Source organism: Larkinella soli (assembly GCF_003703975.1).
Taxonomy (GTDB): Bacteria; Bacteroidota; Bacteroidia; order Cytophagales; family Spirosomataceae; genus Larkinella; species Larkinella soli.
On sequence record NZ_QTJY01000009.1, the window covers coordinates 1 to 230,686 of the forward strand.

Genomic DNA, 230,686 nt, shown 5'->3' on the forward strand with positions numbered 1-230,686 from the left:
GGGCGGAGTTGCGCAGGAACTGACGCCGGTCGGCGGAGGGTGGGGAGCCGGGGGCCGCCGGGGTGGGGGCGGGGAGCGTGGGTTCGGGATGCCGCTTGAGCATCTCCAGCAGGGTTTGCACTTTTTTCATTGTTTTTGGATTTAGGAGAAAATACTCTCTGAATGAGGTAAGCGAAATATACTTAAAAAGCTTACTTGCCGGTAGTTGCCGGCGAATTTTTTCTGGGGGCCGCCCGGAAACAGTCGGCCCGCCCCGGCCGTTTCCGATGAAGGAGAAGGAACGGCAAACGACGCTTTCCTGTTGCCGTAGAGGGGGATTGGCCTCCGCCTTGCCGCCGATACAAGATGACCGATCGACTAAAAGACGCCCTGCGCCGGGCCGCATCGTTTTGTGCGTACCAGGAACGTACGCAGCAGGAAGTCCGGGATAAACTGGACGAATGGGATATTTACGGCGACGAAGCCGAGGAAATCATCGTTGCCCTGATTGAGCAGAATTACCTGAACGAGGAGCGGTTTGCGAAGACGTTTGCGGGCAGCAAATTCCGGGTGAAACGCTGGGGGAAGCACAAGATCCGTCAGCACCTCAAACAGCGCGGCATTACCGGCTATAATCTCGAACAGGCCATGAAGGAGATCGAGCCGGATGATTACCGCCGGACGCTCATCGACCTGCTCGAAAAAAAGAAACGCACGCTGCACGAAGAAAACCCGCTGATTCTCAAACAGAAGCTGGTCCGGTTTGCGCTTGCAAAAGGCTATGAGAGCGATCTGGTATGGTCGGTTCTGGGCGGAGACTCGGAATAGATCGGGGCCCGGCCTTTTTATTGTACCCGGTTCTGTCATAGTTTAAGGGGCAAATTGAAGAAGGCTGATGATGCAATGTCGGATCTGCGGGAATGCAGAAGGGAATACTCCGTACCGGGCGAAGGAAATGATGCTGGGACTCCGGCATGAGTTCTGTTACTTCCAGTGCCGCGCCTGCCGGTGCCTGCAGATCGAAACCATCCCGCCGAATCTGGCGGATTACTACCCCGAAAATTATAATGGCTATACACCGCCCCGGACGTCCGTATTCGGCGGGCCGGCGGGCGGGTTTCGCCGGCTGCGGTATGCGGCCGCCCTGAGGCCCGGCGGCCCCCTGAACGGGCTGATCAATGCGGTTGCCCCGGCCGGGCAATACAGCCTGCTCGGGCGGTTTGGGCTGACGCCCGATTCGCGCGTGCTGGATGTCGGCTGCGGCAACGGCAGTTACCTGTATCCGCTTTATGAACTGGGTTTCCGAAAGGCTGCGGGCATCGATCCGTTCATTCGGCAGACGCTGGTGTATCCCAACGGCTATACGGTACGGAAACAGTATTTTGAAGACGAGCGGCAGCCCTGGGATCTGATTCTTTACAACCACTCTTTCGAACACGTCCCGAACCCGCAGGAACACCTTCGGAAAGTGCGGCAGGTGCTGACCGACGACGGCGCCTGCGTGATCCGGATCCCGACGGTTTCCTCCTTCGCCTGGGAGCATTACCGCACCGACTGGTTTCAGTTCGATGCGCCCCGCCACCTGTTCCTGCATTCGGTCGAGAGTATGCGGCTGCTGGCCGGGGAAGCCGGTTTGCAACTCATGGAAGTGGTATATGATTCCAACGAAATGCAGTTCATCGGCAGTGAAATGTACCGGAAGGACATTCCGCTGGTCGAAAAGAAAAAGCGGAGGGCCGGTTACGCCAACTATCTGAATTATAAGCTGAACAAGGGCGTTTTTCAACGAAAGGCCCGCACGCTGAATGCCGAAAGCCGGGGAGACCAGGCGGCTTTTATCCTGCGAAAAGGCCAATAAAAAAGTCCCGCGGCCGGGCGGGACTTTTCGTGGGGGAATGGATAGGTTTAAAAATCGGCGTCGAAGGCGATCTTCTGATCTTCTTTCTCCTTCGTCGACGACATGACGCCGGCTTTCTGGTATTCGCCGACCCGCTTTTCGAAGAAGTTGGTTTTCCCCTGGAGCGAGATCATGTCCATGAAATCGAAGGGGTTCGAAGAATTATAGATTTTGTTCAGGCCCAGCGAAACCAGCAGGTGATCGGCCACGAACTCGATGTACTGGTTCATCAGCTCGGCATTCATCCCGATCAGCGACACGGGCAGGGCGTCGGTGACGAATTCCTGCTCGATGCTGACGGCATCCCGGATGAGCGAGTAGACGTCCTCATCCGGCAGTTTGTTCCGGATGTGCTGCGTGTAGAGCAGACAGGCAAAGTCCCGGTGCAGTCCCTCGTCGCGCGAGATCAGCTCGTTCGAGAACGCCAGCCCCGGCATCAGACCGCGCTTTTTCAGCCAGAAAATTGAGCAGAACGAGCCCGAGAAGAAGATGCCCTCTACGGCGGCAAACGCCAGCAGACGCTCCACGAAACTCCCGTTTTCGATCCAGCGCATGGCCCATTCCGCTTTCCGCTTCACGCAGGCGATCGTATCGATGGCCCGCAGCATCCGGTCTTTTTCGGTCGGATTTTTGATGTAGGTATCGATCAGGAGCGAATAGGTTTCCGAGTGGATGTTTTCCATCATGATCTGGAAACCGTAAAAACATTTGGCCTCGGCATACTGAACCTGGGAAAGAAAACCGACCGCCAGGTTTTCGTTCACGATCCCGTCGGAGGCCGCAAAAAAGGCAAGTACGTGGGAGACAAAATGCCGTTCACCGTCGTTCAGATTTTCCCAGTCGCGCTGGTCCTGCGAGAGGTCGATTTCCTCGGCCGTCCAGAACGACGCTTCGTGCTGTTTGTACATCCTCCAGATGTCGTGGTGCTTAATGGGAAACAGAACGAACCGGAGCGGATCTTCCTGCAATAGCGGTTCGATTGCATCGGATTGAGCCATAATGCTATAAGGTATAAAACGTGATTATACGTAGAAATCAACAGGCTGGAACTTGCGCAGCGAGCTAACAAAATTATCAGATTAGCGCAGGAAAACAACCCAAAATCCGGAAGTTGAAACTGGAATTTCGGGGCAGGATTCTTTAACTATGTCGCTATCAAATAGTTGCCGGCAACGGGACAAAGTAACTTCTTGGAAATCTGCTATACGGCCTGAATGGATTGAAAAACAGTCATTTGTGCTCATGGCTACCTCTTGTATTTTTGCGCCATGCAAGCCGTAACGCCCCCGCCGGTCAGTGCCGTCATGATTACCTGGAACTCCGCCCGAATTCTGCCGGAAGTCCTGAAAGCCCTTTGCTGGTGTGACGAGGTGGTGATCGTCGACTCGGGCAGCACCGACCGGACGCTGGACATCGCCCGGGCGCACGGCTGCCGGACGCTCCACCGCGACTTCGACGGCTTCGGTACGCAGAAAGGATTTGCCGTCTGCCAGGCGCGCAACCCCTGGGTGCTGGTGGTTGATGCCGACGAGATCGTGACCGACGAACTCCGCGACGAGATCCGCCGGAGGCTCGCCGATCCGGGCGATTGCCGGGGGTTCGAGGTGCCGATCTCCCTGGTTTTTCTGGGCCGGCTCCTGCGGTATGGAGGAGAATACAAAATGCCCCACCTCCGGCTTTTCGACAAACGCTGCGGGAACTACAACACCGCCCGGGTCCACGAAGACGTTGTGCTGAACGGCCCCGTCGGGCGGCTCTCCCATCATATGCTGCACGACAGTTACGGCAGCCTCCACGAGTATTTCGAGAAATTCAATCGCTATACCACCGCCGGGGCCCGCGACCTGCTCAGCCGGGGAGAACGCGGGTCGATTGCCCAGATCATCTTCCGCCTTCCGATCACCTTCCTGAAGGAATATGTCCTCAAACGCAACTTCCTCAACGGCTATCCCGGCTTCGTCTGGTCGCTTTTTTCGGCCATGTACCCCGTCGTTAAATATGCCAAGCTGAGGGAGTTACGCCGGCAGCAGTCCCGACAGGTCAAAATTTAGGGAACCGGCGAATGCTCTCTGCGTCGATTTATTGGCGGGCTACGCTTCCCGTTCGTAGATCACCCGTCCGTAGCGGTCGATGTTGTCCCGGAGTTTCGGGTTGTTCAGGGTGTCGTAGTGCAGCACGTCGAACCAGAGCAGGGTCGGGCTTTCTTCTTCCAGCATGAAATGAACATGGCTCACCGTGCCGAAGGTAACCTCCCTGCCTACCAGCGCCAGATCGACGTCGGAGCCGCGCTCAAACGTCCCTTTTGCCCGTGAGCCGTACAGAACGACTCGCTCGATGGACGGCTCCGACGCAAAAAGCCGGAGCATATAATCGTCCTGTTCGATCAGACTTAACTCCTTAAATCAGGGGAGAACCTCCTCGATGGTTTTCAAGGCGTTCCCGTAATTTTCGAACCGCTCTTTCCAGCGCAGATCCGCATTCATAGGCAGTAGGGGGTCGATAACGCCCCAAATATCAGGAGTTGACCGGGTAAGTCAAACCGGATGAGCCGGTTGACGGACGCCGGCCTTTTCATCTTTGCCGATCCGGTTGTAGTTTAGGGAAAACAGAAAACCCTATGATCGAAGCAAAGCGTGTTTACGGACAAATCGTATTTCTGATCTTTTTATTAGGGGCCGGCTTCTGCGTATCGACGCCGGTATCCGCCCAGGGAAACCGGCTGAAACCGGGATTCGACAAAGACGAATACGTTGAACTGATCCGGCTGACGGCCCTCAACTACGACTCCATCGACATCGCCCGCCCGACCCGCTCCCGGAGGATCTACCGCTCCCGGGAAATGGCCCTCGACAATCGCTGGGAGTACTGGGTCCGGGACGACAACGTCGGGATCATCAGCATCCGGGGAACCACGCTGAGTTCGGTGAGCTGGCTGGCCAATTTCTATGCCGCCATGGTACCGGCCGCCGGCGAACTGCACCTTACCAGAGACGACGTCTGGAAGTACCGGCTGGCGGACCATCCGAAGGCGGCCGTACACATCGGCTGGCTGATCGCCACGGCCTACCTCTCCCGGGACATCATCCCGAAGATCGACTCCAGCTACCGCCGGGGCATTAAGGAATATCTGATTATCGGTCACAGCCAGGGCGGAGCCATCAGCTTTCTGCTCAACGCCTACCTGCAAAACCAGAAGGGCGGCCTCCTGCCGCAGGACCTCCGCATCAAGACCTATTGCAGCGCCGGCCCCAAACCCGGAAACCTGTATTTCGCCTATGACTACGAAGCCATGACCCAGGGCGGCTGGGCCTGGAATGTCGTCAATTCCGCCGACTGGGTGCCTGAAACGCCGGTGTCGATCCAGACCATCAACGACTTTAACAAAACGAATCCGTTCGTCAATGCCCGGACGGCCATCCGGAAGCAGCCCTTCGCCAAACGGCTGGCGTTACGCTACATCTTCAATAAACTCGACAAACCGACCCGCAAGGCCCAGCGGCAGTACCAGCGGTTTCTGGGACAGGCGGCTTCGCGTATCGTCCAGAAGAACCTGACCGGGTACCAGACCCCCCGGTTTTACGAAAGCAGCCACTACGTCCGGACCGGCAATACCATCGTCTTAAAGGCTGATGAGGACTATTTCAAACAGTATCCGGACAGCGACAAACAGATTTTCATCCACCACGTCTTCCAGCCTTACCTGTTCCTGGTAGACAAACTGAAGCCGTAAGCCGCCGGTTCCGGTCAGAGGACGGTCACCGTACTTTCGACCAGAGGCAGGGTGACGATGAACTGCTCCCGGTCTTCTTCCACTCTGGGTTCCGGCTGTCCGAGCATGCGGTATTTGATCAGAATATTGCTCAGACCCACTCCGTTGGAGACCACCCGCCCGTTCCGGCGCTGCAGGTTGTTCCGCACGACCAGCCGGCCCCGGTCGTCGGTCAGGATTTCGACCGTCAGCGGCTGTTCGGCCAGGACGATGTTGTGCTTGACGGCGTTCTCGACCAGCAGTTGCAGCGTCAGGGGAGGAAGCTGGTGCCGGCTGTACTGTTCCCCGACCCGGATGATCAGGTTCAGCCCACTTCCGTAACGCGTGCGCAGGAGGTGATAATACGACTGGATGAAGGCCAGCTCGGTAGTCAGACTCGTCAGCTGATGAACGTTTGAGCGCAGCAGATACCGGTAGACCGAACTGAGTTCTTCCAGAAACTGCCGCGCGCGGGCGGGGTCCTCTTCGATGAGGGAGTCGAGGACATTGAGGCTGTTGAACAGAAAATGCGGGCTGACCTGTTGTTTCAGGGCGTCGAACCGGCTTTGCAGGTTCGCTTTCTTGAGCCGTTCGGCTTCTACGAGCGCCTGGTGGCGCTGTTCGAAGGCATTGATGCTTTCATAAATAATCGTAATCAGAATCACGATCAGCACAATGGCCAGCAGAGCCCAAGGCAGGTTCTGAAAAGCGACCGGGGACAGGCCGGCGTATCCGATTCCGAGAAAAAGCACCGCCACGTTGAAGCTGCAGAACGGGACCAGGACCGCAAGCATCAGCAGTACCCGCTTCAGACCCACGCGGTAGTTGGGGAAACGCCGGTGAAACCAGAGCGCCACCGCGTTGTTGACCAGCCACTGACCGAAAAAGACGATGAACGACACTATGGTACCCAGCGCGAACGTCCGCCAGTCGGTCAGGTAAGCGGGGCCGAAAAGCAGATAATTGAATCCCAATAAGACCGGAGGCATGATCACCAGCTGCATCCGGTCGTTCTGCTGAGTGTATTTAGGAAGATTCACGCGGGGTTCGAATGGACGGGGTAGATGGGATCGAAAATACGCAAATCGCTTCTTCTTTCAAGCCAGGTAGTCACGCTTTTTCGCAGCAGCCGGACGGCCTGCTCGATTTCGGCGGCATTCAAAGAGGCAAAGCCGAGCCGGGTCGCGTTCGGGGTCGCCGACGGGGAGAAGAAATTGCGGCCGTCATTGAAAAAGAGGCCGTTGCGGTCGGCAATATCGGCCACCGCCGTCAGGTCGACGGCCGGATCGAAGCGGGCCCAGACGGCCATGCCGCCCTCGGGACGCCGGAAGTGCAGATGCCCTCCCAGTTCCTGTTCCAGCAGGTTGCAGAACAGATCCCGGCGGTCGTGGTAAATCCGGTTGACCTTGTTGAGGTGCCGCGTGATGGTGCCGTCCCGGAACAGCCCGGCCATCGCCTTCTCCAGGACCGTATCACCCTGAAAGTCGATCAGACGCCGAAACTGCGTCAGCCGGCCGATAAAGTCGGCCGGAGCGATCACGAATCCGAGCCGGATGGAGGGAGCGATCATCTTGCTGAGCGTACCGACGTACAGGCAGTTGCCTTTCCGGTCGCTGCTGATCAGGGGCAGATAGGGCACGGACGTATACCGGAAGTCGAAATCGTAATCATCTTCGATCACGGCCACGCCATGTTCCTGCGCCAGGGCCAGGAGCCGCATCCGGCGTTCGGGCGGCATGGTGACGGTGGTGGGGTAGTGGTGGTGCGGGGTCAGGTAAAGCAGCCGGACGGGCTGACGCTGAAGGATTTCTTTCAGGGCGTCGACATTGAGGCCGTGTTCGTCGACCGGCACCCGGACCAGCTCCGCCCCGCACTGGTTCGCCATGGAGATGATGAAGTAATAATCCAGCTCGCTGACCGCCACCCGGTCGCCGGGTTTGAGCAACGTCTGGCAGATCATGAAGAAAGCCATCTGCGCCCCGCGCGTGATGAGAACGTTTTCGGGCGCGCATTGAATTCGGCGGGTCTCGGAGAGGAAATCGGCTATGGCCGTCCGCAGTTCCCCGACACCGGCGGGGGAGGAGTATTTGAGGTACTGCCGCGTCAGGTTTCGCCGGGCGATCCGCCGGTATTCCCGCATCAGCTCGTCGATCGGCGCCAGACGGACGTCCGGAAAGCCGTCGTCCAGCACCAGGCCCCGGGCCGGAAAACCGGTCATGAACCCCTCCGGCCACGGTCGTTCTTCCCAGTGGAAATTGGCGGCTTTCGGAAAACGCCCGGGCGGCATCCACCCCCCTTGTGCTGGCCTGGCCGGCGACTGGTCGGCGATGAAGACGCCCTTTCGGGGCACGGAAGCCAGCCAGCCCTGCAGGAGCAGATCGTCGTAAGCCGCGTTCACGGTTTTCCGGTGTACGCTTAGCAGGCCCGCCAGGACCCGGCTCGACGGCATCGGATCACCCGGCTTCAGCCGGCCGTCCCGGATAAAATCCACGATCTGATCGGCGATCTGCCGGAAGATCGGTTTATCGGCTCCGCGGGCAACGGCAATCCATTCTTTCGGGAAACTCATGCTGGACTCCTGATTTTCTTGAAACTGGATGCCTCCGGTCGGGTCATCTTCCCGCAATTTTAGCGCATCCCCAACAAAGGTGGTATTAAAAAGGAGGAATCATGAAAAATCTCGTCGTTCTTGGTCTGGTTCTGTGGTCGGGTCTGGCCCGGGCGCAGCATGCCCATTCGGTGGAGGAAGGCCTGAAATTCCGGGCGGTCCTGCAGCAGTCCCTCAGCGACTCGCTGAAGAATTACGCGCTGGAAAGTTCAACGCTGGAGGTAGCGCCCGGCTTTCGGGATACGCGGCCCCACCGGCACGACGCCGATCTGTTCGGTTACGTCCTTCAGGGCGAGGTGCTGGTGGGTCTGGAGGGGAAGGAAGGAAAGCGATACAAAGCCGGGGAGATGTTCTTCGAACCCCGGATGGTGCTGCACTCGCTGCTCGAAAACCCTCACAAAACCGAACCCGCCCGGATTCTGCTCGTCTTCGTCATCGGCCAGGGCAAACAGCATTTTATCCCGGAAAGCAAATAAAGGCCACCCCGGGCGTCAGCTGATGCGGCTCCAGTTGGTCTCGTCGGCGCGCTGGACTTCGACCTGGTTGCGGATGGGGGTGTGCTGGGGCAGCACCAGGTGCGGATCTTCTTCGAGGATGGTCTGGGCCGATTCGCGGGCGGCCGTCAGGATGGCACCGTCTTTGGCGAGGTCGGCGAGCTGCAGGTCGGCGATCCCGCTCTGCTGCGTGCCGGAGAGGTCGCCGGGGCCACGGAGCTGAAGGTCTACGTCGGCAATCTCGAAGCCGTTGTTGGTGCGGACGAGCGTTTCGATGCGGGTGCGGGTTTCCTTGCTTAGTTTATACCCCGTCATCAGGACGCAGTACGACTGCTCGGCCCCCCGGCCGACCCGGCCCCGCAGCTGGTGCAGCTGCGCCAGCCCGAACCGCTCGGCGCTTTCGATCACCATCACGCTGGCGTTCGGGACGTTGACGCCCACCTCGATGACCGTCGTGGCCACCATGATCTTCGTCTCGCCCTTCACGAACCGGTCCATCTCAAAATCCTTGTCATACCCCGTCATCCGGCCGTGCAGGATACCGATCGGGTATTTGGAGAACGACCGGCTGATGGCTTCGAAACCGTCCATCAGGTCCTTGAAATCCAGTTTCTCCGATTCCTCGATCAGCGGATAGACTACATAAACCTGGCGGCCCTGCTCGATCTGCTGCCGCATGAAGCCGAACACCTCCAGCCGGTGGGTGTCGTAGCGGTGTACCGTCTTGATGGGTTTTCGGCCCGCCGGCAGTTCGTCGATGATGGAGAGATCGAGGTTGCCGTAAAGCGTCATCGCCAGGGTCCGCGGAATGGGCGTGGCCGTCATGACCAGCATATGCGGGTAGATGTCCTGATTTTTGTTCCAGAGCCGGGCGCGCTGCGCAACGCCGAAGCGGTGCTGCTCGTCGATGATGCAGAGGCCTAGGTTCTTGAACTGTACGACGTCTTCCAGCAGCGCATGGGTTCCGACGATGATCTGCATCGAGCCGTTCTGAAGTTCCTCGTGGATGATCCGGCGGCCTTTCGTGCGGGTCGAGCCGGTGAGCCGGCCGATGTGGATGCCCAGCTGGTCGGCAAACGCTTTCAGGCCGTAGTAGTGCTGGTCGGCCAGGATTTCGGTGGGAGCCATGATGCAGGTCTGGGCGCCGTTGTCGATCGCCATCAGCATCGCCAGAAAAGCCACGATGGTTTTACCGCTGCCCACGTCGCCCTGCAGAAGCCGGTTCATCTGTTTGCCGCTGACCAGATCGGTATGGATTTCCCGCAGTACCCGTTTCTGGGCGTTGGTCAGTTCGAACGGCATCAGTTCCTTATAGAACCGGTTCAGCAGTCGCGTATGCCGGAAAACCTGTCCGGGATACGCGGTTTTATGAACCAGTTTGTTCTTGATCAGCCGAAGCTGGTTGTAGAACAGTTCCTCGAATTTCAGCCGCCGTTCGGCCTGTTTCAGCCAGGCCTGGCTGCGGGGCAGGTGAATGTTCTCCACCGCTTCGGCCTTGGAAATGAGCCGGTATTGTTCGATCAGTGAATCCGGGAGCGTTTCGTGGATGTGCGGCAGGGCCATATCCAGCAGCTGGCGCACCAGCTTGCCGATGGCCTTGGCGTCGAACCGCATCCGGCGCAGCTTTTCGGTCAGGTTATAGACCGGCTGAAACGTGCCCCCCTGTTCGTTTTCCGGCGTCAGGGCCTCCAGCTCGGGGTGCGTAATGCTGTAGGTGACCCCGAAGGCGAGGGGTTTGCCGTAGGCGACGTATTCGGCGCCGGCCCGCAGAAATTTTTCGTAGTAGGTAATGCCGTGAAACCAGACGAGGTCCATCGATCCCGAGTGATCGGTGAACGTCGCCACCAGACGTTTTTTGGGGCCTTCGCCCACCACCGCCCAGTCGCGGATGCGGCCTTTGATCTGGGCTGCAGGCAGGGTGTCCGTCAGTTCTTCGATAGTGTGAAACCGGGTGCGGTCCTCGTAGCGGAACGGATAATACTGAAGCAGGTCCCGGTAAGTGAAAATGTTGAGTTCCGTATTGAGCAGCGAAGCCCGTTGGGGCCCGACGCCCTTCAGGTACTCAATTTTAGTATCGAAAAACGTTGCGCGGTCGGTCATGCCCTCAGTCGGTGGAACGATTTCGTTGCAAATTTTCCTAAAAGTATAACGATTTACTGGCTTTTCATGCCTAAATAGGGCGTAATAAAGAATTAATATGTAACTATTCTTTTATATTGCTCGACAATGGCTTACTTTTTGCACGTCCAACGCCGAGAAGGAAAGCGAGGCCTATGGCTCAACGGATTACCGTCATTGCATTTTTAGCGCTTCTGTTCGTCGCAGGCCGGGCGGAGGCATCCCACATTGTCGGCGGAAACGCCCGGCTGACGGCCAGGGGGGCCGCCAATCAGTACAGCCTCGGGCTGCACCTGTTTATCGACGAACTGAACAGTCAGGCCGGCGACCTCAAGCCGACCGTCAAACTGGCGATCTACCGCCGGCGCGACGACCTGAAAATGGGTGAATACGAACTGGCTCTGACCAGCCAGCAGCCCCTGGCGGCTTCCAGTCAGGTCTGCGCCAGCCTCCGGCCGCTCAAACTCCGCGAGGTTCTTTATACCAAAGACATCGAGCTGGACCCCAACCGCTTCGACGATCCGGGCGGCTATTACGTCGTCCACGGCGTCTGCTGCCGCAGCGACCTGATCGACAACATCGTGCAGGCCGACCAGTCGGGCATGGTGTTCCATCTGGAGTTCCCGGCCGTGAAGGGCCTGACCAACTCCTCTCCGGAATTCGTGACCCCGACCGGTGAGTATGCCTGTATGGGCCAGCCGTTTACGTTCAGCTTCAAGGCAGCCGATGCCGACGGCGATCAGCTTAAATATTCCATCGTTACCCCCTACAAAGGATTTACCAGTCAGGGAATTGCCTACGACAACCAGCCGAGCCCGTCCTACCCGACGGTTTCCTGGAAAGCCGGCTTCAGCCCGGTCAATGCCGTGCCGGGCAACCCGGCCCTCCGCATCGACGCCGAAACCGGCCAGATTTCGGTGACCGCCACGCAGGTCGGTTTGTTTGCCTTTGCCGTTCTGTGCGAAGAGTTCCGCAACGGCCGGCGAATCGGTTCCGTCCGCCGGGATTTCCAGCTGGCCGTGGTCGACTGCCCCACCAACGCCCCCCCGACGCCGACGATTGCCCTGGAGCGGGCCCCCGAAACCGCCAAAATCCGCCGGGAAAACAACGGCGTGCTGAGCGGCCTTTCCATCTGCAAAGGGCAGTCAGTAACCCTGAAAACCGAAACGTCGGCGCAGTGGATCGTCCAGTGGCAGCGCGACGGACAGGATTTGCCCGGCGACACGACGGCGAGCCTGGTCGTGAAGGAGGCCGGCAGCTATACGGTCGTCAAACGGTTCCGTTCGACCTGCGGCAAACCCAGCCCTTCCCAGGTCAGCGTGAAAGTGGACATGAGTGAAAGCGATCAGCTGAAACTGACGGCGAGCGGCCCGACGGCCTTCTGCGAAGGAAAGTCCGTATTGCTGAAAGCGCCCGAAAAAGATTATTCCTACGTCTGGTCGAAGGACGACCGCGTGGTCCAGGGTGCTCTGGGAGCCTCCCATCAGGCCTACGAAACCGGCGAATACAAAGTCGAAATCACGAGCGCCGAAACCGGATGCACCGTTACCGACAGCATCCTGGTGAACGTATTTCCGAAACCGGCCACCCCGGCCGTTACGGCCTCAGCCACCATTGCCTGTTCCGGCGATACGATCCGGCTCTCCACGGCAGACCGGCCGCTCTATCGCTACCAGTGGACCATGACCGGCATCGCTCTGGCTCAGCCCACCGGTCCGACCCTGGCTGCGACGCAAGCCGGACATTACGTCGTGACGGTGACGGACACCAACCAGTGTCAGGCCGTTTCCGGAGAAATGCGGCTCCAGTTCAAAGTCGCTCCGGTGGTGACGATGGAGACGCCGGCGCCCGTCTGTGAAAACGGCGCGGCCGTCACCCTCCGCGCCCAGCCTGAAGGCGGTACCTTCGCAGGGCTGGGTAAAGCCGCCGGTGCGGTGAAAGGGTCCGAGTTCATCCCGGGCAAGGTGGGTCCCGGCCAATACGTAATTACCTATTCGCTGAACGAACCGGACAATACCTGTCCCGGCCGGACGCAGCAGACCGTGGTGGTGCTGCCGGCCCCGGTGGTGCATCTGAAAAACGTGACGGCCCGGCGCGGAACCGGCGTCGTCCTGAATGAATACAGCAGCGATACCCTTTCCTATACCTGGACGCCCTCGGTGGGTCTGAGCAGCCCGGTTGCAGCCCGGCCCGTAGCCATGCCCGATACGACGACGACCTATTACCTCACGGCCCTGAGTTCGCAGGGGTGCGAGTTTTCCGGAAAGCTGACCGTTACGGTCATGACGGCCCTGTTCATCCCGGATGCCTTCTCGCCCAACAACGACGGCATGAACGACCAGTGGCAGATCCGGGGCATCGACGACTACCCTGACTGCACGGTCGAGATCTACAACCGCTGGGGGAACTGCATCTTTGTTTCCAGGGGCTACCAGCAACCGTGGGACGGCCGGTACGACGGGAAGGATTTGCCCCAGGACGCCTATCAGTACGTCATAAAAACCGGCGGAGCGATGCCGACGCAGCGAGGAACCGTACTGCTGGCCCGATAACGGACAGCATGGGCAATCAATAGTTGAGCTTTTTTGTTTACGTTTTATTCAACAAAAAGTGCCTATTATTATTGAACGGGCCTGCCTTTCCCCTGAAGTTTGCGATTTTTGACCGGTTTTGTGGATAAAAGCCCGGTTGCATGGAAGATAATTACGTTAAATCAGACATTCGGCCTGTGATTTTACTGGTCGACGACGATGAAGAAGACCGAATGTTGATGCGGATGGCACTGGAGTCGATGCGGATGGGAGCTCCCATTCAGGAACTCGACAGCGGAGAACGGCTGCTGGCTTTCCTGGAGCAGGAAACCGCCCGGCAATCCGAACAGGCCCTTACCGGTCTGAACCGCTGGATCGTCATTCTTGACAAATATATGCCCGGTCTAAGCGGTTTCGACACGTTGCGCCGAATGAAGGAGCATCCCGTCTGGAACCGGATTCCCGTCGTCCTGTTTGTCAATACGCAGAATCAGGATGAAATGGAGCTCTGCGTCGATCTTGGAGCGGCCGTGTGCATCAGTAAGCCCCTGCACTTCGAAGAAATCAAGGAACTCATGCGAACCGTTTACCAGCACTGGCTGGACAATGTGCCGGTTTCCTGATACGTCTCTATTCCTCAAGCACCTTTACTTCTACCCTCCGGTTTTTTCGCTTGTTCTCCTCCGTGTCGTTCGGCGCGATGGGCTGGGTCTGGCCGTAGCCGCGATACCGCAGTCGGTTTTCGGCAATACCGTTCGTTATCAGGTACGTGGTGATCACCTTGGCCCGGTTCTCGGAGAGGGCCAGATTCAGGCGCGGGTCGCCGACGTTGTCCGTATGCCCGGAAATCTCGATCTTCAATCCCGACCGGGTTTTCAGCAGAGCCACCAGCTGATTCAGCTGAGGGTAGGATTCCGGCCGCAGGAGGTAGCTGCTCTGGTCGAAGTAGACGTTGTCGAGCGTCACGGTTTTCCCCCTGGCCAGGGTGGACAAATCCGTATTGACCGTTGCGGGGGCCGGGGCGGACGGTTGTTCCGGTTTTGTTTCCGGTTCGGGCGTCCGCGGAGCCGGATTTGAGGCTACCGCTCCGCCGGCCGCCGGCGGAGCGGTCTGAGCCGGCGGGGGCGCCTGGGTCGGGGTCGGCTCGGCGGGCGCCGGACGGCCGGCCCGGCGCAGGGCAATCGTGATGTCGTGCTGGTCCTTGACATCGATGTTGTAGGTATACGGCTCGTACCCTTCGACCGATACCGTAAAGACTACTTTCTGCCCAAACTCGGACAGGAACGTAAAGCGGCCTTCCCGGGGCGGGCCGGTCATGTTGATCCGTCGGCCGTTCACTTCCTGAATCTGCACGTTGATTTTCCGGGAAATGAGCCGTTTTGTTTCATAGTCGATGACGGTGACGTACACCGGGGTGCCGCCCTGAACGTCCCGTTCCATTCGGAGGAGGATGCTCTGCCGGGCTTCCTCCAGGTCGGCTTCGCGGTCGAAACGCAGAATCTTCTGGGCCGGTCGGTAGCCGGTGAAGGCGGCCTCCAGCCGGTAGACATCCCCGGCACGCAGGGCTACCGTGTAGGAACCGGACCGCATCGTCCCGCGCTGCACCTTCCCGGTCTGCTCCGACACGATCGTCAGCGTGGCCGGCACGGGCTGGCCGCTCCGGTCACGGGCTTCGATCCGGACGGTAAACTCCTGGACGGACCTCCCCTGACCGACACTCACCGAAACAACGGACAGCATCAGGCATAGGAACGTCAAAAATGTCCGTAATTCTTTCATCCGGGTATACTCCTACGGCTTCCGGCGCAGGCTCGCCACCGCCAGACCGGCATAGACGTCGGCCCCGCGGGGACGCAGTTTATTGACATTGCTGCCCACGATGCCAAACAGGTTATCGGTTCCGATGAAGACCGGCCCGATCCGCAGCGAAGCGCCGGCGGCAAATGTCTGGTTGATGAACACGAGCGGAATCGACAGCCCGAAATTGGCTTTTTCGAGCCGGGGCGTCAGGGCCAGCAGGGTGGGTTGCCGCATGGTGATGGCGGAACTGCTCCTCAGGTCCCCGAGAAAGGTGGCGGTCACATACATATCCTGCGCAAGTCGTAAGTCGGCGTTCAGCGAAATGGCCGTGGGCAGGCCGGACGTAAACTGCGCCTGGTTGTCGGCTTCGGTCAGGTCCAGCTTGGTCCGGATCACTTCGGCGATGTCTTCGCTGCCGGTCACTTCCTGGAAATCCGTCGAGGAAAATTTCTGATCGGTCCGGCTGACGGAATACCGCTGCACGTAGGTTTTGCGGTCGTCGCGGTACCGGATCGAACCGAGGTCGGTCAGGGCGATGCCCAGCCGGAGGGTATACTCGTCCGGGTCGTCTTCGGAGCGGAGCTGGTAGGAAATGCCCAGATCGGCACCCCAGCCGCGGCCGGGATTGTTGCGGTCGAAGAGCTGGCGGAGCGTCACCGACCGGCCCTTGTCGAGCAGGTAGGAAGTGTAGCCCAGATCGGCATTGAACTGATCGACCTGGAGGTAATAACTGTTGGTCTGGGCAGTGTCGGACAGCACCCGGTAGTTGAGACCCCGGTTGATCAGGAACCCGGAGGTCAGCCCGCGCAGGCGTTTGACCGTCGCACCGACGGAAAGCTGCCGGTAGTCGTCCTGCACGAGTGCCACAGCCAGCGTCAGCCCCAGTTCGGCATAGGTGTTGGTGTTGACGCTGAACTGATTATCCCGGCTCGGAATGTTATATAGCCGCTCGTCTTCCAGCCCCGCCCGGACCACCGACATCAGTTGCTCGGATGCGTTGTTTACCTGCGCGGCCGCCCGCACCCGGGTAGTCAGGCCGATGGCCCCGGCTTCGCCCAGCCGCAGCAGCAGCGACGGGCCACGGAAATCCGTCCAGGCCGTCCCGGATTTGGGATTGCCGTTCAGCAGTTCGCCGAGGTACTCCGGTTTGAACAGAACCGCCCCGTCGGCCAGCCGGTATTGGTTCGGCACCCGACCCAGCACCAGCGAGGTCAGGGAGAAAGGGGCCTGATACCGGACGTAGTTGTTATTCAGGTGAGCGTTGGCCGAGAACAGGTTCAGATACAGCGAGTAACGGGAGTCGGTGGCAAATGCCGGATTGAGATAAAGGCTTTGCGTACCCCCGTACGGGCTGGGCGAGACACCCAGCAGATTCTGTGCGATCGAAGGGGTGGCCAGGCTGCACAGCAGGGCAAGCCGCACCAGGCGTGGAATCATATTCGGACGAATTAGAGAATCTTTACATAAGGCCGTCGCCCGGACAGCGAACGAACCATTTTGCAAGATTAACGAAAAAACCGCCCGGAGGTCGGGAAAACTGAGTAAAAGGAAAGGCAGAGAAGGGAATAATGAATCACGAATCATGAATAAAGAAAAAGCTCCGCCGGACCGGAACCCGCGGAGCCGCTTCGCTATTCGTTATTCGCTTAAACGCCTTCGGCTTCGACCTGCTTCACCTCCGGAACCAGTCGGGTCAGGAGGTTTTCAATCCCGGCTTTGAGCGTCAGGGTCGACGAGGGGCAGCCGCTGCACGAACCGTGCAGAAGGACCTTCACGTTGCCGGTGGTTTCGTCGAAGGAGTGGAAGTTGATGGCTCCGCCGTCGGATTCGACCGCCGGCCGGACGTATTGCTCCAGAACGGTCTTGATCTTCTGTACCGTGGGCGAATCGGCTTCCACCCGGGTGGTGTTGGCATCGATGGTGGTCTGGACGAAAACCGGTTTCTCCTCTTCGAAATAGCCTTTCAGAAACTGTTTGGTTTCGAACAGCACCTCTTCCCATTCCACATCCTCGGCCTTCGTAATGGTCACGAAGTTATAGGCGATGAACACCCGCTTCACGTAGTCGAAACCAAAGAGCGCCACCGCCAGGGGCGATGATTTGCCTTCCGTCAGGGCTTCCGACGGGTCGGCATAGTCGAAAGACAGACCTTCCGGTACGAGCGGGAAGTTGACCACAAACTTCATCGAGTTGGGGTTCGGGCTGCTTTCGGTATACAGCATAACGGGAGGCCGCAGTGAGGTATTCATTGGAATATCGGTTTTGTGTGATTCAACTGGTTGCGGAGCCGGTCGGCTCTCTGCTCCCTAACACCCGTTTTTCCCCGATAGTTTACGGGAATAAAAAAACGACCTGACAAAGCGGGTTGTCAGGTCGTCGGAGGGGTTCCGGGTCGGTAGAACGCAGAACCCGAATGCGAAATAAGGCCGTTATTCGGCAACCGGAGCGGCCACTTCGGGAGCGGCTGCGGCAGCCGCCGGAACGATGCTGACGTAGGAACGACCGTTTTTGCTTTTCCGGAACTGAACCGTCCCATCGATCAGAGCGAACAGGGTGTGATCCCGGCCAATGCCGACGTTTCTGTCCGGGTGATGCTGCGTACCGCGCTGCCGGACGATGATGTTGCCGGCAATCGCCTGCTGGCCGCCGAACAGCTTCACGCCCAAACGTTTGCTTATCGAGTCACGGCCGTTTTTGGAACTACCTACACCTTTCTTGTGTGCCATGTTAGTATTGAGTTTGGGAGTTTGGGGTGGAGGAGTCCGGGGATCGGGTCGGCGAATAACCGGACTCCTCAACTCCCAGAATCCTCCACTCCTTAACTTATTTTCAGATCGTAATGTCCTCGATTAAGACCTTCGTCAGGTACTGACGGTGTCCGTTTTTCTTTCGGTAGCCTTTCCGGCGTTTCTTTTTAAAGACGATGACTTTTTCGCCTTTCAGGTGTTCCAGAATCTTGCCGGAAACCTGAGCGCCTGCGACGGTCGGGGCGCCTACCGAAATAGTACCGTCGTTATCGACAAGCAGTACCTTGTCGAACACAAGTGCAGCGTCCGTTTCGCCTTCCAGCCGGTGGGTGTAGACGTAGCGGCCCTTTTCTACTTTAAATTGCTGCCCTGCGATCTCTACGATTGCGTACATGATTGATATAGAAATTGTTGCTTCTCAGAAATGAGGTGCAAATATAGGCTTTTTTTCTGTTAATAAAAAAAACTTGCTCCAATTTAACAACAGGGGCCGACCGGCTTTTTCCGGTGAACATTACGGGTCCGTACGATGTTAAAAGTACAGTAAATGAGTAGGTTATTGAGGATTAGCACGGATTTTGTACGCTTTTTCCGAGTAGAGCGTTTTAGACGGTAGACCGGATCTTAACCAGTTTCTTCATGCCATGAATACCAGATTATACATTGCTCTGCTGGCCGTTCTGGCGATCACGGCCGCCTTTGCCTTCATCGGGCTGCCCGCTCCGGTCGATCAGGCCAGAACCTACGCGATCGGTGACTTCGTGAACGACTTCCGGCTGAAGAACGTCGACGGGCGGATGGTCGCCCTGAACGATTACCGCAACGGGCAGGGCGTCGTCATCGTGTTTACGACCAATCACTGCCCCTTTGCCAAAGCCTATGAGGAGCGCATCATCGCTCTCGACCGTAAATATGCCCCGCAGGGCTTTCCGCTGGTAGCCATCCAGCCCAACGATCCGACGGCCTACGTCGAGGACTCCTTTGAGAACATGCAGGTCCGGGCAAAGGAGAAGGGCTACAGCTTTCCGTATCTCGTCGACGAGTCGCAGGCGGTGGCTCAGGCTTTCGGTGCTTCCCGTACGCCCCAGGCGTATGTGCTCAAACGGACCGGCGACCGCTTTCGGGTCGAATACGCCGGGATGATCGACGATAGCCCGCAGGACCCGGCCGGGGTAAAAAGACGGTTTGTCGAGGAAGCCGTCGGCAACCTGCTCGGCGGCCGCCCCGTCGTCACCAGTACGACCCGGCCCATCGGCTGCGCCATCAAGTGGAAAAGCATTTAACCCGTAGTTTCCTATAGAAAAGCCGCCTTCCGGACTCCGGAAGGCGGCTTTTGTTTTTTCTCGACGGCCCGGCTTACTCGGCTTTCAGAGGGAGGTAGTGGAAGCCGAGGTAGGCAATTTTCCACTGCCCGTCGTGTTTCTCCAGAATCCGGGTTTCGACGGCCTTCCCCAGCAGTTTTCTGGTATGGCGGTCGTAGGAAGTCTCCTCGCAGGTGTACCAGGCTACCTCGCCGTAAATCCGAAAGTTTTCATTCTCCCGGACCACCTCGGCCGTCTGCCAGAGCGTCCGGTTTTCGTCGAACTGCTTTTTCTTGACGGTTTCCAGGGCTTTGAAGCCGTTATAGTATTTCACCTTTTCCGCGTATCCTTCCCAGTAACCGTACAGCCGGAAATAAGGGGCGTCGACGTAGGTACTCTTCCAGGCGGCAAAATCCTGGCGGTAGTACGAATCGGTTTCTTTGACGATGACGTTGCGGATGGCGATTTTCTCTTTTTCGAGCGGATCGCCCGGCGGGGTGCCGGCATAACCGGTGCCGGCCAGCAGCAGGAGGGCCGGCAGGTAAAATCGGATGAGAGTTTTCATGATGAAAAGAGTAGGGTGTGAATGGATAAAACAAAGGTATTGCTCCTCTCCGGCCGGGGCGAAGCAGCCGGGCGATGACCGACAAAACAGGCCGGCTGCGGGCTGAAAGACCGGACCCCGGCGACAAAAACCGGGTCGTCCGGCACGGGTTTTGTCAAGACACCTTACACAAACCAATCTTTTACCACGCGACATGAAAAAGGTATTGTTGACTTTCAAACAGGTTCGTATGCTGGCCGGCGCCCTGCTGGTTGTTGCGTCGTTGTCATTGACCTCCTGTCAGAGCGACGGAAAGAATGAGTCCCGTACGGAAGACGCCGTAGAGAACACCGGCGAAGCCGTTGAAGCCGATGCCGAAGCGGCCGGTGACAAGGCCGAAGCCAAAGGTGACGAGGTGGCGGCCGATTTTCGCCGGGAACGCGATGAGGCTGTGGCCGGTATGAAGGAGCAGCAGCGTAAACTGGATGCCCGTATCGACGAATTGAAGGCCGATATGAAGCGCGAAGGCCGGGAAGCCAAGGCCGAAACCAAAGAAAAGCTGGCCGACCTGGAGCAGGAACGCCGGGAACTGGGCGAGGATATGGACCGGGCGCAGAATGCGACGGCAGCCGCCTGGGCTGATGTGAAAAAAGGCTTCAAACGGGCCGGAAAGAGCATCGGCGAGGCCTTCGATAAGGCGGAGGACAAATTAGACAAAGACGGTAAGGACGACAACTAATTATAGTTCAGTTAGGTAGACAAACCGCTCCGGCCAGGATGAGCCGGAGCGGTTTTTTTGTGGAAAATTCTACCCAACCTGTTGGTTTGGCGGCAACAGTTTTTCCGGGATCGTCAAGCCGGCCGGAATCCGTTAGAAATTTTTTTGCCCGGTTGGCCTGTTTTTAATAAGTTCTCTTTCGTCCGGATGGGCGTAAACCGGGTGGCGGGAAATAACAAAAACCGGTCCGGCTGAACAAGCCGTTTAACTTTCGGTATATATCGAAGCATGATTTGGATCAATACGCCATGGCGATAGTAACGGTGACGGTGCTGCGGTATCCGGCCGGAAGGCGGTATCGGGCGTTTGTCCGGATGGGACGCTGGATGATGAACCCGTTTTCGGCACCGGGTTTACGGTTTCAGAAAATGATGGGAACGGGAAAGGAATTCGGCCTGATTCCCGATTTTTCGCGGTATGTCTTCCTGGGCGTCTGGACCTCGGAAGAGGCTGCCCATACCTTTTTCGCTTCTGCCGAATGGAAGGCCATGAGCGACGGGACGGCCGAAGCGGGAACGCTCTATTTGAAACCGCTCCGGTCGCACGGCCGCTGGGATGGAAAGGATCCGTTTGCCGAGGAGGAGAAAGCGTCTGCTCAACCGCCGGGAAGGGAAGGCCTTTCGGGGCATCCCGTGGCCGTGCTGACCCGGGCCACCCTCCGGTGGACGGCCCTGCCGGATTTCTGGCGGCACGTTCCGCAGGCCCGGAAGCAGCTTTCGGCCGGCGCAGACCACCTTCTCTTTGCGGTCGGTGCGGGAGAGAAACCGCTGGTCCAGCAGTGTACGATCAGCGTCTGGACCGATGCCCGGGCCATCGATCAGTTTGCCTATCGGCAGAGCGGCCACAAGGAGGTGGTCCGGCGCACCCGCGAACGGCGGTGGTATGCGGAAGAACTGTTTGCCCGGTTTGCCGTACTCCGCAGCGAGGGTACGTTTTCAGGAAAACCGCTGGCGTGGCCGAAAGCCTTCGGCGCGGAGATTCCCGGTTGAGCTTCACCGGGCGCAATCCGCCGGATCATGGTTATTTGGGCGCCATCCGGATGGCACCGTCGAGCCGGATCACTTCCCCGTTCAGCATGGGATTTTCGACGATGGCCTTCGCCAGCAGCGCATACTCGTGGGGCCGGCCCAGCCGCGACGGAAACGGCACCTGCCGGCCCAGCGACAGGCGGGCTTCCTCGGGCAGCCCCATCAGGAGGGGCGTTTCAAACAGGCCGGGGGCAATGGTCATGACCCGGATGCCGGTGCGGGCCAGGTCGCGGGCCACCGGCAGCGTCATGCTGACGATACCGCCTTTGGAGGCCGCGTAGGCCACCTGCCCGATCTGCCCGTCGTAGGCCGCCACTGAAGCCGTATTAATGATGACCCCCCGTTCGCCCTCCGCATTGGGCGTATTTTTTTCCATCGCAAAAGCCGCCAGCCGGATGACATTGAACGTGCCGATCAGGTTGATCCGGATGGTTTTTTCAAAAACCGCCAGCGAGTGAGGCCCGTAGGTGTCGCCTACCTTGCCGACGGTCTTGCGGGCCTCGGCGATGCCGGCGCAGTTGACGGCGATGTGAAGCGCTCCAAACTCGTTGAGAGCCAGATCGACGGCGGTCTGGGCATCGGCTTCGCTGGTGACGTCCGTCCGCACGAACCGGACACGCTCCTGGAGTTCGGCGGCCAGGGCTTCGCCTTTTTCTTCGTTCAGGTCGAGCAGCACCACATGGGCGCCCAGTGAATGGAACAGGCGGGCCGTGGCTTCGCCCAGACCGGAAGCCCCGCCGGTGATGAGGGCCGTTGCGTTGGAAAGCTGCATAGGGAGGTCAAAGAAGCGTCATCAGTTCTTTCAGATGCTGGATTTCGTACGTCGGAGCGGGGCCGTCGACGGGTCGGGTGGTGTAGTTGTAATATACTACGTCCATGCCCGCGTTCAGAGCGCCCCGAACGTCGGCGTCATAGTTATCACCGATCATCAGGCTCTCCTGTACATCGGCACCCGTTACCGTCAGGGCGAAATCAAAGATGCGCGGGTCCGGCTTTTTAGCTTCCGCCCGCTGGTTGGTAATGATTTCCTGAAAATAATCCGTCAGGTTCGAACTGGCCATTTTCAGCGCCTGGATTTCGTCGAAGCCGTTGGTGATGATATGCAGCACATACCGGTTTTTCAGATAATCCAGCACCTCCATGGCCGACTCCATCAGGTGCGGTTTGCGGGGCAGCACCCGGAGGTAGGCTTCGTTCAGTTCGTCGCAGATCGAATGGTCGGTTACGCCGAGGGCGTTCATGACCATGCGGAACCGGCGGTGACGAATGTCGCTATGAGTCAGGCGGTTATTGTCGTATTCTGCCCAAAGCCGGCGGTTGATCGTGAGGAAGTGCCGGTTAAATTCCTCGGCCGATTCGATGCCGAGTTCCGTCAGCCGAAACTGCTCATACAGTTCGCAGATCGACTCCATCGAATTCCGGTCAAAATCCCAGAGGGTGTGGTCGAGATCGAAAAAGAGATGTTTATACATAGATCGTTGAGGGGTTGGGGAGTTAAGGGGTTCAGGAGTTTGGGGGTTGAGGATTTGGGAGTTGCTTTTAACATCTGACTCCCCAACCCCTCAACTCCTAAACTCAAAGACCCCTAAACTTTAAAACGGCAGCACCAGGCGCTCCACGGGGCGGTCGTTAACCAGGTGGCTTTCCACGATTTCCTCGACGTCGGAGAGCCGGACGTTGCCGTAGTAGGTTCCTTCCGGATAGACGACGAGCGACGGCCCGAACGCACAGGCGTCGAGGCAACCCGTCCGCTGGGCCCGGATCTCGATTTGTAAACCCCGGTCCTTGAGGGCTTGTTTAAAAGCTTCGACCAACTCCATTCCGTGCGCTTCGCCACAGCTTTTCTTGGGAGCCGGTTTCTGATTGGTACAGATAAAAACGTGTTTTCTGAATTTCATAAGGATACCGCAATCGCCCGACGGGCGGGCTTCGTAAGTAAGAGTACAAAGTTCAGGGAAAAATCAGTGAGAACAGCGTCGGAGGGAATGTTTAAAAATTCGGTGATTTAAACGTTTCGGCATGATTTTGGGTCTATTTCCTATAGAAAGCTGAAAAGTCCTAACTATTCGCCGAATAAGTCACAAATGCATAATTTATTCAGGAAAGAAGCTTTTTTTACAATCGACGTAATAAACTGTCCTTTTTTGACTTATTTCTGTGAAAATATTTTTTCGGTCTATTGCATAGCAGATTGAAAATATCGTACTTTGAGTCAAACAACTTAATCTTTCACTAAAAAACCGGAGGCAGACACACTATCGATACAACGCTCTACGTTACCTAACTGATTACTGAAAATGGACAAATTGCAGGTTAGCGACAGTGAGCTTATATCCCTGTACATACGAGGTAGTGAAAAAGCCTTTGAAAAACTGGTTCAGCGTCATAAATCGAAAGTATATACGACTATCTATCTGATAGTAAAGGACCAGTACGTTGCCGAAGACCTGATGCAGGACACCTTTATCAAGGCGGTCGAGACACTGAAATCAGGGAAATATAACGAAGAAGGCAAATTTCTGCCCTGGATTATCCGGATCGCTCACAACCTGGCTATCGATTTTTTTAGAAAGGAAAAACGCTACCCCAATGTAGTGTTTGAGGATGGAAGCAGTGTTTTCAACACGCTTGAATTTGCCGAAGACTCCATCGAGTCGGTGCAGATCCGGCAGGAAACACATGAACATCTGCGTGAGCTGATTCAGCGGCTGCCCGAGCAGCAACGTCAGGTTTTGATTATGCGGCATTACGAGGAAATGAGTTTCCAGGAAATTGCCGATGCAACCGGAGTCAGTATCAATACGGCATTGGGGAGAATGCGTTATGCTTTAATCAATTTGCGGAAGCAACTAAGCAAACGTTCCCCATACTATGATACAAACTTTTACCAACGATGACGTAATCCGGTATGTTTATGAGGAGACCTCCTCCGAGGAAAACCTTCTGATCGAAGATGCCCTCATGGCCGAGCCGGAACTGATGACTTTTTACCTGGATGTGCTGGAAGTGAAGTGTCTGATGAACAAAATCGAACGCCAGCCCTCCGACCGGTCCGTCCAGTATATTCTGAACTTCTCAAGAAACTACGTACCTAACCCGTCGGCCTGAGGTCAATAGGCGGGCGGGTTTTTCTGCTCTTTTGTCATTCCTGCAGCCCCGCTGCGGAAACGGCAAAAGAGCTTATTTTTGCTATATGCTTAAGAAAGAACGGTTCCGGAAGTTTTTAGCGTACTTCACCACCCACTTCCCCGAGCCGAAAACGGAACTGCACTACGGCAATCCCTTTGAGTTGCTCGTTGCCGTCATCCTGTCGGCCCAGTGCACCGACAAACGCATCAACCAGGTGACGCCGGCGCTGTTTGCCCGCTTCCCGGACCCGGAATCGCTGGCGGCCGCGAGCGTAGAAGAAGTGTTCAGCTACATCCGCAGCGTCTCGTATCCCAACAATAAGGCGAAGCATCTGGTCGGGATGGCCAGGGTGCTGACGGAACAGTTCGCCGGAGAAGTGCCGGCGAACGTGGAAGATCTTCAGAAGATGCCGGGCGTCGGCCGGAAAACCGCCCATGTAATCACGTCGCTGATTTTCAACCAGCCGACCATGGCCGTGGATACGCACGTGTTCCGGGTATCGCACCGGCTCGGCCTCGTTCCCCGAACCGCCACTACCCCGCTGGCCGTGGAGAAGGCGCTTATGCCCTATATCCCGGCCGAATACGTCCCCAAGGCCCACCACTGGCTGATCCTGCACGGCCGGTACGTCTGTATCGCCCGCGCCCCCAAATGCAGCGAATGCGCCCTGACGGATTTCTGCCGGTATTATGAGAAGATCGGACTGCCCGGGTTGGGAAGTGCCGGCGTGATCGAAAACTGAAAAAAGCGGGGGAATCCTGTCCCTGGGCGGTTTTGTCTCCCCGACGAAGGAGGAGGCTTGTGGGCAGGCACTCAACGTGACCGATCAATCAGCCACAAGATCCCTCCGTCGTCGGGATGACAAAGAGGAATGTATGGCGCGGCTTTTCGGTCGTCTGCCTGAAACCGCCCTATACCGCTGTTCGTCCGCCTTTTTTCAATACTGTTCCAAACCCGCGAAGAAGAAGTCGCCTTCGATTTTGGCGTTTTCGTCCGAGTCGGACCCGTGGATGGCGTTGGCTTCGATGGATTTGGCAAACAGTTTCCGGATGGTGCCCTCCTCGGCCTGCGCCGGGTTGGTGGCCCCGATCAGTTTACGGAAATCGGCCACGGCATTGTCTTTTTCCAGAATCATCGGAATGATCGGCCCTGAAGACATATAGTCGCAAAGTGCCTGATAAAACGGACGTTCGCGGTGTACGGCGTAAAACTGCCCGGCCCGTTCGGCGGTCAGCTGGACTTTTTTAACGGCAATAATCCGAAAACCGGCTTCTTCGATCATTTTAATGATGGAACCGGAATGTCCCTCCGCTACGGCGTCGGGTTTAATCATCGTGAAGGTACGGTTGGTCGTCATCAGGTTGAGATACAAAATATTATTTGGCTTCAAAGGTATAAAGATTTAGAGAACAATTCTTTGTAATTTTGCGAATTGATACCTCCCGCCAAACGGGCTGACTTTGTAAATGCAAGATCTTGACGCCATCCGTGAACTGCTTCTGAAGCCCCAGACGGTGCTGATTACGACTCACCAGAATCCCGACGCCGATGCCCTCGGGTCGTCGCTGGGGCTGGCCGGCTACCTGAAAAAACGGGGACACCGCGTTACCGTCGTGACCCCGACGGACTATCCGGAAAACCTTACCTGGATGCACGGAAACGAAGAAGTGATTGCCTTTGAAGAAAAGAAGCGCGTGGAGGTCAGTCAGCTGATCGAGCAGGCCGACAGTATTTTCTGCCTCGATTTTTCGGCGCTGAACCGCATCCGGCAGCTGGAACCGATGGTCCGGCAATCCCGGGCCAAAAAAGTCCTGATCGATCATCACCTGGAGCCGGAAGCGTTCGCCGATTACGTGTACTGGGACAGCTCCGCAGCCGCTACCGCCGAACTGATTTTCCGGCTTATCGACCAACTGGGCGACAAACACCTGATCGACGTAGCGATGGGTGAATGTCTTTACGCCGGCCTGATGACCGATACCGGATCGTTCCGGCACGCCAGCACGACGGGGTATGTACACCGGGTTGCCGCCGAATTACTGGACATCGGGGTGGAGGTCAATCCGATTCACCGACGGATTTACGACAATATTTCGATTGAAAAACTCCGCTTTCTGGGCTATATCCTGGCTGAAAAACTGGTGGTCGTGCCCGAATACCGGTTTGCCTACATTACCATCACCGAAGCCGAACTGAAGCGCTTTCGTTCGAAAGCCGGGGATACGGAGGGGATGGTCAACTATGCTCTCTCGGTGGAGGGGGTGGTCATGGCGGCCATTCTGATCGACCGGGGCGACGAAATCAAGCTCTCCTTCCGGTCGGTGGGTGAGTTCTCCGTGCGGGATCTGGCCAGCCGGCATTTCAGCGGAGGAGGTCACCGGAACGCAGCCGGCGGTCGCACCGCGCTCAGTCTGAGAGATACCGAGGAACAACTGCTGAATGTGCTGCCGTTGTATCACGAACAACTATTGGAAACCGTTTAATCAATACCCTCTGACGCCCGGCCGCAGCTGCCTGACTCCCGGCGTCGCTTATCAATTCTCAATTCAAAATGATGAATCTCAAAACCATTAGTAAACTATCCCTGCTGGTAGCGGTACTGGCGGCCTGTGACAAAAACCGCGTACAGGTAACCGAGAGCGGTCTGAAGTACCAGATGCACGAAGACGTGGAGGATACGCGCAAGGCGAAGGTGGGCGATGTGATCACCTTTAACCTGACGGTGAAGAACAGCAAGGATTCTCTCCTGGGCAGCAGCTACAAAAACGGCGCGCCCGTCAAACAGCCGCTGCAGGCCTCGACCTTCAAGGGAAGCCTCGAAGAAGGACTGGCCCTGCTGAGCAAAGGCGACAGCGCGACGATCTTCGTCAACGCCGACTCGATTGCCGCCCGCTCGATGCAGGCACTGCCGGCCTTCATTCCGAAAGGCTCCGATATTGCCTATACCATCAAAGTACTCGACGTTCAGTCGATGGAGGATTTCCAGAAGGACCAGGTGACCCAACGCGAAAAGCAGAAAGGGACCGACGCCAAAACCATCGCCGACTTTGCCGCCAAAAACAAGCTGAACGGTCAGAAAACGCCCTCCGGCGTGTATTATGTGATTACCCAGCCGGGCGCCGGGCCGAACCCGACCAACGGCGACGTCGTCAAGGTGAAGTATACCGGTAAGCTGCTGAGCGGTAAGGTGTTCGATAGCTCGGATAAAGACCCGCGTTCGCAGGCCGGCGTGGACTTTCCGCTGGGTCAGGGCATGGTGATCCCGGGTTGGGAAGAAGGCATCCGCCAGCTGAAAAAAGGGGGTAAGGGAACCCTGATCATCCCGTCCGGAGCCGCCTATGGTGCCGACGGCGTGCCGGGTGCCATTCCGCCGAACTCGGTCATTATGTTCGATGTCGAACTGGTAGACGTCCGGAAAGGCGGGGCCGGCGCTCCTGGTGCTCCCGGTGCCGGTGCCGGAGTTCCGCAGGGGGCGAACTAATTTTGTAATGAGCCGACGAACCCGATACCAGGCACGTGTCGGGTTCGTTGTTTATAGGTGAGAATACACGGACTATTAAGCAATTGGAATTCAATGAAACTTGTCAGAAGCTTGCGGAAAAGCAGTCTGGCCGTTGCGCTGATCGGGCTGATGATTTCGCAGCTGGGCTGTCAACCGGACCCGGGCGAAGCGCTGAACGACCGGAAACGGCGGGAAAACGACGAAGAGATCAATGCCTACCTCGATAAGAACAACCTGAAAGGGCAGGTGGTCAAGGACGAGGTAACGGGTTTGTATATCGTTCGGACGAAAGCCGTTCCGGGCGGACAAACGCCCCAGACCGGCGACGAGGTGAAATACTACTTCGTTCAGAGCCGGCTCGACGGGGTGGTGGTCGACAGTTCGAATTTTGCCGGAAAGACTCCTAACCTGGTCACGATCGGGTCCCCGGGTCAGGGAGCAATCACCGCCCGGCTGTACAACGGTCTTCAATTATTGAAGGAAGGCGAAGTGGCCATCGTACTGGCGCCTTTCGATCCGACGGATAACAAGAGCGGTAACCTGCTGCTGCCGGCCTACACGCCTGTCCGCTACGATGTGACGATGGTCAGCGTCCGGTCGGAAGACGAACAGATTCAGGATTATCTGGCGGAGAAAAACCTGACGGCCGCCGAGAAAACCAGCTCCGGCCTTCGGTTTCTGCGGACGCAGGCCTATCCGGATTCGGCCCAGGTCAAAGCCGGCCAGACCGTCAAGGTAAAGTATACGGGCCGTCTGCTGAACGGAAACCAGTTCGACAGCAGCACCTCCGGAGCGGATTTTACGATCGGCACGGGCGCCGTCATTCCGGCCTGGGACGAAGCGTTCGTGAAGCTGCGCGTGGGTGAAAAAGCCACCATCGTGCTGCCCTCCTCGATCGGGTACGGGGTGGCCGGCCGGCGTAACAGTACGACGGGTGCCTACACCATACCGCCCTATGCCCCGCTGGCCTTCGACGTTGAAGTCGTCAGCGCCAAATAAGATCAATTGATTACATTGCAGGGCTGTCTTTCGAAAGACAGCCCTTTTTTATACCCTGTTCCTATGACGCTTTGCTTTGCCACCAACAACGCCAATAAACTCCGGGAAATAGCCGCCATGCTCGGTGAGCGGTTCGAACTGAAAACCCTTCAGGGCATCGGCTGCTTCGAGGAAATACCCGAAACCCGGAACACCATCGCCGGTAATTCGCACCAGAAAGCCGAGCATGTCTGGACGCACTACGGCGTCGATTGCTTTGCGGACGATACCGGGCTGGAAGTCGATGCGCTAGACGGAGCGCCGGGCGTGGATTCGGCCTTTTATGCCGGGATGCCGCGCAGCTACGAACGGAACGTCGCCCTGCTGCTGAACAATCTAAAAGGCCGGCCCGACCGCCGGGCGCGCTTCCGGACGGTCATTACGCTGGTGATCGGGGGCGAGTATACCGCTTTTGAAGGCGTGGTGGAGGGCCATATCCTAAGCGAACCGCGCGGTGTGGAAGGTTTCGGCTACGACCCCGTTTTTCAGCCCGAAGGTTACGACCGCACCTTTGCCGAAATGAGCATGGAGGAAAAAGCCGCCATCAGCCACCGGGGCCGGGCGTTCGAGAAGCTCGTCGCCTTTCTCAAATCCCGTCAGGACCAGTACTAAAGCCGTCAGCGGAACCCTAAGTTCGCTGACGGATTATAAAAAAAACCGCCGGAAGCGATTTCCGGCGGTTTTTTTTATTTTTCCAAATGGGAGAGGCTGATCAATAGAACTTCGCGCGACGGTCTTTGACCTTGGCATTTTCGCGGATGGCTTCGTTGATGAAGAAGCCGGTCCGGGCGCTCGCGTTCTGCTGAATCTGGTTCTTGTACATCGTGTAATCGGCCACGGCCGGAGCCGGGGTGATTTTGGTCGTTTCCATGATCAGAATGCCGTTGTCACCGGTCAGCGGCTTCGAGCGTTTCCCGGCTTTCAGACCGAACACCTTCCCGACGGCAACCGGATCGACGCCGGCGGTTTTCAGGAAGCCCGTTGCCAGGTTGATGTCGGTCACCGACTCGACCAGGGCACCGGCGCCGTATTTCTGGGCAATCGATTCGAGCGTTCCGGATGCGTTGCCCAGCTTGCCGATGATCTGTTGCGCCTTCAGTTCGTTGCGCACCTTCGTAGTCAGTTCCTGACGGAAATTGTCGACCGTTACCTGGTCTTCGGTGGTCTCGCCGTTCAGCACCGCCACCACATACTGATCGTCTACCTCGATGGCCGACGAAATGTCGTTCAGGTCCGTTTCGTCGTTAAAAGCCCAGCGGACGAGTTCCCGGGCGTTGGCCAGCGCGTTGACATTGGTCGCGTTTTCGGGGATGCGCTCGGCGGTGGCGATCACCAGTTTATCTTTCTTGGCATTTTCCTCGAACGCTTCCTTAGATGTGCTTTCGGTGGCAAACTGCTCGGCTTTGCGGTAGACCTCGTCGCGGGTGGCCTGGCTCGGAGCGATGGTTTTGCCGATGGAGGCAATGCGATACAGCGTGTTGGTTTTGGGTTCGGTAACCTTGATGATGTGGTAGCCGAAGTCGGTTTCGATTACCCGCGGAATCAGGCCCGTGCCGTTGAAGCCGAACACGGCGGCCTCGAACGGTTTCACCATCCGGCCGTCATTTTTGAAGTAGCCGAGGTCACCGCCCTGCTGCGCCGATCCGTCGTCGCTGTTGGTCTGGGCCAGGGCTTCGAAGCTGGCCCCGCCCTGAATCTGCTTCAGGATGCCTTCGGCCCGCAGACGAGCCACGACCTTCGCCGAGTCGCCGGTGCCTTTCGGGCGGATCAGGATATGGCTGGCCCGTACGGTAAAGGCGGTATCTCGCTTCGTGCCGCCGAACTTATAGATGAAATACGTATTGTTTTCCTTGTAAGGGCCGTAGACCCCGCCCGGAGAGAAGGTGCTGACGGTGGCTCTGAGCTGGTCCGGCATTTCGCCGAGGGTCATATAGAGCGGAGCCGGGATGTCCGAGTTCATCCGGGCGTACGAAGAGTCGTTCGTCGCCGTAGCCAGTCCTCGCGCCAGCGTTTTGATCTGTTCGTAGAGGGAGGTGCTGTCTTCTTTCGACGGGGTAACCGGGAAGGTCACATATTGTATCGTCCGGCTATTGAAGCTCTTGAACTGGTCTTTGTGCTTATCCAGGTATTCCTGCAGTTGGGCGTCGGTCACCTTCACGGTCGTGTCGGGAACGGAATAATACGGAATAAACAGGAATTTGGCGTCCGCCTTGGTATTCTGGGCCTGGTATTCCTTCTGCGCTTCGGCCGTGGTGGCGTAGACCGACAGCCGGAGCAGGTTTTCATACTTGGTCCGCAGGCGGTCGGCGCTCAGGTTCTTCTCGAAGTTTGCCCAGGCCAGTTGTTGTTCCGGCGGCAGGCTTTTGAGGTTCTTCAGATAGTTGATAACCGTATTTTTGTCGAAAACGCCGGTCTGCGGGTTGGTGAAGGTCTGCCGGATAGCCGGGCTGATGTAATTCCCCTGCACCATGTCGATCAGCTCTTCGCGGGTGACGGCGAGGCCGAGGGCGTCGTATTCTTTCTGATAGGCGATATCTAAAATAAATTGATTCCAGGCCTGATCGCGGAGCTGGATCTGGTCCTGGTCGGAAGCCGGCCGACCCGTCTGCTGCTCATAAGCGGCCCGGGCTTCGTCGACCTTGGTGTTAAACTCCTGATAGGAAATTTTCTGGCCGGCTATCTCCCCAACCGACTGATCCTGACCACCGAAAAGGCTCTGTGAACCCAGCAGGTCTCCTCCTACGATAAATAAAATCAAACTGATGGCAATGACGGCCACCGCAACGCCTGATTTTTCCCTAATCTTATTGATTAACGCCATTGTTGGTTATACGAAAATTTGATCCGCAAAATGAATAAAGCTCCCCAAAACGATTGATTGTGAGATAGTTATTTTGCAGAGCAATGGATTGAGGAAAACATTTAGTTAAACTTTTACTTCGGATTTGTCAAAAAGAGCCGCAAGTTAACGATTTGTGTTCGGTGTCGCAAGCGGCCGGCCCTTCTAAATGTTGATCCAAAACGTTGAGAAAAAGCGACTTTCTTCCCACCTGTTCCGTCGGGCGGCAGGGTGGTGGCGGGTTTGTCGTTAATTTTCAGGGCGTGGCCGGTCGTCGTGACGGTTTCAGGAAGCGGCCTGCACCGGAACGGCGGAGCGGTGTCCGGCGCCGGCCGGTTGGCGGGAAGTGGCCGGAATGATCTCCAGAATCATGGATTCCAGCGTCAGACCGGGGCCGAAGGCGCAGCTGAGAATATGTCCGCCCGCCGGGTTCTGAAGGGGTTCTTGCTCATACGGCGGCCGATGGCCGGGGGCCAGGGCCTGCCGGATCTTACTGAGAACGAACAGGACCGTGGCCGACGACATATTTCCGAACTCTCTGAGGACCTCGTAGGCAAACCGGTTTTCATGCGACCCGATACCGAGTTGCTCTTCAATAACTTCCAGAATCCGGCGGCCCCCGGGGTGCAGGGCGTAGTGGGTGATGTCCTCGATGACCAGCCGGCCCCGTTCCAGCAGCCGCGACAGCGCCTGGCCGATTCCCTGCCGGATGACGGTCGGCACCTCGGGCGTCAGGGTCATCTCAAAGCCGTGGTCGCCGATGATCCAGCCCATGTCGGTTTTTCCCTGCGTCAGCAGATCGCAGAAGAAGGTCTGCATCCGGAAGGAGCCGTTCGGGCTCGGCGCCGATTCGACGAGAACGGCGGCCGCCCCGTCCGAAAAGAGGGCATTGGAGAGCAGGTTGTTCTCGTCGCTATGCTTCTGAAAATGAATGGTGCAGAGTTCTACGCAGACCACCAGCACCCGGGCCGACGCGTCGGCCCGCACGAGGGCGTCGGCGGTTTTCAGGGCATTGAAGGCCCCGTAGCAGCCCATGAAGTTGATGGCCGTCCGGTGAATGGTCGTCGGCAGGCCGAGGGCTTCGATCAGGTCGATGTCCAGCCCGGGAGCATACATGCCCGTACAGCTAACGGTAATGAGGTGAGTGGGCCGGAGGTCGGTTTGATCCGGGGCAAGGCAGTCGCGGACGGCTTTCAGCGCGAGCGGCAGGGCCTCGGACCGGTATACCTCCATCCGCCGGCCGACCGTCGGGAAAGGTTCAAGATCAGGTGTGTTTGGAAAAAATGTATATTCACCCGGGGAAGCGCCGTAATCGGGAAGCACGGAATGCCGCCGGTCGATGCGGGTTTGCCGGTACAGCACCTGGAGTTTTCGCCGGTCGCGGTCGTCGAGCCGCAGTGCCTGGCCCATGAAAGAAGCGATTTGTGATTGTGAAAAGCCGTATTGCGGTACGGCCGTACCAATGGCTGTAATATAGCTGTCCATGAATGCTGAAAGTTACCGGCTGGAGCGGACCCACCTCAATAGTTGTATAACCGGAGTTCAAGGGTAATGTTATGGCGGATGCGTCGGATGCAGCCGTTCTCCTAAAGCCTTCCTGATCGTATGACTGCCCGGACCGTCTGGCTGCACCTCAGGGTGCCATTTTCATTCTTTCTGTTGCCGGTGTTTCTGTTTGCCCTCAGCCAGTCGCCCCACCCGGATTGGGTTCGGGCGGGGCTCGTGCTGTTCATCGTTCATCTGCTGCTGTACCCGGCCAGCAACGCCTACAACAGTTATTTCGACAAGGACGAGGGCAGCATCGGCATCCTGGAAGCGCCCCCGCCGGTCGATCGGGCGCTGTATCGGGTGGCCTGGGGGCTGGATCTGCTGGCGCTGCTGCTGGGCCTGTGGGTGGGGTGGCCGTTTGTGGTCTATCTGCTGGTCTACGGATTCATCTCCAAAGCCTACAGCCATCCGGCGATCCGGCTCAAAAAATACCCGGTGGTCAGCTGGCTGGTCATCGGACTGTTTCAGGGAGCCTTCACTTACCTGATGACCCTTCAGGCCATCAATGACCTGCCGCCGGCCGAACTGCTGAAACCCCGCCCGCTCGGAGCCGCCCTGCTCTGCACGCTCAACCTCCTGGCAATCTACCCGGTGACGCAGGTCTATCAGCACGAGGAGGATGCCCGCCGGGGTGACCTGACCATGAGCCGGGTGCTGGGCGTCCGGGGAACGTTCCTGAACGCACTGGTCTGGTTTGTGCTGGCGCTGGTCGGTTTCTACCTGTATTTTGGAGGCAATTGGGTATTCTGGCTGCTGCCGCTCTGCTTTCTGCCCGGGGTCCTTTTCTTTCTGGACTGGTACCGGCGGGTGCACCGGGATGCCGCTCAGGCCAACTTTCGTTCCGCGATGCGCATGACCCTGCTGGCCGGAACGGGGCTGAACGTTTTCTTTATTCTGGTGCTGATTTTAACCCATTCATAATCAGAAAAATTGGCTTATTGGAAGGCGGCAGGTGAAATTTTTTTGAAAAAAGTGCTTGCCAAGAGTGCCAAAGCCGCTATATTTGCACTCACAAAACGCCGGAGTACCGGCGAAACCATGCGAAAGTAGCTCAGCTGGTAGAGCGCGACCTTGCCAAGGTCGAGGTCGCGGGTTCGAACCCCGTCTTTCGCTCCAGAGGCACCGGCAACGGTGCCTTTTTTGTAGGTGCGTGTTTAGGCGCAGGCCGGGATGGCGGAACAGGTAGACGCGCAGGACTTAAAATCCTGTGGGCCGTAAAGCCCGTACGGGTTCGATTCCCGTTCCCGGTACTGATCCTAATGAGGTAATGCCGTCAGCGGCATTACCTCTTTTACTTTCTGCCTCTATCAATACGTATGCACGATGCCCTGCTTCAGGGCTTCTTCATAGGCTTCCTTTTCAAACTGGTACAGGTAGGGCGAACGGTGGGGGCCGATGGCCCGGCGTTCGTCCAGCTTCCGGATCAGCCCCAGGGCCAGCAGCTTTTTCGAGAAGTTGCGCTGGTCCAGTTCTTTTCCCAGAATGGTTTCATACAGCGAGTGAATCTCCGGGATCGTGAATTTCTCCGGCAGCAGGTTGTAGCCGATAGGCTGGTGATAAATCTGGAGCCGAAGCGTGGCGAGGGCCTTTTCCACTTCCTCATTCTGGTCGAACAGGAGCGGAGGAATCTCGCCGACCTCCCACCACTGGTACGCATCGGTGAAAAAGTCCGTCCGGACCGTCACCTTCGAATAATCGACCAGGGCAAAATAACCGATCGATAAGGTCCTTTCAAACAGCCAGTTGTCGTGTCCGATATCCAGCCCGTATTTTTCGATAAACTCCTCGGGACTGCGCTCCCGCACCCGGTAAGGCGTGTCCCCAAAAACGTGAAACTGCTGCAAAAACAAATCTTCCAGTCCCGTCCGTTCCTGTAAGATCCGGTGGGCGGCCTGGCTCAGCGGCTCCCTCCGCCGGATGAACCCGCCCGGCAATCCCCACCCTTCCAGGCCCCGCCACCGAAGCAGCAGAATCCGAAGCTGCTGGTCATGGTAACCGAAGATGACCGAGTCGATGCTGACGTGAGGCAAATATTCTCTGTGACCGTTTTTAACAAACTCGTCAACTTCCCTCTGTGTATTCATGAATCAAATCTAAAAAATTATTCCGTAAAATTTACGAATTGTGAAATATTGCCTTTACCTTTATTCCGTAAAATTTACACTTTAGTTTCAACGCTCTTTGAATCAGGCTCTGATTTCTCCCTGAACAGCCATGAAGCAATGTATTCCTCCCTCTCTCCGCTGGTTGTTCGCAACGGCGATGGTCGGCCTGCTGGCGACCGGCCTCTGGGCGTATGTGGTCGTGAATGACCCGCCCCGCCTTCTGGTGTTCAGCAAAACGGCGGCCTTTCGCCATACTTCTATCGGACCCGGCCGGAAAGCCCTGATGCAACTCGGCAAAGAACAGGGCTTTGTCGTCGACACCACGGAAGACGCCGGCCGTTTTACCGAAGAAAACCTGAAACGATACCGGGCCGTCGTCTTCCTGAGTACGACCGGCGACGTCCTGAACCCCCAGCAGCAGAATGCCTTCGAGCGCTATATTCAGGCCGGCGGGGGCTATCTGGGCATTCATGCCGCCACGGATACCGAATACGACTGGCCCTGGTACAACCGCCTGGCCGGCGCCTGGTTTGCCAACCACCCCATGCCCGACAACGTTCAGAAAGGGACCTTCGTGGTCATGGATAAAAACCATCCGGCCACCCGGTTCCTGCCCGAGCGCTGGGAGCGGGAAGACGAGTTCTATTCCTTCAAAAACATCAGCCCCGGCATTCATGTCCTGCTGACGATCGACGAGAAAACCTACAAGGGCGGCACCAACGGCGACAACCACCCGATGGCCTGGTATCAGGAATTCGACGGCGGGCGGTCCTTCTACACGGCCGGCGGTCATACCGACGCCAGTTTTTCGGAGCCCTTGTTTCTCCGTCACATTGCCGCCGGCCTTCACTTCGTCATGGGGGGCGACACGCCGAAGCCGCTGGATTACGGCAAGGTAAAAACGAAGCGCCTGCCCGAAGAAAACCGGTTTACGAAGGTCGTGCTGGCCGAGAAACTCGACGAGCCAATGGAACTGACCGTGCTGCCCGACAACCGCGTTCTGGTCGTCGAGCGGAGAGGGGCCGTAAAACTGTTCAGCCCTTCGACCGGCCGGCTGAAAGTCATTACCCGGATTCCGGTCAATACCAAAGTTACCGACAGGGAAGGAAAGGTCGGGGAAGATGAAGGCGGTCTGCTGGGCGTAACCAAAGACCCCGGCTTCGCGCAGAACCACTGGATTTACCTTTACTATTCACCCGAAGGAAAGGAGGCCGGAAATATTCTGGCCCGCTACGAACTGCGGGGCGACGAACTGGTGCCGGAATCGAAGAAAGTCGTTCTGGAAGTGGCTACCCAGCGGGAAATCAGCGGCCATGCCGCCGGTTCACTCGCCTTCGACGCCCACGGCAACCTGTTCATTTCGACCGGCGACAACATCAATCCGCAGCAATCCAACGGGTTCAGCCCGTCCGACGAGCGCCCGGGCCGACAGCCCTTCGACGCCCAGATGACCTCGGCCAACACCAATGACCTGCGCGGGAAAATTCTACGGATTCACCCCGAACCGGACGGCTCCTACACGATTCCTGAAGGCAACCTTTTTCCGAAAGGAACCCCAAAAACCCGCCCGGAGATTTACACGATGGGCCACCGTAACCCCTTCCGGATTTCGGTCGACGCCAAAACCGGTTTTCTTTACTGGGGAGACATCGGCCCGGACGCTGCCCAACCTAAAGAAGAACGGGGCCCGGCCGGACAGGACGAAGTGGGCCAGGCCCGGCAGGCAGGGAATTTCGGCTGGCCTTATTTTGTCGGCAACAACAAACCCTACCATCAGTACGATTTTGCCACGGGCCAGTCCGGTCCGCTGTATGACCCTGAACATCCGGTCAACAAGTCGGTCAACAATACCGGCCTGACGGAGCTTCCGCCTGCCCGAAGCGCTTTTATCTGGTATCCCTACGGAGAGTCGAAGGAGTTTCCGCCGGTCGGGGCCGGCGGGCGGTCGGCCATGGCCGGCCCGGTCTTCTACCGGGATCAGTTCCCTGCCGCAAAACGGCCGTTCCCGGATTATTACGACGGCAAGCTGCTCATTTATGAATGGATGCGGGGATGGCTGATGGCCGTTACCCTCGATGCTTCCGGAAATTTCGGGTCGATGGAGCGGATCATGCCCAGCTATAAGTTCTCCAATCCGACCGACCTGGAGTTCGGCCCGGAGGGCGATCTGTACCTGCTCGAATACGGCAGCGGCTGGTTTACGCAGAACGACGACGCCCGGCTGGTCCGGATCGAATACAACGGCGGCAACCGTAAATCCGTCGTGGAGGTAGCCAGTTCGAAAAAAGGCGGTGCGGTTCCCTTTAAAACCCGCCTTTCGTCGGCCGGAACGAAGGACTTCGACGGCGATGCCCTGACTTATGTCTGGAAAGTTACCTCTCAGAAGGGCGGAACACCCCGGATTTACCGGGAAGCCAGCCCGACCGTCACCTTCGATAAGGCCGGGGTCTACCAGGCCACTCTGACGGTCGCCGACGGGAAAGGAGCTTCCGCGAGCCGGTCGGTGGAAATCCTGGCGGGGAATGAGGAGCCGGTGCTGACGTTCGAGTCGAAAACCAGCAACCAGACCTTTTTCTTCCCCGGACAGCCGTTTCATTATGAAGTGAAGGTACAGGACCGCGAAGACGGAAGCCTGGCCAACGGAAAAATTAAGGCCGCTGAAGTGGCCGTTTCCATCGACTACCTGGCCGAAGGCCACGATCTGGTCACCATCGCCCAGGGACACCGCAGCGCCGATGCCACCGCCCGGGCCGGAAAAGGGCTGGCCCTGATCGAAGCCAACGACTGCAGGGCCTGCCACAGCATCGATAAAAAATCGGTCGGACCGACCTATCAGCAGGTAGCTCAGAAATATAAAGGTGAGGCCGGGGCCGCCGAACGGCTGGCGAAGAAGGTCATTGCCGGTGGCAGTGGCGTGTGGGGCGAAATGGCGATGAGCGCCCATCCGCAACTGGCCCTGACCGAGGCTGAGGAGATGGTCCGCTACATTCTGAGTCTGTCCGAGAAGCCCCAGGCTGCCCCCTCGCTGCCGGTAAAAGGCAGTTATACCATGACCCTGCCCGCGGGTGACAAAGGCGACGGCCGGTATCTGGTCCGGGCCGCCTACCGCGACAAAGGCAGCGCAGGCGTACCTTCCATCACGGCCGAGAAAACGCTCCTGCTGCGCAGTGCGAAACTACCGGCGGGCAAGGCCGACAAGTCGGAGAGCATCATGAAATACGGCACGGTCGTCATTGCATCCGTCAATAACGCGTCCATCGGCTTCTCCAACATCGATTTAACGGGAATCGGCCAGATCAAATTTACGGCCACCGCGCCCAAAGCCCAGCTGAATGCCGCCGGAGGAACCATCGAGGTCCGGCTGGATTCGCCCACCGGAAAGCTGATCGGCGAGACGGCCTTTATCGGGACGCCCGAGGGGGCGGCATCACCCGCTCCAGGTCCGCCGGTAGCCAAACTATCCGAAACTCCGGGCCGGCACGATGTCTATCTGGTCTTTAAAAATGAGAAAGCCCCGCCGGGGCAGGCCCTGTTCGTAGTGATCGACCTGGAGTTCCAGCCGGCCAAACCAGCCCTTGCGGAAGATCGGTAAGCGGGAGCGCCTTTCCGATTTCAATCCGAAAATTTCATCAAAAACCATAAATTACCATGAAAAAAGTAAGTCTGTTTCTGTTCGTTTTCCTCGTCGGCATTTTTATCAATGGCTTTGCCCAAACGGCGGACCCGAGCGATTTCTTCGCCGGAAAATGGGAAATTTCGGTGATGGGAACGCCCCAGGGCGATGCCAAATTCGTTACGGAACTGATCCGCAAGGACGGCAAACTGACCGGCGAACTCAAAGACCCTTCGGGTGCCCGGCCGGCGGTGCCCATCACGAAAATTGAAGAAGAAAAAGAAAAACTGACGATCTACTTCAATACGGAACAGGCCGGCGAGATTCCCATCGAGCTGACCAAACAGGACGACGATCACCTGAAAGGCAACCTGATGAATATGTTCGAAGCGACGGCTCTGCGGCTTAAATAAGTCGGCAAAACCGGACGGCCCCTGCTTCGGGAAAGATGATCTTTCCCGAAGCAGGGGCCGATGGCTTTCCGTTTTATCCAAAAAAAATGCCGCCGGTTCGGCCCCGAGCCGGTATTATGCCTATTTTCGTGGATGCCGTTCGGCCATCTTCCTTCGGGGGAGCGCCCGGGTTCTGCCAGCATGTCGAAATCACAGTACGATGCCGTTGTCGTCGGCTCCGGCCCCAATGGCCTTGCCGCAGCCATTACTCTGCAGAGAGCCGGTTTATCGGTTCTCTTACTGGAAGGCCGGGAAACCGTGGGAGGGGGGCTGCGGTCGGCGCAGCTGACCCTGCCGGGATTTGTGCATGACGTGTGTTCGGCCATTCATCCGCTGGCCGTCGGCTCGCCCTTCTTCCGGACGCTCCCGCTCGAAGAGCACGGCCTGGAGTATATTTATCCCCCGGTCGATGCGGCTCACCCGTTCGACGGCGGAGGGGCCGCGGTGCTGAAACGATCGGTGGAAGAAACGGCCCGGGCGCTTGGCCCCGACCGGAAGGCCTACCTGAACCTGATCGGCCCCCTCGTCCGGCTCTGGCCCGGCATCGATTCCGATGTGCTGGGGCCGCTCACCTTCCCGAAACATCCGGTTGATTTTGTGCAGTTCGGCCTTCGCGCCCTGCCGCCGGCCACGCTCCTGACCCGGCTGTTCCAAACCCGTGAAGCCCGGGGATTGTGGGCGGGTATGGCCGCTCATGCCATCCAGCCTTTATCCAACCTCACGACGTCCGCCATCGGTCTGGTGCTGATGACCTCGGCTCACCTTCGGGGCTGGCCCATGCCGAAAGGCGGATCGCAGGCCATTGCCGACGCGCTGGCTTCCTATTTCATCTCCCTGGGCGGAACCCTCGAAACCAACCGCTGGGTCCGGTCGCTGAACGAGCTTCCGGAAGCGAAGGCGGTTCTGTTCGATCTGACGCCGAAACAGCTTCTGGAAATCGCCGGGGACCGTTTTTCGGACTTTTACGCCGGACAACTGCGCCGGTACCGCTACGGGATGGGCGTCTTTAAAGTGGACTGGGCGCTCGACGGCCCCATTCCTTTCACCTCCGAAGCCTGCCGGCAGGCCGGAACCGTTCATCTGGGCAACACGCTGGAAGAAATTGCCGCGTCGGAACGGGAAACCTCGAAGGGCGGCCACCCGAAGCGTCCGTTCGTACTGCTGGCGCAGCAGAGCGCGTTCGACTCCTCCCGGGCCCCGCAGGGAAAGCACACGGCCTGGGCCTATTGCCACGTACCGAACGGCTCTCAGATCGACATGACCGAAGCCGTTGAAAGTCAGGTGGAACGGTTTGCACCAGGTTTCCGGGACCGGATTCTGGCCCGGCATACGCTGAATACGGTTCAGGTAGAGGCCTACAACCCCAATTACGTCGGGGGAGACATCAACGGCGGAATCATCGATCTGGGCCAGTTGTATACCCGGCCCGCCGTCCGCTGGTCACCTTACCAGACTTCCGCCAAAGGCATCTACCTCTGCTCCTCTTCGACTCCCCCGGGAGGAGGGGTCCACGGTATGTGCGGTTATCATGCCGCGCGTAGGGTTCTCCGGGACCTGTTCTGAAAGGAGCTACCGGATACTTTGAATATAGGGAGGCCCTGCGTCTTCCCCCTTCGTTTTTCGGTCCGTCAAAAAAGCCAGCCCGGACCAGCCCAGCACGGCTACCGAGCCGAAAAAGAGCGAGTATAAAGACAGATCGTAACTGTTAGGGAAGCCGAGTATACGTAAGCCGGTTTCGATCAGGCCGGGTAACTGAAACTGGTTGGAGTGAGCAAAGGCGAAATAAAGCCAATAAAGGAAAAGAATGCCGCAAAAGGCGCCGATTGCCGAAAGGAAGGTTCTGTATAAATGGGTTTTAACTACCAGTTTGTCGATGCCGATCTGTCGGTTTAAAGCATTCCAGTCGATAAATAATGCATAGACGATCAGATTGGAATAAAATGGAATATTAAACAGTAACAGGACGAAAAAGTGAAACAGAACGGCCGCCGAAACGAAATAATTAAAGTATCTCCGATGAACGGTGCTGATCAAAAAGCCGACTTCCATAATTACCGTACTAAAGTCCATTATTTTCCAAAATAAATGCTGATCCAGCGACAGGAAATAGCCCGCGAAAAATTCGGTCCGGTCGTGCGAGAAGTAATTTCTGACCAGCCAGAACCGGGCGGCTTCCGATTGCCAGTTCAACCAGCCCCCCTGAACTTTCTGGATGCCCGCCGTCGCCATGGAAAAGGCAATGGTTAAGGCAAACAGGCAAACCGCCAGAGAAGCCCGGCCGGGGGCGGTTTCAACCGGTTCATTTCTCCTTTTACGGAATAATTCGGGAAGGGTAAAATAATCGCCCCAGCCGGCCACGCTTAAAAAGATCGGCGCGATGATCCACAGGAGCAAATGGTCGATTTTTCCGAAAGAATACCAGAAGGTATGCCCCAGCATGGAGGTAACCGAAAAGAGAACCGAAGTCCATCGGCACCAGACGCCCAGAATCATCAGGAAAAAGAAAACAAGGTTGAGCACCGTCAGAACCTGAAAGAAACCGGTACCCGGGAAGCCGGAGAACAGCCGGGCCAGACTATAGGGGGGCGGAGCAAAAAAGTAGGTAAGACCCTGTCCCAGCCACGTAAAAGCCGGCAACCCGATGAAAGTGACCACGATCAAACCGTAAAGGAGACGGTATGCACTCAGATAAACCGGCCGGATAAAGTAGGAGTCGATCATTGGGTTATGGCTTTAATATAACTTGATTAAGGTGCGGCTTTCCACGATGCCCGTCCGGTCCAGGACCTGGGAGGAAAGATGATATTGGACCTTTTCCTTTTGGATCAGTAAAGCGACGAACCGCGTATGCGGAAACAGCCGGTTCAACTGCTTTTTGCTGAAGTCGATAAAGGCGCCCCGTCCGTTGCGAATGTTTGGATTCGTGCGGCTTCTGGCTTCGTTTACCGTGATCGTGTTTAAGATGTTGTCGACGTGCTTATCGTAGAAATCCTGAAAGAAGCTTTCCTTCGATAACCGGACCAGGTGTTTGTTCTGATCCACTCCGTACAGATCGGTAATGGAGAATTTAACCAGGTCCTGAAGTTTAGGAGCCGCCGAGAAGGCCGGGAAGATTAAGGAGGGATAAATCTCTGCCTTTTTAATCAGGAAGATAAAAAAATGCAGACATAAAATAAGGAAATAAATAGACAGGATAGAACGGCCCGTAGCCGTTCGTTTCATCTTCATTAACAGTTCGGACAGAGTGTTGCAAAAGATAAACCGATACCGGTTTACCGGATTCCAGGTTCAATTATTTTTCTTTCGGTGGCCGTTAAATGATCATTAAAAATCAAATAACTACCTAAGGATTTGATCAGGGCAAGGTTTATTCAGAAGGACTAAGGGTACTATGTAGGAATATTTTTATGTTAAGTATGGATTTTTTATTTTATTGAGGATAGGGTTCTATTTTTGGAGCGTTTTCGATCTTAATGTGTAAAAACTTCACCAATAATGCAACTTCACCAATCGATCCGTAGAACTATCATTTACTTTCTGCTGCTGGCAGTCTGGAACTGCGTCGCCCTCGGGGGATTCGCGCAGTCGGTCGGCAGCGGGTTGCCCCGGGTCGCCATCGCCGGGCTGGGCATCGAATCCAGCACGTTTTCACCGGCCGTCACGCATGAAGCCGCTTTTCACGCCAAAACCGGCGAGGAAGTCTACACCTCCTACCCATTCATGGCGGCCGGCGCTCCCCTGCGCCGGCAGGCCACCTGGCTGCCGGCCCTGGTCGGAAAATCGCTGCCCGGCGGGGCCGTCACCCGCGAAGCCTACGAATCCCTGGTCGGTAAAATGCTGGACCTGCTGCGGAAAAACGGCCCCTTCGACGGCCTCTATCTCGACATTCACGGTGCCATGAGCGTGAAGGGCCTCGACGACCCGGAGGGTGATCTGATTACCCGCATCCGGCAGGTAGTCGGTTATAAAACACTGATCTCCACCTCGATGGACCTGCACGGCTGCGTTTCCTGGCGGCTGGCCCAGAATACCGACCTGATGACCTGCTACCGCCTGGCGCCCCACGAAGACGCCATGCAGACCAAGGAACGGGCCGTGGTCCACCTGCTGGAACGGCTCAAAAGCGGCAAGGGCAAACCGGCCTACAAAGCCTGGATTCCGATTCCCATCCTGCTGCCGGGCGAGAAAACCAGCACCCGCATCGAGCCGGGTAAAAGCCTGTACGCCAAGGTAGAACCGCTGGCCGACCGTCAGGAGGGCATCGTCGACGCGGGCATCTGGATCAGCTACGCCTGGGCCGACGAGCCCCGCAACCATGCGGTGGTGATGGTGGTCGGCGACGACAAGACTCAGGTAGGCCGGACCGCCGAGACGCTGGCGCGGGCCTTCTGGGCCGTGCGCGCACAGTTCGACTTCGTGGCTCCGACCGGCACCCTGGAACAATGTCTGGCGAAGGCGCTCGCCGGCCCGAAGCACCCGTTCTTCATCAGCGACACGGGCGACAACCCGACCGCCGGCGGGGCCGGCGACGTGACCTGGACGCTCACGCGAATTCTGGCCCGGCCGGAGTTCCGGCAGGAAACCGGTCCGTCACTGATCTATGCGTCGATCCCGGACTCGAATTTTGTGAAGAAAGCCGTGGCGGCCGGGGTCGGCGGGGCGGTGGAGGGAACGGCCGGGGCGATGGTCGACGCGCGGTTTGCGCCCCCGGTCCCGCTGAAGGGAGTCGTAGAATCCATTACCTACGGGGATAAGGACGCGGAGGTGGAGGTTGTAGTGAAAGTGGGCAGCGTCCATGTCATCGTTACCGGAAAACGAAAGCCGTACCACAAGGAAAGAGACTTTACTCGCCTGAAACTCGAACCGCGGAAGGCCGACATCGTCGTGGTGAAAATCGGGTATCTCGAACCCGAACTCTACGCCATGCGGGCCGACTGGATTATGGCCCTGACCCCTGGCGGAGTCGATCAGGACCTGTTCCGTTTGCCTTACAAGCGGATTCAGCGGCCGATGTTCCCGCTGGATGCGAAGATGCCGGACCCGGACCTGAAGGCCCGGTTCGTGCCCCTGTCCGGCAAAACGAAATAATTTGACCATTCAGCCACCCCCGCCGGCGGGGGTGGCTTCCTTCTGATTTCAGACTTCGGATAGTTGCCGCTTCAGGGTTTCAATGCCCCGGGCTGCCTCGTTATCGAAATCGCTCCAGACGCATTCCATCGACAGGCCGCCCTGGTAATTGATCTGTTTGAGGGCGCGGAAATAGGGCCGGAAGTCGTCGCCCCGGACGCCGGGGGGAGTCCGGCTTTGCTTTTCGGCAATGTGGCAATGGACGATATGGGGGCCGTATCGGACGATTTCCTCCGGTTTTTCGTCTTCCTTCATCATGTGGTAAATGTCGCACTGGAGCCGGAACCAGGGGTTATTGACCGCCCGCACGATTTCGGCGCCCTCCGCCAGGCTGTTGATGAAGTTCGTTTCGCCCCGGTTGAGCGGTTCCACGGCCAGCGTGATGCCGTGTTTCTCGGCCAGCGGGGCCATTTTTTTACAAAGCTCGATGTGCTGGGCTTTCGCCTTGTCGCGGTCGAAGCCGTCCGGAATGGCCCGGGAACCCCCGCTGCCGAACACGATGTTCGTCGATCCGCAGGCTTTCGCCCGACCGAGCGCCAGATCGGCCCGCTCCAGGATGGCCTCGTGGTGAAGGTCCGGCCCGACCGACTTCAGCTTGCCGGGGAAAAAACTGACATACGACCGGACGGCCAGCTTCTGTTCCTGTAGGGCCTGCCGGTTTTTTTCGTACTGGTCGTTGCCGGAATCCGGAATCAGAAACCGCCCGACGTTCTCCTCGATGAATGAAAAACCCAGCCGTTTCAGCAAAGCCGCCTTGTCGTAGGAGGTGCAGACGCCCAGCGGCAGGTTCAGCGCGGCCGCCCGGGCCGGCAGCCGGGCCGCCGACAGCCCGGCCAGCAGGCCGCCGGCATAGCCGATGAATTTTCTTCTTGACGTACGGTTGCTCATGAATGGGAAGAGGGGAGAGGATTGGTTTCCCTCAAAAGCGGATTTGCTTCCGAACATACCGGGGCTGATAGGGCCAGGATTAAATTTTTGTAAACAGCCTCTTGATTTTCAGGATTATTACGACTTTCACCGCCTGAAACCATTCCCCTATGCGGATTCTGCTCCTCGCTGCGCTGACGCTGATTTCCCGGCTCGCCTTCGCCCAGACCATCGGCCGGCCGCTGAACCCCTGGCAGGAGGGGAGCGTCGAAATCCACTTTATCCATACCGGTCGGGGCAACTGCTCGTTTTTCATTCTGCCCGACGGCACCACTTTCCTCGTCGACCCCGGCGAGCAGGACCCCACCGACCCCCGTACCCTATCGGCCCGGCAGACGCCCCTCGTTCCCGACTACACGAAGCGGCCCTACGAATGGATCGCCGACTACATCCGGCAGTATATGCCCGCCGGCCGGCCGCCCGAACTGGACCATGTGCTGATCACCCATTACCACGACGACCACTACGGACACCTGTATGCCGGGGCGCCCTACGATACGGCCGGGCGGTATTACAAAACCGGCATTACGGGCCTGGGGTCCGAGCTGCCTATCCGCCACCTGATGGACCGGGGAGCGACCTATCCGTATGATTTCAGGTCGGAAGCGGTCCGGAAGCGGTTTCAGGAGAGCAAAGACGGCCGGGAAGTGATGGCGACGCTCGACAACTACTGGAAGTTTCTGGAGGTCCAGCAGAAGCGAAGCCGGATGCGGTATGAGGTTTTCAAAGTCGGAAGCAACCGCCAGATCGCCATGGTGCGCAACCCGCAGCGGTATCCGGCCTTCTCCATTACCAACACCTACAGCAACGGCGACGTCTGGACCGGGCAGGAGGTGAAACACATTTTTCCGGATTTTCGGGATGCGGCCCCCAACGTGCCGCGACCCGGCGAAAACCAGGTCAGCTGCGGCTTCCGGCTCAGCTACGGCCCCTTCGATTTTTATACCAATACCGACATCAGCGGCATGGCCGAACTGGGCCTGCCCGACTGGTACAACGTCGAAAGTAAAGTGGCGCCCTACCTCGGGGAAATGGACGTCATCACCACCAACCACCACGCCAACACCGACGCCATGAACGTCGACTACCTGCGGGCGCTCAAACCGCGCGTCATCATTCAGGAAGTCTGGTCGTCGGACCACCCCGGCCACGACGCGTTCCGGCGGATGACTTCCCGCTGGGTCTATCCCGGGGAACGTGACCTGTTTGCAACGGCCATGCTCGAAGCGAACAAGACCGTGATCGGGCCGGCGCTGGAGAATACCTATAAATCCACGGAAGGGCACGTCGTCGTTCGGGTCGAACCGGGCGGGAGGCAATACCGCATCTTCGTGCTGAACCACCGGAGCCGCGGGCGGGAGGTGCTGAAGGAGTTCGGGCCGTATCAGTCGAAATAACCCGTCGGCTTAGTCGATCAAACTTAAAGATAAGTAGTTGACTATGAATGTGTACGGAGTGTTATCAGGTCGTCGGGTAAGTTTACGATAGCTTCATGCGCAGGAAAAGTTAAGCTAATACTGGGAAGATACATTTGTGACGGTACCCATCCTGTTCACATCTATGCAAACATGTTTATCTTCTCTTTCTAAAGCACGAAGTTCTGCGATCCGGGGGTTGACCATCCTCTTTTTCTGGATGGGTCTGGTCCTGTCGGCCTCGGCGCAGTCCGAACCAACCATCACGGGGCGCGTCCTGTCCGGCGACGACAGCCAGCCCATGCCGGGCGTTTCCATCATCGTGAAAGGCACGACCTCCGGCACGACGACGCGCTCCGACGGTACGTACTCGATCAATGCGCAACCGAACGCCACGCTGATCTTCTCCTTCATCGGCTTCGGCACGCAGGAAGTGGCCGTCGGCAATCGCACCACCCTCGACGTGACGCTCCGCTCCGACACCCAGACGCTCGGCGAGGTGGTCGTGACCGCCCTCGGGATCCAGCGGGAAAAGAAAGCCCTCGGCTATGCCACCCAGGAACTCCAGGGAACGGCGCTGACCATCGCCCGCGAAACGAACGTGACCAACCAGCTCGCCGGCAAGGTAGCCGGGGTGACGGTGGTCGGCAGCCCCTCCGGCATCGGCGGCTCCTCGCGGGTCACGATCCGGGGCGAACGCTCGGTCGACCTGAACAAGAACCAGCCGCTCTACGTCGTCGACGGGGTGCCCATCTCCAACGGCTTCACGGGCGGGTCGGGCCGGAACAACCTCGAAGTGGACTTCGGCAACGGCGCCGGCTTTATCAACCCCGACGACATCGAATCGATCAACGTGCTGAAAGGGGCGGCAGCCTCGGCGCTCTACGGCTCGCGCGCGGCCAACGGCGTGATCGTCATCAAGACCAAATCCGGCAAAGGAACGAAGGGCATCGGGGTGGAATTCAACACCAACCAGACCCTCGAAACTCCGCTCGTGCTGCCTGAATATCAGAACGTTTATGGACAGGGCAACGGCAACGGCGGAGACTTCGCCTTTGCGAACGGCGCGGGAGCGGGCCAGACCGACGGCACCGACGAAGCCTGGGGACCGGCCTTTTCGCTCAACAAAAGCTATCCTCAGTACGACTCGCCCCGGACCCTCAACGGCCAGCCGATTCCGTTCCGCGGGGGCGACCTCAACGCACCGGCGGGCAGCGTCATCACCCCGACGCCCTGGGCGCCCGAAACCGACAACCTGCGCAAGTTTCTGCAAACCGGCCGGACCAGCACCACGAGCATCGCCGTCACGGGCAGCAACGAAGCCGGCAATTTCCGCCTGGCCCACACCCTGCTCGACCAGAAAGGCATCGTGCCCAACACCGACCTGAAGCGGTATACCACCTCGCTGAGCGGGGGTTACAACTTTACGAAGAAGTTTTCGGCCAACGCCTTCGTCAGCTACCTCAAGGGCGAGAGCGGTAACCGCCCGTCCATCAGCTACGGGACCGAGAGCATCATGTACCTTTTCAACTGCTGGCTGCCGCCATCGGTGCAGCTGGAGCCGATGCGGGAGTACTGGATGCGCGGCATGGAAGGCCGCCAGCAGTTCAGCTGGAACTACAACTACCACGACAACCCGTACCTGACGGTCTACGAAAACACCAACGGCCAGCTCTACGACCGCATCCTCGGCAACGCTTCGCTGAAATATGACCTGACGCCCTGGCTGAGCCTTCAGGCCCGGACGGCCATCGATTACAGCAACGAGAAGCGCGAATACCGCCGGGCCTTCAGCACGCAGCGGTTTCCGTTCGGCCAGTACCGCGAAAACCGCATCGTGACCGAGGAACGCAATACCGACTTCCTGTTTACGGCCAACAAACAGATCAATCAGGACTGGACCATCGCCGGAACGTTCGGCGGCAACCAGCTTCGGCAAAAATCCGATTTTCTGGAGAATAACGCCGGCCAGCTGAACATTCCCGGTATCTACAACCTGACCAACTCGCGCATTCCGCTGCAAACGGCGCAAAGCCTCGTCACCAAGCGCGTCAACTCGCTCTACGGGTCGGTGCAGATCGATTTCCGCAACTACCTCTTCCTGGAAGTGACGGCCCGCAACGACTGGTCGAGCGCCCTGACGCTGCCCGAATACGCCCGGGCGCTGGGCACGCAGGACAACTCGTACTTCTATCCGTCGGTGGCCCTCAGCGGGGTGATCAGCGAGATGGTGACGCTGCCGCAGGCAATTTCTTTCCTGAAGGCCCGCGTCAATTACGCGTCCGTCGGGAACGATACCGATCCGTTTACGTTCACGCAGGCCTACAACCCGAGCGACCCCTTCGGCAACAGCCAGGTCTACGGCGAAACCGACCGTCTGGCCAACTTCAACCTCAAGCCGGAGATCAGCAGCTCGTTTGAAGGCGGTATCGAACTGAAGCTGTTCCGGCGCCGGATCGGGCTGGACGTTTCCTATTACCGGACCGACACCCGCAACCAGATCCTGAACATTCCGCTGTCGATCACGAGCGGCTACAACAGCCGGGCCATCAACGCCGGTCTGATCCGCAACAACGGGGTCGAAGCCGCTCTGAACATCGTGCCGGTCGAGCAGCCCAACGGCCTGCGGTGGAGTGTGGACTTCAACTTCTCGGCCAACCGCAGCAAGGTCATCCGGCTGTCGGACAACATCAGGAACTTCGTCATGGCGAGCCGCCGGGTCAGCATCGAGGCCCGCGTCGGCGAGCGCATGGGCGATATGTACGGCATCGGCTTCGTCCGGGTGCAGAACACCGACCCGAAAAAGCCGTACTACGACCCCACCGGCCAGTATGTGGGCCAGATGGTGTTCAGCAACGGCCGGCCCGTCGCGACCACCGACCGCATCAAGCTGGGCAACTACAACCCCGATTTTCTGCTCGGTATCAACAACAGCCTGAGCTATAAGAACCTCCGGCTGAGTTTCCTGTTCGACATCCGTCAGGGCGGCAGGCTGTATTCCGAAACCCAGACCGTCGGCCGCGAAGGCGGGATTATTGTCGAAACGCTGGAAGGCCGGGCCAACGGCTACGACCTGAACCTGCCGGGCAACGGCGTCGTCGGCCAGGGCGTGAAGGTGGTGAGCAGCAACGCCGACGGCAGCACTACGTTTGCGCCCAACGACGTGGAGGTCAACTCCCGGCAGTGGCACACGGCCTGGACCGCGGGCCGCAACATCGCGGAGGGCGTCATGTACGATGCCTCGTTTGCCAAGCTGCGCGAGGTGCAGATCGGCTTCAGCATCCCGGATCGTTTCTGGGGCCGCGTGCCGCTGCGCGGGGTGACGCTGACGCTCGTCGGCCGGAATCTGGCCGTCTGGTCGAAGGTGCCGCACGTCGATCCCGAAACCATGTCCTACTCCGGCGGAACGGCCCTGCCCGGTATCGAGTACATGGCTATCCCGACGACCCGGAGCTTCGGTTTCAACCTCGGGCTGAAATTGTAAGTAAAGACTACCCCGGTAATCGATTCAAACCACCATGAAATCCATAAAATATTTCATCTCCCTGCTGGCCCTGGTTCTGGTAACGTCCTGCGACAACGAGTTTGAGGAGGTCAACAACAACCCCAACGTCCCGACGCAGGTCTCACCGGACCTGCTGCTGGCCGGGGTGATCCGCAATACCGTCAACGACCAGGTCAACGAAGCCTGGGGCATCGGCAACATCGTCGTGCAGCATACCGCCAAAATCCAGTTCGTGAACGAAGACCGCTACCTCTGGGGCGAGCGCAACGGCGTCTGGAACAGCGTGTACGGCAATATGCGCAACGTCCAGAACATCATCGATCTGGCTACCGCGAGCCGGCAGAACAACTACCTCGGCGTAGCGCTAATCCTGAAATCCTGGCTGTTCTCGATCGCAACCGACGCCTACGGCGACATCCCGTACACCGACGCTCTCAAGGCGAAATCAGACGGAGTCTATGCGCCGAAGTACGATACGCAGGAGGCCGTTTACAACGGGATCCTGAGCGACCTGGCCAAAGCCAACGACCTGCTGGGAACGAGCAGCGAAGTACTGTCGGGCGACATTCTGTTCGGGGGCGGGGCCGCCAGTCTTCCGAAATGGAAGAAGCTGGCCAACTCGCTGCGGCTCCGCGCCCTGATGCGCATCTCCAACAAACGCAGCGTCGGAGCCGACCTCCAGGCCATCGTGGCCGACAAGGCGAAATTCCCGATCATGGAATCGAACGCCGACAATGCCGCCCTGGCTTACCTGCCGACGGCGCCCAACCAGTGGCCGCTATACGGCTCGCGGGTGGGTTCATTCGACGAGTTCCGGGCCAGCAAGTCGCTGGTCGACCGGCTGCTGGCGCTTAACGATCCCCGTCTTCCGGTGTTTGCCCGGCCGGTCGAGCGGCCTTCCGCGCCGGGCAAGGTCGAGTATGTAGGCGTTCCCAACGGTCTGGGCGATACGCCGGCCCTGAACTACAACGGGGGGCCGCAGGGCGTGTCGCGGGTGGGTCTGCCGTTCGCCTGTCTGGTGTGCAGCAGCCCGGCGCCGGTGCCCAACGTAGCCCGGGGTCTGATCATGACCTACCCGGAAGTACAGTTCCTGCTGGCCGAAGCCCGCGAAAAGGGATTGATTACCACCGGCAGCGCCGAAACCTATTACCTGAACGGGATTCAGGCCAACATCGACTACTACAAAAGCATCGTTCCGGCCGAATACAACCTCAGCGTGACGCCCCCGCCCGGCTATTTCACCCAGCCGGGCGTCGCCTACACCGGCACGACGCAGCAGAAACTGGAGAAAATCGGTCTTCAGAAGTGGGTGGCCCTGATGTTCAACGGGCTGGAGGCCTGGTTCGACTGGCGCCGGACGGGCATCCCGGCCGTCACGCCCGGCCCCGACAACCTGAACAGCAACAAGGTGCCGGTGCGGTATCCGTATCCCCAGTCGGAGCAGTCGCTCAACGGCCCCAACCGCGCCGAAGCCGTCACCCGCCAGGGCGCCGACGACCTGAACACCCCGGTCTGGTGGGATAAATAAGCCTCCAGACGCATTGGAAAAAGCCCCGACCGCTCGCAGTCGGGGCTTTTTTGCTGTCCGGGCCGGATGACGGGGTTTGTAAAATACCGGTGGCCGGGTATTTTAATGCTGGTGTTTGCTGAACATCTTTTTTACCTTTGTGGACATACAAACGACCCGACCATGCCGAAAACGATTCATCAGGGCAGAAACGTAAAACGCTTCCGGGAGATGCTCGGCATCAAACAGGAGGCTAAAGCCTCCGAGCTGGGCGACGACTGAAACCAGCGGAAAATTTCGGTGCTGGAGCAGAAGGAGGACATCGAGCCGGAGTTGCTGGACCAGCTCGCCCGCGTGCTGAAAGTGCCGGCCGAGGCCATCCGGAACTTCGATGAGGAAACCGCCATGTTCAACATCCAGCACAATTACGAAGGGTCCCACAACTCGGGGTCCAATCAGGTTCATCAGCCGACCGACAGCATTAAGAATAACTACTGGCACTGGACCTTTAATCCGGTCGATAAAATCGTCGAATTATACGAGCGCCTGCTTCAGGCCGAAAAGGAAAAAGCCGGCCTGCTCCGTGGGCGGGGAACCGATCCGGGTGCCGGCGCGGAGGCTGACAAAGGCTGATCAGGATTTCAAATCCCGACCGGCGGCTCAGGCCAGCCCGGTGATGGGAATCGGCGGTTGCGGGTGGTCGGGGTAGGGTTGAAGGATGCGCTGGTACCAGGCGACGCTGTGCCATTGCCCGAATTTATAACCGGTATTGGAATAGGTGCCGATCAATCCGAAGCCCATGGCCCGGTGGAAGCCTTCGCTTTTTTCGTTGGGCAGTGTGATACCGGCAAAAGCGTTGCAGTAGCCCTGCCGGATCAGACAGTCGAACAGGCGCGTGTAAAGGCTCCGGGCGATGCCCTGGCGGTGGGCGTCGGCGTGCAGGTAGACCGAGGTGTTCACCGACCACTGGTAGGCCATGCGCTCGGCGTGCCGGGAAGCATAGGCAAAGCCCAGCACCTGCCCGTCGCGCTCGGCGAGCAGGTAGGGAAGCTGCCGGTAAACGGCCTCGACGCGCCCGGCAAACTCCTCGACGGACGGCACCTCATATTCAAAGGAAATGACCGAATCGGTGATGTAGGGGGCATAGACGGCCAGCAGGGCCGGGGCGTCGGACGGGGTGGCGAAGCGGATCGTCATCTCGAAAAATGGAACAAGTGGTTGGGTTGATTATCTTCGCTGGATTTCGAGGTCGTTCCATGCAGAAGCCAGGTTGGTTCCGAAGCCCCTATGATCCGGATGTGCCGTTGTTTCTGGTGCTGATTCCCCTGATCAGCGGCTTCAATTATTACCTTACCTACTCCAACATCCGGTTCAACGGCTTCCTGCTGCTGACGTTTACCATCGACACCGTCCAGGGCTATCTGGCGTGGCTGGCCGTTCGCCGGCTCATCCTGTACCTCGACCGGCGACTGCCTTACCGGGAAAACGCGTTTCGGCGCATTGTTATCCAGCTCATCACCACCACCGCCCTTGGGCTGCTGATCATCAGCGCGCTGACCGAACTGGTCAGCTGGATCGCCCGCGGCCGACCGGCTCCCCTGCACTTCTACACCCGCGACCTGTTCATCATCAGCATCTGGTTCTACGTCATCAACGGGGTTTACATCGGGCTGCATTATTATTACGAGTTGCAGTCGGCTGAAACCCGGCGCGGGGAGGAAGTTCGCCCGAAGCCGGAAGCCTTCCCCGTAAAATACGGAAAAAAGGAATTGTGGCTGCGCTTCGACGAACTGCTCGGGTTTTATGTCGAGGGCAACTACGCCGTCGCCTGCCGGACCGGCGGTCACCGTTACTACCTCGACCAGTCGCTCGATAAGGTCGAACAGCAGCTTCCGGCGGCCGTTTTCTTCCGGCTCAACCGGCAGATCCTGCTGCACCGCCAGATCATCGCCGGGTTCCGGCGGGCCGATAACGGCAAACTGATCGTGCTGCTGAACGACAACCCGATGTTTCCGCCCGAGATTCCGGTCAGCCGCATCAGGGCCGCTCCGTTCAAGGCGTGGTTCCGGCCCTGAGCCGTGCATATCGTCAGGAAAATCGCTACACTTCGCCAGAAAACCGCCTTTTTCCGACGTTCCGGGTGCTTTCTCCGGTTTACCTTGCGTCAAAAATCCACGCATGAAAAGGACCATCTGTTTTCTCCTGCTGGGGTGCGGTGCGGCACTTCCGCTGCGGGGCCAGCCCGACCGGCCCCGCGGTTATCAAAATTTCCCGATCATCATAACGGCCCAGTTTCACGCGCTGTCGATGCCGTTCCGGGATCTGAAAGCCAACTTCGCCAACATCGGCCTCGGGCTGGGCACCGAGGTCAGTCTGAACGGTAAACACAACTGGGTGCAGCAGCTGAGCCTGGTCTGGTACCGGAACAAGACCGTCGGGAACGGGCTGATGGCCTATACCCAAACCGTTTGGCGGCCGACGGTGACCGGACACTTTTTCACGGAAGTGAAAGCCGGAATCGGTTACCAGCTGGCCTTCCGCCCGGTCGACTCGTTCCGGCCCGTCAACGGCGGCTGGGCTTCGGTGGGCCGGAAAGGAAAGGGAATGCCGGCCGTTCCGGTCGGGCTGTCCGTCGGCTACGACAACCCGGCTTCGCGGACGGCGGTATCGCCCTTCGCCACCTACCAGCTGCTGCTCATCAGCGGTTACAACAAAAGCGTTCCGCTCGTTCCGCAGACGCTCATCCAGGCCGGAGCGCGAATCCATCCGAATTATGGCAGATAAACCATGAAAACCATGAGAACCTATCTTTTCGGCGGCTTCGTTTTTCTCCTGCTGGCGGGCGGTTGTTCGGTCTATCGGCAGGACCTGCCCATGACCTCCTGCGGTTCCGCACCCGTCGCGGTCAACCCGGCTTACTCGCGGGCCGCTCAGGTCCGGCAGGCGATGGAACAACTCAACCGGGCGGGCGTTCCGGGCTGCGCCATGGCCGTGTATTCGGCGGAGGGCTGGTGGGAGACGGCCGCCGGCTACGCCAAAATCGAGGACAAAACCGTCCTGCAGACCTGTCACCTCCAGTACCTCCAGAGCATCGCCAAGCTGTACATGGCCGTGGCCGTCCTGAAACTGGCCGAGCAGGGGAAAATCAACCTCGACGAGCCCATCACCCGGTATCTGCCCGCCCGCTACAGCCGCTACGTCACCGACGCCGGGCAGGTCACGGTGCGGATGCTGCTGAACCATACCTCCGGCATCCCGGAATACAATTTCGCCCCGGCCTACGTCACCCGCCTGCTTCAGCACCCGGATCATCTCTTTTCGCCTGAAGATTATCTAAAGTACATAGAGGGTAAGCCGCTGACTTTTAAGCCCGGCAGCCGGTATTCGTACCGGAACACCAACTACGTCCTGCTGGCCCTGCTGACCGACGCCCTCACCGGCAGCCATGCCCGGTATATGACCGAAACCATCTTCACCCCGCTCGGGTTGAAACAGACCTTCTACCGCGACCAGCCGGGTTATCTCAACTACCCGAACCTCGTCAACAGCTATTGGGACCGCTATAGCGACGGCATCCTCGAAAATGCGTCCCGGCTTCAGCGCAACAACGTCGCTTCGCTGGTCGGCGACGACGGCATCGTCGCGACCCCGGCCGACGCCGTGACTTTCCTGCGGGGACTGCTGGAAGGCAAACTGCTCTCGGCCGCCACCCTCGAACAGATGAAAACCTGGGTGAAGGACGGGCAGGGCAAACCCGCCTACGGCCTGGGCCTCGACTATACAACCCTCGGCGGGGAGGAAGCCTGGGGCCACTCGGGGGGCGGCATCGGCGCCGGCTGCGAGCTATATTATTTTCCCCGGAAAAACGTCTATGTGTTCATCGGGCTGAACCTCGGCACCGTCACCGACAGTCCGCTGCACCCGGAAGCGGTCAGGGCCCGGGACCAGTTTTATGAAGCCATCCTGAAATAACAGCGGTCAAATCCGGATTTGAGCAGATTGTTCGGGCCGAAACCGCCTGTTTTGGGCCAAAAAGCCCTTCCATGAAAGCGATTGCGTGCGTTCTCCTGACGGTTCTGTTCTTTTCATTTCAAACCAATGGCCAGCCTTCCGGAAGGCTGGCCGGGAAGCTGGCCGAATACATGGCCTCCGCGAACCGGGCCTGGCGGTTCAACGGCTCCGTGCTGGTGGCCCGGAAAGGGGAGGTACTGCTCCACAGGGCCTACGGTTACCGGGATGCGAAAACCCGGGCGCTGAACGACACCAGCACCCGCTTTCCGATCCTGTCGTTTACCAAGTCGTTCACGGCGGCTTTGATTCTCCGGCTTCAGGAAGAAGGCCGGCTGTCGGTGAAAGACCCGCTGAGCCGGTTTTTCCCCGACTTTCCGAACGGCGACAGCATCCGGCTGGACCACCTCCTGACCCACAGTTCGGGGCTGGCCAACTTCACCGACGTGATCGGGGAGGAGGATTCGGCCATCGTCTGCCACCCGGTGCCGCGGCAGCGCGTGCTGGACCTGTTCTGGAACGCGCCCCGGGCGTTCCGGCCGGGTACGCAGTTCAGCTACAACAACTCGGGCTATTTTCTGCTCGGCATGGTCGCCGAAAAGGTGACGGGCCGGCCTTACGAGCAGGCCGTCCGGGAAAAAATCTTCCGGCCGTCGGGCATGACCCGCTCCGGCTTCGACTTCAATAACCTGCCGCCGGCGGTGCGGGCTCAGGGCTACGACACCCTGACGGCGACCTACTTTTCGCCCTACACGTATCTGGACTCGACGGTCGCCTATGCCGCCGGAGCCATTTACAGCACCACCGGTGATCTTTACCGCTGGAGCCGGGCCATTGCCGGAAACCGGGTCCTGGCGGCAGCTTCCTGGAAAGAAGCTTTCGAACCCCGGCTGGAGGGATACGGCTACGGCTGGAAAACCGGCCGCTACCTCGACAAGCCGTACGTCCGGCACGACGGTGGCTACCCCGGCTTCATGTCCGACTTCATCCATTTCCCGGCCGACGACGTGACGATCATCCTGCTGAACAACTTCGGCAACTACAACGATTCTCTCCTTCCGGTAGTGATGGGGCTGGCGAACATCGTCTTCGGGCGGCCTCCCGGAAATTGAAAAAGCCGAAGCCTGCAACAGGCTTCGGCTTTTCCGCAAAATCCGTGGCCGGACTTACTTCTTCGCCAGCTGGACTTCGGCGTTCTTCTGCGCAATATCGTGTTTGATTTTCGGAACCGTCTTCAGGTATTCGTAGATCGCACCCACCTCATAGTCGGACAGCATCGGCCGGGGGAACATGGGCTGCCGCAGGATGGAGCCGTCCGGACGCACGCCGGTCTTGACCGCCCGGATAAACTGCTCTTTCGTGTATTTTTTGCCGATCCCGGTTTCCTCGTCGAAGGTCAGGTTGGCCGAATAGACCGGCTGTCCCTTGTCGTCGTTCATCTGAATACCTCCCCCGTAATAGCCTTTGCTGTTTTCGGGATGGACCTTGTCCTGATCGATCATGTCGCCGGAGTGGCAGCCGAAGCAGTCGCCGATGGCGTCGGCGGTGTAGCGGCCCAGCGCCACCTGATCGATGCTGTCGGGGAGGGCGACCGGAGTGGGGGAGAACGGCAGCGGTTTCATCATCGTGTGCGTCAGGATTTTGGAGAAAAGGCTCAGTTCAGTTTCAGGTGCTTCCTTTTTGGAAGGCTGAACCGGGAAGGCGTCGGAACGCAGCCAGGCGATCACCGACTTCAGGTCTTCGTCGGCCATGTTCGGATACTGGGGCATCACCGGGGCGTAGGAGCCGTCGCGACGAACGCCCGTCCGCAGGAAGTACATGATTTCGCCGTCGGTCCAGTTACCGATGCCCTTCTCCTTATCCTGGGTGATGTTCTTGGAATAAAGCTTTCCGAAAAGCTCCGGGGCTTCGGCTAAGTGTTTGCCGGTGACGCGGTTGTCATTATCGGCGTGGCAGGCCATGCACTGGATCTGGGCGATCACCTCGCCCCGGGCGATCCGTTCCGGCGTCTTCTCGACGGAGATTTCAGGAATCACCGGCGGGTCGTAGGAAGGGACACCGACTATGGCAACGTACGCGGTGAAACCACCCGCCAGGACAATGATGCAGGCCAGAATCAGGCCGATCACTTTCAATACTTTCTTCATCGTATTTGCTGTTTAAAATGGCTTGTTGTTCAGGTGTCTCGTTGAAAGACCGACGTAAAATTGCGGTCATCTCCTCCCGAGACCAATGAACAAGGCCATGAAACGGAACAAGTGTGCGATGGAACGTGCAAAAAGCCGTTCATGAAAGCATCCCGAAACGATGGAAAAAGCCGGTTGCCAGGCGGTCTTTGAATTCGGCCCGGCCTGCGGGGACAGGAAGGGCAGGTGGGTCCATTTCGATGGACTGGCATCTATGACGTTTAAGCAGGATCGGATGCGCAGAATTCTGGCTCAGTCCAGCGGGATGCTGGCCGTGTAGAGAATGACGATGTCCGAAATCATAACTTTGCCGGGTCCGGATACGGAAACGATCACCTCGTTGTTTCTTCTCCTCAGATCGCTGGCCAATACCGTCGCGTGAAACTTACGCTCGACTCCGGGGATGAATTCAAGGTCCTTGTTGACGAAAAAATCACTGGAGGAAGCCATCCGCATCTTCAGATTGACGCCGTCTTCCAGCACCGTCACGTTGCAGGTGACGATCATTTTAAACTGCCGGTCGACGTCGGGGGCCTGAAAGCCGGGGTAACGAAAATCACTGGAAGCGTCGGAGGGTATGGTCCGGTTCGTGTCGGAGCCGGGCACAATGGCATATCTGGCGACCTTAATTGTAGCCATAGTGATGTATGTTGGGTTAGGCTTATCACGCAGAGGTTCGTCTTTTCTGTCAAAATGAAAGGGGTGCTTTCCGGCGGTCTGCGCAATACGCAATTAAGTAATCATCCATTTGTAAGACAACTGACTTCTTTCCAAATCCTACTTAGAGGAGAGCAACATTTATTTTACGGCCCGGATTTCCGGCCGCCGGAACGCATTTTTGCGGCCCCTTCTTTTCCGGAAAAAGCGGAAAATCAAAGAATGAGGCCGCCGGTTCCGGATACCGCCGATGGCAGAAGAATATGGAAAAAGGCCGCTTCGGGAAGCGAAAACGAGGTATTTGGGTGGAATTAATCCTTTAAAACCATCGAATTAGTATAAACTTGATCGTTTGGCCGCAATGAACCTTTATTTCCGCGAAAAGGCTTCTGAATCACTAAAAACGGCCCTTCCCGAAATATCACATTTTTTAATTTTCAAAACCTGAAAAGCGGCTCTCCGGCAAATTTCTATTTACCCTGTCGATTTTTCGGACAAGTGCCGATCGGCCTCCTTTCATTTTTCGGCCGCCGACCGAACCGCCCGAAACCCGTATCCCTCCGATCGGGGGCCTGACGCCCAGGCGGCAAACGGCCGGAAACTGACCGGACTGTTGGGAACGGCCGCCCCGGCCCGCATAGTCGGCTGGTAATAGCCGCCCCCCTTGTAACCGACCCCGCCGGTCTCGTTCCGGGGCCAGTCTTCATTGGTGGCGCCCCCGCTCTCCGAAAGCCGGCCGTCGCCGTGGCTGCCCACAAACCGGCGGCCGTTCTCATGACCGTAACCGACCACCCGCTCCCAATACCCCCCACTGAGGTCCATGACCCAGAAAAAAGAAGCCCCGAACACGTCCCGGTTCGCATCCGTCAGCATCGACTCTTCGAAACCGTCTTCGGTCGTCAGCTCCCCGTCCGGATTGAAAAACCGGGCCAGTCGGTCTTTGGAGGCCGTTCCCCAGGCGTAATCATTTCCGACGGGCTTTCCGGGTCCCCGGCAGGCCTTGACGTATTCCAGTTCGCTTAGGGGGCGGAGGCAGGCCCAGTCGGCAAAGGCGCAGCCGTCGTCCCAACTGATGAAATTGGCCGGCTGGTCGGGTTTGGCGGCCGCGTAACTCCCGTCTTTCAGAGCGATCGTTCCGCGCATCCGGTAGTAATTCCGGCCGCCGAAGTTGGCCCGGACGTTGGTGTATTGTTCATAAATCGAATTCAGGAAAGCCGCATACTCTCCCTGCTTCAGTTCGTATTTCATGCAGTAAAAGGCGTTATAGCCTTTCGGATAGCCGTCCGGAATCGGTCCCCGGCGGTCTCCGCGGTACTGGGGGCTGTTGCCCGGGTCATACCACAGGCTGCCCGACTCCGGCCCGACCCGGATTTCCTTCTCCGATTCGACGGCGAACGGCTGTCGGGTGGCGGCCTCGAAGGCTGCGGCCTCCCGGTGGGCGGTGGTGTCGGCGTCACCCTCGTAAAACCCGCCCTGCGGAATATACACCATCTCGACCCCGTAGGCAGTGCCGAAGGTGAGGTCATTGAAGTCGATGCCGGCAAAAGAGGCTTCGTCGAGCAGAATCTTCACCCGCCGGCTGACGTGGCCGCGAAACGGCCGGGCCGGATACAGAAAGACGCCCCGCCGGTCGGGTGCGACGTCGATCCGGAGGGCGGTTTCGTTCCGGGCTTCGACGGCCAGGGCGGCATGGCCGGAAGGCGAAACCAGCACCGGCCGCTCCGAGCGCTGCTGCGGTCTGATTTTCACGAAGAGCCAGACGGCGTCATGGTTGCGAGCCGTGTGCCAGGCGTTTTTCCAGCTCACCGTGCAGGCGACGAAGGGGGCTTTGCCCGAACCGGGCATATAGTTGAATTCGATGTTCCGGATGGCCAGTTCCGAAGCGGCTGCAGGCAGGGAAACGGCAAGGAAGGGCAGCAGGGCAAACCGGCAGACAGGCGTCATGGCTCAGGAGGTTTTGTTGGTCCCGAAAAGTAGCCAATTCCACGCTTCCGAAAATCACCCATTCCGGGCGACCCCTTCCGGGCGGGGCTACTCGCTTCGCAGACTTTTGACCGGATTGGTCAGGGCGGCCCTGATGCTCTGGTAACTGACCGTCAGCAGGGCGATGAGCGCGACGGCCCCACCCGCCAGGGCGAACAGCCACCAGTCCAGCCCGGTTTTGTAGGCAAAGTCCTGGAGCCAGCGGTTCATGGCCCACCAGGCCACCGGCGAGGCCACCACGATGGAAATGCCGACCAGCTTCAGAAAATCACCCGAAAGCATGGCGACCACATGGGTCACACTGGCGCCCAGCACTTTCCGTACGCCGATTTCCTTCGTGCGCTGTTCGGCCGTGAAAGCCGCCAGCCCGAACAGGCCCAGGCAGGAAATGAAGATCGCGAGGGCCGCAAACCCGACCGCCAGCCGGCTGACGACCTCCTCGCTCCGGTACAGCCGGGCGTATTCGAGATCCGAAAACCGGTAGTTGAACGGAAACTTCGGGTTCAGTTCCCGGCAGACCTTTTCCAGCCCGGCCAGGGCTTCGCGGGTTTTGCCGGCTTCGGTCCGGACCAGGATGGTGCCCCAGCTCTGCTCCTCGTTCAGCCGGATCACCAGCGGCTCGATGGCCTGGTGCATGGAGGTAAAGTGAAAATCTTTCACGATACCGATGATGCGGCCCTTGCGGTTGCCCCAGGTGAGCGGTTTGCCGACCGGGTCTTTGTAGCCGATCTTTTTCAGGGCCGATTCGTTCATGAGGTAACTCGTCGAGTCGGTGCCGAAGGCCCGCGAGAAATCCCGCCCCTCCTTCAGCTGGAGGTTCATGGTTTTTAGAAAATCGTACCCGACGGCGGTATTGGCGAAGGAGATGATCAGATTCGGATCTTTGCCTTCCCAGAAAATGTCGCCCGTATGGTGGCCGATGCCGGTGGGCGATTCCTTCATTTTCGAGACGGACCGGATGCCCGGCAGGTGGCCGGCTTCCTCCCGGAACCGCGCGAATTTCTGGGTCAGTTCGCCTTCGATGGGGATGTAGATGAGGTTTTCGCGGTCGTAGCCCAGATTTTTCGACCGGACGTATTCCATCTGCCGGTGAATCACCAGCGTCCCGACGATGAGCAGGATCGACAGCCCAAACTGAAACACGACCAGCCCTTTCCGGAAAACCGTGGCCCCCTGCCCGAACTTCAGGCTTCCCTTCAGGACCCGGACGGGCCGCAGCGACGACAGGAAGAAAGCCGGGTAACTGCCGGCCACCAGCCCGGTCAGGAGCAGCAGCCCCGCCATGGCCGCCCAGAAGGCCGGCCGGTCGACCGGCAGCGCCAGCTGCTTGCCCGTGACGGCGTTGAACGCAGGCAGGAGCAGGGCGACCAGCGCCACGGCGATCCCGATGGAAAAGAACGTCAGCAGGAGGGCCTCGCCGACGAACTGCCCTACCAGCGCCGACCGGACCGCCCCGACCACCTTCCGGACGCCCACTTCCTTCGCCCGTTTCGTGGAACGGGCCGTGGCCAGGTTCATGAAATTGATGCAGGCGATCAGCAGAATAAAAGCCGCCACGAGGGTGAACAGCCGCACGTACTCGATGCGCCCGCCGTCGGGTTTCCCGGCCTTAAAAGTCGAATGAAGGTATTTTTCGGAATAGGGCTGCAGGGCCAGTTCGATCTTCAACCCCTCGGATCTCTGCAAGTAGCGGTAGATGAAATCCCGGATTTTGGCCTCCACGCGGGCCGCATCGGCGGGGTTGCCGTTCCGGTCCGGGCGCAACTGGACGAAGGCCAGCGGGTTGGTATTGCCCCAGTTATACACCCACTTGTTTTCTTTGACATAGTCCTTCCAGGTGCGCAGGAAATCGAACTGCTGCGAGGAATTGGCCGGAAGGTTCTCAAACACGGCGGTGATCTTCAGATTGTCGCGGTTTTCGTAGCGGATGATCCGGCCGATGGCCCGGTCGGCGCTTCCGAAGAACTGCTCGGCCATTTTCCGGGAAACGGCGATGCCGCCGGGTGCGCCCAGGGCGGTTTCGGGGGTTCCTTCCAGCAGCGGATAGCTGAACATCCGGAAGAAGTCTTCCCCGGCCCACGAACCGTCCATCCTGGCAATCGTTTCGCCCGCTTCGAAGGTGGCCGGCATGTTCCACTCCAGGCTGCTCGCATACTGTACCTCCGGGATGACCCTCTTCAGTTCCTGGGCCAGCAGGCCCTGGGTGAAGTAGTTGGCCTCCTCCTTGCCGTCGTAATACCGGCGCTCGTAAATCTGGTAGAGGTGCGGCCCGTTGGCGTGAAAGCCGTCGACGCTGCGCTCGTCCTGCACCCAGAGCAGAATCAGCAGGCTGGCCGCCATACCCAGCGCCAGGCCGAGGATGTTGATGAATGAAAAGGCTTTGTGGCGAACCAGGTTGCGCCGGCTCACCTTGAAGTAATTCAGAAGCATGTCGGGATTCATGAAGGAGGGGGAGGGTTGGCTGGAGGATCGGGACGGGCGGGCGAGGGGCCGCAGCAGTTTGAGCGCGCTGAGAACATACCGCCGGCGGGCTTCGCGTACGCCCAGCGTCTCCGCCCAGCCGGTATAGAGTTCGAGCAGGTCGCCCTGCACTTCTTCGAGGGTGTCGGGGTGCCCGAAGCGTTCCAGCAGCCGGGCGGCCCAGCGGGGCGGAGTAGGAGGGGTCGGTTTCATCGGCGGTCCGGTTAGCTGCCCATCAGTTGGAGGGTCTTCGGCGGCAGGGCATTCCAGAGTTCGGTCCGCACCTGGCGAACTTCCTGTAGCGCTTTCCGGCCGGCGGCCGTGACCGTGAAGAACCGCTTCCGGCGGCCCCCGCGTTCGGCGGTGGCACCGCCCATTTCCGACTTCAGAAATCCTTTTTCTTCGAGTCGCTGGAGGGTCGTATGCACCGTGCTGAAGCCCACCGCCCGCCCGGTCTTTCGTTCGATCTCCTGCGTAATGGGTACGCCGTAGGCTCCTTCGTCCAGAATGGCCGCCGTCAGCAGAACGACCTCTTCAAACTCGCCCAGAAACGCTCTTTTCATCTTCGGTCCTGATTTAATCCGATAATGTCGAACAAATGTGGTGCCAATTCGCCGGGAAGGCGTCTGCGGCTTCCGAAAGCGGTTTTCGACCGGGGCGGAAAGGCCGCCTGTCCGGTTCCGGACAGGCGGAGCGGGCAAAACCGGACACCGGACGGGTGTGGAAAGGGTATAAAAAATGGCTCACTCCGAAAGCCGCAGCGGGCTGGAAGTGAACCATTCGGAGAAGCGGGGTAATGGCTTCAGTCCCGCTTGGAGATAATCCGGCGCCGGACTTTTTCGGCCACCTGAAGGTCTTTCAGGCTGACTTTGGTCCGGTCGCGGAGGGCTTTACTGGCAATAAACTGATCGATGCTCAGCCGGATCATAAAGGCCAGGCTGTCGGCTTCGTGTTCGTTCAGGTCCAGTTCAATTCGACGTTTCATCTATGCCTTTCTTTCCTCAGGCCGCCTGTAAACGGCGGGCATGTTCTTCCTTCAACACAACTACATCGCGCTGGGGCTTGCCGCTGTTGATGGATTCGACCAGCGCATCCAGCAGACGCATCGCCCAGTCCGGGATATATTTACCTTCCACTTCCACGAATACTTTCGGGAAGGTGTAGAGGACACGTCCCAGACCAAACTGTACCGCGGCCCGTTTCATGGCGTCGGAGATTCCTCCTTTGACCGGTTCGATGGAGGTCCGGCTGGCACCGTCGGTTTTGCTGACCATCTCGCCCGTCGGCAGCGTGACCGTGATCGTGCAGAGAAAGCCGTCTTCCACTTCCTTAATCTCGTTTCGCCATCCCGCCCAGCCGAACTGGTCGTCGAAACGGTCCATCACCGACCGGTTGGTAATGTACGGCACCACGATCAGTTTCGCGGGTTTTCCGTTCTTACCTTCAAGCTGTTGCTGTACCCGCCATTCGATTTCGTCAGGGCGTAAGGGAGCGGTTAATTTTGTGAGTTCCATACTTTGTTGTTTTCCTTAAAAATAACAAAAAAATACCAGAAAATGGTCGCTTCCTGCCAATTTTTACTCATAAAAAGTCAAGATTTTTTTATCATTGAAAGACCGGACGGAATGATCTGTCCGCCCGGTCTTTTCCCACCCTTCTATGACGGCCTCGACCGTAACCTGCCCTCCGGAAGCGGGCGACGGAAACCGGAATTGCCCTGTCCGTCTGCCGGCTTTACAACAGATATTCAAACCATTCGTCAACCCTGATGTTGACCAGGAGAACCGGAGGGTATCACGAAACGAATTCTGAAGTATGGAAAAAGTTCCGTGAGGAAAAACGGCTTTGGTAACCGGAGCCGCTTCCGGTATCGGAAAAAGCCGTCGCCCTGTTGTACGGGCAGCATGGAGCGAACGTCATGGTGTCCGACCTTGACAAAACGAAGGGCCACGAAGTAGTCGGACAGCTGGAGGAACAGGGCGTCGGCCCGCTTCTTCAAAGCCGACGGCGGCAATCTGGCGCAGTGACGGGAAGGCAATGCGGGTCGGTGCCGGGCCGCATCAGGCCCGCACGGCCGTATGGTGGCTCAGGAATGCCCAGAGGTTCTTTTTGAAGGATTGCAGGTCCCACCGGAAATCGTCCATCTCTTCCCGCAGATACCGGTGGTCTTCCTCCATCTCCCTGCCGGCCGCCTGCTGCCAGGCCATCGCCACCTCGTGGTTGTATTCGTTTACCTCCTCCTTCAACTGGGGAATCAGCCGTTCGTAGTGCCGGAGCCGGCCGTTCAAGTAGTCGTAATCCCCCTGCCCGGCGGCCGGCAGCTGCTCCTTCGCCACTCCTCTCATTATCTGCTGGAAAAGCGGCAGTTCAATTCCGGCAAATTCAATTTCGTTCTGCCAGCAGCGGACTTCCAGGTGTCGGCGGCTCAGATTCGTTAACAGCTCGGTTCTCATAACACAAAGGGTCTGATTCGTGGAAAACGACGGAAAATTACGCCCGGTCCGCCCGGCCGGCACTGAGAACCGTCAGTTCGAAAGCTGATTCATAACCGGTTGATTCACCGATTGTCCCCGTGATCTTTATCAGGAAGTTCTTTGACGGCGGTCATGGCCGGACGCGGGTGATTGGCCCATCTTTGTTTCGTTCCACCTACGTTCCCGGGTTGCTTACGAATCCAAGAATCTTGCTTCCATGATGTACCGAACACTGATCATCTGGTTTCTGATGCTGCTACTGGCGGTGCTGAACGGCGCGTTCCGCGAGGCCGTGATTCGTCCGCAGCTCGGCCAACCGTGGGGCCATGTCCTCAGCACCGCCCTGCTCTGTATGCTGATCGGCGGGCTGGCCTGGTATTCCGTCGGCTGGATCAAACCGCACAGCCTGCGCGAAGCCTGGGGCGTCGGGCTGACATGGGTCTCGCTGACCCTGGCCTTCGAATTCCTGGCCGGCCATTACCTGTTCGGCCGGTCCTGGAATTACCTGCTCGACCAATACGACCTGATGAAAGGACAGGTCTGGCTGTTCGTTCCGCTGGTGACGCTGCTGGCCCCGGTCTGGGTGTTCCGGCTTCGGATGCCGGTTTGAGCGGGATTCTTCAAAAACCAGTCGCTTTTCGGCGGCAGCCGGTATCTTGCGGGCGGGTTCCGGGTGCGTGAACCCGCCGAAACGAATGAACGACAACGACACCTCCCGGCTTTCCCGTCTGACGGCCATCCTCACCCAGCTGCAAACGAAGCGGCTTCTCACGGCCACCACCCTCGCCGACAGATTCGGCGTCAGCGTCCGGACCATCTACCGCGACATCCGGGCGCTCGAACAATCCGGCGTGCCGATCGTGACGGAGGAGGGACGGGGTTACCGGCTCATGGAGGGCTACCGGCTGCCCCCGGTTTCGTTCACCGAAAGCGAAGCCAATGCCCTCATCACGGCGGAGCAGTTCATGCTGAAAAACCGGGATGCCTCGCTGGTGCGGGAATTTACGGCCGCCATCGAGAAAATAAAGGCGGTATTGCGTCACCCCACCCGGGAAAGCACCGAGCTGCTGTCCAGCCGGATGATGGTGAGCCAGAACAACGCCCACGACCGGACGAGCGATTTTCTGGCCGCGCTGCAACTGGCGCTGACCCGTTTCAACCCGGTCAGCCTGGAATACCGCAAACTCGGCACGGAGGAAGTCACGACGCGGGTGGTGGAGCCTTTCGCCCTCCTGAGCACGCAGGAGAACTGGCTGCTGGTGGCCTGGTGCCGGCTGCGGAACGGCTTTCGGATATTCCGGCTCGACCGGATCGGAAGACTGGACGTGCTGAACGAATCGTTTGAACCGCATTCACTGACGCTCCAGGAATTTTTCAGATTATCCGAAAACCGGGACGAACCCCTGACATAGGGCTGTCACCGGACCCTTCTACCTTTGTTACGAACGAAAACGCCAACACAGAGGAAGATGGAATCAACAGCCTTATTACGCGGCATGGCCAACGTCAGCTACTGGGCCGACGATGTGAAGGAAGCCCGCCGGTGGTACTCCGAGGTTTTCGGTTTATCACCCTATTTCCAGCGCCCCGATGCCGAAAACCCGGCCTACATCGAATTCCGGGTGGGCGACTACCGGCACGAGGTCGGCATCGTGGATTCGAAATACCGGCCCCGGCCTTCGGCCGAAGGCCCCGCCGGCGCCATCCTGTACTGGCACGTGGACGATATCCGACAGGCGATGGACCGGCTCCTGGCGCTGGGAGCCAAAGAATATGATCCGATTACGGAACGGGGTCCGGGCTTCGTCACGGCCGCCGTCGTCGATCCCTTCGGGAATATTCTCGGAATCATGTATAACCGGCATTATCTGGACATCCTTTCGGGCGAAAGCCGGGATTGATTTCCGAAAAAGCCGTCTGAAACGCCAGACAGGGGCCGCGGGCGGATGGCTTGCGGCCCCTCTTTTATTCCGACCGCAGGCTTCGGACCGGGTTCATCAGCGCAGCTTTGACGCTCTGGAAGCTGACCGTCAGCAGGGTGATGAGGAAAACCGCGCCCCCGGCGATCAGGAATGTGCCCCAGCTTACGTCGATGCGGTAGGCAAACCCCTCCAGCCACCGGCCGATGACGTACCGGGCCGCCGGGACCGCAATCAGGACGGCGACGGCCACCAGCATCAGATACTCCCGCGAAAGCAGCACGACCAGGTTGCCTACCGTGGCCCCCAGCACCTTCCGGATGCCGATCTCCTTCGTGCGCCGTTCCGCCGACCAGGCCGCCAGCCCGAACAGCCCCAGTCCGGCAATGAAGAGAATCAGTCCCGAAAACCAGCCCAGCAGCGTCCGGGCTCTCTCTTCCCGTTCATACTGCCGGTCAAAGGCCGAATCCAGAAAAGCCGCATCAAAGGGGTGATTGGGAAACAGCCGCGTCCAGGCCGACCGGACCACCCCGACCTCGGTCGGTTTCAGCCGGACCAGAACGTTGGGCGGGCTGTCGGTCCGGTAATACAGTAGAATCGGTTCGATCCGGTTATGGAGCGAAGCGAAGTGGTAGTCGCTCACGACGCCGATCACCTGCTGGCGGTCCGTGTCGGCCGCCAGGCTGCCGATGGTCTTCCCGACGGCCTGCTCCGGTCGCCAGCCCATCCACTTCACGAAGCTCTCGTTGACGATGACGGATCGGCTGCGGTCGGCAACTGAACCGGGGTCGAAATGGCGTCCGGACTTTAGCCTGATCTTCAGCAGGTCGAGGTAGGATTCGTCGATCCGGGCAAAAAACACCATCTGCTCGGTCTTCCGGCCCGCCGTTTCCTTCACGATGCCGGCCTTGCCGTCGTAGGTGATGGGACTCAGGCCCAGCGCCACGCCCTCGATCCGGCTGTCTTTTGCCAGAGCGGATTTCAGCAGCGGCATCTTCTGCCGGACGGCGTCGTCCGCCGGTACGTTCACCACCAGCACCTGCTCTTTCGAGAAGCCGGGATCTTTCCGGAGCAGAAAGTCCGTCTGCTGCCGCACGGCCAGCGTACCGGCCATCAGCACGGCCGCCAGCGTGAACTGCACCACCACGAGGGACTTGCCGGCCAGCCGGCGTCCTGTCGGCCCGAAACCGCCTTTCAGAACCCGGGCCGTCCGGGCCGACGACAGAATGACCGCCGGATACAGGCCGATCAGCAGCCCGACCGCCCCGACGACGGCCGGAAGCCCCGCGGCAAACCGCCAGTCGGGCAGCGCGGGAGGGAGGCCCGTGAGCTGTTCGTAGACCGGGCGCAGGGCCACGACCACCGGCAGGGCCAGCACCGTGCTGACGGCCACCATCAGGAGCGCTTCCCAGACGAACTGCCCCACCAGTTGCCGCCGATCCGCTCCGACCGCCTTCCGGATGCCCACCTCCTTCTGCCTCCGCACCGACTGGGCCACGTACAGGTTGACGTAATTGATGCAGGCCACCAGCAGGAGGAAGGCCGCCACGAGCGAGAAGATGGTCAGTTGCGTGCGGTCGCCTTTGGGCGTGTCGTCGAACAGCCCTTCGACGAAATGCAGGCCGGTCAGGGGCTGAAGCCGGTGTTCGAGCCGGATGTCGTAGCCGAGCGCTTTGACGCGGGGAACGACCTGCGTCCGGTCGAACTGCGCCAGCTTCCGGCCGAAGGGTTCCGCCCCGCCCGGGTTTCCAAGCTGGACGAAGGTGAAGCAGGAGGTATCGAAAACGTCTTCGGGTGAGGGCGGAGCCTCCTGCCAGGAGATCAGGGCGCTGAATTTCAGATCGGTATTGGGCGGGAGGTCTTCCAGCACCCCGCCGACGAGGTAAGGGCGGTCGTTGAGCCGCAGCACCTTCCCGACCGGCGGGGTGTCGGCAAAGTATTTCCGGGCCATCCGCTGCGTCAGAACGATCCGGCCCGGCCGGTCCAGCGCCGAGGCATCCCCGGCCAGAAAGCGATAGGAAAACAGGCTGAAGACGGCGGCATCGGCCTGATAGACATCACCTTCACCGATCGGCTCCTTGCCTTTTCGGAATGTGGCGACGGGCACCGGCCGGAACCGAACCGCCTGGACCACCTCCGGGTAGGTCTTCCGGAGCCGGGGGCCGAGATCCGCGCTCGACAGTGCCAGCCCGTCGTCCGATTGGCCGGTTTTAAAACGGGTGATGATTCGGAAAATCGAATCGGCGTTCTCGTGAAACCGGTCGTAAGACAGTTCGTTCCGGACGTAGAGCGTGATCAGCAGGCAGCAGGCCATGCCCACCGACAGGCCCAGAATGTTGATGGCGCTGTACAGCCGGTTGGCGAGAAGGGTGCGGAAGGCGATTTTGAGATAGTTGGTCAGCATGGGTTCGGAAACGGTGTGATCAGCGAACAAAAACAAGGCAAAGGGCCGGTTTTTAAATCGTTGTAATTTTCAGAATATGAGGATACTCCGGCCGGAAAAATAGTCTTTTTCAAAGTGTTTCCCCTCTTAATTTTTCTTAAAATGGGGAAGCGATTACCCGGGGCCATTGGATAATCGGGCCGAACATAAATCCCCGTTCATGTAACCTTTCATAAATCTTCCGGTTCAGGAATTGCAGCGTCGGCGCCTTTCGAACCTCATCGGAGTTGCCCGGCGGGAAATTGGAACATGGAAAGGAGACTTGCATTAATCAGTGAACATGCTTCCCCATTGGCAGTAGTGGGAGGGGTCGACGCCGGAGGACAGAACATTGCCGTGGCTGAATTAGCGCAACATCTTGCCCGACTCGGGTATTCCATCGACATTTTTACGCGCCGGGAGGACGGCATCTTACCGGAAATCGTCCACTGGCGGCCGGGCATCCGGGTCGTTCAGGTCAAGGCCGGCCCCGCCCGCGTCCTGCCGAAAGAAGAAATCCTGCCGCTCATGGGGGAGTTCACGGAAAACGTCATCGGCTTTTCCCGTCGCGAAGGGCATCCCTATCTGCTTATTCACGCCCACTTTTTCATGTCGGCCCTTGTGGCCGCTGAAGTCAAAAAAGTCCTCGGCATCCCGTTCATCGTCACCTTTCACGCGCTTGGTAAGGTTCGGCGGATGTCGCAGGGCGACGGCGACCGGTTTCCGCCCGAACGCCTGAGCATCGAGGAGCGCGTCATCCGGGAGGCCGATCAGGTGATTGCCCTCTGCCCCCAGGACCGCGAAGACCTCATCGCCCTGTACGAGGCCGACCCGGCCCGGATTACGGTGATCCCGAACGGCTTCGACCCCAACGAAATTTACCGGATCAGAAAGGAAACCGCCCGGCGGCTGCTCGGGCTGGACCCTTACGAGTTTATCATCCTCCAGCTGGGCAGGATGGTGCCGCGCAAGGGCATCGACAACGTGGTGCAGGCCGTCCGGGTGCTGGACGATGCCGGTCTGAAGGCCCGGCTGCTGGTCGTCGGCGGGGAGTCGGACTCTCCCGACCCGGCCGCGACGCCCGAAATTGCCCGGCTTCAGCGGCTGGCCGCGTCCGAGGGCATCGCCGGCCAGGTGACCTTCGTGGGCCGTCGCGACCGGCGGCAGCTCCGGTATTATTACGGCGCTTCCGACGTGTTCGTCACCACACCCTGGTATGAGCCCTTCGGCATCACGCCCCTCGAAGCGATGGCGTGCGGGGTACCGGTGGTCGGCTCGGCCGTGGGCGGCATCAAACACACGGTCGTCGACGGGGAAACCGGTTTTTTAGTGCCGCCGAAAGACCCCGTCGCTCTGGCCGAAAAGCTTGAAATGCTGCTCCGTCGGCCGGAAATCGGCCGGATGATGGGAGCCCGGGGCCTGGAGCGGGTTCATGCCGAATTTACGTGGGAGAAAGTGGCCTGCCTTACCTCCGGACTGTATGAACAGATCGGGCTGCCGCAGACGCTGCCCCTGGAAATCGAAAAAAGTCTTCGGCTGGAACTGAGATGGTCGGCCTGACGCATGAAAGCCATTTTTATCGACAAGGACGGCACGCTCATCCGTGACGTGCCCTATAACGTCCATCCTGACCGGCTCGAACTCTATCCCGGCGCGGGCGAGGCTCTGAGCCGTTTGCAGCGGGCGGGGTTTCGTCTGTTCGTCATCTCGAACCAGTCGGGTGTGGCACACGGCTACTTTCCGGAAGCTGCCCTGGAGCAGGTCTCCGAACGTCTGGCCGAACTGCTGGCTCCGTTCGGCGTCCGGATCGACGGTTTTTATTACTGCCCACACCACCCGGCCGGGAGCGTCGCTCCTTATGCCGTGGCCTGCGACTGCCGCAAACCTGAACCCGGGCTGATCCGGCGGGCCATGACCGAAAACGGCATCGAGCCGGCCGGATCGTGGATGATCGGCGACATCCTGAACGACGTCGAAGCCGGCGGGCGGGCGGGCTGCCGCACCCTCCTGCTCGACAACGGCAACGAGACCGAGTGGGTACCGGGCCGGTATCGGGTGCCGGATTATATCATTTCTCACTGGAAGGAAGCGGCCGATCTGATCGGGGGCCGGACCGAAGCGGTCCGGGCGTCCCTTCCGGTCTGATCGGCCATACGCAGCGTGTATGAAAACAGCGACGACAAGGAACGGGGCGGCCCGCGGAGCGGAAACCGCGCCCTGGCACTTCTGCAGGAACATTCTCTGCGTCCGTCCCGACAACCTCGGCGACGTGCTGATGACCACCCCGGCCTTCCGCGCCCTGAAGGAAGCGGTGCCGGGCCGCCGGCTGACCCTGCTGACTTCCTCGGCCGGGGCCGGCATCGCCTGTGCCGTGCCGGAGATCGATGCGGTGATCACCTTCGACCTGCCCTGGGTGCAGACACCCGAAGGGTCGGGGCCGGACCGCGTCATGGAACTCGTTCAGCAGCTGCGCGGCCGTCAGTTCGACGGGGCGGTGATCTTCAACGTCCAGAGCCAGAATCCGCTGCCGTCGGCGCTCGTCTGCTACCTGGCCGGGATTCCGCGCGTGCTGGGCTATTGCCGCGAAAACCCTTATCAGCTCATGACCGACTGGGTTCCGGACCCTGAAGTACTCGTCGCCACCCGGCACGAAGTGGACCGCCAGCTGGACCTCGTGGCCGCCGTCGGCTCCCGCACTGCCGACCGGCGGCTGTCGCTGACGGTTTCCGAAACGGCCCGACGGCAGGCGGGGGAAGCACTCCGCAACGCCGGCGTCCGGACGAATGAGCCCTGGGTCGTTCTGCACGCGGGCGTCAGCGAGGCCAAACGGCAATACGGGGCCGCCAACTTCAGCCGTGTGGCCCGCCGGCTGACCGAGGAAAAAGGCTGTCAGGTGGTGCTGACAGGCAGCGCAGCCGAACAGGAGAATGCCGAGGCCATCCGGCAGGCCGTCGGAAAGAACGTATATAACCTCGCGGGAGCGTTTTCGCTGGACGTCTTCGTGGCGCTGATCGCGCAGGCGCCGGTGGTCCTGTCGAACAACACGGGGCCGGTTCATATAGCCGCAGCCGTCGGGACGCCCGTCGTGGTGGCCTATGCCCGCACCAACCCGCAGCATACGCCCTGGATGGTTCCCAATCGGGTGCTGTATTTCGACGTACCCGACCCGCTTCGGTCGCGAAACGTGCTGCTGCAGCAGTTTCCGGACGCGGCCGGGCCGGAGGCCACCCCCGACGCCGTCGTGCAGGCGGTGGAAGAACTACTTTCCGAAAAAATCAGAGACATATGTATACATTAGGCATCAATGCCGCCTTTCATGACCCGGCGGCTGTTATCGTGAAAGACGGCGTCGTGCTGGCGGCAGCGGAGGAAGAACGCTTTACCCACATCAAACACGGCAAGCGGCCCATTCCCTTTTCCACCTACGAACTCCCCTATAACGCCATCGATTTCTGCCTGAAAACCGCAGGGATTCAGCTCACGGAGGTCGACCACATCGCCTATTCGTTCGACCCCGAGCTTCTGCTGACGGGGCACGGGTATAAGAAAACGGTCGAGATCCCGCTGCGGCCGGGAGTGAAGGAACTGAACGGATGGGGGAATCCCTACGACGGCCTGTTCCTGTCGTCGATCCTGAACGCCCCCGGCCACCTCGTCGACGGCGTGCCGCTGCACCTGTCCAAACGGTTTAAGGGCGCCCGGGCCGACGGGCCGTATCAGTGGCATTTCGTGAATCATCACCTGGCGCACGCGGCCAGTGCCTTCCTGCCCAGCCCGCACCGGAAAGCCGCCGTGCTCGTGCTCGACGGCCGGGGTGAGGAGGTTTCGACCAGCTACTGGCTCGGGGAGGGCAACCGGATGAAGCTGCTGGGCGAGGTCCGGCTGCCGCACTCCCTCGGGCTGCTGTACGAGCAGATGACCAGCTACCTCGGCTTCCTGCATTCTTCCGACGAATACAAGGTGATGGCCCTGGCCTCGTTCGGAAAGCCGGTGTATGCCGACTATTTCCGGGAGCTGATCCGGGTGGGCGACAACGGGCAGTATACGATCGCACCACCGAGGCTCGAGGAACGCTTCGGCCCGACCCGCGACAAGGGCGGCCCGCTGCTTCAGGAGCATTTCGACATCGCCAGTTCGGTGCAGACGGTATTGGAAGAAGTGGTGCTGGAACTGATCGAATGGCTGCACCGTGAAACCGGGGCCGAAGACCTCTGCATGGCCGGCGGGGTGGCGCTCAACTGCGTCATGAACGCCCGGCTGCGCGACCGGGGGCCGTTCAGAAACATCTGGGTGCAGCCGGCCGCCGGAGATGCCGGAACCGCCCTCGGAGCCGCTATGTGGATCGACGCGAAGGAGCGCCGGACCGACGAACGGCGGTATGAGATGGAACACGTCTACCTCGGCCCGTCCTTTACCGATGAAGAAATCGAAGCCTTCCTGGACTGGTCGAAGCTCCCTTACAAACGGCTCGACAATCCGGCCGAGGAGGTGGCCGGCTACCTGGCCGAAGGGAATGTGATCGGCTGGTATCAGCTCGGCGTGGAGTTCGGCCCGCGGGCGCTCGGGGCGCGGTCGCTGCTTGCGGCTCCCTTTCCGGCCGAGATGCAGGCCCGCATGAACGACCTGAAAGACCGGGAGGATTTCCGGCCCGTGGCGCCCGTGGTGCTGGAGGAAAAGGCCGACGAGATCTTCGTGAACGCCCGTAAGTCGCCGTTCATGCTGTTCATCAACGACGTGCGGCCCGAGAAGGCCGACCTCATCCCGGCCGTGCGGCACACCGACGGCACGGCCCGCATCCAGACCGTCAACCGGGCGCAGAACCCGGTGTATTACGACCTGATCCGGGCCTTCTACGAAAAAACCGGCGTGCCGGTGCTGATCAACACCTCGTTCAACACCCGGGGCGAACCCATCGTCTGCACTCCGCGCGACGCCGTCGAGTCGTTCTGGACCTCGCCCCTCGACGCGCTGGTGATCGGGTCGTTCATGCTGACCAAAACCGGGTCCGGCACCGAACAGCCCGACGGCTGGAAAAGCCGCCAGGCCAGCCGGGAAAGTCAGGAATGGTCGGGCGTCATTATTCAATGAAACCAATGATGGAACCCATCGTATCCGTGGTCATCCCTACCTACAAACGGCCGCAGCTGCTGACGCGCTGCCTCGACGCGCTCATCGCGCAGGAGATGGCCCCCGATGCCTTCGAGGTCATCGTGGTCGACGACGGCAACGATGCCGACACCCGGGCCGCCGTGGAGGCCGTGGCCGCCCGCTCGGCGCTGAACCTCCGTTATCTGGGCCAGCCCGAACGGCGCGGACCGGCGGCCGCCCGGAACCGGGGCTGGCGGGCCGCCAAATCGCCCGTCATCGGCTTCACGGACGACGACTGCATCCCGGCTCCCGACTGGATCAGCCAGGCCGTCGAGGCTTTCCGGAACGGAGCGCAGGTGATCTCCGGGCGGGTGCGCGTGCCGCTCCGCGACCAGCCGACCGAGTACGAAAAAATTACCTCGCTGCTCGAAACCGCCGAGTTCGTGACGGCCAACTGCTTCTGCCGCCGGGCCGCCCTCGAAGCCGTCGGGGGGCTGGAAGAACGCTTCGACATCGCCTGGCGCGAAGACAGCGACCTCCAGTTCAAGTTTCTGGAGAAGGGAATCCCGATCGAGAAGCGCCCCGAAGCGCTGATTCTGCACCCCGTCCGGACCAGCCCCTGGTGGGCGAGCCTGAAGGACGAGCGAAAGAATGCCTACGACGCCCTGCTCTACAAACGCCATCCCCGGCTGTTCCGGGAGCGGATTCCGCGGTATCTCGGGCTGGTGACGCTGTATTATGCCGTGGTCATCAGCTTCCTGGTCGGCGTCGGGCTGGGGCTGGCGGGCGAGCCGCGGGGGGCGTCGGCGGCTTTCGGCGTCTGGGCGGTGTGCATGGTGGTGCTGGTCGGGATGCGGCTTCAGCGGTCCGACTGGGCGCCGGCCTCGTTCGTTCCGGTACTGATGACCTCCGTCCTGACGCCGTTCCTGTCGGTCTACTGGCGGCTCTACGGCGCCTTCAAATACCGCACCCTGTACTGGTAACTTTTCGGAAGAAAATGAACACGATCGTTTCTGTGCTCGGCCGCGACCCCCGGACCATCGCCGTCTTCCGGGCCATCAAACTCGGCGACCTGATGGTGTCGGTGCCGGCCCTGCGGGCGCTGCGCCGTGCCTTTCCGGAGGCCCGCATTGCGCTGGTCGGCCTGCCCTGGGCGGCCGATTTCGTCGCCCGCTTTCCGGCTTATCTCGACGAGTTCATTTCGTTTCCGGGCTGGCCGGGCCTGCCCGAGCAGCCCGTCGACCCGGCGCAGATCGTCCGGTTTCTGGAAGCCATGCAGCAGCGGCAGTTCGATCTGGTGTTGCAGATGCAGGGCAACGGAACGCTGATCAACCCGATGGCGGAGCTGTTTGGCGGGCGGGTCACGGCCGGTTATTACCCGGCAGGGCTGAAGCAGTATTGTCTGAATGAGAATCTGTATATGCCCTACCCGGAAGACGAGCACGAGATCAAACGGCACGTCCGGCTGATGGAGTTTCTGGGACTGCCGGCGCAGGGCTACGAGCTGGAGTTTCCATTCACCGAAGCCGACCGGGAACGGGCCGAGCGGGTTCCCGAACTTCACGGGCTGGAGCCGCACCGCTACGTCTGCATCCATCCCGGCGGCATTTCGGCCCGGCGGTGGCCTGAAGCCCGGTTTGCGCAGGTGGCCGACGTTCTGGCCGGCGAAGGCTATGCGGTATTCCTGACCGGCACGGCGGGCGAGTCGCCCATCGTCGAGAAAGTGCGGGAGCGGATGAACCATCCGGCCGTCAGTCTGGCCGGGAAAACCGATCTGGGCGTCATCGGCTGGGTGCTCCGGCGGGCGGCCCTGCTCGTCAGCAACGACACGGGCGTCTCACACCTGGCGGCCGCCCTCGAAACGCCGAGCGTCATCATCTACACCACCTCCAGACCGGGAGAGTGGGGTCCGCTGAACCGGCAGATTCACCGGGCCGTATCCGAATCGGAGGCCACCGAAGCCGGGCGGGTTATCGAGGAAGCACTGGCTGTGGTCGCCCGCTGAGCACCTCTTCGAAGGTTCGGTTCCAGTCCCGGACGAAGCGGTCGATGCCGAACCGGCTCAGGGCCAGCTGCCGGGCGTTGTCGCCCATCCGTTTGGCTTCTTCGGGGTGGTCGAGCAGATAGCGCATGCCTTCCGCCAGTTCCTTCGGGTTGCAGGAGACGAAGCCGTGGACGTGGTTCTGAATCACCGCCGGCAGTTCGGTAGTGGCGAAGGCCACGATCGGCATCCCGATGGTCATGGCCTCGATCACCGCCAGCGGCAGGCTGCTGTAGCGCATCGGACTGAACAGAAACCGGTAATCGGCCACGCGCCTGTGAAGATACCGGTAGTGAATCTCCCCGATGCCTCCGATCTCGGCCGACTTCATGCCGGCCACCGTCAGCGGCACCTCCTGCCGCAGCTTCTCGAACAGATCATAGCCCGAAAGCCGTCCCCGGCGCTGCATCTCATTTACCACCGCGATGCCTTCGGGCAGGTGGCCGCGGTAGGTGATCGCCGGGTCGATGGCGACGCTATGTTCGATGACGCGCGTCGGGGCCGATCCGTTGTCCCACATGAGCTGGTTGTAATAAGTTACATGAACCAGCTGCACGCCGGGGTCGTCGGCCGCCGGATGGCGCGAATTAGTGGGGTGCGGTTCGGGCGTGTTGTGTTCCAGGTAGATGCGGGGCAGCTGCCGCTGTTCCTCCGGCAGAATGTCGTACTGATCCCTGCCGTAGTTGCCGGGCGTCTGGAAGAGGATCAGGTCCAGATCCAGATTCCGGACTTCGTCGGCCGGCACTTCCTGCACGTAGGCGGGCATGGAGGAGTCGACGCCCCGGCCGATGTAGCCTTCCGGGACCCGGCCTCCGGCGTCCGGGGTGCGGGTGGGCAGATACCAGTTGTGTTCGGCCTGGGCAAGCGCGGTCAGGTAGGCACCGTGGATGTGCCAGATCAGAATGTTGAGTTTTCGCATGATGACAGGAAAGCGGATGCGTCTGGGCGTTTATTTGCTTTTTCTTCTCATGACTTTGAGAATGAAATAGACGACGAGACTGAAGGTGAGCGAGGTCACGGCGATGATCGGCCAGTTGGGGCCTTCGATGTCCCCTTCTTCGCTCACCAAAAAGTAGAGTACGACAAAAAGGGTCGTCGGGATGGCAGCTAACAGAAAGTCTTTCATAACTGTTGAAGAACCGGGCAGAAGTTTGGGCCGGCCGTCGGGGCCGGACTGCGGTCTTTCGTTCTAACCCGGCGGGGGAAAGAAGGTTTTATAAAAGGGCGGTTTTCGGGGAAACGGTCCGGGGCCGGACCGTACGGTTTTTTTTCGGCCCTTTTTTGGGCGTCATCTCCGGCTCTAGGCTAAATTCGGGGTTGTATCCGTCTCATTTTCAGGTATGAATAAAGCAGAGTCCCGTTCAGGCGGATTCTTATATTTATTCAGGCAGCTGCCGTTTAGTCTGGTTAAATTTAAATAAGTTTTACAGGTAGTAGGGAAAAAGAAGTATGGCTATGAATACCTTAAAAAAGAAGACTACTTCAAACCGGAAACTGAAATCGGTCAACATTCTGGTAATTGAGGACAATCCGGATCAGTGGTTGTTGATTCGGAAGGCCATCGAGCAGACGTTCGGCATCGTCGATCCGGTATGGATCCCGAACGAGCAGCAGGCGCTGCGGTTCCTGAACGAATGCGAGACGGTCGGCGTGGGACTGCCCCAGCTGGTCTTGCTCGATCTGTATATGCCGGAGAAGGAACACGCGTGGAACGTACTGAAACACATCCGGGAAAGTACGTCCTCGATCATCCACGTGCCGGTGGTGGTGTTCAGCAGTTCGAATCTGGCGGAGGATATTGCCGAGTCGTATGACCGGGGCGGAACGTCGTATGTAATCAAGCCGATGGAAATGGAAGCCTGGCTCGAGTATTTTCAGACGCTGAAAGAATACTGGTGGGAGATTTCGACCCTGCCGGAAACCCGGCCGCTGTATTAGCGGCCGGATTTTCGGCAGGCAATTTTCCTGGAGTTCTTAACGACCGGAAACCGGCACGCGGGCCGACGCCTGCGGGGAAGCCGCCATCCAGAGCCAGTAGCGGAATACCTTCTCGATGGCCTGGATGAACAGCGTGAAGTCCGACGGATGGAGAATGACCGAATTGGCTCCCAGCGCGTAGCCCTGCCGCGCCATCTCGTGCGTGCCGGAGGGCGCCAGTACCAGCGTCGGGATCATCCGCAGCCGCTGGCTGTTTTTAATCGACCGCAGCACCGACAGGCTTCGGATGGAGTCCTGCCCGCCGTCGAGCATGATCATGCCCGGCAGTTCGGTATCGGGGGCAGTGGAAAGGGCCTTCTGCAGCGCATCGCCGGTATTGAAAAAACGCAGGTTCCATTGGGGCCACCGGTCTTCGACCAGTTGCCGCAGCAGACCGGCCTTGATTTCGTCCGCCATCGCCACGTAGAGTTTTGGCTGGGGCATCCCCGGGACGGCCGCTTCCGTCCGGCCCGGCTGGGCCGGACCCGTCAGCGGGTCGGCCTCCGCCTGAAACGACGAGGACGAACGCAGCAGCGCTTCGGTGATCGAATCATAGAGGTCCATCCACCGGCGCCGGCTGACGGGCAGCGTCAGGCCGTCCATCAGATGGACGGCCCCGGCCATCTTGCAGCGGGCCGGGGGCGTAAAGTCCCGGATGTAATACGGATTGACCATGGCGGTTTTATGCACCCGCAGAAAACCGTTTAACCGTTTCTCAAAGTAGCTTAATGGCTTGGCAATCAATAACTTATTCCCATCGCAATAATAGAGCCATGTATAGTTGCTGAAGCCTTTGAGATACTTGATCAAGGCCGGGTGCTGAATTGCTTCCTGAATCATACTACTTTCCTTTCCTTGTGTGTAACGTAGAGTCCTATCTTCTTTTATTGAAACTACAATTTCGGTTGATTTTCTGCAGGATGCCCGGATTCTTACTGAATGGTTCCAATCCTTCGAATTCTCTCCATCAAGGCCGTTTTTCGGGCCATTCCCTTATTTTTTTCGCTTACCGGAGCCATCCCGTAACCGAAGGGGGCGGGTCGGTAGTTGTACCATAGGGTCGCTGCGGCATTCGCGGCCGGCGGCCTGTTTCGCTTTCACTTTACTCCCAATCTCAACGATGAACCGGCTTTTCTCAAAATCATCCGACCTTCGTATCTCCCGCCGTGACCTGGTGCGGGCCTGCGGAGCGGCCACGCTTGCGCTTCCCGGCTTTATGATGCTGGGCAGCCTCCAGTCCTGCAGCAGCAAATCAAATGATTCGGAATCTTCCGGTGGAACGGCCGACCGGGCCGCCCGCGATCAGGCTTCGGCGACAACCGGCCGGAAGCTCGGCATCGCGCTCGTAGGGCTGGGCAAATACAGTGAGGGAGAACTGGCGCCCGCGCTCCAGGAAACAAAACTGTGCCGTCTGGCCGGTATCGTGACCGGCACACCCGACAAGATCGGCAAGTGGACCCACAAGTACGACATTCCGGAAGCGAACGTCTACAACTACAAGACCTTCGACCGGATCGCCGATAACAAGGATATCGACATCATCTACGTCGTGCTGCCCAACTCGATGCACGCCGAGTACGTCATCCGGGCGGCTCAGGCCGGTAAGCACGTCATCTGCGAAAAACCGCTGGCAAACAGCCCGGCCGACTGCCGGCGTATGATGGACGCCTGCCGGAAGGCAGGCGTGAAGTTTTCAGTCGGCTACCGGCTGCACTTCGAGCCGCACAACCGGGAGATGATGCGTCTGGGCCAGCAGCAGGCGATGGGGCCGGTGAAGAAAATCTACGCCCAGAACGGGCAGAAGGAAGGCTACGACACGCCCTGGCGGTTCGATAAGGAGCTGGCCGGCGGTGGGCCGCTGCCCGACGTCGGCATCTACTGCATTCAGGGTGCCATCTACACCAAAGGGCAGGTGCCGATTGCCGTCAGTGCCAAATACCATCCCAAAACCGACCAGAAGAAATTTAAGGAAGTGGAGGAAGGCATGGACTTTACGCTCTACTTCAGCGACGGCTCCGTGGCCGAATGCCGCACGAGTTACAACGACACGTACAACCTGCTGCGGGCCGAAACCGACAAGGGCTGGTTCGAACTGTCGCCCGCCTACGAATACTCCGGCCTGAAGGGAAAAACCAGTCAGGGCGACATGAACATCGACAACGTCAACCAGCAGGCCCGGCAGATGGACGCCTTCGCCGACTGCATCCTGAACAACAAAGAGACCACCGTGCCGGCCGAAATGGGGCTGCGGGATGTGCAGCTCGTCGAGGCCATCTACCGGGCCGCCGATACCGGCCGAAAAATCCCGACCCAGGACGTCGCGCAGGTGGTTGATTCAACCGCGACCAAAGCTATCTGATACAACCTATGTATAATCCCGTTGCCACGTACCGAATACAGTTTCACAAAGAATTTACATTCAGTGATTTAGAAAAAATAATTCCTTATCTCGCAGACCTCGGCGCGGGCACGCTCTATGCCTCGCCGGTGTTCCAGTCGGTGCCGGGCAGCACCCACGGCTACGACGGCATCAGCCCCCACCGGATCAATCCCGAGATCGGCACCGGGGAGGAACTGACGACCCTCTGTGAGCGGCTCCGCGAACTGGGTATCGGCTGGCTCCAGGACATCGTGCCGAACCATATGGCCTTCCACCCGGATAATTCCTGGCTGATGGACGTGCTGGAAAAGGGGCCGTTGTCGCTCTACGCTTCATTTTTCGATACGGCCTGGGCCGACCCCTTCTTTCAGGACCGGCCGATGGTGCCCTTCCTCGGCGATCCGCTCGACCAGGTGATCGACGCGGGCCGGCTAACCGTCGACTACCGCAATGACCGACTGGTTTTCAATTATTTCGACTCGGTTTACCCGTTGCACCTGCGGTCGTATGAAACCGTTCTCGAACAGGCCAAAGCCCCGTTCGGTAATGTCGTCCGGCCGCTGAAGAACCAGCTCCGGCGCATCCTGCGGACCGAAGAACCCCGGTCCTACGCCCAGGCGGTCGATGCGTTCCGGCAGGAGCTGGCCCTGATCGTCGCCGACGACCGGAACGGGCTGAATCAGTGCCTGAAGGCGGTTAACAAGCCGGAAATCCTTCGCCGGATCGCCGACGACCAGGCCTACCGCCTGTGTTCCTACCGGGAAGCCGACCAGCACATCAACTACCGGCGGTTTTTCACCGTCAACGGCCTGATCGGGCTGATGATGCAGAACCCCGAGGTGTTCCGGCAGTTCCATGAACACATCATCGGCTGGGTGAAGGAGAGCCAGTTTCAGGGCCTGCGCATCGACCACGTCGACGGGCTGTACGACCCGGCCGGCTACCTCGAACAGCTGCGGGAGCAGGCCGGGGAGGAAACCACCATTCTGGTCGAAAAGATTCTCCAGCAGGACGAGGACCTGCCCGTCGGCTGGCCCGTTCAGGGGCCTACCGGCTACGAGTTTCTGGCGATGGTCAACAACCTGTTCACCCTGAAAGCCAGCGAAGCCGCTTTCACCGCCTTTTATGAAGAACTCGTCGGTGGGAAGCCGCAGGCCGTCGGGCCGCAGATTCACGAAAAAAAGGCGCACATTCTGCTTCAGCACATGGGCGGGGAGCTGGAAAACCTCTACCGGCTTTTTCTGGAACTGAATCTGGTGGAGGAGAACGCCCTCGCCCTCATCCCGGCCGACTCGCTGAAAGCCGCCATCGGTCAATTTCTCATTTTTTGCCCGGTATACCGGTATTACGGCCGCCGGATGCCGCTGGCGGAGCCGGAGGCCGAAGCCGTCCGCGCCGTGCTGGCCCGCATCCGGAAGGAAAAACCGGACCTGAGCCTGGCCGCCGGGCTGCTCGAAGAAACCCTGCTCGAAAAGCCGCTGGAGGGCAGCGAGCCGTTTAACCGCCGGGCGCTGGTCTTCTACCAGCGCTGCATGCAGTTTACGGGGCCGCTGATGGCGAAGGGCGTGGAAGACACGCTGATGTATACCTATAACCGGTTCATCGGTCACAACGAGGTGGGCGACGCGCCGGAAGCCTTCGGCCTTTCGCTGGAGGAGTTTCACCAGAAAATGAAGGTGCGGCAGGAGCGCTGGCCGCTGGCCCTCAACGCCACCTCGACCCACGACACCAAACGGGGAGAGGACGTCCGCGCCCGGCTGAACGTCCTGACCGACCTGCCCGACGCCTGGACGGCTGCCGTGAAGGAGTGGCAGAACCTGAATGCCGATCTGAAGAAGGCCGGCGCCCCCGACGCCAACGACGAATATTTCATCTACCAGACCCTCATCGGCGCCTATCCGATGCCGGGGCAGGATACCGACGACCTGGCCGGACGGCTGGAGCAGTATCTCGAAAAAGCCCTCCGCGAAGCCAAGCACCATTCCGACTGGAGCGAACCGAATCCGGAATATGAAGAGGCCGCCAAACGCTTTGCGGTGGCGCTCCTGAACCGAAAACGCCCGTTCTGGAAAAGCTTTGAGGCATTTTACCGAAAAATCGTCGATTTCGGAATCCTGAACTCGCTGGCGCAGGTGGTGCTGAAAGCCACCTGTCCGGGCGTGCCGGACATCTACCAGGGCTGCGAACTCTGGGATTTCAGCCTCGTAGACCCCGACAACCGCCGGCCCGTCGACTTTGAACTGCGCGGCCGCCGGCTGACCGAAATGGGCGAAATCGGGCCGGGCGAGACGCCGGGGGACGAGGACGAACCGGCTTCGGATGCGGCCCTGTGGAACGAACTCTGGGAAAACCGTTACGACGGCCGCATCAAACTCTGGCTGACGCACCGCCTGCTGAACGAGCGCCTGCAGCAGCCCGAACTTTTCGCCGAAGGCCATTACCTCCCGCTGGCGGTGGAAGGCCGGTATAAAGAAAACGTGTTCGCGTTTGCCCGTCGGTATAAGCAGACCTGGTATGTGGTGGCCGTGCCGCTGCATACGGCCCTGTTGCCCGACCCGCCGACCGAAGGCCGCACCGACTGGGGCGACACCCGCATCCTGCTGCCGGCCGGTGCCCCCACCCAATGGCGCCATGTCCTGCTGAAAACCGAGGGCGAAGCCGATTCGGAACTGTCGGTGAATGAACTGTTTGCCGACCTGCCGCTGGCCTTCCTGAAGTTCGGGGATCAGGTCAGTGAGCGGGGAGCCGGGGTGCTGATGCCGGTGACCTCGCTGCCCTCGCTCTTCGGCGTCGGGGATTTCGGGCCGGAAGCGCGGGCCTTCGCCGATTTTCTGAGCCGCAGCCGTCAGAAGTTCTGGCAGCTGCTGCCGGTCAACCCGACGGGACCGGGGGTGGGTTTCTCGCCCTACAGCACCTATTCGAGCATGGCGGGCAACACGCTGCTGATCAGCCCCGAAGCGCTGGCCGCCGACGGCCTGCTCGACCCAGCCGACTGGGCCGATTCCGTTCTGCCCGCCGGCGACACGATCGATTACAAGGGTGCGGAGGAAGTGAAAAAGCCGCTTTTCGTCAAAGCCTGGCGGGCCTTCCGGGAGGGCCGGGCCACCTGGCTGGAAGGGCCGTTCCGCGAGTTCTGCGATCAGGAAGCCGCCTGGCTCGACGATTTCGCCCTGTATACCGTTCTGAAACAGGTTCACCGGCAGAAGCCCTGGTATGAGTGGCCGGAGGAGATCCGGAAGCGGGAACTGACGGCGCTGTCCGATCTGAGCGAAAAACACGCCCAGGCGCTCGACGAGGTGCGGTGGTTTCAGTTCATCTTCGCCCGGCAGTGGCACGGCCTGCGCACCTACTGCAACCAGCTCGGCATTCAGCTGTTCGGCGACCTGCCGTTCTACGTCAGCTACGATTCGGTCGACGTCTGGGCCAACCCGGAGCTGTTCAGTCTCGACGAGGAAGGCCGGCTGACGGCCGTGGCCGGGGTGCCGCCCGACTATTTCAACGCCGACGGCCAGCTGTGGGGCATGCCGGTATTCCGCTGGGATCGCATGAAGGAGCAGGGCTACGACTGGTGGATTCGCCGGATCCGAAAAAACCGTGAGCTGTACGACCTCGTCCGCATCGATCACTTCCGGGCGATGGCCGACTACTGGGAGGTGCCGGCCGGGGAGAAAACGGCCATCCACGGCGAGTGGAAGCCGGGGCCGGGGCATGATTTCTTTGAAAAACTCGAACAGGAACTGGGACCGGTGCCGCTGGTGGCCGAGGACCTGGGCGACATCAGCGAGGAGGTCTATGAACTCCGCGACGCCTTCGGAATGCCGGGCATGAAGGTCATTCAGTTTGCGTTCGGCGACGTGCCGGGTTCGCCCCATTTTCCGCACAACTACGCCGAAAACTTCATCGCCTATACCGGCACGCACGACAACAACACCGTCCGGGGCTGGTTTGCCCGCGACGCCGACCCGGCCGCCCGCCGGCAGGCCGAGCGTTATGCCGGGGTGCCGCTGACGGAAGAAAACGTCCACGAAGTCTTCGGGCGGCTGGTGTATGCCTCGGTGGCGAAAACCGTCATCCTGCCGGTGCAGGACGTGCTGGGGCTGGACGAAACCGCCCGCATCAACACCCCGGCCGAAGCCGCCGGCAACTGGCTGTGGCGCCTGCGTCCCGGCCGGCTCACCGAAGCCGAGGAAACCCGCTTGCGCGAGTGGGCGGTGCTGTACAACCGGGTTTGAGAGATTACGGCAGGCCGGGCATGAAGCTGGTGGACTTCCAAAATACGCGAACTTTGCTGGTATCCACTTTTCGTCGGGCCAGTGCCAGGTCGTAATTCTCCTGGGCTTTCAGCCAGAATTCCGGGGTCGTATTGGCAAAAGCGGCCGCAAGGCGTAACGCTATTTCAAGGGTTACGCCTTGCTTTCCGTTGGTAATGGCGGAAAGCGTTTTGCGGGAGATGCCCAGCCCGTCGGCGGCCTCCTGTAGGGTTAATTTCTGGCCTGTTCTCTCCCGCAGTGCCTCTATGGTTTCCCGGATCAGTGCCCCCGGATGCGCCGGATCAAATAGTGCCATGGCTGCTAAAATAAAACAGTCAACAAAAGTCATCCTTTTCGTTGACTGTACAAATATTCAAAGGCGATAGGCGACTGCTAAACCTCTCTCACTTCATGCGGTACCAGCCGTAGCCGTAGCTGGTTAGCTGGAAGCCGTATTGGCCGTCGGGGCCGGGTTTGATCCGGCTCCGGTCGAGGAGGCTGGTCAGGGTGGGTTGGCTCTTGCCTTCCGGTTTCAGGCGGAACTGGGCGGGGGCCGACCCGAAGTTGTGCACCAGCAGCAGCGAGCGGCCCTGCCAGTCGTAGCGCATGGCGAGCAGGTGCAGTGAGCCGGTTTCCAGCATCTTCCATTCGCCCCAACCGATTTCCGGGCATTGCTGCCGCAGCCGCGACAGCTTCCGGATGTGGTTCAGCAGCGAAGCGGAGTCGGCCTGCTGCCGGGCGACGTTCACCGTCGGATAGCCAAAAGGCCCCCGGCTGATGACCGGCCGGATGAGTTTGTCCGAGGTCGAAAAACCGGCGTTCGGGCCATTGGTCCACTGCATGGGCGTCCGGATGGCAAACCGCTCGGGCAGCCGCAGGTCGTCGCCCATGCCGATCTCCTCCCCGTAGCGGATCACCGGCAGACCGGGCAGCGCAAACAGCAGACTGTAGGCCAAATCGATCAGCCGTCGGTCGCCGAGCATGGGGGCCAGCCGGCGCCGGATGCCGCGGTCGTAGAGCTGCATCGTGGTGTCGGGGCCGAAGCGCCGGTTCACGGTTTCGCGTTCCGCGTCACTGAGCCGCCCGAGGTCGATTTCGTCGTGGTTGCGCAGGAACGTCGCCCACTGGGCCGTGGCCGGGATGTTTTTCGTTTCCTCCAGGGCTTTCGCCAGGGGCGGCACCTCGCCGGTCGCCAGGGCGTAGAACAGATACTGGTTCGCAAAAAAGTTGAACAGCATCTGCATGCCCTGCCCTTCGGCCCCGAAATACGGCTGCTGCTCCTTCGGGTCGACGTTGGCTTCGCCCAGCAGGATGGCGTCGCTTTTGTGCCACTGGATGAACTGGTGCAGGTGGGTGAGCAGGTCGAACTGGTGGTCGGGGTTCTCGGTGTCGAAGCCGGGGTAGGCCACCTCGATCAGGAACGGAACGCCGTCGAGCCGGAAGCCGCTGATGCCCCGGTCGAGCCAGTGCCGGACGATTTTACGATACTCCCGCAGAACGGCCGGATTCTGGGCGTTCAGGTCGGGCTGAAATTCGTAGAAGCGGTGGTAATAATAGGCTTTGGCGGTGGAATCATACGTCCAGGTGGCTTTCTGCACGCCCGGAAACACCATGCCCTTATCCCATTTCTCCGGCCGTTTTTCCGACCAGACGTACCACGAGCGATAGGGCGAGCGGGGGTCCCGGCGGGCCTGCTGAAACCAGGGGTGCCGGTCGGAGGTGTGGTTGACGACCAGGTCCATCATGACCCGGATACCCCGCCGGCCGGCCTCCTGCATGAAATACCGGAAATCGTCCTCGGTGCCTACGTTCGGATCGACCCGGTAAAAATCCGAAGTGTCGTAGCCGTCGTCACGGTTGGGGGTAGGCTGGAACGGGGCCAGCCAGACGGCCGTTACGCCGAGGTCTTTCAGGTAGTCGAGCCGGCCGGCCAGCCCCCGAAAGTCACCGAAACCGTTGCCGTCGGTATCCCGGAACACCTTGACGTCGACACTGTAAATCAGACCGTTCTTAAACCAGAGTTCCTCGAAGAAGTCCGTCGGGACGGGAATCGGCGGGGTCTTTTCGGTGGTGGTTTCGGCGTTTTTTTTCTGACAGGCCGTCAGCAGGGCCAGGAGAAGCAGCAAAGCGGTACGTTTCATGAAGCAAGCGGGATCAGCCGGATCAGGTCTGTTTCTTTCGTAAACCCCCGGCCGGGCTTTTTTCTTAAAATTCCCGATTGTTCGGCCCTTTCCGCAGCACCCCGGGTCGTTGGATAACTTAAGCCGGATTTTACATGAATGCTTAATCAATCGAATGAAACAGGCGGTTAACGGCTGTGGATATGTGAACGTGGTATTTAGTGGTATGAAGAAAGAAGACATCAGACTGTCCGACTGGAACCGCATTCTGATCGGGGACAACCCCGCCGAATTTCTGCTCGAAGTATTTATTCGCACGCTGTTGATTTACCTCCTGCTTCTGGTCATTCTGCGGCTGCTGGGCAAGCGGATGAACGGGCAGGTGACCAACCTGGAGCTGGCCGTCATGCTGACGCTCGGGGCCATCGTCTCCCCGGCCATGCAGCTGCCTGACCGGGGTCTGCTGGCGGGAGCAACCGGTCTGGTGTGCGCCCTCGGTTTTCTGAGACTGACGAATATGGTGGGCTTCAAAAGCCGGAAGGCAGAGAAGAAGATTCAGGGTACGGGAACGATTCTGGTGCGCGACGGCCTCATTCAGCTCGAAGCCATGTCCAGCAACCTGGTGTCCCGGCAGCAGCTGTATGCCGTGCTGCGGGGAAGCAACATCTACAATCTGAGCAAGGTAAAACGCCTGTATCTGGAAGCCTACGGCATGTTCAGCATCTTTCCGGAAGAAGAAGACCGGCCGGGTCTGTCGGTGCTGCCTCCGACGGACGACGAAGTTCGCGGCATCTACCGGCCGGCCGAATCCGATCTGCTGGCCTGCTCACGCTGCGGCCAGACGGTTCCGGCCCGGCCTGCACCCGACCTTTGCCCCAACTGTGAAGCCAGCCACTGGCAGAAAGCCGTCCTCTGATTGCCATTCACCGAGACGAATCATGAAAAAGGAAGAGATTCATCTGTCCGACTGGCTTCGCATTCTGGTGGGCGAAGTGCCGGGCGTCTTTTATATCGAAATTCTGCTCCGGGTGGCCGTCGTCTACTTCATTCTGGTGGGCGCGATGCGGCTGATGGGCCGCCGGATGTCGTCGCGGCTGAGCCGGGGCGAAATGGCCGCGATGGTGTCGCTGGCGGCCGCCATCGGGGTGCCGATCCTGGACCCGCAGCGCGGTTTACTGCCGGCCGTGATCATCGGCCTCGTGGTGGTCGGCGTGCAGCGTCTGGTTTCCTGGTGGTCCTCCCGCAACGAGAAGTTCGAGGGAGTGGCGCAGGATATCGTCAGCACGCTGGTCGAGAACTCGGTGCTTCAGATCGACAACATGAGAGGCTCCGAAATGACCCGCGAGCTGCTGTTTGCCCAGCTTCGGTCGAGCAGGGTGAAGCATCTGGGTGTGGTCAAGCGGCTGTACATTGAAGCCAACGGAGCCTTTACGCTGGTCAGGTACCCTGAACCGCAGCCCGGTCTGTCGATCCTGCCGCCCTGGGATACCGACTACGTGGAGGAACAGAAGAAAGTCGAAGGGCATAACGTCTGCTACAACTGCGGTCATCCGCAGCCGACGGGCGCAAAGATGAAAGAAGCCTGCCCCAACTGCCAGAGGCAGATCTGGGTGCAGGCTATTCAGTAAGGCGTCAGGCCGGCGCGGATGCTGCGGTATATAGGGCCACGCTGCACGGCGGAAGGTTCAGCACCCGCCCGGCCTCGGTTCGTTCGGGGAGGAGGGCCGGCTTCGGGGCGCCTTCCAACTGCCACTGCCGCTCCTTCGAATCCAGTACTTTCGTCCAGATTTCCGGCCCGGCCGGAATCGTATGGGAAACCGGCTCGTCCGACAGGTTGAACAGGGCCAGCAGCCGTCGCCGGCCGTCGGTGGTCTGCCGGTGGAGCACGAAACCGGTCGGCCCCAGCACCTCGGCGCGAAGGTCTTTCTTAGCGACGCTCTGCAGGGCGGGTTCGGTCCGGCGGAGCTGGAGCAGCGTCTTGTGCCACTGTCGGATGAGGGCGTGTTTTCCTTCGGTACGTTTCTCCCACTGGAGTTTCGATCGCTCGAACGTGGCCGGGTCGAAGGCGTCGGGTGGGGGCTCGCTGAAGCCGAAGGCCGCAAACTCGGCTTTACGGCCTTCCCGCACGGCTTCGATCAGGGCTTCCTCGCTGTGGCTCACGAAATAGAAGAACGGCGATTCGTCGGCATATTCTTCACCCATGAACAGCAGCGGCACGTAGGGCGACAGCAGGGTGGCCGCAGCGGCTACCTTCAGGGTTTCGAAGTCGACCAGCATGCAGAGCCGCCCGCCGTCTACCCGGTTGCCCACCTGGTCGTGGTTCAGGTTGAACACCACGAAGCGGTCGGCGTCCATCCCGGCCGACGACCGGCCGTATTTCCGTTTCCGGAAATCGGCGTATTCCCCCGTCCCCACGAAGCCGTCGGTGTAGGCTTTGACGAGCTGTTCCATTTTTCCGAAGTCGCCGTAGCGTTCTTTCCCTTTCCGGTCTACCAGCACATACAGCGAATGGTGAAAGTCGTCGAGCCACTGGGCGTCGAAGCCGTAACCGCCGACCTCCGGGTCCCGGATCACCCGCGGGCTGTTCAGGTCGGATTCGGCGATCAGGTACAGGGGGCGGCCGAGCTGCTGCCGGGCCAGCCGGACTTTCTCGTGAATCAGTTCCCAGATCGGCACCGCTCCCATGTCGAACACCATGTGGATGGCGTCGCAGCGAAGACCGTCGATATGGTAATTTTCGAACCAGTGCAGCGGGTTTTCCGAGATCAAGTCCCGCACCCCATCCGACCATTCGCCGTCGAAATTCAGGGCGTCGCCCCAGGGCGTGCAGTATTTGGCCGTAAAATAGGGCCCGAAGCGGTCGAGGTAGTTGCCCTCGGGCCCGAAGTGGTTGTAGACCACGTCGAGGAATACCGCAATCCCGCGGGCGTGGCAGGCATCCACCAGCTTTTTCAGCCCTTCCGGGCCGCCGTAGGAATGCTGCACCGCATACGGGAAAACGCCGTCATAGCCCCAGTTGCGGTCGCCCGGGAACTGGTTGACCGGCATGATTTCCAGCGCGTTGACGCCCAGGTCGGCCAGATCGTCGAGCCGGGGAATGACCGCTTCGAACGTGCCTTCGGGCGTGAACGTGCCGACGTGCAGTTCATACAGAACCAGGTCCCGGAACCGCAGCCCGCGCCAGCGTTCGTCGGTCCAGCGGAAGGCCGCATGATCGACCACTTCCGAGGGGCCGTGGACGCCCTCCGGCTGGAAGTGAGAGGCCGGGTCCGGGTAATCTTCCCCGTCGTCGGGCCTGAAAAAATACCGGTGGCCGGGGAAGACGTCCGACACTTCCGCCCGGAAATACCCCTCCTCGTCGCGCTGCATCGGCACTTTCCGGTCATCCGGATGAACCAGATGCAGGATCATCTTCTCTTTTTCGGGCGCCCACACGGTAAACAGACAACGGCCTTCGGCCAGGTGGCCGGCCCCAATGGTTTTCATAAGTCGTTACGGTTCAGTTCAGTCGTACAATGATTGCTTCGTCGCCGGCCAGGCTGACGGCCCCGCCGACGGTCATGCCCTCGCGTTCGGGAGCGGTGGCAAGTTCGACGGTGCCCTGCATGTCGGGGTCTTTGAGGTTGAAATAAGCGGGACGGTGGCTCAGGTTCAGCACGATCAGAAACCGCTGCTGCCCCTCCGACCCGCGCAGGTAGGCCATTACCTGCTGATCCGAATAGACCGGCGCGTAGGCTCCTGTCATGAGTGCCGGTTCCTGCTGCCGGAGGGTGATCAGCCGCCGGTAGAGCGTCAGCATGGAATACGGGTCGTCGGTCTGGGCCTTGACGTTCTCCCGGGCGAAGCCGGCACCCAGCCGGAGCCAGGGCTTTCCGGTCGTGAAACCGGCGTTCGGACCTGCGTCCCACTGCATGGGCGTCCGGGCCGGGTCGCGGCTGAGGTTTTTGTCGGGCATGTTCAGTCCCTGCGGGTCCTGCACCTCCGCGAAGGGAATCGGTACGTCGCGCATCCCGATTTCGTCGCCGTAATAGACGGTCGGGGTGCCGCGCAGGGTCAGCAGCAGGAGGGCGGCCACCCGGGCCTGCTCGCAGCCGACGCGGCTCGTGATGCGGGGCTGGTCGTGGTTGCCGAGCACCCAGTTGGGCCAGCCGTGATCCGGCAGCAGCCCCTCGTACTGGTCGACGGACGCGGCAATCCGGGGCGCTTCCCAGGGCAGCTGGAGCAGCTGGAAGTTGAACGGCAGGTGCGCTCCCCTGCCGTCGACGCCGTAATAGGTCATGAGCTGCCGGATGGGCAGGTAGATTTCACCGATCATCATCCGCTCGGGGTAGCTGTCGAGCACCTCCCGCATTTTCAGGATCAGGTCGTGCACCTCCGGCTGGTCGGTCGAATAGACCGGCAGGAGCTGTTCGTAGGTGGACATATGGGGCAGATAGTCAGGGTTGGGCGGGTTGTCGCGGAGCCCGTCGTCCTTGATCATGTGCCACATCACATCGACCCGGAAACCGTCGACGCCCTTGTCGAGCCAGAACCGCATGACGTCGAGCATGGCCTTCTGCACCTCGGGATTGCGCCAGTTGAGGTCGGGCTGTTCCTTCAGAAAAGCGTGGTAATAATACTGGCCGGTGGTTTCGTCCCACTCCCAGCCGCTGCCGCCGAAGACGCTCAGCCAGTTGTTCGGGGGGCCGCCGTCCGGGCCGGCATCGTGCCAGAGGTACCAGTGGCGCTTCGAATTGTCGCGCGAGGAGCGGGATTCCAGAAACCAGGGGTGCTGGTCGGAGGTGTGGTTCGGCACGAGGTCGAGGATGAGTTTCATACCCCGGTTATGTATTTCCCGCAGCAGGGCGTCGAAGTCGTCGAGGTTCCCGAACAGGGGATGGATGCCCTGGTAATCCGAAATGTCATAGCCGAAATCGGCCATGGGGGAGGGATAAATGGGTGATAGCCAGACGGCCGTGACGCCCAGCCACTGGAGGTAATCGAGTCGCTGGAGGATGCCGGGCAGGTCACCGATGCCGTCGCCGTTGCTGTCCTGGTACGAACGCGGGTAAATCTGATAGACGACACCTTCCTGCCACCAGAGGTATTTCTTCTGCTGATCTTCCATTCCAGTTTGCAAGTTTCGTTTCCGCAAAAAAGCGGCCCCGCAGCGGGGCCGGATCATCACTTCTTTCAACAGAACCCGGAACCGGGGCCGGGGTTTCGGCCGGAAAACAAAACTTTACCGACGGGCGAACCAGCCGCTACCAGATATAGGTGCCGACGGCCCCCGGCGGGAGGCTTGCCGTGGCATGGCGGCCCCCGTGCCGGATCACGAACGTCCGGGCCGCAGCTTCATCGTTCAGGACGATCAGCACCCGGCGGTGGTCGGGCGTCCGGAAGGCTACGTTGGGCAGCTTTTCAACGACACTGGACGTGATGCGCACCGAGCCGGGCCGGACGAATTTCGAGGCAACGGCTACGATGTAGTAGGCCGGGTTGCGCGTTACGGTGTTCCCGTCGATGGTCAGGGCGCCGAGGCAGCGGTCGCACCCGCCCTCGGTATGAGGCTGCTGGCGGGGGTCGGCGGCCAGATTCCACTGCAATACCGTCCGCGCCCAGTTGCGCATGGCACCGACGATCAGCGTCCGGACGTGCCAGCCCAGGTCACCCCGCAGGTCGCCGGGCGCACCGATCCACTGTTCGGTGAAATACAGATTCTTGTCCGGGTAGGCATCGTGAACCTTCGACAGGGCCTCGATGGGACCGGCATACAGGTGAAACGCCGATCCGTCGACGTACTTCCGGGCCTCGGGGTCATTCAGGATGGTGATCGGATAATCAGGGCGGTCGGCGTTGTGGTCGTAGAGCAGGATTTTGGTGTCGATGCCGGCCTGCCGGAATGCCGGGCCGAGGTGGTTTTTGATGAATGTCGCCTGTTCTTCGGGCAGCATCAGCAGGCTGGGGTTGTTGCCGGGGTGCAGCGGCTCATTCTGAATGGTAATGGCATCGATCCGGATGCCCTCAGCCTTCATGCCCTGCACATATTTGACGAAATACCGGGCATAGGCGTCGTAGAACTCCGGTTTCAGGCTGCCCCCTTTCGAGTTGCCGTTGGTTTTCATCCAGGTCGGCGGTGACCAGGGCGAGCCGAGCAGTTTGAGGGCGGGGCTGATCGCCAGAATCTCCTTCAGCACCGGGATGAGGTGCTGCCGGTCGGGATCGAGGCTGAAGCGCATGAGCTGCGGGTCGGTCTGGCCCGGCGGCAGGTCGTCGTAGGAGAAAACCCGGTCGTCGAGGTCGGAGGCTCCGATGCTCAGCCGCAGGTAGCTGACGCCGATGCTGCGGCCGTCCGTCGCGAACAGTTCCCGCAGCAGAGCCGCCCGGGGGCCGGCTTCCATCCGGTGGATGAGCATCGCGCTCCCGCCCGTCAGGGTATATCCGAAGCCGTCGATGGCTTGAAAAGCCGTCTCCCCAATCTCGATCACCGGCCCGTTTTCCGCCCCGTTTCCAAACCGCAGGGGTTCCGGCTGTTGCACGAACAGGGCCGTCCGGTCCGGGTTGGTCAGCCACCACTCGATGCGGCCGTCCGTCCGGGCCGGGGCGGTTTGGCGCTGGCAGGAGACCATAATGATGCTCAGGACGAGCAGAAAGGCGGTTTTCGTCATGGTGTCGGTCGGGGTAACGGTCCGGCATTTTGCAAAGATGACGGCTTTTTCGCAATAATAATGCCCTTTACCCCCCGGCCCCCTTTAGGGGGCCGGGGGTGGTTTAAAACCCCGGGTTCTGCGTCACCAGCGGGTTCGTGTTGATCTCCGTCTGCGGCAGCGGGAACAACAGGTAGTTGGCGTCGCGGTTGCCGCGCATCTGGAGGATGATGTCCAGTGCCGTGACCGGGTGTGCCGCCGTGGGGTCGGCCTGTATCTGGCGGGCGTAGCGCAGCAGATCGAACCAACGCTCTCCCTCGAAGGCCAGCTCCAGGCGTCGCTGGCGGTCCACCTCGTTGCGGAAGGCCTGCCTGCCTGCCAGTTCCCCGAGCGTCAGCGCCGGCAGCCCGGCCCGGGTCCGGACGGCGTTCAGCTGCGTGAGGGCGGCCGCGTTGGGGCCGTTCTGTTCGTTGGATGCTTCAGCCGCCATCAGCAATACGTCGGCATACCGCAGCACGTAATAGTTGTCGGGGCTGTTGAAGCCGTTCGGGTTGCTGCGCCACTTATAGACGAACGGCCCGTTGTCGTTGGGGTTCTCGGAACTCGACCAGACGAAACTGGCGTAATTACGCCCCGCCGGTGTTACTTCCCCGGTAAACCGCCAGCGCCGGTCGCGCGTGGTGTCGGCCGTCTGGATGAGCTGCGCCGTCGGGATGTTGAACTTCGGAAACGAGTAGGTGGCCGGCGGGGAGGGCAGCACCAGGTCAGGCAGGATGAACCCGCCGTCGGCGTTCCCGGCAAACTGCACCTCGAAAATCGACTCGATCTTGTTCTCGGGCGGAAAGAGCTCGTTGAAGTTCGGCATCAGCTGATACCGCCCGCTGGTGATCACCTTGTTGGCCGCCGCCACGGCCTGCGCCCACTGCCGCTGGGTCAGAAACACCCGCGCCTGCAGGGCGTTGACCGCCGTTTTGACGACCCGTGTCCGGTCGGCGGCCTGCGAGCCGAAGCCGGCGGAGGTCCACTGTTCGGCCCGGGCGAGGTCGGCCGTGATCTGAGCATACACCTCCTCGGGCGTCGCGCGTGCCAGGGACACCACGCTGTTCTCGCCCGACTCGGTGGGCTGGAGCCGCAGCGGCACCCCGCCGTACAGCCGGACGAGGTTGAAATAGTGCAGGCCCCGCAGGAACGAGGCTTCCCCCAGAATCTGGTTCCGCCGGACGGTATCCATCTGGATGGCCGGCACGTAATTCAGGACGGCGTTGGCCCGGTTGATGCCGATATAGGCCGCCTGAAAGATGTTGTTGACCTGGCTGGTCTGCGGGGTCCAGATGATCCGCTCCATGGCGTTGACGTCGCCGTTGGTGCTGGTGACGTTGTCGGACGGCATCTCGCCGGCCACGTTGAGGTCCTGTCCGTAGGCGCCCCCCTGCTGAAGGGCGTCGTAGGCAGCTGTCAGGGCCGATTCCGCGTCGTCGGCGTTCCGAAAAAAGTTCTCGGGCGTGATGCTCGGCAGCGGGTTCTTTTCCAGGCTCCGGCAGGATTCGATCAGCGCGATGGCGGTGAGGGCGAAGAATATTCTTTTCATGTTTTTTCGATTAAAAATTAAGCGTCACCCCCAGTGTATACGTCCGCGCCTGCGGATAAACCCCGTAATCGCGGCCAAAGCCGACGGACGAGAACGGATCGGCGCTCACCTCGGGGTCGTAGCCCGAATAGTTGGTGAACGTGAGCAGGTTCTGGCCGGTCAGATACACCCGCACGTTGCTGATGCGGGCCGCCTTGAGGGCGTTGGCCGGCAGGTTGTAGGCGACGGTCAGGTTTTTCAGCCGGGTGTAGGTGCCGCTCTCCACGAAGCGGGTCGAAAACCGGTTGTTCTGGTTAGGGTCATAGCGCACGGCCCGCGGAATGTCGGTAGCCGTGTTGCCCGGCCGCCAGCGGTTCAGCACCTGCGTCGTCTGGTTGAAGGGATCGCTCATGCCTTCGATGCTCATCCGGTTCTGGTTGAAGATATCGTTGCCGTAGCTGCCCTGAAAAAGGACGCTCAGCTCGAACCCCCGGTAGGTCAGCGTGTTGGTCAGGCCGGCGAAGAACTTCGGGTTCGGGTTGCCGATCACCGTCCGGTCGCCGGCGTCGATGGTGCCGTCGCCGTTCAGGTCCGAAAACCGGATGTCGCCGGGCTGCGGGTTGTTGGGCTGGGTGGCGGCCCCGCGGATTTCGTCGGCCGACTGGAAGAGGCCCTGCACCACATAGCCGTAGAAAGCCCCGAGCGGCTGCCCCTTGCGTGTGATCGTAAAGTCGCCGATAATCTGGCGCTCCACCTCCTGCCCCTGCTCATTGCGGAGGGTACCGATGTCGAGGACCTCGTTGCGGTTGAGGCTGAAGTTCAAATTCGTCGTCCAGTTGAAACCGCCCGGGTCCTCGCTCTGGATATTCGTGCTGTTGACGCCCAGTTCGATGCCCCGGTTCTGAACGGCGCCGATGTTCTGGATGATCTGCGGGTTCTGGGCGCCCGCGTTGAACGGCAGCGGCACGTTCGTCAGCAGGTCGGTGGTGCGTTTCAGGTAGGCGTCGAAGGTGACCGACAGCCGGTTATCGAACAGGCCCGCATCCAGCCCGACGTTCAGTTGTTTCGTGGTTTCCCACTTCAGCCGGTTGTTGCCGATCTGCTGCGGGGCAATCCCGCCCTGAATACCCCCCGAACCGGCGTAGTTGGCACCCGACGCGTAGGCGCTGAAACGCTGGTAGGCGCCGATCTCCTGGTTGCCGTTGGCCCCGTAGCTGATGCGCAGTTTCAGGTCGTTGAGGGCCTTGAGCTTCGGGAAAAAGGTCTCCCGCGAAATCCGCCACCCGAAGGAAGCCGCCGGGAAATAGCCGAAGCGGTTGCCCGGCGCAAACCGGCTCGACCCGTCGGCCCGGAGGCTGAGCGTCGCCAGATATTTTTCCTGGTAATTATAGATTGCCCGGGCAAAGAAGCTCAGCAGCCCCCACTGGTCCTGGTAGCTGGAGGGCGCCGAAAACTGCGTTCCGGCCGACAGATACGGTACCGCGTTGGACGGGAAGCCCGACACCGACGCGCTGGACGTGAACCGGTCCGACTCCTGCACCGACTGCCCTGCGAGCAGCGTCAGGTTGTGATCCCGGCCCAGTTCGGGATAAAACGTCAGCGTGTTCTCCCAGAGCCAGATCACCTGCTGGTTGGTGGCCGTGCGGGCGCTGCCGCGCGTGGCCGGGCCGGCGTTCTGCGTCCCCGGGTAATCGCGGGTGATGAACTGGTTTTCGAGCTGCGTCCGGAAATCGAGGCCCAGCGAACTGCGCAGGACAAGGTTTTTCAGGATATCCAGTTCGGCGTAGACGTTGCCGATGGCCTGGTAGATGAGCGCCCGGTTGTTGGTTTCGAGCAGGTTCCCGACGGGGTTGTCGAGTTGCTGGAAGGGGTTGGTGCCGTAGCTGCCGTTGGGGTTCCGGACCGGGATGGTGGGAATCTGGGCCAGTGCTCCCAGCACCGTGCCGGAATTCTGAAGGCCCAGCTCGCTCCGGACGCTGGTGTTGTTGTTGGTGCGGCTCAGGTTGAGGCTCGTTCCCATCCGGAAGCGGTCGGTCATCTGCTGGTCGAGGTTCAGTTTAAAATTATAGCGGTCGAAGCCCGAGTTCAGCAGAATCCCGCCCTGCCTGAAAAACCCGCCGGAGAGGTAGTATTTGGTCCGGTCGGTGCCTCCGCTCAGGCTGAGCTGGTAATTCTGGATGGGGCCGTTGCGGTAGACGGCGTCCTGCCAGTCCGTATTGTACGGGATGGAGTCGAGGTTGGTAAAGGGAGTCCGGTTGCCGGCAGCCGTCTCGGCCTCGTTGAAATAGTCGGCGAACTGCCGCGCATCGAGCATAGGGATTTTTTTTCGCAGCTGCTGGATGCCGTAGTAGACGTTCAGGCTGATCTGCGGTTTGCCGGTGCGGCCCCGCTTGGTCGTAATCACGACGACCCCGTTGGAGGCCCGCAGCCCGTAGATGGCCGCGGCAGCCGCGTCTTTCAGCACGTCGATACTCTCGATGTCGTTCGGATTCAGCGTATTGAGGGGGTTGGGCCGCTGATTGCCGATGCCGAGTTCCTGCTCGTAGGTAGGCAGAATCTGCACCCCGTCGACGACGTAGAGGGGTGAGTTGGTCAGGCTGATCGAGTTGTTGCCCCGGATGCGGATGTTGATCCCCGCGCCGGGCGCGCCGGACGGGGCCGTCACCTGAATCCCGGCGGCCTGTCCCTGCAGCGCCTGGTCGAACCCGGCCACGGGCTGGCGTTCGATGGCTTTGCTGCCCACCGAGGTCACGGCGGTGGTCAACTCCTGCCGGCGCTGGGTGCCGTAGCCGACCACGACCACTTCCGACAGGGCCTGCACGTCGGTGGCCAGGGTGACGTTGAGCGTCGTTCGTCCGTTCAGGGGAATTTCCTGCGTGACGAAACCGATGGAACTGAAAACAAGAGTCGTGTTGGGGTCGGGGGCCCGAAGGGAGTAGTTGCCGTTGACGTCCGTCGAAATACCGGTAGTGGTACCCCGGATGACCACGTTCACCCCGGGGAGCGTCTCCCCGGCCTCACTGGTTACCCTCCCGGTGATAGTCTGGGCCACCGCCGACCCGGCCGCCATAAACAGCAGCAGGGCGGAGAACAGACGAATGTGCACGAACCTGCGGACAAGCCCCTGCCGGAGTAATTGGTTTTCCATAACGTAAAAAATAGTTTACTGATTAGGGTTAACCGATTGTTCGGGAAAGGCGGCACTATTTCTTCAAAAAGAGAGGGTCCGGCCCCCGGCCGCAATCGGTGATTTTTTTTGGAAAAAACTTCCAACATCCTCAATTCTCGGCAGGTTATAAGGACAATATTGGGAATACGACATTGAATTGAGGAGGATGAAAACGTGGAGCATCGTAATCCTGATGGTCGGGATTACTGCGGGGGTCGGCCAGGCCGGAGCCCCGCCTTATCTGAAGTGGAATTCCGGTTTGATCAGCCTGACCGACGGACGGCAGCTTGAGGGGGAAGTCAATTACAACTGGAAGGCGGAAGTGGTGCTGTATCATTGCCCCGACGGCCGGGTACAGAGTTTTACGGCGGATCAGGTCAGTCAGTTCCGTTTCTTCGACGAAAACCGGGGCGGCCACCGCCGGTTTCTGGCCCTCAGCGGGCCGGGCGTCGCCGGAACCGGCCGCAAGCTGTTTATGGAAGAGGTCGTTTCGGGGGCCATGCCCGTCTACCGGCGTCTGCGCCACCAGTGGTACCTCTTCAAACTGAACACCCTGAATCAGTACGGCGACGATACCAGCCTTTCCAGGAACACCGACAATTTTCGATACTACGTGATGCTGAACAATACGTTTACCGATCTGAATGATTTCGAACGGGCCATCTGGCCCTGGATGGTAAAGGAATTCAAAACCGACCTCAAACGATATCGGGCCACTACCGAGTCACGGATGTCCGGGACGTTTGCGCGGCTCCAGGTCATCATGCGCTACAATTTTCTGGAACAACGCGGGGACCGGACGGCTTTTCTGGGGCCGCAGGCTCATTAATCCGGGCGGCTCCCGGCCGAAAACCGGGAGCCGCCGTTGTACAGGATTGATCGTTTAAACCGTTACCGAGATGAAAAAGCCGTTGAGCACCGAGGAATTGCGCAGGGACATCGACCAGGGTCGGCAGAAAAGCCATGCCGACGATACCGACCCGGATGAAAAACGAAACGTTCCGGAAGATGGCCCGAGCGGAGAAAATACGGAGAATGGGGGCGAGCGGGGCGGTGGCCTCTGGACCAGCGGAGGCTTCGTCACCAGCGGAGAGAGCTACCACGGCTACGACGGCGAATCCGATGGGGAGAAGCAGGAGGACAAGGACTGAGCCTCCGCCGTTTCCCGGAAATACACCCGGGTGTTGTCCAGACTGACCGAGGGTTTGATCATCTTCGGATGGAACGGCACCAGGGCCTTACCCCACCGGACCTTCTCCGGAAAATCCGGGTTGGCGATGGCCGCCCGTCCGATCGACAGCAGATCGGCCTGGCCGGTGGTCAGGAGGGTTTCGGCCAGCGACAGATCGTGGAGGCCGCCGTTGGCGATCACCGGAACGTTCAGCATCTGCCGGGCAATCCCGGTCGACGACCGGCCGTCGGCGTAAAGTGATTCCCGTTTCCAGCTCCCGCCCTCCGCTGCCAGGTGGAGGTAATCGGGAGCTGCTTTTTTTACCTCCCGAAAGACCGCTTCGGCCATCGCCGGCCCTTCTTCCCAGCGGTAGCTCAGATGGTTGACCTTGCTTTCCGACAGCCGCAGGCCCACGATGAAACCGGCCGGAACGGCCTGCCGGACGGCCGTCAGCACCTCCGCCGTGAACCGGAACCGATTTTCGACCGAACCGCCGTACCGGTCGGTGCGGTGGTTGGTATAGGCCGTCAGAAACTGGTCGGGCAGGTAGCCGTTGGCGCCGTGGATTTCCACCCCGTCGAAACCGGCGGCTACCGCGTTGCGGGCGGCCTGCACGTAGCAGTCGACGGCGGTTTGGATGTCGTCGGGCGTCATGGCGGCCGGCATCCGGAAGGCGTCGTAGCCGCCCGAGGAGGCCGAGGGCTTTCCGAGGGGTTGCAGGGTTGAAGGGGCCAGCGTGTGTTCCAGCACCTGCGACAGGGCTCCCGCGTGCATCAGCTGGGCCAGAAAAACCGTGCCGTGCCGGCGCACCCGCCCGGTGATCTTCCGCCAGCCCTCCACCTGCTGCGGGGTGACGAGGCCGGGCTGGTTCGGGTTGGCGACGGACGCGACGAGGTCGGTATAGAGGCCCTCGCTGATGACGGCGGCAAAACCGCCTTCGGCAAAGGCTTCATAATAGGCGCCCATGGCGTCGGTGGGCACCCCGTCGGCGGTTGCGCTGACGCGGGTCATGGGGGCGACGACGAATCGGTTGTTCAGACGGCGGCCGCCGACGGTGACCGTGTCGAAGAAGGAAGGAAGTGTGCGGCTCATAAACCGGGTCGTTTGTTCACTGCAAAACTCCGGTTCGGGGACCGCATTTCGCTGAACCCAGGTTAAGAAATCCGCTAAAACCAGGTTTAGAAACCGGCCTGTTCTCTCCGCAGGCGGCTCAGGAAAACCGGCGTGATGCCGAGGAAAGCCGCAATGTCTTTCAGCGGAATCCGCTGCGCGATCTGGGGGTAGGTCGTCAGAAACCGCTCATACCGCTCGCGGGCGGGCAGGCTCAGGTCGGCGATGACGCGCCGGGAGGTGGCGATGAGAGCGTTTTCGTTCAGCATCCGGAAGAAGGTCTCCATTTTCGGAACTTCCCGGTAGAGCTGCTCCAGACCCGGCTGGTCGATTACCAGCAGCGTGACGGGTTCGAGGGCTTCTATGCTGATGGTGGAGGGCGTGTGGTGCAGAAAACTGTCGAGGTCGCCGGCCCACCAGTCCTCTACGGAAAACCGCAGGATGTGGTCGTCGCCCCGCTCGTCGGTATGGTAGGATTTCAGACAACCGCCGACCACGAAACTCTCGTAACGGCACACTTCGCCCTGCTGAAGCAGAAACTGCCGGCGCTTCAGTTTCCGGACATGAAAAAACGGCATGGTGGCGGCAAACTCCTCGTCCGTCAGCGGTATTTTTCGTTCGATATGGCTTCTCAGCGCGTCTTGCATACCTCTCTGGTGCTCTCTCCCGGAAAGGAAGTGAAACGGATCTTATTATACCAAGTATTTCCAGTACAAAATTTCCTTTTTAAATTGCTGTGGCTCCCGACGAATCCTGCCCGACAGCCGCCCCATATCCTAAAAACCTGTGGTTATGAAATTGTTTTCTGCCGGAAAAAGCGGCTTTCTCAGTTTGCTCGTCCTTCTCGGACTGGTGCTGATGACCGACACCGCTTTTCAGACCGGAGCTTCCAACCCGTTGAAAATCAATTCCGGTTCCCGAATCGTTCTGTTGGGAAACAATCTGGGTTCCCGCATGATGAACTACGATCATTTCGAAACCGAGATGCATCTGCGGTATCCGGATGCCCGCCTGTTCATCCGTAATATGTGCGACGGGGGCGACACGCCGGGCTTCCGGCCCCACGCCAGCCGGTTCAACCCCTGGGCGTTTCCCGGCGCGGAGAAATTCCAGACCGAACTGGCGACGCCCTCCGAGAGCGAAGGCCACTTCGAGTCGCCCGACCAGTGGCTGACCCGCCTGAAAACCGACATCATCATCGCCTTCTTCGGCTATAACGAATCCTTCCAGGGCAAAGCCGGGCTGGAAAACTACAAGGCCGAACTGGATGCCTTTATCAAACATACGCTGAATCAGAAATACAACGGCAGCGCGGCCCCGCAGCTCGCCATCGTGTCGCCCATCGCCTTCGAGGACCTCACCGACCGGTATGACCTGCCCAACGGAAAAGCCGAGAACGAAAACCTGGCGATGTATGCCAAAGCCATGAAGGAGGTCGCCGAGCGCAACAAGGTGCTGTTCGTCGACGCCTTCACACCCTCGAAGCAGTGGTACGACGCCACCCCCGAGCCGCTGACCATCGACGGCTTCCAGCTTACCGAAGGCGGTTACCGCAAGTTTGGTCCGCTGCTCGCCGATCAGGTATTCGGCAAGGCACCGGCCAAAGCCGAAGCGAACCGGAAGCAGGTGTACGCAGCGGTGCTGGAAAAGGACTGGATGTGGCACAACGACTTCAAGATTCCGAACGGCGTCCACGTCTACGGCCGTCGCTATAACCCCTTCGGCCCGGACAACTACCCCGCCGAGATCGAGAAAATCCGTCAGATGACGGCCAACCGCGACACCGCCGTCTGGCTGGCGGTGCAGGGCAAAACGATGGACCTCGCGGCCGCCGACGCCCGCACCCGCGCCCTGCCCACCGTCAAAACCAACTACAACCCCGAGAAGAACGGCAGCCTGAACTACCTCTACGGCCGGGAGGCCCTTGCCAAACTGAAGGTGCCGGAAGGGTATAAGATCGAGCTGTTTGCCTCCGAGCAGGAGTTTCCGGACCTGGCCAAACCCATGCAGATGTCGTTCGATAACAAGGGGCGGCTCTGGGTGGCCTGTATGCCGAGCTATCCGCACTATAAGCCCGGCGACCCGAAACCGAACGACAAGATTCTCATTCTGGAAGATACCGACAATGACGGCAAGGCCGACAAACAGACGGTTTTCGCGGACCAGCTGCACCTGCCGCTGGGCTTCGAGATCGCGCCCGAGGGCGTTTATGTCTCGCAGGGAACCAACCTGAAAATCTTCGTCGATACGAACGGCGACGACCGGGCCGACCGCAGCGAAATCCTGCTGAGCGGCTACGACGACCACGATACGCACCACAACAGTCATGCCTTCACGGCCGACCCCTCAGGGGCCATCTACTCGGGCGAGGGCGTGTTCCTGCACACCAACGTCGAGACGCCCTACGGACCCGTCCGGGCGTCCAACGGCGGTTTTTACCGCTACAGCCCGCAGCTGCACAAGCTGGAGCGCACTGCCCAGCTTGCCATTCCGAACCCCTGGGGCATCGCCTTCGACGACTGGGGCCAGCCCTTCTTCGCCGAGACCTCCAGCCCGGATTTTCGCTGGATGATGCCCGGCTCGGTGCTGCCTCGTTACGGCGAGTCGACGCATAAGTCGAAGCAGCTGATCGAGGAGGCCCACCGGGTGCGGCCGACCTCGGGCGTCGAGTTCGTATCGAGCCGCCACTTCCCCGATGAGGTGCAGGGCGATTTTCTGATCAACAACACCATCGGCTTCCTCGGAACGAAGATGCACACACTGAAGGACGACGGCACCGGTTACAAAAGCAACCACCGCATGGACCTGATCGTGAGCGAAGACCGAAACTTCCGGCCGGTGGACATGGAGTTTGCGCCGGACGGCTCGCTGTACGTCATCGACTGGCACAACATCCTGATCGGACACATGCAGCATAACGCCCGCGACCCCCTGCGCGACCACTCCCACGGCCGCGTCTACCGGATCACCTATCCGTCGCGGCCGCTGGTGAAACCCGCCAAAGTGGCCGGCGCTTCGGTGGACGAATTGCTCGACAACCTGAAGCTGCCCGAATACCGCACCCGCTACCGCACCCGCCGGGAGCTGCGTGGCCGGAAGGCGGGCGAGGTGCTGCCGAAAGTGAGCGCCTGGGTGGCGAAGCTCGATAAGAACGACCCGCGTTACGAACACCACCTGCTCGAAGCCCTCTGGGTCACCTGGGGTTTGAACAAGGTCGATCAGAAACTGCTGAAGCAGGTGCTGAAGGCGAAGGATTATCACGCCCGGGCCGCGGCCGTGATGGTGACGCGCTACACCGGCCACCAGGTACCCGACCAGGCCGATCTGCTGATGCAGGCCGTGCGCGACGACAACAGCCGGGTGCGGCTGACGGCTATTGTGGCGGCTTCGTGGCTCGGGAAGGAGAAAGGCATGCCCATCCTGACGGCCGCCCTCGATAAACCGCTCGACGACTGGATGAAGCCCGCCCACGAAGCCGCCGTCGCCCACCTGAACGATCAGCCTGTGAAGAAGGCGAAGGAGGTGGCCCAGACCTCCAACCTGCGCGGGGCGGAACTGGAACTGCATACGCTCGGTAAGGAAATCTTCGCGCGGGAGGGCTACTGCATCACCTGCCACCAGCCGGACGGCAAGGGGCTTCCGGCTTCCGGATTTCCTCCGCTTTCGGGCGTCAAGTGGGTGCAGGGCAATGAGGAGCGGCTCATCAAGATCGTGCTGAAGGGGCTGCTCGGACCCATCGAGGTGAACGGGGTAAAATACCCCGGCCAAGTGCCGATGACCCCCTACGGCGGGCTGCTCAACGATAAGGAAGTGGCTGCCGTGCTGACCTACATCCGCAATGCCTTCGGCAATCAGGCCCCGGCCGTGACGCCTGAGCAGGTGAAGAAAGTCCGGGCCTCGATCGAAAGCAAAAAAGACTTCTATTCGCCTGAACAGTTGCTGAAAGAGCATCCGATGGAAAAATAAAGCCTACCTTCGATCGGCCTTCCGGTGCCGTAAAAAGCACCGGAAGGCCGTATCTCATGGTTTTTATCGTATGCTCACGCTCAACTCCCGTCTGCTCACCCTCCTTTTCCTGACTCTGGGGCTGTCGGTTCAGGCCCAGAAAAAGCCGGCCGACGCCAACTTCGTTCTGATTCCTCCGGGTACTTCCGAAGCCGACATTGTCCGAAATGCCGCCACCCTCCGGCCCTCCGCCCGCCAACTGCGCTGGCAGCAGCTGGAGGTAACCGGCTTTTTTCATTTCGGCGTCAACACCTTCACCGACCGCGAGTGGGGCGACGGCACCGAAGACCCGAAGATTTTCAACCCGACGCAGCTCGATGCGCGGCAGTGGGTCCGGGCGGCTAAGGAAGGCGGCATCCGGCAGGTGATCCTGACGGCCAAACACCACGACGGTTTCTGCCTCTGGCCCAGTAAATACACCGGGCATTCCGTTAAAAACAGCCCCTGGAAGGGCGGAAAGGGCGATGTCGTCCGGGAGGTGGCCGACGCCTGCCGCGAGCAGGGCATCGGTTTCGGGGTCTACCTCTCGCCATGGGACCGCAACTCGAAACTCTACGGCACCGATGCCTACAACGACTATTTCGTCAACCAGCTGACCGAACTGCTCACTCAATACGGAAAGGTGGACGAGGTCTGGTTCGACGGGGCCAACGGCGAGGGGCCGAACGGCAAAAAGCAGGTCTACGACTTCGACCGCTGGTATGAGCTGATCCGGAAGCTTCAGCCGGAAGCCACCATTGCCGTGATGGGGCCGGATGTGCGCTGGGTCGGGACGGAAAGCGGCTACGGGCGCGAAACCGAATGGAGCGTGGTGCCGGCCAACCACATGCAGCCGGAAGGCATCGCTGAACGTTCCCAGAAAGATCTGGCCTTCAAACCGCAGGGCGACATGATGGGCGACGACCTCGGCAGCCGGGAGAAGATCCGCACCGCCAAAGCCCTGGTCTGGTATCCCGCCGAAACCGATGTTTCCATCCGTCCGGGCTGGTTCTACCATTCGAAGGAAGATAACCAGGTCAAAACGCCCGAAAAACTGCTCGACATCTACTTCAGCTCGGTCGGTCGCAACGGGGTGCTGCTGCTGAACGTTCCGCCCGACCGGCGGGGGCTGATCCACGAAGCCGACGTGGCCGCCCTGAAAGGCTGGAAGCGCCTGATCGACGACACCTTCCGGACCAATCTCGCCAAAGGAGCCTCGGTTCGCCATGACAGCGGCCGGGGGGCTGCCGGTCTGCCCGACGGCGGTCCTTCCCACTGGACCACCAACGGCACCGAAACGACCGGCACCATTGAATTGGCCCTCAAAGGTTCGCAGACTTTCGATGTGCTGGCTTTGCAGGAAGACATCGCGTCCGGGCAGCGGGTGGAGAAGTTCGTATTGGAATATTGGGCAAACGACGCCTGGAAGAAAGCCGCCGAAGGCACGACCATTGGTTACAAGCGGCTGCTGCGCTTCAACCCGGTCACCACCGACCGCATCCGGCTCCGCATCGAGTCGGCCCGGCTGAACCCGGTGTTGACGGCACTGGGGATTTATCGGCTGGCGAAATAAAAGACCACCCCCCGGCCCCCTCCTGTTCCAGGAGGGGGTGGCTTCGCAGGCATAAAAAGAGGCAGCGCCCTCTCCCCCTCCTTGGTAAGGAGGGGGCCGGGGGGTAGTCGGCGCCCCTTGTAGCTCGGTATGATAAGTTAACCTGAAGCGCTTTTGTCATCCCGACGCAGGAGGGATCTCCGGGCTCGGGCGGCTTTTACCCCATAACCGCACCGGCGGACCCTGAAGGGGGCTTAGCGCTGCTTGATTAACACGGCGGGGCGACGGTCGACACCGCGCTCATCCGCGTGGGCAAGGGCTAACCGAAGTCCTACCGGCTGAACTGGGCCTACGAAGCGGAGGTCACCGTGGAGATCGAGCCGGAACGTTATGCCTGGCTGGTCGTTTCGGGGCCGAACGGATAGCCGCTACCGATGATGATGCTGCAGGGTGGAGTAGGCAACGCCGAAATGAGTGGGCAGCCCGATGGCCGGGCAACTGCTCAGGACGGCGATCCGGATGAGGGCCATGTGGTGAATGGCGTGTTCGATGTTGTGGTGCAGCTCGCGGGCGAACGAGGAAGGAATCCGGACCGTCTCCGCCCCGCTGACCGACAGGTCGGCTTCCAGTTGCAGCGGCTGGTTCAGGTCCAGGCGCTGAACGGCCCGGTCGATGGCCCCGATGCGACGCAGGACTTCGTCGGGATCGACTTCCAGCCGAAGGTCGCGCACCCGGCGGTCGTAGTTCAGGCAGCCCGTCTGCGTACTTCCCAACAATAATTCATAAAATTCAAGAATGTGACGAACGTGCTTGCCGATGGTGTTTCCGGACAGAACCGCCAGCGGGCGGGCATATTCCGCGCCGGTCAACTGACCGACAACGGCGGCCAGCTGCGTGAGAATATCGGAACTGGCAAATTTCAGGGATTGGGCGGAACAGGACATAAACGCTACAACCATTGCTCAGGAAGAGAACGTAATTTATCGAATTTGCCATACATTTCCATGGGCCGGACCGGTCATTTCATACTTAAAAAGTGAGCGTTCCGGAAGGTTTTTCTTTTTACTCCTCTCAATAAATAATAGTACTTTTTTCGTAATTCTTAAAATTTTGTTTTATACGTTTCCCAAAGTAAAAAATAAAATAAGTTATTTGGAGAAAAACACCGCCGGCCATATTCCGGACCTGTTGACCCAAACTTCATCCTGTTTATGACATCTAAATTTTACCGTTTGCTGACCGCCCTGCTGGTGCTGGGCATCGCCGTGGCCCGCGCCCAGACGCTGCCTTCCCCGAAGGAGCATTTCGGCTTCAACATCGGCGACGACTACCAGCTGGCCACTTACACCCAGACCGAAGCGTACTTTAAAAAACTGGCGGCTTCCGACCGCGTGAAGCTTGTCGACATCGGCCTGACCGAAGAGGGACGGCATCAGTACATGCTCATCGTGTCGTCGCCGGAGAACCTGAAAAAGCTGGACCGTTACAAGGAGATTTCGCAGCGGCTGGCCCGGGCCGAAGACCTGACCGACGAGCAGGCCCGGGCGCTGGCGGCCGAGGGCAAAGCCGTGGTCTGGATCGACGGCGGGCTGCACTCGACCGAAACCGTCGGCACCATGCAGCTCATCGAAACCGCCTGGCAGCTCACCAGCCGCAAGGACCCCGAGACGATGCGCATCCTCGACCAGGTGGTCGTGCTGCTGACCCACGCCAACCCCGACGGGCAGGAACTGGTTGCCAACTGGTACATGCGCGAAACCAAACCCGAGAAACGCTCGCAGGAGAACCTGCCGCGGCTGTATCAGAAATACGTCGGCCATGACAACAACCGGGATTTCTTCATCATGAACATGAAGGAGTCGCAGAACATCGGCCGGCAGCTGTTCATCGAATGGATTCCGCAGATCATGTATAACCACCACCAGCGCGGCCCGGCCGGGTCGGTGCTGGCCGGACCGCCCTACCGCGACCCGTTCAACTACGTCTTCGACCCGCTGATGGTGACGGGCATCGACGCTCTCGGGGCCGCCATGGTCAACCGCCTGAACGCCGAGAACAAACCCGGTTTCACGCGGCTTAACGGCTCCAGCTTCTCCACCTGGTACAACGGCGGTCTGCGCACGACGACCCACTTTCACAACATGATCGGCCTGCTGACGGAGATCATCGGCAACCCGACGCCCGAAACCGTGCCGCTGGTGCCGCAGCGCCTGATTCCCAACGGCGCGACGCCCTTCCCGGTGACGCCCCAGAAGTGGCACTTCAAGCAGTCCATCGATTATTCGCTTTCGCTCAACTACGCCACGCTCGACTATGCCGCGCGGCACCGCGACCAACTGCTGTTCAACATCTACCGCATGGGCAAAAACTCCATCGAACGCGGCAGCGCCGACTACTGGACGCTCTCGCCGAAGCGCGTCGATGCGATCAATCAGGCGTATCAGGCCGACCTGAGAAAGAACAGTCCGTCCGGAAACGCCGGCGGCACGGCCGCTGCCGATCCCCTGGGCTGGTCGTCGCGCGGGAACGGGATTCCGGCCAAATATTACGATTCGGTGCTGCGGGCGCCGGCCCTCCGCGACCCGCGCGGGTTCATCATCCCGTCCGACCAGCCGGACTTCCCGACGGCCGTCAAATTCCTCAACGCGCTGATCAAAACCGGGATTCAGGTTCAGGAAGCCACGGCGGAGTTCACGGTGGGCGGAAAGAACTACCCGGCCGGGTCGTACGTCGTGAAAACCAATCAGGCCTTCCGCCCGCACGTGCTGGATATGTTCGAGCCGCAGGACCACCCCAACGACTTCCAGTATCCGGGCGGCCCGCCGATCCGGCCCTACGATGCCGCCGGCTGGACGCTGGCCTACCAGATGGGCGTGCAGTTCGACCGCGTTCTCGACGCCTTCGACGGCCCGTTCAAAAAGCTGCCCTACGGCGAACTGCTGAATCCGCAGGGGCGCGTCGGGTCCTCGTCCGGCGGGTATGTGCTGAGTGCGAAGGTCAACAACTCGTTCCTCGTCGTCAACGACCTGCTGAAAGCCGGGGCGGAGGTCTATCGCCTGCCGGCCGGTCTGCCGGGGAATACTTCCGTGGAGTCGGGCGCCTTTTTCGTGCCTTCCTCGTCGCGGGCGAAAACCGTTCTGGACAAAGCCGCCAGAGAACTGGGCATCGTGGCCGAAGGGGTCGCCCGGCGTCCGGCCGGGAATCTGGTGAAGGTGGCTCCCCAGCGGATCGCGCTCTGGGATACCTATGGGGGTTCGATGCCGTCGGGCTGGGTGCGCTGGCTGATGGAGCAATACCACTTTCCGATGCAGGTCATTTATGCGCAGGACATCGATGCGGGCGATCTGCGGAAGAAGTTCGACGTGATCGTGTTCGTGACGCGGGCCATCCCGGCCGTCGGACCGAACGCGGGCCGTGACAACGAATACGGCTTTGCAAGCCGCGAACCCAAGGCCGAGGAACTCCCGGCCGAATACCGCCCCTGGCTCGGAAAAATCACCGCCGAAAAATCCGTTCCGCAGCTGAAAGCCTTTCTGGAAGCGGGCGGCACCGTGGTGACCATCGGCACGAGCACCAACCTGGCTTACCACCTGAACCTGCCGGTGAAGAACGCCCTGACCGAAATGACCACCGGCGGGCAGGAGCGGCCGCTGCCGGCGGAGAAATACTATATTCCGGGAAGCGTCCTGCGGGTGTCGCTCGATTCGACCCAGCAGGCCACCTGGGGCATGGCTTCGCAGAGCGACGTCTATTTCGACGCCAGCCCGGTGTTCAAACTGGCTCCGGATGCGGTGGCGAAAGGCGCGGTGAAACCGCTCGCGTGGTTCTCGACCGCCAAACCCCTCCGCAGCGGCTGGGCCTGGGGGCAGGCTTACCTGCAGGATGGGGTGGCGGCCTTCATGGCCCCGGTCGGCGCCGGAAAGCTCTACGCCTTCGGGCCGGAGATTACCTTCCGGGCGCAGGCGCAGGGCACGTTCAAGCTGTTGTTCAATCAGTTGTACGGGGGCGGGAAGTAGGACCACCCCCGATCCGAAGCGAAAAACCACCCCAACCCCTCCTTACCAAGGAGGGGCTTTTTTTGTTATCACTCGTCCGTCAGGTGACAAGACCCGTTCGGATGCAAAAAAATACCCCCTCCTTATCAAGGAGGGGGCCGGGGGGGGTGGTTTACCAGCCCGGATTCTGCTTCAGGGCCGGATTCAGGGCCAGTTCGTTGATCGGCAGGGGCCAGAGGTAATCCCGGGCCGGGTCGAACTTGCGGAAGCTGGCGGGCTGCACCAGAATGAAGTTGTCGGGCGTCAGGTTGACGGCCACCGTCGTGCCGAATTCATCCCTGAAGAAGAAATTCCCCAGCACCGGCTTGGGCAGTTCGGTTTCGGCAATCTTCCACCGGACGATGTCCCAGTAGCGGAAGCCTTCCTGCGCCAGTTCCACCCGGCGTTCGCGCCGGATTTCCTCCTGCATGTTCAGGCCGTTGGCCGTCACAAAGGCGTTGCTCAGTTTGGCCACCCCGCCCCGCTGCCGCAGCCGATTGAGGGTCAGGTCGAGGTCGGCGTCGGTGATGCTGCCGGTGAGTTCATACTGCGCTTCCGCGTAGGTGAGCAACACCTCGGCATACCGCAGAAGGGGCCGGTCGATGAGTGACGCCTGCGTGTTCCAGTCGTCGATGTTGGCGAATTTGCGGAACATGAAGCCGGTTTTGTTGAAGACCAGCGGAGCAATGTCGAAGATCGGCTTCGTGGTCATCATCGGGTCGCCCCGTTTCATGAAGGTGTCGCTCATGCGGGTGTCGCGGTCTTTGAAGACCTCGGTCGACGTGGCCGGTTTTTTATACAGGGGCGACTTCGTAATAGGCAGCCCGTCTTTCATCAGGTACGAATCGGCCAGGCTCTTGGTCGGGTTCATGTTGCCGTTTTCCAGCGTTCCCCGGTAGTAGGCGTGGGTCAGGACGCGTTCGGTGGTCGAGACGCCGTATTGCTTCACGATGATGTTCTCCCGGTTCTGACGACCTTCCCCCGCATACTGGAACAGGTCGAAATAGCTGCCGTACAGGTCGTGCTGCTTGCTGTCGATGACGGCTTTGGCCGCGGCCACGGCCAGCGTCAGGTGCTTGTTCGGGTCGCCGTACTTGTGAAACTTGGCCCGCGTCCCTTCGAACAGCGCCACCCGGGCCTTGAAGGCCAGCGCGCCCGTGTTCGAAATGCGTCCGTAGTCGGCATTGCCGAGGGCGGTCGGCGTCGGCAGCTTCTGGGCGGCAAAGTCGAGATCCTGGTAAATCTGGTCGACGATCTGGTCGCGGGTGGCGGCCGGGGCCGTCAGTTCGGGTGCGTTTTCGTCGAGCGTTTTCAGGATCAGCGGCACGCTGCCGTAGCGCTGCACCAGCGTGAAATACCCCCAGGCGCGGAAGAAGCGGGCTTCGGCCAGGTAGCGGTCGACCACGGTCGCCCCGGCCACCGGAATGGCCCGCGGTCCTTTTTCCAGAATGTTGTTGGCCGTCCGGATCAGGTTGTACGGGGTGTTGTAGTCGTTGGTCGCCGTGGCCGGGGCCAGCCGCGAGCCGTCGCTGATGTTGTTGGCCGCCAGCCCGTAGGCGTCATCCGACCAGTTGTCGTCCGAGTTAAAGGCCGGCAGGAACGTGTACAGGTAATTCGACGCGGTTTTAAGGTCGGACTCGGAGTTCCAGAACGTGGCGTCGCTGATGCTCGTCTCGGGCAGACGGTCGACCTCGCAGGCCGAGGTACCGGCCAGCAGGGCGAATGCCAGAAATGTATGTTTGATGGTAAGTTTCATAAGTCTTTTTTCGGGTAATAAATCGGGTCAGGACGGTTAGAATGAGATATTCAGGCCGATCGATGCGGTGGCGAAGAACGGGTAATCGTTCTCGACGCCGTCGCGCTGCTCGGGATCGAAATAGCCCTGAAAGGCGCCCAGCCCGCTGATGGTGAACAGATCCTGGCCGGAGAAGAAGAACCGCGCCCGGGCCACCTTGATCCGCTGGGTAAAGGTCGAGGGCAGCGTGTAGCCGATCTGGATGTTCTTCAGACGCATATAGCTGGCGTTCAGTACCCACTTGTCCGACGACTGGTAGTTGTGCGTGCCGCCGACGTAGGGCCGGGGATACAGCGCATCCGTATTTTCGGGCGTCCAGTAGTCGCGGTGGATCGCCAGCGCCTGTTTCCAGGTCACCAGCAGCGGGGCGATGGCTTCCGTGTTGGGGCGATAATTCCGCTTGCCGACGCCCTGGAAGAAGGCCGAGAAGTCGAACCCTCTCCACTGCGCTCCCAGCGTCACGCCGAACAGATAGCGGGGCTGGGTACTGCCGAGCAGCACCAGGTCGCCGTAGTCTTCCGAGCTGCCTTTCCCGACCGTCAGGCGGCCGTCGGCGTTGCGGTCGATGTATTTGACGTCGCCCGGGCCGGTACGGTTATCCTGGAAGGCCCAGTTCTTTACCTCATCGGCCGTTGCGAAATAGCCCGTCGTCTGGTAACCCCAGATGGTATTGATCGGGTAGCCTTCGATGAGGTTGTTCGTACCGGCCGAGATCACCTTGCGCCCCGAGAAGCTGAGCAGCTTGTTCTGGTTGTCGGAGAAGTTGATGGAGAGCGAGTAGTTGAACTCCTTGCCGATGCGGTCGCGGAACCGCAGTTCGGTTTCCCAGCCCCACGACTTCAGCTCGCCGTTGTTCCGGCGCGGGGTGCCGATCCCGATCGTGGCCGGTAACTGCTGCGGGGTGAGCATGTTCCGGTTATACTTGACGTAATAATCGCCACTGAACTGGAGTCGATTCTGGAAGAAGCCGAGGTCAATCCCGCCGTTGGTGGTTTCGATGGTTTCCCACGACAGGCTGGCCGACGGAATCGAGCCCTGGAAGATATAAGAGGTGCGCGTATCGCCCAGCACGAGGTTGTTGTTCCGGCTCAGCTGGCTGAGGTAATCGTAATAGCCGATGGCGTCGCCGAGCGCCCCGCCCAGACGGCCCCACGATCCGCGCAGCTTGAGTTCGGAGAAGAAGGGCAGCTTGTCACCGAACCACGGCTCGCGGTGGACGTTCCAGCCGATGGAGGCCGAGGGGAAGATTTTTCTGCGCAGACCGGGCGCCAGCCGGGAGCTTTCGTCGGACCGCAGGGTGGCCTCGATCAGGTATTTGTCATCATAATTGTAGTTGAACCGCCCGAAGACCGACTGATAGGCATACGTCCGGATCGTCTGAAGGTTGGCCTTGGTGCGGTCGTCGCCGAGGTTGAGCGTCGGCAGGTCGTTGCTGACGAGGTTGCTGGCCGAAGAGAACACCTGGTCGAAGCGGAAATCCTCCCACTGATACCCGGCAAACAGGCCGAAATTATGCTTGTCGCCAAGCTTGAAGTCGTAGTTCGCCAGGAATTGCAGGTTCGTGTTTTTGGTCAGTTCGTCGGTGATCTGGTAGGAGTTGACCTGGTTCAGATAACTCAGAACCTTCGATTTACCCCAGAGCGGTACGGTCCGGAAGAACACCTCCCGGTCGCCCAGGCGGTATTGCGTTCCGGCCACGGCCCGCAGTTGCAGACCCTTCACGAAGTTGCCGAGCGTCATGGTAAAGACGCCGTCGAAAAAATTCTGGTTGTAGTTGTTATACCCGCCGGCTTCGAGGGCTCCGTAGGCCGTGGCGGCCGAACCCGCGCCGTTGTAGCGGCCCTCTGGGGTGAAAAAGGGCGTCCGGGTGCGCAGGCGATAGACCTGGTAGAGCAGACCGCCCCCGTTGGCGTCGACCGACGAGCTTTTCGTCCGTTCGTTGGTGTACGACAGGCGGCTGTCGAGCGAGAGGTGTTTGGTCAGCTGCGAGCCGAGGTTGACGCGCAGGTTATAGCGTTTGTAGTTGTCCGGCCCCACCTTGAACACGCCCTGTTTGTTGTAATACCCGGCCGAGATCAGGAAGTTCAGCTTGTCCGTACCGCCCCGGGCCGTCAGGTTGTGGGTCTGCATGGAGGTGTATTTCCGCAGCAGGACGTCCGTCAGCGACTTCTGGTTGTAATAAAGGTAGGTGGCCGTGTCGAGCGGGTTGACCACGTAGGGAACGCCGTCGCGGATGCGCTTCAGGTCCTCCTCGGTATATTCCGGGCCGCTGCCCGAGTTTTTCCGGGCGAGGTTGGAGAACTCGGCTTCTTCGAGCAGCGACATCCGGCCCGGCACGTTGATCGACCAGTCGACACCCTGCTGGGCGAGGTAGTCGAAGGTCACCTTACCGGATTTGCCTTTCTTGGTGGTGATCAGAATGACGCCCCCGGCGGCCTGCGCACCGTAGATGGCGGCCGCGGCCGCATCCTTCAGGACGCTGATGTTCTCGACGTCGTTCGGGTTCAGCGTCTGCATGGTGCTGATTGGAACGCTCACCCCGTCGAGGACAACCAGCGGGTTCACGTTGCCGTTGGCCGAACTGACCCCGCGAATCTGGATGGTGATGTTTTCACGGCCCGGCTGGCCGTTCGTCCGGTTGATGATCAGCCCCGGCGTCACCCCCTGCAGGGCGCTGGAGAGATTGCTCGACGGCCGATTCTCGATGACTTTGGAATCGACGGTCGAAACCGCCCCCGTCAGGTTTACCTTCTTCTGCACCCCGTAGCCGACCACGACCACTTCCTCCAGACTTTTATCGTCCACCTGAAGTTTGATGTCGATCGTCGACTGGCTGCCGACCGGTATTTCCTGCCGCAGGTAGCCCACGAAGCTCACGATCAGCACGGCGTTGTTGTCCGGCACCGTGAGCCGGTATCGGCCTTCATTGTCGGTGGTGGTGCCGCGGGTGGTGCCTTTCACGACGATGCTCACCCCCGGCAGCCCTTCGCCTTTCTCATCTGTGACGCGGCCCGCAACGGGCTGGTCGGCCCGGGCGGCCATCGCATCGGCCGGAACCGTCGGCAGGGCGGGTGCCAGACTCTGGTTACCGGCCTGCCGGCTCAGGAGAATACGCCCGCCGGTGACCCGGTAGGTGATCGACAGCGGTTTCAACACGTTTTCCAGCACCACCTGCAGCGGCTGGCTCTCAACGTTCACGGAAGTACGGCGCTCGGCCCCGATGGCTTTGGGGCTATACATGAACCGGATGTCGGCTTCATTTTCAATCAGAGAGAGAACCGTTTTGAGTGATTTTGCTTCCACCTGAAGGGTGATTTTCCGTTCCAGCAGGTCCTGGGCCCGCGTCACCGTCGCGTAGGCCATACTCAGGCTGCCGATCATCAGCAGGAGCTGAAGCGAAATCCGGGAAACGGTCCGCAGCCATGCGTTCGTCGGTAAGGATTGTTTCATAGAAGTTGGTAATGGTTTATTGGAAAGGGTTGGTTATTTGCATCCGTTGCTGTACAGAACCACCTGCCCGTCGACGACTTCGTAGCGGGCCTGGATCATCTCGCAGATCAGGTTCAGTTTTTCGAAAAGCGGTTCGTTGCCCATCTGGGCCGTCAGGTTGCATTCCGCCACGACCTTCGCGTCGTAGATCATCTTCACGCCGTAAATCTGCTCCAGAGTGCTGAGCACCTGGGGAAGCGGGGCCTCCCGGAATTCAAAGGGATTCGTCTCGGTCGTCGTGATGAGCATCACGGGGTTTTCCACCAGCGTTTTGATTAGGTGTTCGTCGGCTTTGGAATACAGGGCCTGCTGGTTGGGCAGCAGCACCATCGCGTCGGAGGAAGCCGGCCGGCCGGGTTTTGCCTTGGCGACCATCACCCTCCCGGTCCGGACTGCCACCGACACGTGCGAATCGCCTTCGTAGGCCCTGACCCGGAAGCTCGTGCCGAGCACCTTCGTCACGACGTTCCCGGTATATACCAGAAAGGGTTTGGCGGGGTTGCGGGTCACCTCGAAGAAGGCTTCGCCCGTCAGGTAGACGGTCCGTTCGGTTTTTCCGAAATCAGGGCTAACCCGCAGGCGGCTTCCCGGCGTCAGCGTCACTTTCGACCCGTCGCTGAGCCGAACCCGCTCCGTCAGGCCGTTGGCGCCCGTCGCCGGGTCGGTCATCGGGGTCGTCCGGGCTTCGGCGGGCCGGGTCGGGGCCGTCGTTCGTTCGAGGGTCGTGTAGGCGCCGTAGCCGAGACCCAGCACCATCAGAACCGAGGCCGCCCACCGGATGGCCGGGCCGCGAAAGGCCTTTTGGAACCCGGCCGGTCGGCGGTAAAAAGGGAGGACGGATCGGCTTTGCGTGTCGTCCAGAATCTGGTCGATGCCCTGCCGGACCTCTTCAGAATCGGCGGCCGGGTCTTCCACCTGCAGCGCCCAGACCAGAATGCGGGCCTGCTCGATGATCTCGTCCTGCTCCGGATGGCGAACCTGCCACGTAATCCAGAACGTATCCGTCGGGGGCAGTTCTCCCAGCACCCACCGGCGGAAGTAGGGGTCCTGGGCAAAGTCTTCGGGTAGGAATCGCGTATAATCTTTCACGGACAAATCCCGGAATTTCCCGGTTTCCGACTATAAAGAGCCGGACGGATCCGATTCGTCCTGAAAAAAATGGAAGAAAATTTTAATGACGGGCGAAAAACACCAGCAGTAGGGTCAGGAACCAGTTTTTGCGGAGGAGCCGCAGGGATTCGTAGACCAGGTTGACGGCCGAGTGGTACTGGATGGACATCATCCGGGCGATATCGTCATAGTCCAGTTCCTGATAAAACCGGAGATAGAGGGCCTCGCGCTGGCGTTTGGTCAGCTGTTCGAGCAGGTGGCGCAGTTTTAACTGGTTCTCCTGCTGCATCTCCTCCTGAATCAGGCCGGTTTCCACCGCAAACTGGACGTCGAAGGCGTATTCGTCACCCATCGCTTCGGTCGACTCGAACCGGCGGTGTTTGCGGGTTTCCTTCAACAGCTTCCGCCGGAAGGAAATCAGCAGGTAGGCCCGGATCGACCGGACCGCGTCGAGCCGTTCGCGCTGGTTCCAGAGGTCGACGAACAGGTCGTGCAGGCAGTCTTTGACCAGGTCCCGGTCAGGGCAGAGCCGGAGACCATACCGGAGCAGAAGGGCGTAATACTGATCGAGCAGGGCCGCAAAGGCTTTCCGGTCGCCGAGCCGGAACGCCTGCCACAAGACCTGCTCCTGGCTCGGATGGTCGGCGGGCTCCGACTCCGGTTCGACAGGCGGCAGGATGAGGGGTTGCAGACGGTTGCTGATCATGAACGGGATCGGGTTTCGTGTGGCCGAACGTACCCCTAAAAGAAGAGGCCCGGAGTGATTTACTGATCGGTGCCAAAACGAAGCGGAGACGGCCGGGGGGCCGTCTCCGCTTCGCAGGGAACGAAACCGAAACTCAGGGTTGCAGCAGTACTTTTTTGGTAACCTGCTTCTTCCCCTGCAGAAGCCGAATCAGTACTTCGCCCCGCACGCCGGTGGGCAGCGTCATCGTTTCCTCCTGCATCCGGTCGGTGCCCCGGACCTCCCGCAGCAGAAGGCGCCGACCCGTCAGGTCCAGCACTTCCAGGCGGCTCGGCGTATCGGAAGGAGCATAAAACTGCACCTGAAACGGCCCGTCGCTTGGGTTGGGATACACCAGCAGGATCAGTTCCCCGGCCGTTTCCGCTTCGGCCGCTTTCCGGCTGCCGCTGGGGCAGGAGATGGTTTTAGGGCTACCCGTCAGCGTAAAGCCCTGACCCGTCACCCGCACGCTGATCGCCTGTGAGGACCCGTTTTTGATCGCCGACGGCGTCGGGAAGTTGAAGCCGTGCCGGCCGTCGCCCTTGCCCGCATTCTGCAGGTCCTGGCGGTAGTTGGCGGCCGTCAGACTGCCGACCACATTGCCGTTGGCCAGCACGTCGATGCTCAGGGCCGTGTTGGGGCTGCTCTGGCTGTAGACCCAGCCGCCGATGTTGCGGCAATCGGCCACGTCGAGGTGCCCTTCATACGGCCCGGCCGGGTTGCTGCCCGTCGGCGTGGTCGGCGGTGGGGTCGTGCCGCCCGGACAGCCCACCGACTCGAAGCGGAACAGCCGGTGGTTCTGGAAGCCCTCGGCCGTTGTGCCCCACAGCTGCAGGGCCGGTTCGGCTCCGAAGCCGCGCAGGTCCCAGGTCACTCCGGTGCCGCCACTGACGCGCCAGGCTCCGCTGCCGTTGTCCTGCAGGGTCCAGTGTTGCCGACTGTCGCCGGTGGGGGCACTCAGCCGCAGGGGTTCCCCGAAGCCCCAGCCGTTGACGCTCATGACCTGCCCGCTGCCGTTCTGGGTCACAAAGCGGTACTGACTGCCCACAGCCTCCGCCCGCCAGGTCTGGGCATTGCTGCCGCCGGCCTCACGCTGTTCGACGGTCTGGTTGCCCAAGGCTTCCATCACCTTGCCGGTCTGCACCGAGCGGATGCGGTAGCAGCCTGACAGGTTCCCGCCGGTCGGGGGCGGGGAGGGGGGAGGGGTGGTGCCGCTGCCGGCACAGGTGACGGTTTTCGGGCTGCCGGTCAGGGCGTAACTGCTGCCCTGCACCCGCACGGTGAGCGATTGCGACTGGCCGTTTTTGATCGCGGCCGGCGGGGCGTAGTTGAAACCGTGCCGGCCGTCGCCTTTCCCGGCACCGACCAGATCGGCGCGGTATTCAGCGGCCGAAAAGGCTCCTACGACCGTGCCGTTGGCGAGCAGTTCGAGCGTCAGGGGCGTGTTGGGCTGGTTGCGATCCCAGACCCAGCCCCAGAGGTTGTTGCAGTCGGCCCCGTCCAGAAAGCCTTCGTAGGCTCCGCCGGGAGGGTTGGTCGGGTTGGTGGGGGTAAAGGTGCCGGGGCAGCCGGTAGACTGGAAGGCAAACCGCTGGTTGTCGTTGCCGTGCTGGCTCCAGAGGAAGATGCCGGCCCCATTGTCTAAGCTGACCCCCTCGACGTCGACGGCCATGCCGGAAGCATAGGAGGGAATCAGTTTATAGGTACCGTCGCCGTAAGGTTCGATGCGCCACTTCTGCTGGGCCGAGCCGTTCCAGTCGTATTGATGGATGGGTGTCCCCAGGTTGGTGGAAGCGCCGGCGGCATCCCAGATTTTATTGTTTGGCGTAGCAATGATACGATACGCAGAATGATTATCGATGGCTTCGAGCCGGAAAATCTGGTTAGGGGAGCCGTTGGCGTCCTGCTGGCGGATGCGGGTGCCGTTGTTGTTGTCGGCCACCTGCAGCAGCTTGCCCGAGTGCTTGGCGCGGATGGTGTAGCAGCCGTTGGCGAGGGGGGCGGAGGAGGTAGTGCCGGAGCCGGTATCGTCGACGATGGTGTAGGGGAAGTCGACGGCCTGGGAAAGAATGAGGTTACCATCCCCATTTTTAACGACGGCTCTGTACCGCCCGGTGCAGTTGCTGCCGATGGTTTGATCAAAACACAGGGCGGCATCCAGATCGGTGGTGGTTCCATCATCCCGCACCCAGGAGTACGAGGTGCCGGCCGGAGCAGAGACCGTTGAGCCGTCAGCACTTATGCTGATGCTTTGGGCTTCCGTCCCTAAGTCCTGCACGGTGACCCGGCCGCCGTTGGGATTCTGACACAAGGCTAAGATACTGGATGTCCAGCCATCGGCGGCTTTGGTCAGGCCGGTTAGGTTAAAGTGGGTGCCGTCTTCCCGGTCGGTAATGCCGTCGGTAGACGGACCGCTATGCACAAAAGGTAAGCCTGATCCCAAGGTCAGGTTTTGACCGTCGATGACGATCGAGGAAACCTGATTACTTTCGTAAGAAGTACGAGCGACGACCCAGGGAACCGTCCGCTTGAGATCGTTGCGGGATTGCTGGATAACATATTGCAATTTCTGAGCGTACTCGCTGGCGTTGCGGACGTAGCGCTTTTCCTGGCTGAAACTATTCCCGAAAAGAGCTGGAATCACCTTGCCATTTTCGTTAACCAAATCCTTGTCACCCCATCTCGTTAACCCTGTGCTACCTTCCCTCAGCGCAACGTTGTCGGTTTCTCCCTGCATCCAAAGGACTGCTCTGACTCCATATGTTGAAGCATAATTTCTCAATACATTTGCAAAAAAATGATAGGGAGAACCGGCAGGATAACGGTTATCTCCATTCAAATCGAAACTTGCTGATCGGGCATTTTGGTCGGTGGATGTTACCCGTTGGGTAACGGTTGTCCCGCCATAGGCGGCATTAAAAAAAGCGACGGGTGCCTGACAAGCCTGGGCAACTTTGGCACCGACTGAAGCCCAGTACCAATACGAATTCCCTGTTGGCCCGATTCCGGTTCGGAATTGGTCAGTAGTGGTCGGCACTAAGTTTTGAATCTTCTTATACTTGTCAGGCAGCCGAGTGGGATTACTTGTTCCCAATTCGGCTTCAGGGATGACGGCCGGAGACACCCGAACCGCATCCATAAAGGTGGTGTTAGGAGCCACCCGACCGCTTATGCCCTGCGCATTCGACTGACCTGCGATAATAAATACTTCCCCTACTCCGACTTTCCGTTTCTGTTCATAGGTTTTCGCACTACCAAAGGTGGGTTTGCGTACCGCCCGGACCGTAAGTTCATACCAGCCTTTGGGTAAGTCAGCCGGAATCGAGAAGTCGGTTTTGCCCTGAATCACCTGAAAGATGAGAGGCTGCTCACCGGTCGGATTGCCGGTGGTCAGGTCTAAGCGCTGGAAGAAGGCCTGCACCACATATCCTCCGCTCAGGAAAGTCTTTGAGTTGAAAGTGCCCAGGATGGTGATTCGCCCGCGACCGTTGCCGTCCTGTTGATAAACCGTCCCATCGAAAGGTACACTGACGTTCAGAGTTTGTGCAAACAAAACGGACGATTGAATAAAAAATGAAATAAAAAAAAAGCATACAATTTTTTGCATATTCAGGCTTGCTGTGATTGTTTAAAATTATGACAAGAGATATTCAAGACTATTGCGAGGTTAGGGACATTCATATTCGTAATCTGTAACACTAATTCCGCTTGGATCCTCTTCGGTTAACCATAAGGGACTTAATGAATACCCATACTTGATTTGGCGTTTAACCCGACCTTGTTTATCATATAAATAGCTATAATTTATCTGATATAGTTTACCTTCTCCCCATTCTCCGCTTTCTTTTGCTTCTATTACTTTTTTTAAAAGTAAATTTTTACTATGGCTACTTTCGAAGGATTTGATTTGAGGAAGATTTGGACGATTAGGCAGATAAGAATATGAGATAATTAACGCACCACGACGTGTTAATGTAGTCGGTATATCTTTTTCGGATCCTGATCTGAAATCTAAAGTATATTGTATTAAATTGCCGATGTTGTAATCATAAAAGGATGTAGAGGTTGCGTTTGTTATCTGAATAATATTTCCAAGAGCATCATAAGTTTCCTTTGAGGTACTATCTGCTATGATTTTACCCCAGTTATTCAAATTGTATTCTTTTACTTGATCCGCCATCATGTTATTGGCTTTATTTGTGTCAAACCACATCCTTTGTATGAAGATCTTGTTTAAGCGATATGAATATTTAATGATGAATTGACTATTTTTTTCTTCTAAAAGTCTTCCTAAGTCGTCATAAGAATAAGTAGTAGTAACTCCAGTTCCTATTCTGACTCGAGGGCCATTTTCAATTGAAATTGTCTCTGCATCTGGCAATTGTTTTTTAGAATTATTCATCACTTTATATATAGTTTTCACAATCCGACATCCATGAGGAGGTTGAGGTAGATTTGTAGGGTCGGTAAAGAGAGGTTCAACTTCGGTTTTGTGGCAGCTGATGGCTACCGAGAACAATATCAATAGAAAGGTAGAATGTGGCAGGAGTTTCATGAGGTGAATCTAACTTAACGGTGCTCAAAGATGAAATGCTTTATGTGTATGTGCAAGTATATGGCTGATAAATATCATGAGGTGTAACTGAAATAAGCCTTTGTTTTACAAGTGGTTGCACAAATGCCTGTTGTAGAAACAGCCTCAACCCTCATTGAGAGTGCGTTCCCCGCTGAAGGTGGTTTTGCGCTGGGTGAGGGAAATGGAGATGGGACTGTCATTAGTGGGGCTTCCTGTGGTCAGGTCAAGCTTCTGAAGGGATGCAGAAAGCAGGTACACCCCACCGGTGAGAAAAGAGCGGGAGTTGAAGTCACCCCGGATGATGATCTTGCCCTGGTGTTGGGCATTCTGCTGATAGACGGCACCCTCGATGGGCAGGCTGACGGTGAGTTTCTGAGCCTGAGCGCTCTCCACAGCACTCCAGCTTAACAGAATAACAAGTAACTTTCTGAGCATGTAAAAACATTGTTAATTATGTACAAACAAGTTAAAAGCAGAAATAATTAAGGGCAATCGTACTCATAGTCATAAACACCAACTCCATGCAGATTGTCTTCGATCAGCCAGCCGGGCACTAATGACTTCCCATGCACAATACGCCGGCGGACCTGACCGTGTTGGTCATAGAGATAGGTGTAGATTTTCTGATAGACATATCCTCGTGGATATTCCGAATGCTGCGTTTCCCAAAGCTCTTTTACCGGCAGGTTCCGGTTTGAGTTTCCATCCATCTGAAAAAGGGTTGGCAAGTCGGGGCGGGTGGGATGGTAGAAATAATGATTAATCTGGCGATCATAGAAGTGCCATTGGCCATTACCGAGTTGGTCACAATACTGATAAAGAATACGTTGAACGAGATTGCCATTTTCATACGTGTGACTCGCACCGGGGCATTTTTGGTCGTCATCAACCAATTGGTCCTGGTCATTATATATATAATAACTCTTTCCCAAGCCTTTAAAGCGTGTTCGCAGGCCCTTTTCATTCAGTTGAATGGTATCCACTCTAACGGATTGCCCGATGCCTTTGATTATATCTTCTTTTATACAAATAGCATAATCTGTGGTATAAACGTAACGACAGCTATTGACATAGTTTTCTATGTCATATTCTTTGAAGGTTTTTATTCTAGAATTGGAGTCGTACGTGTATACTCCTTTATAAACTATGCTCACATTAACATTCTTACCATCTTCCAAGGTAATGGTTTCAGGTTCCCAAATCTGTTCTTTGGTGCGTCCAGCAGAAGGCTCTTTATAGGAAATCTTCACAATTTTGCAGCCTTGGGGAGGCAAAGGCAAGTGAGTAGGGTCTGTGAAGAGTTTTTCGCCCGGATCCGGGTTCTGATCTTTCTTGCAACTAAGGGCCAGTGAGAATAGCAGCAGGAAAAATGTAGAGTAAGAAAGGGATTTCATAGGCTGAATCGGTCGTAAGGATGTTCAAAAATGAAAAGGTTTATGTGTATATGCAAGAATTTAACTTAGATTTGTTAAACTTTGTTACTCAATTATTACTCTGATTTACAATAGGTTATTAATTTGAGGTGGGAGGGAACAAGTTAAATGAGATTATCATAGGTGCCCTGGACGGCAGTCTGGTTATTCAGGAAAGCAGACGCCCTGCTGGCGAGTCGAGAGCGGTCGTTTTGGGCTAAAGCAGTAGAGGGAAGCTATAACAGTCCTAATAATCCTTCAGGAAAACCTGAAAGAATCCGTCTTTCACCTGAACTTCCTCCCGGCTCAGGCTGTCGATGGCCGAAAAGGAAAAAGTACCTCGAATAATCCTTTTTCCTTCGATCAGTAAATCACTGATCTGAATGATGCCGGTATGGATTGTATCTGTCTTGTATCTCTTTCCCTTTTCCAAATAGATAGCACTTCCTTCGTTGGTTGAGTTGAGCCTGTAAGTTCCAACTTTAAGTGCATGGGGCAGTTTAATTCCTAAGCCTATATATTTACTACCATTTCGAGCATCAATAATTAAGGTTTTCATTGAGTCCATGGTGTAGGCATTCAGCGGATTGGACTTCCAGGGGCCGCTGGGGGCGAATCGCTCGCCGTTAACCTGGCAATGGAAGCGGTCACAGGTGTTGCAGGGGGCCGGGTCGGGCGACTTACAGGTCACCAGGAGGGACACAATCAGGGCAACCAGCAGGAATCGTTTCATCAGTTTCCGGATTGACAGTGAACATGCATGACTCAGGTACGCTGATTTTTAGGGAGGTAAGAAAAAATAGACCGCACCAAAAAAAGGAGCACACCGAATGAAAATACAAGGGCTATTTATTGAATGGTCAACCAAGTGAACTCTTCTTTTAGCTGCGTTTACAAGAGATTGATGATTGTCATTTACTGGTAACCATTGGTCAGTACACTCTAAGGGACCTCATACACGATGCCATCGTCGAAATCTCGGCTGTTTTTAACCACCTACTGTTCTTTAAGCAATAAGTTCCTACTCACTTTGCCCTAAAAGGAATAGAGAGGGGGCAGATTAGGTTGGGGTCGGTGAACAGCAGTACTAAATACCTGGAATAACAAAGCGACTTCATAGGTACGTGCAAACCGGCCTTAGATCGAACGGAATTGAAGTGGTTACTTTCACTGAATAATCAGGGGATTCGCTTATATTGACTTACCGAGCCGTCATAGTCTTCGATAGATAATTCACCCGCATCGACAGAGAAAGGGAGCAGGCCCGGGCCAAAGGGGGCAAAGTCGCCGGGGCAATAGAAACTGAACTCAATCTGGGAGTTGCTCACGTGAAACCGACCGGCCCGGCGACAGTCCGTAGGTTTGGCCCTCTTTCCAGGATCGTAGCGGTAAACACTGTCTGGTTTAACAAATTCGAGCACCCCGGAATCAGACCCCCGTTCCTCGATCCAGACCCATTTTCCGGTCCCCGGTTCCTGCATTTTAGTTGCGATCCGCTGCCATTTTCCCAGAATCATTTCCTCCGGCCTGACCGGAGTCGTCGTCGGCGTTTCCCTGCAGGAATACAGGCAGCCGTTCAGCAGCCAGAGAATAACAAGCGCCTTCGTTTTCATCTATAGCCTGTGGTCGAAAAGAAGGGCAAATAATAGAATTTATTTGTATATGCAAAAATATTGACCTTCCGTTTTTGCCTGAGTTTTCAGAAGGTATTGGCCATAAGCGGAATAAGCCGGGATGTCAAGCCTCACCCCGTCGCCAGGGCCATGATCTGCTCCTCGGTGGCCGTGGCACCCGGCAGTTCGCCGGCCAGACCGCCGTCGCTGATCACGAGGATGCGATCGGACAGGGCCAGGAGCTCGGGCAGCTCGCTGGAAATGAGAAGGATGGCTTTGCCCTGTTCGGTCAGCCGGCGGAGCAGGGCGTAAATCTCCGACTTGGCGCCGACATCGACGCCGTGGGTGGGTTCGTCCACGATCAGCACGTCGGGGTCCGTCAGCAGCCAGCGGGCCAGCAGCACCTTCTGCTGATTGCCTCCGCTCAGGTTGCCCACCCGCTCCCGAACGGAAGGCGTCCGGATTTGCAGTTGCTGCCGGTAGTCGTTGGCAATCCCGGCGCTTTTCCGGCCGTCGAACCAGCCCGGACCGTTGGTCGGAGGGCGGGCCGTCACGATGTTCTCCGTCACCGACTGCTCGGCAAAGAGGCCCAGCGGCTTGCGTTCCTCCGGCAGGTAGCCGATCCCCGCAGCCACGGCCTCGGCCGAATGCCCGATGCGGATGGGCCTCCCCCGGAGCGTCACCGTCCCGGCTTCCACGGCATTGGCCCCGAACAGCGCCCGGGCGATCTCCGTGCGACCGGCCCCGACCAGTCCCGCCAGCCCAAGGATTTCGCCCCTATGGAGATCGAAACCGATGTCGGAAAACCCCGGGCCGGAAAGGCCGTTCACCGCCAGAACCACCTCCTCCGTGGCCGCTGAAGGTGTCCGTTCCAGCACCACCTCCCGCCCGACCATTCGGCGGATCAGTTCGGCCGGGCCGGTTTCCGAAACCGTCAGCGTGCCCTGGTAAGTACCGTCCTTCAACACCGATACCCGATCAGCCACGGCGAAGATTTCGTTCAGGCGGTGGGAGATGTAGACGACGGCTTTGCCTTCCGCCCTGAACTGCCGGATCAGCCCGAACAGGGTTCGGGTTTCCGGCTCCGTCAGCGAGGCCGTGGGTTCGTCGAGCAGCAGAAAATCCGGCTGCTGGGATACCGCCTTGGCAATCTCGACCAGCTGCTTCCGGCCCGCCGACAGCTCCCCGACCGGCGTTTCCGGGTGCAGATCGTCCAGTCCCAGTTGCCGCAGCAGGCTGCGGGCGGCTTCGTGCAGGGCACCGTACCGGATCAGGCCCCAGCGGTTGCGGGGCTGGCGGTTTACGAATATATTCTCCGCTATCGAAAGGCTGTCGACGAGGCTAAGCTGCTGGTAGACAATGGCAATCCCCCGCCGGGTGGCGTCGGCCGGGCCGTTGAGCCGGATCTCCTCCCCGCGCAGCAGCAGCCGGCCTTCATCCGGGGTCAGGTTGCCCGTCAGGATGTTCATCAGCGTGCTTTTTCCGGCGCCGTTCTCCCCGCAGAGCGCATGGACCTCCCCGGGCCGGATGTCGAAGGAAACGCCCTGGAGCGCCCGGACGCCCGGAAACTGCTTGCTGATGCCGTCGAGCTGGAGCATGGTGATCAGAGGGGGATGAGTGTGTTGCGGGCCGCCGAGTCATAGGCGGCATACACCAGCCGGATAGTTTCAAAATTGTCGTCGCCCGTCGTTTCGGCGGTGCCGCTGCCCTGAAGGTCCTGTAGCAGGTTCCGGTTGCAGGCCACGATGGAAGCGTGAACGAGCGCGTAGGCCGGGTCGGCCCAGGGGTACGCCGGCGGGGTTGCGTCGAGGATGGTGGTGCCCCGGCGCGTCGTGACCCGAAGCTGGAAATCGTGTGTCAGCACCACCGAGCCGGCCGAGGCTTCCACCTGCACCAGCGTCTGCGGAAACGCTTCTCTCTCCAGCAGCGACGCATACGACATTTCGGCGTAGCAGCTTAGCCCGCTCCGCATCCGCATCAGCACATTAGCGACGTCCTCCCCCCGAATAGCCGGATTGACACGGCTCGTCTGACAGTAGAGCGATTCGGCTTCTCCGAACAGGAACCGGCAGACGTCCAGTACGTGCGAGCCGATGTCGGTCAGGATAAACCGGTCGAGTTCGGCCAGAAACGGCTGGTTTTCAAAAACCGGGAAAGCCGAGCAGAAACTGACGCGGGCCTTGAACGGCGTACCGAGTTCACCCGAATCCAGCACGGCTTTCAGCCGGCGCAGCGGGGTCTGCCAGCGGAAGTTCTCGTGTACATAAAACCGTACCCCGGCCTGCCGGCAGGTTTCGACCATCTGCCGCGAAGCCTCCAGATTCGGCCCCATCGGTTTCTGGCAGATGACGTCCAGCCCCCGCAGGGCGGCTTTCGCCGTAAAGATCGGGTGGGTATCGACGTCGGTGATGATGTCTACAAAATCCAGTTCGTCGGCATGGCGTTCCAGGAGCCGGTCCACATCGTCGTAGACGTTCGTTACGCCGTACCGGCGGCCCAGTTCTTCCGCTTTGGCCTGGGTCCGGTTATACAGTGCCATGACCTCGACCCCTTCCAGTTCCAGCCAGGCCGGAATCTGATACTGCGCCCAGAAGCCGGTGCCGATCACCGCGAACTTTAATTTTTGCATGATCTTTTTGGAATAAAAACGAATTCCTTTAGCTTTGCCACTACTGTACTCTACTGTACTGTATCAGGAATTGTAAAAGCAAATATAGCTGGTTTGAGAAAAAATAAAACAAAATGCACCCCAACCTTCAGGGGTTGAGGGCAAAGCCCGGAGCTAAACTCCTAAGTGGTTGTTAGGGGAAGGGGTTTTGCTTCCAAGTCGGATTGTCATCCTGGGGAACAATGGCCGCCGGACCACCCCCCGGCCCCCTCCTTACCAAGGAGGGGGCCGGGGGGTGGTCAGTGGGATGACAAAGGGCATCCGGCTGGCGCAAACGCGTCCCCTATCAACTCACCCCTTGAACCCACAAACTCCCAAACCCTTAAACCCCAAACTCCTAAACCTCCCAACTCCGCATGGACGCTCCCGCCATTCCCCTCCTGATCGACACCACGACCGGCCAGCCCAAATACCGGCAGCTGATCGACGCGGTTACGGCGGCCATCGAGTCGGGGGTGTTCGGACATGGGCAGCAGCTGCCTTCGATCAACGAACTGGCGGAAAATCAGCGCGTTGCGAAGGTGACGGTGGCCAAAGCCTATGAGGAACTGCGCCGGCGGGGCATTCTCCACGCCCGGCACGGCAAGGGCTTCTTCGTGGCGACTACCGACGTGCGGGTACCGCTCAACGTGTTCGTGCTGTTCGATACGCTGAACGCCTATAAGGAAACCCTTTACGATGCGCTGAAATCGGCCCTGCCTCCCGATACGGCTCTGAGTGTTTTCTTCCATCATTACAATAAGAGCCTGTTCGAGAGCCTGATCCGCAACAGCCTCGGGCGGTATAACGCCTTTGTCGTCATGCCGCACTTCGAGGAGGATGTTTCGGAGGTGGTCGGGCTGATACCGAAAGACAAACTGCTCCTGATCGACCAGACGCTGCCCCGGCTGGAAGGCGACTACAGCGCGGTGTATCAGGACTTCGAGAACGACGTCTACCAGGCCCTCACGCTCGGCTGGGACCGGCTCCGGACCTATCGGAAGCTGACGCTGGTGCAGGCCAAAGACCATTTTCAATACGTCCCGGCCGGGATTCTGAACGGGCTGGAGCGGTTCTGTCGGGAGCGCGACTTTCCGTTCGAGGTGCGGCCGAATTACCACGACGACCTGATCCGGCCCGGCGAAGCCTACCTGCTGTTCGCCGACCGCGACCTGGTTCAGTTCATCAAACGCATCGACCGACAGGGCTGGAAACTGGGGCAGGACGTCGGGCTGATCTCGTATGACGATACGCCCATGAAAGAAATTCTGGCGGGCGGTATCACGGTGATTTCCACCGACTTTGCCGGGATGGGTCGGACGGCCGGGCGGTTTTTGACGGAACGTGTGCGGGAGAAGGTTGCCAACCCCGGCGGTCTCCTCCTCCGAAATTCTTTATAAGGCGATGCAGATCGGGATCAGCTCCTATACCTACGGATGGGCGGTCGGGGTACCGGGAAACCGGCCCGACCGGCCCCTCAATGAGCAGGCGCTGCTGGACCGGGCGCTGCGGTTCGGTGTCCGGGTGGTGCAGATCGGCGACAACTGGCCGCTGCATGAGCTGCCCACCGACCGACTGGCTGCCCTCCGGAAGCGGGCGACGGAAACCGGAATTGCCCTGGAAGTGGGGGCCCGGGGGTTGCGGCCCGAACATCTGTACCGCTACATCGACCTGACCCACCGGCTCGGTAGCCGCCTGCTCCGGTTCGTGATCGACGCCCGCGGCTATGAGCCGGACCTCGACTCGGTGACCGCCCTGCTGCGGGAAGCCGAGCCGACGCTGCGGGAGAAGGGCGTGACGCTGGGGCTGGAAAACCACGATCGCCTGAAAGCCGTGGCGTTCGCCGACCTCATCGAGCGGGTCGGCAGTCCCTGCGTGGGCATCTGCCTCGACTCGGTCAACTCGATGGGCGCGGGCGAAGGGCTGGCGGAGGTCGTGGCGACGCTGGCGCCTTATACGGTCAATCTGCACCTGAAGGATTTCGGCATCCGTCGGCTGCCGCACCTGCAGGGATTTCAGATCGACGGGCGGATTGCGGGCCAGGGCATGCTGAACGTGCCGTGGCTGGTCGGGGAAGTGGCGCGGTCGGGCCGGTGCCGGACGGCCGTGCTCGAACAATGGGTGGTGCCGGAGCCCGATATGGACGACACCATCGCCAGGGAAGCCCGCTGGGCGGAAGAGAGCATTTCGTATTTAAAAACCATAAACGGGCTGACGTTCTGAACGACTGACCCCCTGAATCCATGACAAAAGTTGCCTTAGTCGGGGCCGGCGGAAAAATGGGCTGCCGCCTGACCGACAATTTCCTGAAGTATCCCCAGTATGAGGTGTCTTATCTGGAGGTCAGCCCGCAGGGCATCGAAAACCTTCGTACGCGCGGGGTGTCGGTGGCCGATCCGTCGGCGGTGATACCCCCGGCCGACGTGGTCATTCTGGCGGTGCCCGATGTAGCGATCGGGAAGATTTCGGAGGAAATCATTCCGGCCATGAAACCCGGGGCACTCGTGCTGACGCTGGACCCGGCCGCCCCGCTGGACGGCGTCATCGCCCACCGCGACGACCTGGGCTACGTCATCGCCCACCCCTGCCATCCCTCGGTGTTCAACTGGGAACCGACCGAAACCGCCTTCCGGGATTTTTACGGCGGCATCTCGGCCAAACAGTCCATCGTCGTGGCGCTGATGTTTGGTAACGACGACCATTATACGTTAGGCGAGAAGGTGGCGCAGGATATGTACGGTCCCATCAAGGACAGCCACCGGATTACGCTGGAACAGATGGCGATTCTGGAACCGGCCATGGTCGAAACGCTGGCGCAGACCTGTATGGAGGTCGTCCGGGAAGGATATGACCGCATCGTGGCGCTGGGCGTTCCGGAAGCGGCCGCCCGCGACTTCGTGCTGGGTCATCTCCGCATCCAGATCGCCGTGCTGTTCCGCGAAGTCAACGGGACGTTTTCGGATGCCGCCTACAAGATTTCCCGGCGCGCCAAACCGTTGCTGTTCCGAGACGGCTGGCAGAAAATCTTCGACATGGACGACATTCGTGAACAGGTCAAGGACATCACCAGCCGGTAAACCCAACTTCATCCCGAACCCATCTCTTCTCCATGAAAACCCGCTTCACAACCCTTGTTTGCTGCGCCCTGGCCACGGCAGCTTCCTTCGCCCAGACGCCCTTTTCGCACGGGCGGCTGCGGGTGTCGGACAATGGGCGCTATCTGGTGCATCAGGACAACACGCCGTTCTTTTATCTCGGCGATACGGCCTGGGAGCTGTTTCACCGGCTCAACCGCGACGAGGCCGACCGCTACCTGAAACGCCGGGCCGAACAGGGCTTCACGGTGGTGCAGGCCGTGGCCCTGGCCGAACTCGACGGCCTGAACACCCCCAACGCCAACGGCGACAAACCGCTGACGGACAACGATCCGGCCAAACCGAACGAAGCCTATTTTCAGCACGTCGACTGGATCGTCGACAAGGCCGCTTCCTATGGCATCGTGGTCGGGCTGCTGCCCACCTGGGGCGACAAACTCCACAAATCGACCTGGGGCGCCGGGCCGGAAATCTTCAATACCGACAACGCCCGGGGCTTCGGCCGCTGGATCGCCAAACGGTATGCCGGCCGCGACAACATCATCTGGATTCTGGGCGGTGACCGCAACCCCCGCGAAGGCACCCAGGACGTGGCCGTCTGGCGGGCCATGGCCGAGGGCATCCAGGAGGGCGCCGGCGGCCCCGACCGCGCCCTGATCAGCTACCACCCGCAACCCACCGGCGACATTCCCGTGGGTGGCTCGGCCAAATGGTTTCATCAGGATAGCTGGCTGGATTTCAATATGTTCCAGAACGGCCACTGCCGCGACACGCCCGTCTGGGATCACATCGCCGGAGTCTATGACCTGAAACCGGTGAAACCGGTCATGGACGCCGAACCGATCTATGAGGACCACCCCGTCTGCTTCAACGCGAAGGACCTTGGTACGTCCAACGCCTACGACGTCCGGAAGGTTGCCTACCTCGACCTGTTTGCGGGGGCGCACGGACATACCTACGGCTGCCACGACATCTGGCAGATGTATGCGCCCAACCGCCAGCCCGTCAACGGTCCGCACATGCCGTGGTACGAAGCCGTCGAACTGCCCGGCGCCGGCCAGATGGGCCACATCCGGCGGCTGATCGAATCCCGGCCGGTGCTGGACCGCATCCCGGACCAGTCGCTGCTGGTCGATCCGATCACCAACCCCGCCGAGCGGCAGCAGGCCACCCGGGGCCGGGATTACGCCTTCGTGTACTCGGCCGCCGGAAAACCGTTTACCCTCAATATGGGCAGAATTTCGGGTGCCGAGGTGACGGCCACCTGGTTCGATCCGCGCTCGGGTAAGACCAAAACGGCCGGCTCCTTCCCGAACCGGAACCGGCAGACCTTTACGCCCCCGGACAGCGGCTACGGCCACGACTGGGTGCTGATCCTGGACGATGCGACGAAGAAGTACGCCCTGCCCGTAGCCGCCAATCAGCAGAAGCCATGAAGGCCGCCGTCCTGTGCCTGGCCGTCGGGTGGGCCTTGCCCGGTTTTACACAGACCGTCGGACACCGTCTGCTGACGACCAGCATCCGCACCGGCAATACGGAGGTGTTTTCGGTCGATCCCGTCACGGGCGATGCCTTCAACATCACCAAAAGTCCGGGCAGCGAGGAACGGTACCCGGTCTGGTCGCCCGACGGGCGGCAGGTGGTTTTTACCTCCAACCGGGCCGGCAGCGGCACGTCCACGACCTTCAACCTCTTTATCGCCAACGCCGACGGGACCGGCGTCCGGCGGCTGACCGACCAGCCCGAGGGTGTCGTGTACTACTTTCCGAGCTGGACCGCCGACGCCGGACGCATCTATTTCAATATCGCCGACGATGCGAAAGGCAAGGCGAAGATCGGCTACGTGACGCCCGACGGAAAGCAGTATGTGGAGGTGGCCGACGGGCGCGACGGAGCCATTTCGCCGGACGGCAAAACCATTGCCTTTACGAAGAAGGTGAACAAGGGCTTCTGCGTATTCGCCATGAACGCCGACGGCTCCGGTGTCCGGCAGCTGACGCGGCACGAAGACGAAATGGGCGCGGTGTCGCCGGTCTGGTCGCCCGACGGGCGGCACATTCTGTTCAGCGATCAGGTCGGCGAAGCCCTCGAACTGTTCATCTGCGATGCCGACGGGTCGAACCTCCGCCAACTGACGAAGCTCGGGAAAATCAGCTCCTCGGGGGCGTGGTCGCCCGACGGGAGCCAGATTACGTTCCGGGTGACGGAAGACGCCTACTGGCGCAGCACCGACACCCGCGACCGGGCCTACGCCGACAAGCGTGCCGACAAGCGGCCGGTCTGGATCATCGGCGCCGACGGCTCCGATCCGCACGTGATCGAAGTATTACGGTATCAATGCGCCATTGACGGCAGCCGGGCCGCATGGCGTCCTGTGCGTTAACGGTATACTCTCAACTCCGCCCATGCGTACCCTGCTGAACGACCGGGTTTACTCGCTCGCCCTCACCATCGGACTGATCGGTCTGGTGGCGGCCCTGGTATTCCCTCAGACCTTTCCCACCTTCGGCAACCTGAGCCAGGTACTGCTGAACCTTTCCATCGACACCATCGTGGCCGTGGGCATGATGATCCTGCTCATCAGCGGGGTGTTCGACCTGTCGGTCGGGTCGGTGGTGGCGTTTTCGGGCGGCATCGCGGCTTATGTCATGAGCACGCTGGGGTGGCCGGTAGCGGCCGGGGTGCTGGCCGGGCTGCTGAGCGCCGGGCTGGTCGGGCTGGTCAACGGGTATCTGATTGCCTATCAGGGTATTAATCCGATGATTCAGACGCTGGCAATGATGGGCATCGTGCGGGGTGGGGCGCTGCTGGTCAGCGGGGCTGTCGGGACGCGGGTGCTGCCTTACTGGTTCAATGCCATCAGCCAGTCGAAGCTGCTGGGCGTGCAGATGCCGGTCTGGTATATGTTGCTGACGGTGGGCGTTTTTGCTTTCCTGGCCAACCGGACGGTGTTTTTCCGGCGGTATTATTACATCGGCGGCAACGAGCGGGCCGCCGATCTGTCGGGCATCCGGGTCCGGCGGATGAAACTCTGGAGCTTTGTGCTGACCTCCCTGCTGGCCGGAGTGGCGGGGCTGTTGCTGGCTTCCCGGCTGGGAACCGCCCTGCCCACGGCCGGTCGGGGCCTCGAACTGCGGGTCATCACCGCCGTCATCCTCGGCGGGGCCAGTCTGGCCGGCGGGCACGGACGCATCCTCGGGGCCCTGCTGGGCGCGCTCTTCATGGGGCTGGTCAGCAACGTCATGATCCTGTCGCGGGTGACGGGCTACTGGCAGGAAATTATCCTCGGGCTGATCCTGATTACCGTCGTCTGGGCCGATCTGGCCCTTCGCAAACAAACCCACCGGCTCCACCCCCGGCGCATGCTCTCATGAAACGAATCGTTATTCTGCTCGCCCTGCTGGCGGCCGCCTGCGAACTGCCGCCCCGCAACACCGCCACCACGACGGCCCTCCGCACCGCCGACACCACCCTGACCGGGGCCGTGGAGGAATACGTGATGGTGACTACCGCCGTCACGATGCCGATGTACGTCAACCACGACCAGGCCACCTTCCGGCGCTGGGGTGAAAAACGCGGGGTCCGGGTGTCCATCCTCGGCCCGGCCGACTGGGACGTTCCCGCGCAGATCAGCACCATCGAGGAGGTGATCGGCACACGGCCGTCGGGCTTGCTCATCAACGGCACTGACCCCGCCCTCGGCCCCGTCATCGACAAAGCGGTGGCGGCCGGTATCCCGACCGTCGTCTACGACTCCGACATCCCGAACTCCCGGCGGCACGCTTTTCTCGGCACCGACTGGTACCAGATCGGAAAGATGCAGGGCGAAGAAATGGTGCGGCTGCTCAACGGCAGGGGCAAGATCGCCTACATGGGCATTCTGGGCCTGACCAACATGGAAGCCGGTTTTCAGGGGCTGCTCGATGTAGTGAAAAAGCACCCCGGTATTGAGGTGGTCGGGAAATTCGACGACAAGGCTAACGTGGAGGAAGCCACCCGCATCACCTCCGACCTGCTGGCCGCTCATCCGGACCTGGCCGGTCTCTGCGGTTTCGACTCCAACTCCGGCCCCGGCATCGCGCTGGCCGTGCAGGAAGCCGGGAAGGCCGGCAAGGTGAAGATCACGACCGTAGACTGGGAGCCGGAACACCTGCAACTGGTCAAAGCCGGGGTCATTCAGATGCTGGCGGGCCAGAAAAGGGAGTTGTTCACCTGGTACGGCGCCCAGTTTCTGTACGACATGGTGCACCAGACCAACCGCCTGTCGGGCAACGACGCCCGGGCCGGGCTGACCAACGTCCCGGCCACGGTCAACACCGGTCTGATCCGCATCACGCGGGAGAACGTGGACGAGTTTCTGAATACCGCACCGGCGCAGTGACCGGCACCGGACGTTTTTCTGTTCACAAGCGGACAACCGGCTGTCCGAATCCGTACAGGCTGCGCGGAGAAACCGGCCCGCAGGGACAGAAATGGCGCTTTTAGGCGTGTGGCATAGGAGTTGAGCACGTTTGGAAAAACAGCGTGTCACTTTAACCTATCCACACCATGTTTTTCAACTACCTCAAGATCACGCTGCGAAACCTCTGGAGGAATCAGGTTTACAGCGCCGTCAATATTCTCGGGCTGGCCGTCGGCATCGCCAGTTTTCTGCTCATCACCCTCTTCGTTAAGGACGAACTGAACTTCGACCGCTTCCTGCCCGGTGCCGACCGTATCTATCAGGTGAATCTCTTTGGTAACTTCGGCGGTACCGAACTGAAAGTCAACGCATCTCCTCCGCCCGTGGGCCGGACGATGCAGACCGATTATCCCGAAGTGGAAGCCTATACCCGGACCTTTGAACCCATCGACGTGGTCGTACAGCGGGAGCAGGGCGGCAAAATCGACAAGTCGTTCACCGAGGCCAATATTCTGGCGGTGGATTCCAATTTTCTGGACGTCTTCCGGTTTCCGGTGCTGGCCGGGCAGGCGGTTTCCTGTCTGCGGGAGCCGACCTCCGTCGTCATCACCGAAACCACCGCCCGGAAATACTTCGGCACCCCCGACGTGCTGGGCCGGACACTGAAAATCAACGGCAACCCGCATCAGATTACCGCCGTCCTGGCCGACCTGCCCACGCGTTCCACCCTTCAGTTCGATTTCCTCACGCCCCTTAAAAATTACCAGGTCGTTACCTACTTCGACTGGAGCTGGGTCTGGCTCAACGTAAACACCTTCGTCCGGCTGGCCCCGCAGGTGGCCGCGCAGCCGGAGCGCGTCCGGGCGCTGGAGGCCAAGTTTCCGCAGATGGTGCGCACCCACGCGGCCCAGGCCTTTGCCCGCATCGGCCAGCCGCTGGAGGAGTTTTACCGGAAAGGCGGCCACTGGGACTTCCGGCTTCAGCCCCTGACCGACATTCACCTGCATTCGGCCGACCTTTCGACGGGTTTTACGAACCTCGGCGATGCCGGCCAGACCCGGACGTTTGTCGTCGTGGCCCTGTTCATCGTGGTGCTGGCCTGCGTCAACTTCATGAATCTCTCGACGGCCCGTTCGGTCCGGCGGGCGAAGGAGGTAGGCGTCCGCAAGGTGCTCGGCTCACAGAAAACCGCCCTGATCCGCCAGTTTCTGACCGAATCGCTGCTCTACAGCGTGCTGGGTACGTTGCTGGCGCTGATGCTGGTTTCGCTCAGTATGCCGCTGTTCAACCAGCTGGCCGGCAAGGCATTCACTACCAATGACCTGCTGACGCCCGACCTGCTGGCGGTCATCCTCGGTCTGACCGTCGTCGTCGGACTGCTGGCGGGCAGTTACCCGGCTTTTTACCTGACGGCTTTCAACCCGATCGAAACGCTGAAGAACGGGCTGCTGAAAACTGCCCCGGCTCACCGGCTGGTCCGCAACGGGCTGGTGGTGTTTCAGTTTGCCGTATCCACGGCCCTCATCATCGGCACCGTCGTCGTATTCGGGCAGCTGCGCTACAGCCAGACCAAGGATCTGGGCCTCGACAAGGAGAACGTGCTGGTCATCACGAACGTCAACCGGCTGAATGCCGGGGGAGAAGCGTTCCGGCAGGAACTGAAGCGCTTCCCGGAAGTACTCAACGCCAGCTTCACGACCAGCATCCCGCTGAAAGGCGGTTTCGGCGATTTTTATGTCCCGCAGCAGACGAAAACCGACCGGCAGGTGGCCAAAGACCTGACGCTCTATTCCTTCATGACCGACTATGATCTGGTGCCCACCCTGAAGATCAAACTCCTGAAAGGCCGCAACTTCTCCCCGGATTTCTCCGACTCGCTCTCGGTCATTCTGAACGAAACCGCCGTGAAAACCATCGGCTGGAAGGACCCCATCGGCAAGACGCTGATGTATCCGGGCGGACGCCGGGAATCCTACACGGTCGTCGGGGTGATGAAGGACTTCGACATGCAGACCGTCCGTTCGCCGATGGTGTCGTTCGGGCTGTTCCATACCTCCTCGAAAAGCTATACCGTGCCGAATCCCTACCTGGCGGTACGGGTGCGGGGCGGCAGCCTCGAAGCGGCTTTGAAGCGGGCGGAAGCGCAGTGGAAACGCTTTGCGCCCGACACGCCCTTCGACTATACTTTCCTGGACAACGAGTTTGCGCAGGCTTACCGCACCGACCGGCAGACGGGCCGGGTGGTCGGCATCTTCACGGCCTTAGCCATCTTCATCGCCTGTCTCGGTTTATTCGGCCTGACCACCTTCGCGGCCGAGCAGCGGATGAAGGAGATCGGCGTGCGGAAGGTGCTGGGGGCCAGTGTGGCCAGCGTCGTTCTGCTGTTGTCGAAAGACTTTCTGAAACTGGTGCTGATCGCCATCGCAGTGGGGGCACCCATCGCCTGGTACGGTATGCAGCGCTGGCTGAAAAACTTCGCCTACCGCATCGACCTGGAATGGTGGATGTTCGCCGGAGCCGGTGGCCTGGCCGTGGGAATCGCCCTGCTGACGGTCTCGTTCCAGTCCGTGCGGGCGGCCCTGATGAACCCGGTGAAAAGCCTGCGGAGCGAGTGATACCACCCCCCGGCCCCCTCCTTGCTAAGGAGGGGGTGGCTTCGCAGAACCTGAAAATGGCGGAGCACTCCCCCTCCTTTCCGAGGAGGGGGCCGGGGGGTGGTCTGATGTTAAACCTAACCCAATATACCATGCTACAGAACTACCTGAAAATCGCGCTTCGGAATCTGAGGAGGCAGAAGGCCTTTACGGCCATCAACGTCGTGGGGCTGGCTATCGGGCTGGCCACCTGCATTGTCATGATGCTCTACGTCCGCGACGAACTGTCGTATGACCGGTATCATGAAAAGGCCGACCGGATCGTGCGGGTCGTCACGCGGGGCATGATGGGCGACCAGTCGCTCAATATGTCGTTTGTCGGGCCGCCGGTGGCACGGGATCTGAAGCGGGAGTTTCCGGAGATTCTGGCGGCCGTGCGGCTGCGGGATTACGGCAGCCAGTTCATCTCCTACGGCACAAACTCATTTAAGGAAGAAAGCTTTTTCGGGGCCGACTCGACCTTTTTCCAGCTGTTTTCCATTCCGGTGCGGAAAGGCAATCCCGACAAGGCGCTGTCGGCCCCGAACGCCATCGTGCTGACCGAAACCACCGCCCGGAAGTACTTCGGCGCTCAGGACCCGATCGGCAAGGTGCTGCTCCTCGGGCAGGAGAAGGAGCCGCTGCAGGTGACGGCCGTCATGGCCGACGTTCCGGCCAATTCCCACTTTCACTTCAACGCGCTGATTTCGCTCAATGGCTCGAAGGAAGCCGGCGGGCAGGAGTGGCTCAACAACGCCAATTTCAATACGTACCTCCTTCTGCCGGAACAGTACGACTACCGGAAGCTGGAGGCCAAGCTGCACGGCGTAACGGAAAAATACGTCGGCCAGGACCTGAAGAAGTTCATGGGCATCACCCTGAAACAGTTCCGGGAGGCCGGCAACGAGTTCGGGCTCGGGCTCCAGCCGCTGACCGACATCCACCTGCATTCCGGGCCGGTGCAGGGCCTTGAACCCAACGGCGACATCCGCAACGTGTACGTGCTGACGGCCATCGCCCTGTTCATGCTGCTCATCGCCTGCGTCAACTTCATGAATCTCAGCACCGCCACGGCTTCGGGCCGGGCGCGGGAGGTGGGCGTCCGGAAGGTGCTCGGCTCGGTCCGGGGACAGCTGCAGCTTCAGTTTCTGGTCGAATCGGTGCTGCTGGCGGTGGTGGCGCTGGGGCTGGCGTTGATGCTCGTTCAGGGGAGCCTGCCGGTATTCAACCAGCTGACGGAGAAGGCGCTCAGCCTGGCCGTCGGATCGAATCCGCTGCTGGGGCCCGGTCTGCTGGCCGGCGCGGTCGGCGTGGGACTGCTGGCGGGCAGTTACCCGGCTTTTTACCTGTCGTCGTTCCGGCCGGTGGCCGTGCTGAAAGGAAGGGTAGTGGGCGGCAGGAGCGGGGTGACGCTGCGGAGCGGGCTGGTGGTATTTCAGTTTTTTATCTCCATCACGCTCATCATCGCCACCGTGGTGGCCTTCCGGCAGCATCGTTTCCTGTTCAGCCGGGAGATGGGCTTCGAGCGCGATCAGGTGCTGGTCATTCAGGATTCCTATATGCTGGGCCGCAACGAGGCCGTGCTGCGGGAAAAGCTCCTGCAGAATCCCCGCGTGAGCCGGATCAGCGTCTCGGGCTTCGTGCCGGTCGGGCCGACTTTTAACAATAACAGCTCACTTTCTCCGAAAGACGACCCCAATAAGGGGATCGTCACCCGGCTGTTCAACGTCGATGTCGACTACATCCCGACCCTCGGGATGCGGCTGGTGCAGGGTCGTAACTTTTCGACCGACTTCCCGACCGACTCGTCCGCGGTCATCCTGAACGAAACGGGCGCCCGGGCCTACGGCTGGCCGAAGCAGGCCGTCGGGAAAGAAATCCTGCGCATCGTGGACGAAAAGGGTACCAAGCAGGCGTTCCGGGTAATCGGGGTCGTGAAGGATTTTCATTTTGAATCCCTCCGGCAGCGGATCGGCCCGCTGATGATGTTTCTCGGCGGCAATACAGGCAGTCTTCTGGTCAAACTCAAAGCCGGCAATGTGGCCGAAGTACTACCCTCGATCAAACGGGAGTGGGAAGCCTTGTCACCGGCGGCTCCGTTCCGGTATTCGTTCCTCGACGAACGCTTCGAACAGTCGTTCCGGCAGGAGCAGAAAACCAGCGAGGTGCTGACCCTGTTTGCCGGCCTGACGGTCTTCATCGCCTGCCTCGGTCTGTTCGGTCTCGCGACCTATACCGCCGAGCAGCGCCGGAAGGAGATCGGTGTGCGGAAGGTGCTGGGCGCGTCGGTTTCCGGTATCGTGGCCCTGTTGTCGGGCGAATTTCTGAAATTAGTGGGCATTGCCATCGCGCTGGCCGTTCCGCTGGCCTGGTTTGCCATGAGCCGCTGGCTGAATGATTTTGCCTACAAGGTCCCGCTTGACTGGTGGGTGTTTGCCCTCGCCGGGGCCGTGGCGATCCTGATCGCGCTCATTACCGTCTCGTTCCAGTCCATCCGGGCGGCCCTGACCAATCCCGTTCAAAGTTTACGAAGCGAATAATCTCCCATGAAACACCTGACTCTCTTTCTTTTCGCCCTGGTAACCTCCGTTGCCGCAGCACAGAACGCGCCCCGGCCGCTCACGTCGTTTGATAAAGTCATCGTCAGCCCGCTGGTCAGCCTCGTCCTGACCGCCGGGGATCAGGAAACCGTGCGGTTCGAATACGAGAACGTCGGTCCGGAAAAAGTCAACTGTTATGTCGACAACCGGACGCTGCGGATTTACCTCGACGGGGCCGAAATCGCCGTGAAAACCCGGAAATACCGGGAGGGCGGAAACGACTACCGCAAGCCGGTGTACGAGAATGTCCGGGTGACGGCCTACGTGACCTATAAAAGCCTGAAAACCCTCGAAGTCCGGGGGGAGGAACGGGTGGTCTGCGAGAGTCCGCTCAGCGCGGAGGAGTTCCGGCTGCGCGTGTACGGGCAGGCCGACGTGCGGCTGGCCGAACTGAGGACCCGTTCTCTGAAAGCCGCTTTTTACGGCGAAAACAAAGTGACCATTGCGTCCGGTAAGGCCGAACGGCAGCTGTTCCGGGTATTCGGCGAGAACCAGGTCGAAACCGAAGCCTTGACCGGCCGCGACGTGGTAACCCGGGCCTATGGCGACAACCACCTGAACCTCCATGCCTCCGACCGCATCCACGTCATGGCCCTGGGCGAGTCGGAAATCCGCTACGCCGGGGAGGCCGATCTGCATCGGGGGCTGGTCATCGGCGACGTCACGATCCGGAAAACCCGCTGAAACCGGGTTCAGAACCCGGCGGCCTGCCCGTCCTTGCGCATTTCCGAAGCCCCTTCGTAGATGCGGTGGACGGGGTCGCGCCGGATGGCCTGATAGCCGCCGAAGAAGTCGGTGTCGGTCATGCGGTGGCCCCGGTTTTTCAGGTCGGTGCGGACGGCCGCGGGAATCCCGCTTTCAAGCGCCAGCTTCCCGCCGTCGATCATCAGCGTGCCGACGGGTTCGCTGCTGCCCGAATGACTGAAGCGGGCCGCGTCACCGGCTTCCTGGACGTTCATGCCGAAGTCGATCAGGTTGCACAGGACCTGGAGGTGACCCTGGGGCTGCATCGCCCCGCCCATGACGCCGAAGCTCAGGAGCGGTTCGCCGTTTTTCATCACAAAGCCGGGAATGATGGTCGTGAAGGGCCGTTTCCCGGGCGCGTAGACGTTGGCGTGTCCTTCCTGCATATTGAAGCTGGTGCCCCGGTTGTGGAACGTAAAGCCCAGCCCGTCGGGAACCATGCCGCTGCCGAATTCCAGCATGTTGCTTTGGATCAGCGAAACCATGTTGCCTTCGTCATCGGCCACGGTGAGGTAGACGGTCTCGCCCGCCCGCAGCGCCTGCACCCCGGCGTCGATGCGTTCGCCGGCCCGTTTCGGATCGATCAGTTTGCGTCGCTGGGCGGCATATTCCTTTGAAAGCAGCCAGCTGAGCGGTATTTTCGAGAAATCGGCGTCGGCGTAATACCGGGCACGATCCTCGAAGGCCAGCTTCTTGGCCTCCACCAGCAGGTGCAGGTAGTCGGCGCTGTTGTGTCCCAGGCTTTTCAGGTCATATCCTTCCAGAATGTTCAGCATCTGCAAAACGGCGATGCCCTGCCCGTTAGGCGGCAGTTCGTAGACGTCGTAGCCCCGGTAGTTGACCGACACCGGCTCGATCCAGTTGCTCTGGTGGGCCGCCAGATCCTCTTTGCGGAGGTAGATGCCCGTCCGGCGGGCGTAGCGGTCGATGACGTCGGCAATGGCTCCCTTGTAAAAAGCGTCGCGACCGCCTTTGGCGATCTTCTCGTAGGTCGCGGCCAGGTCCGGGTTTTTAAAGACCTGGTTTTCGGCCGGGGCCTTGCCGTCGATCAGGAAGGTTTTGCGGAAGTTATCGAACTCGGAGATCACGTTTCCGGCCGCTTCGAGCCGCTTCCGGGCCACTTCCCACGAATAGGCGATGACCTGGGCCGTCGGCACCCCCTCCCGCGCATACCGGATGCCGGGGGCCAGCAACTGCGGCATGGGCAGCTTCCCGAACCGTTCGTGCAGGCGGTACCAGCCGTCGACCGTGCCCGGCACCGACACCGAAAGCGGGCCGTAGAGCGGCAGCTGCTTCTGATCACCGAGGATGGTTTTCAACTGCGCGTAGGTCAGTCCTTTGGGCGAGCGTCCGCTGGCGTTGAGGCCGTAGAGTTTGCGGTCTTTCGCCGACCAGACGATGGCGAACAGGTCCCCGCCGATGCCGCAGTTATTGGCTTCGACCAGCCCGAGCATGGCGTTGGCCGCAATGGCCGCATCGACCGCCGTGCCGCCCTGTTTCAGCACGTCGAGGGCGGTCTGGGTGGCCAGCGGGTGGCTGGTCGCGACCATGCCGTGCCGCCCCAGCACCGGGCTGCGCGTGGCGAAGTTCGCCCCGGAAAGCCGGTCGCCCCGGCCGATCTGGCCGTAGGCGCCGGTGAGTATCAGAAAAGAGAACGCAAAGAGAAAAAGCCGTAAAGCCATGTAATCAGGGGAATTGCAAACGGTACGAAAAAGCCTCAGGAAAGCGTCTGACCGACCCGTTCGAGCAGGGCTTTGGTGGCCCGGATGCCGTCGTCTTCACTGAGCCGGTCGCCGGAATATTCAATGCCGACGTAGCCTTTGAACGCTTTGGTCCGGCCTTTCTTGACGATCTCCAGCAGCCGGGGATAGTCGAGGGTGGTCTCGTTGCCCTGCGCGTCGAAGTCGTGCGTCTTGGCGCTGGCTCCCTTCGCGAACGGCATCATTTCCTCCGTTCCCTTGTAGCGGTCATAAACTTCCGTCGGGCTGACCTTGAAGTTGTTGAAGTCGGGGAGGGTGCCGCAGTAGGGGTTGTTCACCTGCCGCATGACCCCGGCCAGCCACTGGCCGTCGGACGAATAGCCGCCGTGGTTTTCGACGATGACGCCGATCTTTTCCTTCGCGCCGTATTCCGACAGGCGGCCCAGCCCGTCGACGGCGGCTTTCGCCATCTCTTCGGCCGTGCCTTTGCCGCGCAGGTTGACCCGGATGGAGTGGCAGCCCAGGAATTTGGCGGCATCGATCCACTGGTAATGGCTCTCGACGCCCTGCTTCCGTTTGGCGTCGTCGGAATCGGCGAGCGGCCCGGCCGTATCGACCATGATCAGCACGTTGCGGACGCCGAGGTCGGCGGTGCGCTGTTTCAGTTCGTTCAGGTAGGCCTGGTCTTTGGCTTTGTCCTTAAAGAACTGATCGACGTATTCGACGGCGCTGATGCCGAAGTCGTTTTTGGCCTTCGCCGGAAAATCCATGTTGACCAGCTTGCCCTCCCGCAGCGTCCGGTGCAGCGACCATTCGGCCAGGGAGATGTTGAAGAACAGTTTCTTGTCACGGGCGTCGGCTTCGGGGGCCAGCGTCGGCAGCAGGCCCAGACCGGCGGTGGTCAGGCCGAGGTGTTTCAGAAAATCGCGTCGGTTTTGCATGGTTTGGACCACCCCCCGGCCCCCTCCTAAAACAGGAGGGGGAGTGCTCCGCTTGTTCATAATCCTGCGAAGCCACCCCCTCCTTACCAAGGAGGGGGCCGGGGGGTGGTAGTTTATGAGTTTTTACTATTTTCATTAATAACGCCCTACGCAGTCACCCCCACCTAAAGGGGAGCTGATTCGGCGGAACTAAACTCCCCTTTAGGGGTTGGGGGAACCACCCGCTTCACCCCCGAGCCCAGCACGAACGCCAGCGTCACGAAGGTGGCGAAAATTACCGGGATAATCCAGAACAGCTGCCACTGCCCGAGCGACCGGGTGCCCTCGGCCGTAACGACGCTGTTGAACGTCCAGCCGGCCGCCAGTGCGCCCAGCCCGTGGCCGATGCCGTACGACACCAGCACGAACAGTCCCTGGGCCTGCGCCCGGATGGCGGGCGGAGCCACCTGATCCGTGTAAATCTGCCCGGCCACGTAGACGAAGTCGTAACAGGCCCCGTGCAGCAGGATGCCCAGCATCATCATCCAGACCACCGCATCCGGAGCCGCCAGCGCAAAGAGCGCATACCGCAGCACCCAGGCCGACATCCCGATTACCAGCACCCATTTGACGCCCAGCCGCCGGAAAAACCAGGGCAGGAGCAGCAGAAAAGCCGCTTCGGACATATTCCCGAACGTCATTTTAAACGCCGGGTTCGGCACGTCGGCGGCTTTCAGGAACACCGGCACGTAGGAGAAATACGTCGCCAGCGGAATGCTCGTCAGCAGCACGCTCAGGAGGAAAACCCAGAACGGCCGCGATTTCAGCCGGGCGATGGCATCCAGACCGGCGATGTCGCGGAACGTCATCTTCCTGCCCGCTCCGGGCGGGGGCACGTTCGGCAGCGTGAAGCTGTACAACCCCATCAGCAGCCCGGCCGTTCCGGCCACCCGCATCGGGATGCCCGTGGTGTCGCCCTTCAGCACGAGGCTGACCAGAATCCCGGCGGCAATCCAGCCGAGCGTGCCGAACACCCGCACGAGCGGAAACTCCCTCTCGCGGTCGGTCAGGAGGTGGAAGGCCGTGGCCGTCGCCAGCCCGAGCGTGGGCATATAGCAAAGCATATGAAACAGCAGAAAGGCCAGGAACAATCCGGGCGAGGCCGCCAACTGCGGAGCGCAGAATACGAATCCCCCGCTCAGCAGGTGCATCACTCCCATGACCTTCTGCACCGCGAAAAACCGGTCGGCGATCATGCCCATGAAAAACGGCGCGACGATGGACCCGATCGGGCTGACCACATAGGCCAGGTAGATCAGGTCGGTCATGCCGTGGTTTTTCATAAAGTTACCGGCTGTCGCGTACCAGGAACCCCAGATGAAAAACTGGAGAAACATCATCAGGCGCAGGCGGCCCTTCACCATGTCTTGCATACGGTTTCGGATGGATCAGGCCGGGACCGGCGCCGTTTCGCGAACCAGGTCCTTCATGTATTTCAGCGAAATGCGGGTCAGGTAATCCACCTCCCCGATGCCGCCGATGCGGTGGTTTTTCAGCACCGGCAGGCAGCATTCCGATACCAGATAGCCCGCATAGTCGGCTTTCTGCAACTCCTCGATGAAGGTGCGGTAGTTGGTCTTTCCGCCGAAGGAAGGCGCCGGGTCCTGCACCACCTCCCCGTCTTCGTTTTCGCTGAAGTTCCAGGCCCCGAAGTGCGACAGCACGTTGAGCGGGCCGCATTTCCGCACGGCCTCCCGGACATACTCGTCGCTCTGGCGCTCCTGAAACAGCGGCACGTCGAGGCACAGCTTCACGTTTTTCCGGTCGATTTCCTGCGTCATCGACAGCAGGTCCTCGTAGCCCGGCGTCAGCACCGGCGCGTGGTTCTGGAGCGCCAGCGTGATGCCCAGGTCGGCGGCCCAGTCGGCCACCTCCCGGATGCCGTCGACGGCGTGGTGCCAGCGACGGAGATCGGCCGGGTATAGCTTTTTATAGTAATAGCCTTTTTCGTAAGGGGCATACAGGGCAATCTCCTCCTCGTCGTTGATGATGCCCGGCCAGGCGGCAAACACCTTCACGAGGTCCACGTTCAGATCGCGGGCCAGTTCCAGCACCATCTTCATCATCGCCAGGTTGTTCTCCCGCTCCTCCATGCACCGGCCGGCGAAGTTGGACATACTCTCCACAGCGCAGAGGGCGATGCCCTCGTCGGCGGCTAAGGCTTTGATGCGCTCGCGGTCGACCCGGCTCAGGTCGAGGGGCGAGGCCACGGGCCGTTTGGTTTCGATGGAAAGGCCGTCGAAGCCGAGTTCGCGGGCCTTGTGGATCTGCTGTTCCAGCGAAAGAGCTTCTCCGAGGTAAAACTGGCCGGAATACGAGACGGTCAAGAGGGCGAATTTCATAAGAGTCGTTGGGTTATTTGCCGGAGGTTGAGGAAGTTTCAAGTTCCATAAACTGCACGGCCGTCAGCTGCATCAGCACCTGCGTCGCTTCGGCGTTGGCGTTTTTAAAGACAAAATAGACGTCGTGGATGCCGGTGGTCGGACGCAGGTCGGCGATCAAATTCGGTGTCCGGCGACCCGGGACGCCCCGGTTTCCACCGCCCGGCTGCGGGGGCGCGGCCCGCTTCAGTTCGGGCGTCGTGCCTACCAGCGGCCCGGTCGGCGAGTCCAGATGCACCTCGACGGTGCCGCCGGCGGCTTTCATCCGGGCCGGAGCCTGGGCAAAAAAGCCGACCCGGCCGAGGCCCGTCAGGTCGACGCTTCGATAGCCGATGTACGAATCCGACCCGACGGCGTAGAACGACTTGCCCTGCGCGGTCGTGAATTCGGTGCCTTTCTGCATATCGGCTTTTTCGGGGGCCAGTACCGGGCTGCGCAGCACCAGCACCTTCTCGCCGGTGAGCGTCGGGATGAGCCGGGTGCCCTTGTCGGCATAAGCCGCCCGGAGGATGTAATAACCCCGGTCGCTCTGGCCTTCAGGGACGTTGGTCGTAAACGAGCCTTTGACCGGCAGCGATTTGGCCGTGGGTTTGTCTTCGGCAAAACTCAGGATGTAGGCCACCATTTCGCCGGCGTTTTCCAGCGAAAGCTGCGGGTGGGCGCTCATGGCGATGTCGCCCCAGACGCCACTGCCGCCGGAGATCACCTTCCGGGCCAGCCGGTCGGCGGCCGTGCGGTCACCCCGGTATTTCTGCGCGATCTGTTTATAGGCCGGTCCGGCGGATTTCTGGTCGACGGTATGGCAGGATTTGCAGTCGCTTTCGTGGATCAGCTTCTGGGCGGTGGCGAACCGGGCCGAGGCATCGGCACCCCGCTGTCCGCTGGCCAGATTCGTCAGGTCAAAGGTTTCGGGCAGGTAGTCGATGGTGACGGCAACCTGGGCGGGTGCGATCTTGCCGGCGGCCAGACTGCCGTCCTCCCGGTCGTTGACCGAAACCGCGTAATTGAAAGTTTGTCCCGGGAAAAAGAAGGTCTTATTGCCCTTCGTAACGGCGAAGTCGACCACCGGCGGCTCGTTGCCCGCCTTGATTTCCAGCGATTTGCTGTTTCTGGCGCCTTTCGCGTCGGTGACGGTGAGCGTGGCGGTATAGAGGCCCGGTTTATCGAAAGGTACCGTCGGATTGGCCGTCGTGAAGGTGCGGGCGGTTCCGCCGGCTTTCGGGCTGATCTTCCATTCGTAACTCAGATTGTCCTGGTCGAGGTCGGTCGATCCGGCAGACGAGAAGGTTACCCTGAACGGAACGGCTCCGGCGGTCTTGTCGGCTTTGAGCTGCACGAGGGGTTTGCGGTTGCCGCCGTTGTATTCGATCCGGACCAGTTTGGCGTTGTCGTTGCCCCGGAACCAGGCGCTGCCGTATTCCAGCAGGTAGAGGTCGCCGTTGGCGCTGAACTTCATGTCGATAGGGCTGTCGAAACGTTCGGTGGGCAGAAACCGCTCCATCGAGACGAAGTTACTCTGTTCGTCCATCGTCACGACCATGATCCAGCCCCGCATGAATTCGGTGATGAACCACTTGCCCTCGTAATAATCCGGAAAAAGCCGGTCGGCCTTTTTGAAGTCGGCTTGGTGGAAGATCGGCCCGCCCACGGCGCTCCGGCCCCCGCTGCCCATCAGCGGATACTCCTTCGTCGGGCCGTAGGAATACCAGATGAAGGCTTTCCGCGACGGCGGCAGTTCGGTCAGGCCGGTGTTGTTGGGCGAGTCGTTGACCGGCTTTTCGGGGTCGAAGCGCCGGCCGGTCGGTTTGCCGGTCTGGTAGCTGTAGTCCCAGTAGGCGGCATTGTTGCCCACGACGTAAGGCCAGCCGAAATTGCCCGGTTCGCGGGCCTGGTTGAACTCGTCGTAGCCGTCGGGGCCGAGGCCGACCGAATCGCGCATGTCGGGGCCGACTTCCCCCCAGTACAGATAGCCGGTGCGGCTGTCGCGGGAAAGCCGCCAGGGATTGCGCAGGCCCATGACGTAGATTTCCGGGCGGGTTTTGGGCGTTCCTTTGGGGAACAGATTGCCGTCGGGAATGGTGTAGGTGCCGTCGGCTTCGGGATGGATGCGGAGCAGCTTGCCGCGCAGGTCGTTCGTGTTGGACGACGATTTCTGGGCATCCCAGGCTTCGCGGCCCGGACGCTCGTCGATGGGCGCAAAGCCGCTGACGAAGGGCACGAAGGGGCTGGAGTTGTCGCCGGTCAGGAGGTGCAGGTTGCCCCGGTCGTCGAAAACCATGCCGCCCCCGGTATGGCAGCATTCCTCACGCTGGGTCGGAATCTCCAGAATCACCTTCCGCGAAGCCATCACCAGCTCGTCGCCCCGCAGTTCGTAGCGGGCCACCACGTTTTTAGGCTCCTTTCCCTCGGCCGAGTAGTAAAGATAAATCCAGTGGTTCTCGGCAAACTTCGGGTCCTGGACAATCCCGAGCAGACCGTCTTCGGCCTCGCGGGTTTTGCCTTCTTTATTAGTGTATTTCGTGCTGACCGGGATGGTGGCGATAACTTTCGTCTCCCCGGTGGCGGGGTCATACCGCTGAATGGTTCCTTTCCGCTCGATGAACAGTACGCGGCCGTCGTCGAGCGGGAGCAGGGCCATCGGCTCGTCGAGTTTCTCGGCCAGAACGACTTTCGTGAACCGGTTTTCCTCGGGTTTTTCGGCCGGCGGCCGCACGTATTTCATGGACGACAGCCCCCAGATGGCCGCCAGAATCAGGGAAAGCCGGAAACCGGCCGCAAGCGGCTTCCCGGACGTCAAGGGTTTAGGCATAGGATCGAACCGTCGTAAGACGGACTGAAAAGTATTTACAAGGTACCATTTTACTTTTAGTTATTAAAATATTTAATTATATGCCGGAATCGGATTTTCTCCGAATAAAATTTTCCGAAATAAAAAGAGTATGAACGGCCGGTTCGGGCATCCTTCGGTTTTCCGGATCGGTAAGAACCCTGACCCCTTAATCCTGACCCTGATGACCCGGATGGAAACCCTGAAAAGTGCCCGTGCCGGTACGGTGTCGACTACGCCCGCGCGGGTGGTCGCCATCGACCTGGTGCGGGCCCTGACGATGGTCCTGATGATCTTCGTCAACGACCTCTGGTCGCTGAAAGACATTCCCCGCTGGCTGGAGCACGTCCCCCGCGGGGTCGACGGCATCGGTCTGGCCGACGTGGTGTTTCCGGCCTTTCTGTTCATCGTCGGCCTGTCGCTGCCCTACGCGCTCGACGCCCGGCGCCGGAAAGGCGATACGGCCGGCCAACTGGTCGGCCACGTCCTCACGCGCTCGGTCGCGCTGCTGGTGATGGGCGTGTTTCTGGTCAACGGCGAATCGATCAATGAAGCCGCCACCGGGATGCCCCGGCTGCTGTACAACACCCTATGCTGCATCGCCTTCATCCTGATCTGGAACGTGTACCCGAAAACCGCCCCCGCCCTGATGGCGAATGCCGCCCGGGCGGCTGGGATTCTGGTGCTGCTCGGGCTGGCGTTCGTCTACCGGGGCGGAAAGGACGGCGACCTCGAACGCTTCGCTCCGCAGTGGTGGGGCATTCTGGGGCTGATCGGCTGGTCGTATCTGGCGGCCGGGCTGGTGACGGTCTTCGCCCGAAACCGCCTGGCGATCCTGATTGCGGGCTGGGTAGTGTTCAGCCTGCTGAGCATCATATCGCACGCGGAGCTGCTGCCGAAAGGCAGTGTATTCTATCTGATTCCCAACGCCATCAGCGGAGGCACGCTGGCGGGCCTGACGATGGGCGGGGTGGTGATCGGCACGCTGTTCCGGATGTACCGCGAGCGGAACGACCACCGCCGGATGGCGTTTGTTTTTCTGGGCATATCGGTCTTCCTGATTGCGCTGTCGGTGCTGACCCGGCCTTACTGGGGGCTGGCGAAGCTGGGCGCGACCCCGGCCTGGCTGTTCCTGTGCAGCGCCTTCACGATCCTGGCCTTTCTGGCGGTCTACCGGCTGGCCGATCTGGGCGGGAAGGCCCACTGGTTCCGGTTCATCCGGCCCGCGGGAACCGACACGCTGCTGTGTTACCTGATCCCGTATTTCGCCTATGCCTTTACCAATTTCATGAATATCCGTTTACCCGAAGCCGTGCTGACGGGGGGCGTCGGCCTGCTCAAGTCCTTCCTGTTTGCGCTGCTGTGCGTCTGGATCACGGGCGGGCTGAGCCGGGTCGGGATTCGGCTGAAGCTGTAAACCGGTCCCGGGCGGTAAACCCTTAACTAAACCCTTTCGTTGTGAAGAAGCTTTATTTCCTGGTTCTCTCCCTGCTTTGCTGCGCGACCCTGGCGCCGGCGCAGGAGAACAACATCGTGATCAAGGGCGGCCACGTCATCGATCCCAGAAACAACATCAACGCCGTCATGGACGTCGCGATTCGGGACGGGAAGATCGTGCAGGTCGCCAAAAACATCGACACCAAAGGCGCCATTCAGGTGGTCGATGCTAAAGGGATGTACGTCACGCCCGGCCTGATCGACATTCACACGCACGTCTTTTTCGGGACCAACCTCGACCAGACCTACAGCAACGGCCCCAACGCCCTGCCGCCCGACGGCTTCACCTTCCGCAACGGCGTAACGACCATCGTCGACGCGGGCTGCGCGGGCTGGCGGAATTTCGAGGTCTTCAAGAAGCAGACCATCGACCGGTCGCAGACCCGCGTGCTGGCCCTGCTGAACATCGTGGGCGAGGGGATGCGGGGCGGTACCTTCGAGCAGAACATCGCCGACATGGACCCGCAGAAAACCGCCGAGATGGCGAAGCAGTACCCCGACCACGTCGTCGGCATCAAGCTGGCGCACTTCAACGGCTACGACTGGACGCCCACCGACCGGGCCGTGGAAGCCGGGAAACTGGCCGGGCGGCCCGTCATGATCGACTTCGGAGGCAGCAACCCGCCCCTGCCCATCGAGGAACTGTACATGAAGCACCTGCGTCCCGGTGACATCTATACGCACTGCTTCGGGCAGCTCAAGACCCGCGAGGCCATCGTCGACGTGGAGACCGGCAAGGTGAAACCGTTCGTGCTGGAGGCCCGGAAAAAAGGCATTCTGTTCGACGTGGGCTACGGCGGTATCAGCTTTGCTTTCTCTCAGGCCATCCCGGCCATCAAAAGCGGCTTTTTCCCGAATACGATCAGCACCGACATTCATACCGGCAGCATGAACAACGCCATGAAGGACATGCTCAACGTGATGTCGAAGTTTCTGGCGATGGGCATGGACCTCCAGAGCGTCATCCGGGCCAGCACCTGGGCGCCCGCGCAGGCCATCCGGCGGGAAGAACTCGGCAGCCTCTCGGTCGGGGCGCCGGCCGACGTGGCGATCCTGAGCCTGCTCGACGGCAAGTTCAACGTACGGGAAACCGGTTATTTCGGCTTCTTCGACTACACGGGCTATAAAATCGAAGGCAAACAGAAATTCAACTGCGAGATGACCATCCGCAACGGCAAGATCGTCTACGACCTCAACGGCATCGCCAACCCCGTGATCGTCACCCAGCGGCCCCGGTCCTGAATTTTGCGTCACTCAAAACCATTCAATCCCAGATTTCTCCTTTCATGCATCGCACGATTCTTCATTCGCTTACCCTGCCCCGGCTTTTCCCGGCCGCCCTGGGTCTGGTCATTCTGGCCGGCAGTGCGGCTTTCCGCGAAAACCCGGCCGAAGACCTTTATAAATCTACAGTCTTTACCCCGGCCAAAGGCTTTACCTCCGGCGTCGAAGGACCGGCCGTCGATCCGTCGGGAACGGTGTATGCCGTCAATTTCGGCAAGCAGGGCACCATTGGGCAGATTACCCCTTCGGGGGAGGCCAGTCTGTTCGTCGAACTGCCCGAAGGCAGCATCGGCAACGGCATCCGGTTCAACCGCCGGGGCGATATGTTTATCGCCGATTACCCGAAACACAATATTCTGAAGGTGGCCAAAGGCTCGAAGGAGGTGACGGTATTCGCCAGCGAACCCCGCATGAACCAGCCCAACGACATCGCCATCGACGGCCGGGGGCGGCTGTATGCCAGCGATCCCAACTGGAAGGAGAATACCGGCAACCTCTGGCGCATCGACACCGACGGCAGGGTAACGCAGCTCGAATCCGGCATGGGCACGACCAACGGCATCGAGGTCAGCCCGGACGAGAAAACGCTCTACGTCAACGAGTCGGCACAGCGGAAGGTCTGGAAATATGACCTGGCGCCCGACGGCAGCCTGAGCAACAAACGCCTGCTGACCGAGTTTCCGGATTTCGGCATGGACGGCATGCGCTGCGACGTCGACGGCAACCTGTACGTCACTCGTTTCGGCAAAGGGACCGTCGCGAAGCTGTCGCCGGACGGCAAGGTGCTTCAGGAAATTACGCTGATCGGCAAGCGGCCGACCAACATCGCCTTCGGGGGCAAGGACGGCCGGACGGCCTACGTAACCCTCCAGGACCAGGGCAACCTGGAAACCTTCCGGGTCGAACAACCCGGCCGGGAGTGGAAACTGCGGAAGTAAGGCGGCTATTGCCTCGACTTAACTTTTTTTAACGGACAGCTGAAGATCGAAGAAGGCGCGGAGCAATTACCTTTAGGCCAGGGTATTGTCTTCGTGCCCTTTTCATTTTTATGCTTCAGAACTACCTTCGCATCGCCTGGCGGAATCTGCGGTCGCAGCGCAGCTACGCCCTGCTGAACGTCGTCGGGCTGGCGCTCGGCATGGCGGGCGGCCTGCTCATCTTTCTGTTCGTTCGCTACCACTACCGCACCGACCGCCACCACGCGAAATTCGACCGCATCGTCCGGATCGTGACGGACCTGCACCTCGACGACGGCACCGTCGAATACAACCCGGAAGCCCCGCTGCCGATGGCCGGGGTGTTACGGAAAGACTACCCGATGGTGGAGGAAGCCGCCTTTCTGACCATGAACCGGGAGCTGACCGTCAGCGTGCGGGCGCCGGGCCGGAAAGACACCGACCGGTTTCTGGAACGGGAAACCACCGCCCTCGTGGAGCCGTCGTTCTTCCGGATGTTCGATTACGAATGGAAAGCCGGCCGCCCCGAAACCGCCCTCACCGAGCCGAACACCGTCGTGCTGACCGAGTCGATGGCCCGGAAATATTTCGGATCGGCCAACCCGCTCGGGCGGCTCCTGAGCCTGAACCACCGCACCGAGGTGAAGGTAACCGGCCTCCTGGCCGACCCCGCCCATCCGACCGACACCCGCTTCGGAATATTCATTTCGCTGAAAACCATCAAGGCGCTCCGGCCCGACTTCAACCCCGACGACTGGGGTTGGATCAACTCCACGGATCGCCTGTACGTCACCCTGCGCAACCCGGCCGACCGGCCGAGGCTCGAAGCGGCCATGCCGGCACTGGCGAAAAAAGGGTACGGCGAAAGCGCCAGATACTACCGGTTTCACGTCCAGCCGCTGGCCGATATTCATTACGACCTGCGTTATAAGGGCGGGGTGATCCGGGCGTCGCTGCTGGGGTCGCTGGCGCTGATCGGGCTGTTTCTGGTCGTGACGGCCTGCATCAACTTCGTCAATCTGGCGACGGTGCAGGCGTTCCGGAGGAGCCGGGAGGTCGGCATCCGCAAGGCGCTGGGTAGTTCGCGGGGGCAACTGGCGCGGCAGTTCCTGCTCGAAACCGGCCTGATTGTGCTGGGAGCCGCGGGGCTGGCCGTCGGACTGGCGGCCGTGCTGCTGCCGTTCTTCAGCAACTGGGTGCAGGTACCGCTGAGCCTGCGGCCGGACGGCACGCTGGTCGGGTTTATGCTGGGACTGATCGGGGCGGTAATTCTGCTGGCAGGCGGCTATCCGGCTTTCGTGCTGTCGGGCTTCAATCCCTACGAAAGCCTGCGCGGGAAGCTCACGGCGATGCGCGTGGGCGGTTATTCCCTGCGGCAGGGGCTGGTGGTGCTGCAATTCGTGGTCTGTCAGGCCCTGCTGGTCGGGTCGCTGGTGGTGATGCGGCAGGTGCGGTATATGGAGGAGGCCGACCTGGGTTTTCGGAAAGACAACGTTCTGATCCTCAGCCTGCCCGATAAAAAGAAGGAGCTCCTGGGGACGTTCCGGAACGAGCTGGCGCAGGTGCCGGAGGTGCTGTCGGTCAGCTTTCACCACCGCCCGCCCTCCGATGCCGTCATGCACGGCGGCTCGTTCAAGTTCGGCGACAAGGCCGATTGGTCGCCTTTTCCGGCCCGGGAGCGGCTGGCCGATGCCGCCTACGTCCCGACCTACGGCCTGAAGCTTCTGGCGGGCCGCAACCTCACCGAAAGCGATACCATCCGGGAATATCTGGTCAATGAGGAAATGGTGCGGCAACTCAACCTGACCGATCCGAAACAGATTCTCGGCCGCCGGCTGCAATATTACCTTTCGCCCGTGCCGCTGCCGATCGTGGGCGTCGTCCGCGATTTCCACATCAAGTCCCTGCGCGACGCCATCGACCCGACCGTCATCGCCTGCCACCGACCGATGTATGCCCAGGCCGGCATCCGCGTAACGGGCCATCACCTTCCGCAGACGCTCGACCGCATCCGGGGCATCTGGGCCGGCCTGTACCCGGAGGACGTGTTTGAATACCGCTTTCTGGACGACCAGCTGGCGAAGTTCTATGAGGCCGAGGATACCCTGTCGCGGATCATCAACGCTTTTGCGCTCGTGGCGATGGTCATCTGCGGGCTGGGGCTGTACGGGCTGGTGTCGTTCGTGGTGGGCCAGCGCACGAAGGAGATCGGCATCCGCAAGGTGCTGGGGGCCACGGTGGCCGGGATCGTCGCCCTGCTGACGAAAGACTTCGTGAAACTGGTGCTGGTGGCGATTGCGGTGGCCTCTCCGGCGGCCTGGTACGTGATGGACCAGTGGCTTCAGGAGTTCACGTTCCGAATCTCCATCGGCTGGTGGGTGTTCGCCCTGGCCGGAGCCGTGGCCCTCGCCCTGGCCCTGCTGACGGTTTCCTGGCAGTCGGTCCGGGCGGCCACGGCCAATCCGGTGAAATCGCTTCGCAGCGAGTGAGACCACCCCCCGACCCCCTCCTTACCAGGGAGGGGGTGAGAACCCCGCATGACAAAAAAAGCCCCCTCCTTAGTAAGGAGGGGGTTGGGGGTGGTCAATTTACTGCCGGTTATCTCCGCCTTCCTTCACGTCGTCATTGTTGACCGACTTCTTCTTGCGGGCGGGCTGCTGGAAACTCATCTTGCCGATCTTGTAGTTGAAGGTGATCTTGAAGCTGCGGTTCAGCAGGCGCATCGAACTGGTCTGCGTGAAGAGCGGGGAGGTCGATTCGGTGCGGATCGTGACGCCGTTGCCGATGAAGTTCTCGGCCGCGAAACCGACGCTGCCCTTCTTGTTCGGCAGGTCCTTGCGGACGCCCAGCGAGTACATCCGGAAACCGCCCTGCTTGCCCTGAAGCTGAATCTGCGGGCTGCGGCCGAAACCGAAACCCTGGAGACCCCAGCCGCTGCCGAGCTGCACCTGCGTCATCAGGCGGCCGCCGATCGTGAATCCGGAGTTGGTTACCGGAGTGGAGGTGCCGTCGAGGCCGGTGGTCATGCCCTGGAGGTGAGCGTAGAAACCGTCGAAGCCACCGCTGACGCTCCATTTCGGCGTGATGGCGATGTTCCCGAAAAAGTTCATGCCCAGCGCCTGCTCTTTCCCGATGTTCTGGAAAGTGGTGAAGATGGCGCCCACCAGGGTATCCACCGGCTGCCGGATCTGCGTGATGGCGTTGGCCGTCTGCCGCCCGAAAACCGCCACGTTCAGATAGGTTTTTTTGATGTTGGTGCTCAGGCCCAGCTCGACGTTGTCGGTCAGTTCCGGGCGCAGTACCGGGTTACCCACGGTGATGCTCTGCGGGTTGGCCGCGTTGAAGTTGGGGTTGAGCTGCTGCAGGCCCGGCCGCTGAATCCGGCGGTTATAGGCGATCTTGACGGTCGTTCCGCCCTTCAGTGCCTTCGAGATGTTGACGCTCGGCACCAGGTTCGAATAGGCCGGGATGGCAATCTTGCTGTTCTCGCCGTTGTTGGCTGAAATCGTGGTGTGTTCATACCGGCTGCCGACCTTGAAGGTGAACTTGTTCTTCGTCGTCAGGGTGTAAGACACATAGGTGGCGGCTACGTTCTGGCTGTAATCCAGCAAACCGGAGGGGCGGGTGGCATCTTCCGAGAACGCGGTCGCGGTCGGGTCGGCGATCAGGTAACGGAAGTTACTGTTCACCTGACGGAAAATGCCCTTCCCGCCGAACTCCAGCAGCTGGTTCTTGGTCAGAGGGGTCTGGTAGTCAGTCTGGATCGTAAACTCCTGGTTTTCGTTCAGGTTGATGTTCCGCTGCCGTCCCGTCAGTTCGCCTACGCCGGTCATCAGGTCGGCGTCGAAGTTGTTGGTCAGGTTGTTTTTGCTGAACTGCGCTGAAACGCTCCATTCCTGCTGCGGCTTGAAGGTGTGCAGGTAATCGACGTTGACGTCGACGGAGTTCGAAAGGTCTTTGCTGTTCACATCCCGCAGGGAGGTGGAACTGAGCAGGTTATTGGTATAAAGCTGCGTCATCAGATCCTGATCGCGCCGGAAATTCCGGATGCCGTAGCGGGCGCTGGCGGTCAGCGACTGATTTTTCGAGATGTCGTAATCGAAGCCGAGCGTATACTGCCCGAACAGGCCGTTGTCGAAGGCGTCGGCGTTCTGGCTGGTCCGGATGGTGTTGCCGTTCTGCAGGGTGGTCTGGTTGGTATTCAGCACGGCCTTGTTGTAGAAGGCCCGGCCGAAACCGCCGAGGCTGAAGCCGAGTTTGCCGGCCCGGTAGCTGCCGTTCAGACCGAGGTTGGAGGAGCGCGTTCCCGCACCCCCGTCGAGGTTGAGCGTCAGGCCCTGGAGGGTATTTTTCTTGGTGATGATGTTGATGATCCCGGCCGAGCCTTCCGCGTCGTATTTGGCCGAGGGAGAAGTGATCACCTCCACGGTCTTGATCATGTCGGCCGGTATCTGCTTGAGGGCGTCGGCGACGCTGCTGGCCACGATCGTGGAGGGCTTGTTGTTGATCAGCACCCGCACGTTCTGGCTGCCCCGCAGGCTGACGTTGCCGTCGAGGTCGACGGTCAGCATCGGCACCTTGCGCATGATGTCGGTGGCGTCTCCGCCCTTGGCCGTCAGGTCCTTGTCGGCATTGTAAACCAGCCGGTCCACTTTCTCCTCGATCATGGCGGCCTGGCCGGTCACGGTCACTTCGCTCAGCGTCCGGACGTCGGGCGACAGCACAACCGATCCGAGGTTGAGGTCGGTGCCTTTCTCGATGGTAAGCAGGCGGGATTCCTTGTTCTGGTAGCCCATGAACGAATACTGAAGCCGGTATTCGCCGGGGGCCAGTTTGCTCAGGGTGAATTTTCCTTTATCGTCGGTGGTCGTTCCGTCGATGGGCTTGCGGGTCTGCGGATTCAGCAGGGCCACGGTGGCATATTCGACGGGTTTTTTCGAGGTGGAGTCGATGAGGATACCGGAGATTTTACCGTTCCCGCGCGGCTGGTTGTCGGCCGCCGTGCCGGGGATGGCGGCAGGAGCGGAGGGAGCCGGGGAACCCGCCGGCGGAGCCTGGGCGACGGTCCGGGTGGAAAGACCGACGAGGAGCAAAAAGGAGAAGAATAGATTTCGTGACATGATTGAAGGATGTTCTGCCGAACGGCTTTACAAAACAACCTTTAAAAGTAGAGGACGGAAAACGGAATAGACTATGACAGGGAGAATGCCGACGAGTCCCGCTTTTTTACCGACCAAACCGTATTCTCAAAATTGAAAGATTCCGGGAGAGATTTTGTTTTAATTGTATTTATTGAGGTAAAAATTGAATTTTTGTCTTTAAGTAAAGTTCGGAGGCATCAACGGGATATAGTATTTCCCCAATGAATCCGACTTTGAAATACGACATGAATAAAACTGGAAAAGTCTGGGCCGGCCTCCTGCTTTTGCTGACCGGCTCCCTGACGGCCCCCGCCCAGCCGGGCCAGGCCCAGCCGGCGACCCCGGCCGTTCAGTGGGTCGAAACGGCGCCGGGCGTCTGGAAAGGATCGGTCGGGAAGCCGGAAGCCTATGACCTGCTGACGGCCTCCGGCGCGCAGCCCAACACGGCGGCCCTCGACAGGCTGGGCAAAACCGCCTTCCCGCTGGCTCCCGAAACGATCGCGGCCCGCATCGTCGGCGGCAGGACCTACCTGCGGTTTCCGCTCGAACGGGGTGAGCAGCTCTACGGCTTCGGGCTGAACTTCCAGAGTGTGCACCAGCGCGGGAAAGTGCTGCAGCTCCATATGGACCACTACGCCAACCGGGACAACGGCCGGACCCACGCGCCCACGCCCTTTTACGTGTCGTCGCAAGGCTACGGCGTCTTTGTCAACACGGCCCGCTATGTAACCGTTTATTCGGGAACAGCCGTCCGGCGCGACAGCCGCCACCCCGCCGAATCCAAAGACCGTAACACCGATAAAACCTGGAGCGCCCGCCCGTATTCCGACGCCGTCGAGATGCTTGTGCCTGCGGAAGGAGTCGAAATTTACGTCTTTGCCGGGCCGAAACCGATGGACGTGGTCCGGCGCTACAACCTCTTCAACGGCGGGGGCTGTCTGCCGCCCCGCTGGGGGCTGGGTTTCACCCAGCGCGTCCACCGGCTGTATACGGCGGAGCAGGTGAAACAGGAGGCCGCCGAGTTCGAAACCCGGGGCTATCCGCTCGACTTCATCGGCCTGGAACCCGGCTGGCAGAGCAAATCCTATCCCTGCACGTTCGAGTGGGACAAAACCCGCTTCCCGGACCCGGCCGGTTTCGTGAAGGACCTGCTGAAGAAGGACGTCCGCGTCAACCTCTGGACCAATCCCTACGTCTCGCCCGACGCGTCGATGTTTCCGAAAATTGCTCCGCTGTCCGGGTCGCACACGGTCTGGACGGGGCTGGTGCCGGACCTGACGCTGCCCGAAGCCCAGGCCGTTTATTGGGAGCAGTTTGAGAAAGACCACCTGGCGATCGGCGTCAGCGGCTACAAGATCGACGAGGTGGACGGCAACGACGTCTGGCTCTGGCCGGATGTGGCGACGTTTCCGTCGGGCCTCAGCGCCGAGCAGATGCGCCAGACCTACGGCCTGCTCGTGCAGCGGCAGAGTGCGGACCTGTTCCGGAAACGCAACACCCGGACCTACGGCCTCGTGCGGGCGTCGAACGGGGGCGGCTCGTCGTTTCCGTACGTCATTTACAATGACAATTACAGCCATCAGGATTTTATTACCGGCCTGATCAACAGCGGTTTCATCGGCACACTGTGGACCCCCGAGGTGCGGACCTCGAAAAGCGGGGAGGAATGGCTCCGGCGGTTTCAGTCGGTGTGCTTTTCGCCGATGGCGATGATCAACGCCTGGTCCGAAGGCACGAAGCCCTGGTCGTTTGCCGAGGTGGCCGATCCGGTGCGGGAGGTGGCCCGGCTGCGGATGCGGATGCTGCCCTACTGGTACACCGAATTTGCGCGGTATCATTACGACGGGATTCCGCCGTTCCGGGCGGTCAATCTGGAAGACGGCTTCAATGAAAAGCCGGAGAGCCGGACCGTGGTCGCGAGCCTGAACGACAACCCATACCAGGAAGCGGTTTCGCAGGAAATCCGGGATCAGTACATGGCCGGTGAATACCTGCTGGTGGCGCCGATGTTTGCGGGGCAGACGTCGCGGAAGGTGATTCTGCCCAAAGGGCGGTGGTACGATTTCTATACGGGCCGGTTTGCGGGTGAGGGCGAGGTGATCACCGTGACGCCGGGGCTGGAGAAAATACCGGTGTTCGTGAAGGACGGGGCGCTGATTCCGTTGATGCCGCCGATGCTCCACGCACCGAAAGCCGGGCAGAAAGTAGACCTGGAAATCCGGCACTACGGGGAAAAACCGGGTGAATACCGGCTCTACGACGATGACGGCGAAACGTTCGATTACGAAAAAGGCCGGTTCAGCTGGCGGACGCTCCGGGCCGAACGTACCCGCGACGGGCGCTGGAGAGGCAGCATTTCCCCGGCGGAAAAAGGAAAACCGAATACCGTCGGCAGCGTAACCTGGACCTTCATGACTCCCTAAGCGCCCCACCGATGCACACCCTCTGGCTTTTTCTGCTCACTTTCCGGCTTTTTTATGTGGCTCTCACTCCGGCCGACGACGTTCGGAAGGAAGTTTCCCAAACGCTGCGCGAACACATCCTGGCCGAAGCCGCCTGGGCGCTTGACCAGAAACCGGTGACGGTCACGGCCGCCGTCAGCCCGCGTTCGGCCGGCGGCCCGCACGATTTTTACTCGGAAGGCGATTACTGGTGGCCCGATTCGACCAACCCGGCGGGGCCGTACGTCCAGCGCGACGGGATGACCAATCCGGACAACTTCGTCGCCCACCGGCAGGCCATGATCCGGTTCAGCCGCATCGTGGGGGCGCTGGCGTCGGCGTATCAGCTGACGGGTTCGGCAAAATACGTGCGGGCGGTTTTCCGGCACCTGGATGCGTGGTTTGTCGACGCCGACACCCGTATGAACCCGTCGCTGAATTACGCGCAGGCCATCCAGGGTCGGGCGACGGGCCGGGGCATCGGCATCATCGACACCATCCACCTGATGGAGGTGGCGCAGGGCGTCCGGGTGATGGAGAAGGCGAGGGCAGCCGACAAGCTGATTCTGGCGGCCACGCGTCACTGGTTCGCCGATTACCTGCACTGGCTGATGACCCATCCGTACGGTAAAGAGGAAATGGAAGCGAAGAACAACCACGGCACCTGCTGGGTGATGCAGGTGGCGGCTTTCGCCCGGCTGACCGGCAATCAGGAGCTGCTGCGGTTCTGCCGCGAACGGTACCGGCTGATTCTGATTCCGGGCCAGATGGCGTCCGACGGCAGTTTTCCGCTCGAACTGCGCCGGACCAAGCCCTACGGCTACTCGCTGTTCAACCTCGACGCGATGGCGATGATCTGCCGGATACTTTCCGACAACACGGACAACCTCTGGACCTGGCAGACGCCCGACGGCCGGGGCATCCGGAAGGGCATCGACTACCTGTATCCCTACGTGGCCGACAAGTCGAAATGGCCGCTGAAGCCCGACGTCATGTACTGGAATGACTGGCCCGTGGCGCACCCTTTCCTGGTGTTCGGGGCGGCCGCCTTCGGGCAGACCGACTGGCTGACCACCTGGAAACGGCTGGATCACGACCCGCAGGTCGAGGAGGTGCTGCGGAACCTGCCGGTCCGGAACCCGCTGATCTGGCTGTAGCGAACGCCGGCCGTCAGATCTTCTCCAGCAGGCTCAGGAATTCCTGTTTTTTGTTGCGCGACACCGGGATGTTCTTGTTGTTTTCCATGATGACCTCCCCGCCGTCGCCCCGGATGTAACGCTGCACGTAGCGCACGTTGATCAGGTAGCCGTGGTGGACGCGGCAGAACCCTTTGGCTTCCAGCACATCCTCCACCTCCTTCAGGGTCTTCGAGATCAGGATTACCTTGCCGTTGGTCAGGAAGAAGCGCGTGTAGCCGCCGTCCGACTCACAGTAGTAAATCTCCTCGCTGTTGATGATCTGGAGCCCTTCGAGCGTCGGCAGGGCGATGCGGTCGCCCATCTTCTGGCGGCTGAGGTACTCGACAAAGCTTTCGATCCGGGCCGACGACCGCGCCGACTGTTCGCGCTCGGCTTTCTGAACGGCCTGCACCAGCTCATCCTTGTCGATGGGTTTCAGGATGTAATCCAGGGCGTTGTGCCGGATGGCCTTGATGGCGTACTCGTTGTAGGCCGTCGTGAAGATGACGTCGAAGCGCGTGAAGCGGCAGGCTTCCAGCAATTCGAAACCGCTCATGCCGGGCATCTCGATGTCGAGAAAAACGATGTCGGGCCGGTGCATCTCGATGGCCTGCAGCCCTTCCGCGCCGTCGACGCAGGAGGCAAGCAGCTGAATCTGGGGGCAATATCGCTGGAGCAGCAGGCTCAGGACGTCGCGGCAATGTTTTTCGTCATCGACGATAATGGCGGTCATGGTTGTTTCAGTTTCATCGTGAACATAACGCAGGTTCCGGCCGGGGCGCCCGAAGGATCGACCAGGTCGGTGACGTCGATGTGGGCGTCGACACCGTAAATTTTATTGACGATCTGGAGCCGCTCGTGGGTGATCCGGCTGCCGTGCGACTTGTGGGCGGTCAGGCCGTTGGTCTGGTAGCGGACGGAAGCTTCCCGGCCGATGCCGTTGTCGGTGATCCGGATCACCAGAAAATCGCCTTCCCGTTCGCAGCAGATTTCCAGCACCGGGGTGCCGACCTTCTGATGGACCAGGCCGTGCCGGATGGCGTTTTCCACGTACGGATGCAGCAGCAGGGGCGGCACGTGAACCATGTCCTGATTCAGCGCCGGATCGACGGTCAGGACCGATTCGAACGGGTTTTCGCAGCGCAGCTGTTCCAGTTCGATATAGATCGACAGGGCTTTCAGTTCATTGCGCAGCGAGACCCACTCCGTCTGCGTATTGACCAGCACCTGCCGCATCAGCCGCGAGAACTTGGTCAGATAGGCCGACGCCTGCTCCACCTCGTTCTGCAAAATAAAGTTATTGATCGAATTCAGGCTGTTGAACACAAAATGCGGATTCATCTGCATCCGCAGGGCCACCAGCTTGGTTTCGGCGATCCGCTTGTTGTTTTCGAGCAGCTGCCGCTCGGTCTGCTGGTAGGCCTGCTCGATCTGGACCCGCCGGATTTTCTGGGCGCAAAGACTGGCGATACTGGTCAGAATGTGCAGATGCCTCGGCCGGAAAAAATCCCGTTCGGGGTGTTCGGCGTCGATGACGCCCAGTACCCGCCCTTCCGACACGATCGGGACCGTAATTTCCGAATACCGGATTTCGTCGTCGACGATGTAGCGCTCGTCCCGGGACGTATCGGCAATGATTTCCGCTACGCCCGTCTTCGCCACCGTCCCCACGATGCCCCGCCCGACCGGAATCTCGATGGGGTGGAAAATCTCGCGGGACTGAATATTTTTGGGGCCATGAGCGGCTTTCTGCACCAGGACGTCGCGCTCCTCCTCCAGCCAGTACACCACGCAGTCGACAAAGTTCAGCCGGGCGATGCAGTTTTTGGCGACATCCCACATGACCTCGTCGATGGTCGTCTGGTCGATCAGGGAAATCGCGAAAAAGTTAATGGCCCGTTCGGTTTCCAGTTCTTCCTCTAACGCCTTTCGCTCCTGGTCTTCCCGTATGTGAACTTCATGCTTACACACATTTAGCTGATTTTAACATGACGAAGTGGTAATGACGACTAAAGTAGACGGAATAATACATTTTTGAAAGGCCCAATGAACAACCGGAGAGTCCGAAGCGGTAACTCGCCGAAAAATCCCGATACTTCGTTTATTTTTGCCGACAGCCGACAGGCGCGGAGTCCATACCCGGCCCGGCGGTTTCGTCTTATTCAGCCCGTAACCTTTTCTGGAATGCGTTTCATCTGCTGGTGGGTTTTCCTGTTGACGGTCAGGTCGGCGGTTGCCGGTCCCGGTCCGACCGAAGCGGGGCCGCCCCCCCGCCCGAACGACTTTTTTTTCCGGAATCTGACTACCCGCAACGGCCTGTCCTACAACCTGGTCAACTGCCTGTTTCAGGACCATGAAGGCTACATCTGGGTCGGCACCTTCAACGGCCTGAACCGCTTCGACGGCACCCGCTTCGTGGTGTTCAAATACGACCGGAACGACCCGCACTCGATTCCGCACAACAACATCCTGGACATCTGTGAAGACCGCAACGGCGACCTCTGGATCGCCACGCCCAACGGAGTCAGCCGGTATGCCAAGTCGGAAAACCGGTTTTTCAATTACCTGCTCGAAGCCAACACCACCGACCCCTTCCGGCACAACGAAGCCGCCAACATTCTCTGCGACCGCCGGGGAACGGTCTGGGTGACGTCGCAGAGCGGTCTCTATGCCTTCGACCCGGCCCGCAACGCCTTCCGCGCCTACCGCCACAACCCGTCCGACCCCCGCACCATCAGCTCGACCTCCATCAATCGGAACAGCCTGGCCGAAGACCCGACCCGGCCCTGGCTCTGGATCGCGACCACCGCCGGCATCAACTGCTTCGACACGGAAAAACAGGTTTTTTACCATTACCGGAACAACCCCGACCAGTTGCCGGTATTCAACCGGCATTACACCGTTCCGCTGGCGTTCGACCGCAAGGGCCGTCTCGTTTATGGGGAATATGAGGACGGAAATCCCGAAAAAGGACGGCTAATGCGGTATTCGCCCCAAAACCGCACCCTCACCGCCAGCGAAGAGGTGGTCCGGCACAATTTCCGAAACTACGGCGCTCTGCTCAGTACCATTGCCGCCGATGCGGATAACAACCTGTGGGTCAGTACGTGGCAGAACATGGTTTACCTGCAGGAAGGAAACACCGGCCGCTGGCGGCCCCTGCGGCACGACGACCGGGACCCGGCCTCGATCAATTCCGACTTTTTCTGGGACCTGCTTCAGGCACGGGACGGCACCGTGTATGTCGGCGGCATGTACGGGCTGGGGGTCTATAACCCGGCCGGCACGTTTTTCAGCGTCTACAAACCCGCCGGGCTGTTCCCCGAACTGGAGCAGCGGTCGAATTTTACCTCGATGCTTCAGGACCGGAACGGCACCCTCTGGATCAGCGACGACGGGGAGGGGCTGTTCGGCTACGATCTGAAAACCGGGCAGTACAGCCACTACAAGGCAGGCGCGACCCCCCAGGAGAAGGCGGCTTTCAACGGCATCAACCGCATGGCCTACATCGACGGGGAAATCTGGATGGCAACGACGCAGGGCCTGCACATCTTCAACCCCGAAACGCGGAAATTCCGGCGGTTTCCGATCCCGGCCCCGAACGAGGCCGTCAACCGGTCGTCGATCAACTGGTGTTACCAGGACCGGCGTAAGAAACTCTGGTTCAGCGTTTCGGCCGAATATCTCATGCAGTATGACCCGGAAACGAAAACCTGCCGGCGGTATAATCCGGACAGCGTCTTCATCGGCCCGACCTATGCCACCAATGCCCGCACCATGGGGGAGGATGCCCACGGCAATCTCTGGTTCGGCACATATTCGGGGCGGCTGTACCGCTACGACCCGCGGCAGGACCGCATCACCTCCCACATCCCGGACCCGGCCCAGCGGCCCCGGGTGCTGCAGCAGCCCGTCAACGATCTGTACGTCGATCCGAAGGGCATGGTCTGGCTGGCGACGGAAGGCGGGGGGCTGGTCAAATACGATCCGGCCCGCAACCGCTTCAAGTCCTGGATGGAAACCGACGGGCTGCTGATGGACGTCTGCCGCAGCCTCGTAGCCGACGCACAGGGCAACATCTGGGTCGGCACCTACGAAGGATTTACCGTTTTCAACCCGGTCAACGAGAAGATCGAAAATCCGAAGATCGACTATGGACAGCTGGAGAACAATTTTTATTCGCGCGGGAAATGCCTGCTGCAGAACGGGCACCTGGCCTACGTGAGCGGCAACCGGTTCATCATCATCGACCCCACCCGCGTCGGCCATCGGACTCAGAAACTCCAGCCCATCATCAGCGGTATTTCGGTGTTCGAGAAAGCCCGTCCGCTGTACGAGAGCATCCGGCGGATCGCTCTTTCGTACCGGGAGAACTTCTTCACCCTTGATTTTTCGACGCTGAAGGTGCCGCAGGAAACGGCCGTAGAGTATTCTTACCGGCTCGTCGGCTACGATCCGGGCTGGGTGCTCAGCAACGGGCGGACGTTTGCCGCCTATACCGGCGTCAGCGGGGGGCAATATCGCTTCGAGGTACGGGCGCGGTATAAGGACGGCGACTGGAGCCGGGCCGCCATGCTGCCGATTTACATTCAGCCGCCGTTCTGGGAGGCCTGGTGGTTCCAGCTGTCGGCGGTGCTGTTCGCGCTGGGGCTGATCGTCTATGCGGCCAAAAGCCGGGAACGGCGGCTGCTGGAAGAGCAGCAGGAAAAAAGTGAGATCCGGGAGCGTATCGCCACCTCGGAGATGCAGGCCCTGCGGGCCCAGATGAACCCGCATTTTCTGTATAACTCCCTGAACGCCATCCGGCTGTTCGTGCTTCAGAACGACGTCGACAATGCTGAGCGGTTTCTGGTGAAGTTCTCCCGGCTGATGCGCCTGATCCTGAACAACTCCCGGCAGGAGTGGGTCAGCCTGAGCAACGAACTGGAACTGCTCCAGCTGTACCTCGAACTGGAGCAGCTCCGCTTCGACCACAAATTCGATTTCCGGCTCTGCACCGACCCGGCGCTCGACCGGGAGAAAACCGTCATTCCGTCGATGATTCTCCAGCCCTTCATCGAAAACGCCATTCTGCACGGTCTGGCGCACCGCACCGGCCGGGGTCGCATCGAGGTCGGCATCCGGCCCGACGGCGATCAGCTGGAATGCACCGTCGAGGACGACGGCGTCGGGCGCCGGAGAGCCGCCGAACTCCGGAGCCGCAGCCTGCCGTCGCACCGGAGCGTCGGGGTGCAGGTGACCGAAGAACGGCTTCAGCTCATCAGCCGGCGCCAGGGTCGCCCCGCCGGGGTCGAAATCACCGACAAGGTCGGACCCGACGGTGAACCGGCCGGCACGAAGGTTGTCATCCGGCTGCCGCTTATGGTGCAATAAAAAGACCTCCCCGCTGCGGGGAGGTCTGTAATGGCCGGACCGGAAACGATCGGTTACAGGCCCATAGACACGATGTAATCGAAGCTGAACGTGTCGACCAGCGTTTGTCCGGCCGTCTGCCGGGTTTCTTCCCGCTGAAGGATGTAACCGTCGGCGTTCAGGTTGTATTTATAGCTCACCTTATCCGTCACCTGACCGCTCGGCACGTCGAGGAATTCGAGGTTGCGCGGCAGGTTCTTGTTTGCCTTGCCGTAAATGGGCAGGTGTTCGTCGATCTTGTCGTACAGCGGCATCCAGGCCAGGTTCATACGGTTGTAGTCCGGAATCAGCGGCTGGTTGAAGCCGACGTACGTGTAAGTCGTAACCGTTTTCTTTCCGCTGTTATACATCTCCACTTTGGACCGGTCGCCGTTGCCGTTGTAAGTGAACAGGAAGTAGTGGTTCCCGTTGTCCAGGTTGGTGATCTTCTCCAGGCGGTTATCGGCGTTGTACTGGTAGGCGAAGCGGGTGGTGACGGCCGTCTGCTGGCCGTTGGCAAAGCCGTACTTGGTGATGAACGATTCTTTGGCGCGGCCTTTCCCGTCGAACAGGATGAGCGTTTTTCCGGACATCTTGCCCCCGTTCATGTCCAGGATGGTCATGCCGGAGCCGTTGGAAGCGCGGCTGTATTCGCGGAACAGCGTGGGGTCGATGGTCGACTGTTTTTTGACCAGGTCGCCCGTATTGTCGTAGGTGAGCTGCCAGTGGCCGTATTTGACCAGCGTATACTTCTTGAAGACCGATACCGGGCCGTCGTTAGGTGTATTGCCGGTGGGGCGGGGAACGGTTTCACCGGCTTCCGGGCGACCGGGGGCGATGGCGTTTTCACGGTCGCAGGAGGTCAGACTCAGAGAGAAAACAAGGGCCAGAGCGGCCAGAGCGTGTTTGGCAAAGGCATTCATCGTTTTTGTTGTGTTGGTGTGAAAGAGGATATTAAAAGAAGGAACTGCGAATTGTTATTGGACCGGGGCTACCTCAGTGGCGATGTAGTTATAGGTATGTTTCCACTCGGAGCCGTTGATGCTTCTGGTTTTGCGCTCGGTGGCGTAGTTGTCCGCGTTGAGAACATACCCAAACGACCAGTCGGCATTCGGCGCCTGACCCGGCGTAGCGATCTGAATGTACCGTTTGGGCAGGTGCTTCCGGAATTTACCGAAGATAGGCAGGTATTCGTCGACGCTCTGCACATTCCACGGGTTCAGCGGGCCGTAGTCGGGCAGCAGGCCCTGGGCGGTGTTCAGGTCGGCGGCATACGAACCGGGTTTATCGTAGTAGTGCTGCTGTTCGAAGGCCGGTTCGCCCTGACCGTTGTAGCCGAATTCCTTCACCAGATCGCCGTTGCCGTTGTAGATCAGCGTATCGCGGTCCTTCGAGTTATTCTCTCTCCCGATCCGGACCAGCTGGCCGTTTCCGTTGTACTGGAAAAGGTAGGCAACGCCCGGTCCTGGTTTCAGGACTTCGTTCTGATCGAAATAATTGATGTGGAATTTCCAGGCCCGGCCGCCGGCGGTGAGGAAGTAGGTCGTAAGGCTGTGCTTTTTGAGGGGCTGGTTCGGCAGCGCCATGGATTCCAGCACCTGAATCGTGTTGGGGCCGTACGAATACTCCTTCGTCATTCCGGCATTGCTCACTTTCACCAGCTGGTTGCTCCGGGTGTAGAGCAGTTTGGTTTCGAGCGTGGAGCCGTTGGGCATCAGGTAGTCGATCTTGACGAGCCGGTACTGGGTACGTCCGCCGGCGGCGCCACCTCCTCCGGAAAGTCCGGCTGCATCGGTCGGTTGTGCCTGAGGATGAGTAGGTTGGACGAGGTTGTCTTTCTGACAGGCCGTCAGGCCGGCGGTGAGGAGGGCAGCAGCTACTGCCAGCGCTTTGATGGAAGCGTTCATAGTTTACTGTGTTGTTTTGGTGTGGTGTTATTGGAATGAACGATGCAAAGGTATCGGCGTCGGGGCGGAAGGGGCCAGCCGGAATCAATAACTGGCGGCTCCGGAGTAACGGACGACCGTCGAAACCGGATAACTGGAGCCGAAAGGGGGTCAGTAGGGGAAAGCCTGCACGAACCGGTCGAGGGCGGCCTTGTCGCCCCCTTTGCTGTCGGCCGAAAAGCAGTAGAAACCCCGGTTCCAGGCGTAGAAAGCGATGGTTTTCCCGATCAGACGGATATACCCCAGCTCATGGCCGACCCGCGACTGCTGCGGCTGGCTCAGCTTTTCCTTCTGCACCTCGGTCCGGATCGTTCGGCGGATTTCATCCACTTCCTCCCGGTTTTCGGCCAGACTGAACAGCATGAATATCTCCTGTTCCCCCGCCTTGTAGAGCGCTTCCCCGTCGAGGCCCGGCTGGGGCTCTTTGAAGCTGACGCGCACGAAATCAGCGACTTTGGTGGGCAGGAGGTCGGTAAAGCGGGTGCCTTTGGGCTGGGGCTTTTTCTGGTCGAGGTAGGCGGGGCGGTCGGGCACCTGGGCGGTGGCGGCAGGGCCGGCGAAACTCAGAGCCGCCAGCCCCACGATCAGACATCGGAAGATCTGCATGGTCTTTTCCGACAAAGGTAGGCCGGACGGCGGGAGGGTTCCAGCGCGGATCGATAACCGGCCCGATTGAGTCGATAACGGGTCGGCGGGAACCCTTATTGGTAAAGTTTTCCTAAAAATTTAAAGAGGGCGGGCAACCGTTTACTCACAATTCCTGTCTTTCCCTCTGATCGTGTCCGGTTTCCCGATAGGAAAGCGTGGCTGAACGGTCATCCCTGGTTTTGATTCCGGTTACTCAACCGATAGATCCTATTGTGAGTACAATTCCTTTGCATGTAAGTAGCCGGAACGGCCACCGCTTTTAGCAGTGGCCGTTTTTTATTCATCGCTGCCATTCCCCATCCACCAGCCGCCAGATATTCAGCGGGTTGGCCGTCTTCAGTTCGTCGGGGAGCAGTTCTTCGGGGAAGCCCTGGTAGCAGACCGGGCGCGCAAACCGCCGGATGGCGTTCGTGCCGACGGAGGTGGTCCGTACGTCGGTCGTGGCCGGATACGGGCCGCCGTGGTTCATGGCGTGACTGACCTCCACGCCCGTCGGGAAACCGTTGATGACCAGCCGCCCCACCTTCTGCGCCAGCACTTCGAGCAGGTCGGCATATTCCAGAAGCTCCTCGGGCGTGCCGTGCACGGTGGCCGTCAGGTGGCCTTCCAGATTTCTGGCGACCGACATCATTTCCTCCTTCGTATCGGCCACCACCATCAGGCTGCTCGGCCCGAACACTTCTTCCGCCAGTTCGGGGTGTTCCAGAAACGCGTCGGCCGTGGTCGACAGCAGGGTGGGATGCCCATGCGCGTAATCGGTGACGGTCGTGTCGGTTTTACTGGCAATATGAACGCGCGAGATCGCACTGAGCTTTTCGACCCCGTTGGAATAAGCCTGAAAAATGCCCTGCGTCAGCATGGGAGCCGGTTTAGTCTGGGTCATGGCCAGCCGTGCCTGGCTCAGAAAGGCGTCTCCGCCGTCCGACTGTTTGACGATGGCCAGCCCCGGGTTGGTGCAGAATTGCCCGACGCCCAGCGTGACGGAGTCGACGTAGGCCTGGGCCAGACTCAGCCCTTTGTCCTTCAGGATGGCGGGCAGGAAGAAGACCGGGTTGGTGCTGCCCATCTCGGCATAAACCGGAATCGGTTCGGGACGGCGCACGGCCGCGTCGTAGATGGCCTTGCCGCCCCGGAACGAGCCGGTAAAGCCGATGGCTTTGATCAGCGGGTGCTGCACGATCGCCATGCCGACCTCCGTGCCGGTGCCATGCACCATCTGAAACACGCCTTCCGGTAAGCCGCAGGCTTCGACCGCCCGCCGGATGGCCTGCCCGACCAGCTCCGAGGTGCCGGGGTGGGCCGGATGGGCCTTCACCACCACCGGACAGCCGGCCGCCAGCGCGGAGGCCGTGTCGCCCCCGGCCACCGAAAACGCCAGCGGGAAGTTGCTGGCCCCGAAAATACCGACCGGGCCGAGCGGAATCAGCATCTGGCGGAGGTCGGGGCGGGGGAGGGGCTGGCGGTCGGGCAGGGCCGGATCGATGCGGGCATCCACCCAGGAGCCGGCCCGGACATATTGGGCAAACAGCCGTAGCTGGCCCACGGTGCGGCCGCGTTCGCCGGTCAGGCGGGCCAGAGGCAGGGCGGTTTCCAGGTGGGCGCGTTCGAGCAGCTCCGGCCCCAGGGCCATGATCTCATCGGCGATGCGTTCCAGAAACCGGGCTTTGGCTTCGCCGGAAAGTTTTCTGTAGACCGGAAAAGCGTCGGCGGCCCGCCCGCAGGCCTGATCGACTTCCTGCGCGGTGGTTTCTTCAAAAGTGCCGGACAGCGGTTCGCCGGTGGTTGCATTGATTGCTTGGAAGCTCATTCGGAGAGACTTAAATTTCTACTCGATTGTGTAAGGTACCGATATGGTCGATGGTAATCAGCACTTCGTCGCCGGCCGCCAGCGTGAAGCTGTCCGGCGGAACGATGCCGGTTCCGGTCATTAGGTAACAACCATGCGGAAAAGTAGTTTCCCGGAACAGGAATTCGACCAGTTCGTCGTGCCGGCGTTTCATGCGGTTGATGGCGATGCTTTCGTTGAAGACCGTCTGGCCTTCACGCCGGATTTCCAGCCGGATGATCGTGTCGGAGGAGATCGGTTTTTCGGGTACGTACAGGCAGGGGCCGATGGCCGCGCTGCCGTCGTAGGTTTTGGCCTGGGGCAGATACAGCGGGTTTTCGCCTTCGATGCTGCGGGAACTCATGTCGTTGCCGACCGTGTAACCGATGATCCTGCCGCCCGAGGTGATGAACAGCGTCAGCTCCGGCTCCGGCACATTCCAGGTCGAGTCTTTCCGGATGCGGACGGCATCGCCCGGACCCACGGCCCGCGCGGCCGTCGACTTGAAGAACAGTTCGGGCCGTTCGGCATCATAGACGCGCTCATAAAAATCCCCTCCACCGGCGTCTTTCGCTTCCTCCATGCGGGCGTTGCGGCTGCGCAGATAGGTGACGCCCGAGGCCCAGATTTCCTGCTGGCCGATGGGCGGCAGCAGATCGGTTTCGGTCCAGGAGCGGTATTCGTCGGAAGCGGCCGAGGAGGGCACTTCGGTCTGAAGGAAGGCATACAGATCGTCCTGGTTGATCAGGTAATCCCAGTCGTCACTGGGGGCGCGGTGAAAACGGCCCGGCTGACCGTCCTGTTCGTGTTCGACAACGATGCCCCGGCGGGTGCGGTAGAGTTTCATGGACGATAAATAAGGATTGGAATAAAGAATTGAAAGAGTTTAACGAGGGCCAATTTTACGGAAGAATTTTAAAAAATTTTTCATCGTAATATTGCGATAATTGATTTTCCTACTAAATTGCACCCGATTTCAGTACGATTGGAATGGGAGCAACGAAGACCGAGGTATTTACGGCGGAGCAAAACCGACTGGCGGATCTGGCCAAAGCGCTGGCTCACCCGGCCCGAATCGCTATCCTCGAACACCTGATGAGGACCAAAAGCTGCATCTGCGGAGAGCTGGTGGATGAGTTACCGCTGTCGCAGGCTACGGTCTCCCAGCACCTGAAGGAACTGAGCCGGGTCGGCCTGATCAAGGGAAACATCGACCCGCCCCGGGTGTGCTACTGCATCAACGAAACGGTCTGGACGGAAGCCAAAACCACGCTAGGCCTGTTTTTTGAAGCGTTTACCGGCAATGACTGCTGTTGAGGCCGGTCTCTTTTTTTACCCGTATTCATCGTAAAAATACGATGATATATCCGGCTTCGAAGCGAGTGTTTTAATAGATGGTTTCACTTTAAATGGTACATGATTATGGAAACGGAACAAGTTTGTTGTCCCGACGGCTGCGAAGAAGGCTGCTGCGAATCCGATTGCTGTGATACCGCCTGCTGCTGAGCGGTGGTAACCGACAGGAGAGGCATCGGTTTTGCCTCTCCTTATTTTTGCTGAAATTTACCGGCTATGGCTATTCTCCTGTTACCCGCCCGCCCGGAGCATTATGCCTCCGTGGTCGGTTTGCTCTCCTCGGCTGCGCTGCCGACGGAAGACCTTCCTGCTGACCTTCAGGGCTTTATTCTGGCCTTCGACGGGGAGCGGCTCGTCGGCTCGGCCGGCCTGGCGGACGAAGAGGGCTATGGGCTGCTGCGCTCGGTGGCCGTCGATCCGGGCTACCGAAACCGCCGGCTGGGCCGGCAGCTGGCCGAAGCCGCTCTGGATTTGGCACGGCAGCGGTCCGTCAGGGAGGTGTACCTGATCACGACCACTGCGGACAGGTATTTTGAACGGCATGGTTTTCGGCCGGTCGGCCGGGAGGAGGTTCCCGACCCCATTGCGAGGACGCGGCAATTCGGGGAGATCTGCCCCGCGTCGGCCGTGATTATGAAAAAAGACCTCGTATGAACCAAACCATCAACCTTCTGGTGCTCTGCACCGGAAATTCCTGCCGGAGCCAGATCGCCCACGGCTACCTCCAGCGGTTTGCCGGAGAGCGGGCCCGGGTGTACAGCGCCGGGGTCGAAACACACGGGCTGAACCCGAAGGCCGTGGCGACGATGGCCGAAGACGGCATCGATATTGCCCATCATACGTCCAACCACGTGGACGAATACCGCGGCATCGATTTCGATTACGTCATTACGGTCTGCGACCACGCCCGCGAACGGTGCCCCTATTTCCCGACGACGGCCCGCCGGATTCACCGGAACTTTCCGGACCCCGCCCGGGCCGAGGGAACGGAGGAAGAAGTTGGGGCGGCCTTCCGGGCCGTTCGGGACCAGATTAAGCAATTCAGTCGGGAGTTTGTGGAAAAGGAGTTATCTTCGTAGAACGTTCCGAGCCAGCTTGACGGGCCGGAGAATCAGGAATGCTTCACAAAACCCAGGGCATCGTTCTCAGTTACTTTCGCTACCGCGAAACGTCGATTATCGTCCGCGTATATACCGAAGAGTTCGGTTTGCAGAGTTACCTGGTCAACGGGGTGCGGTCGGCCAAGAGCAAGTCGAACCGGATCGCGCTGTTCCAGCCGCTGACCCTGCTCGACATGGTGGTGTATTACAAACCGGACAAAGACCTGAACCGGCTTTCGGAGGTCAAAACCAACCACCCGTTTCAGCACATCCCGTTCGACATCGCCAAGTCGAGCATGGGGTTGTTCGTCAGTGAGATGCTGACCAAAACGCTGAAGGAGGAAGCCGCCAACGAGGTATTATACCAGTTTCTGGTCAGCAGCATTCTGTTTCTGGAAGAAGCCGAGACCCATTACGAGAACTTCCACATTGCCTTTCTGCTGAAGCTGGCCTTTTTCCTCGGGTTCGGGCCGGCCAACGCCCGCGAATTCGAAGCGCAGCTGCAGGAGCAGAAATACCCGTTTCTGCCCGATGCGTCGGCCGAAACCGCCCTGAACACGTTCCTGCGGCAGCCGCTGGGAACGCCTGTCCGCATCAGCCGCCAGACCCGCGCCGAACTGCTCGATGCGGTGGTCGCCTTTTACCAGATTCACATCGAAACCCTGGGCGAAGTCAAGTCGCTGCCGGTGTTGCGGGAAGTGCTGATGTAGCAGAAAAGCGGGTCTTAGATTTTACGTTTCAGCTCGAAATTCTGCCCCAGATACACCCGGCGGACCTGTTCGTCGTTGGCCAGGTCCTCGGCGGTCCCCTGTTTGAGGATTTTTCCTTCGAAGAGCAGATAGGCCCGGTCGGTGATCGACAGGGTTTCGTTCACGTTGTGGTCGGTGATCAGGATACCGATGTTCTTGTGTTTGAGCTTGGCGACGATGCCCTGAATGTCTTCGACGGCGATGGGGTCGACCCCGGCGAAGGGCTCGTCGAGCAGGATGAACTTGGGGTCCACGGCCAGGCTCCGGGCGATTTCGGTCCGTCGGCGCTCACCGCCCGACAGCACCTTTCCCTTATTTTTACGGACGTGGCCGAGGCTGAATTCCTCCAGCAGTTCTTCGACCTTTTCCTTTTGCGCCTGCTTCGGCAGATCGGTCATTTCCAGCACCGCCAGGATATTTTCCTCGACCGACAGATCCCGGAAAACCGACGCTTCCTGCGCCAGATAGCCGATGCCCAGCCGGGCGCGTTTGTACATGGGCAGGTCGGTCACGTCCTGATTGTCGACGAATACCTTGCCGCTGTTGGGCTTGATCAGCCCGACGGCCATGTAGAAGGAGGTGGTTTTTCCGGCGCCGTTGGGGCCGAGCAGCCCGACGATCTCCCCCTGCCGGACCTGATACGAGACGTGATCGTTCACCAGCCGGGAGCCGTATTTCTTGACTAAATTTTCGGTTCGAAGAATCATAAAAATGAATGCCGGGACGGCTTACTGCCGGCTGCCCAATGAAGCCTCGACTCCTCCCGCCGTCAGCTTGATGTCTTTCAGATACAACTGTAACGACTTATTTCCGTTGTAATTATTTTCTTCGATCTGATAACAGATCGAAATCGGGTGGCTGCGCCGGAGGAAGAGCGCATAGTGGGCCATGTTGAACCCGATGGCCGTGAAGATTCGGGAGGAACCCTGCTGCCGGACGCTGATCTTCAGGTGTTTTTCCTTCATGATAAACGGCTCGCCGGCCAGGTAGACGTCGTGGGTAGAGAAAACCGGCGACATATTCCCCGGCCCGAAGGGAGCCATCTGTTTCAGGACGTTGTAGAATTTCTGGTCGATGGCGTCGAAGTCGAGCGGCATGTCGATTTCGATCATCGGCACCAGCTGCTCCTCCCGGATGCGCCGGGAAACCACCTCCTCGAACTTCTGCTGAAATGCCTTGATGTTTTCCAGCTTGAGCGTCAGGCCGGCCGCAAACGTATGACCGCCGAACTGTTCCAGCAGGTCCGCACACTCCTCGATGGCTTCATAGACGTCGAAGCCCGGCACGGAACGGGCCGAACCGGCGGCCTTGTCGTGGGAGGCCGTCAGGATGATGGTCGGACGGTGGAATTTCTCGATGCAGCGTGAGGCCACGATGCCGATGACGCCCTTGTGCCAGGTGTCGTTGAAGAGAACGGTGCTTTTGGCCTTCAGCAGCCACTCGTCGCTCTGGATCATCGCCAGCGCCTGCTCGGTGATGCTGGTGTCGTATTGCCGCCGGCTGTTGTTATGTTCGTTGATCTCCAGGGCAAACTCGGTCGCGTCCTCTTCGGTTTCGGCCAGGAGCAACTGCACGGCGGCCATGGCGTGTTTGATGCGCCCGGCGGCATTGATGCGCGGCCCGATGCCGAAGACGACGTTCGTAATATCGAGTTCGTTATGAAAGCCGGCCACCCGGATCAGGGCCTGAAGCCCGGTGCGGGGCGACGCATTCAGGCGTTTCAGTCCGTAATAGGCCAGCACGCGGTTTTCGCCCGTGATCGGAACGATGTCGGAAGCAATGCTGATGGCGAGCAGGTCCAGATACTCGTAAAGGCGTTCCAGCTCGATCTCCCGGAACAGGCACAGGGCCTGGAGCAGCTTGAAGCCGACTCCGCAGCCGGTGAGTTCCTTGTAGGGGTACTCGCAGTCGGCCCGTTTAGGGTCCAGGACGGCGGCCGCTTTGGGAATTTCGGCGCCGGGGCGGTGGTGATCACAGATGATGAAGTCGATGCCCTTCTCCCAGGCTTCGGCCACCCGCTCGACCGATTTGATGCCGCAGTCGAGGCTGACGATGAGCGTAAAACCGTTCTGGGCCGCCCATTCGATGCCCTGGGAGGAGATGCCGTAGCCTTCCTTGTACCGGTCGGGAATGTAATAGCCGAGATGCGGGTAGATCGTTTTGAGAAAGCCGTAAAAGAGCGAAACCGAGGTGGTGCCGTCGACGTCGTAGTCGCCGTAGACCAGGATTTTTTCCTCCCGTACCATCGCCATCTGAAGCCGCTCGACCGCCTTGTCCATGTCCTTCATCAGAAAAGGATCATGAAGGTGAGTCTGTTCGGGCCGGAAAAAAAGGCGGGCTTCGTCAAAACAGGTGATGCCGCGCTGGACCAGCAGCATCGCCATAAATGGATTCACCTTCAAATCACGGGTCAGCGCTTCCACGGCCAGCAGCTGCTCTGACGATTCCGGAATTGGTCGGTATACCCAGCGTTTCTCACTCATATATGCAAAGTAAGAAAAGAAATACTAAAAACCCGTAAGGATGCGCTGTCGGAAAGACCCGCAGCCGACAGGTTACCGGACAACCAGCCGGGCGGCTTTTCCGTTCCCGGACCGGAGCAGATAAACGCCGGCCGGGAGCGGAGTGAATGGCTCCAGCAGCACGGTGCCGCCCTCCTGAGCGGCTCGGCGGCAGGGAACCGGCTGTCCGGACAGCCGGATGAGTTGGAGCGAAGCCGGGTCGGTTTCACCGCTCCGGACGAAGATCCGCCGGCCGTCGGACGGGTTCGGGTACACGGCCAGTGACTCCTCCCGGTTTTCGGGACTGACGGCAATCGGCTTCGAGTAGGCGACGGAGCCGTCGTGGTCGATCTGCTTCAGACGGTAGTAGCCGGTGGTGAATCGGGGCCGGTCGTCGACGAAGGCATACGTCCGGACTCGGTCGGTTTCTCCGGCGGCCGGCACTTCCCCGATGGGATAAAAGTCGGGCAGGTCCGGGCTGAATTCGATGATGAAGCGGTCGGCGTTGCGCTCCCAGGCCGTTTCCCAGCTCAGCCGGACGGTATTGCCGGCGAGACGGCCCCAAAAACCGGTCAGGCGAACGGGCAGCACCACCCCGGCCCATTCCATATCGCCGATGGTAAAGCCCTGCGGGTTCGGGTCCGGACCGGCCAGCGGGCCGTTGCCGTAGACGATGGTGAGCGTTTTGACGCTGCCCGAAAAGGTGATGTTCGGGACGTTTGAGGCCATGGAGGAGGTCGCCAGAATTTCGTTACCGACGACGGAATAACCACTGCCGGCCGGGATGATGGGCGTCACGGGGTTGCCGGCCGGATCGGTGGCGATGATCAGGATGCGGTCCTGGTAATTGTGGCTGGTGTTGGTAAAGTCGGTTTTGTACTGGATGGCCCGGATCGGAAACTCCAGCCCCGTAACGGCCTGGCTGAAGGCAAAGGTGTAGTTCATGGTTTCCGTCGAGCTGCCGAAGTTGAGGCTGGGCGTCGAAAGACCGGTGCCGGCGGGTCTGGGGGACGCGTTGGAAAAGGTGCCGTTTCCGCTGACTGAGACCTGGACATCAACCGCCGGGGTGCCGATGCCGCTATACTGGTGAGAAGTGGCGCCGTCCGGGTAAATCGGGCCGGCGGTTGCGAAATCGAGGTCCTGGGCGAAGGCGGCCGGAAGGCAGGAAAACACGGAGAATGCGGAAATAAGAAGGTAGCGATAGATCATAGGTAAAAGCGGTAAGGTACCTCCGCTGATTCCCGGAAGCACGTTTCCCTTAGACGCATGATCATAAAAAAAGTCAGCGGTTGGCCGCTGACTTGGTAAAAAATTCCGCTTTGGAATGCTTTTTAAGTGAACTGTTTGGCCTGCTGCCAGTATACTTCCATTTCCTCCAGCGTCATGTCTTTCAGCTGCTTTCCTTCCTGTCGGGATTGCTCTTCGAGGTACTGGAAGCGTTTGATGAATTTTTTGTTAGTCCGTTCGAGAGCGGTCTCGGGGTTGATGTCGATAAAGCGGGCGTAGTTCACCAGCGAGAACAGCACGTCGCCGAATTCCTTCTCGGCCCGTTCGGCGTCGATGGGTTCGTTGGTTTCGGCGTTGAACTCGCTTTTGAATTCCTGCATTTCCTCCTCCACTTTCTCCCAGACCTGTTGCTTCTCCTCCCAGTCGAACCCGGCGCCCCGGGCTTTCTCCTGAATCCGCATGGCCTTCACGAGGGCAGGCAGCGAACCCGGCACTCCGCCCAGAACGGACCTGTTGCCTTCTTTCAGCTTCAGTTGTTCCCAGTTCTGTTTCACCTGCTCCTCGGTGTTTGCTTCCACGTCGCCGTAGATGTGCGGGTGCCGGGCGATGAGCTTCTCGCAGATGCCGTTCAGCACGTCGGCCATGTCGAAGGCCTGCTGTTCCGAACCGATGCGGGCGTAGAAAACCAGGTGCAGCATCAGGTCGCCGAGTTCTTTCCGGATCTCGTTGAGGTCGTTTTCTAGGATGGCGTCGGAGAGTTCGTAGGTTTCCTCGATGGTCAGATGGCGCAGGGTGTCGAGCGTCTGCTTGCGGTCCCAGGGGCACTGCTCGCGCAGTTCGTCCATGATCGTCAGCAGCCGGTCGAAGGCCAGCAGCTGCTCCTGCCGCCGGGCCGGCATCGTCTCTATATGGTTTTTCAGGCTGGTATTCATGCAAATGTTTTTTACAAAGTTACACCATTTAATTTGGGCGGAGCTTTCCTTTTCTTTACTTTGCGGCTCAAAGTTCTTTTGTGGTATGCTGAAAAAATTACTGGCGGTTTACCGCTCCGGCGAAGGTCTGCGGATGCTGGTTCTCCTCACGCTTACAAGTCTGGTCATGGTCATGGCCCGGCAGGATTTCTGGTTCATCATCATGCTGACCTGGAATCTCTTTCTGGCCTGGGTGCCGCTGGTCATCGCCCTGTTTCTGCGGGCCGCCACCCGGCACCGCCTGCTCCCGGACTGGACGCTCTGGCCCGGTCTGGCGATCTGGCTGCTGTTTCTGCCCAACTCACCCTATATCATCACCGACCTCTTCCACGTCCGGGAAGTGGCCGAACATACCGTCTGGTTCGACACCATGATGCTCTTCATGTGTGCCCTGACCGGCCTGTTGACGGGCCTGTATTCCCTGCTGGTGGTGCATCGGCTGCTGAACGCCCGCATCGGCCGCCGGCAAGCCTGGGCGGCTATGGTGGGCTGTCTGCTGCTGACCAGTTTCGGGATTTACCTGGGCCGGTTCGTGCGGCTCAACAGCTGGGACCTGTTCATGGACCCGCTGGACCTGACTCGGCTGGTAGGCCGGAGCCTGATGAACCCGTTTGCGTTGAAACTCACACTTTCCTATACTTTTGCGTTGGTGACGCTCTATCTGGGCTTTACGCGGTACGTACAACGCCAAACGCATGAGTCGCTGGATTGACCTCCGGAAAAGCGCACGAAGCTTCCGGTTCGCAGCCGTCGGCGTTCGTGACCTGTTCCGGTTTGAAAACAACGCTAAAGTGCATCTGCTGGCCGCCGTCGCCGTAGGGGTGGCCGGCGTCTGGCTGCGGCTGGATCGGGTCGAGTGGGCGCTGGTGCTGACGCAGATCGGGCTGGTCTGGGCGGCCGAAGCCTTCAATACCGCCATCGAAAAGCTGGCCGACGTGGTTTCGCCGGAACGTCACCCGCAGATCAAAGCCGTCAAAGACCTCTCGGCCGGGGCGGTTCTGATGGTCGTCGTGATGGCAGTGGTGATAGGAGTATGGATTTTTGGTGGTAAATTGATAGAAAAGTTTCTTTAATCATACCCGAATGGCCGAAACACACGAACATTTACAGGCGCTGACCGAAATTCGGAGTCTGATGGAACGCTCATCGAAGTTTTTGTCGCTGAGCGGTTTATCGGGAATTTCGGCGGGAATTGTGGCACTGGCCGGGGCTGGAGCGGCCTACGCCCGGCTTCAGAACAACCATCTGAACCTCCTCAGTTACGAACGAATGAGCCGGCTGACGGGACCGGCCCGGCAGGAAATGGTGAATTTTCTGATCGTAGACGGAGTTGTCGTGTTAGTGACGGCCCTGGTGTTCGGGATTCTGTTTACCATCCGGAAAGCCCGCCGGCAGGGACAGAACGTCTGGAACCCGACCTCGAAGCGGCTGCTGTCGGCGCTCCTGGTGCCGCTGGTGACGGGCGGCATTTTCTGTATTGCCCTGATCCGGTTCAACCTGATCTGGCTGACGTTCCCGACCACGCTGATCTTCTACGGCCTGGCGCTCTACAGCGGAAGTAAATACACCGTCCGCGACGTGGAATATCTGGGCCTGTCGGAAATCGTGCTTGGGCTGCTGGCCCTGTTCTGGACCGGCTTTTCGCTGCTGACGTGGGCCCTGGGGTTCGGCGTCATGCACATCGTGTATGGCACCGTCATGTATATCAAGTATGAACGAGACCAACCAAAACGCTGATGCGGGAATTCCTGGTAGGCTTTAATAAGGCATTTGAAAGTAAAGCCCGGTTGGGAATCATGTCCGTGTTGATGATTAACGACACCCTCAGCTTCAATGGGCTGAAGGAATTGCTGGACATGACCGACGGGAATCTGGCGACGCACCTGCGGGCGCTGGAGGAGCAGGGCTATGTCTCGGTAAGAAAGCAGTTTGTCGGCCGTAAGCCGAACACCACCTATACCGCCACCGAGGTGGGCCGCCAGGCATTTTCCGATCACCTGAATGCCCTGGAAGATTTTATTCGTCAGTCGGCCTGACCCAATGAAAAAGGGGCATTTCGCCCCTTCTCTCCCCTCCATACCTCTCAAATTCCCTCAAAACAAATTCTGAATTTCTACCCGACGCTGGTGGTGTTCACCATCCTTGAACGGGAGAAGAATCTGTACGTGGCCCTCTTCCTGTACGGCTTCGATGTGCTCGGCGTCCACAAAGTCGGGAATGTCGATCACCCGCAGGAACATGGGAACGGCCAAAGCCTGGCCTTCCAGACTATTTTTTTGTTGTAGAAGTGTATATAAAACAAGTTTATTTCCATCGATCAGTACATTGAACGCATCCGGTCCGACGCCGGGAGCCGACAATGTGATTACCAACCGGTCCGACTCCTGCTCAGTCTGCATGCGGGTCATGCTCGAACCACCATAAAGCGTATTCAGCAGATCGATCTGCCCGCCCATTCCCTTCAGCGAATTTTCTATCGGTCTCATAATAATGGTGTTGGTTGTATAACTCGGATAAAACAAATTACGTACCCAAGTTTTGAAAAGACAGGTGCAGACGCCAATTTGGCTGCTTCTGCGCCGTTTTGCCTCCCGGCTGCTGCCAATGAGGCATTAATTCGCCGTGTTAAGCGAATTTTAAGCAATTTTGTCGCAATTAACTTTTTTCTCTATCGACGACGGCTTTGGTAATCGGGGTAATCATATTGTTGCTTTTTGTTCTGACACTGTGGTTTTTTTTCCGCACCACCCGTGGAATGCCCGTCCTGATGTACCACAAAATCCACCCCGACCGGCCCGACGCCCTCACCGTGACGGTTCCCCAGTTCGAAGCACAGCTTGACTGGCTTCGGAAAAACCGGTACCGGACCGTCTCCCTGCAGCAGCTGACCGATGCCGTCGAACATAACCGGCCCCTGCCCGCCCGCACGGTGCTGATTACCTTCGACGATGCCTACGTCAACAACCTGACCTACGCGCTCCCGCTGCTCCGGCGGTTCGATATGCGGGCTGCGGTGTTCGTGCCGACCGCCTACCTGGGCGGCTTCAACGAGTGGGACGGCGGCACCGAACCGCTCCTGAATCCGGAGCAGTTGCGGGAAATGATGCCGGTTTTTGAACTGGCGCTGCATTCCCATCGGCACCGGAATTATAAAACGCTGCCCTTGCCCGAAATGGAAGCCGATATTCGGGAGAACCTGGCGGCTTTTCAGCGGCTGGATCTCCCGTTCATCCCGGCGCTGGCCTACCCCTATGGAGGCCGGCCCAAAGATCCCGCGCAGAAGCTGGCTATGCAGGACATCCTGCGAAAAGCGGGCGTCGGACTGGCTTTCCGGATCGGCAATCGCCTGAACCGCTTCCCGGCCGCCGACCGGTTCGAACTCCAGCGGCTCGACATCCGTGGGACGGACTCGATGGGGCGGTTTGTCAGAAAAATCCGATTCGGGAAACTACTATGAGGGTTTTTGTCGATACCGAGCGCCTGCGCGACCTAAACAGCGGTCTGGGCCAGTTCTGCCTCCGGCTCGGCCAGGAGCTGGTGCGGAATCGGCCGGAACCGGCGGAGCTGACCTTTCTGGTGCCGGGAAGCCGGAAAGGCATTTTTGGAAGTGGGGTGGAATACCGGACGGCGGTCTGGTGGCGCAGAGTGTTCAACCCCGGCGCGTTCGACGTCTGGCACTGCACGCACCAGGATTCGGCCTTCTTCCCCACAGGAGGGAATGCCCGGGTGATTCTTACCATCCACGACCTGAATTTTCTGGCCCGCCCGGACTACGACGAGGCTAAAAAAGCCGCCCGACTGGCCGCGCTTCAGCAGAAGGTAAACCGGGCCTCGGCTCTGACGGTCATCTCGGAATATACGGCCTCGGCCGTTCGGGAACATCTGGCCCTGCCCGACATTCCGCTGCGCGTTATCTACAACGGCACTTCGCCCGGGTCGCCCGGCGTACCGGCCGGTTTTACACCCCCGCCCAGCCCGTATTTTCTGTCCGTTGGGGTTATTCATCCCAGAAAAAACCTGCATACGCTTCTTCCGCTGCTGGAAGCCTTCCCCGACTGGCACCTCGTTCTGGCCGGGTCCGACGCGCATCCCTACGCCGGACATCTGCGGCAGCAGGCCGCCCAGCTGGGTTTTGCGGACCGGCTGATCCTGCCCGGTGCCGTCGATGAGGCTACAAAATACGCGCTCTACCAGCATTGCGACGCCTTTCTGTTTCCCTCCCTGTCCGAAGGCTTCGGTTTGCCGGTGGTGGAGGCCATGAGCTGCGGCAAGCCGGTATTTCTGTCGCGGATGACCAGTCTGCCGGAAGTGGGCGGCCGGGACGCCTACTATTTCGATTCGTTCGAGCCGACGGAGATGGCGGAGACGGTTTTCCAGGGCCTCAGCGATTTCCGGTCGAATCCCTTTCGGGCCGAGCGACTCCGCAGGCAGGCCGCCCGCTTCTCGTGGGAAAAAGCCGCCCGGGACTACTGGGAATTATATAGCGAACGGGCCGGAAGACGCTGAAGCCGGAAAAGAAACCGTTGCTTCGCACCGAAAAACGGGCATTGTCTGTTATTTTTGACTTTTACGCCCTAACTCCCACGTTATGCCCTTCAGAAACAGACTGCTCCGCCGGGCGCCCGTCGCCCTGCTGCTGATGGTCAGTTCGGCCGCTTTTTCCCAGGACCCGCCGGGGTATCAGACCCCGCCCCAGCCGCTGGCCGATCTGGTGAATGTGCCGCCCACGCCAACGGTTGGGGTAACTTCGAAAGGCGATTACCTCCTGATCATGGAACGGGCCTCCGCGCCGTCCATCGCCGAGCTGGCCCAGCCCGAACTCCGGCTGGCCGGGCTGCGGATGAATCCCGTCAACAACGGCCCCAACCGGGTCAGTTACATCACCGGTCTCAAAATCAGGAAGCTGAGCGGCAAGGAAGAGATGACGGTGAAGGGCTTGCCGGCCCATCCGCAGATCAATCATGTGCAGTGGTCGCCGGACGAAACCCGCATCGCCTTCACGAATTCGACCGAAACCCGCATCGAACTGTACGTGGCCGACCTGGCCACGGCGACCGCATCGAAGGTAACCGGCCTGAGCCTGAATGCGGCCTATGGGGTTCCGTTTCAGTGGGTATCCGACAATAAAAGCCTGATCGTGAAGGTAATTCCGGAAAACCGGGGTGCTGCGCCGATCATCAGCCGCACCCCGACGGGGCCGACGGTGCAGGAAAACCTGGGCAGCAAGGCGCAGGCGCCGACTTATCAGGATCTGCTGAAGAATCCTTCCGACGAGCAGCTGTTTGCGTATTACACCACCGCGCAGGTCGTGCGTCTGGGCCTCGACGGTTCCGTGCAGCCGATCGGGCAGCCGGGGTCCGTCGGGACGGCCGTGCCGTCGCCGGACGGGCGGTTCGTGCTGCTGGAAACCACCCACCGCCCGTTTTCCTACCTGGTTCCGTCGCGGTATTTTCCCCGGAAGACCGAGGTCTATTCTACAACGGGAACGCTGGTCAAAACCCTGAACGACGCCCCGCTGCATGAGAATGTGCCATGGGGCAACGACGGTGTCCCGACCGGACCGCGCGAGTTCGAGTGGCGTTCGGACGTTGCGGCCACGGTGATTTATGTGGAAGCGCAGGACGGGGGCGACCCGAAACGCAAGGCCGACATCCGGGATAAGGTGTTTGCCGTGGATGCGCCCTTCGACGGCCGGCCGAAGGAAATTTATGCGGCCGCCTACCGGTTCGACGGGTTTACCTGGGGCAATGAAATCCTGGCCCTGGCGACGGAACGCTGGTGGCAGACCCGCAAATCCATCACCCGCACGGTGAATCCGTCCACCTGGCAGACGGCCGTTCTGTTCGACCGCTCGTCGGAAGACCGGTATTCGCATCCGGGCGTGCCCGACACCCGCCGGAACGCCTTCGGTCTGGACGTGCTGAACCTGCTGCCGGGCAACGAGATTCTGATGCTCGGGACCGGAGCTTCGTCCGAGGGCGACCGCCCGTTTGTGGACGTGCTGAACCTGACGAACCGCCGGACGCGCCGGCTCTGGCAGTCGGAAGCGCCGGTGTACGAGCGGGCGGTGGCCGTGCTGGATGCAGCGAAACAGCTCATTCTGACCACCCGTGAAACGCCTTCCGACAATCCCAACTACTACGTCCGGAACCTGAACGCCCGCAAAAAGGAGCCGGCTCTGTCGCAGGTAACGTTTTTTTCGCATCCCTATCCGCAGCTGAAGGGCATTCAGAAACAGGTGCTTCGCTATAAACGCCCGGACGGCGTGGATCTGACGGCGACGCTGTATCTCCCGGCCGGCTATAAAAAGGAAAACGGGCCGCTGCCGACTTTCCTCTGGGCCTATCCCGCCGAGTTCAAAAGCCGGGATGCAGCCGGGCAGGTGTCCGGTTCGCCCTATCAGTTCAACCGCATCAGCTACTGGGGAGCCGCGGCCTTCGTGACGATGGGCTACGCCATTCTCGATAACGCATCCATTCCGATCGTCGGTGAAGGCGACAGGGAGCCGAATGACACCTACGTCGAACAGCTCGTCGCCAGCGCCAAGGCCGCCATCGACGAGGGCGTCCGGCTGGGCGTCGTGGACGCGACGCGGGTCGGCGTCGGCGGGCACTCGTACGGAGCCTTCATGACGGCCAACCTGCTGACCCACAGCAATCTGTTCCGGGGCGGAATTGCCCGGAGCGGGGCCTACAACCGGACGCTGACCCCGTTCGGATTCCAGAACGAACAGCGCACCTATTGGCAGTCGCCCGAGGTATACAACCGCATGTCGCCGTTTATGAATGCCGATAAGATGAAAACGCCCCTGCTGCTGGTCCACGGGGAGGCCGACAACAACACCGGTACGTTCCCGATCCAGTCGGAGCGGTATTACAACGCCCTGAAAGGCATGGGTGCCACGACCCGGCTGGTCATGCTGCCTTACGAAAGCCACGGGTACGTGGCCCGGGAATCGTTGCTGCATATGCTCTGGGAAATGAACGCCTGGCTGGAGAAATACGTCCGGAACCACCCCGCCGGTCAGCCGGCCGCGAAGATGTCGGGCGGAAAATAATTCGGGTTTGTTAGCCGGGTTTACTTTGGCTACCTTTGCGGCTTATTGAACCATTTGAGAAGTTATGCTCCGTACCCATACCTGCGGTGAACTCCGCATGGAACACGTCGGCACCCCGGTTTCGCTCTGCGGCTGGGTGCAGCGCGTTCGTGACAAAGGCGGTTTGATCTGGATCGACCTCCGCGACCGCTACGGCATTACCCAACTGCTGCTGGAGGAAGGTAAAACCGCCCCGGCGGCCATCGAGCTGGCCCGCTCGGCCGGCCGTGAATTCGTCGTGAAGGCGGTCGGGGAAGTCATCGAACGGAAATCCAAAAACCCCAATCTGCCGACCGGCGAGGTCGAAATCCGGATCGACGGTCTGGAGGTGCTTAACCCGGCCAAACTGCCGCCCTTCCTGATCGAGGACGATACCGACGGCGGGGACGACCTGCGGATGAGATTCCGTTACCTGGACCTTCGCCGGAATACCGTGCGGAAAAACCTCGAACTGCGGCACAAAATGGCGCAGCAGACGCGGCTGTACATGGACGGACAGAGCTTCATCGAAGTCGAAACGCCGGTGCTGATCAAGTCGACGCCCGAAGGAGCGCGGGACTTCGTGGTGCCGAGCCGCATGAACCCCGGCGAATTTTACGCTCTGCCGCAGTCACCTCAGACGTTCAAGCAATTGCTGATGGTGTCGGGCTTCGACCGGTATTACCAGATTGTCAAGTGTTTCCGTGACGAAGACCTGCGCGCCGACCGTCAGCCTGAGTTTACGCAGATCGACTGCGAAATGTCGTTTGTCACGCAGGAAGATATTCTCCAGATGTTTGAGGGGCTGATCCGCCACCTGTTCAAACAGGTGATCGGCGTCGAACTGGCCGAGGTGCCCCGGATGTCGTATGCCGACGCCATGAAGCTCTACGGCTCCGACAAACCCGATACACGCTTCGGGATGCCCTTCGTCGAACTGAAAGGTACCTTCGACACCGTCGACCTGACGTCCGGCCGGAATTTCGGCCTGTTCGACGCGGCCGGGATCGTGGTGGGCATCAACGCCAAAGGCTGCGCCGATTACACCCGCAAGCAGATCGACGAACTGACGGAGTGGATCAAACGGCCGCAGGTAGGCGCCAAAGGGCTGATCTATGTCCGCTATAATACCGACGGAACCATCAAGTCCTCGGTCGATAAGTTTTACTCGGAAGAAGACCTGAAGCACTGGGTGGTCCGGTTCCAGGCCGAGCCGGGCGACCTCCTGCTGATCCTGGCCGGCGACACCGCCAAAACCCGCAAGCAGCTGAACGAGCTGCGGCTGGAAATGGGCAGCCGCCTGGGTCTGCGCGATCCGGGCCGGTTCAGTTCGCTCTGGGTGCTGGACTTCCCGCTGCTCGAATGGAGCGAGGAAGAAAACCGCTGGTTTGCCATGCACCACCCGTTCACCTCCCCGAAACCCGAGGATATTCCGCTGCTCGAAACCGACCCCGGTTCGGTGCGGGCCAACGCCTATGACCTGGTGATCAACGGAACGGAAGTAGGCGGGGGGTCCATCCGGATTTTCCAGAAAGAGCTTCAGTCGAAGATGTTCGACATCCTCGGTTTTTCGCCGGAAGAGGCCAGGGCCCAGTTCGGCTTTCTGCTGGACGCTTTCGAATACGGCGCACCGCCCCACGGCGGGATTGCGTTCGGTTTCGACCGGTTATGCTCGATCTTCGGCGGGGCCGATTCCATCCGGGATTATATCGCCTTCCCGAAAAACAATTCCGGCCGCGACGTCATGATCGATTCGCCCGCCGGCATCTCGCCGGCGCAGCTGAACGAGCTGCAGATTGCGGTGGTGAAGAAATAACAACGAAAAAGGGGCCTTTCGGGCCCCTTTTTTACGATCAGAACAATTTCTCGTTGGGTGGTTTGATGCCTTTCATCCGAATGTAGATGGTGGCCTGCCCGCGGTGGTGCGTCTGGTGCTCGAAGGCTTTGGCGAAAATCATTTCCTTCTGCATTTCCCGGCCGAACACGTTCCCCTTTTCGGCCAATTGGCTGTCGTTCATGCCTTTCAGAGCCTCGATGACAAAATCGTAGCTGTCCATCACCGCTTTGGTCAGGTTCGCCTTCGATTTCATGTCGTCCATTTTTTCCAGGTTCTTGCCCTGGTTGGGATTGGCTTTGCCGCTGGCGGCCGAGGCAAAGGCATAATTCGCGTTGGCCAGGTGAAGCATCTGTTCGGCGAAGCTGCGGATCTCGGGGTTGGGTTTGTAGCCCATCCCGTCTTCGGGCATCACGTCGAGGTATTCCTTCGTGTAGGCTTTGGCCCGTTCCCATTCGGTCACCATCTGGCTCACGGTTTTGGGGGTCAGTCCGGTACTAAAACTGCTGAGGGTCAGCCAGCACATGAGCGCAAGCGCCACAAACAGGGAGTTTTTTTTCATGAGGGACAAGGTTTGTGTTCCGGCGTCAAAGTTATAAGGGTACGGCAGGTTTGCAAGAGTCCCGTTCATTTTTATCCCGGCCGGGATGTCATTAAATAAAAAGCCGATCGGGAATGTATTTTGAATTGCTTTTTCGTTTAAACTGTACAGTTATATAGAACCCATGTACTATGCTCTTACCTGCCGAATACGCCCGTTATGAAAAACACCTGAATCTGCCGGAGATAGGGGTGGAAGGGCAACTGAAGCTGAAAAAGGCCCGTGTTCTGGTGGTGGGTGCGGGGGGGCTGGGCTGTCCCGTTCTTCTTTACCTGACGGCGGCCGGCGTCGGAACGATCGGCGTAATCGACCCCGATACGGTCAGTATCAGTAACCTGCAGCGGCAGGTACTCTACACGACCGAACAGGTGGGCAAACCCAAGGCAACCGTTGCCGTCAATTCCCTCAAAAAGATCAATCCGGAAATCCGGTTCAACGCCTACGCCTATGCGCTCGACCGTGCCAATGCCCGCACCATCCTCGAGGAATACGACCTGGTGGTCGACTGTACGGACAACTTCACCGTGCGGTATCTGGTCAACGACGTCTGCGTGATGCAGGAAAAACCGTTCATTTACGGAGCCATTCACCGTTTCGAAGGGCAGGTGGCGGTTCTGAACGCCGTCCTTTCGACCGACGACGGGGTGCGTCGCGGACCGACCTACCGCTGCCTGTTCCCGGAGTTTCCGAACCAGATGGAGATTCCGAACTGCGCCGAAACCGGCGTGCTGGGCGTGCTGCCGGGCGTCATCGGCACCTATCAGGCCAGCGAAACCATCAAGATGATTACCGGCATCGGACGGCCGCTGAACGAGGAGCTACTCATGGTGGACCTGCTGGCGATGTCGTTTCAGAAGATCAAAGTCCGTCGGCGGCTGGATGCCGAAGCGGCCGCGCAGCGGGGATGGGAAGAAGGAAACCGGGTGCCGGCCCCGCAGGAGACGCCCAAAAGCCTCACGGCCGTCGAACTGGCCGAGCGACTGGACCAGGGGGAGGAAATCTTCCTGCTCGACGTTCGGGAGCGGCCCGAATATAATATCTGCCACCTCGAAAACGCGGTGCTGATCCCGGTGAACATCATCGCCAACAACGTCAAACGCATTCCGACCGACCGGCCCGTGGTTGTCTACTGTCACCACGGCATCCGCAGCCAGTATGTCGTCGATTACCTTCAGAAAGAATTCGGCTTCAGCAACATCACCAATCTCCAGGGCGGCATTCATGCCTGGGCGCGCGATGTCCAGCCGGAGATGGAAGTATACTGATAAAAGTGTAGGGGTTGGGGAGTTTAGAGGTTTAGGAGTCGGCTTCGCACTGCAAAGCAACTCTCTAACGCCTAAACTCCTCAGCCCCTACACGTTTTGACCCCTACACTTCCTTCTCGACGGCAATGAAGTGCGTCAATTCTCCCTGCTGGCTCCAGATAGGGTCGATTTCGATGTTGCAAAGGTAGGGTTCGCCGTCTTTGCGGTAGTTGATGAGCTGCTCCCGGATCGGGCGGATGCGGTGTTTGTAGGCGGCTTCCTGCAACTCCTTCGATAGCCGGCGGATTGCTTCGGGGTTCGTATTCGGTCCCTGCAGAAAATAGGGGGTCTGCCCGATGGCCTCTTCCGGCCTGTAGCCGGTCATGGACAGAAAGCGGTGGCTGACCCAGAGAATGGATTTCTGGGTGTCCGTCACGATCAGCGTGTAGCCTTCTCCCAGCGCCTTGTCATAATCCCGGTGCAGACGCCAGTCAAAAATATGCGCCAGTTGGTGAAACAGGTCGACTTCCCGGCGGTGGTGACGAAACTGGGCCTGTTCCAGAAGCGTAATCTCCATCGAAGCCGTCGGGAACGGGCGGGCCGAAGAAAAAATATTCTTCAGATATTCCGCATAAGATTGAGTCATTTCCAAAGTGCCGCCCCTCCTCGGGCGCCACGCGTAAAAAGAGATCCGCAAAATATGAAAAATACGCCGAAAGTCGGCGTCTTCACTAAAAACGGGCGACTTTATTTTCCTTCGAGAACGACGCCCATCGTCCATCGAAAATCATTGTTTTTCCGGCCCGGCACCACCACGCTCTCGTAAGAGTTCTGGAGAGTGGTTCGTAAGCTGACGGTCGCCGTCATCTTAACCTGAAACGTCAGGTTTCCGTTCCAGCGAAGGTTACGCCGGTTCAGGGCCGGCTGCATGAAAACCGTGTGCGTCAGGCTGTAACGGCCCTGACTCCACTGATATTCGCCCAAAATCCGGGTCGAGTTACGAAGCACGTCAACATCAGCCACCTCCGCCGAATTGGTGATGAAATCCGTGTATTCATAGAGCAGCACGTTTGTCACCGACAGGTACACGTCCTTGCGGCTCAGCAGTTTGTAACCGACTCCGGCTCCGCCCGTAAACCGGTTCCGGATCTTCCGCAGGTTGCTTTTCTCGATCGACCCGAAGCCGAGGTAATAAAACCGGTTTTCGTGAAAGAGCGTCGTCCGGAAGTCGGTCAGGAATTCGCGTTCGTTGAGCTGCCGGTTCTGCCGGCCGTAGGCGAAGGTGGGGGTGCTGGCAAACCGGAAGAGCCGGCTGACGGCCCAGTCGAGGGATGCGCTCGTCTGAATCAGGGTCCGGTCGACGTTGCCGGCTGCGAAGGTGCCGTCGGCGGTCAGCTTGTAATGAAAGCCGGTCGGGTCGCTGGCGGCCACCGTATCCTCCGAGGCTTTCTTCTGATTCGTGCTGATCTTGTCGGCCCTGCCGGTATCGGCCGCGACCGTGTCGGCGGGTACGGCCCGCAGCAGACGATCGGGCGCCGGCAGGGGCGGGGCGGGTGGGTTCTGCGCGGCAGCGATCAGGGAAAAAATCAGACAAAGAAGAGGTCCGAACAGAAATTTCATCATAGAGAACAGCAGGTGGTCTGTCAACAATAACGGGTATTCGGCCCATTTCACATGATTTACTTATTAAAGCAACGGAATCGGGCGGTAGCATGGGGCAGAACCGGAATCCATCCTTATTTTTGGGGGGCGGCCGAACCGCCTGATTTTCCTAAACCAACAGTTGATGATCATGAACAAGAGATGTCTGAGCCTCTTGGCTGCGGCTTTATGCAGCCAGACCCTTGCCTTTGCCCAGTCGTGGCAGCCCGTCACGACGCAGAATGAATGCGAAAAACGGCACGAAAACGCGGCCGCGCTCATCGGCGACAGCCTTTACGCCATCGGCGGACGCGGCATCAAGCCTACCGAAGCGCTGAACCTGAAGACCCTGATGTGGCGTAAAATGCCGGCCCCCCCGGTGGAAATGAACCACTTCCAGGCCATCAACTACAATGACGAGATTTACGTAATGGGCGCCTTCGAGGGCAAATATCCCCACGAAACGCCGATTCCCAACATTTACATCTACAGCCCCCGGAAAGGCGAGTGGCGCAAAGGGCCGGAAATCCCGCAGGAAAAACGACGCGGCTCGGCCGGGGTGGTCGTCTACAACAACAGGATTTACATGGTCTGCGGCATCATCGACGGCCATTACGACGGCCACGTGGCCTGGCTTGATGAATACGACCCGAAAGCCGATACCTGGAAACGGCTGGCCGACGCGCCCCGCGTCCGCGACCACATCAGCGCGGCCGTCGTAGGCAATAAACTGTATCTGGCCGGCGGTCGGCGGTCGTCCGCGAAAACGAACCAGGTGCTGGAAACGACCATCGCCGAGGTCGACGTCTACGATTTCAAAACCGGCCGCTGGGAGACGCTGCCTTCCGAGAGCAACATCCCGACGAAGCGGGCGGGCGGAACGGCCGTGACCCTCGACAACAAGGTCTGGATCATCGGCGGAGAAAGCCCGCAGCTTCAGGCCCACAGCGAAGCCGAGATCCTCGACCCGAAAACCAACCGCTGGACCTCCGGCCCCAAAATGCAGCAGGGCCGTCACGGAACGCAGGCCGTAGTGTATAAAAAGAACATTTACATCGTAGCCGGATCGGCCAACCACGGCGGTGGTCCGGAGCTGAATACGGTGGAGGTGCTGAAATAAGTCGGCGTGATTCGGCGGGCAGTAATCAGAACCTGTATCTTTGCGGTCTGATTACTGCCTACTGATGAATTCATCCACGGATCGTTATGCCCAGCGGGGCGTGTCGGCGTCGAAAGAGGACGTCCACAACGCCATCGCCCACCTCGACAAGGGCCTTTTTCCGAAAGCCTTCTGCAAGATCGTCCCCGATACGCTGGCGGGCGACCCGGACTACTGCACCATCATGCACGCCGACGGCGCCGGCACCAAGTCGTCGCTGGCCTACCTGTACTGGAAGGAGACCGGCGACCTGTCGGTCTGGCGGGGCATCGCCCAGGACGCCGTCGTGATGAATACCGACGACCTGATCTGCGTCGGTGCCACCGGCCCGATGCTGCTTTCCTCCACCATCGGCCGCAATAAGAACCTGATCCCCGGCGAGGTCATCGCCGAAATCATCAACGGCACCGAAGAGGTGCTGGCGATGCTCCGCAGCCACGGCATCGAAATCTACAGCACCGGGGGCGAAACCGCCGACGTCGGCGATCTGGTCCGGACGGTCATCGTCGACAGTACGGTCATCGCCCGCATGCGCCGGGACCAGGTCATCAGCAACGACCGCATCCGGGCCGGCGACGTGGTGGTCGGGCTGGCTTCTTATGGCCGGGCGACTTACGAAAGCAGCTACAACGGCGGTATGGGCAGCAACGGCCTGACCTCGGCCCGGCATGACGTGCTGACGCACGGGCTGGCCGACACCTATCCCGAAAGCTTCGACCCGCAGGTGGACCGGAGTCTGATCTACAGCGGCTCCAGAAAGCTTACCGACCGGATCGACGTGGGGCCGGAAGAGCAGGTGACGGTCGGAGAACTGATCCTGTCGCCGACGCGCACCTACGCGCCCGTCGCCAAAGCGCTGCTGGACGAACTGCGGCCGCAGATTCACGGTATGGTGCATTGCAGCGGGGGAGCGCAGACGAAGGTGCTGCATTTCATCGAGAATCTGCACGTCGTGAAAAATAACCTGTTTCCGGTGCCGCCCCTCTTCCGGCTCATTCAGCAGGAAAGCGGGACCGGCTGGCAGGAGATGTACAAGGTCTTCAATATGGGCCACCGGCTGGAGGTCTACCTGCCTGAAGCGCAGGCCCAGCGGGTGATCGGGGTAGCGGCTTCGTTCGGGATCGAAGCGCAGGTGATCGGCCATGTCGAAGCTTTTGAGGGCAAGCGGGTTACCGTCGAAAGCGAAGCCGGAACGTTCGTCTATTGACCCCCGGTTTAAAAACCGGCGCTATTTCCGCCATATGGTATTGCACATCAGGGTAAAACCGGGCAGCAAAATCGACAAGCTGCTGGTCGACGCGGCCGGGCAGCTGAACGCCAAAATCAAAGCCCCCGCGCAGGAGGGGAAAGCCAATGCCTACCTCGTCGAGTTTCTGGCGCGGCAGTTCGGCCTGCCCAAATCCGCCGTCAAGCTCGTAGCCGGTTTCACGAATCCGCAGAAACGGCTGGAAATCGACGCGGACGAAGAAGAGATTTGCAAGGTGCTGCAAAACCTGTAGACCACCCCCCGGCCCCCTCCTTGGTAAGGAGGGGGAGTACTCCGCCATTTCCAGGCACTGCGGAGCAAAGCCCCTCCTTACCAAGGAGGGGTTGGGGGTGGTCAAACCCTTAACTCCCCAACTCTTTACCTCCTAAACTAAAGGTTCGGCCATCGTTTGGGCAGGCCGAGGTTGCGGGCGTAGGCACCGGGACCGCCGGAGTGGATGAAACCCAGCGCCCGGTTGACGTCGGTTTCAAATTCGATGAAATAGTCCGGGTCGAGCTTCGTCAGTTTCTTCAGAACGGCGTCGGCTTTTTTGGCGACAAAGGCACAGACGTGCTCGTTATGCCGGTTCAGTACGCGGAACAGGCTGGGCTGGGCGTCGAAAAAGGCGTTGAGCAGATAAAGGTTCAGTTCGATGTCGCCGTATTTATCCTTCGTGATCTTGACGTGATGCGTAACGGCCGTGCTGAGCGAGCGCATGGCCTTCAGCAGCCAGCCGTCCGGGTGCGAATAATGCCCGATGGCCGTTCCGGCAATCCGCTCTTTCACTTCCTTCCGCCGTTCCTCCGTCGTGGCTTCGTTCTCGATCAGGACGAACTGCAGCCGCTCGACGAGGTCGCGGTCTTTGGCCACCAGCCGCAGCAGCAATTTGTCTTTTTCGCCCGCAGGCAGTTTCAGTATTTCCTTTTTAAGCTCTTTGTCGATCGCCACGGGTTTCCTGATATTTCCCAATTTTTGGCAAATTAGGAAATATTAGGAAACCCGCCGAAAGGCGACGATGGCGTTGTGGCCGCCGAAGCCGAACGTGTTGCTCATCACCACGTCGACGGGCTTCTGCACGGCCACGTTCGGCGTCAGATTCAGGCCGGGCGATACGCGCTCGTCGCGCTGGTGGAAGTTGATGGTCGGCGGAATGGTGTTGTGCTGAATGGCCAGAATCCCGGCGACGGCCTCGATGGCGCCGGCCGCGCCGAGCAGGTGGCCCGTCATCGACTTGGTGGCGCTGATGTGCAGCCGTTCCGGGTTTTCACCGAATACCCTCTGAATGGCCTGGGCTTCGCTCAGGTCACCGATACCGGTCGAGGTGGCATGAACGTTCAGGTAGTCGACCTCTTCCGGTTTCAGGCCGGCTTCGCGCAGAACTTCCGTCATGGCCAGCCGGGCGCCCAGCCCTTCCGGGTGGGTGGCGGTCATGTGGTAGGCGTCGGCCGTGGCACCGGTGCCGACCAGTTCGGCGTAGATTTTAGCGCCCCGGGCTCTGGCGTGCTCGTATTCTTCCAGCACCAGGGCCGCAGCCCCCTCGCCCAGCACGAAACCGTCGCGGTCGGCGTCGAACGGGCGCGAAGCCGTGGCCGGGTCGTCGTTGCGTTCCGAGAGGGCCTTCATGGAACTGAAACCGCCCACGGCTACCTCCGTCACGACGGCTTCCGAGCCGCCGGCGACGATGGCCTCCGCCTTCCCCAGACGGATGTAATTGAAGGCGTCGATGAGGGCGTGGGTGGCCGATGCGCAGGCCGAAACCGGAGCGAAATTGACCCCCCGGAAGCCATACCGCATGGAGATGAGACCGGAGGCCATATTGGCGATCATCTTCGTGATAAAGAACGGGTTGAAGCGTGGATTACGGCCGCCGTTCGCGTAGGCGACTACTTCCTCCTGAAAACTGTACATCCCGCCGATGCCCGACGCCCAGATGACGCCGACCCGGTTCTGATCCACCTTGTCGACGGTCAGGCCGGCGTCGCGGACGGCTTCGTCGGCCACGACCAGCGCATACTGGCTGTATTCATCCATTTTGCGGGCCTCCTTTTTGTCGAGAAACTGAAGCGGGTCGAAGTTTTTGACCTCGCAGGCGAATTTGGTCTTGAAAAGGGTGGTATCGAATTTGGTGATCGGGGCGGCCCCGCTGCGGCCGGCCACCAGACCGTTCCAGTATTCTTCTACGGTATTTCCGATGGGCGTCAGTGCTCCCATGCCGGTAACGACGACTCGTTTCAGTTGCATACGTCTGGACGGAAGGGTGATCCGCCGTTTAAAGGGATTGTGGTTGGTAAATTCAAATCAGGACCCGGACGGCCCGGGTTCCCGCCCGTTCCGGAGCCGTTCCAGCGCGCGGTCACGGCAATCCTGCATCAGGTATTCGTGGCCGCCGAGCCGGACCAGCATGATGGAACCTTCAATTTCGATCGCCAGATGCTCGGCCAGCCGGAAGGCCTTTTCCGCCGGAAAAACACTTTCATAGATATGCCCGACCGCCCGCGTAAAATTGGTAAAGTGCTGTTGCAAAGGCTCTTTGAATTCGGTCGTAACCAGAGAGGTTTCCAGAACCGTGTTGCCCATCAGACAGCCTCCCTCCGACGTCATGACCCCCCGGAAAAGCCGGTCGAGCAGTTGCCCGAGACGCTCCTCCGGAGAAAGCGATTCCTCGTAGGCGACGGCGAAAACGTGTTTTTCGTTGAAGTCGTTGACATACCGCAGCACCTCCTTCATCAGCACCTCCTTGCTGCTGAAATAGTGATAGAAGCTGCCTTTGAGCAAGCCGCAGGCCCGCGCCAGATCATCCATCGTGGTCCGATGATAGCCCTGGCGTTTGAAGACCCGCATGGCTTTCTGCAGGATTTCCTCCCGGGTTACTTTCTGTACGGGCATCGCTCACCTCCTTTCGCAGCAAGTTTACCAAACGTTTGTTTGATAACCAAATTCTTCTTTTCCAACGGTCGGAATTTAATGAAGGCAACTGCATTATCTTTGCGCCATGACTTTGCAAAATGACCTTCTGCTGCGGACGGCCCGTGGCGAAATTGTAGAGCGGGTTCCGGTCTGGCTCATGCGGCAGGCCGGCCGTATTCTTCCCGAGTACCGCGCCGTTCGTGAAAAGGCCGGCAGTTTCATCAGGCTGGCGACCACTCCCGAGTGGGCCGCCGAAGTAACCATCCAGCCTGTCGATCTTCTGGGTGTCGATGCCGCCATCATCTTTTCGGATATTCTGGTCGTCCCGGAAGCGATGGGCCTGCCCTACGAGATGATCGAGCAGCGGGGCCCGGTTTTCCCGAACACCGTCCGGACGAAGGAAGACATCGACCGGCTGAAGGTGTCGGATGCCGAGAGTGACCTGGCCTATGTGCTGGAAGCGATAAAAATCGTGAAACGGGAGCTGAACGGGCGGGTGCCGCTGCTCGGTTTTGCGGGGGCGCCGTTCACCATCTTCTGTTACATGACCGAGGGCCGGGGTTCCAAGACCTTTTCCGTCGCCAAGAAACTGCTGTACACCGACCCGCAATTTTCGCACGCGCTGCTTCAGAAAATCACCGACAGCACCATCGGCTACCTGAAGGCCCAGATCCGGGCGGGGGCCGACCTCGTGCAGATTTTCGATTCCTGGGCCGGTATTCTCTCCCCCGAACAATACCAGACTTTCTCGCTGCCCTATATCCGCCAGATCTGCGACGCCGTCACGGAGGCTCCGGTGACGGTTTTTGCCAAGGGCGCCTTCTTTGCCCGTCAGGAGATCGGGAAACTCAACTGCCAGGTGGTGGGGCTGGACTGGAACATGGATGCCGCCGAATCCCGGCACCTGATTCCGGACAAAACGCTCCAGGGCAACCTCGACCCCTGCGTCCTGTACGCGGATTTCGATCAGATTCGGGCGGAGGTGAAGAAAATGATTCGGGGGTTCGGTACCCAGCGGTACATCGCCAACCTGGGGCACGGGGTTTATCCGGATACCGATCCGGAAAAAGTGAAATGCTTTATTGAAACGGTAAAGGAGTATTCATCCTAACCATCGGCCGGTTTGAACGCGTTCCGGAATGCTCAGTTGCTGTGGCTTGGCTGCCTTTCCCTGCTGACCCTGTTCGGCAGCGGCTGTACGCGTTTCTACAGCCGCCGGAGCATTCAGGAACTGGACCACGTCTTCACGGTCAACGGCCGTCAGTCTCTGTATTATTCCCATCGCACCAAACCGGCGGGCGTCCTGACCAAACGGTTGGGGAAGCCGGCAAGCGGGGTGTTGTACGTCCAGAACGATACGCTTTTCGTCGAGTTCGTCAAAACCTCGCTGCCCCCGTCGGACGGCAATCCGGCCACCATCGACGTGTCGGATTCTTCGCTGGTCTTTTTTGCCAACCCCAAGGTCAAACCCGTTCAGGTCGATGAGAAAAGCCCCTGGTTTCAGTACCACTTCACCTCCTTCGACACCGACATCATCACGGTTCCCTTCAAATACCGCTTCGGGCAGATGGGGCAGTCGGGTGAGCTGATCACCAGCGCCAATGCGGCCGTTTATCTGGGGTTTCGCTACGACCAGGGTTTTCAGCGGAACGTCTTCTATCACCGCCGGCAGCGGTCGGAGGTGCGGTCGTTCAGCATCGGCACGGGCGGTTTTCTCGGCGTGACGGCCTCCCAGGTCCGGCCTTTCACCACCGCCGGCCGGTACCTGGACGAATACGAGGGAGCCTGCCTCAGCTATGGTGTGGCGGCCATCTTCGGTTACCGGGCCATCACGGTGGGTCTGGCCCTGGGTTATGATTATCTGATGGATAAAAACCGGGCGGTCTGGATTTATCAGAACAAACCCTGGCTGGGCATCACCGTCGGGCTGAACCTGAACTAAAACTACCGCCGGATGGCATTGTCGTCGTACTTTTCCATGATCGTCTCCGGTTTCGTCAGCTCCGTAAAGCCGAACTGGCGGTAGAGGCCGTGGGCGTCGCGGGTGGCCAGGAGCCAGCGCCGGATGGTTTGCAGCTCCGGGTGTTCCATGATGGTCGCCATGAGCCACTTGGACAGCCCTTTCCCGCGGTATTCTTCCAGCACGAACACGTTGCCGAGGTAGGCGAAGGAGGTGTAGTTGGTCAGCACCTGCGCGTAGCCGATCTGGGCGTCGCCGTGATACAGCCCGAAGTGGAGGGTCGAGTGCTCCATCTGTTTCCGGAGCGTTTCCCGGCTGATGCCGTTGGCCCAGTAGGAGCGGTTCGCCAGAAAATCATACACCACCTCGAACTGGATGCGGGCCGGATCGGTCGAGATCAGGTAATCGTCTTGTCGGAATTCCATGGCGGTAAAGCTACGTCAGGTGTTCTTTTTCCGCTTCGGCCCGCAGTCGCTTTTTATCGATCGGAACCACGCCCACCGACTCGCAGACCAGGCCCCCGCCGAGGTTGGAAAGGCCGGCGATGAGCCGGGGCGGCAGGTTCAGCGCCACGCAGCAGGCCGCAATGCTGATGACCGTATCGCCCGCGCCCGAGACGTCGGCGATCTGCCGGATATGGGCCGGAAGCCGGTGTTTCTCAGCCCGGTAGTCGATATATACTCCCCGCTCCGAGAGGGTGATCAGGGCACCGCCGATGCTCAGGTGGTTTTTCAGCTGCTCGACGGCGGCTTCGAACTCGGCCCGGTTATCGACGTTGAAATCGAGTTTCAGCCCTTCCCGCAGTTCCTTCAGGTTCGGCTTGAAGAGCGTTGTGCGGTGGTAGGCCAGGAAGTTGCGTTTTTTCGGGTCGACCACCGTCGGCACGTTCCGTTCGTTGGCGAAGACCGTCAGTTCGGCGATGGTTTCGGGGCTGAGAACCCCCTTGTCGTAATCCTGAAAAATAATCACCTGACAGGTGGGAATCAGCTCTTTGGCTTTTTCGATCAGACGGTTTCGTTCTTCTTCATTGATGAGCCGGTCGGTTTCCGTATCGACCCGGACCACCTGCTGCGAACCGGCGATGATCCGTTCCTTGATGGTGGTGATGCGGGTGTCGCTCCGGATCAGCCCCTCGCAGTTGAGGCCCCGGTCGCAGAGCTGGTTCTCCAGCCGGTCGCCGGGCTCGTCGGTGCCGATGACCGAACAGAGGATTGCTTCCGCCCCGAGAGACTGCACGTTGAGCAGCACGTTGCCGGCCCCGCCCAGCCGCAGTTCCCGTTTCTGAACGGAGACGACCGGCACGGGCGCTTCGGGCGAAATCCGCTCGACCCGGCCCCAGACGTAGGAGTCGAGCATGACGTCGCCCACGATCAGCACCCGGAGGGAGTCGAACGCTTCAAAAATTTCATCCAGGGTCATCTTCCGGACGGGCGTGGTGGAATTCGGGGTACTCATACCGATGGTTTATTTCAGAACGGGCCGGACTTGTTCGGCCCAGATGGCATACCCTTTCGGGGTCATGTGCAGGCTGTCGGCCCGGAACAGATCGCCCATGGGTTGACCGTTCGCTCCGAGCATGGGCTTGTAAATATCCACATACGTCGTGTTGGGCTGCCCGGCCAGAAACTCTTTGATCAGTCGGTTGCCTTCCTGAACGATGGGCTGGTATTTCCGTCGCGACGGGCTGGGTTTCATCGAGATAAAAACAATCGAGGTCTGCGGAAGCGGTTTCCGGATGAGGTTGAACAGCGTCACGAAACGGTCATAGACGTCTTTGGCCGTTACGGTGCCCGTCGCTATGTCGTTTTCACCCGCATAGAGCACGACCTGCGACGGCTGGTAGGGCAGGATGATCCGGTCGGCGAAGCGGATGACGTCGTTCAGTCCCGAGCCGCCGAAACCCCGCTGGACGATGGTTTTCCCCGGAAAATACGATTCGATGTTCTCCCAGAGCCGGATCGACGAACTGCCGGTAAACACCACCGCGCCCTTCGGCGGGGGCGACGTCCGGTCTTTTTCCTCAAAGGCCCGGATTTCGTTCTCGAACGGAACGGCCTGCTGGGCCAGGGAAGCCAGTCGGAATACAAACGTCAGAAAAAGAAGCAGGGAAAACCGTTTCATGCTGATTCAGGAGTTAGGGTTAATACGGAAAATAAGGGTTACAGAAACTGCACGACGGACTCCAGGCCCATGCCGCGGGAGCCTTTGATCAGGATGGCGGTGTCCTGGAAGGGATGGTCCATGATCCAGTTGTGCAGCGAAAACTTGTCGGGGAAATAGTACGCCTTCGGCAGCGCGGTCAGGGCGTATTTCATGTCCTGGCCGGCCAGAATCACGGTGTCGAAGTCGCCCTCTGCGACCAGTGCGCCCAGAGCCGCGTGTTCGGCCGGGCTTTCCTCGCCCAGTTCGTACATATCCCCCAGAATGACCACCTTCTTCGGCGCTTCCAGCCTCATGAAGTTCCGGACGGCCGCGGCCATCGAACTGGGATTGGCATTGTAGGCGTCCATCAGAATGGTGTTGCTGCCCTTCCGGATCACCTGCGAGCGGTTGTTGGTCGGGTTGTAGGCGGCCACGGCCTCGTTGGCGTCCCCGGCCGGAACCCCGAAATACTTGCCGATGCAGAGGGCCGTCGCGATGTTGTCGAAGTTATACCGCCCGGAGAGGTGCGTGGTTACTTCGTTGCCGGCCTCATCCCGGTAGGCGATAACCGGACTTTCGCCCAGGATTTCGTACTGATCCTTAATCTGATAGAAGATGGCTTCCCGGAAAAGCCGTTCGCCGTACATCTCCATCAGGGCGGTCTCCTGGGCATTGACGAACACCGTTCCGCCGGTCCGGGCCAGAAAGTCGTACAGTTCGCCCTTGCCCTTCCGGACGCCCTCGATCCCGCCGAAGCCTTCCAGATGCGCCTTGCCGATGTTGGTGATGAGCCCGTGGGTGGGTTGAGCGATGGAACTGAGCAGTCGGATCTCGCCCTGGTGGTTGGCTCCCATCTCCACCACCGCCACCTCGTAGCGGTCGTCGAGGGCCAGCAGCGTCAGCGGCACGCCGATGTGATTGTTGAGGTTACCCTGGGTAGCATAGGTCCGGAATTTTCGGGACAGCACGGCCGCGATCAGCTCCTTCGTGGTGGTTTTTCCGTTCGAGCCCGTCAGCCCGATGACCGGGATGGTCAGCGTCTGCCGGTGGTGCCGGGCCAGTTCCTGCAGGGCGGTCAGGCCGTCGTCGACGAGCAGAAAGCGGCTGTCGGTCGCCAGCTCCGGATCGTCGACCACGGCATACCGGGCACCGGCGGCCAGCGCGTCCCGGGCAAATAAATTTCCGTCAAACTTATCTCCCTTCAGTGCAACAAACAGACAACCTTCGGTAATTTTACGGGTATCCGTCGAAACGCCCGCGCATTCGCGGTACCGGTCATATAATTCAGGGATGGAAATAACCATTTTCCGGGAGCGGGTAAACCAACGTTAAGATTCTGTTCGTTATCAGTCTACCACCCCCCGGCCCCCTCCTTGGCAAGGAGGGGGAGTGCGCTGCCAGATTCAAACCCTGCGAAGCCACCCCCTCCTTAGTAAGGAGGGGGCCGGGGGGTGGTTAGCCGGTCAAAGTTACATGAAAAAGCTGTTTACCGTAGTTTGTTTTCTGATTCTTCACAAGCTCCAGGCGCAGTCCGGGGGCGGTGCGTTCTCGTTCCGCTACGATACCGGGCCGGTGGTCCGGGTCAACGGCAGGGTGCTGAACAACCCCTGGGCCGGCGGCATCAACGGCGCGCAGTATTCCACGATTCATCTCAATACCGATCCGGTCGAGGACCTGGTTATCTACGACCGGCAGACCAGCCGCATCCTGACGTTTCTGGCTGAGAAGCAGGCCGACGGAACCTTTCTCTGGCGGTACACCCCCCAGTATGAAGAACAGTTTCCGCCCATTACGCTGGGTACCTGGATGCTGCTGGTGGACTACGACCACGATGGTAAAAAAGATCTGTTCTCGCACACCAACGGCGGCCTCCGGATCATGCAGAACACCTCGTCCAACGGTCGGCTTTCCTGGAAAACCATCGCCGACCCGGTTTATCACGAAGGGCTGTCCGGCACGCTGAACCTCTACATCAGTTCGACCGACGTGCCGGCCATTCTGGATGTCGACGACGACGGCGACATCGACATCCTTTCCTACGACATCAACGGCAGCACCGCCAACCTGTTCCAGAACATGAGCGTGGAACGGAAGAAAGACCCGAATGGGCTGGACTTCAAGCGCATCGGCTTCTGCTGGGGGAATTTTAAAAGCAACGACGACTGCAACGACTTCACCTTCGGTCTCGACTGCGTCTACGTCGGGAACGGCGCAGAGGGCGATCCGTCCGGCGCCCGCGTGATGCACAACGGCAACTCCATGCTGCTGATCGACCTCGACGGTGACGGCAAGCGCGACCTGCTGACGGCCCACGTCACCTGCCCGAACGTCTCCCAGCTCAACAATGTGGGCGAGAACGGCGCGGGCGCCCGGTTCGCGGGGGTGCTGACCCGGTTTCCAGCCGGCAATGCCATTCAGTTTGAAATTTTCCCCGCCCTGTATTCCGAAGACCTGGATTTCGACGGGGTAAAAGATCTGGTGGCCTCGGTCAATACCTACGCCAACGACGGCAACCTGATCGACTTCAAGGCGTCCAACTGGTTCTATAAGAACAAAGGGACGAACAAACGGCCCGACTTTCAATATGTTACCAAAAGCTTTCTGCAGGAAGACATGATCGACTTCGGCGAGGCTGCGGCTCCCGTGCTGGCCGATCTCGACGGCGACGGCGACCTGGACCTGCTGGTCGGCAACGCCGGCACCCGCGACGGCCGCGGCTTCCGGGCGCGGCTGGCCCAGTTCGAAAACGTCGGCAGCCGGACGAAAGCGGAGTTCGAACTGAAAACCGACGACTACCTGAATCTGGAGCGTCTGCAACTAATTAACCTGAAGCCCGCCGTCGCCGACATCGACGGCAACGGCAGCCCCGACCTGGTGTTTACCGGCGTCTCGACCAGCCGGACCGCCGAAATCCGTTACCTGCTCAATACCGCCCCGCGCGGCACCGCCTTTCAGCTCGACGGCAACAACATCCGGCAGCTGCCGACCCCGGACCGGTTCGGGATCACCGACGTGCCGACCTGGTACGATGTGGACCGCGACGGCCGCAGCGATCTGCTGATCGGCAAGCAGAACGGATCGATCGAATACCACCGGAATACCGGCACGGCGGCCGCTCCCAAATACGAGCTGCAGGAGCAGAACTACGGCCGTCTTTACGTCCAGCCCGGCGCCAACAGCCCGTCGCTGGCCGTGGTGGACTTCAACGGCGATCTGCAGCCTGAACTGCTGACCGGCACCCGCGACGGGTTTCTCAAACTCTACCAGTTGCCCGAGCAGCCCGGGAGTCCGATGCAGTTGCTCGATTCCACGCTGGTGATCAACGAGCTGACCCAAACCTCCGACCGGGCAACTCCGGGCGGAAACCTGCTGCTGACGGCCGGCGACCTGAACGGCGACGGCCTGGCCGAACTGTTGGCCGGAACCACCGCCGGGGGCGTCCGTTTCCTGCGCAATACCTCCACCAAAGTAGTCGTCACGGGCATCGACGACGAGGTTCGGAACCCCTGGGCCTATCCGAATCCGACGGACCGTTTCCTGCGGATTTATGCCCCGGAAAACGGCGTGGTGGATGTGCTGAATGGAAAAGGCCAGCCAGTGACGCCCCGGCTCTCGGTGAAAGCCTACACCGAAGCGACGCTCGACCTGGGAACCCTGCCGCAAGGGATCTATCTGGTCCGGCTGATGCGGGACGGGCGCGCCGTCATGACCCGGAAGGTGGTGCTGACGAAATGAAAAGCCGCCGATAAAGCGGCTCTACCGTTGCCTTAATTCCTCTGAGGGGAACTTGCGCTTGCCGTTTTATTGATTAATTTCGGGAAATAATTAATTATTTCCGGGAGAATCGCTGAGTGAGCGGTACCGGAAGGAAGCGAGGTCCACGGTGAAGAGCGATACCCAACTGTCTGATTTTGAAATGTGGGAAGACTTCCGGCAGGGAGACAGGGGAGCGTTTTCCACCATGTATGAAAAGTACGCCGGGGTGCTGTACAACTACGGCTACAAGATCGCCCAGGACCGCCAGCTGACTGAAGACTGCATCCAGGACGTTTTCGTGACGCTCCTCGAATACCGCCAACGCCTGGCCCCGACCGATTCCATTAAATTTTACCTCTTCAAGGCCCTCCGGCGCGAGATCCTCCGGAAACTCCGCCAGCAGAACCGCTTTGCCTCCGAAGATGAAATCGATTTCCGGGCCACCTTCGTGTATGAAGACTCCTGGCTCGACGGCCAGCTTTCCCGCGAACGGGTCGGGGAACTCCTGCAGGCCCTCAATCAGCTGCCCGCCCGCCAGAAGGAAGCTATTTTCCTTAAGTATTTCGACGGGCTGAGCTACGCCGAGGTGGCCGGCGTCATGGGCATCGAGCCGTCTTCCGCATACAAGATCATCTACAAAGCCCTCGACAAACTCCAGAAGCTGCTGACCTTCCAGCTGGTGCTCCTGCTCCTTTCCGGGCGTATCGGGTAAAAAATTTTCATTTCGAAGGGATAATTTCGTAACCGTTTTCCATTTGGTGTAAAGTTCCAAGAGAAAATTGCACTGTATGGGTTCTTCAGTTCCTGACTACAGCCGGTATACGCCCGAACATTTTCTGTTCGACGAGGCCTTCCGCCGATGGGTGCTGAACCCCGATCCGGAGGCTAACGCTTTCTGGACCGGTATTCTCCGGCAGCACCCTCACCTGTCGCCGGTCATGGAAGAAGCGCGCCGGCTGGTTCCGGGCCTGCGGGTCCGGACCGACGAGCTCGCCGAAGCAAGCCGGAAGCGCATCTGGGATCAGCTCGATCAACGGTTCGACCAGCTGGCGGAGCCGCTCCCGCTGCGCCGGTTCGGCTGGTGGAATCCCCGTTTTGCCGCAGCGGCTGCGGTCCTGGCTCTCCTGATCACCGTCGGCTGGTGGTATCTGCGCCCGCCGGCCCGCCAGGAAGTCCGGACCGGTTTCGGCCGGACGCTGACCGTCCGTCTGCCCGACGGCTCCGAGGTGAAACTGAACGGCAACTCGGCCCTGACCTACGAAGCCGACTGGTCCGAAGGCCGGCCCCGGGAGGTCTGGCTGTCGGGCGAAGGCTTTTTCCGGGTCACGAAACAGCAGAACCCGGCCGGGAAGATCAAATTCATTACCCATACGCCGGGAATGGACATCACCGTGCTGGGAACGCAGTTCAACGTCAACACCCGGCGCGGCACTACCGCCGTAACGTTGATCGAGGGGAAGATTCAGCTCACCGACCGCCGGAGCCGGCAGACCCGCGTCTTCGAACTGCATCCCGGTCAGCGGGCCATGCGCCGGACCGAAACCGCCCCGCTGGACGTGCAGACCGTTCGAACCGAGATCCACGACGCCTGGACCCGCGACCAGTTCGTATTTGAGAACACGCCCCTTCGCGACATTGCGGACATGCTCTTCGACACCTACGGTCTGGAGATTACGTTCCCCGACGACCTGCCGGCCGACAAACGATTTACGGCCAACCTTTCGCGACAGAACGTCGAAACCCTGCTGACGGTCATTGCCGAAACCTACCAGCTCGACACCGAGCGGACGGGGAACCGGGTGGTTTTCCGCCGGCGGCATCTGCCTGATTAATTCTACATCATTCTTAACGTTAAAATCATGAACAAACGAGTACTCCGTATCACCTGCCTGAGTCTGGTTGTGGTAATGTCCGGTCTGGAGCAGAAAATTTTTGCTCAGGTTCTGGCGAGCACCCACGCTCAGGACGTCTACCAGCCCGTCGAGGTCCAGAAGACCGGCCGGGCGGTATCTCTGAAGAAAATTCTGTCCGATCTGGAAGGCCGCTTCCATGTAACCTTCGCGTTCGACGAGAACCTGATCCGGGACCGCCGGGCGGTCGTGGTCGGCGGCAGTTCGGTGGAGTCGATTCTGGACCAGATCCTGACCCCGCAGGGCCTGCGTTACCGCAAGGTGAAAGATACGATTTATGTGATTCTGGAAGCGTCGGAGAAGTCGGCGCTGGCCCCGGTTCTGCTTCCGGCGAGCGTCGACCCAAAAGTCGAAAGCGCCCGGGTGGCGGCCCGTCGCATTACCGGCACGGTAACCGATGAGCAGGGGGGCGGCATCCCGGGTGCGACCGTTCTGGAACAGAATACCACCAACGGGACGACGACCGACGCGAACGGGCGGTTTACGCTCAACGTGTCGGACAACGCGACGGCCGTGGTGATTTCGAGCATCGGGTTTCAGACCCAGACCATTCCCGTCACCACCCAGACCGAGGTGAACGTCACGCTGACCGCCGACGTCCGCTCGCTCAACGAGGTGGTCGTGGTCGGTTATGGTACCCAGCGCCGGGGTGACCTGACGGGCGCCATCGGCATCGTGGATACGAAGGAACTCCGCAAAATCCAGACCGCCCAGGTCGGCGAGCAGCTGCAGGGCCGGGTGGCCGGGGTCAACGTCATCTCGACGGGGCAGCCGGGTGCCAGCCCGATCATCAAGATCCGCGGTACCGGGACCTTCGGCGGCAACTCGGCGCCCCTCTGGGTCATCGACGGCCTCCAGGTCAGCGACCCGGGCCGGGAGTTCAACCCGAACGACGTCGAGTCCATTCAGGTGCTGAAGGATGCCTCGGCCACGGCGCTCTACGGTTCCCGCGGCATGAACGGGGTCATCATCGTGACGACTAAACGGGGCAAGAACGGCGCTCCCCGCGTCGATTTCAGCACTTACGCCGGGGTGCAGAGCATTCCGCGCCGGCTGCCCCTGACCAATGCCGCCGAGTTTACGCGCATCAACAACCTGGCCTACAGCAACGCCGGGCTTCAGCCGCTGAAACTCCGTCAGGGCGTCGATACCGACTGGCAGGACGAGTTCTTCAAACAGGGTGCCATGACCGACAACACCCTGACGGTATCGGGCGGAACGCAGAACAGCAACTATCTGATTTCAGCCAACTATTTCTTTCAGGACGGTACCGTCGTCGGACCTTCGTTCCGGCGGTATCAGATCCGGGCCAATACCGAGATGAAGAAAGGCCGGTTTACCATCGGGCAGACGCTGAGCCTGGGCCGCACCAACACCCGCCTGCTGAACGGCAACCCCTTCATCGACCTGATGCGGATGCTGCCGACCATCCCGGTCTATGACCCGACCGTGCCGGGCGGCTACGGCATCGGTGACCCGAGCAACAACACCTTCGGAACCAACCCGATCGGGGCGCAGAAGCTGAACATCAACACCCAGCTCGGCAATCGGATTCAGGGAACCATCTACACCGACATCCGGATTTTCGACTACCTGACCTACCGGCTCCAGGGAAGCCTCGAATACCAGTCGTATTTCGATCAGGGCAAATTCCAGTCGGGCCGGATCAGCCAGAACCAGGTCATCAACCCGCCGACGCTGAGCGAAACCCGGGGCGAGCGCTTCAACCCGCAGATCGAGCAGACACTGACCTTCAACAAGGATTTCGGCGTCCACCACGTCGACGCCCTCGTCGGCTACACCCGGTATTCGACCAACCTGCGGTTTACGAGCGGCACCGTGCAGGGGACGCCCGCCAACATCTGGGTGCTGCGGGCCGGAACCATCTCGCCGGTCGTCGGCGGGGAGGAGTTTGCCAGTTCGCTGATCTCCTATCTGGCGCGGGTCAACTACTCCTACCAGAACAAATATTTGTTGCAGGCCAACTTCCGGCGCGACGGCTCCTCGAAGTTCAGCAGGAACGACCTGTACGGCAACTTCCCCTCGGCCTCGGTCGGCTGGCGGATTTCGGAAGAAGCCTTCCTGAAGGATAACGTCGACTGGATCAACGACCTGAAAATCCGGGCCAGCTACGGCACCGTCGGGAACCAGAACATTCCGGAGTACGAAATCCAGCAGTTCATCAATCCCAACGTCACCTACGTGCTCGGCAACAGCCAGTCCATCGTTCCGGGGGCCATCAACACCCGCCTGACCAACCCGAACCTGCGCTGGGAGAGCAAGACCCAGCTCGACGTCGGTTTCGACGCCAACCTGTTCAACAACCGGATCACCGTCGGCTTTGACTATTATCACGCCAAATCGAAAGACCTGCTGACCCGCGTTCCCATTCCGTTAACGGCGGGCAGCTCGGGCGAAAATCCCTACGAGAACATTGCTTCCATGCAGAATAAAGGCGTCGAACTTTCGTTGGGATATAACGGGGCGTCCGGTAAACCGCTTCAGTATTCGCTGTTCGGAACGTTCACGACCGTCCGCAACAAGGTGCTGGGGCTGGTGCCGGCCAACAACAACCAGCCCATCTTCGGCTGGGGCGGGGTGACCCGCACGGCCATCGGCCACCCGGTCGGGGAGTTTTACCTGCTGCGGATGGACGGCATCTTCCAGACCCAGGAGGAAATCGACAACTCGGCCCAGAAAGGCTCGGCCACCCCGGGCGACATTCGCTGGAAGGACGTCAACGGCGACGGCAAGATCGACCTCGACAACGACCGTGAATATGCCGGAAGCCCTTTCCCGAAATTCGAGTACAGCCTGAACGCGACGGCCAGCTTCAAGGGATTCGACGCGACGGCCTACTTCTACGGCGTTTACGGCAATTCCATCTTCAGCCCGATGCGGTACTGGACCGGTCGTTACGACGACCCCGGCAGCTACCGGACCGACGAACAGCCCTGGACCGGGCCGGGTACGTCGAATACTGTTCCGAAGCCGGTGATCGGCGACCCGACACTCAATGCCACCTTCCTGTCCGACCGCTGGCTGGAATCCGGCTCGTATCTGCGGATGCGGTCGCTGCAGATCGGCTACAGCCTGCCGGCCAAAACCGTCAGCCGGTGGAAGGTCGTTAGCAGCCTGCGGGTGTACGTCTCGGCCCAGAACCTGTTCACGATCACGAAGTACAAAGGCTACAACCCCGAGGTGCCCGGTCCGGACCCGATTCTGGGCCGCAGCGTCGACGACGGCAGCTATCCCGGCTCGCGGATTCTGACGGGCGGTCTTCAGGTTAGTTTTTAATGAATCGATTAAATCAGAAAACCCATGAAACTTCATAAATATCCGGTCTCGCTCCTTCTGACGCTGGCCCTGCTGGCCGGCTGCTCGGACGATACCCTGAATAAGGTCAGCCCGAATGCGCTGACCGTCGAGACCTTTTGGAAAACGTCCGACGACGCGGTGCAGGGCGTCAATGCCACCTACAGCGGGCTTCAGCAGATCGGGGTGCAGCGCTGGCCGCTGTTCCTGTTCGACCTGCGCTCCGACGAAGGCTACAGCCAGAGCCCCTGGACCGAATTGGCGAACATGACCAAGTTCATCACCCCGAACTCCAACTTCGAGCCGATGTATGTCCAGTGGACGGACCTCTACCGCGCCATCGGCCGGGCCAACCAGGTGATTGCCTACGTGCCCGACATCGAGATGGACGCCACGCTCAAAACCCGGGTGCTGTCCGAAGCAAAATTCCTGCGGGCCATCTTCTATTATTACCTCGTGATGAATTGGGGCAATGTGCCGATGGTGCTGACGCCCCAGACGCCCAACGACCGGCCCGATCAGGCCACCGAAGCGCAGGTCTGGGCGCAGATCGAAAAGGACCTGACCGAAGCGAAAGCCGGGCTGCCGGTGAGTTATGATGCCGCCAACGTGGGTCGGGCCACCAAGGGGGCTGCCACGGCCCTGCTCGGCAAGGTGCTGCTTCAGCAGCGCAAATGGGCCGATGCGGCCGTTCAGCTGAAGGAGGTGGTGGACCAGTCGCCGACGGTGTATGACCTCGTGCCCAATTACCAGGACAACTTTACCGCGACCAACGAGAACAACAAGGAGTCGGTGTTCGAGGTGCAGTATGCCTCGGCCAACCGCGGACCGTTCGACGAGCTGGGCGGTAGCGAGGGCAGCGAACGGGCGCAGTTCTTCGGCGCCCCCGGCATCGGCTGGACGGACGGCCAGCCGACCCGATGGCTGTTCAACGAGTTCATGAAGGAAAAGACGAAGGACAACAAGGTCGACCCCCGGCTCGACGTCACGATGTGGTATTACCGGCCCAACGATCCGAATTACCTGATTTACGGCAAAACCATCGAGGAACGGCAGAAACTGTCGAACGGCCGGTATACCGAAAACGACCGGTTCTGGCGGAAATACCAGAACGATTATCCGAACCAGACCGAGAACTACTTCTCGCCGATCAACTACCGGATGATCCGTTTCGCGGATGTGCTGCTGATGTACGCCGAAGCCCTGAACGAAACCGGCAAAACCGCCGAGGCCATCCCGCTGGCGAACCGGGTGCGGGCGCGGGTCAACATGCCGAACCTGCCCGCAGGCATGAGCCAGGCGGCTTTCCGCGAACAGCTGCGTCACGACCGGGTGGTTGAGCTGGCGGGCGAGAGCGTGCGGTTTGCCGACCTGAAGCGCTACGGGTTGTTAGGCCCGGAACTCGCCGGACCCGCCAGCCAGCAGAACCAGCCGCCCTCGGAGGCCAACTTCGACACCGATTTTAAAAATTTCGTGAAGGGCAAGTCTGAACTCCTGCCTATCCCGCAGCGGGAACTGGACGCCAATCCGAAGCTGAAACAGAATCCGGGCTGGTAATGCATCCAACTGATAATCAATGAAATTTGCTTTCAAGCTCCTGTGGCTCGGGCTGGTCCTGATCACCTGCCGGCAGACGGAATCCACCGTCGATCCGGTGCCGGTCAGCCCGGCGGGGACCTTTACCAACCCCCTGCTGAACTCCGGCCCGGACCCCTGGGTAGTGCGGCAGGGGGACTGGTATTACTACTGCCATACCGTGGGCGACCGCGTGCAGCTCTGGAAGGTTAAAAACCTCACCGACCTGAGTGAAACCGAACCCAAAACCGTCTGGAAACCCGCCGACGGCCTGCCCTACAGCCGGAATGTCTGGGCACCTGAACTGCATCTTCTGGACGGGAAGTGGTACCTCTACGTGACGGCCGGGGCCGGCGACGTGTCGACGCAGCGGCTCTGGGTGCTCGAAAATGCCTCGGCCGACCCTACGGAGGGTGAGTGGACGTTCAAAGGGCAGCTGACCACGGCCGACAACCGCTACGCCATCGACGCGAACGTGTTCGAGTTCGGCGGGAAGCGATATGCGGTCTGGTCGGGCTGGGAGGGCAGTGAGAACGTGGCGCAGAACCTGTACATCGCCCGGATGAGCAACCCCTGGACGCTCGAAGGGCCGCGCGTGCTGATCGCGAAACCGGAGTACGACTGGGAACGGCAGGGCGCACCGCCGGCCGTCGACGAGGGACCGGAAGCGCTCCAGCATGCCGGGAGACTGTTTATGGTCTTCTCGGCCTCGGGATGCTGGAGCGACGACTACGCGCTCGGCCTGCTGACCCTGACCGATAACGGCGACCCGCTCAACCCGAACGCCTGGAAGAAAACCCCGCAGCCGGTATTCACGAAGGCGCCCGACGCCCGGGCTTTCGGGCCGGGGCACTGTAGTTTTTTCCGGTCGCCGGACGGGAAGGAAGACTGGATTCTGTACCACGCCAACCCGCTGTCGGGACAGGGCTGCGGCAACAACCGTTCGCCCCGGATGCAGAAATTCACCTGGGGGCCGGACGGGACTCCGCAGTTCGGGCGTCCGGTAAAGACCGGTGAGCCGCTGCCGTTGCCGTCGGGTTCGTAAAAAGAGGAAACGGATTGTTTGGGAAGGGCAGGAACGGTACTTTAGCGGCCGTAACCATCTTCCTTGCCGTCCGCCATGACTATTTTCGTGTATACCCCGCTGTCGGAAGACAACCGGAATTACCTGATTCAGCACCTGCCCGACGGCCTGACCGTCCTGTTCCGGAAAGAGCTTTCGGAGGAGGAGCAGAAAGCCGCCTTCCGTGACGCCGACATCCTCATGGGCAACCCGCCCGTGGCCTGGTTCGCCGAAACCGGCAGGCTGAAGTGGTGGCAGCTCGATTCGGCCGGTTTCGACGGCTACCGGAACGTGAAACTGCAGGCGAAGGTAACCAACATGGGGGATTATTTTGCCTGGCCCTGCGCCGAAACCATCGTCGCCGGCATCATGGCCTTTTACCGCAACATCCACGAACTGGCGGTATTGCAGACGCAGAAAAAATGGGTCGGCGTACCGATCCGGTTCAAACTGAATCTGCTGAAAAATAAAAAAGTGGTCATATTAGGCGCCGGCACGATCGGGCAGGCGGTTCATCAGATGCTGAGCGGCTTTCAGTGCGAGGTGAAGTTTCTGGCCCGGACCAATCCGCAGGCCGAACTGCATACACCCGAAGAACTGAAGGCGGTTCTGCCCCGGACCGACCTGGTCGTCAACTGCCTGCCCGGCATGGCCCGCGAATTTTTCTCGGCCGAGATGATTGCCGCCATGAAGCCGGGGAGCCTGTATGCCAACATCGGCCGGGGCAGCACCACCGACGAGGACGCCCTGATCGACGCTCTGCAGGAAGGCCACCTGGCCGGGGCGGTGCTGGACGTGACGGAGGTGGAACCACTCCCGGCCGACAGCCCGCTCTGGACGATGCCGAACGTCATCCTGACCCAGCACACCGGTGGGGGCGTCGCGACGGAGGACGAAGGCAAGGTCGACTGGTTCATAAAAAACCTGAAGCGGTTCGTGGCCGGTGAGACGCTGGAAAACCAGGTCGATCTGTCGAAAGGGTATTAAACCACCCCCGGCCGGACCACCCCCCGGCCCCCTCCTTGGTAAGGAGGGGGAGTGCGCTGCCTAATCAGATCCCTTTTGGGGTACGAACTTGAAAAAAGGAGAAGCCAGGCTTGCGGAGCTAAGCCCCTCCTTACCAAGGAGGGGTTGGGGGTGGTCTGGGGCTAAAAGTTACCAAGTTGAGCATTGCCACAGTATGAAAAAAATACTTCTTTACCTCCTGCTGCTGCCCGGCTTCTGCCTGGGTCAGAGCTTTCGGAACCCGCTGCTGCCTTCGGGTGCCGACCCCTGGAGCATCTATCATGACGGCTTCTACTATTACACCCATACGACCGGACGCAACCTGACGCTCTGGAAAACCCGCTCCCTGGCCGACCTCGCGACCTCGGAGAGGAAAGTGGTCTGGACCCCGCCGGCCACCGGCCCGTATTCGAAGGAAATCTGGGCGCCCGAACTGCACCGCCTGAGGGATAAAAAAGGAAAGGAACGCTGGTACCTGCTGTTTGCGGCCGACGACGGTCACAACCGCAACCACCGGCTCTGGGTGCTCGAAAACGAGTCTGCCGACCCGCTGCAGGGCAACTGGGTCATGAAGGGCCAGGTGAAAACGCCCGAAGACAAGTGGGCCATAGACGGCTCCCTCTTCGAACACCGCGGCCGGATGTACCTCGTCTGGTCGGGCTGGGAGGGCGACGAAAACGGCCGGCAGGACATCTACATCTGCCGCATGAAAAACCCCTGGACGGCCAAAGGCAAGCGCACGAAGATTTCCTCCCCGACCTATGCCTGGGAAGTGGACGGCAAGATCCCGAATCCGGGGCCGGACGACAAACCGGTGGTGCTGGTCAACGAAGGCCCGCAGCCGATCAAGTACGGCAAACGCCTGTTTGTCATCTACTCCGCCAGCGGCTGCTGGACCGAAAGCTACGCCCTCGGTATGCTCTACACCGACGCCCGGAAAAATCTGATGAAGGCCCGTCACTGGACCAAACACCCGCACACGGTATTCAAGGCCGAAAGCGTGGCCGGAACCCATGCCGCCGGACATAACTCCTTCTTCAAATCGCCCGACGGTACGGAAGACTGGATTCTGTACCACGCCAACCCGGAAGCCGGTCAGGGCTGCGGTGGACACCGGAATCCGAGGGCCCAGAAGTTCAGCTGGACGGCCGACGGCATGCCTCAGTTCGGGCAGCCGGTAGCGACCGGGGTGGCGCTGCCGGTCCCGGCGGAACGGACTGGTGCTGGAAGTCGTTGAAACGACTGCGCTGCGGACGTCAGGATGCGGTGCATTTAACCCCCGGCTGAAGCCGGGGGCTGTCGACAAACACGCGAAGAAAGCCGGGGGATGTCCTATCCGTTGCCGCCCTCCATCCGGAACGGTTTTAACCGTTTTATTTTGGTCTGAAAATTAGTCCTATAGGACTATGGTACGGCAGCGGCCGGTGCCGGAACTTTGCAACAGTTTTTCAGGATTACAAACCACACTATTCAAATGAAAACTGTTTCAAGCTGGGCCGTTGCACTGGCCCTGACGGCGCTGGTTTCGGCCTGCAGCCAGGATGATGAGGAAGAAAAGAATGACCCGACGCCGGCCGTGAAGGCCACCGTGGTCAGCGCCGGCGGCAACATCAACGCCAAACTCGACGAATTCCGCGCTTTGCTGGGAACCCCGGTCAACACCACCCCCAACCAGACCGCCGGTCGGCGGGAAGTCAACTGGGACGGGGTTCCGGCCAACCTGACCAACGTCAACACCTTCCCGGGTGATTTCTTCAATAATACCGACCCCAACGGCCCGGCCGGGCGCAAACGCGGGCTGGTCACGACCATTTCGGGCGGAGGAGCCGGAGCCGGTTTCCGCATCAGCGACAATGATTTCGCCGATCTGGCGGCTTCCAACGGCGATCAGTTCAACGCCTTCAGCCCGGCCCGCACGTTTGCCACCGTAGGCGTCAATCACCACGATGTGACCTTCCAGGTACCCGGTACCACCACGGCCGCGACCGTGAAAGGCTTCGGCGTGGTTTTCTCGGACGTCGACGACGCCAATGCCACGACGATGGAGTTTTTCGAGGGCGACAAGAGCCTCGGCAAGTTTAAGGCGCCGGTGCGCAGCGATGCCGCAGGCATTTCGTTCCTCGGCGTTTTCTTCCCGGAAAACAAGGTGTCGAGAGTTCGGGTAACGACCGGCAATACCGCCCTGGGAGCGAACGTAACCGACGGCGGTTCGTATGATCTGGTCGTGGTCGACGACTTCCTGTATGATGAGCCGAAAGCCAACTGATCCGGTTTCAGATGATCCCGCAGCCTCCGGCCGGAGGCTGCGGGATTTTCATTTTCCCGGCTTCTCAAATCGCCCGATGCGTTTCATGTCTGCCGAACAATCCGTATCATTGGAGATTACTTCGCCGATGCCGGTGAAGCAGTAGCTGAACGGCCGAACTTCAGGCTCCGATGAAAGACGAGAAGCAATACCACCGCATTGATGACGAAATAAAGCAGTCTGCCTGGCGGAACGAGTTGGATAAGGCAGGCATCAATCTGATTTTCACCGGTAACTGGGTCAAATCCGTTCACAGTGATTTCTTCAAGAGGTTCGGCATTACCTGGCATCAGCACAACATCCTCCGCATCCTGCGCGGCCAGAAGCAGCGCCCCATCAACATCAACAGCATCCGGGAACGCATGGTCGACAAGTCGTCGAACGTTTCCCGCATCACTGAAAAACTGCTCCGTAAGAAGCTCATCGAATCCCGCCCTTCCGAAACCGACAAACGCGCCGTCGAGATCGTCATCACCCAGAAGGGCCTCGACCTGCTCAGTCAGATCGAACAGCAGGTCCACGAAATCAATAACCTGCTGGACCACCTCGAACCCAGCGAGCTGATCGTCCTGAATATGCTCCTCGACAAAATCCGGAACGTCAGCCGGTGAGTTCCTCCGGCCGGGGCGGCCTTCCCTTTTGAATTAAAATATATGTACGTACGTATTTACGAGTTAGCGGAAGATTACCTACCGATAAATAAATGGTAGGTAACTAAATGGAATTAAGGCCTTTGATAGCATTGTTTGGGAAAAAGAAAGCCGGTACTTTCGTACAGATTTATGTGTACGTACGTATAAATTTATGAATTACTCCATCCACACCATGTTTACCGGTTTCCATCCCATGAACCTGCATCTGCTGGAAATGCTGTTTCCGGGCTGGGTCATCACCAGCGCCGATTCCCGAAACGGCCACCGGATCATCGGAGGCAACGGCAATGAATTTTTCGGTCGGCCGGGTCACGGCACGATCAGTGACCTGCCGGCGCTGATTCACCCCGACGATGTCGAAGCTTACCGCCGAAGCCTGCAGAAAATCGAAGCGTTTCTGAAAGAAACCGCCCCGGCCGACGTGAGCCGGTACCGGTTTGGTCTGCAATACCGGTTGCAGCGGGGCCGTGGGCGGTATTTTACCGCTCTGGAGGAGAAGCTGTTTTTCGTCAACGAACAGGGCAGGACCGAGAATTTCTCCCTCTTCCGCGACGTCTCCACCGAGCGGCCCTTCACACGGGTGCAGCTCGACCTGTACAGGGTGCATTCCCTCGGCTACCGCCGGATCGGCTCCTATACGCCGGCCACCCCCGACCAGGGCTTTACGGCCCGGGAGGGTGAAATCCTGCAACTCATCAAAGACGGTCTCAGCAGCAAGGAGATCGCCGACCGGCTGTCGATCAGCATCAATACCGTCCGTAACCACCGGAGCAGCCTGTTCCGGAAAACACAGTCGCGCAATATGGTCGAACTGCTCAACCACTCGCAGTCCGGGCTACCGGTCGGGGCCTTCTGAATCGTCGCCGGGCCGACGCTCGCCGGGCCGACGCTCGCCGGGCCGACGCTCGGCGTCGCGTTCGAACACCACGTCGACAAAGTATTCCCTGCAGTCGGTAAACCAGGCCGTGGGCGTAAACCCGGTGGCCTCGGCGAGCCGCCGGATTTCCGTCCGGTTGTATTTCCGTGAAATCTCCGTGTGGATGACCTCCCCATAGGCAAACGACACGGTCAGGCCGAGCCTCCCGATGCGGACGTCCTGCTTTTTCTCACTGACCAGATAACTGCGGGCCTCTCCGGTTTCCGGGTTGTAGATTTCGTAGTGACTGAATGCCGACAGGTCGAATTCGCCCTCCAGCTCACGGTTGATGCGCCGGAGCAGGTTCAGGTTGAAGGCCCGCGTCAGGCCCTGCCGGTCGTTGTAGGCCGCCTGGATGACGGCGGGGTGTTTCCGGAGATCGATGCCCGTCAGCACCAGATCACCGGGCCGCAGTTTGGCGTAAAGCCGTCGGTAGAAATCGATGGCTTCCTTCTCGGAAAAGTTACCGATGTTCGAACCCAGAAACAGGACCACCTTGCGGGCCTCGGAGCGGGAGGAGAGCGTCTCCAGCGCCCGGAAATAATCGTCGTGCAGCGGTTCGACGGCCAGATCCGGCCAGCGACCCCGCAGGTCCCGGGTGAGCTGGTCGAGGGCGTCGGCCGAAATGTCGATGGGAACGTAAGTGAACCGGGCCTGCCGCTGCCGGAAATGCTCCAGCAATACCTTGGTTTTCAGGCCGTCGCCCGCACCGAGTTCGATCAGCTCGAAGGCTTCGCCGGGGCGTTCGAACAGCCGGAGCATCTCCTCTTTCTGCTGGCTGATGATCTCATATTCGCTGCGGGTAAGGTAATATTCCGGCAGGTGCATGATTTCCTGAAAAATCCGGCTGCCTTCAGCATCGTAGAAGAACCGGGACGACAGCCGTTTGGGCGTTCGGGCCAGCCCGGTACGCACTTCGTCGGCTAAGGCCGAAAGGGACGGGTTTTCGGGGTCGTTGCCGTTGAAGGTATGCCGATCGTTTATTTCTTCACTAAACGGATTCCCGTGAACTGCCATCGTTTGTCAGGTTGGAAAAAGTTGCGGTAAGTCGGCCGGGAATGCCCGGCGGGCGTCGCCACCGAGCCGCCCCGCAGCACCATCTGGTTGATCATGAACTTACCGTTGTATTCGCCGACGGCCCCTTCGGCGGTCTGAAAGCCGGGATAAGGGAGATAGGCCGAATTCGTCCACTCCCAAAGCCGGCCCCAGTCGAAACCGCCGGTGGTGGCGGCCGCTTCCCACTCGAACTCGGTGGGCAGCCGCCGGCCCCGCCGGCGGGCGAAGGCATCGGCCTCGTAGAAGCTGACGTGACAGACCGGCTCGTCGGGGTCGACCGGCTTAAGTCCGTCGAAGGTGTAGTGCCACCACTGCCCGTCGATCCGGTGCCAGTAGAGGGGTGCTTCGATGCGGTTTTCGTTGACCCAGGCCCAGCCGTCGGCCAGCCAGTACCGGAACTGCCGGTAGCCGCCCGATTCGACGAATTCGAGGTATTCGCCGTTGGTGACCAGTGACCGCTCCAGATCGAAAGCCTGCAGGTAAACCTTATGAACGCCCTTCTCGTTGTCGAAATGGAACCCGTCGCCCCGGTAGCCGATGGTGTAAATTCCCTCGGACCACCCCCCGGCCCCCTCCTTGCTGGGGAGAGGGTGATTTGCTCCCGGCCCCTGAAAGGGAGCCGATCCGGCGGAACCAAGCCCCCCAAAGGAGGCTGGGTGGGGATCACTCCCCCTCCTTAGCAAGGAGGGGGTTGGGGGGTGGTACCCCGGAAACAGCGGGTTATGTCCCAGAATGTATTTGATGTCGGTCAGCAGGAGTTCCTGGTGCTGCTGTTCGTGATTCAGGCCCAGTTCGACGAGAGAGTGGAGTTCGGGGGTCAGGTCGGCGGATTCCAGGAAGGCGTGCATCTGCTCGTCGACGTAGGCCCGGTACCGGTACACCTCCTCCACGGTGGGGCGAGTCAGATTGCCGCGGTCGGCCCGCAGCACCCGTTTGCCCACGGCCTCGTAATAGCTGTTGAAGACGAAGCTGAAATCGTCGTGAAAGATGCGGTAGCCGGGCCGGTGCGGAACCAGTACGAAGGTTTCCCAGAACCAGGTCGTATGACCGAGGTGCCACTTCGGCGGGCTGACGTCGATGACCGGCTGAACGACGTAATCCTCCGTCGTCAGGGGCCGGCAGAGGGCTTCACTGTATTGACGGACTTCCTGATACCGTTCACTCAGGCCGGCGGGGGTCGTGGCGGAAATCGGATCGGCGATCATATCGTATACGGGGTAATCTGCTCATCCACAAAGCACCAGAGCCAGAACTCGCCCGGCTCGGCCGACGCAATGACCGGGTGCCCGGTTTCGTGGAAGTGGCGCGTGGCGTGTTTCTCGGGCGACGAATCGCAGCAATAGGTATGCCCGCAGGTCTGGCAGGTCCGCAGATGCACCCACGAACTGCCGTTCTTCACACATTCTTCGCAGACGGCGGGTTCACGGGGCAGAGTAACGTTCCCGATTTCGTTCAGGTGAGCACAGGTTCTTCTTTTCAGCATAGGAGGTCGGAGCCGGGTTTAGGTTTCGGCTAAATATTTGTGAACGAAACTGACGGCCATGGCGCCCTCGCCCACGGCGGAGGCCACGCGGTTCATCGCACCCGCCCGCACGTCGCCGGCGGCAAAGATGCCAGGGCTGCACGTTTCCAGCAGGTACGGCTCGCGGGTGAGCTTCCAGGCTCGTTTAAAATCGTCGTACTGCGTCAGGCTCCGACCGGTCTCGATAAAGCCCTTGTCGTTTTTGATGATGTTCATCTCGATCCAGTCCGTAAACGGCTTGGCTCCGATAAAGATGAACAGGGCGCCGGCCGACACCTTCCGCTCCTCGCCGGTGTTGAGGTCTTTCAGCACGATGCATTCGAGGTGGTCGTGGCCCAGGGCCTCGATCACCTCCGTACAGGGAATCAGCCGGATGTTCGGCGTCTTTTCGATCTGGTCGATCAGGTACTGCGACATGGTGGCCGTCAGGTCGGGCCGCCGGATCACCACATGCACCTCAGAGGCCGTCCGCGAGAGGTACATGGCCGCCTGACCGGCCGAGTTGCCCCCGCCCACGACATACACGGGCTGCCCCCGGAAAGCGAAAGCCTCGGTGGTGGCCGCCCCGTAGTAGACGCCGGCTCCCGTGAACTTGTCGAAGCTCTCGTTATCGAGTTTGTGGTAGGCGACGCCGGTGCTGAGCAGGATGCTGCGGGCCACCACCTCGGTGCCGTCGTTGAGCTGAATGTGCTTGTACTGGCCCTGCGATTTAATGGAAACGACTTCCTGCGGAGCCAGAAACTCCACACCGAAGCGGGTGGCCTGGGTGATGGCCCGCCGGGCCAGCTCGGCCCCGCTGAGGCCATTCGGAAAGCCGAGGTAGTTTTCGATCCGGGAGCTGGTGCCGGCCTGTCCGCCCGGCGCCCGCTTGTCGATCAGGATGGTCCGGAGGCCCTCCGAACCGCCGTACACCGCAGCCGCCAGACCGGCCGGTCCCGCGCCGATGATGGCCAGGTCATACAGCGCCTGGGCCGGGCGGGGCTTCAGGCCGACGGATTCGCCCAGTTCGGCGAGGGTCGGCTGGGTCAGGTGCCGGCCGTCTTCGAGCACCACGGCCGGAAGTTCTTTCCGGTCGATGCCGTAGAGGTCGAGCAGACGCTGCGCTTCCCGGTTGCTCTCGATGTCGAGCCACTGATACGGAAAGAGGTTTCCGGCCAGGAAGTCCTTCAGTTCGTGAGTCCGGGGCGAAAACTGGTAACCGATCAGCCGCAGACCCTCGAAGGCCGGGCGGTGGTTCGACTGCCAGTCGCTGAGCAGTTCCTCCAGCACCGGGTACAGCTTTTCCTCGGGCGGGTCCCAGGGCTTGTTCAGGTAGTAATCCAGCTGAACGTCGTTGATCGCCCGAATAGCGGCTTCGATGTCGGAATAGGCCGTCAGCAGGACGGTTTTCGCGGCCGGATAAATTTTCCGGGCCTGAAGCAGGAAGTCGACGCCGAGCATATCGGGCATCCGCTGGTCGGACAGGAACAGGGCGACGTCCTCATTTTTCTTCTTCAGCTCGACCAGCGTCGCCAGGGCTTCGTCGGCCGAGGTCGTCGCCAGAATCTTGTACTGCTTTCGGTACTGCTGCCGCAGGTCGCGCTGGATGGCCTGCAGCACCTGCTGGTCGTCGTCGACGGCAAGGATGATGGGTGGTTTCATTGGATGGGTAGGCAAACCTTAAACTCTGTTCTTCCCGGTTCCGAGTCGACGTAAATTTTTCCGTTATGGTGGCGGATGATGCCCTGAACGATGTCCAGCCCCAGCCCGGTGCCTTTTCCGACCGGTTTGGTGGTAAAGAACGGGTCGAAGATCTGGTCGATGATCGTTTTGGGGATGCCCGCACCGTTGTCGGTGAAACGGGTCAGCACGAACTCATGATCGACCTCGGCCGTGATCTTCAGCCGGCCGCCGTCGCTCATGGCGTCGACGGCATTGTCGATAAGGTTCGTCCAGACCTGATTCAGTTCGCTCGGATAGGCTTCCACCTGCGGCAGACCCTCCGGCATGTCGATCTCGACCTCGATGTGTTTATCCTTCAGTTTATGTTTCAGTAACCGCAGCGTGCTGTCGATGCCGTCCCGCAGCCGGATGCATTCGCGCCCGGAGCCCCGGTCCATGTGCGTATACGCCTTGATGGCCTCCACCAGCGAGGCAATGCGTTTGGATGCGCTTTCGATATCGATAACCAGCTTTTCGGTCACTAAGTTATTGACCATCCAGTTTAAGACGGCCGGAATAGGTTTCGGTCCGACCTGGCCCAGAATCATATCCAGATCGTCGGGCGTAAAGCGGAAGTCGACCAGCGCTTCGGTCAGGTCCGAGCCATTGGAAACCCCGTTGTCGTCGAGCCAGTCCATCAGGTCGTCTTCGAGATTGCTGCGCTCCATCAGCGAGAGCGGGGCGAGCGTCGTGTGTTCCTTCATCTTCCGGAACAGCAGTTCACTCATGGTGTCCACCTGCTCGTTTTGTAACTGGATGGCCATCACCGCCTTGAACTGTTCGGGCGTCGCCTGGAGGTGCGATTTCAGCGTGGTGGCGCTGCGGACCACCGCCGACACCGGGTTGTTCAGCTCGTGGGCCAGCCCGGCCGACATTCGTCCCAGCGACATCATCTTCTCGTTCTGCTGCATCTGCCGGGTCGATTCCCGCACCCGCGACGTCAGCTGGTGAACGAGCGTCTCGGTCAGTTCGTACTTCGAACGGATCATTTCCCGGAAATAATCGCGGTGCAGCGACAGGAGGGTGGTGGGGTCCATCGTTTTCCAGTAACTTGTCGACTCTTTCATCCGCGAGAACGGCAGCACCCCCGCCAGGGAGCCTTCCTCCCAGGTGACCAGCTCCTGCTGCTGCCCCTGCTGGATCAGGTAAACCTGCAGGCGGCCGGCCATTACGATGAGAAAATGATCGGTTGCGTCGCCCGGACGGACCAGAATCGTTTCGGCGGGATAATCGCGGCATTCCGAATGGTCGACCAGCCACTGGAGCTGGTCTTCAGGCACGTTCCTGAACGTGGGGTTCTGTTGCAGGGAAAGCAGGCAGTTCATAGGGATGGAGTCGTAAGTCGGGCGGTATAGATACGGATTATTTGGCAGAAAATGTATTCCTCCATGCAAACAACGAGTCTTCTGTTTTTCGTTTCACTGTGGCTGATTTCAGCTCTGAAGGCCCAGCCGGTCCGTTTCGCGTTCGTCACCGACACCCACATCGGCGCCCCGGTCACCGCCGTCGAGGACCTCCGGCGAACCGTCTCCGACCTCAACGCCCTGACCGACATCGACTTCGTGGTCTTCACCGGCGACGTCACCGATTTCGGCTCCGACGAGGAGCTGCGGACGGCCAAAGGCGTGCTCGACGGGCTGAACAAAAAATGGTACATCTTTCCGGGAAATCACGATACCAAGTGGTCGGAAAACGGCTGCAACAGCTTCCGGAAGGTGTTCGGAGCCGAGCGGTTTTCGTTCACCTTCGGCAACTACCGGTTCATCGGCTGCGGCAGCGGCCCCAACATGCGGATGTCGCCGGGGCTGGTGGCGCGGGAGGACGTGCTCTGGCTCCGGAGCGAGGTCGAAAAGCTCAAAGGCTCCGACCAGCCGGTTATATTCATGAACCACTATCCGCTCGACGAGTCGCTGGCAAACTGGTACCTGCTCATCGACGAAATCAAGAAAACCAACGTCCAGGCCGCCCTCTGCGGTCACGGCCACGCCAACCGGGCGCTGGATTTCGAAGGCATACCGGGAACGATGGGCCGCTCGAACCTGCGGGCTAAAGACGCCGTCGGCGGTTATAACCTCGTCACGATGCGGAACGATACCATGACCTTCGCCGAGCGGACGCCGGGCCGGCAAACCGGCCCCGTCTGGCGAACCGTTCTCCTGAAAAACCATCACTTCGGCCAGGAAACCGCCCGGAGCTATCCCCGCCCTTCCTATGACATGAACCGGCAGTATCCCGGCGTGGAGGTCGTCTGGGCGAAACAGGACAGCAGCGACGTGGGCGCGGGTCTGGTCGAGAGCGACGGTTTCTGCATCTATCCCAACACCAACGGGCAGATCGTGGCCCTCGCGACGGCCGACGGGCAGGTACGCTGGCGGTTTTCGACGGGCGGAAAAGTCTATTCGACCCCGGCCGTGCGGAAAAACCGGGTCGTGGTGGCTTCTACCGACGGCACCATCTACTGCCTCGACAAGCGCAGCGGGCGGCTGCTCTGGAAGCAGGAGACCGGGCGGCCCATCGTGGCCTCTCCGCTCATCGACGGAAACCGGGTGTATATCGGCAGTTCGGAAGGGAAGTTCCGGGCGCTCTCGCTGACCGACGGTCGGGTTCGCTGGACGTTCGGCGGGGTGAAGGGCTTCGTGGAATCGGTGCCGGTGACCGACCGGCGGAAGGTCTATTTCGGATCGTGGGGATCGAACCTGTACGCGCTCGACAAAAAAACCGGCGATACGGCCTGGACCTGGACCAACGGCAAATCCCGCAACTTCTCACCGGCCGCCTGCGTGCCCGTTCTGTCCGGTAACCGCATCTTCATCCAGACCCCCGACCGCACCGTGACGGCCATCGATGCCGGAACCGGCCGTGAATTCTGGAAAACCAGCCGCCATAAAGGCTTCGAGTCGATGGGCGTTTCGGCAGACCGTTCGCTGATTTACGTCAAGTGCATGCAGGACTCGCTCTGGGCCATCCCGACGGCTTCGGCCGACGGCGAGGGGGCGTGGTACGTCAACTGCGGGTTCGGCTACGAGATCAGCCCCGGCCCGGTGACCGAACAGGACGACCGGATCTATATCCCGACCGACGAGGGCGTGCTCTACGTCGTCGACCGCCGGACCCGCCGGACGGCCTGGTCGCACAAGCTCTCGAACGCGATGGTCAACCGGGTCTGGCCGCTGGGCAACGGCCGGGTTCTGGCCGCCACCATGGACGGAAAAATAGCCCTGATAAAAGGTATTTAACAGACAAATAATATAATAATTTGACCACAAAAAAGCCACCGTAAAACCGCTTGGAATGGTTTTACGGTGGCTTTTATACATTAGCTGTCTGTCTAATTGTCGGTCTCAGGCAAGCCCTCTCCGGGTAGCGAATTTTTTATACAGATTGGTAAAAATATTCTGCGAAGCTCCGGCCCGGACGGCTTCGGCAAGAAGCACCCAGCGGTTTCTTCCCAGTACACTGTCGACGGTATTGTTCCGCCGGCGGTAATACACCATGTAATCGTCAGGGATGCGGACGATGGATAAAGTGTCCTCTTTATCAACCTGTTTCGTGGTAATCAGGGCGGCCAGGTAAGCCCGGGCATCCTCGATGGTATCCGTGTAGGTGATGTGAGTATCTTTTCCGTCGTAGTGTACTGTCATGTAAGTAGTCATAAGACAAAACCGGTTCAGGTGAAACGCGATACAATGTTACTGATTTTGAGTATATATACCCATTAAGTACCGATGAAAATTTTTATGCGGATCGGAATTGTTATTTTAAGGTAACTTTCATCGTTGTCTGGTTATACCCGGCGAAGCAGCCCAGCCCGCCTTCGATGTTGGTCGGCAGCAATACCGGCTCGGCAAACGGGTTGTTGTCGGCCTGTTTCTGCAGGGCCAGCGCCCGGTGGTACTGGTAGTAGGCTTCTTCCACATTCAGCAGAACGGCCCGCACCTGCGCCTTTTCATACAGGCCGGAAAAACCGGTGAGGGGCGCCGTAGAAGTGTTGCTGCCCTGGAGGTAGCCGCGGTAGGAGGCCAGCTGCCGGCCCTGTCCGTTCCGGTCGGTGAGCAGCGACGTGAGCGGGTCCGACGACTCGAACACGACGGAGGCCGTCTGCGACCGCGCCCCGGCATCGGTTTTACAGCCGGCGCAGGCCGCCGTGTAGCTGAAGGCGCCCTGCGTCTGGTAAAAGTTGGCCGTGGCGCCGGGGTCCTGCCAGAAATAGCGCACGAAATACTTAGAGGCCCCGCTTTCCCGCACGGAATCGAGCTGGACCCGCTGCAGGGCCACCGACGGCGGGATCGTACACCGGCCCGAGGCCCGCAGGCCGTCCGGTGTCTGGGCCACGATCTGGTAGGTTTCTCCCTCCCGGATCGGGAAGTTTTTGGCCGGGGCCATATAGGCCTGCTGCTTGCCGTTGTAGGTCAGTTTGATGGACCGGCTGCCGCTGCTCAGGGTGACGACGGCTTTGGAAACGACGCCGTAGTTGGTGGTGTAGTTGGCATCGCCCACCGGCCGGGTGGAGTTGACCTTGACCACCAGCAGCGAATCCTGGGGCGACAGAAAGCCGACCAGGACGAGCCGGGTGGCGGGTTGGTCGAAGGTGCCGGGAGCGACTTCCTCCCTCATGTTCTGGCAGCCGGCCGCCAGGAGCGTGACGACGAGGCCAAGGATGCATGTAAGTTTCATGGAGACAGAGTTTATAAGACGGAGTGACAGACTATTTTATAAAAAAAGACAGAGAAGACTCAAAACGAAAAACTATAACTCAGCGTCGGCACGACCGGGAACAGCGAATACCGGTACAGGACCGTCCGCGAGGGCTTGTCGGCCTGTTCGACCTTGCTTTCCAGCGAATAATAGAACGGGTTGCGCCGGTTGTAGGCGTTGTAAACGCTCAGCTCCCAGGTCCGTTCGTGCGACCGCTTCCGGGTATGGTATTGCAGGCTCAGGTCCATTCGGTGGAAGGCTTCCCCGCGGAAGCTGTTCTTCTCCCCGTAGTCCTTCACGATCTGGTTGTTGCCCAGCCCGCCGGTCTGCGGCTGGTTGGGGTTGAGGGCGTAGCGGGCCAGCGGCAGCGTCAGCGCCTGCCCCGTGCCGTATACCCAGGTTCCCGACAGCCGAACCTTTGAACTCAATTCATAAATGCCGACCAGCGAGAAGTCGTGCCGGCGGTCGTAGCGCGGGAAGAAGGGGCGGCCGCCGTTCAGCTCGGCAAACTGCCACTGCGTCCAGGAGAGCGTATAGCCGATCCAGCCCGACAGCTGGCCCTTCTTCTTCTGGAGCAGTACCTCAGCCCCGTACGACCAGCCTTTCCCGGCCGTCACGTTATCCTCCCAGCGGGGCTTTTCCCCCGTCGGGCTGTTCTGCGGCAGCAGAAAGCTCGCCCCCTCGCGGTAGCTCAGGTTGTTGGTCATGGTTTTGTGGTACGCTTCGACCGTCAGCGCCATGCCCGGTGAAAAGTCTTTGGCCAGCCCGAACGAGAACTGCTCCGACTGCTGCGGCCGCACGCGGTCGGTGGTCGGCACCCAGAGGTCGGTCGGCAGGCCGACGCCGGTGTTCGACAGCATGTGGACGTACTGGTTCATCCGGGCATAGGCCGCCTTCACCGACCAGGCGGCCGGCAGTTCCCAGGCGACGGACAGCCGCGGTTCAGGCCGGGCATACCGGGTGGTTTCGTATTGAAAATAACTCAGCCGGATGCCTCCGTTGATCCGGAGATGGCGGGTCGGCTGCCAGAGGTCTTCGGCGTAGATTCCGGTTTCGAGCACGTCGGTCCGCTCGTAGGAGTCGGGCTGGTATTTCCGGTTCTCGCTCGACACGACGGCGCTGGGGGTAAAGCGGTGGGTGGTGGCCAGCAGCCCGAACTTCAGCTGGTGGCTCGTACCGGCCTGGAAATCGAGGTCATGCTTGATCGAAAAATCCCGGATCCCCGATACGTAGGCCAGCCGGTACACCTGGTCGGAGCCGGGAGCGGTTTCCTGGTTGGACACCGTCAGCTGATACCGGCTGAACAGGAGGGAGGTGGCCGACGACAGGCGGTCGGAGAAGCGGTGACTCCACCGGAGAGAACCCGTCGCGTTCGACCAGTCGAGGCCGGCGCGCAGGTTATGGTCGTTGTATTCGCGACGGCCCTGGAAGGCGTCCGTTCCCATAAAACCGCTGACGGTCAGGCGGTCGCGGGGGCCGAGGTCGAAGGCCAGTTTGGCGTTGTAATCCGAGAACGCAGACTGAGTGGGCAGGCTGCCGCTCCCGTCGGAAGCGAACATCCGGGTGAGCAGGCCGAGATAGCACTGGCGGGCGGACACCAGAAAGGAAGCCCGGCCCTTTTGCAGGGGACCTTCGAGCGTAAAGCGGGAAGCAATCAGACCGGCGCTGCCCGTTCCGTGGAGCTTCTGGTTGTCGCCCTCTTTCATGTCCATTTCAATGACCGAGGAAAGCCGGCCGCCGTAGCGGGCCGGAAAACCGCCCTTCGTCAGCGAGACGTTCCGGAGGGCGTCGCCGTTGAAGACCGAGAAGAAACCCAGCAGGTGGTTCGGGTTGTAGACGACGGCTTCGTCAAGCGTGATCAGGTTCTGGTCGGGACCGCCCCCGCGGACGTAGATGCCGGTGGTGCCTTCGGCCGCTTTCTGAACACCCGGCAGCAGTTGCAGCACTTTCAGCACGTCTTTCTCACCCAGCAGGGCCGGCAACTGGCGAATCTGGGTGATCGGAACGCTCAGCCGGCTTAGCTGCGGGGTTTGCGTCTCTCCGCTCCGGTTCAGCCGGACGGCGACTTCGTTCAGGTCCTGACCGGGCGTCAGGAAAACATCCTGGGAGGCCGACCGATGGAAGGAAAGCGTCCGGTAAATGGTTTGGAATCCGACAAAAGAGTAGGCCACTTTCAGCGTATCCGAAACCGGGGCCGTCAGTGTGTAATAACCGGACGCGTCGGTGGTGGTGCCGATTCGATAATCGGGTAAGTAAATGTTGACGCCATGGAGGGGACGCCGGGAGTCGTTTTCCCGGACAAAACCGGAAAGGGAAGTAACCGGTTGAGCGAGCCCGTTAAATGCGCAAAAAATGAGGATTGCGCCTATATAGGTAGAAGGTTGCTTCACGTTATCAGACAGAAACTTTAACATAAATAAGTATTTTTACTTATTTTTTACTATTTATTTCCCTGTTAACGTTGAGTAATCGTGTAACAAATTTATACACTTTTAAATAACATGGAAATAAGGCTGACAAATAAATCGAGTGACAAAATGGTCGTTTTTAATGAAATAGCTGAAATTCTGATAAATGAAAGGGATTCAGCGGGCCGAAAAGTTATTATGCGGCAGGCTAATATTTTCGTAAAACGGCATAAATATTTATCACTTTTAGAAAACCGAAGAACCGGCCCCCGGAATCCCGAATGCCGGAGGCAGTCCCTTCCGGAGCTGGTCCGGATGAAAGGATACGCTGAATAAGAACCGGATCGTGCCGCTTTTGGCACTGGAAGGAAGTGTTTCGGCTTAGGTCGCGAACCAGCCGTATCGGTCGTTGCCTGCGTGGCCCGGCCCCTGACGGTCACCTTTTTTTCTCCGGGTCGGGCAGACGGAACAGGCAGATTAAAGGGGCCGGTGTTTTTCGTTTATTTCTGTTTGATAAAAGCGGATCGGGCCGTGTCCGGATTCGTATACCGAATAATCACTTTTGATTCTGATAATTCGTCTTCTTTCGAGCCTCCTCCC

Annotated in this window: 190 protein-coding genes, 2 tRNA genes and 1 pseudogene; 100 read left to right on the plus strand and 93 right to left on the minus strand. The window is 59.8% G+C overall.

The genetic code is table 11. The annotated features are described in order from the left end of the window. Positions 1–345 precede the first annotated feature (345 nt). Both DX909_RS16370 and DX909_RS16375 read left to right on the plus strand, forming a co-directional pair. A complete protein-coding gene (locus DX909_RS16370) occupies positions 346–807 on the plus strand; it encodes a regulatory protein RecX (protein WP_128546279.1) in 462 nt (153 codons plus the stop codon). A 67-nt stretch (positions 808–874) separates the two neighbouring features. Then, positions 875–1,837, plus strand: a complete 963-nt coding sequence (locus DX909_RS16375) for a class I SAM-dependent methyltransferase (RefSeq protein WP_128546280.1) — start codon at positions 875–877, stop codon at positions 1,835–1,837. A 47-nt stretch (positions 1,838–1,884) separates the two neighbouring features. Here the strand turns inward: DX909_RS16375 and DX909_RS16380 are convergent, their stop codons facing one another. Next, positions 1,885–2,874 carry a ribonucleotide-diphosphate reductase subunit beta gene (locus DX909_RS16380; RefSeq protein ID WP_128546281.1) on the minus strand — a complete coding sequence of 330 codons (990 nt, stop codon included), beginning with the start codon at positions 2,872–2,874 and terminating at the stop codon, positions 1,885–1,887. Positions 2,875–3,144: 270 nt separating this feature from the next. Here DX909_RS16380 and DX909_RS16385 point away from each other — a divergent pair, with 270 nt between their 5' ends. After that, complete coding sequence (locus DX909_RS16385; protein WP_128546282.1) at positions 3,145–3,927, plus strand: glycosyltransferase family 2 protein; 783 nt, start codon at positions 3,145–3,147, stop codon at positions 3,925–3,927. Between the two features lie 39 nt (positions 3,928–3,966). Here the strand turns inward: DX909_RS16385 and DX909_RS16390 are convergent, their stop codons facing one another. After that, the gene (locus DX909_RS16390; RefSeq protein ID WP_128546283.1) at positions 3,967–4,242 is read right to left on the minus strand and encodes a nucleotidyltransferase domain-containing protein; all 276 of its coding nucleotides are present in this window, start codon (positions 4,240–4,242) and stop codon (positions 3,967–3,969) included. A gap of 251 nt (positions 4,243–4,493) precedes the next feature. Here DX909_RS16390 and DX909_RS16395 point away from each other — a divergent pair, with 251 nt between their 5' ends. After that, positions 4,494–5,606 carry a lipase family protein gene (locus DX909_RS16395; RefSeq protein WP_128546284.1) on the plus strand — a complete coding sequence of 371 codons (1,113 nt, stop codon included), beginning with the start codon at positions 4,494–4,496 and terminating at the stop codon, positions 5,604–5,606. 14 nt (positions 5,607–5,620) lie between these two features. On the opposite strand, the gene DX909_RS16400 is transcribed toward DX909_RS16395, so the two are convergent. Then, positions 5,621–6,664 carry a sensor histidine kinase gene (locus tag DX909_RS16400; RefSeq protein ID WP_229311070.1) on the minus strand — a complete coding sequence of 348 codons (1,044 nt, stop codon included), beginning with the start codon at positions 6,662–6,664 and terminating at the stop codon, positions 5,621–5,623. After that, entirely contained in the window at positions 6,661–8,193 is a 1,533-nt protein-coding gene (pdxR, locus tag DX909_RS16405; RefSeq protein ID WP_128546285.1) for a MocR-like pyridoxine biosynthesis transcription factor PdxR, read from the minus strand. The genes DX909_RS16400 and pdxR overlap by 4 nt, the downstream gene beginning before the upstream one ends. Positions 8,194–8,294: 101 nt before the next feature. On the opposite strand from pdxR, the gene DX909_RS16410 reads away from it, so the two are divergent. Further along, the gene (locus tag DX909_RS16410; protein ID WP_128546286.1) at positions 8,295–8,708 is read left to right on the plus strand and encodes a cupin domain-containing protein; all 414 of its coding nucleotides are present in this window, start codon (positions 8,295–8,297) and stop codon (positions 8,706–8,708) included. 15 nt (positions 8,709–8,723) lie between these two features. On the opposite strand, the gene recG is transcribed toward DX909_RS16410, so the two are convergent. Then, positions 8,724–10,826, minus strand: coding sequence for an ATP-dependent DNA helicase RecG (gene recG, locus DX909_RS16415; RefSeq protein WP_128546287.1), 2,103 nt, complete (start codon positions 10,824–10,826; stop codon positions 8,724–8,726). A 173-nt stretch (positions 10,827–10,999) separates the two neighbouring features. On the opposite strand from recG, the gene DX909_RS16420 reads away from it, so the two are divergent. After that, on the plus strand, positions 11,000–13,396 hold the full coding sequence (locus tag DX909_RS16420; protein WP_128546288.1) for a T9SS type B sorting domain-containing protein: 2,397 nt from the start codon (positions 11,000–11,002) through the stop codon (positions 13,394–13,396). Between the two features lie 176 nt (positions 13,397–13,572). Beyond that, positions 13,573–13,998, plus strand: a complete 426-nt coding sequence (locus DX909_RS16425) for a response regulator (protein ID WP_164851312.1) — start codon at positions 13,573–13,575, stop codon at positions 13,996–13,998. A 7-nt stretch (positions 13,999–14,005) separates the two neighbouring features. Here the strand turns inward: DX909_RS16425 and DX909_RS29915 are convergent, their stop codons facing one another. The 5 genes from DX909_RS29915 to rplU form a co-directional block, all read right to left on the minus strand. Further along, positions 14,006–15,115 carry an OmpA family protein gene (locus DX909_RS29915; protein WP_229311071.1) on the minus strand — a complete coding sequence of 370 codons (1,110 nt, stop codon included), beginning with the start codon at positions 15,113–15,115 and terminating at the stop codon, positions 14,006–14,008. Positions 15,116–15,166: 51 nt separating this feature from the next. Beyond that, complete coding sequence (locus DX909_RS16435; protein WP_128546290.1) at positions 15,167–16,612, minus strand: DUF5723 family protein; 1,446 nt, start codon at positions 16,610–16,612, stop codon at positions 15,167–15,169. Between the two features lie 209 nt (positions 16,613–16,821). Beyond that, positions 16,822–17,424: a NifU family protein gene (locus tag DX909_RS16440; protein WP_128546291.1), complete on the minus strand. Its 603-nt coding sequence runs from the start codon at positions 17,422–17,424 to the stop codon at positions 16,822–16,824. Positions 17,425–17,604: 180 nt separating this feature from the next. Beyond that, positions 17,605–17,901, minus strand: coding sequence for a 50S ribosomal protein L27 (gene rpmA / locus DX909_RS16445; RefSeq protein ID WP_128546292.1), 297 nt, complete (start codon positions 17,899–17,901; stop codon positions 17,605–17,607). Between the two features lie 103 nt (positions 17,902–18,004). After that, positions 18,005–18,316, minus strand: coding sequence for a 50S ribosomal protein L21 (gene rplU / locus DX909_RS16450; RefSeq protein ID WP_128546293.1), 312 nt, complete (start codon positions 18,314–18,316; stop codon positions 18,005–18,007). A gap of 250 nt (positions 18,317–18,566) precedes the next feature. Between rplU and DX909_RS16455 the strand changes: the two genes are divergently transcribed. Beyond that, the gene (locus tag DX909_RS16455) at positions 18,567–19,205 is read left to right on the plus strand and encodes a thioredoxin family protein (protein WP_128546294.1); all 639 of its coding nucleotides are present in this window, start codon (positions 18,567–18,569) and stop codon (positions 19,203–19,205) included. Positions 19,206–19,278: 73 nt separating this feature from the next. On the opposite strand, the gene DX909_RS16460 is transcribed toward DX909_RS16455, so the two are convergent. Beyond that, positions 19,279–19,788: a nuclear transport factor 2 family protein gene (locus DX909_RS16460; RefSeq protein WP_128546295.1), complete on the minus strand. Its 510-nt coding sequence runs from the start codon at positions 19,786–19,788 to the stop codon at positions 19,279–19,281. A 193-nt stretch (positions 19,789–19,981) separates the two neighbouring features. Between DX909_RS16460 and DX909_RS16465 the strand changes: the two genes are divergently transcribed. Both DX909_RS16465 and DX909_RS16470 read left to right on the plus strand, forming a co-directional pair. After that, on the plus strand, positions 19,982–20,506 hold the full coding sequence (locus DX909_RS16465) for a sll1863 family stress response protein (RefSeq protein ID WP_128546296.1): 525 nt from the start codon (positions 19,982–19,984) through the stop codon (positions 20,504–20,506). Positions 20,507–20,793: 287 nt separating this feature from the next. Further along, complete coding sequence (locus tag DX909_RS16470; protein ID WP_128546297.1) at positions 20,794–21,534, plus strand: DUF3291 domain-containing protein; 741 nt, start codon at positions 20,794–20,796, stop codon at positions 21,532–21,534. A gap of 31 nt (positions 21,535–21,565) precedes the next feature. Here the strand turns inward: DX909_RS16470 and DX909_RS16475 are convergent, their stop codons facing one another. The 3 genes from DX909_RS16475 to DX909_RS16485 form a co-directional block, all read right to left on the minus strand. After that, on the minus strand, positions 21,566–22,345 hold the full coding sequence (locus DX909_RS16475) for a 3-hydroxyacyl-CoA dehydrogenase (protein WP_128546298.1): 780 nt from the start codon (positions 22,343–22,345) through the stop codon (positions 21,566–21,568). A gap of 7 nt (positions 22,346–22,352) precedes the next feature. Beyond that, a complete protein-coding gene (locus DX909_RS16480) occupies positions 22,353–23,045 on the minus strand; it encodes a YjjG family noncanonical pyrimidine nucleotidase (RefSeq protein WP_128546299.1) in 693 nt (230 codons plus the stop codon). Between the two features lie 120 nt (positions 23,046–23,165). Then, entirely contained in the window at positions 23,166–23,471 is a 306-nt protein-coding gene (locus DX909_RS16485; RefSeq protein ID WP_128546300.1) for a (2Fe-2S) ferredoxin domain-containing protein, read from the minus strand. A gap of 399 nt (positions 23,472–23,870) precedes the next feature. On the opposite strand from DX909_RS16485, the gene DX909_RS16490 reads away from it, so the two are divergent. From DX909_RS16490 to nth, 3 genes are all read left to right on the plus strand, one after another. Further along, positions 23,871–24,470 carry an RNA polymerase sigma factor gene (locus tag DX909_RS16490; RefSeq protein ID WP_128546301.1) on the plus strand — a complete coding sequence of 200 codons (600 nt, stop codon included), beginning with the start codon at positions 23,871–23,873 and terminating at the stop codon, positions 24,468–24,470. Then, positions 24,445–24,681, plus strand: coding sequence for a hypothetical protein (locus DX909_RS16495; protein WP_128546302.1), 237 nt, complete (start codon positions 24,445–24,447; stop codon positions 24,679–24,681). Before DX909_RS16490 ends, DX909_RS16495 begins: the two co-directional genes overlap by 26 nt. 85 nt (positions 24,682–24,766) lie before the next feature. Beyond that, positions 24,767–25,444, plus strand: coding sequence for an endonuclease III (gene nth, locus DX909_RS16500; protein ID WP_128546303.1), 678 nt, complete (start codon positions 24,767–24,769; stop codon positions 25,442–25,444). Between the two features lie 195 nt (positions 25,445–25,639). Here nth and DX909_RS16505 read toward each other — a convergent pair whose 3' ends face one another. Continuing rightward, the gene (locus tag DX909_RS16505) at positions 25,640–26,059 is read right to left on the minus strand and encodes a nucleoside-diphosphate kinase (RefSeq protein WP_128546304.1); all 420 of its coding nucleotides are present in this window, start codon (positions 26,057–26,059) and stop codon (positions 25,640–25,642) included. Positions 26,060–26,168: 109 nt separating this feature from the next. On the opposite strand from DX909_RS16505, the gene DX909_RS16510 reads away from it, so the two are divergent. The 4 genes from DX909_RS16510 to rdgB all read left to right on the plus strand — a co-directional run bounded on the left by DX909_RS16510 (position 26,169) and on the right by rdgB (position 29,854). Next, complete coding sequence (locus DX909_RS16510; RefSeq protein ID WP_128546305.1) at positions 26,169–27,185, plus strand: DHH family phosphoesterase; 1,017 nt, start codon at positions 26,169–26,171, stop codon at positions 27,183–27,185. 68 nt (positions 27,186–27,253) lie between these two features. After that, entirely contained in the window at positions 27,254–28,183 is a 930-nt protein-coding gene (locus DX909_RS16515; protein WP_310589854.1) for an FKBP-type peptidyl-prolyl cis-trans isomerase, read from the plus strand. A 93-nt stretch (positions 28,184–28,276) separates the two neighbouring features. Then, the gene (locus DX909_RS16520; protein ID WP_128546306.1) at positions 28,277–29,203 is read left to right on the plus strand and encodes an FKBP-type peptidyl-prolyl cis-trans isomerase; all 927 of its coding nucleotides are present in this window, start codon (positions 28,277–28,279) and stop codon (positions 29,201–29,203) included. A gap of 63 nt (positions 29,204–29,266) precedes the next feature. Next, positions 29,267–29,854, plus strand: a complete 588-nt coding sequence (rdgB, locus tag DX909_RS16525) for an RdgB/HAM1 family non-canonical purine NTP pyrophosphatase (protein WP_128546307.1) — start codon at positions 29,267–29,269, stop codon at positions 29,852–29,854. Between the two features lie 100 nt (positions 29,855–29,954). Here the strand turns inward: rdgB and DX909_RS16530 are convergent, their stop codons facing one another. Together DX909_RS16530 and DX909_RS16535 are read right to left on the minus strand one after the other, a co-directional pair. After that, positions 29,955–32,063: a peptidylprolyl isomerase gene (locus DX909_RS16530; RefSeq protein WP_128546308.1), complete on the minus strand. Its 2,109-nt coding sequence runs from the start codon at positions 32,061–32,063 to the stop codon at positions 29,955–29,957. 303 nt (positions 32,064–32,366) lie between these two features. Then, positions 32,367–33,566 (minus strand): type III polyketide synthase, encoded by a 1,200-nt coding sequence (locus DX909_RS16535; RefSeq protein WP_128546309.1) that lies wholly within the window; start codon positions 33,564–33,566, stop codon positions 32,367–32,369. Positions 33,567–33,686: 120 nt separating this feature from the next. Between DX909_RS16535 and DX909_RS16540 the strand changes: the two genes are divergently transcribed. The 3 genes from DX909_RS16540 (at position 33,687) to DX909_RS16550 (ending at position 34,879) form a co-directional block, all read left to right on the plus strand. After that, positions 33,687–34,550 (plus strand): UbiA family prenyltransferase, encoded by an 864-nt coding sequence (locus DX909_RS16540; protein WP_128546310.1) that lies wholly within the window; start codon positions 33,687–33,689, stop codon positions 34,548–34,550. A 119-nt stretch (positions 34,551–34,669) separates the two neighbouring features. Further along, positions 34,670–34,745: transfer RNA gene (locus tag DX909_RS16545), tRNA-Gly, on the plus strand. A 48-nt stretch (positions 34,746–34,793) separates the two neighbouring features. Beyond that, positions 34,794–34,879, plus strand: a tRNA-Leu gene (locus DX909_RS16550). A 57-nt stretch (positions 34,880–34,936) separates the two neighbouring features. Here DX909_RS16550 and DX909_RS16555 read toward each other — a convergent pair. Then, a complete protein-coding gene (locus DX909_RS16555; protein WP_310589855.1) occupies positions 34,937–35,659 on the minus strand; it encodes an NUDIX hydrolase in 723 nt (240 codons plus the stop codon). A 184-nt stretch (positions 35,660–35,843) separates the two neighbouring features. Here DX909_RS16555 and DX909_RS16560 point away from each other — a divergent pair, with 184 nt between their 5' ends. The 3 genes from DX909_RS16560 to DX909_RS16570 all read left to right on the plus strand — a co-directional run bounded on the left by DX909_RS16560 (position 35,844) and on the right by DX909_RS16570 (position 41,362). Further along, complete coding sequence (locus DX909_RS16560; protein ID WP_229311072.1) at positions 35,844–39,326, plus strand: ThuA domain-containing protein; 3,483 nt, start codon at positions 35,844–35,846, stop codon at positions 39,324–39,326. Between the two features lie 56 nt (positions 39,327–39,382). Further along, complete coding sequence (locus tag DX909_RS16565; RefSeq protein ID WP_128546312.1) at positions 39,383–39,760, plus strand: DUF2147 domain-containing protein; 378 nt, start codon at positions 39,383–39,385, stop codon at positions 39,758–39,760. A 180-nt stretch (positions 39,761–39,940) separates the two neighbouring features. Next, the gene (locus tag DX909_RS16570; RefSeq protein WP_128546313.1) at positions 39,941–41,362 is read left to right on the plus strand and encodes a phytoene desaturase family protein; all 1,422 of its coding nucleotides are present in this window, start codon (positions 39,941–39,943) and stop codon (positions 41,360–41,362) included. Positions 41,363–41,368: 6 nt separating this feature from the next. Here DX909_RS16570 and DX909_RS16575 read toward each other — a convergent pair whose 3' ends face one another. Together DX909_RS16575 and DX909_RS16580 are read right to left on the minus strand one after the other, a co-directional pair. Continuing rightward, on the minus strand, positions 41,369–42,520 hold the full coding sequence (locus DX909_RS16575) for a hypothetical protein (protein ID WP_128546314.1): 1,152 nt from the start codon (positions 42,518–42,520) through the stop codon (positions 41,369–41,371). A gap of 12 nt (positions 42,521–42,532) precedes the next feature. After that, positions 42,533–43,021: a hypothetical protein gene (locus DX909_RS16580; RefSeq protein ID WP_128546315.1), complete on the minus strand. Its 489-nt coding sequence runs from the start codon at positions 43,019–43,021 to the stop codon at positions 42,533–42,535. A 273-nt stretch (positions 43,022–43,294) separates the two neighbouring features. Here DX909_RS16580 and DX909_RS16585 point away from each other — a divergent pair, with 273 nt between their 5' ends. Then, positions 43,295–44,887, plus strand: a complete 1,593-nt coding sequence (locus tag DX909_RS16585) for a M81 family metallopeptidase (RefSeq protein ID WP_128546316.1) — start codon at positions 43,295–43,297, stop codon at positions 44,885–44,887. A 48-nt stretch (positions 44,888–44,935) separates the two neighbouring features. Here the strand turns inward: DX909_RS16585 and DX909_RS16590 are convergent, their stop codons facing one another. After that, positions 44,936–45,814, minus strand: coding sequence for a sugar phosphate isomerase/epimerase family protein (locus DX909_RS16590; protein ID WP_128546317.1), 879 nt, complete (start codon positions 45,812–45,814; stop codon positions 44,936–44,938). Positions 45,815–45,963: 149 nt separating this feature from the next. On the opposite strand from DX909_RS16590, the gene DX909_RS16595 reads away from it, so the two are divergent. From DX909_RS16595 to DX909_RS16610, 4 genes are all read left to right on the plus strand, one after another. Beyond that, on the plus strand, positions 45,964–47,250 hold the full coding sequence (locus DX909_RS16595; protein WP_128546318.1) for a ComEC/Rec2 family competence protein: 1,287 nt from the start codon (positions 45,964–45,966) through the stop codon (positions 47,248–47,250). 217 nt (positions 47,251–47,467) lie between these two features. Then, the gene (locus DX909_RS16600; RefSeq protein WP_229311073.1) at positions 47,468–50,752 is read left to right on the plus strand and encodes a SusC/RagA family TonB-linked outer membrane protein; all 3,285 of its coding nucleotides are present in this window, start codon (positions 47,468–47,470) and stop codon (positions 50,750–50,752) included. Between the two features lie 34 nt (positions 50,753–50,786). Then, positions 50,787–52,301 carry a SusD/RagB family nutrient-binding outer membrane lipoprotein gene (locus tag DX909_RS16605; RefSeq protein WP_128546320.1) on the plus strand — a complete coding sequence of 505 codons (1,515 nt, stop codon included), beginning with the start codon at positions 50,787–50,789 and terminating at the stop codon, positions 52,299–52,301. A gap of 279 nt (positions 52,302–52,580) precedes the next feature. Next, entirely contained in the window at positions 52,581–52,913 is a 333-nt protein-coding gene (locus DX909_RS16610) for a hypothetical protein (RefSeq protein WP_310589856.1), read from the plus strand. Positions 52,914–52,940: 27 nt separating this feature from the next. On the opposite strand, the gene DX909_RS16615 is transcribed toward DX909_RS16610, so the two are convergent. Beyond that, positions 52,941–53,477 (minus strand): GNAT family N-acetyltransferase, encoded by a 537-nt coding sequence (locus DX909_RS16615; RefSeq protein WP_128546321.1) that lies wholly within the window; start codon positions 53,475–53,477, stop codon positions 52,941–52,943. 59 nt (positions 53,478–53,536) lie between these two features. On the opposite strand from DX909_RS16615, the gene DX909_RS16620 reads away from it, so the two are divergent. From DX909_RS16620 to DX909_RS16635, 4 genes are all read left to right on the plus strand, one after another. Next, complete coding sequence (locus tag DX909_RS16620) at positions 53,537–54,355, plus strand: LytTR family DNA-binding domain-containing protein (RefSeq protein WP_164851313.1); 819 nt, start codon at positions 53,537–53,539, stop codon at positions 54,353–54,355. Between the two features lie 103 nt (positions 54,356–54,458). Beyond that, positions 54,459–55,064 (plus strand): hypothetical protein, encoded by a 606-nt coding sequence (locus tag DX909_RS16625; protein WP_128546323.1) that lies wholly within the window; start codon positions 54,459–54,461, stop codon positions 55,062–55,064. Between the two features lie 12 nt (positions 55,065–55,076). Continuing rightward, on the plus strand, positions 55,077–56,252 hold the full coding sequence (locus DX909_RS16630) for a serine hydrolase domain-containing protein (protein WP_229311074.1): 1,176 nt from the start codon (positions 55,077–55,079) through the stop codon (positions 56,250–56,252). 71 nt (positions 56,253–56,323) lie between these two features. Beyond that, complete coding sequence (locus tag DX909_RS16635; protein ID WP_128546324.1) at positions 56,324–57,400, plus strand: serine hydrolase domain-containing protein; 1,077 nt, start codon at positions 56,324–56,326, stop codon at positions 57,398–57,400. A gap of 54 nt (positions 57,401–57,454) precedes the next feature. On the opposite strand, the gene DX909_RS16640 is transcribed toward DX909_RS16635, so the two are convergent. Next, complete coding sequence (locus DX909_RS16640) at positions 57,455–58,435, minus strand: c-type cytochrome (RefSeq protein ID WP_128546325.1); 981 nt, start codon at positions 58,433–58,435, stop codon at positions 57,455–57,457. A gap of 291 nt (positions 58,436–58,726) precedes the next feature. Then, complete coding sequence (locus DX909_RS16645) at positions 58,727–59,113, minus strand: hypothetical protein (RefSeq protein ID WP_128546326.1); 387 nt, start codon at positions 59,111–59,113, stop codon at positions 58,727–58,729. A 54-nt stretch (positions 59,114–59,167) separates the two neighbouring features. On the opposite strand from DX909_RS16645, the gene DX909_RS16650 reads away from it, so the two are divergent. After that, complete coding sequence (locus DX909_RS16650; protein WP_128546327.1) at positions 59,168–59,446, plus strand: hypothetical protein; 279 nt, start codon at positions 59,168–59,170, stop codon at positions 59,444–59,446. Positions 59,447–59,647: 201 nt separating this feature from the next. On the opposite strand, the gene DX909_RS16655 is transcribed toward DX909_RS16650, so the two are convergent. The 3 genes from DX909_RS16655 to DX909_RS16665 all read right to left on the minus strand — a co-directional run bounded on the left by DX909_RS16655 (position 59,648) and on the right by DX909_RS16665 (position 64,137). Further along, positions 59,648–61,075 carry an SUMF1/EgtB/PvdO family nonheme iron enzyme gene (locus DX909_RS16655; RefSeq protein WP_128546328.1) on the minus strand — a complete coding sequence of 476 codons (1,428 nt, stop codon included), beginning with the start codon at positions 61,073–61,075 and terminating at the stop codon, positions 59,648–59,650. Positions 61,076–61,162: 87 nt separating this feature from the next. After that, complete coding sequence (locus tag DX909_RS16660; RefSeq protein WP_229311075.1) at positions 61,163–63,787, minus strand: ABC transporter permease; 2,625 nt, start codon at positions 63,785–63,787, stop codon at positions 61,163–61,165. An 11-nt stretch (positions 63,788–63,798) separates the two neighbouring features. Beyond that, on the minus strand, positions 63,799–64,137 hold the full coding sequence (locus tag DX909_RS16665; protein WP_128546329.1) for a PadR family transcriptional regulator: 339 nt from the start codon (positions 64,135–64,137) through the stop codon (positions 63,799–63,801). Positions 64,138–64,172: 35 nt separating this feature from the next. Between DX909_RS16665 and DX909_RS29575 the strand changes: the two genes are divergently transcribed. Then, entirely contained in the window at positions 64,173–64,349 is a 177-nt protein-coding gene (locus tag DX909_RS29575; protein WP_164851314.1) for a hypothetical protein, read from the plus strand. 27 nt (positions 64,350–64,376) lie between these two features. On the opposite strand, the gene DX909_RS16670 is transcribed toward DX909_RS29575, so the two are convergent. From DX909_RS16670 to DX909_RS16685, 3 genes are all read right to left on the minus strand, one after another. Then, positions 64,377–64,559, minus strand: a complete 183-nt coding sequence (locus DX909_RS16670) for a hypothetical protein (RefSeq protein ID WP_128546330.1) — start codon at positions 64,557–64,559, stop codon at positions 64,377–64,379. A gap of 16 nt (positions 64,560–64,575) precedes the next feature. Beyond that, the gene (locus tag DX909_RS16675) at positions 64,576–65,088 is read right to left on the minus strand and encodes a Rad52/Rad22 family DNA repair protein (protein WP_128546331.1); all 513 of its coding nucleotides are present in this window, start codon (positions 65,086–65,088) and stop codon (positions 64,576–64,578) included. 546 nt (positions 65,089–65,634) lie between these two features. Continuing rightward, complete coding sequence (locus DX909_RS16685) at positions 65,635–66,027, minus strand: hypothetical protein (RefSeq protein ID WP_128546332.1); 393 nt, start codon at positions 66,025–66,027, stop codon at positions 65,635–65,637. Positions 66,028–66,265: 238 nt separating this feature from the next. Between DX909_RS16685 and DX909_RS16690 the strand changes: the two genes are divergently transcribed. The 3 genes from DX909_RS16690 to DX909_RS16700 all read left to right on the plus strand — a co-directional run bounded on the left by DX909_RS16690 (position 66,266) and on the right by DX909_RS16700 (position 67,949). Beyond that, complete coding sequence (locus tag DX909_RS16690) at positions 66,266–66,658, plus strand: hypothetical protein (RefSeq protein WP_128546333.1); 393 nt, start codon at positions 66,266–66,268, stop codon at positions 66,656–66,658. An 85-nt stretch (positions 66,659–66,743) separates the two neighbouring features. Next, a complete protein-coding gene (locus DX909_RS16695) occupies positions 66,744–67,460 on the plus strand; it encodes a helix-turn-helix transcriptional regulator (RefSeq protein ID WP_128546334.1) in 717 nt (238 codons plus the stop codon). A gap of 57 nt (positions 67,461–67,517) precedes the next feature. Continuing rightward, the gene (locus DX909_RS16700; protein ID WP_128546335.1) at positions 67,518–67,949 is read left to right on the plus strand and encodes a VOC family protein; all 432 of its coding nucleotides are present in this window, start codon (positions 67,518–67,520) and stop codon (positions 67,947–67,949) included. A gap of 64 nt (positions 67,950–68,013) precedes the next feature. Here the strand turns inward: DX909_RS16700 and DX909_RS16705 are convergent, their stop codons facing one another. Then, the gene (locus DX909_RS16705; protein WP_128546336.1) at positions 68,014–70,371 is read right to left on the minus strand and encodes an ABC transporter permease; all 2,358 of its coding nucleotides are present in this window, start codon (positions 70,369–70,371) and stop codon (positions 68,014–68,016) included. Between the two features lie 339 nt (positions 70,372–70,710). On the opposite strand from DX909_RS16705, the gene DX909_RS16710 reads away from it, so the two are divergent. Genes DX909_RS16710 through DX909_RS16735 form a run of 6 tightly spaced genes read left to right on the plus strand, consistent with a single transcriptional unit; the run spans position 70,711 to position 77,482 of the window. Continuing rightward, positions 70,711–71,949, plus strand: a complete 1,239-nt coding sequence (locus tag DX909_RS16710) for a glycosyltransferase (RefSeq protein ID WP_229311089.1) — start codon at positions 70,711–70,713, stop codon at positions 71,947–71,949. Between the two features lie 3 nt (positions 71,950–71,952). Beyond that, complete coding sequence (locus DX909_RS16715; protein ID WP_128546338.1) at positions 71,953–72,534, plus strand: D-glycero-alpha-D-manno-heptose-1,7-bisphosphate 7-phosphatase; 582 nt, start codon at positions 71,953–71,955, stop codon at positions 72,532–72,534. 19 nt (positions 72,535–72,553) lie between these two features. Then, positions 72,554–73,687, plus strand: coding sequence for a glycosyltransferase family 9 protein (locus DX909_RS16720; RefSeq protein ID WP_128546339.1), 1,134 nt, complete (start codon positions 72,554–72,556; stop codon positions 73,685–73,687). Then, positions 73,675–75,477, plus strand: coding sequence for a carbamoyltransferase family protein (locus tag DX909_RS16725; protein WP_128546340.1), 1,803 nt, complete (start codon positions 73,675–73,677; stop codon positions 75,475–75,477). The genes DX909_RS16720 and DX909_RS16725 overlap by 13 nt, the downstream gene beginning before the upstream one ends. Positions 75,478–75,485: 8 nt before the next feature. Beyond that, positions 75,486–76,460, plus strand: coding sequence for a glycosyltransferase family 2 protein (locus DX909_RS16730; RefSeq protein ID WP_128546481.1), 975 nt, complete (start codon positions 75,486–75,488; stop codon positions 76,458–76,460). 14 nt (positions 76,461–76,474) lie between these two features. Then, a complete protein-coding gene (locus tag DX909_RS16735) occupies positions 76,475–77,482 on the plus strand; it encodes a glycosyltransferase family 9 protein (protein ID WP_128546341.1) in 1,008 nt (335 codons plus the stop codon). Here the strand turns inward: DX909_RS16735 and DX909_RS16740 are convergent. Together DX909_RS16740 and DX909_RS29580 are read right to left on the minus strand one after the other, a co-directional pair. Continuing rightward, positions 77,448–78,437: a glycosyltransferase gene (locus tag DX909_RS16740; RefSeq protein WP_128546342.1), complete on the minus strand. Its 990-nt coding sequence runs from the start codon at positions 78,435–78,437 to the stop codon at positions 77,448–77,450. The genes DX909_RS16735 and DX909_RS16740 overlap by 35 nt on opposite strands. A gap of 30 nt (positions 78,438–78,467) precedes the next feature. Further along, positions 78,468–78,644, minus strand: coding sequence for a hypothetical protein (locus DX909_RS29580; protein WP_164851315.1), 177 nt, complete (start codon positions 78,642–78,644; stop codon positions 78,468–78,470). A gap of 329 nt (positions 78,645–78,973) precedes the next feature. Here DX909_RS29580 and DX909_RS16745 point away from each other — a divergent pair, with 329 nt between their 5' ends. Beyond that, positions 78,974–79,456 carry a response regulator gene (locus tag DX909_RS16745; protein WP_128546343.1) on the plus strand — a complete coding sequence of 161 codons (483 nt, stop codon included), beginning with the start codon at positions 78,974–78,976 and terminating at the stop codon, positions 79,454–79,456. Between the two features lie 36 nt (positions 79,457–79,492). Here DX909_RS16745 and DX909_RS16750 read toward each other — a convergent pair whose 3' ends face one another. Then, entirely contained in the window at positions 79,493–80,335 is an 843-nt protein-coding gene (locus DX909_RS16750; RefSeq protein ID WP_128546344.1) for a response regulator transcription factor, read from the minus strand. 280 nt (positions 80,336–80,615) lie between these two features. On the opposite strand from DX909_RS16750, the gene DX909_RS16755 reads away from it, so the two are divergent. Both DX909_RS16755 and treY read left to right on the plus strand, forming a co-directional pair. Next, complete coding sequence (locus DX909_RS16755) at positions 80,616–81,854, plus strand: Gfo/Idh/MocA family protein (protein WP_128546345.1); 1,239 nt, start codon at positions 80,616–80,618, stop codon at positions 81,852–81,854. 8 nt (positions 81,855–81,862) lie between these two features. Beyond that, entirely contained in the window at positions 81,863–86,107 is a 4,245-nt protein-coding gene (gene treY / locus DX909_RS16760; RefSeq protein ID WP_128546346.1) for a malto-oligosyltrehalose synthase, read from the plus strand. A gap of 4 nt (positions 86,108–86,111) precedes the next feature. Here the strand turns inward: treY and DX909_RS16765 are convergent, their stop codons facing one another. After that, positions 86,112–86,474, minus strand: coding sequence for a HigA family addiction module antitoxin (locus DX909_RS16765; RefSeq protein ID WP_229311076.1), 363 nt, complete (start codon positions 86,472–86,474; stop codon positions 86,112–86,114). 55 nt (positions 86,475–86,529) lie between these two features. Beyond that, a complete protein-coding gene (locus DX909_RS16770; protein ID WP_128546347.1) occupies positions 86,530–88,266 on the minus strand; it encodes an alpha-amylase family protein in 1,737 nt (578 codons plus the stop codon). Positions 88,267–88,471: 205 nt separating this feature from the next. On the opposite strand from DX909_RS16770, the gene DX909_RS16775 reads away from it, so the two are divergent. Next, positions 88,472–89,161, plus strand: a complete 690-nt coding sequence (locus DX909_RS16775; protein ID WP_128546348.1) for a DUF421 domain-containing protein — start codon at positions 88,472–88,474, stop codon at positions 89,159–89,161. A gap of 22 nt (positions 89,162–89,183) precedes the next feature. Beyond that, the gene (locus tag DX909_RS16780; RefSeq protein WP_128546349.1) at positions 89,184–89,873 is read left to right on the plus strand and encodes a DUF421 domain-containing protein; all 690 of its coding nucleotides are present in this window, start codon (positions 89,184–89,186) and stop codon (positions 89,871–89,873) included. Between the two features lie 4 nt (positions 89,874–89,877). On the opposite strand, the gene treZ is transcribed toward DX909_RS16780, so the two are convergent. From treZ to DX909_RS16805, 5 genes are all read right to left on the minus strand, one after another. Continuing rightward, a complete protein-coding gene (gene treZ / locus DX909_RS16785) occupies positions 89,878–91,731 on the minus strand; it encodes a malto-oligosyltrehalose trehalohydrolase (RefSeq protein ID WP_128546350.1) in 1,854 nt (617 codons plus the stop codon). A 13-nt stretch (positions 91,732–91,744) separates the two neighbouring features. Beyond that, positions 91,745–93,352, minus strand: a complete 1,608-nt coding sequence (locus DX909_RS16790; protein WP_128546351.1) for an alpha-amylase family glycosyl hydrolase — start codon at positions 93,350–93,352, stop codon at positions 91,745–91,747. A gap of 136 nt (positions 93,353–93,488) precedes the next feature. After that, complete coding sequence (locus tag DX909_RS16795) at positions 93,489–94,892, minus strand: glycoside hydrolase family 30 protein (RefSeq protein WP_128546352.1); 1,404 nt, start codon at positions 94,890–94,892, stop codon at positions 93,489–93,491. 103 nt (positions 94,893–94,995) lie between these two features. Beyond that, complete coding sequence (locus DX909_RS16800; protein WP_128546353.1) at positions 94,996–96,459, minus strand: RagB/SusD family nutrient uptake outer membrane protein; 1,464 nt, start codon at positions 96,457–96,459, stop codon at positions 94,996–94,998. A 10-nt stretch (positions 96,460–96,469) separates the two neighbouring features. Next, the gene (locus DX909_RS16805) at positions 96,470–99,586 is read right to left on the minus strand and encodes a SusC/RagA family TonB-linked outer membrane protein (protein ID WP_128546354.1); all 3,117 of its coding nucleotides are present in this window, start codon (positions 99,584–99,586) and stop codon (positions 96,470–96,472) included. Positions 99,587–99,773: 187 nt separating this feature from the next. Here DX909_RS16805 and DX909_RS16810 point away from each other — a divergent pair, with 187 nt between their 5' ends. Beyond that, on the plus strand, positions 99,774–100,436 hold the full coding sequence (locus tag DX909_RS16810; RefSeq protein WP_128546355.1) for a hypothetical protein: 663 nt from the start codon (positions 99,774–99,776) through the stop codon (positions 100,434–100,436). Between the two features lie 70 nt (positions 100,437–100,506). After that, positions 100,507–100,758 carry a hypothetical protein gene (locus DX909_RS16815; RefSeq protein ID WP_128546356.1) on the plus strand — a complete coding sequence of 84 codons (252 nt, stop codon included), beginning with the start codon at positions 100,507–100,509 and terminating at the stop codon, positions 100,756–100,758. Here DX909_RS16815 and DX909_RS16820 read toward each other — a convergent pair. Both DX909_RS16820 and DX909_RS16825 read right to left on the minus strand, forming a co-directional pair. Continuing rightward, positions 100,713–101,870 (minus strand): oxidoreductase, encoded by a 1,158-nt coding sequence (locus DX909_RS16820; RefSeq protein ID WP_128546357.1) that lies wholly within the window; start codon positions 101,868–101,870, stop codon positions 100,713–100,715. The two genes, DX909_RS16815 and DX909_RS16820, sit on opposite strands and share 46 nt — an antisense overlap. 86 nt (positions 101,871–101,956) lie before the next feature. Beyond that, a complete protein-coding gene (locus DX909_RS16825; RefSeq protein ID WP_128546358.1) occupies positions 101,957–102,535 on the minus strand; it encodes a Crp/Fnr family transcriptional regulator in 579 nt (192 codons plus the stop codon). Positions 102,536–102,680: 145 nt separating this feature from the next. Between DX909_RS16825 and DX909_RS16830 the strand changes: the two genes are divergently transcribed. Further along, positions 102,681–105,854 (plus strand): PVC-type heme-binding CxxCH protein, encoded by a 3,174-nt coding sequence (locus tag DX909_RS16830; RefSeq protein WP_128546359.1) that lies wholly within the window; start codon positions 102,681–102,683, stop codon positions 105,852–105,854. 70 nt (positions 105,855–105,924) lie between these two features. Beyond that, positions 105,925–107,445 (plus strand): alpha-L-fucosidase, encoded by a 1,521-nt coding sequence (locus DX909_RS16835; RefSeq protein ID WP_128546360.1) that lies wholly within the window; start codon positions 105,925–105,927, stop codon positions 107,443–107,445. Between the two features lie 407 nt (positions 107,446–107,852). On the opposite strand, the gene DX909_RS16840 is transcribed toward DX909_RS16835, so the two are convergent. After that, the gene (locus DX909_RS16840) at positions 107,853–108,383 is read right to left on the minus strand and encodes a DinB family protein (RefSeq protein WP_229311077.1); all 531 of its coding nucleotides are present in this window, start codon (positions 108,381–108,383) and stop codon (positions 107,853–107,855) included. Positions 108,384–108,635: 252 nt separating this feature from the next. Here DX909_RS16840 and DX909_RS16845 point away from each other — a divergent pair, with 252 nt between their 5' ends. After that, positions 108,636–111,440, plus strand: a complete 2,805-nt coding sequence (locus DX909_RS16845) for a M14 family metallopeptidase (protein ID WP_128546361.1) — start codon at positions 108,636–108,638, stop codon at positions 111,438–111,440. A gap of 151 nt (positions 111,441–111,591) precedes the next feature. On the opposite strand, the gene DX909_RS16850 is transcribed toward DX909_RS16845, so the two are convergent. The 13 genes and pseudogenes from DX909_RS16850 to DX909_RS16905 all read right to left on the minus strand — a co-directional run bounded on the left by DX909_RS16850 (position 111,592) and on the right by DX909_RS16905 (position 128,806). Continuing rightward, positions 111,592–113,214: a RagB/SusD family nutrient uptake outer membrane protein gene (locus tag DX909_RS16850; RefSeq protein WP_128546362.1), complete on the minus strand. Its 1,623-nt coding sequence runs from the start codon at positions 113,212–113,214 to the stop codon at positions 111,592–111,594. A gap of 36 nt (positions 113,215–113,250) precedes the next feature. After that, on the minus strand, positions 113,251–116,703 hold the full coding sequence (locus tag DX909_RS16855) for a TonB-dependent receptor (RefSeq protein WP_229311078.1): 3,453 nt from the start codon (positions 116,701–116,703) through the stop codon (positions 113,251–113,253). 33 nt (positions 116,704–116,736) lie between these two features. Continuing rightward, a complete protein-coding gene (locus DX909_RS16860) occupies positions 116,737–117,831 on the minus strand; it encodes a FecR family protein (protein ID WP_128546363.1) in 1,095 nt (364 codons plus the stop codon). A gap of 82 nt (positions 117,832–117,913) precedes the next feature. Beyond that, a complete protein-coding gene (locus DX909_RS16865; RefSeq protein ID WP_128546364.1) occupies positions 117,914–118,558 on the minus strand; it encodes an RNA polymerase sigma factor in 645 nt (214 codons plus the stop codon). Positions 118,559–118,691: 133 nt separating this feature from the next. After that, positions 118,692–121,220 (minus strand): RICIN domain-containing protein, encoded by a 2,529-nt coding sequence (locus DX909_RS16870; protein WP_229311079.1) that lies wholly within the window; start codon positions 121,218–121,220, stop codon positions 118,692–118,694. Between the two features lie 78 nt (positions 121,221–121,298). After that, positions 121,299–122,183: pseudogene (locus DX909_RS30105) on the minus strand (sialate O-acetylesterase); the annotation flags it as partial. A 60-nt stretch (positions 122,184–122,243) separates the two neighbouring features. Continuing rightward, positions 122,244–123,131 carry a hypothetical protein gene (locus DX909_RS16875; protein WP_128546366.1) on the minus strand — a complete coding sequence of 296 codons (888 nt, stop codon included), beginning with the start codon at positions 123,129–123,131 and terminating at the stop codon, positions 122,244–122,246. A gap of 144 nt (positions 123,132–123,275) precedes the next feature. Next, on the minus strand, positions 123,276–123,587 hold the full coding sequence (locus DX909_RS16880; protein ID WP_128546367.1) for a hypothetical protein: 312 nt from the start codon (positions 123,585–123,587) through the stop codon (positions 123,276–123,278). A gap of 47 nt (positions 123,588–123,634) precedes the next feature. After that, positions 123,635–124,546: a hypothetical protein gene (locus tag DX909_RS16885; RefSeq protein WP_128546368.1), complete on the minus strand. Its 912-nt coding sequence runs from the start codon at positions 124,544–124,546 to the stop codon at positions 123,635–123,637. A gap of 265 nt (positions 124,547–124,811) precedes the next feature. Continuing rightward, the gene (locus DX909_RS16890; protein ID WP_128546369.1) at positions 124,812–125,297 is read right to left on the minus strand and encodes a Riean_0653 family protein; all 486 of its coding nucleotides are present in this window, start codon (positions 125,295–125,297) and stop codon (positions 124,812–124,814) included. Between the two features lie 445 nt (positions 125,298–125,742). Then, positions 125,743–126,177 carry a hypothetical protein gene (locus DX909_RS16895; RefSeq protein ID WP_128546370.1) on the minus strand — a complete coding sequence of 145 codons (435 nt, stop codon included), beginning with the start codon at positions 126,175–126,177 and terminating at the stop codon, positions 125,743–125,745. A gap of 131 nt (positions 126,178–126,308) precedes the next feature. Further along, positions 126,309–127,775 carry a sugar ABC transporter ATP-binding protein gene (locus tag DX909_RS16900; protein WP_128546371.1) on the minus strand — a complete coding sequence of 489 codons (1,467 nt, stop codon included), beginning with the start codon at positions 127,773–127,775 and terminating at the stop codon, positions 126,309–126,311. A 5-nt stretch (positions 127,776–127,780) separates the two neighbouring features. Next, positions 127,781–128,806: a Gfo/Idh/MocA family protein gene (locus DX909_RS16905; RefSeq protein ID WP_128546372.1), complete on the minus strand. Its 1,026-nt coding sequence runs from the start codon at positions 128,804–128,806 to the stop codon at positions 127,781–127,783. 395 nt (positions 128,807–129,201) lie between these two features. On the opposite strand from DX909_RS16905, the gene DX909_RS16910 reads away from it, so the two are divergent. The 10 genes from DX909_RS16910 (at position 129,202) to DX909_RS16955 (ending at position 142,238) form a co-directional block, all read left to right on the plus strand. Beyond that, a complete protein-coding gene (locus tag DX909_RS16910; RefSeq protein WP_128546373.1) occupies positions 129,202–130,224 on the plus strand; it encodes a GntR family transcriptional regulator in 1,023 nt (340 codons plus the stop codon). A gap of 4 nt (positions 130,225–130,228) precedes the next feature. After that, the gene (locus DX909_RS16915) at positions 130,229–131,047 is read left to right on the plus strand and encodes a sugar phosphate isomerase/epimerase family protein (RefSeq protein ID WP_128546374.1); all 819 of its coding nucleotides are present in this window, start codon (positions 130,229–130,231) and stop codon (positions 131,045–131,047) included. A gap of 20 nt (positions 131,048–131,067) precedes the next feature. After that, positions 131,068–131,901, plus strand: a complete 834-nt coding sequence (locus tag DX909_RS16920) for a phosphogluconate dehydrogenase C-terminal domain-containing protein (RefSeq protein WP_128546375.1) — start codon at positions 131,068–131,070, stop codon at positions 131,899–131,901. Positions 131,902–131,933: 32 nt separating this feature from the next. Further along, positions 131,934–133,355: a glycoside hydrolase family 140 protein gene (locus DX909_RS16925; RefSeq protein ID WP_128546376.1), complete on the plus strand. Its 1,422-nt coding sequence runs from the start codon at positions 131,934–131,936 to the stop codon at positions 133,353–133,355. Beyond that, positions 133,352–134,302 carry a TolB family protein gene (locus DX909_RS16930; protein ID WP_128546377.1) on the plus strand — a complete coding sequence of 317 codons (951 nt, stop codon included), beginning with the start codon at positions 133,352–133,354 and terminating at the stop codon, positions 134,300–134,302. Before DX909_RS16925 ends, DX909_RS16930 begins: the two co-directional genes overlap by 4 nt. A gap of 22 nt (positions 134,303–134,324) precedes the next feature. Continuing rightward, on the plus strand, positions 134,325–135,293 hold the full coding sequence (locus DX909_RS16935) for an ABC transporter permease (protein ID WP_128546378.1): 969 nt from the start codon (positions 134,325–134,327) through the stop codon (positions 135,291–135,293). Further along, entirely contained in the window at positions 135,290–136,300 is a 1,011-nt protein-coding gene (locus DX909_RS16940) for a substrate-binding domain-containing protein (protein WP_128546379.1), read from the plus strand. The genes DX909_RS16935 and DX909_RS16940 overlap by 4 nt, the downstream gene beginning before the upstream one ends. Positions 136,301–136,467: 167 nt before the next feature. Further along, positions 136,468–138,936, plus strand: coding sequence for an ABC transporter permease (locus tag DX909_RS16945; protein WP_128546380.1), 2,469 nt, complete (start codon positions 136,468–136,470; stop codon positions 138,934–138,936). Between the two features lie 131 nt (positions 138,937–139,067). Next, positions 139,068–141,494 (plus strand): ABC transporter permease, encoded by a 2,427-nt coding sequence (locus tag DX909_RS16950; RefSeq protein ID WP_128546381.1) that lies wholly within the window; start codon positions 139,068–139,070, stop codon positions 141,492–141,494. A gap of 6 nt (positions 141,495–141,500) precedes the next feature. Then, positions 141,501–142,238: a GIN domain-containing protein gene (locus DX909_RS16955; protein WP_128546382.1), complete on the plus strand. Its 738-nt coding sequence runs from the start codon at positions 141,501–141,503 to the stop codon at positions 142,236–142,238. Positions 142,239–142,246: 8 nt separating this feature from the next. On the opposite strand, the gene ggt is transcribed toward DX909_RS16955, so the two are convergent. From ggt to DX909_RS16980, 5 genes are all read right to left on the minus strand, one after another. Then, positions 142,247–143,980 carry a gamma-glutamyltransferase gene (gene ggt, locus DX909_RS16960; RefSeq protein ID WP_128546383.1) on the minus strand — a complete coding sequence of 578 codons (1,734 nt, stop codon included), beginning with the start codon at positions 143,978–143,980 and terminating at the stop codon, positions 142,247–142,249. 35 nt (positions 143,981–144,015) lie between these two features. Next, on the minus strand, positions 144,016–144,939 hold the full coding sequence (locus DX909_RS16965) for a TIM barrel protein (RefSeq protein ID WP_128546384.1): 924 nt from the start codon (positions 144,937–144,939) through the stop codon (positions 144,016–144,018). 164 nt (positions 144,940–145,103) lie between these two features. Continuing rightward, positions 145,104–146,351, minus strand: a complete 1,248-nt coding sequence (locus DX909_RS16970; protein WP_128546385.1) for an MFS transporter — start codon at positions 146,349–146,351, stop codon at positions 145,104–145,106. Between the two features lie 15 nt (positions 146,352–146,366). Beyond that, positions 146,367–147,320, minus strand: coding sequence for a sugar phosphate isomerase/epimerase family protein (locus DX909_RS16975; protein ID WP_128546386.1), 954 nt, complete (start codon positions 147,318–147,320; stop codon positions 146,367–146,369). A 13-nt stretch (positions 147,321–147,333) separates the two neighbouring features. Then, complete coding sequence (locus DX909_RS16980; RefSeq protein WP_229311080.1) at positions 147,334–150,168, minus strand: PQQ-dependent sugar dehydrogenase; 2,835 nt, start codon at positions 150,166–150,168, stop codon at positions 147,334–147,336. A gap of 130 nt (positions 150,169–150,298) precedes the next feature. Here DX909_RS16980 and DX909_RS16985 point away from each other — a divergent pair, with 130 nt between their 5' ends. The 4 genes from DX909_RS16985 (at position 150,299) to DX909_RS17000 (ending at position 156,412) form a co-directional block, all read left to right on the plus strand. Then, positions 150,299–151,603, plus strand: coding sequence for a heparan-alpha-glucosaminide N-acetyltransferase domain-containing protein (locus DX909_RS16985; RefSeq protein ID WP_229311081.1), 1,305 nt, complete (start codon positions 150,299–150,301; stop codon positions 151,601–151,603). A 41-nt stretch (positions 151,604–151,644) separates the two neighbouring features. Continuing rightward, entirely contained in the window at positions 151,645–152,925 is a 1,281-nt protein-coding gene (locus DX909_RS16990; RefSeq protein WP_128546387.1) for an amidohydrolase/deacetylase family metallohydrolase, read from the plus strand. Positions 152,926–152,969: 44 nt separating this feature from the next. Further along, complete coding sequence (locus DX909_RS16995; RefSeq protein WP_128546388.1) at positions 152,970–153,905, plus strand: SMP-30/gluconolactonase/LRE family protein; 936 nt, start codon at positions 152,970–152,972, stop codon at positions 153,903–153,905. 110 nt (positions 153,906–154,015) lie between these two features. Continuing rightward, positions 154,016–156,412, plus strand: coding sequence for an ABC transporter permease (locus DX909_RS17000; protein ID WP_128546389.1), 2,397 nt, complete (start codon positions 154,016–154,018; stop codon positions 156,410–156,412). Between the two features lie 99 nt (positions 156,413–156,511). Here the strand turns inward: DX909_RS17000 and DX909_RS17005 are convergent, their stop codons facing one another. Beyond that, the gene (locus DX909_RS17005; RefSeq protein WP_128546390.1) at positions 156,512–159,043 is read right to left on the minus strand and encodes a TonB-dependent receptor; all 2,532 of its coding nucleotides are present in this window, start codon (positions 159,041–159,043) and stop codon (positions 156,512–156,514) included. Between the two features lie 266 nt (positions 159,044–159,309). On the opposite strand from DX909_RS17005, the gene DX909_RS17010 reads away from it, so the two are divergent. Then, the gene (locus DX909_RS17010; RefSeq protein WP_128546391.1) at positions 159,310–161,487 is read left to right on the plus strand and encodes a glycoside hydrolase family 31 protein; all 2,178 of its coding nucleotides are present in this window, start codon (positions 159,310–159,312) and stop codon (positions 161,485–161,487) included. Positions 161,488–161,498: 11 nt separating this feature from the next. After that, complete coding sequence (locus DX909_RS17015; protein ID WP_128546392.1) at positions 161,499–162,662, plus strand: alginate lyase family protein; 1,164 nt, start codon at positions 161,499–161,501, stop codon at positions 162,660–162,662. Between the two features lie 13 nt (positions 162,663–162,675). Here the strand turns inward: DX909_RS17015 and DX909_RS17020 are convergent, their stop codons facing one another. Further along, on the minus strand, positions 162,676–163,416 hold the full coding sequence (locus tag DX909_RS17020) for a LytR/AlgR family response regulator transcription factor (RefSeq protein WP_128546393.1): 741 nt from the start codon (positions 163,414–163,416) through the stop codon (positions 162,676–162,678). After that, a complete protein-coding gene (locus tag DX909_RS17025; RefSeq protein WP_128546394.1) occupies positions 163,413–164,654 on the minus strand; it encodes a histidine kinase in 1,242 nt (413 codons plus the stop codon). The genes DX909_RS17020 and DX909_RS17025 overlap by 4 nt, the downstream gene beginning before the upstream one ends. A 213-nt stretch (positions 164,655–164,867) precedes the next feature. Between DX909_RS17025 and DX909_RS17030 the strand changes: the two genes are divergently transcribed. Next, positions 164,868–168,056, plus strand: a complete 3,189-nt coding sequence (locus DX909_RS17030; protein ID WP_164851317.1) for a two-component regulator propeller domain-containing protein — start codon at positions 164,868–164,870, stop codon at positions 168,054–168,056. 53 nt (positions 168,057–168,109) lie between these two features. Here the strand turns inward: DX909_RS17030 and DX909_RS17035 are convergent, their stop codons facing one another. From DX909_RS17035 to DX909_RS17055, 5 genes are all read right to left on the minus strand, one after another. Then, complete coding sequence (locus DX909_RS17035) at positions 168,110–168,997, minus strand: hypothetical protein (protein ID WP_128546396.1); 888 nt, start codon at positions 168,995–168,997, stop codon at positions 168,110–168,112. 54 nt (positions 168,998–169,051) lie between these two features. Continuing rightward, on the minus strand, positions 169,052–169,981 hold the full coding sequence (locus DX909_RS17040) for a hypothetical protein (RefSeq protein WP_128546397.1): 930 nt from the start codon (positions 169,979–169,981) through the stop codon (positions 169,052–169,054). A gap of 150 nt (positions 169,982–170,131) precedes the next feature. Beyond that, positions 170,132–170,626 carry a hypothetical protein gene (locus tag DX909_RS17045; protein ID WP_128546398.1) on the minus strand — a complete coding sequence of 165 codons (495 nt, stop codon included), beginning with the start codon at positions 170,624–170,626 and terminating at the stop codon, positions 170,132–170,134. 322 nt (positions 170,627–170,948) lie between these two features. Beyond that, entirely contained in the window at positions 170,949–172,475 is a 1,527-nt protein-coding gene (locus tag DX909_RS17050) for an aldehyde dehydrogenase (NADP(+)) (protein ID WP_128546399.1), read from the minus strand. Between the two features lie 10 nt (positions 172,476–172,485). Then, a complete protein-coding gene (locus tag DX909_RS17055) occupies positions 172,486–173,340 on the minus strand; it encodes a fumarylacetoacetate hydrolase family protein (RefSeq protein WP_128546400.1) in 855 nt (284 codons plus the stop codon). Positions 173,341–173,483: 143 nt separating this feature from the next. On the opposite strand from DX909_RS17055, the gene DX909_RS17060 reads away from it, so the two are divergent. From DX909_RS17060 to recO, 4 genes are all read left to right on the plus strand, one after another. Then, on the plus strand, positions 173,484–173,810 hold the full coding sequence (locus DX909_RS17060) for an ArsR/SmtB family transcription factor (RefSeq protein ID WP_128546401.1): 327 nt from the start codon (positions 173,484–173,486) through the stop codon (positions 173,808–173,810). A 255-nt stretch (positions 173,811–174,065) separates the two neighbouring features. Beyond that, positions 174,066–174,503, plus strand: a complete 438-nt coding sequence (gene arsN2 / locus DX909_RS17065; RefSeq protein ID WP_128546402.1) for an arsenic resistance N-acetyltransferase ArsN2 — start codon at positions 174,066–174,068, stop codon at positions 174,501–174,503. After that, the gene (locus tag DX909_RS17070) at positions 174,500–174,928 is read left to right on the plus strand and encodes an arsenate reductase ArsC (RefSeq protein WP_128546403.1); all 429 of its coding nucleotides are present in this window, start codon (positions 174,500–174,502) and stop codon (positions 174,926–174,928) included. The genes arsN2 and DX909_RS17070 overlap by 4 nt, the downstream gene beginning before the upstream one ends. Positions 174,929–174,966: 38 nt before the next feature. Next, positions 174,967–175,659 carry a DNA repair protein RecO gene (gene recO, locus DX909_RS17075; protein WP_128546404.1) on the plus strand — a complete coding sequence of 231 codons (693 nt, stop codon included), beginning with the start codon at positions 174,967–174,969 and terminating at the stop codon, positions 175,657–175,659. 14 nt (positions 175,660–175,673) lie between these two features. On the opposite strand, the gene lptB is transcribed toward recO, so the two are convergent. The 4 genes from lptB to mazG all read right to left on the minus strand — a co-directional run bounded on the left by lptB (position 175,674) and on the right by mazG (position 180,358). After that, positions 175,674–176,405, minus strand: a complete 732-nt coding sequence (lptB, locus tag DX909_RS17080) for an LPS export ABC transporter ATP-binding protein (protein WP_128546405.1) — start codon at positions 176,403–176,405, stop codon at positions 175,674–175,676. Positions 176,406–176,426: 21 nt separating this feature from the next. Continuing rightward, on the minus strand, positions 176,427–178,181 hold the full coding sequence (gene recJ / locus DX909_RS17085; protein ID WP_128546406.1) for a single-stranded-DNA-specific exonuclease RecJ: 1,755 nt from the start codon (positions 178,179–178,181) through the stop codon (positions 176,427–176,429). 72 nt (positions 178,182–178,253) lie between these two features. Then, on the minus strand, positions 178,254–179,408 hold the full coding sequence (locus tag DX909_RS17090) for a T9SS type A sorting domain-containing protein (protein ID WP_128546407.1): 1,155 nt from the start codon (positions 179,406–179,408) through the stop codon (positions 178,254–178,256). Positions 179,409–179,530: 122 nt separating this feature from the next. After that, positions 179,531–180,358: a nucleoside triphosphate pyrophosphohydrolase gene (gene mazG, locus DX909_RS17095; protein WP_229311082.1), complete on the minus strand. Its 828-nt coding sequence runs from the start codon at positions 180,356–180,358 to the stop codon at positions 179,531–179,533. An 85-nt stretch (positions 180,359–180,443) separates the two neighbouring features. Between mazG and DX909_RS17100 the strand changes: the two genes are divergently transcribed. Genes DX909_RS17100 through DX909_RS17115 form a run of 4 tightly spaced genes read left to right on the plus strand, consistent with a single transcriptional unit; the run spans position 180,444 to position 182,433 of the window. Further along, positions 180,444–181,109, plus strand: a complete 666-nt coding sequence (locus DX909_RS17100; protein ID WP_128546408.1) for a DUF1361 domain-containing protein — start codon at positions 180,444–180,446, stop codon at positions 181,107–181,109. Next, positions 181,093–181,470 carry a diacylglycerol kinase family protein gene (locus DX909_RS17105; protein WP_128546409.1) on the plus strand — a complete coding sequence of 126 codons (378 nt, stop codon included), beginning with the start codon at positions 181,093–181,095 and terminating at the stop codon, positions 181,468–181,470. The genes DX909_RS17100 and DX909_RS17105 overlap by 17 nt, the downstream gene beginning before the upstream one ends. 10 nt (positions 181,471–181,480) lie before the next feature. Further along, on the plus strand, positions 181,481–182,134 hold the full coding sequence (locus DX909_RS17110; protein WP_128546410.1) for a hypothetical protein: 654 nt from the start codon (positions 181,481–181,483) through the stop codon (positions 182,132–182,134). Then, complete coding sequence (locus tag DX909_RS17115) at positions 182,134–182,433, plus strand: winged helix-turn-helix domain-containing protein (protein WP_128546411.1); 300 nt, start codon at positions 182,134–182,136, stop codon at positions 182,431–182,433. The genes DX909_RS17110 and DX909_RS17115 overlap by 1 nt, the downstream gene beginning before the upstream one ends. Before the next feature lie 57 nt (positions 182,434–182,490). On the opposite strand, the gene DX909_RS17120 is transcribed toward DX909_RS17115, so the two are convergent. Then, the gene (locus DX909_RS17120) at positions 182,491–182,883 is read right to left on the minus strand and encodes an Hsp20/alpha crystallin family protein (protein WP_128546412.1); all 393 of its coding nucleotides are present in this window, start codon (positions 182,881–182,883) and stop codon (positions 182,491–182,493) included. A gap of 269 nt (positions 182,884–183,152) precedes the next feature. Between DX909_RS17120 and DX909_RS17125 the strand changes: the two genes are divergently transcribed. The 4 genes from DX909_RS17125 (at position 183,153) to aspS (ending at position 189,288) form a co-directional block, all read left to right on the plus strand. Beyond that, a complete protein-coding gene (locus DX909_RS17125; protein ID WP_128546413.1) occupies positions 183,153–183,854 on the plus strand; it encodes a polysaccharide deacetylase family protein in 702 nt (233 codons plus the stop codon). Further along, positions 183,851–184,903: a glycosyltransferase family 4 protein gene (locus DX909_RS17130; RefSeq protein ID WP_128546414.1), complete on the plus strand. Its 1,053-nt coding sequence runs from the start codon at positions 183,851–183,853 to the stop codon at positions 184,901–184,903. The genes DX909_RS17125 and DX909_RS17130 overlap by 4 nt, the downstream gene beginning before the upstream one ends. 82 nt (positions 184,904–184,985) lie before the next feature. Continuing rightward, a complete protein-coding gene (locus DX909_RS17135; RefSeq protein ID WP_128546415.1) occupies positions 184,986–187,454 on the plus strand; it encodes a S9 family peptidase in 2,469 nt (822 codons plus the stop codon). Between the two features lie 64 nt (positions 187,455–187,518). Next, entirely contained in the window at positions 187,519–189,288 is a 1,770-nt protein-coding gene (aspS, locus tag DX909_RS17140; protein ID WP_128546416.1) for an aspartate--tRNA ligase, read from the plus strand. A 37-nt stretch (positions 189,289–189,325) separates the two neighbouring features. Here aspS and DX909_RS17145 read toward each other — a convergent pair whose 3' ends face one another. After that, a complete protein-coding gene (locus tag DX909_RS17145; protein WP_374755865.1) occupies positions 189,326–189,868 on the minus strand; it encodes a DinB family protein in 543 nt (180 codons plus the stop codon). 170 nt (positions 189,869–190,038) lie between these two features. Between DX909_RS17145 and moeB the strand changes: the two genes are divergently transcribed. Beyond that, positions 190,039–191,172 (plus strand): molybdopterin-synthase adenylyltransferase MoeB, encoded by a 1,134-nt coding sequence (gene moeB, locus DX909_RS17150; protein WP_128546417.1) that lies wholly within the window; start codon positions 190,039–190,041, stop codon positions 191,170–191,172. 103 nt (positions 191,173–191,275) lie between these two features. On the opposite strand, the gene DX909_RS17155 is transcribed toward moeB, so the two are convergent. Beyond that, the gene (locus tag DX909_RS17155) at positions 191,276–191,797 is read right to left on the minus strand and encodes a PAS domain-containing protein (RefSeq protein WP_128546418.1); all 522 of its coding nucleotides are present in this window, start codon (positions 191,795–191,797) and stop codon (positions 191,276–191,278) included. Between the two features lie 101 nt (positions 191,798–191,898). Beyond that, positions 191,899–192,774, minus strand: a complete 876-nt coding sequence (locus tag DX909_RS17160; protein WP_229311083.1) for a DUF481 domain-containing protein — start codon at positions 192,772–192,774, stop codon at positions 191,899–191,901. A gap of 169 nt (positions 192,775–192,943) precedes the next feature. Between DX909_RS17160 and DX909_RS17165 the strand changes: the two genes are divergently transcribed. The 3 genes from DX909_RS17165 (at position 192,944) to DX909_RS17175 (ending at position 195,450) form a co-directional block, all read left to right on the plus strand. Continuing rightward, complete coding sequence (locus DX909_RS17165) at positions 192,944–193,912, plus strand: Kelch repeat-containing protein (protein ID WP_128546419.1); 969 nt, start codon at positions 192,944–192,946, stop codon at positions 193,910–193,912. 64 nt (positions 193,913–193,976) lie between these two features. Beyond that, the gene (locus DX909_RS17170; protein WP_128546420.1) at positions 193,977–195,158 is read left to right on the plus strand and encodes an AIR synthase related protein; all 1,182 of its coding nucleotides are present in this window, start codon (positions 193,977–193,979) and stop codon (positions 195,156–195,158) included. Positions 195,159–195,192: 34 nt separating this feature from the next. Then, positions 195,193–195,450, plus strand: a complete 258-nt coding sequence (locus DX909_RS17175; protein WP_128546421.1) for a DUF167 domain-containing protein — start codon at positions 195,193–195,195, stop codon at positions 195,448–195,450. Positions 195,451–195,587: 137 nt separating this feature from the next. Here the strand turns inward: DX909_RS17175 and DX909_RS17180 are convergent, their stop codons facing one another. Genes DX909_RS17180 through DX909_RS17190 form a run of 3 tightly spaced genes read right to left on the minus strand, consistent with a single transcriptional unit; the run spans position 195,588 to position 198,083 of the window. After that, positions 195,588–196,145: a hypothetical protein gene (locus DX909_RS17180; protein ID WP_229311084.1), complete on the minus strand. Its 558-nt coding sequence runs from the start codon at positions 196,143–196,145 to the stop codon at positions 195,588–195,590. A 42-nt stretch (positions 196,146–196,187) separates the two neighbouring features. Further along, a complete protein-coding gene (gene fabF, locus DX909_RS17185; RefSeq protein WP_128546423.1) occupies positions 196,188–197,438 on the minus strand; it encodes a beta-ketoacyl-ACP synthase II in 1,251 nt (416 codons plus the stop codon). Positions 197,439–197,495: 57 nt separating this feature from the next. After that, positions 197,496–198,083 (minus strand): TetR/AcrR family transcriptional regulator, encoded by a 588-nt coding sequence (locus DX909_RS17190; RefSeq protein WP_128546424.1) that lies wholly within the window; start codon positions 198,081–198,083, stop codon positions 197,496–197,498. A gap of 106 nt (positions 198,084–198,189) precedes the next feature. On the opposite strand from DX909_RS17190, the gene hemE reads away from it, so the two are divergent. After that, complete coding sequence (hemE, locus tag DX909_RS17195) at positions 198,190–199,215, plus strand: uroporphyrinogen decarboxylase (protein WP_128546425.1); 1,026 nt, start codon at positions 198,190–198,192, stop codon at positions 199,213–199,215. Between the two features lie 12 nt (positions 199,216–199,227). Beyond that, the gene (locus tag DX909_RS17200; protein WP_128546426.1) at positions 199,228–200,046 is read left to right on the plus strand and encodes a hypothetical protein; all 819 of its coding nucleotides are present in this window, start codon (positions 199,228–199,230) and stop codon (positions 200,044–200,046) included. Positions 200,047–200,048: 2 nt separating this feature from the next. Here DX909_RS17200 and DX909_RS17205 read toward each other — a convergent pair whose 3' ends face one another. From DX909_RS17205 to DX909_RS17220, 4 genes are read right to left on the minus strand one after another with little or no spacing between them, the layout of a single operon-like run. Then, the gene (locus DX909_RS17205) at positions 200,049–200,489 is read right to left on the minus strand and encodes a GNAT family N-acetyltransferase (RefSeq protein WP_128546427.1); all 441 of its coding nucleotides are present in this window, start codon (positions 200,487–200,489) and stop codon (positions 200,049–200,051) included. Between the two features lie 10 nt (positions 200,490–200,499). Then, on the minus strand, positions 200,500–201,483 hold the full coding sequence (locus tag DX909_RS17210; RefSeq protein WP_128546490.1) for a bifunctional heptose 7-phosphate kinase/heptose 1-phosphate adenyltransferase: 984 nt from the start codon (positions 201,481–201,483) through the stop codon (positions 200,500–200,502). 45 nt (positions 201,484–201,528) lie between these two features. Next, positions 201,529–202,185 (minus strand): GDSL-type esterase/lipase family protein, encoded by a 657-nt coding sequence (locus DX909_RS17215; protein ID WP_128546428.1) that lies wholly within the window; start codon positions 202,183–202,185, stop codon positions 201,529–201,531. 38 nt (positions 202,186–202,223) lie between these two features. After that, positions 202,224–203,510, minus strand: a complete 1,287-nt coding sequence (locus tag DX909_RS17220) for a UDP-N-acetylmuramoyl-tripeptide--D-alanyl-D-alanine ligase (protein WP_128546429.1) — start codon at positions 203,508–203,510, stop codon at positions 202,224–202,226. 169 nt (positions 203,511–203,679) lie between these two features. On the opposite strand from DX909_RS17220, the gene DX909_RS17225 reads away from it, so the two are divergent. From DX909_RS17225 to DX909_RS17275, 11 genes are all read left to right on the plus strand, one after another. Continuing rightward, entirely contained in the window at positions 203,680–205,941 is a 2,262-nt protein-coding gene (locus tag DX909_RS17225) for a T9SS type A sorting domain-containing protein (protein ID WP_128546430.1), read from the plus strand. A 181-nt stretch (positions 205,942–206,122) separates the two neighbouring features. After that, entirely contained in the window at positions 206,123–206,674 is a 552-nt protein-coding gene (locus tag DX909_RS17230) for an RNA polymerase sigma factor (RefSeq protein ID WP_128546431.1), read from the plus strand. Positions 206,675–206,750: 76 nt separating this feature from the next. Beyond that, entirely contained in the window at positions 206,751–207,794 is a 1,044-nt protein-coding gene (locus tag DX909_RS17235) for a FecR family protein (protein WP_128546432.1), read from the plus strand. Positions 207,795–207,821: 27 nt separating this feature from the next. Further along, positions 207,822–211,169: a SusC/RagA family TonB-linked outer membrane protein gene (locus DX909_RS17240; RefSeq protein ID WP_128546433.1), complete on the plus strand. Its 3,348-nt coding sequence runs from the start codon at positions 207,822–207,824 to the stop codon at positions 211,167–211,169. 24 nt (positions 211,170–211,193) lie between these two features. Continuing rightward, the gene (locus DX909_RS17245) at positions 211,194–212,744 is read left to right on the plus strand and encodes a RagB/SusD family nutrient uptake outer membrane protein (RefSeq protein WP_128546434.1); all 1,551 of its coding nucleotides are present in this window, start codon (positions 211,194–211,196) and stop codon (positions 212,742–212,744) included. A gap of 19 nt (positions 212,745–212,763) precedes the next feature. Next, complete coding sequence (locus tag DX909_RS17250) at positions 212,764–213,807, plus strand: glycoside hydrolase family 43 protein (RefSeq protein ID WP_128546435.1); 1,044 nt, start codon at positions 212,764–212,766, stop codon at positions 213,805–213,807. A 75-nt stretch (positions 213,808–213,882) separates the two neighbouring features. After that, positions 213,883–214,812 (plus strand): D-2-hydroxyacid dehydrogenase, encoded by a 930-nt coding sequence (locus DX909_RS17255; RefSeq protein WP_128546436.1) that lies wholly within the window; start codon positions 213,883–213,885, stop codon positions 214,810–214,812. A 193-nt stretch (positions 214,813–215,005) separates the two neighbouring features. Beyond that, the gene (locus DX909_RS17260) at positions 215,006–216,067 is read left to right on the plus strand and encodes a glycoside hydrolase family 43 protein (RefSeq protein WP_128546437.1); all 1,062 of its coding nucleotides are present in this window, start codon (positions 215,006–215,008) and stop codon (positions 216,065–216,067) included. Between the two features lie 237 nt (positions 216,068–216,304). Then, positions 216,305–217,096 (plus strand): hypothetical protein, encoded by a 792-nt coding sequence (locus DX909_RS17265; protein ID WP_128546438.1) that lies wholly within the window; start codon positions 216,305–216,307, stop codon positions 217,094–217,096. A gap of 170 nt (positions 217,097–217,266) precedes the next feature. After that, positions 217,267–217,746 carry a MarR family winged helix-turn-helix transcriptional regulator gene (locus tag DX909_RS17270; protein WP_128546439.1) on the plus strand — a complete coding sequence of 160 codons (480 nt, stop codon included), beginning with the start codon at positions 217,267–217,269 and terminating at the stop codon, positions 217,744–217,746. Between the two features lie 193 nt (positions 217,747–217,939). Beyond that, positions 217,940–218,644 carry a helix-turn-helix transcriptional regulator gene (locus DX909_RS17275; RefSeq protein WP_229311085.1) on the plus strand — a complete coding sequence of 235 codons (705 nt, stop codon included), beginning with the start codon at positions 217,940–217,942 and terminating at the stop codon, positions 218,642–218,644. On the opposite strand, the gene egtD is transcribed toward DX909_RS17275, so the two are convergent. Genes egtD through DX909_RS17300 form a run of 5 tightly spaced genes read right to left on the minus strand, consistent with a single transcriptional unit; the run spans position 218,624 to position 224,308 of the window. Further along, entirely contained in the window at positions 218,624–219,721 is a 1,098-nt protein-coding gene (gene egtD / locus DX909_RS17280) for an L-histidine N(alpha)-methyltransferase (protein ID WP_128546440.1), read from the minus strand. The genes DX909_RS17275 and egtD overlap by 21 nt on opposite strands. Then, positions 219,685–220,965: an ergothioneine biosynthesis protein EgtB gene (egtB, locus tag DX909_RS17285; protein WP_128546441.1), complete on the minus strand. Its 1,281-nt coding sequence runs from the start codon at positions 220,963–220,965 to the stop codon at positions 219,685–219,687. The genes egtD and egtB overlap by 37 nt, the downstream gene beginning before the upstream one ends. Continuing rightward, complete coding sequence (locus DX909_RS17290; RefSeq protein WP_128546442.1) at positions 220,962–221,243, minus strand: UBP-type zinc finger domain-containing protein; 282 nt, start codon at positions 221,241–221,243, stop codon at positions 220,962–220,964. The genes egtB and DX909_RS17290 overlap by 4 nt, the downstream gene beginning before the upstream one ends. 18 nt (positions 221,244–221,261) lie before the next feature. Continuing rightward, entirely contained in the window at positions 221,262–222,923 is a 1,662-nt protein-coding gene (locus tag DX909_RS17295) for an FAD-dependent oxidoreductase (RefSeq protein ID WP_128546443.1), read from the minus strand. After that, positions 222,920–224,308 carry a sensor histidine kinase gene (locus tag DX909_RS17300; RefSeq protein WP_128546444.1) on the minus strand — a complete coding sequence of 463 codons (1,389 nt, stop codon included), beginning with the start codon at positions 224,306–224,308 and terminating at the stop codon, positions 222,920–222,922. The genes DX909_RS17295 and DX909_RS17300 overlap by 4 nt, the downstream gene beginning before the upstream one ends. Before the next feature lie 63 nt (positions 224,309–224,371). Between DX909_RS17300 and DX909_RS17305 the strand changes: the two genes are divergently transcribed. After that, positions 224,372–226,219 (plus strand): outer membrane protein assembly factor BamB family protein, encoded by a 1,848-nt coding sequence (locus DX909_RS17305; RefSeq protein WP_128546445.1) that lies wholly within the window; start codon positions 224,372–224,374, stop codon positions 226,217–226,219. A gap of 105 nt (positions 226,220–226,324) precedes the next feature. Here DX909_RS17305 and DX909_RS17310 read toward each other — a convergent pair whose 3' ends face one another. The 3 genes from DX909_RS17310 to DX909_RS17320 all read right to left on the minus strand — a co-directional run bounded on the left by DX909_RS17310 (position 226,325) and on the right by DX909_RS17320 (position 230,092). After that, a complete protein-coding gene (locus DX909_RS17310; protein ID WP_128546446.1) occupies positions 226,325–226,624 on the minus strand; it encodes a hypothetical protein in 300 nt (99 codons plus the stop codon). 112 nt (positions 226,625–226,736) lie between these two features. Further along, positions 226,737–227,657: a DUF4249 domain-containing protein gene (locus DX909_RS17315; RefSeq protein ID WP_128546447.1), complete on the minus strand. Its 921-nt coding sequence runs from the start codon at positions 227,655–227,657 to the stop codon at positions 226,737–226,739. A gap of 59 nt (positions 227,658–227,716) precedes the next feature. Continuing rightward, on the minus strand, positions 227,717–230,092 hold the full coding sequence (locus DX909_RS17320) for a TonB-dependent receptor (RefSeq protein ID WP_128546448.1): 2,376 nt from the start codon (positions 230,090–230,092) through the stop codon (positions 227,717–227,719). Between the last annotated feature and the right edge of the window lie 594 nt (positions 230,093–230,686).

What these genes read in the sequence shown, in the direction of transcription:
- DX909_RS17135 (WP_128546415.1), top strand. Translation starts at nt 184,986, where the DNA reads ATGCCCTTCAGAAACAGACTGCTCCGCCGGGCGCCCGTCGCCCTGCTG.
- DX909_RS16625 (WP_128546323.1), top strand. Translation starts at nt 54,459, where the DNA reads ATGAAAAGGACCATCTGTTTTCTCCTGCTGGGGTGCGGTGCGGCACTT.
- DX909_RS16950 (WP_128546381.1), top strand. Translation starts at nt 139,068, where the DNA reads ATGCTACAGAACTACCTGAAAATCGCGCTTCGGAATCTGAGGAGGCAG.
- DX909_RS16470 (WP_128546297.1), top strand. Translation starts at nt 20,794, where the DNA reads ATGGCGATAGTAACGGTGACGGTGCTGCGGTATCCGGCCGGAAGGCGG.
- DX909_RS16655 (WP_128546328.1), bottom strand. Translation starts at nt 61,075, where the DNA reads ATGACGCCTGTCTGCCGGTTTGCCCTGCTGCCCTTCCTTGCCGTTTCC.
- ggt (WP_128546383.1), bottom strand. Translation starts at nt 143,980, where the DNA reads ATGGCTTTACGGCTTTTTCTCTTTGCGTTCTCTTTTCTGATACTCACC.
- DX909_RS16585 (WP_128546316.1), top strand. Translation starts at nt 43,295, where the DNA reads ATGCAACTTCACCAATCGATCCGTAGAACTATCATTTACTTTCTGCTG.
- DX909_RS17260 (WP_128546437.1), top strand. Translation starts at nt 215,006, where the DNA reads ATGAAAAAAATACTTCTTTACCTCCTGCTGCTGCCCGGCTTCTGCCTG.
- DX909_RS17235 (WP_128546432.1), top strand. Translation starts at nt 206,751, where the DNA reads ATGGGTTCTTCAGTTCCTGACTACAGCCGGTATACGCCCGAACATTTT.
- DX909_RS16775 (WP_128546348.1), top strand. Translation starts at nt 88,472, where the DNA reads ATGAAGAAAGAAGACATCAGACTGTCCGACTGGAACCGCATTCTGATC.
- DX909_RS17090 (WP_128546407.1), bottom strand. Translation starts at nt 179,408, where the DNA reads ATGATCTATCGCTACCTTCTTATTTCCGCATTCTCCGTGTTTTCCTGC.
- rdgB (WP_128546307.1), top strand. Translation starts at nt 29,267, where the DNA reads ATGACGCTTTGCTTTGCCACCAACAACGCCAATAAACTCCGGGAAATA.
- DX909_RS16640 (WP_128546325.1), bottom strand. Translation starts at nt 58,435, where the DNA reads ATGAAGAAAGTATTGAAAGTGATCGGCCTGATTCTGGCCTGCATCATT.
- DX909_RS17130 (WP_128546414.1), top strand. Translation starts at nt 183,851, where the DNA reads ATGAGGGTTTTTGTCGATACCGAGCGCCTGCGCGACCTAAACAGCGGT.
- DX909_RS16375 (WP_128546280.1), top strand. Translation starts at nt 875, where the DNA reads ATGATGCAATGTCGGATCTGCGGGAATGCAGAAGGGAATACTCCGTAC.
- DX909_RS17230 (WP_128546431.1), top strand. Translation starts at nt 206,123, where the DNA reads ATGTGGGAAGACTTCCGGCAGGGAGACAGGGGAGCGTTTTCCACCATG.
- egtB (WP_128546441.1), bottom strand. Translation starts at nt 220,965, where the DNA reads ATGATCGCCGATCCGATTTCCGCCACGACCCCCGCCGGCCTGAGTGAA.
- DX909_RS16935 (WP_128546378.1), top strand. Translation starts at nt 134,325, where the DNA reads ATGCGTACCCTGCTGAACGACCGGGTTTACTCGCTCGCCCTCACCATC.
- DX909_RS16825 (WP_128546358.1), bottom strand. Translation starts at nt 102,535, where the DNA reads ATGCAAGACGCGCTGAGAAGCCATATCGAACGAAAAATACCGCTGACG.
- DX909_RS16535 (WP_128546309.1), bottom strand. Translation starts at nt 33,566, where the DNA reads ATGGACAGCTATATTACAGCCATTGGTACGGCCGTACCGCAATACGGC.
- DX909_RS16435 (WP_128546290.1), bottom strand. Translation starts at nt 16,612, where the DNA reads ATGATTCCACGCCTGGTGCGGCTTGCCCTGCTGTGCAGCCTGGCCACC.
- DX909_RS29580 (WP_164851315.1), bottom strand. Translation starts at nt 78,644, where the DNA reads ATGAAAGACTTTCTGTTAGCTGCCATCCCGACGACCCTTTTTGTCGTA.
- DX909_RS16970 (WP_128546385.1), bottom strand. Translation starts at nt 146,351, where the DNA reads ATGCAAGACATGGTGAAGGGCCGCCTGCGCCTGATGATGTTTCTCCAG.
- DX909_RS16805 (WP_128546354.1), bottom strand. Translation starts at nt 99,586, where the DNA reads ATGGAAAACCAATTACTCCGGCAGGGGCTTGTCCGCAGGTTCGTGCAC.
- DX909_RS16890 (WP_128546369.1), bottom strand. Translation starts at nt 125,297, where the DNA reads ATGAAACGATTCCTGCTGGTTGCCCTGATTGTGTCCCTCCTGGTGACC.
- DX909_RS16595 (WP_128546318.1), top strand. Translation starts at nt 45,964, where the DNA reads ATGCGGATTCTGCTCCTCGCTGCGCTGACGCTGATTTCCCGGCTCGCC.
- DX909_RS16910 (WP_128546373.1), top strand. Translation starts at nt 129,202, where the DNA reads ATGGACGCTCCCGCCATTCCCCTCCTGATCGACACCACGACCGGCCAG.
- DX909_RS16590 (WP_128546317.1), bottom strand. Translation starts at nt 45,814, where the DNA reads ATGAGCAACCGTACGTCAAGAAGAAAATTCATCGGCTATGCCGGCGGC.
- recG (WP_128546287.1), bottom strand. Translation starts at nt 10,826, where the DNA reads ATGACCGACCGCGCAACGTTTTTCGATACTAAAATTGAGTACCTGAAG.
- DX909_RS16945 (WP_128546380.1), top strand. Translation starts at nt 136,468, where the DNA reads ATGTTTTTCAACTACCTCAAGATCACGCTGCGAAACCTCTGGAGGAAT.
- egtD (WP_128546440.1), bottom strand. Translation starts at nt 219,721, where the DNA reads ATGGCAGTTCACGGGAATCCGTTTAGTGAAGAAATAAACGATCGGCAT.
- DX909_RS16985 (WP_229311081.1), top strand. Translation starts at nt 150,299, where the DNA reads ATGAACGGCCGGTTCGGGCATCCTTCGGTTTTCCGGATCGGTAAGAAC.
- DX909_RS16685 (WP_128546332.1), bottom strand. Translation starts at nt 66,027, where the DNA reads ATGAGAACCGAGCTGTTAACGAATCTGAGCCGCCGACACCTGGAAGTC.
- recJ (WP_128546406.1), bottom strand. Translation starts at nt 178,181, where the DNA reads ATGAGTGAGAAACGCTGGGTATACCGACCAATTCCGGAATCGTCAGAG.
- DX909_RS17300 (WP_128546444.1), bottom strand. Translation starts at nt 224,308, where the DNA reads ATGAACTGCCTGCTTTCCCTGCAACAGAACCCCACGTTCAGGAACGTG.
- DX909_RS16975 (WP_128546386.1), bottom strand. Translation starts at nt 147,320, where the DNA reads ATGAAATTCGCCCTCTTGACCGTCTCGTATTCCGGCCAGTTTTACCTC.
- arsN2 (WP_128546402.1), top strand. Translation starts at nt 174,066, where the DNA reads ATGGCTATTCTCCTGTTACCCGCCCGCCCGGAGCATTATGCCTCCGTG.
- DX909_RS17100 (WP_128546408.1), top strand. Translation starts at nt 180,444, where the DNA reads ATGCTGAAAAAATTACTGGCGGTTTACCGCTCCGGCGAAGGTCTGCGG.
- DX909_RS17010 (WP_128546391.1), top strand. Translation starts at nt 159,310, where the DNA reads ATGAATAAAACTGGAAAAGTCTGGGCCGGCCTCCTGCTTTTGCTGACC.
- DX909_RS16395 (WP_128546284.1), top strand. Translation starts at nt 4,494, where the DNA reads ATGATCGAAGCAAAGCGTGTTTACGGACAAATCGTATTTCTGATCTTT.
- DX909_RS16735 (WP_128546341.1), top strand. Translation starts at nt 76,475, where the DNA reads ATGAACACGATCGTTTCTGTGCTCGGCCGCGACCCCCGGACCATCGCC.
- lptB (WP_128546405.1), bottom strand. Translation starts at nt 176,405, where the DNA reads ATGATTCTTCGAACCGAAAATTTAGTCAAGAAATACGGCTCCCGGCTG.
- DX909_RS16880 (WP_128546367.1), bottom strand. Translation starts at nt 123,587, where the DNA reads ATGCTCAGAAAGTTACTTGTTATTCTGTTAAGCTGGAGTGCTGTGGAG.
- DX909_RS16795 (WP_128546352.1), bottom strand. Translation starts at nt 94,892, where the DNA reads ATGACGAAAACCGCCTTTCTGCTCGTCCTGAGCATCATTATGGTCTCC.
- DX909_RS16635 (WP_128546324.1), top strand. Translation starts at nt 56,324, where the DNA reads ATGAAAGCGATTGCGTGCGTTCTCCTGACGGTTCTGTTCTTTTCATTT.
- DX909_RS16845 (WP_128546361.1), top strand. Translation starts at nt 108,636, where the DNA reads ATGACATCTAAATTTTACCGTTTGCTGACCGCCCTGCTGGTGCTGGGC.
- DX909_RS16955 (WP_128546382.1), top strand. Translation starts at nt 141,501, where the DNA reads ATGAAACACCTGACTCTCTTTCTTTTCGCCCTGGTAACCTCCGTTGCC.
- rplU (WP_128546293.1), bottom strand. Translation starts at nt 18,316, where the DNA reads ATGTACGCAATCGTAGAGATCGCAGGGCAGCAATTTAAAGTAGAAAAG.
- DX909_RS17110 (WP_128546410.1), top strand. Translation starts at nt 181,481, where the DNA reads ATGGCCGAAACACACGAACATTTACAGGCGCTGACCGAAATTCGGAGT.
- DX909_RS17015 (WP_128546392.1), top strand. Translation starts at nt 161,499, where the DNA reads ATGCACACCCTCTGGCTTTTTCTGCTCACTTTCCGGCTTTTTTATGTG.
- DX909_RS16560 (WP_229311072.1), top strand. Translation starts at nt 35,844, where the DNA reads ATGAAGCAATGTATTCCTCCCTCTCTCCGCTGGTTGTTCGCAACGGCG.
- DX909_RS16905 (WP_128546372.1), bottom strand. Translation starts at nt 128,806, where the DNA reads ATGCAAAAATTAAAGTTCGCGGTGATCGGCACCGGCTTCTGGGCGCAG.
- DX909_RS16700 (WP_128546335.1), top strand. Translation starts at nt 67,518, where the DNA reads ATGGAATCAACAGCCTTATTACGCGGCATGGCCAACGTCAGCTACTGG.
- DX909_RS16820 (WP_128546357.1), bottom strand. Translation starts at nt 101,870, where the DNA reads ATGAGCCGCACACTTCCTTCCTTCTTCGACACGGTCACCGTCGGCGGC.
- DX909_RS17225 (WP_128546430.1), top strand. Translation starts at nt 203,680, where the DNA reads ATGAAAAAGCTGTTTACCGTAGTTTGTTTTCTGATTCTTCACAAGCTC.
- DX909_RS16490 (WP_128546301.1), top strand. Translation starts at nt 23,871, where the DNA reads ATGGACAAATTGCAGGTTAGCGACAGTGAGCTTATATCCCTGTACATA.
- DX909_RS17320 (WP_128546448.1), bottom strand. Translation starts at nt 230,092, where the DNA reads ATGTTAAAGTTTCTGTCTGATAACGTGAAGCAACCTTCTACCTATATA.
- DX909_RS29575 (WP_164851314.1), top strand. Translation starts at nt 64,173, where the DNA reads ATGTGGTGCCAATTCGCCGGGAAGGCGTCTGCGGCTTCCGAAAGCGGT.
- DX909_RS16410 (WP_128546286.1), top strand. Translation starts at nt 8,295, where the DNA reads ATGAAAAATCTCGTCGTTCTTGGTCTGGTTCTGTGGTCGGGTCTGGCC.
- DX909_RS16630 (WP_229311074.1), top strand. Translation starts at nt 55,077, where the DNA reads ATGAGAACCTATCTTTTCGGCGGCTTCGTTTTTCTCCTGCTGGCGGGC.
- DX909_RS17245 (WP_128546434.1), top strand. Translation starts at nt 211,194, where the DNA reads ATGAAACTTCATAAATATCCGGTCTCGCTCCTTCTGACGCTGGCCCTG.
- DX909_RS17155 (WP_128546418.1), bottom strand. Translation starts at nt 191,797, where the DNA reads ATGACTCAATCTTATGCGGAATATCTGAAGAATATTTTTTCTTCGGCC.
- DX909_RS17105 (WP_128546409.1), top strand. Translation starts at nt 181,093, where the DNA reads ATGAGTCGCTGGATTGACCTCCGGAAAAGCGCACGAAGCTTCCGGTTC.
- DX909_RS16540 (WP_128546310.1), top strand. Translation starts at nt 33,687, where the DNA reads ATGACTGCCCGGACCGTCTGGCTGCACCTCAGGGTGCCATTTTCATTC.
- DX909_RS16515 (WP_310589854.1), top strand. Translation starts at nt 27,254, where the DNA reads ATGATGAATCTCAAAACCATTAGTAAACTATCCCTGCTGGTAGCGGTA.
- pdxR (WP_128546285.1), bottom strand. Translation starts at nt 8,193, where the DNA reads ATGAGTTTCCCGAAAGAATGGATTGCCGTTGCCCGCGGAGCCGATAAA.
- DX909_RS16380 (WP_128546281.1), bottom strand. Translation starts at nt 2,874, where the DNA reads ATGGCTCAATCCGATGCAATCGAACCGCTATTGCAGGAAGATCCGCTC.
- DX909_RS16495 (WP_128546302.1), top strand. Translation starts at nt 24,445, where the DNA reads ATGATACAAACTTTTACCAACGATGACGTAATCCGGTATGTTTATGAG.
- DX909_RS16570 (WP_128546313.1), top strand. Translation starts at nt 39,941, where the DNA reads ATGTCGAAATCACAGTACGATGCCGTTGTCGTCGGCTCCGGCCCCAAT.
- DX909_RS16875 (WP_128546366.1), bottom strand. Translation starts at nt 123,131, where the DNA reads ATGAAACTCCTGCCACATTCTACCTTTCTATTGATATTGTTCTCGGTA.
- DX909_RS16765 (WP_229311076.1), bottom strand. Translation starts at nt 86,474, where the DNA reads ATGACTTTTGTTGACTGTTTTATTTTAGCAGCCATGGCACTATTTGAT.
- DX909_RS16835 (WP_128546360.1), top strand. Translation starts at nt 105,925, where the DNA reads ATGCTCACGCTCAACTCCCGTCTGCTCACCCTCCTTTTCCTGACTCTG.
- DX909_RS17175 (WP_128546421.1), top strand. Translation starts at nt 195,193, where the DNA reads ATGGTATTGCACATCAGGGTAAAACCGGGCAGCAAAATCGACAAGCTG.
- DX909_RS17045 (WP_128546398.1), bottom strand. Translation starts at nt 170,626, where the DNA reads ATGCAGATCTTCCGATGTCTGATCGTGGGGCTGGCGGCTCTGAGTTTC.
- DX909_RS17115 (WP_128546411.1), top strand. Translation starts at nt 182,134, where the DNA reads ATGCGGGAATTCCTGGTAGGCTTTAATAAGGCATTTGAAAGTAAAGCC.
- DX909_RS17270 (WP_128546439.1), top strand. Translation starts at nt 217,267, where the DNA reads ATGAAAGACGAGAAGCAATACCACCGCATTGATGACGAAATAAAGCAG.
- nth (WP_128546303.1), top strand. Translation starts at nt 24,767, where the DNA reads ATGCTTAAGAAAGAACGGTTCCGGAAGTTTTTAGCGTACTTCACCACC.
- DX909_RS29915 (WP_229311071.1), bottom strand. Translation starts at nt 15,115, where the DNA reads ATGCTGTCCGTTGTTTCGGTGAGTGTCGGTCAGGGGAGGTCCGTCCAG.
- DX909_RS16830 (WP_128546359.1), top strand. Translation starts at nt 102,681, where the DNA reads ATGAAATTGTTTTCTGCCGGAAAAAGCGGCTTTCTCAGTTTGCTCGTC.
- DX909_RS16675 (WP_128546331.1), bottom strand. Translation starts at nt 65,088, where the DNA reads ATGGAACTCACAAAATTAACCGCTCCCTTACGCCCTGACGAAATCGAA.
- DX909_RS16530 (WP_128546308.1), bottom strand. Translation starts at nt 32,063, where the DNA reads ATGGCGTTAATCAATAAGATTAGGGAAAAATCAGGCGTTGCGGTGGCC.
- DX909_RS16920 (WP_128546375.1), top strand. Translation starts at nt 131,068, where the DNA reads ATGACAAAAGTTGCCTTAGTCGGGGCCGGCGGAAAAATGGGCTGCCGC.
- DX909_RS17295 (WP_128546443.1), bottom strand. Translation starts at nt 222,923, where the DNA reads ATGAAACCACCCATCATCCTTGCCGTCGACGACGACCAGCAGGTGCTG.
- DX909_RS17170 (WP_128546420.1), top strand. Translation starts at nt 193,977, where the DNA reads ATGAATTCATCCACGGATCGTTATGCCCAGCGGGGCGTGTCGGCGTCG.
- DX909_RS16695 (WP_128546334.1), top strand. Translation starts at nt 66,744, where the DNA reads ATGAACGACAACGACACCTCCCGGCTTTCCCGTCTGACGGCCATCCTC.
- DX909_RS16485 (WP_128546300.1), bottom strand. Translation starts at nt 23,471, where the DNA reads ATGAAATTCAGAAAACACGTTTTTATCTGTACCAATCAGAAACCGGCT.
- DX909_RS17040 (WP_128546397.1), bottom strand. Translation starts at nt 169,981, where the DNA reads ATGAACGCTTCCATCAAAGCGCTGGCAGTAGCTGCTGCCCTCCTCACC.
- treZ (WP_128546350.1), bottom strand. Translation starts at nt 91,731, where the DNA reads ATGAAAACCATTGGGGCCGGCCACCTGGCCGAAGGCCGTTGTCTGTTT.
- DX909_RS16885 (WP_128546368.1), bottom strand. Translation starts at nt 124,546, where the DNA reads ATGAAATCCCTTTCTTACTCTACATTTTTCCTGCTGCTATTCTCACTG.
- DX909_RS17255 (WP_128546436.1), top strand. Translation starts at nt 213,883, where the DNA reads ATGACTATTTTCGTGTATACCCCGCTGTCGGAAGACAACCGGAATTAC.
- DX909_RS17305 (WP_128546445.1), top strand. Translation starts at nt 224,372, where the DNA reads ATGCAAACAACGAGTCTTCTGTTTTTCGTTTCACTGTGGCTGATTTCA.
- DX909_RS17050 (WP_128546399.1), bottom strand. Translation starts at nt 172,475, where the DNA reads ATGAGCTTCCAAGCAATCAATGCAACCACCGGCGAACCGCTGTCCGGC.
- DX909_RS16965 (WP_128546384.1), bottom strand. Translation starts at nt 144,939, where the DNA reads ATGCAAAACCGACGCGATTTTCTGAAACACCTCGGCCTGACCACCGCC.
- DX909_RS16770 (WP_128546347.1), bottom strand. Translation starts at nt 88,266, where the DNA reads ATGAAACGTACCGCTTTGCTGCTTCTCCTGGCCCTGCTGACGGCCTGT.
- DX909_RS17070 (WP_128546403.1), top strand. Translation starts at nt 174,500, where the DNA reads ATGAACCAAACCATCAACCTTCTGGTGCTCTGCACCGGAAATTCCTGC.
- DX909_RS16615 (WP_128546321.1), bottom strand. Translation starts at nt 53,477, where the DNA reads ATGACGATCCGCTTCGCCACCCCGTCCGACGCCCCGGCCCTGCTGGCC.
- DX909_RS16750 (WP_128546344.1), bottom strand. Translation starts at nt 80,335, where the DNA reads ATGATTCAGGAAGCAATTCAGCACCCGGCCTTGATCAAGTATCTCAAA.
- DX909_RS16815 (WP_128546356.1), top strand. Translation starts at nt 100,507, where the DNA reads ATGAAAAAGCCGTTGAGCACCGAGGAATTGCGCAGGGACATCGACCAG.
- recO (WP_128546404.1), top strand. Translation starts at nt 174,967, where the DNA reads ATGCTTCACAAAACCCAGGGCATCGTTCTCAGTTACTTTCGCTACCGC.
- DX909_RS17055 (WP_128546400.1), bottom strand. Translation starts at nt 173,340, where the DNA reads ATGAAACTCTACCGCACCCGCCGGGGCATCGTTGTCGAACACGAACAG.
- DX909_RS16780 (WP_128546349.1), top strand. Translation starts at nt 89,184, where the DNA reads ATGAAAAAGGAAGAGATTCATCTGTCCGACTGGCTTCGCATTCTGGTG.
- DX909_RS17275 (WP_229311085.1), top strand. Translation starts at nt 217,940, where the DNA reads ATGAATTACTCCATCCACACCATGTTTACCGGTTTCCATCCCATGAAC.
- DX909_RS17250 (WP_128546435.1), top strand. Translation starts at nt 212,764, where the DNA reads ATGAAATTTGCTTTCAAGCTCCTGTGGCTCGGGCTGGTCCTGATCACC.
- DX909_RS17290 (WP_128546442.1), bottom strand. Translation starts at nt 221,243, where the DNA reads ATGCTGAAAAGAAGAACCTGTGCTCACCTGAACGAAATCGGGAACGTT.
- DX909_RS16705 (WP_128546336.1), bottom strand. Translation starts at nt 70,371, where the DNA reads ATGCTGACCAACTATCTCAAAATCGCCTTCCGCACCCTTCTCGCCAAC.
- DX909_RS16605 (WP_128546320.1), top strand. Translation starts at nt 50,787, where the DNA reads ATGAAATCCATAAAATATTTCATCTCCCTGCTGGCCCTGGTTCTGGTA.
- DX909_RS16725 (WP_128546340.1), top strand. Translation starts at nt 73,675, where the DNA reads ATGTATACATTAGGCATCAATGCCGCCTTTCATGACCCGGCGGCTGTT.
- DX909_RS16620 (WP_164851313.1), top strand. Translation starts at nt 53,537, where the DNA reads ATGCAGAAGCCAGGTTGGTTCCGAAGCCCCTATGATCCGGATGTGCCG.
- DX909_RS16370 (WP_128546279.1), top strand. Translation starts at nt 346, where the DNA reads ATGACCGATCGACTAAAAGACGCCCTGCGCCGGGCCGCATCGTTTTGT.
- DX909_RS16840 (WP_229311077.1), bottom strand. Translation starts at nt 108,383, where the DNA reads ATGGTTGTAGCGTTTATGTCCTGTTCCGCCCAATCCCTGAAATTTGCC.
- DX909_RS16650 (WP_128546327.1), top strand. Translation starts at nt 59,168, where the DNA reads ATGAAAGGGGTGCTTTCCGGCGGTCTGCGCAATACGCAATTAAGTAAT.
- mazG (WP_229311082.1), bottom strand. Translation starts at nt 180,358, where the DNA reads ATGAATACCAGCCTGAAAAACCATATAGAGACGATGCCGGCCCGGCGG.
- DX909_RS16665 (WP_128546329.1), bottom strand. Translation starts at nt 64,137, where the DNA reads ATGAAAAGAGCGTTTCTGGGCGAGTTTGAAGAGGTCGTTCTGCTGACG.
- DX909_RS16995 (WP_128546388.1), top strand. Translation starts at nt 152,970, where the DNA reads ATGCATCGCACGATTCTTCATTCGCTTACCCTGCCCCGGCTTTTCCCG.
- DX909_RS16745 (WP_128546343.1), top strand. Translation starts at nt 78,974, where the DNA reads ATGAATACCTTAAAAAAGAAGACTACTTCAAACCGGAAACTGAAATCG.
- DX909_RS16420 (WP_128546288.1), top strand. Translation starts at nt 11,000, where the DNA reads ATGGCTCAACGGATTACCGTCATTGCATTTTTAGCGCTTCTGTTCGTC.
- DX909_RS16715 (WP_128546338.1), top strand. Translation starts at nt 71,953, where the DNA reads ATGAAAGCCATTTTTATCGACAAGGACGGCACGCTCATCCGTGACGTG.
- DX909_RS17165 (WP_128546419.1), top strand. Translation starts at nt 192,944, where the DNA reads ATGAACAAGAGATGTCTGAGCCTCTTGGCTGCGGCTTTATGCAGCCAG.
- DX909_RS16660 (WP_229311075.1), bottom strand. Translation starts at nt 63,787, where the DNA reads ATGAAACCGACCCCTCCTACTCCGCCCCGCTGGGCCGCCCGGCTGCTG.
- DX909_RS17240 (WP_128546433.1), top strand. Translation starts at nt 207,822, where the DNA reads ATGAACAAACGAGTACTCCGTATCACCTGCCTGAGTCTGGTTGTGGTA.
- DX909_RS17205 (WP_128546427.1), bottom strand. Translation starts at nt 200,489, where the DNA reads ATGGAATTCCGACAAGACGATTACCTGATCTCGACCGATCCGGCCCGC.
- DX909_RS17125 (WP_128546413.1), top strand. Translation starts at nt 183,153, where the DNA reads ATGCCCGTCCTGATGTACCACAAAATCCACCCCGACCGGCCCGACGCC.
- DX909_RS16455 (WP_128546294.1), top strand. Translation starts at nt 18,567, where the DNA reads ATGAATACCAGATTATACATTGCTCTGCTGGCCGTTCTGGCGATCACG.
- DX909_RS17215 (WP_128546428.1), bottom strand. Translation starts at nt 202,185, where the DNA reads ATGAAACGGTTTTCCCTGCTTCTTTTTCTGACGTTTGTATTCCGACTG.
- DX909_RS16670 (WP_128546330.1), bottom strand. Translation starts at nt 64,559, where the DNA reads ATGAAACGTCGAATTGAACTGGACCTGAACGAACACGAAGCCGACAGC.
- DX909_RS17005 (WP_128546390.1), bottom strand. Translation starts at nt 159,043, where the DNA reads ATGTCACGAAATCTATTCTTCTCCTTTTTGCTCCTCGTCGGTCTTTCC.
- DX909_RS16865 (WP_128546364.1), bottom strand. Translation starts at nt 118,558, where the DNA reads ATGATCAGCAACCGTCTGCAACCCCTCATCCTGCCGCCTGTCGAACCG.
- moeB (WP_128546417.1), top strand. Translation starts at nt 190,039, where the DNA reads ATGCTCTTACCTGCCGAATACGCCCGTTATGAAAAACACCTGAATCTG.
- aspS (WP_128546416.1), top strand. Translation starts at nt 187,519, where the DNA reads ATGCTCCGTACCCATACCTGCGGTGAACTCCGCATGGAACACGTCGGC.
- DX909_RS16915 (WP_128546374.1), top strand. Translation starts at nt 130,229, where the DNA reads ATGCAGATCGGGATCAGCTCCTATACCTACGGATGGGCGGTCGGGGTA.
- DX909_RS17315 (WP_128546447.1), bottom strand. Translation starts at nt 227,657, where the DNA reads ATGAAACTTACATGCATCCTTGGCCTCGTCGTCACGCTCCTGGCGGCC.
- DX909_RS16740 (WP_128546342.1), bottom strand. Translation starts at nt 78,437, where the DNA reads ATGCGAAAACTCAACATTCTGATCTGGCACATCCACGGTGCCTACCTG.
- DX909_RS17060 (WP_128546401.1), top strand. Translation starts at nt 173,484, where the DNA reads ATGGGAGCAACGAAGACCGAGGTATTTACGGCGGAGCAAAACCGACTG.
- DX909_RS16855 (WP_229311078.1), bottom strand. Translation starts at nt 116,703, where the DNA reads ATGAAACAATCCTTACCGACGAACGCATGGCTGCGGACCGTTTCCCGG.
- DX909_RS16900 (WP_128546371.1), bottom strand. Translation starts at nt 127,775, where the DNA reads ATGCTCCAGCTCGACGGCATCAGCAAGCAGTTTCCGGGCGTCCGGGCG.
- DX909_RS16520 (WP_128546306.1), top strand. Translation starts at nt 28,277, where the DNA reads ATGAAACTTGTCAGAAGCTTGCGGAAAAGCAGTCTGGCCGTTGCGCTG.
- rpmA (WP_128546292.1), bottom strand. Translation starts at nt 17,901, where the DNA reads ATGGCACACAAGAAAGGTGTAGGTAGTTCCAAAAACGGCCGTGACTCG.
- DX909_RS17145 (WP_374755865.1), bottom strand. Translation starts at nt 189,868, where the DNA reads ATGAAAAAAAACTCCCTGTTTGTGGCGCTTGCGCTCATGTGCTGGCTG.
- DX909_RS16850 (WP_128546362.1), bottom strand. Translation starts at nt 113,214, where the DNA reads ATGAAACTTACCATCAAACATACATTTCTGGCATTCGCCCTGCTGGCC.
- DX909_RS16580 (WP_128546315.1), bottom strand. Translation starts at nt 43,021, where the DNA reads ATGAAACGAACGGCTACGGGCCGTTCTATCCTGTCTATTTATTTCCTT.
- DX909_RS16720 (WP_128546339.1), top strand. Translation starts at nt 72,554, where the DNA reads ATGAAAACAGCGACGACAAGGAACGGGGCGGCCCGCGGAGCGGAAACC.
- DX909_RS17000 (WP_128546389.1), top strand. Translation starts at nt 154,016, where the DNA reads ATGCTTCAGAACTACCTTCGCATCGCCTGGCGGAATCTGCGGTCGCAG.
- DX909_RS16480 (WP_128546299.1), bottom strand. Translation starts at nt 23,045, where the DNA reads ATGTATAAACATCTCTTTTTCGATCTCGACCACACCCTCTGGGATTTT.
- DX909_RS17190 (WP_128546424.1), bottom strand. Translation starts at nt 198,083, where the DNA reads ATGCCCGTACAGAAAGTAACCCGGGAGGAAATCCTGCAGAAAGCCATG.
- DX909_RS16575 (WP_128546314.1), bottom strand. Translation starts at nt 42,520, where the DNA reads ATGATCGACTCCTACTTTATCCGGCCGGTTTATCTGAGTGCATACCGT.
- DX909_RS17120 (WP_128546412.1), bottom strand. Translation starts at nt 182,883, where the DNA reads ATGAGACCGATAGAAAATTCGCTGAAGGGAATGGGCGGGCAGATCGAT.
- DX909_RS17160 (WP_229311083.1), bottom strand. Translation starts at nt 192,774, where the DNA reads ATGATGAAATTTCTGTTCGGACCTCTTCTTTGTCTGATTTTTTCCCTG.
- DX909_RS16690 (WP_128546333.1), top strand. Translation starts at nt 66,266, where the DNA reads ATGATGTACCGAACACTGATCATCTGGTTTCTGATGCTGCTACTGGCG.
- DX909_RS16755 (WP_128546345.1), top strand. Translation starts at nt 80,616, where the DNA reads ATGAACCGGCTTTTCTCAAAATCATCCGACCTTCGTATCTCCCGCCGT.
- DX909_RS16510 (WP_128546305.1), top strand. Translation starts at nt 26,169, where the DNA reads ATGCAAGATCTTGACGCCATCCGTGAACTGCTTCTGAAGCCCCAGACG.
- DX909_RS17210 (WP_128546490.1), bottom strand. Translation starts at nt 201,483, where the DNA reads ATGACCCTGGATGAAATTTTTGAAGCGTTCGACTCCCTCCGGGTGCTG.
- DX909_RS16790 (WP_128546351.1), bottom strand. Translation starts at nt 93,352, where the DNA reads ATGGAAGATCAGCAGAAGAAATACCTCTGGTGGCAGGAAGGTGTCGTC.
- DX909_RS16385 (WP_128546282.1), top strand. Translation starts at nt 3,145, where the DNA reads ATGCAAGCCGTAACGCCCCCGCCGGTCAGTGCCGTCATGATTACCTGG.
- DX909_RS16895 (WP_128546370.1), bottom strand. Translation starts at nt 126,177, where the DNA reads ATGAAAACGAAGGCGCTTGTTATTCTCTGGCTGCTGAACGGCTGCCTG.
- DX909_RS17030 (WP_164851317.1), top strand. Translation starts at nt 164,868, where the DNA reads ATGCGTTTCATCTGCTGGTGGGTTTTCCTGTTGACGGTCAGGTCGGCG.
- DX909_RS17035 (WP_128546396.1), bottom strand. Translation starts at nt 168,997, where the DNA reads ATGAATGCCTTTGCCAAACACGCTCTGGCCGCTCTGGCCCTTGTTTTC.
- DX909_RS17310 (WP_128546446.1), bottom strand. Translation starts at nt 226,624, where the DNA reads ATGACAGTACACTACGACGGAAAAGATACTCACATCACCTACACGGAT.
- fabF (WP_128546423.1), bottom strand. Translation starts at nt 197,438, where the DNA reads ATGCAACTGAAACGAGTCGTCGTTACCGGCATGGGAGCACTGACGCCC.
- DX909_RS16980 (WP_229311080.1), bottom strand. Translation starts at nt 150,168, where the DNA reads ATGCCTAAACCCTTGACGTCCGGGAAGCCGCTTGCGGCCGGTTTCCGG.
- DX909_RS16390 (WP_128546283.1), bottom strand. Translation starts at nt 4,242, where the DNA reads ATGCTCCGGCTTTTTGCGTCGGAGCCGTCCATCGAGCGAGTCGTTCTG.
- DX909_RS16730 (WP_128546481.1), top strand. Translation starts at nt 75,486, where the DNA reads ATGGAACCCATCGTATCCGTGGTCATCCCTACCTACAAACGGCCGCAG.
- hemE (WP_128546425.1), top strand. Translation starts at nt 198,190, where the DNA reads ATGACTTTGCAAAATGACCTTCTGCTGCGGACGGCCCGTGGCGAAATT.
- DX909_RS16465 (WP_128546296.1), top strand. Translation starts at nt 19,982, where the DNA reads ATGAAAAAGGTATTGTTGACTTTCAAACAGGTTCGTATGCTGGCCGGC.
- DX909_RS17020 (WP_128546393.1), bottom strand. Translation starts at nt 163,416, where the DNA reads ATGACCGCCATTATCGTCGATGACGAAAAACATTGCCGCGACGTCCTG.
- DX909_RS16460 (WP_128546295.1), bottom strand. Translation starts at nt 19,788, where the DNA reads ATGAAAACTCTCATCCGATTTTACCTGCCGGCCCTCCTGCTGCTGGCC.
- DX909_RS16565 (WP_128546312.1), top strand. Translation starts at nt 39,383, where the DNA reads ATGAAAAAAGTAAGTCTGTTTCTGTTCGTTTTCCTCGTCGGCATTTTT.
- DX909_RS16645 (WP_128546326.1), bottom strand. Translation starts at nt 59,113, where the DNA reads ATGGCTACAATTAAGGTCGCCAGATATGCCATTGTGCCCGGCTCCGAC.
- DX909_RS16930 (WP_128546377.1), top strand. Translation starts at nt 133,352, where the DNA reads ATGAAGGCCGCCGTCCTGTGCCTGGCCGTCGGGTGGGCCTTGCCCGGT.
- DX909_RS16925 (WP_128546376.1), top strand. Translation starts at nt 131,934, where the DNA reads ATGAAAACCCGCTTCACAACCCTTGTTTGCTGCGCCCTGGCCACGGCA.
- DX909_RS16940 (WP_128546379.1), top strand. Translation starts at nt 135,290, where the DNA reads ATGAAACGAATCGTTATTCTGCTCGCCCTGCTGGCGGCCGCCTGCGAA.
- DX909_RS16505 (WP_128546304.1), bottom strand. Translation starts at nt 26,059, where the DNA reads ATGACGACCAACCGTACCTTCACGATGATTAAACCCGACGCCGTAGCG.
- DX909_RS16800 (WP_128546353.1), bottom strand. Translation starts at nt 96,459, where the DNA reads ATGAAAAGAATATTCTTCGCCCTCACCGCCATCGCGCTGATCGAATCC.
- DX909_RS17265 (WP_128546438.1), top strand. Translation starts at nt 216,305, where the DNA reads ATGAAAACTGTTTCAAGCTGGGCCGTTGCACTGGCCCTGACGGCGCTG.
- DX909_RS16475 (WP_128546298.1), bottom strand. Translation starts at nt 22,345, where the DNA reads ATGCAGCTTTCCAACGCAACGGCCCTCATCACCGGCGGGGCTTCCGGT.
- DX909_RS16810 (WP_128546355.1), top strand. Translation starts at nt 99,774, where the DNA reads ATGAAAACGTGGAGCATCGTAATCCTGATGGTCGGGATTACTGCGGGG.
- treY (WP_128546346.1), top strand. Translation starts at nt 81,863, where the DNA reads ATGTATAATCCCGTTGCCACGTACCGAATACAGTTTCACAAAGAATTT.
- DX909_RS16440 (WP_128546291.1), bottom strand. Translation starts at nt 17,424, where the DNA reads ATGAATACCTCACTGCGGCCTCCCGTTATGCTGTATACCGAAAGCAGC.
- DX909_RS17220 (WP_128546429.1), bottom strand. Translation starts at nt 203,510, where the DNA reads ATGGTTATTTCCATCCCTGAATTATATGACCGGTACCGCGAATGCGCG.